Origin of the sequence: Pseudomonas sp. BF-R-19 (genome assembly GCF_019956445.1) — a bacterium.
Taxonomy (GTDB): Bacteria; Pseudomonadota; Gammaproteobacteria; order Pseudomonadales; family Pseudomonadaceae; genus Aquipseudomonas; species Aquipseudomonas fluorescens_BH.
In genome coordinates this window covers 110495-295834 of the sequence record NZ_JAHBDN010000081.1, presented here as the reverse complement: position 1 = coordinate 295834, position 185340 = coordinate 110495, and the positions used below count along the sequence as shown (strand labels likewise).

General features: G+C 59.4%; 148 protein-coding genes, 3 tRNA genes, 1 rRNA gene, 1 other RNA gene and 2 pseudogenes. 91 read left to right on the top strand and 64 right to left on the bottom strand.

The features are described 5' to 3' along the window. The first annotated feature begins 9 nt into the window (after window positions 1-9). The 4 genes from rrf to recD all read left to right on the top strand — a co-directional run bounded on the left by rrf (window position 10) and on the right by recD (window position 9584). A 5S ribosomal RNA gene (gene rrf, locus KGB28_RS24335) occupies window positions 10-125 on the top strand. A gap of 215 nt (window positions 126-340) precedes the next feature. Next, window positions 341-3790: an exodeoxyribonuclease V subunit gamma gene (recC, locus tag KGB28_RS24330; protein WP_223448203.1), complete on the top strand. Its 3450-nt coding sequence runs from the start codon at window positions 341-343 to the stop codon at window positions 3788-3790. Further along, window positions 3790-7479, top strand: coding sequence for an exodeoxyribonuclease V subunit beta (gene recB, locus KGB28_RS24325; RefSeq protein ID WP_223448202.1), 3690 nt, complete (start codon window positions 3790-3792; stop codon window positions 7477-7479). Before recC ends, recB begins: the two co-directional genes overlap by 1 nt. Further along, complete coding sequence (gene recD / locus KGB28_RS24320; RefSeq protein ID WP_223448201.1) at window positions 7476-9584, top strand: exodeoxyribonuclease V subunit alpha; 2109 nt, start codon at window positions 7476-7478, stop codon at window positions 9582-9584. Before recB ends, recD begins: the two co-directional genes overlap by 4 nt. Before the next feature lie 4 nt (window positions 9585-9588). Here recD and KGB28_RS24315 read toward each other — a convergent pair whose 3' ends face one another. Continuing rightward, window positions 9589-10539 (bottom strand): LysR family transcriptional regulator, encoded by a 951-nt coding sequence (locus KGB28_RS24315; RefSeq protein ID WP_150728381.1) that lies wholly within the window; start codon window positions 10537-10539, stop codon window positions 9589-9591. A 150-nt stretch (window positions 10540-10689) separates the two neighbouring features. Between KGB28_RS24315 and KGB28_RS24310 the strand changes: the two genes are divergently transcribed. Continuing rightward, the gene (locus KGB28_RS24310; RefSeq protein ID WP_223448200.1) at window positions 10690-12216 is read left to right on the top strand and encodes a CoA-acylating methylmalonate-semialdehyde dehydrogenase; all 1527 of its coding nucleotides are present in this window, start codon (window positions 10690-10692) and stop codon (window positions 12214-12216) included. Between the two features lie 10 nt (window positions 12217-12226). Further along, the gene (gene mmsB, locus KGB28_RS24305; RefSeq protein ID WP_223448199.1) at window positions 12227-13114 is read left to right on the top strand and encodes a 3-hydroxyisobutyrate dehydrogenase; all 888 of its coding nucleotides are present in this window, start codon (window positions 12227-12229) and stop codon (window positions 13112-13114) included. Window positions 13115-13275: 161 nt separating this feature from the next. On the opposite strand, the gene KGB28_RS24300 is transcribed toward mmsB, so the two are convergent. The 4 genes from KGB28_RS24300 to KGB28_RS24285 all read right to left on the bottom strand — a co-directional run bounded on the left by KGB28_RS24300 (window position 13276) and on the right by KGB28_RS24285 (window position 15653). Beyond that, window positions 13276-13620, bottom strand: coding sequence for a cupin domain-containing protein (locus tag KGB28_RS24300; RefSeq protein WP_223448198.1), 345 nt, complete (start codon window positions 13618-13620; stop codon window positions 13276-13278). Window positions 13621-13726: 106 nt separating this feature from the next. Next, on the bottom strand, window positions 13727-14098 hold the full coding sequence (locus tag KGB28_RS24295) for a MerR family transcriptional regulator (protein ID WP_223448197.1): 372 nt from the start codon (window positions 14096-14098) through the stop codon (window positions 13727-13729). Between the two features lie 49 nt (window positions 14099-14147). Next, entirely contained in the window at window positions 14148-14726 is a 579-nt protein-coding gene (locus tag KGB28_RS24290) for an NAD(P)H-dependent oxidoreductase (protein ID WP_223448196.1), read from the bottom strand. Window positions 14727-14768: 42 nt separating this feature from the next. Continuing rightward, complete coding sequence (locus KGB28_RS24285) at window positions 14769-15653, bottom strand: LysR family transcriptional regulator (protein WP_223448211.1); 885 nt, start codon at window positions 15651-15653, stop codon at window positions 14769-14771. A gap of 221 nt (window positions 15654-15874) precedes the next feature. On the opposite strand from KGB28_RS24285, the gene KGB28_RS24280 reads away from it, so the two are divergent. Then, window positions 15875-16639: a sulfite exporter TauE/SafE family protein gene (locus tag KGB28_RS24280; protein WP_223448195.1), complete on the top strand. Its 765-nt coding sequence runs from the start codon at window positions 15875-15877 to the stop codon at window positions 16637-16639. Here KGB28_RS24280 and KGB28_RS24275 read toward each other — a convergent pair. After that, the gene (locus tag KGB28_RS24275; protein ID WP_223448194.1) at window positions 16629-16943 is read right to left on the bottom strand and encodes a putative quinol monooxygenase; all 315 of its coding nucleotides are present in this window, start codon (window positions 16941-16943) and stop codon (window positions 16629-16631) included. The two genes, KGB28_RS24280 and KGB28_RS24275, sit on opposite strands and share 11 nt — an antisense overlap. Window positions 16944-17105: 162 nt before the next feature. Here KGB28_RS24275 and KGB28_RS24270 point away from each other — a divergent pair, with 162 nt between their 5' ends. From KGB28_RS24270 to KGB28_RS24240, 7 genes are all read left to right on the top strand, one after another. Beyond that, the gene (locus KGB28_RS24270; protein ID WP_223448193.1) at window positions 17106-17696 is read left to right on the top strand and encodes an NAD(P)H-dependent oxidoreductase; all 591 of its coding nucleotides are present in this window, start codon (window positions 17106-17108) and stop codon (window positions 17694-17696) included. Between the two features lie 66 nt (window positions 17697-17762). Next, window positions 17763-18674, top strand: a complete 912-nt coding sequence (locus tag KGB28_RS24265; protein ID WP_223448192.1) for a LysR family transcriptional regulator — start codon at window positions 17763-17765, stop codon at window positions 18672-18674. A gap of 103 nt (window positions 18675-18777) precedes the next feature. After that, the gene (locus KGB28_RS24260) at window positions 18778-19671 is read left to right on the top strand and encodes an NAD-dependent epimerase/dehydratase family protein (protein WP_223448191.1); all 894 of its coding nucleotides are present in this window, start codon (window positions 18778-18780) and stop codon (window positions 19669-19671) included. A 215-nt stretch (window positions 19672-19886) separates the two neighbouring features. Continuing rightward, window positions 19887-21332, top strand: a complete 1446-nt coding sequence (locus KGB28_RS24255) for a SulP family inorganic anion transporter (protein ID WP_223448190.1) — start codon at window positions 19887-19889, stop codon at window positions 21330-21332. A 185-nt stretch (window positions 21333-21517) separates the two neighbouring features. After that, complete coding sequence (locus KGB28_RS24250; protein WP_223448189.1) at window positions 21518-22867, top strand: gluconate:H+ symporter; 1350 nt, start codon at window positions 21518-21520, stop codon at window positions 22865-22867. 14 nt (window positions 22868-22881) lie between these two features. Further along, complete coding sequence (locus KGB28_RS24245; protein ID WP_223448188.1) at window positions 22882-23742, top strand: MurR/RpiR family transcriptional regulator; 861 nt, start codon at window positions 22882-22884, stop codon at window positions 23740-23742. Between the two features lies 1 nt (window position 23743). Next, the gene (locus tag KGB28_RS24240) at window positions 23744-25201 is read left to right on the top strand and encodes an N-acyl-D-amino-acid deacylase family protein (protein WP_223448187.1); all 1458 of its coding nucleotides are present in this window, start codon (window positions 23744-23746) and stop codon (window positions 25199-25201) included. A 15-nt stretch (window positions 25202-25216) separates the two neighbouring features. On the opposite strand, the gene KGB28_RS24235 is transcribed toward KGB28_RS24240, so the two are convergent. Beyond that, a complete protein-coding gene (locus KGB28_RS24235) occupies window positions 25217-26233 on the bottom strand; it encodes an AraC family transcriptional regulator (RefSeq protein WP_223448186.1) in 1017 nt (338 codons plus the stop codon). A 210-nt stretch (window positions 26234-26443) separates the two neighbouring features. Between KGB28_RS24235 and KGB28_RS24230 the strand changes: the two genes are divergently transcribed. From KGB28_RS24230 to KGB28_RS24195, 8 genes are all read left to right on the top strand, one after another. Next, on the top strand, window positions 26444-28039 hold the full coding sequence (locus tag KGB28_RS24230) for an FAD-binding oxidoreductase (protein ID WP_223448185.1): 1596 nt from the start codon (window positions 26444-26446) through the stop codon (window positions 28037-28039). Window positions 28040-28044: 5 nt separating this feature from the next. Next, window positions 28045-29640, top strand: a complete 1596-nt coding sequence (locus KGB28_RS24225) for a glycerol-3-phosphate dehydrogenase/oxidase (RefSeq protein WP_223448184.1) — start codon at window positions 28045-28047, stop codon at window positions 29638-29640. Between the two features lie 20 nt (window positions 29641-29660). After that, window positions 29661-31229, top strand: a complete 1569-nt coding sequence (locus tag KGB28_RS24220) for an FGGY-family carbohydrate kinase (RefSeq protein WP_223448183.1) — start codon at window positions 29661-29663, stop codon at window positions 31227-31229. Between the two features lie 255 nt (window positions 31230-31484). Continuing rightward, window positions 31485-32789 carry a phospholipase gene (locus KGB28_RS24215; RefSeq protein WP_223448182.1) on the top strand — a complete coding sequence of 435 codons (1305 nt, stop codon included), beginning with the start codon at window positions 31485-31487 and terminating at the stop codon, window positions 32787-32789. Window positions 32790-32834: 45 nt separating this feature from the next. Beyond that, window positions 32835-34790, top strand: a complete 1956-nt coding sequence (locus KGB28_RS24210) for a DUF1302 domain-containing protein (RefSeq protein ID WP_223448181.1) — start codon at window positions 32835-32837, stop codon at window positions 34788-34790. A 174-nt stretch (window positions 34791-34964) separates the two neighbouring features. Further along, the gene (locus KGB28_RS24205; protein ID WP_223448180.1) at window positions 34965-36338 is read left to right on the top strand and encodes a DUF1329 domain-containing protein; all 1374 of its coding nucleotides are present in this window, start codon (window positions 34965-34967) and stop codon (window positions 36336-36338) included. 87 nt (window positions 36339-36425) lie between these two features. Continuing rightward, window positions 36426-36671 carry a FitA-like ribbon-helix-helix domain-containing protein gene (locus KGB28_RS24200; RefSeq protein ID WP_046038645.1) on the top strand — a complete coding sequence of 82 codons (246 nt, stop codon included), beginning with the start codon at window positions 36426-36428 and terminating at the stop codon, window positions 36669-36671. Beyond that, window positions 36668-37087, top strand: a complete 420-nt coding sequence (locus KGB28_RS24195; RefSeq protein ID WP_150728357.1) for a type II toxin-antitoxin system VapC family toxin — start codon at window positions 36668-36670, stop codon at window positions 37085-37087. The genes KGB28_RS24200 and KGB28_RS24195 overlap by 4 nt, the downstream gene beginning before the upstream one ends. A gap of 145 nt (window positions 37088-37232) precedes the next feature. Here KGB28_RS24195 and KGB28_RS31875 read toward each other — a convergent pair whose 3' ends face one another. Next, the gene (locus KGB28_RS31875; protein ID WP_411740600.1) at window positions 37233-37937 is read right to left on the bottom strand and encodes a methyl-accepting chemotaxis protein; all 705 of its coding nucleotides are present in this window, start codon (window positions 37935-37937) and stop codon (window positions 37233-37235) included. Between the two features lie 201 nt (window positions 37938-38138). After that, a pseudogene (locus KGB28_RS31870) lies at window positions 38139-39017 on the bottom strand (methyl-accepting chemotaxis protein); the annotation flags it as partial. 395 nt (window positions 39018-39412) lie between these two features. On the opposite strand from KGB28_RS31870, the gene KGB28_RS24185 reads away from it, so the two are divergent. Both KGB28_RS24185 and KGB28_RS24180 read left to right on the top strand, forming a co-directional pair. Then, a complete protein-coding gene (locus KGB28_RS24185; RefSeq protein ID WP_223448178.1) occupies window positions 39413-40084 on the top strand; it encodes a histidine phosphatase family protein in 672 nt (223 codons plus the stop codon). Between the two features lie 31 nt (window positions 40085-40115). After that, entirely contained in the window at window positions 40116-40943 is an 828-nt protein-coding gene (locus KGB28_RS24180; protein ID WP_223448177.1) for a phosphatase PAP2 family protein, read from the top strand. 187 nt (window positions 40944-41130) lie between these two features. Here KGB28_RS24180 and KGB28_RS24175 read toward each other — a convergent pair whose 3' ends face one another. Beyond that, window positions 41131-42537: a DUF2252 domain-containing protein gene (locus KGB28_RS24175; RefSeq protein ID WP_223448176.1), complete on the bottom strand. Its 1407-nt coding sequence runs from the start codon at window positions 42535-42537 to the stop codon at window positions 41131-41133. A 229-nt stretch (window positions 42538-42766) separates the two neighbouring features. Further along, complete coding sequence (locus KGB28_RS24170) at window positions 42767-43129, bottom strand: DUF6124 family protein (protein WP_223448175.1); 363 nt, start codon at window positions 43127-43129, stop codon at window positions 42767-42769. Window positions 43130-43542: 413 nt separating this feature from the next. Here KGB28_RS24170 and KGB28_RS24165 point away from each other — a divergent pair, with 413 nt between their 5' ends. After that, window positions 43543-43794, top strand: coding sequence for a helix-turn-helix transcriptional regulator (locus tag KGB28_RS24165; protein WP_223448174.1), 252 nt, complete (start codon window positions 43543-43545; stop codon window positions 43792-43794). Window positions 43795-43823: 29 nt separating this feature from the next. On the opposite strand, the gene KGB28_RS24160 is transcribed toward KGB28_RS24165, so the two are convergent. Beyond that, entirely contained in the window at window positions 43824-44285 is a 462-nt protein-coding gene (locus KGB28_RS24160) for an isochorismatase family protein (RefSeq protein WP_223448173.1), read from the bottom strand. Between the two features lie 282 nt (window positions 44286-44567). Here KGB28_RS24160 and KGB28_RS24155 point away from each other — a divergent pair, with 282 nt between their 5' ends. Continuing rightward, window positions 44568-44831 (top strand): hypothetical protein, encoded by a 264-nt coding sequence (locus tag KGB28_RS24155; protein WP_223448172.1) that lies wholly within the window; start codon window positions 44568-44570, stop codon window positions 44829-44831. A 181-nt stretch (window positions 44832-45012) separates the two neighbouring features. Here the strand turns inward: KGB28_RS24155 and KGB28_RS24150 are convergent, their stop codons facing one another. From KGB28_RS24150 to KGB28_RS24130, 5 genes are all read right to left on the bottom strand, one after another. After that, entirely contained in the window at window positions 45013-46032 is a 1020-nt protein-coding gene (locus KGB28_RS24150) for a zinc-dependent alcohol dehydrogenase (RefSeq protein ID WP_223448171.1), read from the bottom strand. A 16-nt stretch (window positions 46033-46048) separates the two neighbouring features. Then, window positions 46049-47158 (bottom strand): Gfo/Idh/MocA family oxidoreductase, encoded by a 1110-nt coding sequence (locus KGB28_RS24145; RefSeq protein WP_223448170.1) that lies wholly within the window; start codon window positions 47156-47158, stop codon window positions 46049-46051. 73 nt (window positions 47159-47231) lie between these two features. Continuing rightward, complete coding sequence (locus KGB28_RS24140; protein ID WP_223448169.1) at window positions 47232-48455, bottom strand: hypothetical protein; 1224 nt, start codon at window positions 48453-48455, stop codon at window positions 47232-47234. Then, window positions 48452-49714 (bottom strand): sulfotransferase family protein, encoded by a 1263-nt coding sequence (locus KGB28_RS24135; protein WP_223448168.1) that lies wholly within the window; start codon window positions 49712-49714, stop codon window positions 48452-48454. Before KGB28_RS24135 ends, KGB28_RS24140 begins: the two co-directional genes overlap by 4 nt. 66 nt (window positions 49715-49780) lie before the next feature. Further along, window positions 49781-50551 (bottom strand): SDR family NAD(P)-dependent oxidoreductase, encoded by a 771-nt coding sequence (locus KGB28_RS24130; RefSeq protein ID WP_223448167.1) that lies wholly within the window; start codon window positions 50549-50551, stop codon window positions 49781-49783. A gap of 279 nt (window positions 50552-50830) precedes the next feature. On the opposite strand from KGB28_RS24130, the gene cysD reads away from it, so the two are divergent. The 3 genes from cysD to KGB28_RS24115 are packed head-to-tail and all read left to right on the top strand — an operon-like array spanning window position 50831 to window position 54626. Next, window positions 50831-51760, top strand: coding sequence for a sulfate adenylyltransferase subunit CysD (gene cysD, locus KGB28_RS24125; protein ID WP_223448210.1), 930 nt, complete (start codon window positions 50831-50833; stop codon window positions 51758-51760). Then, the gene (cysN, locus tag KGB28_RS24120) at window positions 51760-53661 is read left to right on the top strand and encodes a sulfate adenylyltransferase subunit CysN (RefSeq protein WP_223448166.1); all 1902 of its coding nucleotides are present in this window, start codon (window positions 51760-51762) and stop codon (window positions 53659-53661) included. Before cysD ends, cysN begins: the two co-directional genes overlap by 1 nt. Continuing rightward, on the top strand, window positions 53658-54626 hold the full coding sequence (locus KGB28_RS24115) for an acetyltransferase (RefSeq protein WP_223448165.1): 969 nt from the start codon (window positions 53658-53660) through the stop codon (window positions 54624-54626). Before cysN ends, KGB28_RS24115 begins: the two co-directional genes overlap by 4 nt. A gap of 32 nt (window positions 54627-54658) precedes the next feature. On the opposite strand, the gene KGB28_RS24110 is transcribed toward KGB28_RS24115, so the two are convergent. Then, entirely contained in the window at window positions 54659-55399 is a 741-nt protein-coding gene (locus KGB28_RS24110) for a TetR/AcrR family transcriptional regulator (protein ID WP_223448164.1), read from the bottom strand. Between the two features lie 239 nt (window positions 55400-55638). Here KGB28_RS24110 and KGB28_RS24105 point away from each other — a divergent pair, with 239 nt between their 5' ends. The 3 genes from KGB28_RS24105 (at window position 55639) to KGB28_RS24095 (ending at window position 59339) form a co-directional block, all read left to right on the top strand. Continuing rightward, window positions 55639-56775, top strand: a complete 1137-nt coding sequence (locus KGB28_RS24105) for a helix-turn-helix transcriptional regulator (protein WP_223448163.1) — start codon at window positions 55639-55641, stop codon at window positions 56773-56775. A gap of 804 nt (window positions 56776-57579) precedes the next feature. Beyond that, a complete protein-coding gene (locus KGB28_RS24100) occupies window positions 57580-58365 on the top strand; it encodes a dCTP deaminase domain-containing protein (protein ID WP_223448162.1) in 786 nt (261 codons plus the stop codon). A gap of 17 nt (window positions 58366-58382) precedes the next feature. Beyond that, complete coding sequence (locus KGB28_RS24095) at window positions 58383-59339, top strand: thymidylate synthase (protein ID WP_223448161.1); 957 nt, start codon at window positions 58383-58385, stop codon at window positions 59337-59339. Window positions 59340-59468: 129 nt separating this feature from the next. On the opposite strand, the gene KGB28_RS24090 is transcribed toward KGB28_RS24095, so the two are convergent. From KGB28_RS24090 to KGB28_RS24070, 5 genes are read right to left on the bottom strand one after another with little or no spacing between them, the layout of a single operon-like run. After that, on the bottom strand, window positions 59469-59921 hold the full coding sequence (locus KGB28_RS24090; RefSeq protein ID WP_223448160.1) for a very short patch repair endonuclease: 453 nt from the start codon (window positions 59919-59921) through the stop codon (window positions 59469-59471). Between the two features lie 39 nt (window positions 59922-59960). Further along, on the bottom strand, window positions 59961-65456 hold the full coding sequence (locus tag KGB28_RS24085) for a type IV secretory system conjugative DNA transfer family protein (RefSeq protein WP_223448159.1): 5496 nt from the start codon (window positions 65454-65456) through the stop codon (window positions 59961-59963). Next, window positions 65456-66994, bottom strand: coding sequence for a hypothetical protein (locus KGB28_RS24080; RefSeq protein ID WP_223448158.1), 1539 nt, complete (start codon window positions 66992-66994; stop codon window positions 65456-65458). Before KGB28_RS24080 ends, KGB28_RS24085 begins: the two co-directional genes overlap by 1 nt. Next, entirely contained in the window at window positions 66981-69137 is a 2157-nt protein-coding gene (locus KGB28_RS24075) for a hypothetical protein (RefSeq protein ID WP_223448157.1), read from the bottom strand. The genes KGB28_RS24080 and KGB28_RS24075 overlap by 14 nt, the downstream gene beginning before the upstream one ends. Window positions 69138-69156: 19 nt before the next feature. Continuing rightward, window positions 69157-70623 (bottom strand): DNA cytosine methyltransferase, encoded by a 1467-nt coding sequence (locus KGB28_RS24070; protein ID WP_223448156.1) that lies wholly within the window; start codon window positions 70621-70623, stop codon window positions 69157-69159. A gap of 1494 nt (window positions 70624-72117) precedes the next feature. Between KGB28_RS24070 and KGB28_RS24065 the strand changes: the two genes are divergently transcribed. The 4 genes from KGB28_RS24065 to KGB28_RS24050 are packed head-to-tail and all read left to right on the top strand — an operon-like array spanning window position 72118 to window position 75106. Continuing rightward, window positions 72118-73524: a YfjI family protein gene (locus KGB28_RS24065; RefSeq protein ID WP_223448155.1), complete on the top strand. Its 1407-nt coding sequence runs from the start codon at window positions 72118-72120 to the stop codon at window positions 73522-73524. Then, window positions 73511-73876: a hypothetical protein gene (locus KGB28_RS24060; RefSeq protein ID WP_223448154.1), complete on the top strand. Its 366-nt coding sequence runs from the start codon at window positions 73511-73513 to the stop codon at window positions 73874-73876. Before KGB28_RS24065 ends, KGB28_RS24060 begins: the two co-directional genes overlap by 14 nt. Next, the gene (locus tag KGB28_RS24055; RefSeq protein ID WP_223448153.1) at window positions 73860-74840 is read left to right on the top strand and encodes an integrase domain-containing protein; all 981 of its coding nucleotides are present in this window, start codon (window positions 73860-73862) and stop codon (window positions 74838-74840) included. The genes KGB28_RS24060 and KGB28_RS24055 overlap by 17 nt, the downstream gene beginning before the upstream one ends. After that, window positions 74837-75106, top strand: a complete 270-nt coding sequence (locus KGB28_RS24050; protein WP_223448152.1) for a hypothetical protein — start codon at window positions 74837-74839, stop codon at window positions 75104-75106. Before KGB28_RS24055 ends, KGB28_RS24050 begins: the two co-directional genes overlap by 4 nt. Before the next feature lie 154 nt (window positions 75107-75260). Here KGB28_RS24050 and KGB28_RS24045 read toward each other — a convergent pair whose 3' ends face one another. The 9 genes from KGB28_RS24045 to KGB28_RS24005 form a co-directional block, all read right to left on the bottom strand. Continuing rightward, entirely contained in the window at window positions 75261-76517 is a 1257-nt protein-coding gene (locus tag KGB28_RS24045; protein WP_223448151.1) for an integrase domain-containing protein, read from the bottom strand. A gap of 186 nt (window positions 76518-76703) precedes the next feature. Beyond that, window positions 76704-77097: a transfer-messenger RNA gene (gene ssrA / locus KGB28_RS24040) on the bottom strand. Between the two features lie 94 nt (window positions 77098-77191). Then, a complete protein-coding gene (locus KGB28_RS24035; protein WP_223448150.1) occupies window positions 77192-77470 on the bottom strand; it encodes a hypothetical protein in 279 nt (92 codons plus the stop codon). Window positions 77471-77803: 333 nt separating this feature from the next. Then, entirely contained in the window at window positions 77804-78079 is a 276-nt protein-coding gene (locus tag KGB28_RS24030) for a hypothetical protein (protein ID WP_223448149.1), read from the bottom strand. A 202-nt stretch (window positions 78080-78281) separates the two neighbouring features. Beyond that, window positions 78282-81092, bottom strand: a complete 2811-nt coding sequence (locus KGB28_RS24025) for an FAD-binding and (Fe-S)-binding domain-containing protein (RefSeq protein ID WP_223448148.1) — start codon at window positions 81090-81092, stop codon at window positions 78282-78284. Next, a complete protein-coding gene (locus KGB28_RS24020; protein WP_223448147.1) occupies window positions 81089-81760 on the bottom strand; it encodes a lactate utilization protein C in 672 nt (223 codons plus the stop codon). Before KGB28_RS24020 ends, KGB28_RS24025 begins: the two co-directional genes overlap by 4 nt. Then, window positions 81760-83214, bottom strand: coding sequence for a LutB/LldF family L-lactate oxidation iron-sulfur protein (locus KGB28_RS24015; RefSeq protein ID WP_223448146.1), 1455 nt, complete (start codon window positions 83212-83214; stop codon window positions 81760-81762). The genes KGB28_RS24020 and KGB28_RS24015 overlap by 1 nt, the downstream gene beginning before the upstream one ends. Beyond that, window positions 83211-84035 carry a (Fe-S)-binding protein gene (locus tag KGB28_RS24010; protein WP_223448145.1) on the bottom strand — a complete coding sequence of 275 codons (825 nt, stop codon included), beginning with the start codon at window positions 84033-84035 and terminating at the stop codon, window positions 83211-83213. Before KGB28_RS24010 ends, KGB28_RS24015 begins: the two co-directional genes overlap by 4 nt. A gap of 150 nt (window positions 84036-84185) precedes the next feature. Further along, the gene (locus tag KGB28_RS24005; protein ID WP_223448144.1) at window positions 84186-85880 is read right to left on the bottom strand and encodes a lactate permease LctP family transporter; all 1695 of its coding nucleotides are present in this window, start codon (window positions 85878-85880) and stop codon (window positions 84186-84188) included. Between the two features lie 261 nt (window positions 85881-86141). Here KGB28_RS24005 and KGB28_RS24000 point away from each other — a divergent pair, with 261 nt between their 5' ends. Next, complete coding sequence (locus KGB28_RS24000) at window positions 86142-86909, top strand: FCD domain-containing protein (RefSeq protein WP_150754333.1); 768 nt, start codon at window positions 86142-86144, stop codon at window positions 86907-86909. A 154-nt stretch (window positions 86910-87063) separates the two neighbouring features. Here the strand turns inward: KGB28_RS24000 and smpB are convergent, their stop codons facing one another. Then, on the bottom strand, window positions 87064-87546 hold the full coding sequence (gene smpB, locus KGB28_RS23995; RefSeq protein ID WP_007993569.1) for an SsrA-binding protein SmpB: 483 nt from the start codon (window positions 87544-87546) through the stop codon (window positions 87064-87066). 118 nt (window positions 87547-87664) lie between these two features. Here smpB and KGB28_RS23990 point away from each other — a divergent pair, with 118 nt between their 5' ends. From KGB28_RS23990 to KGB28_RS23980, 3 genes are read left to right on the top strand one after another with little or no spacing between them, the layout of a single operon-like run. Beyond that, on the top strand, window positions 87665-89068 hold the full coding sequence (locus KGB28_RS23990) for a sodium-dependent transporter (RefSeq protein WP_223448143.1): 1404 nt from the start codon (window positions 87665-87667) through the stop codon (window positions 89066-89068). Window positions 89069-89075: 7 nt separating this feature from the next. After that, window positions 89076-89510, top strand: a complete 435-nt coding sequence (locus KGB28_RS23985) for a type II toxin-antitoxin system RatA family toxin (protein WP_103394085.1) — start codon at window positions 89076-89078, stop codon at window positions 89508-89510. Next, window positions 89503-89817: an RnfH family protein gene (locus KGB28_RS23980; RefSeq protein WP_223448142.1), complete on the top strand. Its 315-nt coding sequence runs from the start codon at window positions 89503-89505 to the stop codon at window positions 89815-89817. The genes KGB28_RS23985 and KGB28_RS23980 overlap by 8 nt, the downstream gene beginning before the upstream one ends. A gap of 61 nt (window positions 89818-89878) precedes the next feature. On the opposite strand, the gene KGB28_RS23975 is transcribed toward KGB28_RS23980, so the two are convergent. Beyond that, the gene (locus tag KGB28_RS23975; protein ID WP_150727496.1) at window positions 89879-90406 is read right to left on the bottom strand and encodes an outer membrane protein assembly factor BamE; all 528 of its coding nucleotides are present in this window, start codon (window positions 90404-90406) and stop codon (window positions 89879-89881) included. Window positions 90407-90503: 97 nt separating this feature from the next. On the opposite strand from KGB28_RS23975, the gene fur reads away from it, so the two are divergent. Next, window positions 90504-90908 (top strand): ferric iron uptake transcriptional regulator, encoded by a 405-nt coding sequence (gene fur / locus KGB28_RS23970; RefSeq protein WP_003197684.1) that lies wholly within the window; start codon window positions 90504-90506, stop codon window positions 90906-90908. A 75-nt stretch (window positions 90909-90983) separates the two neighbouring features. Here the strand turns inward: fur and recN are convergent, their stop codons facing one another. Continuing rightward, window positions 90984-92657, bottom strand: coding sequence for a DNA repair protein RecN (gene recN, locus KGB28_RS23965; RefSeq protein WP_223448141.1), 1674 nt, complete (start codon window positions 92655-92657; stop codon window positions 90984-90986). 240 nt (window positions 92658-92897) lie between these two features. Here recN and grpE point away from each other — a divergent pair, with 240 nt between their 5' ends. From grpE to KGB28_RS23925, 8 genes are all read left to right on the top strand, one after another. Then, complete coding sequence (gene grpE, locus KGB28_RS23960; RefSeq protein ID WP_008047467.1) at window positions 92898-93464, top strand: nucleotide exchange factor GrpE; 567 nt, start codon at window positions 92898-92900, stop codon at window positions 93462-93464. 102 nt (window positions 93465-93566) lie between these two features. Further along, window positions 93567-95483 carry a molecular chaperone DnaK gene (gene dnaK / locus KGB28_RS23955; protein WP_223448140.1) on the top strand — a complete coding sequence of 639 codons (1917 nt, stop codon included), beginning with the start codon at window positions 93567-93569 and terminating at the stop codon, window positions 95481-95483. Between the two features lie 294 nt (window positions 95484-95777). Continuing rightward, window positions 95778-96902 (top strand): molecular chaperone DnaJ, encoded by a 1125-nt coding sequence (dnaJ, locus tag KGB28_RS23950; RefSeq protein ID WP_057716482.1) that lies wholly within the window; start codon window positions 95778-95780, stop codon window positions 96900-96902. A 10-nt stretch (window positions 96903-96912) separates the two neighbouring features. After that, the gene (dapB, locus tag KGB28_RS23945; RefSeq protein ID WP_056728226.1) at window positions 96913-97716 is read left to right on the top strand and encodes a 4-hydroxy-tetrahydrodipicolinate reductase; all 804 of its coding nucleotides are present in this window, start codon (window positions 96913-96915) and stop codon (window positions 97714-97716) included. Between the two features lie 259 nt (window positions 97717-97975). Further along, on the top strand, window positions 97976-99112 hold the full coding sequence (carA, locus tag KGB28_RS23940; RefSeq protein WP_046038697.1) for a glutamine-hydrolyzing carbamoyl-phosphate synthase small subunit: 1137 nt from the start codon (window positions 97976-97978) through the stop codon (window positions 99110-99112). A 117-nt stretch (window positions 99113-99229) separates the two neighbouring features. Next, window positions 99230-102451, top strand: coding sequence for a carbamoyl-phosphate synthase large subunit (gene carB, locus KGB28_RS23935; RefSeq protein WP_223448139.1), 3222 nt, complete (start codon window positions 99230-99232; stop codon window positions 102449-102451). Between the two features lie 2 nt (window positions 102452-102453). Continuing rightward, window positions 102454-102930, top strand: coding sequence for a transcription elongation factor GreA (gene greA / locus KGB28_RS23930; RefSeq protein WP_223448209.1), 477 nt, complete (start codon window positions 102454-102456; stop codon window positions 102928-102930). A gap of 28 nt (window positions 102931-102958) precedes the next feature. Continuing rightward, a complete protein-coding gene (locus tag KGB28_RS23925) occupies window positions 102959-103363 on the top strand; it encodes an MFS transporter (protein ID WP_223448208.1) in 405 nt (134 codons plus the stop codon). Between the two features lie 9 nt (window positions 103364-103372). Here the strand turns inward: KGB28_RS23925 and KGB28_RS23920 are convergent, their stop codons facing one another. Then, the gene (locus KGB28_RS23920) at window positions 103373-103681 is read right to left on the bottom strand and encodes a YhbY family RNA-binding protein (protein ID WP_007942889.1); all 309 of its coding nucleotides are present in this window, start codon (window positions 103679-103681) and stop codon (window positions 103373-103375) included. Window positions 103682-103786: 105 nt separating this feature from the next. Here KGB28_RS23920 and rlmE point away from each other — a divergent pair, with 105 nt between their 5' ends. The 17 genes from rlmE (at window position 103787) to KGB28_RS23835 (ending at window position 119784) form a co-directional block, all read left to right on the top strand. Continuing rightward, the gene (rlmE, locus tag KGB28_RS23915) at window positions 103787-104419 is read left to right on the top strand and encodes a 23S rRNA (uridine(2552)-2'-O)-methyltransferase RlmE (protein ID WP_223448138.1); all 633 of its coding nucleotides are present in this window, start codon (window positions 103787-103789) and stop codon (window positions 104417-104419) included. A gap of 199 nt (window positions 104420-104618) precedes the next feature. Beyond that, on the top strand, window positions 104619-106529 hold the full coding sequence (gene ftsH, locus KGB28_RS23910) for an ATP-dependent zinc metalloprotease FtsH (RefSeq protein WP_150754339.1): 1911 nt from the start codon (window positions 104619-104621) through the stop codon (window positions 106527-106529). 8 nt (window positions 106530-106537) lie between these two features. After that, entirely contained in the window at window positions 106538-107389 is an 852-nt protein-coding gene (folP, locus tag KGB28_RS23905) for a dihydropteroate synthase (RefSeq protein ID WP_223448137.1), read from the top strand. Window positions 107390-107405: 16 nt separating this feature from the next. Next, a complete protein-coding gene (gene glmM / locus KGB28_RS23900; protein WP_150727490.1) occupies window positions 107406-108743 on the top strand; it encodes a phosphoglucosamine mutase in 1338 nt (445 codons plus the stop codon). A gap of 66 nt (window positions 108744-108809) precedes the next feature. Continuing rightward, window positions 108810-109565 carry a triose-phosphate isomerase gene (tpiA, locus tag KGB28_RS23895; RefSeq protein WP_150727489.1) on the top strand — a complete coding sequence of 252 codons (756 nt, stop codon included), beginning with the start codon at window positions 108810-108812 and terminating at the stop codon, window positions 109563-109565. A 4-nt stretch (window positions 109566-109569) separates the two neighbouring features. Further along, a complete protein-coding gene (gene secG, locus KGB28_RS23890) occupies window positions 109570-109953 on the top strand; it encodes a preprotein translocase subunit SecG (RefSeq protein ID WP_010463489.1) in 384 nt (127 codons plus the stop codon). Window positions 109954-109975: 22 nt separating this feature from the next. Next, window positions 109976-110061, top strand: a tRNA-Leu gene (locus KGB28_RS23885). A 97-nt stretch (window positions 110062-110158) separates the two neighbouring features. Beyond that, window positions 110159-110235: transfer RNA gene (locus KGB28_RS23880), tRNA-Met, on the top strand. A gap of 138 nt (window positions 110236-110373) precedes the next feature. Continuing rightward, window positions 110374-110832, top strand: coding sequence for a ribosome maturation factor RimP (gene rimP, locus KGB28_RS23875; RefSeq protein WP_064387885.1), 459 nt, complete (start codon window positions 110374-110376; stop codon window positions 110830-110832). A gap of 59 nt (window positions 110833-110891) precedes the next feature. Continuing rightward, the gene (nusA, locus tag KGB28_RS23870) at window positions 110892-112373 is read left to right on the top strand and encodes a transcription termination factor NusA (protein WP_008057419.1); all 1482 of its coding nucleotides are present in this window, start codon (window positions 110892-110894) and stop codon (window positions 112371-112373) included. Between the two features lie 27 nt (window positions 112374-112400). Continuing rightward, on the top strand, window positions 112401-114926 hold the full coding sequence (gene infB / locus KGB28_RS23865; protein WP_223448136.1) for a translation initiation factor IF-2: 2526 nt from the start codon (window positions 112401-112403) through the stop codon (window positions 114924-114926). 159 nt (window positions 114927-115085) lie between these two features. Next, window positions 115086-115487: a 30S ribosome-binding factor RbfA gene (gene rbfA / locus KGB28_RS23860; RefSeq protein WP_007973108.1), complete on the top strand. Its 402-nt coding sequence runs from the start codon at window positions 115086-115088 to the stop codon at window positions 115485-115487. A gap of 3 nt (window positions 115488-115490) precedes the next feature. Further along, complete coding sequence (gene truB, locus KGB28_RS23855; RefSeq protein ID WP_108218143.1) at window positions 115491-116408, top strand: tRNA pseudouridine(55) synthase TruB; 918 nt, start codon at window positions 115491-115493, stop codon at window positions 116406-116408. Between the two features lie 142 nt (window positions 116409-116550). Beyond that, complete coding sequence (gene rpsO / locus KGB28_RS23850) at window positions 116551-116820, top strand: 30S ribosomal protein S15 (RefSeq protein ID WP_015093441.1); 270 nt, start codon at window positions 116551-116553, stop codon at window positions 116818-116820. Window positions 116821-117025: 205 nt separating this feature from the next. After that, complete coding sequence (gene pnp / locus KGB28_RS23845) at window positions 117026-119131, top strand: polyribonucleotide nucleotidyltransferase (RefSeq protein WP_007915263.1); 2106 nt, start codon at window positions 117026-117028, stop codon at window positions 119129-119131. A gap of 138 nt (window positions 119132-119269) precedes the next feature. Continuing rightward, window positions 119270-119345, top strand: a tRNA-Thr gene (locus KGB28_RS23840). A 133-nt stretch (window positions 119346-119478) separates the two neighbouring features. Then, window positions 119479-119784 carry a DUF6388 family protein gene (locus KGB28_RS23835; protein ID WP_223448135.1) on the top strand — a complete coding sequence of 102 codons (306 nt, stop codon included), beginning with the start codon at window positions 119479-119481 and terminating at the stop codon, window positions 119782-119784. A gap of 51 nt (window positions 119785-119835) precedes the next feature. Here KGB28_RS23835 and nadC read toward each other — a convergent pair whose 3' ends face one another. Then, window positions 119836-120684: a carboxylating nicotinate-nucleotide diphosphorylase gene (gene nadC, locus KGB28_RS23830; protein ID WP_223448134.1), complete on the bottom strand. Its 849-nt coding sequence runs from the start codon at window positions 120682-120684 to the stop codon at window positions 119836-119838. A 252-nt stretch (window positions 120685-120936) separates the two neighbouring features. Here nadC and ampD point away from each other — a divergent pair, with 252 nt between their 5' ends. The 4 genes and pseudogenes from ampD (at window position 120937) to KGB28_RS31860 (ending at window position 124547) form a co-directional block, all read left to right on the top strand. Then, a complete protein-coding gene (gene ampD, locus KGB28_RS23825) occupies window positions 120937-121494 on the top strand; it encodes a 1,6-anhydro-N-acetylmuramyl-L-alanine amidase AmpD (protein WP_223448133.1) in 558 nt (185 codons plus the stop codon). Further along, complete coding sequence (gene ampE / locus KGB28_RS23820) at window positions 121494-122330, top strand: regulatory signaling modulator protein AmpE (protein WP_223448207.1); 837 nt, start codon at window positions 121494-121496, stop codon at window positions 122328-122330. The genes ampD and ampE overlap by 1 nt, the downstream gene beginning before the upstream one ends. 219 nt (window positions 122331-122549) lie before the next feature. Beyond that, window positions 122550-123641, top strand: a pseudogene (locus KGB28_RS31865) (methyl-accepting chemotaxis protein); the annotation flags it as partial. Continuing rightward, window positions 123618-124547 carry a methyl-accepting chemotaxis protein gene (locus KGB28_RS31860; RefSeq protein ID WP_411740599.1) on the top strand — a complete coding sequence of 310 codons (930 nt, stop codon included), beginning with the start codon at window positions 123618-123620 and terminating at the stop codon, window positions 124545-124547. The pseudogene KGB28_RS31865 and the gene KGB28_RS31860, both read left to right, overlap by 24 nt. 125 nt (window positions 124548-124672) lie before the next feature. Here KGB28_RS31860 and KGB28_RS23810 read toward each other — a convergent pair whose 3' ends face one another. Together KGB28_RS23810 and cra are read right to left on the bottom strand one after the other, a co-directional pair. Then, entirely contained in the window at window positions 124673-125452 is a 780-nt protein-coding gene (locus KGB28_RS23810) for a TatD family hydrolase (RefSeq protein ID WP_223448131.1), read from the bottom strand. Window positions 125453-125455: 3 nt separating this feature from the next. Continuing rightward, the gene (cra, locus tag KGB28_RS23805; RefSeq protein WP_223448130.1) at window positions 125456-126451 is read right to left on the bottom strand and encodes a catabolite repressor/activator; all 996 of its coding nucleotides are present in this window, start codon (window positions 126449-126451) and stop codon (window positions 125456-125458) included. A gap of 290 nt (window positions 126452-126741) precedes the next feature. On the opposite strand from cra, the gene ptsP reads away from it, so the two are divergent. The 4 genes from ptsP to KGB28_RS23785 all read left to right on the top strand — a co-directional run bounded on the left by ptsP (window position 126742) and on the right by KGB28_RS23785 (window position 134020). Continuing rightward, window positions 126742-129603, top strand: coding sequence for a phosphoenolpyruvate--protein phosphotransferase (gene ptsP, locus KGB28_RS23800; protein ID WP_223448129.1), 2862 nt, complete (start codon window positions 126742-126744; stop codon window positions 129601-129603). Then, on the top strand, window positions 129603-130544 hold the full coding sequence (gene pfkB / locus KGB28_RS23795) for a 1-phosphofructokinase (protein WP_223448128.1): 942 nt from the start codon (window positions 129603-129605) through the stop codon (window positions 130542-130544). Before ptsP ends, pfkB begins: the two co-directional genes overlap by 1 nt. Before the next feature lie 11 nt (window positions 130545-130555). Further along, a complete protein-coding gene (locus KGB28_RS23790) occupies window positions 130556-132295 on the top strand; it encodes a PTS fructose-like transporter subunit IIB (protein WP_223448127.1) in 1740 nt (579 codons plus the stop codon). Window positions 132296-132478: 183 nt separating this feature from the next. Beyond that, a complete protein-coding gene (locus KGB28_RS23785; RefSeq protein ID WP_223448126.1) occupies window positions 132479-134020 on the top strand; it encodes an alkaline phosphatase D family protein in 1542 nt (513 codons plus the stop codon). A gap of 120 nt (window positions 134021-134140) precedes the next feature. Here the strand turns inward: KGB28_RS23785 and KGB28_RS23780 are convergent, their stop codons facing one another. Beyond that, the gene (locus KGB28_RS23780) at window positions 134141-136669 is read right to left on the bottom strand and encodes a PepSY domain-containing protein (protein ID WP_223448125.1); all 2529 of its coding nucleotides are present in this window, start codon (window positions 136667-136669) and stop codon (window positions 134141-134143) included. Between the two features lie 166 nt (window positions 136670-136835). Continuing rightward, window positions 136836-139160, bottom strand: coding sequence for a TonB-dependent receptor (locus KGB28_RS23775; protein WP_223448124.1), 2325 nt, complete (start codon window positions 139158-139160; stop codon window positions 136836-136838). Between the two features lie 207 nt (window positions 139161-139367). Here KGB28_RS23775 and KGB28_RS23770 point away from each other — a divergent pair, with 207 nt between their 5' ends. Both KGB28_RS23770 and KGB28_RS23765 read left to right on the top strand, forming a co-directional pair. After that, window positions 139368-140048: a Fe2+-dependent dioxygenase gene (locus KGB28_RS23770; RefSeq protein WP_223448123.1), complete on the top strand. Its 681-nt coding sequence runs from the start codon at window positions 139368-139370 to the stop codon at window positions 140046-140048. Then, window positions 140049-140816, top strand: a complete 768-nt coding sequence (locus tag KGB28_RS23765) for a tetratricopeptide repeat protein (protein WP_223448122.1) — start codon at window positions 140049-140051, stop codon at window positions 140814-140816. A 100-nt stretch (window positions 140817-140916) separates the two neighbouring features. On the opposite strand, the gene KGB28_RS23760 is transcribed toward KGB28_RS23765, so the two are convergent. The 8 genes from KGB28_RS23760 to KGB28_RS23725 form a co-directional block, all read right to left on the bottom strand. Beyond that, complete coding sequence (locus KGB28_RS23760; protein WP_223448121.1) at window positions 140917-141930, bottom strand: alpha-xenorhabdolysin family binary toxin subunit B; 1014 nt, start codon at window positions 141928-141930, stop codon at window positions 140917-140919. A 62-nt stretch (window positions 141931-141992) separates the two neighbouring features. Continuing rightward, window positions 141993-143174, bottom strand: coding sequence for an alpha-xenorhabdolysin family binary toxin subunit A (locus tag KGB28_RS23755; RefSeq protein ID WP_223448120.1), 1182 nt, complete (start codon window positions 143172-143174; stop codon window positions 141993-141995). Window positions 143175-143455: 281 nt separating this feature from the next. Next, window positions 143456-144619, bottom strand: a complete 1164-nt coding sequence (locus KGB28_RS23750; RefSeq protein WP_150727471.1) for a type III PLP-dependent enzyme — start codon at window positions 144617-144619, stop codon at window positions 143456-143458. Window positions 144620-145367: 748 nt separating this feature from the next. Further along, window positions 145368-145745, bottom strand: a complete 378-nt coding sequence (locus KGB28_RS23745; protein ID WP_223448119.1) for a hypothetical protein — start codon at window positions 145743-145745, stop codon at window positions 145368-145370. 225 nt (window positions 145746-145970) lie between these two features. Continuing rightward, the gene (locus KGB28_RS23740) at window positions 145971-147128 is read right to left on the bottom strand and encodes a betaine/proline/choline family ABC transporter ATP-binding protein (RefSeq protein WP_150754356.1); all 1158 of its coding nucleotides are present in this window, start codon (window positions 147126-147128) and stop codon (window positions 145971-145973) included. Next, a complete protein-coding gene (locus tag KGB28_RS23735) occupies window positions 147125-147778 on the bottom strand; it encodes an ABC transporter permease (RefSeq protein WP_223448118.1) in 654 nt (217 codons plus the stop codon). The genes KGB28_RS23740 and KGB28_RS23735 overlap by 4 nt, the downstream gene beginning before the upstream one ends. 12 nt (window positions 147779-147790) lie before the next feature. Further along, a complete protein-coding gene (locus KGB28_RS23730; RefSeq protein WP_223448117.1) occupies window positions 147791-148684 on the bottom strand; it encodes a glycine betaine ABC transporter substrate-binding protein in 894 nt (297 codons plus the stop codon). A gap of 20 nt (window positions 148685-148704) precedes the next feature. After that, on the bottom strand, window positions 148705-149421 hold the full coding sequence (locus tag KGB28_RS23725) for an ABC transporter permease (RefSeq protein WP_223448116.1): 717 nt from the start codon (window positions 149419-149421) through the stop codon (window positions 148705-148707). A 438-nt stretch (window positions 149422-149859) separates the two neighbouring features. On the opposite strand from KGB28_RS23725, the gene KGB28_RS23720 reads away from it, so the two are divergent. Further along, a complete protein-coding gene (locus tag KGB28_RS23720) occupies window positions 149860-151443 on the top strand; it encodes a peptide chain release factor 3 (RefSeq protein ID WP_060541686.1) in 1584 nt (527 codons plus the stop codon). 343 nt (window positions 151444-151786) lie between these two features. Further along, on the top strand, window positions 151787-152041 hold the full coding sequence (locus KGB28_RS23715; RefSeq protein ID WP_150727463.1) for a hypothetical protein: 255 nt from the start codon (window positions 151787-151789) through the stop codon (window positions 152039-152041). 196 nt (window positions 152042-152237) lie between these two features. On the opposite strand, the gene KGB28_RS23710 is transcribed toward KGB28_RS23715, so the two are convergent. From KGB28_RS23710 to KGB28_RS23670, 9 genes are all read right to left on the bottom strand, one after another. Then, window positions 152238-153218: a peptide ABC transporter ATP-binding protein gene (locus KGB28_RS23710; protein WP_223448115.1), complete on the bottom strand. Its 981-nt coding sequence runs from the start codon at window positions 153216-153218 to the stop codon at window positions 152238-152240. Next, window positions 153218-154186 (bottom strand): ABC transporter ATP-binding protein, encoded by a 969-nt coding sequence (locus tag KGB28_RS23705; RefSeq protein ID WP_008051721.1) that lies wholly within the window; start codon window positions 154184-154186, stop codon window positions 153218-153220. Before KGB28_RS23705 ends, KGB28_RS23710 begins: the two co-directional genes overlap by 1 nt. Before the next feature lie 10 nt (window positions 154187-154196). Beyond that, window positions 154197-155108, bottom strand: a complete 912-nt coding sequence (locus KGB28_RS23700) for an ABC transporter permease subunit (RefSeq protein WP_150727462.1) — start codon at window positions 155106-155108, stop codon at window positions 154197-154199. Window positions 155109-155118: 10 nt separating this feature from the next. Continuing rightward, on the bottom strand, window positions 155119-156129 hold the full coding sequence (locus KGB28_RS23695) for an ABC transporter permease subunit (protein WP_150727461.1): 1011 nt from the start codon (window positions 156127-156129) through the stop codon (window positions 155119-155121). A gap of 72 nt (window positions 156130-156201) precedes the next feature. Then, a complete protein-coding gene (locus KGB28_RS23690; protein ID WP_223448114.1) occupies window positions 156202-157797 on the bottom strand; it encodes an ABC transporter substrate-binding protein in 1596 nt (531 codons plus the stop codon). Between the two features lie 78 nt (window positions 157798-157875). After that, entirely contained in the window at window positions 157876-159309 is a 1434-nt protein-coding gene (locus KGB28_RS23685; protein WP_223448113.1) for an OprD family porin, read from the bottom strand. Between the two features lie 173 nt (window positions 159310-159482). Continuing rightward, the gene (locus tag KGB28_RS23680) at window positions 159483-161084 is read right to left on the bottom strand and encodes an ABC transporter substrate-binding protein (protein WP_150754362.1); all 1602 of its coding nucleotides are present in this window, start codon (window positions 161082-161084) and stop codon (window positions 159483-159485) included. Window positions 161085-161387: 303 nt separating this feature from the next. Further along, entirely contained in the window at window positions 161388-163013 is a 1626-nt protein-coding gene (locus KGB28_RS23675; RefSeq protein ID WP_223448112.1) for an ABC transporter substrate-binding protein, read from the bottom strand. 471 nt (window positions 163014-163484) lie between these two features. Next, window positions 163485-164201 carry an SIMPL domain-containing protein gene (locus KGB28_RS23670; protein WP_223448111.1) on the bottom strand — a complete coding sequence of 239 codons (717 nt, stop codon included), beginning with the start codon at window positions 164199-164201 and terminating at the stop codon, window positions 163485-163487. Window positions 164202-164505: 304 nt separating this feature from the next. Here KGB28_RS23670 and KGB28_RS23665 point away from each other — a divergent pair, with 304 nt between their 5' ends. The 9 genes from KGB28_RS23665 to KGB28_RS23625 all read left to right on the top strand — a co-directional run bounded on the left by KGB28_RS23665 (window position 164506) and on the right by KGB28_RS23625 (window position 176177). Continuing rightward, entirely contained in the window at window positions 164506-165768 is a 1263-nt protein-coding gene (locus KGB28_RS23665) for an ATP-binding protein (protein WP_008051702.1), read from the top strand. Further along, window positions 165761-166321, top strand: coding sequence for a response regulator transcription factor (locus KGB28_RS23660; RefSeq protein WP_007973041.1), 561 nt, complete (start codon window positions 165761-165763; stop codon window positions 166319-166321). Before KGB28_RS23665 ends, KGB28_RS23660 begins: the two co-directional genes overlap by 8 nt. 97 nt (window positions 166322-166418) lie before the next feature. Next, window positions 166419-168146: an ABC transporter ATP-binding protein/permease gene (locus KGB28_RS23655; RefSeq protein ID WP_095942366.1), complete on the top strand. Its 1728-nt coding sequence runs from the start codon at window positions 166419-166421 to the stop codon at window positions 168144-168146. 204 nt (window positions 168147-168350) lie between these two features. Beyond that, window positions 168351-169100: a FadR/GntR family transcriptional regulator gene (locus KGB28_RS23650; RefSeq protein ID WP_223448110.1), complete on the top strand. Its 750-nt coding sequence runs from the start codon at window positions 168351-168353 to the stop codon at window positions 169098-169100. 426 nt (window positions 169101-169526) lie between these two features. Further along, entirely contained in the window at window positions 169527-170438 is a 912-nt protein-coding gene (gene kdgD / locus KGB28_RS23645; protein ID WP_007976489.1) for a 5-dehydro-4-deoxyglucarate dehydratase, read from the top strand. Between the two features lie 61 nt (window positions 170439-170499). Further along, window positions 170500-171945 (top strand): aldehyde dehydrogenase family protein, encoded by a 1446-nt coding sequence (locus KGB28_RS23640; RefSeq protein WP_223448108.1) that lies wholly within the window; start codon window positions 170500-170502, stop codon window positions 171943-171945. Between the two features lie 168 nt (window positions 171946-172113). Then, window positions 172114-173484 carry an MFS transporter gene (locus KGB28_RS23635; RefSeq protein ID WP_150754368.1) on the top strand — a complete coding sequence of 457 codons (1371 nt, stop codon included), beginning with the start codon at window positions 172114-172116 and terminating at the stop codon, window positions 173482-173484. Window positions 173485-173495: 11 nt separating this feature from the next. Beyond that, window positions 173496-175049 (top strand): galactarate dehydratase, encoded by a 1554-nt coding sequence (garD, locus tag KGB28_RS23630; RefSeq protein WP_223448107.1) that lies wholly within the window; start codon window positions 173496-173498, stop codon window positions 175047-175049. Between the two features lie 186 nt (window positions 175050-175235). Continuing rightward, window positions 175236-176177, top strand: a complete 942-nt coding sequence (locus KGB28_RS23625; protein ID WP_150727448.1) for an AEC family transporter — start codon at window positions 175236-175238, stop codon at window positions 176175-176177. Between the two features lie 107 nt (window positions 176178-176284). Here the strand turns inward: KGB28_RS23625 and KGB28_RS23620 are convergent, their stop codons facing one another. From KGB28_RS23620 to gatC, 6 genes are all read right to left on the bottom strand, one after another. Beyond that, window positions 176285-176665, bottom strand: a complete 381-nt coding sequence (locus KGB28_RS23620) for a carboxymuconolactone decarboxylase family protein (protein WP_223448105.1) — start codon at window positions 176663-176665, stop codon at window positions 176285-176287. Beyond that, window positions 176662-177723, bottom strand: a complete 1062-nt coding sequence (locus tag KGB28_RS23615; RefSeq protein WP_223448206.1) for a calcium/sodium antiporter — start codon at window positions 177721-177723, stop codon at window positions 176662-176664. The genes KGB28_RS23620 and KGB28_RS23615 overlap by 4 nt, the downstream gene beginning before the upstream one ends. Window positions 177724-177773: 50 nt before the next feature. Beyond that, window positions 177774-178148, bottom strand: a complete 375-nt coding sequence (locus KGB28_RS23610) for a septal ring lytic transglycosylase RlpA family protein (protein WP_223448104.1) — start codon at window positions 178146-178148, stop codon at window positions 177774-177776. A 149-nt stretch (window positions 178149-178297) separates the two neighbouring features. Continuing rightward, window positions 178298-179743 (bottom strand): Asp-tRNA(Asn)/Glu-tRNA(Gln) amidotransferase subunit GatB, encoded by a 1446-nt coding sequence (gene gatB / locus KGB28_RS23605; protein ID WP_223448102.1) that lies wholly within the window; start codon window positions 179741-179743, stop codon window positions 178298-178300. Between the two features lie 149 nt (window positions 179744-179892). Then, window positions 179893-181344, bottom strand: coding sequence for an Asp-tRNA(Asn)/Glu-tRNA(Gln) amidotransferase subunit GatA (gatA, locus tag KGB28_RS23600; protein WP_223448100.1), 1452 nt, complete (start codon window positions 181342-181344; stop codon window positions 179893-179895). 17 nt (window positions 181345-181361) lie between these two features. Continuing rightward, on the bottom strand, window positions 181362-181649 hold the full coding sequence (gene gatC / locus KGB28_RS23595) for an Asp-tRNA(Asn)/Glu-tRNA(Gln) amidotransferase subunit GatC (RefSeq protein WP_007901429.1): 288 nt from the start codon (window positions 181647-181649) through the stop codon (window positions 181362-181364). Between the two features lie 211 nt (window positions 181650-181860). Here gatC and mreB point away from each other — a divergent pair, with 211 nt between their 5' ends. The 4 genes from mreB to KGB28_RS23575 all read left to right on the top strand — a co-directional run bounded on the left by mreB (window position 181861) and on the right by KGB28_RS23575 (window position 185298). After that, a complete protein-coding gene (gene mreB / locus KGB28_RS23590; protein ID WP_002555108.1) occupies window positions 181861-182898 on the top strand; it encodes a rod shape-determining protein MreB in 1038 nt (345 codons plus the stop codon). 143 nt (window positions 182899-183041) lie between these two features. Then, window positions 183042-184178, top strand: coding sequence for a rod shape-determining protein MreC (mreC, locus tag KGB28_RS23585; RefSeq protein WP_223448205.1), 1137 nt, complete (start codon window positions 183042-183044; stop codon window positions 184176-184178). Next, window positions 184178-184669, top strand: coding sequence for a rod shape-determining protein MreD (mreD, locus tag KGB28_RS23580; protein WP_007970244.1), 492 nt, complete (start codon window positions 184178-184180; stop codon window positions 184667-184669). The genes mreC and mreD overlap by 1 nt, the downstream gene beginning before the upstream one ends. A 32-nt stretch (window positions 184670-184701) precedes the next feature. Further along, window positions 184702-185298, top strand: coding sequence for a Maf family protein (locus tag KGB28_RS23575; protein WP_223448099.1), 597 nt, complete (start codon window positions 184702-184704; stop codon window positions 185296-185298). Window positions 185299-185340 lie beyond the last annotated feature (42 nt).

Below are 185340 nucleotides of genomic sequence, written 5' to 3'. Positions count from 1 at the left end.
CCCGAATTTCTTGACGACCATAGAGCGTTGGAACCACCTGATCCCATCCCGAACTCAGCAGTGAAACGATGCATCGCCGATGGTAGTGTGGGGTTTCCCCATGTGAGAGTAGGTCATCGTCAAGATTAAATTCCGAAACCCCTATCTGCGTATGCAGGTAGGGGTTTTGTTTTTGTCCGCCATGTAGGAGCGAGCTCGCTCGCGATGGTCTTTAACGATGACACTGGCTGTCTGATGCCACCGGGCGTCCAGAAGTTTTTCGCGAGCAAGCTCGCTCCTACAGCAAGTCGCCTTCAATGCTAAAGTCGTCCCTCGATTTGTATTTTCCAAGGAAGCCTTTATGCCGGACGCGACGTCCCTCAGTGCTGGTTTTATGGTGGTTCACGGCAACCGCCTGGACGAATTGCGCAGCCTGGTGGTCAGCTGGATGCGGCGCTACCCGCTGGCTCCCCTGGAGAATGAAATCGCGTTGGTGCAAAGCAATGGCATTGCCCAATGGCTGAAGCTGGCACTGGCGGAAGATTCTGAAGAAGACGACATGGGAGGCTGCGGCATCGCTGCCGCCATCGACGTGCAGTTGCCCGGCAGCTTCATGTGGCAGCTCTATCGCATGGTCCTGGGCCGCGACGAAATTCCGGTCAAGTCCCTGCTCGATAAAGCCCCGCTGACCTGGCGCCTGATGCGCCTGCTGCCGCAGTTGATCAATCAGCCGCACTTCGAGCCGCTGCAGCGTTTCCTGACCCATGACACCGATCTACGCAAACGCTATCAACTGGCTGAGCGTCTGGCGGATCTGTTCGACCAATACCAGGTGTACCGAGCCGACTGGCTCGAAGACTGGGCGGAAGGTCGACATCAAACAAAAAACGCCAGGGGCGAAGCCAAACCCCTGACCCCGGCCAATTGCTGGCAGGCAGAGCTATGGCGCGCACTCTTGCTGGATGTGGGAGAAGAAGGCATGGCGCAAAGCCGTGCCGGCGTCCATCAGCGATTTGTCGAACGTATCAACAATCTCGAAACAGCCCCCAAGGGATTACCCTCGCGAGTGATCGTTTTCGGGATTTCTTCCCTGCCTGCTCAAGCCCTGGAAGCACTGGCGGGACTGGCACGATTCAGTCAGGTTCTGCTGTGTGTGCATAACCCGTGTCGTCACCATTGGGCGGACATCGTCGCCGATAAAGACCTGTTGCGGCATCAATACAAGCGTCAGGCTCGCAAGAGCGGCATGCCGGTAGTGATCGATCCGCAGACCCTCCACCAGCATGCCCACCCGCTGCTGGCCGCATGGGGCAAGCAGGGGCGGGACTACATCAACCTGCTCGACAGTTACGACGATCCCAACAGCTATCGTTCGGCATTCCGCGACGGGCGCATCGACCTGTTCAGTGACGGTCAGCCGCTGAATGTGCTCAACCAGTTGCAGGACGACATCCTCGAGTTGCGCCCCCTCAACGAGACTCGGGAGCGATGGCCCGCTATCGATCTTGAGCAGGACGAATCGATCCGTTTTCACATCGCCCACAGCGCCCAGCGAGAAGTCGAGATCCTCCACGATCAACTGCTCGCGCGCTTCAGCGCCGATCCGACATTGCGGCCCCGGGACATCATCGTGATGGTTCCGGACATCGACAGCTACGCCCCGCATATTCGTGCCGTGTTTGGTCAGCTTGACCGCCAGGACCCGCGCTTCATTCCGTTTACGTTGGCTGACCAGGGCCAGCGTGGTCGTGATCCATTGCTGATTGCTGTCGAGCACCTGCTCAAGCTGCCTGACAGCCGTTTTCCTGTCAGTGAGATTCTCGATCTGCTGGACGTCCCGGCCCTGCGCGCTCGTTTTGGCGTCGAGGAGCGTGACCTGCCGACGCTGCACCGCTGGATCGAAGGTGCCGGCATTCGCTGGGGCATGAATGCCGAACAACGTGCCGGGCTCGGGCTACCGAATGAGCTTGAGCAAAACAGCTGGCGTTTCGGCTTGCGGCGGATGTTGCTCGGTTATGCCGTTGGCAGCGCCGATGCTTATGAAGGTATCGAACCCTACGACGAGATCGGTGGCCTGGACGCTGCGCTCATCGGCCCGCTGGTTGCGTTGCTCGACGCGCTGGAAGTGGCTCACCACGAACTCTCTCAGCCTGCATCGCCGGGGCAATGGGGCTTGCGCTTGCAGGCTTTGGTGCAGTTGTTCTTCCTTGCCGGTAACGAACACGATGACTACTTGCTGGCCCAGCTCGAAGAGCTGCGCGAGACCTGGCTCGAGACCTGCGAATCCGTCGGGTTGCAGGATGAGTTGCCGCTGACCGTTGTCCGTGAAGCCTGGCTTGCAGGTCTGGATCAGGGCCGTTTGTCCCAACGCTTTCTGGCCGGTGCGGTCAACTTCTGCACCTTGATGCCCATGCGCGCCATCCCGTTCAAACTGGTGTGCCTGCTGGGGATGAATGACGGCGATTATCCGCGCGCGCAGCCGCCGCTGGATTTCGACCTGATGGGCAGTGATTACCGTCCAGGTGACCGCTCCCGGCGCGAAGACGACCGCTACCTGCTACTGGAAGCCTTGTTGTCGGCAAGGGACCAGCTCTACATCAGTTGGGTGGGCCGCAGCATCCGCGATAACAGCGAGCGGCCTGCGTCGGTACTGATCGGCCAGTTGCGTGATCACTTGGCCAGCGGTTGGCGATTGTTGCAAGGCGACGAGGATCTGCTGGAGGCCATGACGCGGGAACACCCGTTGCAACCCTTCAGTGCTCGCTACTTTCACGACGGGGATGAATCGTTCAGCTACGCCAGCGAATGGCAGGTGCTTCATCAGGCGGCAGAGCAACAGGCAAGCGCCGAAGTGCTCGGGCCCCACGTTCAGGACGAACCACTCAGTCTCGGTCAGGTGCAGGATTTCCTGCGCAATCCGGTACGGCACTTTTTCAGCCAGCGACTGAAGGTCTTCTTCGAGGCGGCAGAAGTGCCGTTGGCCGATGAAGAGCCTTTTGTCCTGGATGCGTTGCAGCGTTACAGCCTCAGCGACCGTTTGCTCGAAGCGGCGCTGGCAGATCCGGGTAATTCCGGGCGGGCACTGGAGGATCAGGCGAAACGTTTGCAGAACAGCGGTCTGCTGCCCATGGCCGGATTCGGTGAGTGCCTGCAACGCGAGTTGATCGAGCCATTGCCTGACTTGCTGCAACGCCACCAACAGCTCCTGGCGTTGTGGCCAACACCGCTCAGCAGCGCGTTGCCGGTCAGTCTTGAACTGCAGGGCTTGCACATTGAGGGCTGGCTCAGCGGCCTGCATCAGCGTGCTGATGGTGGTTTGTTGTCTGTCACAACGATCCCCAACAGTATCGGCTCGATCAAGTCGCGCAAATGGCATCGACTGACACGCCCGTGGGTCAATCATCTGATGGCTTGTGCCAGTGGCATGACGTTGACCACCGCATTGGTGGCCAGCGACGACAGCCTGTTGCTCGGTCCGCTGGACCCGTCCACGGCGCGGACAATTCTCGGTGACCTGTTGATGGCCTGGCAGTCGGGTATGCGCCAGCCTCTGCCGATCGCGGTCAAGACAGCCTTTGCATGGCTGGGGCAAGCCGACCCGGTCAAAGCCGAGGCCGCTGCGCGCAAGGCCTATGAAGGTGATGGGCAGACAACGGATGGAGAGCGTCGCGAAAGCCCGGCACTGGCTCGCCAATTTGCCGATTACGATGCCTTGGTCGCCGATGAGACGTTCCCCCAGTGGTGTGACGCGCTTTATCGCCCGCTTCTTGAAGCACCCTGGCGTTCACTGTCCGGCGAGGAGTTGCGCTGATGAGCACGAAGACACCTCTGGCCCTGGCATTCCCGCTGCGTGGCAGTCAACTGATCGAAGCCAGCGCCGGGACCGGCAAGACGTTCACTATTTCCGCGTTGTACCTGCGTCTGGTGCTTGGCAATGGTGGGGAGGACAGTGGTTTCGGACGTGAGCTGCTGCCGCCGCAGATCCTCGTCGTGACCTTCACCGACGCCGCGACCAAAGAGCTGCGCGAACGCATTCGCACGCGGCTCGCCGAGGCCGCACGATATTTCCGCGATGAAACACCGCCCCCCGACAGTCTGATTGCCGAGTTGCGTGATCAGTACTTGCCCGAGCAATGGCCCGGCTGCGCAAACCGCCTGGATATCGCCGCCCAGTGGATGGACGAGGCGGCGGTGTCGACCATCCATAGTTGGTGCCAGCGCATGTTGCGCGAGCACGCATTCGACAGCGGCAGCCTGTTTACCCAGACCCTGGAAACCGACCACAGCGACTTGCTGGGGGAAGTCCTGCGCGATTACTGGCGGCTGTTCTGTTACCCGATGCAAGGTGACGCCTTGAATTGGGTGCGCAGCAATTGGGGCGGGCCGGCGGCGCTGCTGCCGCGGATTCGTGCACTGTTCGCCAGCGAGCGCGATACCCTTGAAGGGAAAGAACCCGCCGAAGTGATTTCGCAATGCTTGCAAGAGCGACGGGCGGCCCTGATCGAACTCAAGAAACCCTGGCTGCAGTGGGCGGACGAGCTGCTTGCGATCTGTCACCAGGGCGTTGCCGGCAAGGCTGTCGACGGTCGCAAGATGCAGGCACGCTATTTCGAGCCCTGGTTTGAAAAGATCAAAGCCTGGGCCGAGGACGAATCCCTCGAGCAACTGGATATCGGCACCGGTTTCACTCGCCTGACCCCGGATGGCATGGCCGAAGCCTGGAAGGGCGAAGCGCCTCGACATCCGGGGCTCGACGCGATGGCCGGCCTCAAGACCTGTCTCGATGGGTTGCCAACGCCTGATGCCGCCGTACTGCAACATGCGGCCCGCTGGGTCGGTGCGCGATTCGAGGAAGAGAAGCGCCGTCGCGCGGAAATGGGTTTCGACGACATGTTGCTGCGCCTGGATGCGGCCTTGCAGTCCGATGGCGGCGAGCGACTGGCAACCCTGATTCGTGAACAGTTTCCGGTCGCCCTGATCGATGAGTTCCAGGACACCGACCCGGTGCAATACCGGATCTTCGAGAGCATCTACCGCATTGAAGAGAACAGCCCCGAGTGCGGTCTGTTCCTGATCGGCGACCCGAAACAGGCCATCTACGCTTTTCGCGGTGCCGACATCCATACTTACCTGCGCGCCCGCCAGGCCACCACCGGCCGCCTGCACACCCTTGGCACCAACTTCCGCTCGAGCCATGGCATGGTCAACGCGGTGAACCATGTGTTCGAGCGCGCCGAAGCCCGGGAGTCAGGACGCGGCGCTTTCCTCTTTCGGGAGAAGAATGGCGACAACCCGGTGCCGTTCACGCCGGTTGCCTCCCAGGGCCGCAAAGAAGTCTTGCGCATCAATGACCAGGCAATCCCGGCCTTGAACATCTGGCACTTGCCGGCTGAACAACCGTTGTCCGGTGCGGTGTACCGGCAACACCTGGCGGCGGCCTGCGCCAGTGAAATCACGGCATTGCTCAATGGCGGGCAGCAGGAGCAAGCGGGATTCACCCAGGACGGCAAAGCCTTCAGGGGCCTGTTGCCGGCGGACATCGCCATCCTGGTGCGCGATGGCAAGGAGGCGCAGGCGGTTCGTGCGCAATTGGCCGCCCGTGGCGTGCGCAGTGTTTACCTGTCGGACAAGGACTCGGTGTTCGCCGCCCAGGAGGCGCATGACGTACTGACCTGGCTCAAGGCCTGCGCCGAGCCGGATGTCGAGCGACCGCTGCGAGCTGCGTTGGCCAGCATCACGTTGAACCTGTCGCTGACTGAGCTGGAGCGGCTGAATCAGGACGAGTTGGCCTGGGAATCCCGGGTCATGCAGTTCCGGGGCTATCGCGAAGTCTGGCGCAAGCAGGGCGTACTGCCGATGCTGCGACGCCTGCTGCACGACTTCCGCCTGCCCCAGGCGCTGATCGCCCGCAGTGACGGCGAGCGCGTCTTGACCAACCTTCTGCACCTTTTCGAACTGCTGCAACAAGCCGCCGCCGAACTCGATGGCGAGCAAGCCCTGATCCGGCATTTATCCGAGCATCTGGCGTTGTCCGGGCAGGCTGGCGAAGAGCAGATCCTGCGTCTGGAAAGTGATGAGCAATTGGTCAAGGTCGTGACCATTCACAAGTCCAAAGGCCTTGAATACCCGCTGGTGTTCCTGCCGTTCATTTGCTCGGCGAAACCGGTGGATGGCAGCCGCCTGCCGTTGCACTACCACGATGAATCAGGCAATGCCCAGGTCTCGTTGAAGCCGACGACAGAATTGATTGCCCTGGCTGACGATGAGCGTCTGGCCGAGGATCTGCGCTTGCTCTATGTCGCCCTGACCCGGGCGCAACACGCCTGCTGGCTGGGGGTGGCCGACCTCAAGCGCGGCAACAACAATGGCTCGGTGCTGCATCTGTCGGCATTGGGTTATCTGCTGGGTGGCGGTGCGCCGTTGGCCGATTCCCCGGCGTTACAGCTTTGGTTGCGGGACCTGCAACAGGACTGCCCGGCGCTGGCGTATGCCGAGATGCCTGAAGCGACAGCAGAGCATTACCGGCCACCGCAAAACGACGCGGCGCTGCTGGTTCCGCTGGTTCCGAAACGCAAGGCCAGTGAAAACTGGTGGATCGCTTCCTACAGCGCGTTGCGCATTGGCGACACCCTGAGTGTCGGCACCGACGAGGCGCCGGAGAGCCCGCAGGCGCAAAAACTGTTCGATGACGAACGCCTCGACCCGCAGGCCCCCAGGGAAGTGGTGGCCGGTGGTGGCGATATCCATCGCTTCCCGCGCGGCCCGAACCCCGGCACCTTCCTCCATGGCTTGCTCGAATGGGCGGGAGGCGAGGGTTTTGCTGCGGCACCACAAGAGGTGATCGACGCCATTGCCCGTCGCTGCAACCGTCGAGGCTGGGAGGGCTGGATCAGCACCTTGAGTGACTGGCTGCAGCATCTGCTCAAGTCTCCGCTGCAGCTGGGCGGCGGTCAGGCACCGGTGATGTTCAGCCAGTTGACGCAGTATCAGGTCGAGATGGAGTTCTGGTTCGCCAGCCATAAGGTCGATGTGCTCAAGCTCGATGCGCTGGTGTGCCAATACACCCATAACGGCGTGGCCCGGGTGGCCGCCGAACCGGTGTTGCTCAATGGTATGTTCAAGGGTTTCATCGACCTGACGTTCGAACATGACGGCCGCTACTACGTTGCCGACTACAAATCCAACTGGCTCGGCGTCGATGATGCGGCCTACACCGCGCAGGCCATGGAGCAATCGATTCTCGACAACCGTTATGACCTGCAATACGTGTTGTACCTGTTGGCCCTGCACCGCCAGCTCAAGGCGCGGCTCGCCGATTACGACTACGACCGGCATGTCGGCGGTGCGTTGTACCTGTTTTTGCGGGGTACGCGTGCGGCCAGCCAGGGGGTGTTTTTCGCCCGGCCGCCAAGAGAGCTGATCGAGCGTCTGGACAGACTGTTCCAGGGCAAGCCAGAACCCAAGGCCGAGCCCGCCTGGGAACAGGGAGTACTGTTATGAATCGCACATTCGCCGATTTGTTGCCCACATCGCTGGCAGCCGAAAGCCTGGCCGAGCTGGCGCCGCTGAGTCGTGCCGACGACTTGCTGTTGTTGCTCACGCGTTGGGTCGAGCGTGGCTGGTTGCGCGCGCTGGACAAAGCCTTTGTGGCGTTTTTGCATGAACTGGCCCCGGAGGATGATCCGTTGGTGTTGCTGGCAGCCGCGCTGACCAGCCACCAGTTGGGCCACGGGCATGTCTGCCTCGACCTGTTCGAGACGCTGAAAGAACCGGACTTCGCCCTGTCGCTGCCACCCGAAGGGGACGTGCAAGGCGGCGCGATGCTGTTGCCCTCGCAATTGCTGGGATCGCTGGACGGTGCTCATTGGTGCAAGGTGCTGGCCGCCAGCAACCTGGTCGCACTGGCCGCTGACAGTCGTGACAACGTGCGCGACCGGCCTTTGGTGTTATCGGGCAAACGCTTGTACCTGCGCCGCTATTGGGCCTACGAGCGGCGGATCGACCTTTCGTTGCGCGAGCGTTTGATGGAACACGAATCCACGCCGAACGACTTGCTCCAGCGCCTCACCGGGTTGTTTGGTCCTGCCCGGCCGGGTGAAGTGATCGACTGGCAGAAGCTGGCCTGCGCCCTGGCGACGCGCAGTGCATTCAGCATCGTCACGGGGGGGCCGGGAACCGGCAAGACCACCACCGTCGTGCGCTTGCTGGCGTTGCTCCAGGCGCCGGCGGTCGAGGCTGGCATGCCCCTGCGCATTCGCCTCGCCGCACCGACCGGCAAGGCCGCTGCGCGTCTGACGGAATCCATCAGCCAGCAAGTCCGGACCTTGAAGGTCACCCAAGACATACGAGACAAGATCCCCTCCGACGTCACCACCGTTCACCGCCTGCTCGGCAGCCGACCCGGGACTCGTCATTTCCGCCATCACGCGGGCAATCGCCTGCCGCTGGATGTGCTGGTGGTGGATGAGGCCTCGATGATCGACCTGGAAATGATGGCCAACCTGCTCGACGCCTTGCCGGCCCATGCGCGCCTCGTGTTGCTGGGGGACAAGGACCAATTGGCGTCGGTAGAAGCCGGTGCGGTGTTGGGGGATCTGTGTCGTGACGCGGAGGCTGGCTGGTACAGCCCGCAGACACGCCAGTGGCTGGAAACCGTCAGTGGCGAAAGCCTGCAGGCCAGCGGGTTGCAGGAGGACGCGCAGGGCACTCATCCATTGGCCCAACAGGTCGTGATGTTGCGCCATTCCCGGCGATTCGGTGAAGGCAGCGGCATTGGCCAACTGGCTCGCTGGGTCAACCAGCAGCAACCCGAAGAAGCCCGCAAGTTGTTGTCTGCGCGAAGCCATGACGATGTGTATTGCCTGGCCCTCAAGGGGGAGCAGGATCGGGCCCTGGAACGCTTGCTTCTCGACGGCCACGGTGAGGGCCCGCAGGGTTATCGACATTACCTGAGCGTGCTGCGCAATCAGCGCCCGCCACTGGACAGCCCGCTGGAAGATTCGTGCTGGATTGATTGGGCTCGACAAGTGCTGCAGGCCTTCGACGCGTTCCAGTTGTTATGTGCCGTGCGCAAGGGGCCGTGGGGTGTGGAGGGCTTGAACCAGCGGGTGACGGAGGCATTGCTCAGGGCGCGCCTGATCGACAGCGACCAGCAGTGGTACGAAGGTCGCCCTGTGCTGATGACCCGCAATGATTACGGGCTGGGTTTGATGAACGGCGATATCGGCATTGCCCTCAAGCTTCCGGAGCAGGAAGGCCACGGGACTGGAAGGCAGGTCCTGCGTGTGGCGTTCCCACGCAATGATGGCCAGGGTGGCGTGCGGTTTGTTCTGCCCAGCCGTCTGAATGATGTCGAAACCGTGTACGCCATGACCGTGCATAAATCCCAAGGCTCGGAGTTCGCACATACCGCGTTGATTCTTCCCGATGCCTTGAATCCGGTACTCACCAAGGAACTGATCTACACCGGCATTACCCGGGCCAAGGACTGGTTCACCTTGATCGAGTCGCGTGCAGGCGTGTTTGAAGAGGCGGTGAAACGCCGGGTCAAACGTTTGAGCGGGCTGATGCTGGAGCTAAAGGAAGCCAGCGAGCCGACAGGCTGAAAGGTCAGTCATCGGCAAACAGCATCTCCCGGCTTTCGCCCATCAGCAGGCCCTGATTCTGCTCAGTGACCTCCCTGATGTAATCCCACAACAGGGTGATCCGCTTGAGCTTGCGCAGATCCTCCCGGCAGTACATCCAGAATTGTCGGGTGATATTGATTTCCTGCGGCAACACCGGCAGCAGGCGCGGGTCCTGGGTGGCGAGGAAGCACGGCAGGATCGCCAGTGAGCGTCCTTGCTGCGCGGCCACGAACTGCGCGATCACGCTGGTGCTGCGCAGGTTGGCACTGGCGCCGGGCAATACGTTGGCCAGGTACAACAGCTCCGAGCTGAACGCCAGGTCGTCGACGTAACTGATAAACGAATGTTTGGCCAAATCGGCTGGTTTGCGGATTGGCGGGTGGTTGTCCAGATAATCCTGGGTCGCGTACAGCTGCAACCGGTAGTCGCACAGTTTGCAGCAGACGTACGGACCATGCTCCGGACGCTCCAGGGCGATGACGATGTCGGCCTCGCGCTTGGACAGGCTGATGAAGTGCGGCAGCGGCAGGATATCCACCGAAATCGCCGGGTAGGTGTCGACGAAGTGGCTCAGCTGCGGCGTGATGAAAAAGCTGCCGAAGCCTTCGGTGCAGCCCATGCGCACATGCCCGGACAGCGCCACGCCGGACCCGGAAACCTGCTCGCACGCCATGTGCAGGGTACTTTCGATCGACTCGGCATACCCCATCAACCGCTGGCCTTCGGCGGTCAGGACAAAGCCGTTGGTCCGGGATTTTTCGAATAGCAAAGTACCCAACGCGGTTTCCAGGGAACTGATGCGCCGCGACACCGTGGTGTAGTCCACCGCCAGGCGCTTGGCCGCGGTGCTGGCCTTGCGGGTGCGGGCGACTTCAAGGAAAAACTTGAGGTCATCCCAGTTCAGCGAGCCGAGGGAGGTGATGTTTTTTTGCATGTTGGACCGGTTTTTATGTGCGTTCATATTAGAAGTTTGCACATCTATACTCCAAAAACAGTCCGACAACCAATTCGCGACACACGCCTCATCTCAAGGCGACTTTCTCGCCTTGGCTCCCAAGATAAAAACAAGCATCCGGAGACCCACATGAACGTATCGCTCACGCCCAACGAAACCACCGTGCAAAAGGTCAAACTGTTGATCGACGGTCAGTGGGTCGAATCCAAGACCACCGAATGGCACGACATCATCAACCCGGCGACCCAGCAAGTGCTGGCCAAAGTGCCGTTTGCCACCGCCGAAGAAGTCGACGCAGCCATCAGCGCCGCCCATCGCGCTTTCCAGACCTGGAAGCTGACGCCCATCGGCGCGCGGATGCGCATCATGCTCAAGCTCCAGGCGCTGATTCGCGAACACTCCAAGCGCATCGCCGCGGTCCTGAGTGCCGAGCAGGGCAAGACCATTGCCGACGCCGAAGGCGACATTTTCCGTGGGCTGGAAGTGGTCGAGCACGCCTGCTCCATCGGCAGCCTGCAAATGGGCGAATTCGCTGAAAACGTCGCCGGAGGCGTCGACACCTACACCCTGCGCCAGCCAATCGGCGTGTGCGCCGGCATTACCCCGTTCAACTTCCCGGCGATGATTCCGCTGTGGATGTTCCCGATGGCCATCGCCTGCGGCAACACTTTCGTGCTCAAGCCGTCCGAACAGGACCCGATGTCGACCATGCTGCTGGTGGAACTGGCGATTGAGGCGGGCATTCCGGCCGGTGTGCTCAACGTCGTGCATGGCGGCAAGGATGTGGTGGACGGGCTCTGCACCCATAAAGACATCAAGGCGGTTTCCTTCGTCGGTTCAACCGCCGTCGGTACTCATGTCTACGACCTGGCCGGTAAACACGGCAAGCGTGTGCAATCGATGATGGGTGCCAAGAACCACGCCGTGGTGCTGCCGGACGCCAATCGCGAACAAGCGCTGAATGCGCTGGTGGGTGCCGGTTTCGGCGCTGCCGGTCAACGCTGCATGGCCACCTCGGTGGTGGTGCTGGTGGGCGCGGCCAAGCAGTGGCTGCCGGATCTCAAGGCGCTGGCGCAGAAGCTCAAGGTCAATGCCGGCAGCGAGCCGGGCACCGACGTCGGCCCGGTGATCTCGAAAAAGGCCAAGGCGCGGATTCTCGACCTGATCGAGAGTGGCATCAAGGAAGGCGCGAAACTGGAGCTGGACGGTCGCGAGATCACGGTTCCCGGTTACGAGAAGGGCAACTTTGTCGGCCCGACCCTGTTCTCCGGCGTGACCACCGACATGCAGATTTACACCCAGGAAATCTTCGGCCCGGTGCTGGTAGTGCTGGAAGTCAATACGCTCGACGAGGCCATCGCCCTGGTCAACGCCAACCCGTTCGGCAACGGCACGGGCCTGTTCACCCAGAGCGGCGCGGCGGCACGTAAATTCCAGAACGAAATCGACGTCGGCCAGGTCGGTATCAACATCCCGATTCCGGTGCCGGTTCCATTCTTCAGCTTCACCGGTTCGCGCGGTTCCAAGCTCGGCGACCTCGGCCCGTATGGCAAGCAAGTGGTGCAGTTCTACACTCAGACCAAGACCGTCACCAGTCGCTGGTTCGATGACGACAGCGTCAACGACGGTGTGAACACCACCATCAACCTGCGTTAAGGAGCCGGACATGAAAATCGCTTTTATCGGTCTGGGCAACATGGGCGCGCCGATGGCGCGCAACCTGATCAAGGCTGGTCATGCACTGCGCCTGGTGGACCTGAACAAAGCCGTGCTGGCGGAGCTGGAGCAACTGGGCGGCAGTATCAGTGCATCGGCCCGCGAAGCGGCAGAGGGTGCCGAATTGGTCATCACCATGCTGCCTGCCGCGGTGCATGTGCGCAGCGTGTGGCTGGGTGAAGACGGTGTGCTGGCCGGGATCGGCAAAGGTGTGCCGGCCGTGGATTGCAGCACCATCGATCCGCAGACCGCGCGGGACGTAGCCACTGCCGCTGCCAAACAGGGCGTGGCCATGGCCGATGCACCGGTCTCTGGTGGCACTGGTGGTGCAGCCGCCGGGACGCTGACCTTCATGGTCGGCGCCACCCCCGAACTGTTCGCCACCCTGCAACCGGTACTGGCGCAGATGGGCCGCAACATCGTCCATTGTGGTGAGGTCGGCACCGGGCAAATCGCTAAAATCTGCAACAACCTGCTGCTGGGGATTTCCATGGTCGGCGTCAGCGAAGCCATGGCGCTGGGCGATGCCCTGGGCATCGACACCAAGGTGCTGGCGGGCATCATCAACAGCTCCACCGGGCGTTGCTGGAGTTCGGAGATGTACAACCCGTGGCCGGGCATCGTTGAAACGGCGCCGGCGTCGCGCGGTTACACCGGTGGTTTCGGTGCCGAACTGATGCTCAAGGATCTGGGGCTGGCCACTGAAGCGGCGCGTCAGGCGCACCAGCCGGTGGTACTCGGCGCGGTGGCCCAGCAGTTGTATCAGGCGATGAGTTTGCGTGGAGAGGGTGGTCAGGACTTCTCGGCGATCATCAATGGCTATCGCAAACCGTTGTAGAAGCGAGCTTGCTCGCGATGTTCTGCAACGATTACGCGGCAAGCCTGACACCCCTTGGTGGTCTCAGGTTTATCGCGAGCAAGCTCGCTCCTACAGGGATTGAATGTACCCAAAGATATTGACCGGGAGATCACGTCGGGTGATCCCCCGGTTTTTTTGTATCAGGCGAACACGAAATATTTGCGCACGGTTTCCACCACTTCCCAGGTGCCTTTCATCCCCGGCTCAACGATGAAAATGTCGCCGGCGCGCAGGTGGATCGGCGCCATGCCTTCCGGGGTGATGACGCAGTAGCCTTCCTGGAAATGGCAGTACTCCCACTTCACGTATTCCACGTACCACTTGCCCGGCGTGCAGATCCAGGTGCCCATGATCTTGCTGCCGTCTTCGCTGGTGTAGGCATTGAGGTTGACGGTGTGCGGGTCGCCTTCGAGTTTTTCCCATTTGCAGGCGTCGAGCACGGGCAGCGGGTGGGTGTCGCGAAGAACGGTAATCGGTGCGGTCATGATGACTCCGGGCAGTGGGCTCAAGAACTGAAGTCGCACCCTATAGCGCCTGCCCATCTCTCAGTTGTCTGTGCTCGACACTGAGCTGTCCAGAAACGCACGACCCTCAAGGACGGTTAAGCGGACAGTCGAGCCTGGATTGTTCGAGGCTGTTCTCGAACTCGACCAATTGCGAGTGTTGTTGCGACAGCGCCGCTATGCGCTCGGCGATTTCCTGTTTTTTGCTGGCGAGGATCTGGTGTGCCCGTTCCCATGGCAACTGCGGGCCCTGATGTCCGGCGAAGATCGACTGCAATTCCTTGAGCCTGAAACCCAGTTGCTGGGCACATTTGATGAACATCAGCAGGTCGACGCTGTGCTGGTCATAGATGCGGTACTTGCCAAGGCGGCGAGCGGCGGGCAGCAGGCCAATCGACTCGTAGTGACGGATGCTTTTGACAGTGGTGCCGGAACGTTGCGCGGCTTGGCCGATGTACATGGGAAGGTCCTTTTCTCCGAGGATAAAGCTCGGCGCATTATCGACCGACTCAAGCGCTGGCGATAGCTTCGGCTTGCCGCAACCAGGCCGCATGCCGGTCTGCGCTGGCGCCGAGAATTGGCCCGAAGGTGAGGGTTCGGGTTGGCTTGATGCCACAGAATTCCAGCGTGGTTTTGCGGACCTGATGCAAACCGGGCATGCGGTAGATCCATCGGTAATACCAGGGCGGTGTGTCCATGGTCACCAGCAGGTGGGCGGTTCGGCCGCGCAGGAGTTTGTCGGGGAAGGCTTTGCCCTGGCGATACTTGAAGGCAAAACCCGGCAAGAACACCCGGTCGAAAAAGCCTTTGAGCAAAGCCGGTACGCCACCCCACCAGATCGGATAAACCAGCACCAGCTGTTCGGCCCACAGGATATCGGCCTGGGCGTTACGCAAGTCGGCTTCCAGCGGCTGAACCTGCTGATAGCCTTCGCGCAGCACCGGGTCAAAGTCCATGGTGCCGAGAAACAATTGACGCACCTCATGCCCGGCGTGTACTGCCGACTGTGTGTAGCGCTCGGCAAGGGCGGCGCAGAAGCTGTTGCCGGACGGATGCCCGAGGATCACCAGTATTCGTTTACCCATCATCGCTGTCCTTGAAGATCAAACCTCAAGGATAAAGTCTGCCCCTCAGGGGAGAGTCAAGGCGTGCAGCAGAGCCTTGGCATAGCCGGGTAATGCGGCGAAGTCCCGGGCACAGAGCAACAGTTTGCGTTGGCCCCAGGGTTCTTGCAGGGCGAGGCTTTTGAAGGGCAGTCCACCTGACCTGCGTTCGACTGCGGCCAGCGGTACGATTGCCAGCCCTGCCCCTCGGGCGACCATGCGCATCACGCCATCGAAGCCATCGGCGCGGATGCGAATCTGCATGCGCAGGCCAGCGTGCAGTGCCTGCTCTTCCAGGTACACCGCCAAGGCGCTGTTGGCATTCAGGCCGATGTAGTCGTGATGCAGTGTGTCGGTGAAGCTCACTGAGGTCGCCTGTGCCAAGGGATGTTCCCGGGGCATGATCAGCACCAGCGGATCATCGCGGAACGCTCGGGTCTGCAGGTCATCGGTGTCCACCGCGTCGGACACGATGCCGAGGTCCGCCGCCCCCTGGCGCAAGGCATGGGTGATGCGGGTGCTGGGCAGTTCCTGCAGGTCGATGTCGAGGTTGGGGTGGCTGTGCAGGAAATCCGCGAGCAACTCTGGCAGGTACTCGGTGATCGCCGTGGTATTGCACAGCAGCCGTACCTGACCTTTGACGCCTTGGGCGTATTCGGCCAGTTCCTGTTGCAGGCGTTCGGCCTGTTGCAGCAGTACCCGGGCGTGTCGGGCCAGGGCATTGCCGGCCGGCGTCGGGCTGACCCCACGACGATTGCGCTGAAGAAACTCGACGCCCAGCGACGCCTCCATGGCGCGAATTCGCGCACTGGCCGCCGCGAGGGACAAATGACTGCGTGCGGCGCCGGCGGTGATGTTGCCGGTGTCGAGGATGTTCAGGTACAGGCGCAGGTCGGTCAGGTCGAAGTGCATTGTCATCCCCGGATTTTGTTGACTGGGAGGCCGCCATCGCGAGCAAGCTCGCTCCCACAGGGGATCGCATTTCATCTGCGAGAACTCGGTCCCCTGTGGGAGCGGGCTTGCCCGCGAAGAGGCCAGTCGCTTCAGCGAAATACTCAGCCTCTGTCAAAGCAAGAGACAACCTCAGTATATGGCAGATTTTCAATCAACCCCCGCGGGCTCACCATGGCCCCATGAATACACTCTCGGCGTTTTATCAGAACCTCGGATTAGCCCTTTCAATGCTGGTCATTGGCACCTTTGTGCTGGCCGGCATGATCAAGGGCGTAATCGGCCTCGGCCTGCCAACCGTTGCCATGGGCCTGCTCGGTATGGCTATGGCGCCGACACAGGCTGCGGCGCTGTTGATCATTCCGGCGACCCTGACCAACGTCTGGCAATTGGCATTCGGCGGGCATCTGTCGGGGCTGGTCAAACGGCTGTGGCCGATGTTGCTGGCGATTTTCATCGGCACCGGGGCAGGCACGCTGTGGGTGGGCATGAGCGGTGGCCATTGGGTGGTGCGGGGGTTGGGCGCGGCATTGTTGCTGTATGCGCTGAGCGGTTTGTTTCTGCCGACTGTGCGCGTGGGGCGGCGCAGCGAACGCTGGCTCGGTCCGCTGTGTGGCGTGCTGACCGGCGTCATCACTTCGGCCACCGGCGTGTTCGTGATTCCGGCGGTGCCCTATCTGCAAACGCTGGGTTTGAGCAAGGACGAGTTGGTGCAGGCGCTGGGCCTGTCGTTCACCGTCTCGACCCTGGCCCTGGCCGGTGGCTTGCTATGGCGTGGCGCGCTCGGCGGGGGCGAGTTGAGCGCATCGCTGCTGGCGCTGATCCCGGCCATGCTCGGCATGTGGCTGGGGCAATCGCTGCGCCAGCGGATCAGCGCCCTGTGGTTCAAACGCGTGTTTTTCGTTGGCCTGGGTGTGCTCGGCGGCCATTTACTGATCAGCGGCTAACGGACGACGGGCTGATCATCTCGATGGCGCGGATCTCGAAGTCCCGTTCCAGGTACTCATCGCGCTGTTCGAGGAACTGCTTCATGTGTGGCAGGTTCGAGTGCACGTCGAGGTGGGCCTGGGATTGCCAGATCTCGTAGAAGATGAACAGGGTCGGGTCCTGTTGGTCGCGCAACATGTGGTATTCGATGCAACCGGGTTCGGCTCGGCTCGCTTGCACGTAGCCGCTGAAAAAGGCTTCGAAGGCGTCGGATTTTTCCGGGCGGGTCTTGGCGTGCAGGATGAAGCCCTGGATTTCACTCATCTACATCTCTCCTCAAGTCAGAACTGGCGCCAGTCTAAGGCAACAATCGCCTGTTGATTCGTGCTTGTAGGTCAAATGAATTTTGCCAAATCGACGCTTACTCCGCGCGAGGCCGGTCGGTACTCTGCCGCCATCCGATTCCCGACCTTCCCGAGACCTCCCATGAAAAAAGTCCTGTTGCTCAATGGCGGCAAAAAATTTGCGCACTCCGACGGCCGCTACAACACCACCCTGCATGAAACCGCGTTGAGCGTGCTGGATCGCGGTGGCATGGATGTCAAAACCACCTTCATCGACGAGGGTTACGACGTCGCCGAAGAAGTGGCCAAGTTCCTCTGGGCCGACGTGATCATTTACCAGATGCCCGGCTGGTGGATGGGCGCGCCGTGGACCGTGAAAAAGTATATCGATGAAGTCTTCACCGAAGGCCATGGCAGCCTCTATGCCAGCGACGGTCGCACTCGTTCGGACGCGTCGCAGAAGTACGGCAGTGGCGGCCTGATTCACGGCAAGCAGTACATGCTGTCGCTGACCTGGAACGCCCCGCAGCAAGCCTTCGACGACCCGACCGATTTCTTTGAGGCCAAAGGTGTGGACGCGGTGTACTTCCCGTTCCACAAGGCCAACGAGTTCCTGGGCATGACCGGCTTGCCGACGTTCCTCTGCGTGGACGTGATGAAGCGTCCGAACATCGAAGGTGATGTGGCGCGCTATGAGCAGCATTTGGCTGAGGTGTTTGGCCTCAAGGCTTGACGCTCGGCTACTATCCGATGCAACGGCCAGGAAGATCGCAGCGCCGATTCGCAAACGAGGACACACGTGAAAGCCAGATCCGATGAATTGCAGGTTTTCGTCTGCGTGATTGAATGCGGGTCGATTTCTGCGGCGGCCGAGCAGGTCGGGCAAACGCCTTCGGCGGTCAGTCGTACGCTGTCGCGGCTGGAGGCCAAGCTCGACACCACGTTGATCAATCGCACCACGCGGCGCATGGACCTGACCGAAGAGGGCAAGTACTTCTTCGAACACGCCAAGCGCATTCTCGATCAGATGGACGAGCTCGAAGAGCGCCTGTCCTCACGCCAGCAAACGCCGTCCGGGCGGCTGCGGATCAACGCGGCGTCACCTTTCATGCTGCACGCCATCGTGCCCTACATCGATGAATTCCGCAGGCTTTACCCCGACATCCAGCTCGAGCTCAACAGCAATGATTTGATCATCGACCTGCTGGAACAGAGCACCGACATCGCCATCCGCATCGGCACCCTGACCGACTCGACGCTGCATGCCCGTTCCCTGGGTTGCAGCCCGCTGCACATCGTCGCCAGCCCGGCCTACCTGGAAAAACATGGCACACCGCAAGCCGTGGCTGACCTGGCCCACCATACGCTGCTGGGGTTCACCCAGAACGAAGGCCTCAACCAATGGCCACTGCGTTACGTGCATGGCGATCGCTGGCCGATCCAGGCATCGATCAGCGCCTCCAGCGGCGAGACCATTCGCCATCTCGCACTGGACGGCCAGGGCATCGCCAGCCTGTCGCATTTCATGACCATCGAGGACATTCGTGCCGGACGCTTGAAAGTGTTGCTGGCCGAGTTCAACAGCGGATATCGCCAGCCGATCAACGCGGTGTACTACCGCAACTCGCAACTGGCCCTGCGGATTCAATGCTTCCTGGACTTTATCCAGGGCAAGTTGGTGGATTATGCGAGCGCAGACTTCAAGGGCTGATTCGTGATTCCTGCGCAAAAGTGAATTGGGTCAGAGGGCATTTTTCGGCAGTGATCGCTCCTTGATACTCCTTGCATCACTGATCAACGCAGGGAGTTTCTCCATGAATGTATTCGTTACCGGTGCCGCCGGTTTTATCGGCGGTTCCATCGCCACGGGCCTGGTCCAGGCTGGCCACAACGTCACCGGTCTGGTGCGCAGCGTCGAACAAGCCGATGAACTGCGTGCACTGGGCATCACCCCGGTGATCGGCACCCTCGACGACTCCGCCCTGTTGGCCGATCAGGCGCTTGCTGCGGACGCTGTGATCAACGCCGCCAGCAGCGATCATCGTGGCGCGGTGCAAGCCTTGCTCGATGCCTTGCGCGGTACTGGCAAAGTGTTCCTGCACACCAGCGGTTCGAGCATCGTCGGTGATGCCTCGGGCGGTAAATCCAGCGATGTCATCTACTTCGAAGACAACCTGCCGAAACCGACAGTCGACAAGGCGGCGCGCGTGGCCATCGACAACCTGATCCTGGCAGCGGCCATGGACGGGGTGAACTCGGCCGTGATCTGCAACACGCTGATCTACGGCCACAGCCTGGGCGTCCACCGTGACAGCGTGCAGCTGCCGCGCCTGCTGAAACAGGCGCGCAAAAGCGGTGTGGTGCGTCATGTCGGCCTGGGCCAGAACATCTGGTCCAATGTGCACATCGAGGACGTGGTGGCGCTGTACCTGCTGGCGCTGACTGAAAACGTGCCTGGCACCTTCTACTTCGTCGAAAGCGGTGAAGCGTCGTTCATCGACATGACCACTGCCATGGCCCAGGCGCTGAACCTGGGCGAACCGCAGGACTGGGCGCTCAAGGACGCGGAAGCCGAGTGGGGCTATGAAATGGCCAACTATGGTTTGGGCTCCAACAGCCGGGTGCGCGGTCAACGTGCCCGAGAGTTGTTGGGCTGGGTGCCGAAGCGCACGTCGGTAGTGGAGTGGATTCGCGACGAGATGGTGTGAGTTCGCTTTAGACCGCGTTATCGTTCTTCGTCGGAACGCCGCCCGGAGCAAGCCCGCTCCCACATTCGACCGCATTCTTTCTGACGGGGCGCGATCAATTGTGGGAGCGGGCTTGCTCGCGAAGCCTTTTTCGATGACACAGATGATGGCCGGTCGGCCGCCGATTCCGTAACATCCGCACACTCTTTTTCGTCTCTCCCTGTGTGCGGTACCCCATGAAAGCAAAACGTCTACGCGCCGATGTCCTGGCCGGGCTTACCACTTCCTTCGCCCTGTTGCCCGAGTGCATCGCTTTCGCGCTGGTGGCCCATCTCAATCCGTTGATGGGGCTCTATGGCGCGTTCATCATCTGCACCCTGACCGCGCTGTTCGGCGGGCGACCGGGCATGGTGTCCGGCGCGGCCGGCTCGATGGCCGTGGTGATCGTCGCGCTGGTGGTGCAACACGGCGTGCAGTATCTGCTGGCCACGGTGTTGCTGGGCGGGTTGATCATGATGGCGTTCGGGCTGCTCAAGCTCGGCAAACTGGTGCGCATGGTGCCGCACCCGGTGATGCTCGGCTTCGTCAACGGCCTGGCGATCATCATTGCCCTGGCGCAACTGGAGCACTTCAAGAGCGGGGAGGCCTGGTTGAGCGGTACGCCGCTGTACATGATGATCGGGCTGGTCGCGGTGACCATGGCCATTGTCTACGTGCTGCCGCGCCTGACCCGTACGGTGCCGCCAGCACTGGTGGCGATTCTCGGCGTGGGCCTGGCGGTGTATCTGCTTGGCTTGCCGACCCGCACCCTGGGCGACATGGCGCACATCGCTGGTGGCTTGCCGACGCTGGCACTGCCGGACATTCCATGGAACCTCGACACCCTGCGCATCATCGCGCCCTACGCGATCCTGATGGCGCTGGTCGGGTTGCTGGAAACCCTGTTGACCCTGAACCTCACCGACGAAATTACCGAGAGCCGTGGCTACCCGGATCGCGAGTGCGTGGCGCTGGGGGCGGCGAATGTGGTGTCCGGTGCGTTCGGCGGCATGGGCGGTTGCGCCATGATCGGCCAGACCGTGATCAACCTCAGCTCCGGCGGGCGCGGGCGTTTGTCCGGGGTGGTGGCGGGGGTGTCGATCCTGTTGTTCATCCTGTTTCTGTCGCCGCTGATCGAGCGCATTCCGCTGGCCGCGCTGGTGGGGGTGATGTTCGTGGTGGCGCAACAGACCTTCGCCTGGGCTTCGTTGCGGGTGCTGAACAAGGTGCCGCTCAACGACGTGCTGGTGATCATCGCGGTGACCGTGATTACCGTTTTCACCGACCTGGCAATGGCGGTGCTCTGCGGGATCATCATCGCGGCGCTGAACTTTGCCTGGCAGCAGGCCCGGCAGCTATACGCCGACAGTCATCTGGAGACTGACGGCAGCAAGCTGTACCGGGTGCATGGCACGCTGTTCTTCGCCTCGACCACACCCTTCCTCAATCAGTTCGATCCGGCCAACGACCCGGCACAAGTGACACTTGATTGCCAACACCTGAGCTTCGTCGACTACTCGGCCATCGCCGCGCTGGGCACCTTGCGCGAGCGCTACACCAGGGCCGGCAAGCACCTGCGGGTGCTGCATTTGTCCGAGCGCTGCAAGAAATTGCTCAAGCGTGCCCGGATGCAGCACGACTGAAATCAAACAGGCAGGCGCGATGAAAATCCGCCTGCCTGATTTTCATTATTTGCGACAACTCATACCTCTGTGCGACACCCCTTACCTCTGCACGAAAATTACTTTCACCTCGTTTGAAAATCACCTGCCGAAATGTTTTAAGAGTTTCACAAATATTTCGACGTGACCCTCTCGAGGAGTACCGCATGACCCTGTCCTTCGGCTATTGGCTGCTGGTGTATGCCGCCATCGCCATCATTGCACTGATCGTTCTGATCGCCCGTTACCGACTCAACCCGTTCATTGTCATCACCCTGATTTCCATCGGCCTGGCGCTGGTGGCGGGCATGCCGCCGTCGGGTGTGGTGGGGGCGTACGAGGCCGGGGTCGGCAAGACCCTGGGGCATATCGCATTGGTGGTGGCGCTGGGCACCATGCTCGGCAAGATGATGGCCGAGTCCGGTGGCGCCGAGCAGGTGGCCCGTACGCTGATCGACCGCTTTGGCGAGAAGAACGCGCATTGGGCGATGGTGACCATCGCGTTTCTGGTGGGGCTGCCGCTGTTCTTCGAAGTCGGTTTCGTCTTGCTGGTGCCGATTGCCTTTACCGTGGCGCGGCGCGTGGGCGTGTCGATCCTGATGGTCGGCTTGCCGATGGTCGCCGGGCTTTCGGTGGTGCATGCGCTGGTGCCGCCGCACCCGGCGGCGATGCTGGCGGTGCAGGTGTATCAGGCGTCTGTGGGGCAGACGTTGATGTACGCGATCCTGATCGGCATTCCGACCGCGATCATCGCCGGTCCCCTGTACGCCAAATTCATCGTGCCGCGCATCCAGTTGCCGGCGGAAAACCCGCTGGAACGCCAGTTTCTTGAGCGTGAACCGCGCGACAGCCTGCCGGGTTTCGGCATCACCATGGCGACCATCCTGTTGCCGGTGGTGCTGATGCTGATTGGCGGCTGGGCCAATCTGATTTCCACGCCGGGCAGTGGTTTCAACCAGTTCCTGCTGTTCATCGGCAACTCGGTGATCGCGCTGTTGCTGGCCACATTGCTGAGCTTCTGGACCCTCGGCCTGGCCCAGGGCTTCAACCGCGAATCGATCCTCAAGTTCACCAACGAATGCCTGGCGCCGACCGCAAGCATCACCTTACTGGTGGGCGCCGGCGGTGGTTTGAACCGGATTCTGGTGGACGCCGGCGTCACTGACCAGATCGTCGGCCTGGCCCACGAATTTCATTTGTCGCCGCTGTTGATGGGCTGGCTGTTTGCCGCGCTGATGCGCATCGCCACCGGTTCTGCCACTGTGGCCATGACCACCGCTTCAGGCGTGGTCGCACCCGTTGCCATTGGTCTGGGTTATCCCCATCCGGAGTTGCTGGTGCTGGCGACTGGCGCCGGGTCGGTTATCTTTTCCCACGTCAATGACGGCGGTTTCTGGTTGATCAAGGAATACTTCAACATGACCGTTACCCAAACCTTCAAGACCTGGACCGTGCTCGAGACGTTGATCTCGGTCGTTGCTTTCGCGTTGACCGTTGGCCTTTCTTACCTGATTTAGCCGGAGCCACTTGCATGGACATCCTCTACCAGATCCGCGCCCGTCAGGACTCCTTCAGCGCCGGTGAAGGACGCATCGCCCGCCTGATGCTCGACGACGTAGGATTTGCCGCCTCCGCCAGCCTCGATGAACTGGCGCTACGGGCAGAGGTCAGCAGCGCCACGCTGTCGCGCTTCGCCCGTACGGTCGGCTGTAAGGACCTGCGTGACTTGCGCTTGCAACTGGCCCAGGCCAGCGGCGTCGGCAGCCGGTTTCTCGACCCGGCGGGCACGCCCGAACAGTCGGCGTTCTACGGGCAGATCGTGGGCGACATCGAATCGACCTTGCGCCAGCACCTGGCCGCGTTCGATGAATCGCGTTTCGCCGATGCGGTGAAACTGCTGGGCAAGGCGCGGATGATTCACGCTTTCGGCATGGGCGGCTGCTCGACCCTGTGCAGCGATGAACTGCAAGTGCGCCTGGTGCGCCTCGGCTATCCGATTGCGGTGTGCCACGATGCGGTGATGATGCGCGTCACCGCCGCCAGCCTCAGTGCCGAACACGTGGTGATTGTCTGCTCGCTGACCGGGATCACCCCGGAGCTGATTGAAACGGTGGAACTGGCGCGCAACTATGGCGCACACATTCTGGCCATCACCCGTGCCGATTCGCCGCTGGCGCAACTGGCCGACATCGTCCTGCCTCTGCAAAGCGCCGAAACCTCGTTCATCTACAAACCCACGGCGGCGCGCTACGGCATGCTGCTGGCCATCGACGTGCTCGCCACCGAGCTGGCCCTGGCCAATCCTGAAGACAATCAAGAACGTCTGCGGCGGATCAAACTCGCCCTCGACGAATACCGCGGCGGCGACGATCACTTGCCGCTGGGAGACTGACATGCAGTACGACACGCTGATTCGCAACGCCCTGATCATCGACGGCAGCAACAGCCCCGGTTACCCCGCCGACGTGGCCATTCTCAACGGGCGCATCGAGCGTATCGGCGACTTGCGCGATGCCCGTGCCAGCGAGGAAATCGATGCGCAGGGCCATGTGCTGGCGCCGGGTTTCATCGACGTGCACACCCATGACGACACTGTGGTGATTCGTCAGCCGCAGATGCTGCCAAAGCTCAGCCAAGGCGTGACTACGGTCATCGTCGGCAACTGCGGGATCAGTGCGTCACCGGTGAGTTTGCGCGGCGATCCACCGGACCCGATGAACCTGCTGGGCACGGCCGCTGCGTTCGTATATCCGACCTTCGGCGACTACCGCGCGGCGGTAGAAGCGGCGAACACCACACTGAACGTCGCCGCGCTGGTCGGCCACACGGCGTTGCGCAGCAATCATCTGGACGACCTGTTTCGCACCGCCACGGCGGAAGAAATCAGCGCGATGCGCGAACAATTGCGCGAAAGCCTTGAGGCCGGTGCCTTGGGCCTGTCCACCGGCCTTGCCTATGCCAGCGCCTTCTCGGCATCCACCGAGGAAGTGATGCAACTGACCGAAGAATTGACCGCCTTCGGGGCGGTCTACACCACCCATTTGCGCAGCGAATTCGAACCGGTGCTGGAGGCCATGGACGAGGCGTTCCAGATCGGTCGCCATGCGCAAAGTCCGGTGATCATTTCCCACCTCAAATGCGCTGGCGCCGGTAACTGGGGGCGTAGTCCGCAGCTGCTGGCGTCCCTCGAACAGGCGGCGAAGACCCACCCGGTGGGTTGCGATTGTTATCCGTATGCAGCGAGTTCTTCGACGCTGGATTTGAAGCAGGTTACTGACGCCCATCGCATCACCATCACCTGGTCGACCCCGCACCCGGAGATGGGCGGCCGCGACCTGATGGACATCGCCGCCGAATGGAATGTGCCGTTGCTGGAGGCCGCTCGCCAACTGCAACCGGCCGGTGCGGTGTACTACGGAATGGATGAGGCGGATGTCCGCAGAATCCTCGCGCATCCGCTGTCGATGGTCGGCTCTGACGGCTTGCCGGAAGACCCGTTTCCACACCCACGCTTGTGGGGCGCATTCCCTCGGGTGCTCGGACATTTCAGCCGTGACGTAGGACTATTCCCGCTGCACACCGCCGTGCACAAAATGACTGGGCTGTCGGCGGCACGCTTCGGTTTGAAGGCGCGCGGTGAAATACGCGAAGGCCATTGGGCGGACCTGGTGTTGTTCGATCCGGCGACCATCCGTGATGTCGCCGATTTCAACGACCCGCAGCGGGCGGCGCAAGGCATCGAAGGGGTATGGGTCAACGGTGTGTTGAGCTACCGCGATGGCCAGGCCAACGGGCGCAGGGAAGGGCGGTTCCTGGCCCGGGAAGGGGACTTGCGCACGGGTTTTCAGTGAGTTTCGAGGACTGCGTCAAACCCGGTGGGTTTGGCGAAACTCACCCGGCGGCATCCCGCGCCGGCTTTTGAACGTGCGGTGAAACGAGCGGGGTTCGGTGAAACCCAGGTACTGGGCGATGTCCTGAATCGGCAGGGTGCTGTTGAGCAGGTAATGCTCGGCCAGTTCCTGGCGCAGGTCATCGAGGATCTGCTGGTACGACGTACCGGCCAGATGCAGTTGGCGTTGCAGCGTGCGCACTGACACGGCGAGATGCTCGGCCACCTGCTCCTTGCGTGGCAGACCTTCCTTGAGCAACTTTCGCAGGATGCTTTTGACCCGCTGTTCCAGCGACGCGTCCTCCAGTGTGGCCATCAATCCCTGGGCATGTTCTTCCAGCGTGCGCAGCAATTGCGCATCGGCCTGGCGCAATGGCAACTGCAAATACGGCAACGGGACAATCAGCGCCGAATAAGGCTGATTGAACAGTACCGGGCAGTCGAAGAATTGCTCGTACTCTGCCAGCGTCGTGTCGACCGGACAGGCATGCTCCAACCAGACGGCGGCCGGCGACATTTGCGTGTCGGCGATCCAGCGCGCGTATTGCAGCCAGGAACCGAGCACGTTTTCCACCAGGTGCCGGCGAATTCGCGGGCGCTGATGGCGGCATGTCCAGATCAGGTGCACCTCGCTGCCTTGCACCTCGGCGCGGCTGACGCCCATGTCTCCCACCAGCTTCTCGAACGGCATGATGCGGCTCATGGCGTCGCCCAGTGTCGCGCAGTTCATGGTGATGTAACCCAGCACGCTCCAGGAGTTGGGCAACACGAAACGTGCGGCGTTGAGACCGAACAACGCATCGCCCGAGTGTTCGCAGAAATAATCGAGCAGCCGCTCATGGGCTTCACCCGGCAACCGCAGGCTGTTGTCACTCAACTGCTGCGCCTGCAACCCGGCAGCCGCCAACGCAGGCTCGATGGCCATGCCCAGTTGTTCGGCATGACGCAGGTATTTGAGCAGCGGCGGAACTGAAGTGAAACCCAGGGATTGCATGATCGTATTCCTTTGATCAAGGCCCGCGTGCGCGGATGAATGCCCTGAAAGGTAATTTGAAACCACGGCTAAAGTAAATGGCTGACGCCTGCGCGACGTTTGACTCAATTGGCTACTCGAACTGGCCGGATGCGACCGTGACACTTTCGGGCGGCTGACTAGTATGGGGGCCTGAAATATCACTGATCAGAACCGCAAAAGGACACACGCATGCGACGCTGGAACGGCTGGGGAGATGCAACCACGGTGGTCGAACTGCCGGCCCAGGGCGCGAGTTTTCTCGCCCAGCGGGTAGGTGACGGTCGAGCGCTGCCCGATGCGACGCTTGAGACGGCATTGGCCCGCGTGCCCCCGTCGCGGTTGCAGCAACACTTCTTGTACAGCGTGGATGCCCATGATCGTTTGCTGCATGCTCGCGGCCAGAGCCTGCCGGACTGGCTGGCGTTGCGTGAGGGCGAGCTGGGAAATTATCCCGACGCCGTGGCCTATCCCGTGAGCGCTGAACAGATTCGCCGGTTACTGCTGCTCGCCCATGAACGGGACCTGTGCCTGATTCCTTATGGCGGCGGCACTTCGGTGGCCGGTCACATCAACCCACCGAGTTCCACGCGGCCGGTGGTGACGGTTTCCCTGGCCCGCATGAATCGCCTGCAGGACCTCGACGAAGAGAGCCTGCTGGCCACCTTCGGCCCTGGCACCAGTGGACCGCAGGTGGAAAGTCAGTTGCGCGCCCGTGGTTACACCCTGGGGCATTTCCCGCAGTCGTGGGAGCTGTCGACCCTGGGTGGTTGGGTCGCCAGCCGTTCCAGTGGCCAGCAGTCGCTGCGCTATGGGCGGATCGAGCAACTGTTCGCCGGCGGGACCCTGGAAACCTTTGCCGGACCTTTGGAAATTGCCTCCTTTCCCGCCTCGGCGGCCGGGCCCGATCTGCGCGAAGTGGTGTTGGGCTGTGAGGGCCGTTTCGGGATCATTTCCGAAGTGAAGGTGCGGGTCAGCGCACTGCCTGCCGACGAGCGTTTCTATGGGGTGTTTCTGCCCGATTGGCCCAAGGCGCTGCAAGCCATCCGCCAGTTGGCCCAGGCGCGCGTGCCGCTGTCGATGCTGCGCCTGTCCAACGCGGTGGAAACCGAAACCCAGCTGGCGCTGGCCGGTCACCCGCAGCAGATCGCCTGGCTGGAAAAGTACCTGGCCCTGCGCGGCGCCGGTGCGGGCAAATGCCTGCTGACGTTCGGCGTGACCGGCAATCGTCGGCAAAATGCGCTGTCCCTGCGTCAGGCCCGGCAGCACCTCAAGGCGTTCGGCGGGGTGTTTACCGGCACCTTGCTCGGCAAGAAGTGGGTGCAGAACCGTTTTCGCTTTCCCTACTTGCGCGAAAACCTGTGGAACGCCGGTTACGTGGTGGACACCCTGGAAACGGCCACTGACTGGAGCAACGTCGATAACCTCCTCACGCTGATCGAAAACAGCCTGCGCGACGCCTTGGCTGCCGAAGGCGAGCGGGTGCATGTCTTCACCCACCTTTCCCATGTCTACGGCGAAGGATCGAGCATCTACACCACCTATGTGTTTCGCCCGGCGGCGGACTATCCCGCCACCCTGGCGCGCTGGCAGGCACTCAAGCAGGCGGCCAGCCAGACCATCGTCGACAACTGCGGCACCATCAGTCACCAGCATGGCGTGGGCAAGGATCACGCGCCGTACCTGCGGCGGGAGAAGGGCGCGCTGGCGATGGAAACCCTGCAGGCACTGAGTCGGCATTTTGATCCGGCCGGGCGCCTGAACCCTGGCACGCTGTTGCAGGAGTGACGGCCATGAGCCTGGACTGGAACGCGGCGTGGCGACAGCAGGTGCTGCCGACGCTGGCGGATGAAACCTGGGACCTGATCGTCATCGGCGGCGGCATCAGCGGTGCCGGTATCCTGCGCGAAGCCGCGCGCCGTGGCTGGCGCTGCCTGCTGCTGGAGCAGCGCGATTTCGCCTGGGGCACTTCCAGCCGCTCCTCGAAAATGGTCCATGGTGGCCTGCGTTATATCGCCAAGGGCCAGTGGCGCCTGACCCGCGATTCGGTCCGCGAGCGCCAGCGCCTGCTCGACGAAGCGCCGGGGCTGGTGGAGCCGATGAGTTTCATGATGCCGCATTACCGTGGTGGTTTTCCCGGACCGCGGGTGCTGGGTGGTTTGCTGTCCATCTATGACGCCTTGGCCGGGCGGCGCAGCCATCACTTCCATGACGCGCAACAACTGCGTTATCTGGCGCCTGGGGTGAAGGAAGATGACCTGCTGGGCGGCACCTGTTTTGTCGATGCGTTGACCGATGATGCCCGCCTGGTGATGCGCGTATTGGGCGAGGCCCGGGCCGACGGCGGCGTGGTGCTCAATGGCGTGCGCGTGCAGCAATTGCTGCGTGAGGAGGGGCGCGTTTGCGGGGTTCAGGTCGAAGACTGCGAGGGCGGCGGATCACTGACATTGCGTTGTGCTGTGCTGGCCGTGGCCACCGGCGCGTGGGCCGAGCGCTTGCGCCTGCCCGATGCCCCTCGCCAGTTGCGCCCGTTGCGTGGCAGTCATCTGTTGTTGCCGGGCTGGCGCCTGCCAGTGGCGCAAGCCTTCACCTTCCTCCACGAGCGCGACCGTCGACCGGTGTTCGTTTTCCCTTGGGAGGGTGCCACGGTGGTCGGCACCACGGACCTCGATCATCACGGCGACTTGGACCAGAGCGCGAGCATCAGTCCTGAGGAACTCGACTATCTGCTGGCGGCCTGCAGCCAACAGTTCCCCCAGGCCGAGGTGGTCGCTGCCGATGTGCTGTCAACCTGGTCGGGCGTGCGCCCGGTGGTGGGCAGTGCGGCGGGCGAGCATCAAGACAAACCGTCGAATGAAACCCGTGAGCATGTGCTGTGGCAGGAGCCGGGTTGCGTGACCCTGGCCGGCGGCAAGCTGACCACCTTTCGCCCGCAGGCGATCGAAGTGCTCAAGGCCTGCGCGAGCATGCTCGAGCGTCCCTTCAAGGATGACGCTGCGCCAGTGTTTGCCGCTGTGCCGCCGCTGGCGATACCGGGACTCAGCGCCAACCGGTGGCGGCGCCTGGCCGGGCGGCATGGCCGTGACCTGCCGAGGCTGGCGCAACTGATCACCGAACTGGGCCACGACAACGTCGGCGGCACTGACACCTTGTGGGCGGAACTGGCCGTTGCCTGCGATGCGGAAATGGTCCTGCACCTGGATGACCTGCTGCTGCGCCGAACCCGCCTGGGCCTGTTGCTGCCGCGCGGTGGCGAGGATTATTTCGCTGCCATTCGCCAACTCTGCCAACCGCGACTGGGCTGGGACGATGAGCATTGGCAGCAGGAATTACAGCGTTATCGGGCGTTGTGGCAACGCCATCATGGTTTGCCGGATGCCGCGCATTGATGCCCATTGAAGAGAGCTCCATGGATAACCACCCGAACAAGCGTTACCTGTTGGCCATCGACAATGGTACCCAGAGCGTGCGCGCGCTGCTCTTCGACCTGCAGGGCAATCTGCTGGGCAAAGGCAAGGTCGAGTTGCAGGCCTATTACTCGACTCAACCCGGCTGGGCCGAGCAGGACCCGGAATATTACTGGGCAAAACTGGGTGAGGCCTGCCAACAGTTGTGGCAGCAAACCGGCATCGATCGTTCACAGATTGCCGGTGTCTCCCTGACCACCCAGCGCGGCACCGTGATCAACGTCGACGCCCAGGGCAAGGCACTGCGCCCGGCGATCCTGTGGCTCGATCAACGCCAGGCTGAAGTCAAAGGCGGCATCAAGGGGCCGTGGGGCTGGCTGTTCAAACTGGTCGGCGCGCAAGCCACGGTGGACTACTTTCGCGCCCAGGCCGAGGCCAACTGGATCGCCCGACACCAGCCTGAGGTCTGGGCGGCGACCGACAAGTTTTTGCTGCTCTCGGGGTTTCTCACCCATCGCCTTTGTGGGCGCTTTGTCGATTCGGTGGGTTGTTGCGTCGGTTACCTGCCGTTCGACTTCAAGCGCTTGCGCTGGGCCGCCCCCGCCGACTGGAAATGGCAGGCGCTGGCGGTGCGTCCCGAGCAACTGCCGAGCCTGCACAAGCCCGGTGAAACCCTGGGCTACATCAGCGCCGAGGCCAGCCGCCACACCGGGATTCCCGAGGGGCTGCCGTTGATCGCCGCGGGTGCCGACAAGGCTTGCGAAGTCGTGGGTTCCGGTGTCGTCGATGCAGGCACCGTGTGCCTTTCCTACGGCACCACGGCGACGATCACCAGCACCCGGTCGCGCTACCTGGAAATCGTCCCATTGATTCCGCCTTACCCGTCCGCGGTGCCGGATCAATACAACTGCGAGGTGATGATTTATCGCGGCTACTGGATGGTCAGCTGGTTCAAGAACGAGTTCGGCCTGCGGGAAATGCAGCAGGCCAAAGCCCAGGGCGTGGAGCCCGAGCAACTCTTCGATGCGCTGGTCGACGCCGTGCCGCCGGGCTCCATGGGGTTGATGCTGCAACCCTACTGGTCGCCCGGTATCCGCGATCCGGGTGTGGAAGCCAAGGGTGCGATGATCGGCTTCGGCGACGTGCATACCCGCGCGCACATTTACCGGGCGATCCTCGAAGGCCTGGCGTATGCCTTGCGTCAGGGCATGGAGAAGATCGAGAAACGTTCGGGGGTCTCCATCACGCGCTTGCGCGTCGCCGGAGGAGGTTCGCAGAGTGATGCCGCGATGCAACTCACGGCGAACATTTTCGGCCTGCCGGCCGAGCGTCCGCATGTCTACGAAGCGTCCGGCCTGGGCGCGGCCATTTGCTGCGCGGTGGGGCTGGGGCTGCACGCGGATTTCCCCACGGCGATGGCCGCCATGACGCGGGTCGGTGCGGTATTCATGCCGCAACCCGAGGCGCAGCAGATCTATGAGCGACTGTACAAAGAGGTCTACCTGCGCATGTATCGACAGCTCAAACCGTTGTACCAGAGCATCCGCAAAATCACCGGTTACCCCGCCTGAAAGAACACCGTAGATCTCCCTGTGGGAGCGGGCTTGCTCGCGAAGGCGATGTGTCAGTGACATCAATGGCGACTGACACTCCGCCTTCGCGAGCAAGTCGGATCGCCGCACCGCCGCTCCCACAATGAACTGTGGTGTTTCTTCTACCTTGCATGTGGCGCTATCGGAGAACTTTTCTGGTGAGATTGGACAGTGTCAGGGGCGGGGTCGGTTGTTAGGCTCAACCCCCACTGCACATCCAATAAGAACCAGGCAATGAAGCTGACATTCCTCCTGTTGCTGCTTTGTGCAACGGCCCCGACAGCCTGGGGCTGGTCCAACCATACGGTGGGCAGCTACCTGGCGTTGCAGGATTTGCCGACGTTGCGTGATGCACCGCAGGTCGAAGTCGAGCCGCTGGAACAGTTTCTTTCGCAGCAATACCAGGCCGTAAGTGCGCTGCTCGATGAGCAGGAGCGTTTCGCCCGCGAGCACTTCGCCCAATACCCGCCGCGCCCCGACAACCTGCGATTACCTGCCGTGCCCGGGGACAATCTGCGCCACGACTTCCTCACCGCACTGCGCATCAATCCCGGAATTCATCTGGCGATGGTCATCCAGCCGATGCCGGGCAAGGATCTGCCCGAGCGTGAACACCTCAAGGCCGAACAAGTCATGGTGGAGCAGACGCTCTCACCGTGGAATCGCCAGCGCTTCATCCTAGTGGCTGACCACGAGCAAGTCGCGCCCCTGGCCGTGTTGGCCAGCGCCGCCGACGAGCCGGATTACGGCCACGACATCAACCTGTTCAGCGACAACCCCGGCGAAGTCGGCGCGTTGTACGGCTTCGGCCCGCAGCCCTTCGGTGACGCGCGGTTTCAGTACAGCTCCCAGGCGCCCTTCCATATGGGCTTCTTCCATGAGAGCCCGGTGGTGTACGCCGCTGCCGGATTTCTTCAGCGCAGCTGGCCGGACTGGCGCGCCTACCAGTACATGGGCTTGGCGCGACTGGCGTTTGCCACTGGCCATCCATATTGGGGTTATCGATTTCTCGGTTGGGGCCTGCACCACGTTCAGGACATGACCCAGCCTTATCACGCCAAGCCGCTGCCCGGTGTCGAACTGGCGAGCCTGCTGGTGCTGGAAGGCAAGGCCCTGGCCGGCTTCGATGCGGACAAACATGCAGCCATCGAACGAGTCGCCACCCGGCACATGGAAGTGGAGAAGTATCAGTCGACTTGGCTTCGTCGCCTGCTGCGCGCCGGCCAGGCACACCCGATGCTCGACGCTTATGTCGATTCTGCACAGGACGCCCGTTATCCGCCGTACTCGGTGGACTACCTGCGCGAAGTGGTGAGTGCCGAGTCCGTCGACCAATCCGCGACGTTTGATGAGGCCATCGGCCAGTGGCTGGACACGGCACCGATCACCAGTGATTTCAGCAGCGGCAATCAGCTGCAGCGCGAAGACTTCGACCATCCGGCACTTAACCGGCAGCTGTTCAAACTGCTGGGGCATTTCGGCGCCCACAGCCGGATTTACGCCCGTGCGGGAATGGCGCCACAGCCATCGCAGCAATAGCTTCAGAACACAAAAACAATAAAGCCAGGGAAAGAGGAAAGGATCATGAGCACTCGATTTCGCCTGTCTGGCGCGGCGCTTCCCGGCGTGGGCCTGGCAGGGCTGCTGCAACTGTGCGCGGTCGACGGCGTGCAGGCCAAGGAGTTCAGCGTGCTGGACAACCAGATCACCGGTTCATTCGACAGTACCTTGTCCTATGGCCGCTTGTGGCGGGTCCAGGGCCGGGACAAGAACAACGATGACGTCAACACCAACGACGGCAATCGCAACTTCGACACCGGGCTGGTTTCCGAGGTGTACAAGATCACCTCGGAGCTCGAGGCCAACTATCAGAACTACGGGATGTTTGTGCGCGGCACCGCGTTCTATGACACCCAACTGATGGACAAGCGCAACGATTATTACCGCAACAACAACCCGTCGCAACCCAGCCAGAGTTTCCCGCAGGACGACCACTTCACGGACCAGACCCGCGATATCGCCGGCAGCCGGGTGGAGATGCTCGACGCGTATCTCTATGGCAACTGGGACGTCGCGCAGATGCCGCTCACGGCACGCATAGGGCGCCAGGTGTTCAACTGGGGCGAGGGGATTTTCTACCGTGGCGGGATCAACACCACCAATCCGGTGGATGCGGCCAAGTACCGTCTGCCCGGTGCCGAAGTCAAGGAAGTGCTGGTACCGGTGGAAGCGCTGAGCTTCAACATCGGCCTGACTGACAGCCTGACCATGGAAAGCTTTTACCAGACGAACTGGAAGGAAACCCGCATCGACCCGGTCGGCACGTTCTACTCGCAGACGGACCTGTTCGCCGACGGCGGCAACACTGCCTACAACAACTTCAGCGGTACCGCGCTGGACACCCCGGTGCCTGGCTTCGGCAACGTGATCGATCTGTACAGCGCGCTAGGCAACAACCCGCTGCTCAACCAGGCCCTGAGCACCACCGGCCTGTACGCCAACGGGGTCACCCCGGCCTTTGGCAACACCGTCAAAGTGGCCACGGTCGGCAAGGATTTCAATGCGCGCAACGACGGCCAGTTCGGCTTCGCTTTTCGCTACATCGTAGAAGAGCTCAACAGCACCGAGTTCGGGTTATACATGGTCAACTACCACGCCAAGGAGCCAACCATTTCCGCCGATCTGGGCGGGTACCAGGGCATCGACATGAACGCCCTGACCAACCTGTTGGCCGGTGTCGCCGGCAGTCAGGCGGGGCAACTGGCCAACGGCCTGGCGACCATGGATGTGCTGGGCAATATCCAGGCGCATCGGCGCTACGCCGAAGACATCCGCATGTACGGCTTCAGTTTCAACACCACCCTGGGCCAGGCGTCGGTGTTTGGTGAAGTGGCCTATCGGCCGAACCTGCCCATCGGGGTCGCCGCCACCAACGACCTGATCGGCGACCTGGCCAACGGCGCCGCTGCAGCGGCAGGCGGCCAGACCATCAACATCGGCGGGCAGCAGGTCACGCTCGACAGCCAGATCAATAACGCCGAGCGGGTGGAAGCGTTCAACACGTCCCTGGGCACGATTTACAACTTTGGCCCGAGCCTGTCATTCGACTCGCTGTTCGGCGTATTCGAGCTGGCGTCCGAGCACCTGCGCGGCAGCAGCCTGCAATACACCGCGTATGACGGCAGTACCCGTTACTACGCTGGCACCGGCAACTTTTCCTATGTGTCCGGCGGCGAGCGCAGCGACCAGGTCAACCGCAACTCCTACAGCTACACCGCGATGCTCAACGGCACCTGGAACGACGTGTATGCCGGGGTCAACGTCTCGCCTTATGTCGTCTACAAGGATGACTTCGAGGGCAACAGCTATCAGGCGGGCAACGTCATCGAGGGTCGCAAGGCCTACACCTTGGGGGTCAAGGCCAACTACCAGAACAAGCTGGAGGCCGAGCTGCAATACACCGAGTTCTACGGTGGTGGGCAGGACAACGGCCTGCGTGACCGCGACAACGTCGGCTTCAACCTCAAGTACTTCCTTTGATTGATGCGCACAAACCCTTTGTGGGAGCGGGCTTGCTCGCGAAGAGGGCGGCATATCCAAAATACATGTTGCCTGACACACCGCTTTCGCGAGCAAGTCGGATCGCCGCACCGCCGCTCCCACAGGGGATCTGCTGTGTTTTGCAGACCTGCTGGATTTTTTCGGAGAACGATCATGTTTCACACTTCACGATTGACCAAGACCACGCTGGCGCTGTTCCTGAGCCTGGCCGCCGGCTGTGCGCTGGCCGCGATCACGCCCCAGCAGGCCGAGCAATTGAAGACCACGCTGACGCCGATGGGGGCCGAGCGTGCCGGCAACGCGGCCGGGACCATTCCGGCGTGGAACGGCGGTATCAGCCAGGCGCCGGCGGGCTACAAGCCGAGCCAGCATCACCTGGACCCCTATGCGGGGGACAAGCCGTTGTTCACCATCACCAAGGCCAACCTTGAACAGTACAAGGCCCACCTCAGCCCGGGTCAGATCGCACTGTTCAACAGCTACCCCGACACCTTCCAGATGCCGGTCTATCCCTCTCGCCGGTCGGGCTCGGCGCCGCAGTGGCTGTATGACAACACCTTGAAAAATGCGACCGCGACCAAGCTGCTCGATGGCGGGAGCGGTTTTGCCGATGCCTATGGCGGTGTGCCATTCCCTGTGCCCAAGGATGGCATCGAGGTGCTGTGGAACCACATCACCCGTTATCGCGGCATCTATGTGGTCCGTCGTGCCTCCGAAGCGCCGGTACAACGCAACGGCAGCTTCGCGCTCGTGACCTCGCAGCAGGAAGGGCTCTTCAACTATTACCGCCCGGGCGGGCAGTTTGCCGACCTGAAGAACATCCTGTTCTACTACCTGGCGTTCGTGAAGAGCCCGGCCCGGCTGGCAGGCGGTGCGGCACTGGTTCACGAGACCCTGGACCAGCTCAAGGACCCGCGTCAGGCCTGGGTCTACGACGCGGGCCAACGCCGTGTGCGCCGGGCGCCGAACCTCGCGTATGACACCCCGATCGCCTCATCCGACGGCCTGCGCACGGCGGACGATACGGACATGTTCAACGGCTCGCCAGACCGCTACGACTGGAAGCTCAAGGGCAAGCAAGAGGTCTACATTCCCTATAACAACTACAAAGTCGGCAGCCCTGAGGTGAAGTACGAGCAGTTGCTCATACCGGGCCACCTCAACCCGCAATTCACCCGTTATGAGCTGCATCGGGTCTGGGTGGTCGAAGGCACGCTCAAGCCAGGCGCGCGGCATATCTATTCCAAGCGCGTGCTGTTTCTCGACGAGGACAGTTGGGGCGCCGCATTGGTAGATCAATATGACGGGCGAGGGGAGTTGTGGCGGGTGTCGATGGCCTACCTGAAAAACTTCTACGACCTGCCCACCACCTGGAGTGCACTGGACGTATTCCATGACTTGCAGGCGCGTCGTTACTACGTGCAGAACCTGGATAACGAAGAGCCGGCCACAGTGGACTTCGCCCAACCGGTGCCGGAAGACGCGTATTTCATGCCGTCGGCATTGCGCCAGCGCGGGACGCGGTGATATTGGCCATTCGGAAGATGGCCGGGTTTTGGTTTGCCAGGATGTGTTAGCCTGCAATCAATGATTTCATTGATTGCAGGAGGCATCATGGCCAGCATCACAATTAGAAACCTTGATGAGAAGCTCAAGGAGCAGCTGCGCATCACGGCGGCTCATAACGGACATTCCATGGAAGAAGAGGCTCGCCTGATTCTGGGCCGGGCCTTGGCGACTGTTGATCGCGCCGGTGGACTTGGAAGCAGGATCCGCAACAGATTCAGCGCTCTGGGCGGAGTCGAGCTTGATCTGCCAGAGCGTTCAGAGAAAGCGACGGCGGTGGATTTTTCTGAATGATCGTGCTCGATACCAACGTTCTTTCAGAGTTTATGCGGGTTGAGCCTGAAACCCGGGTGCTTGCCTGGGTTGATGCGCAGCCATCGATGGATCTGGCAGTCAGTGCGGTAACGGTGGCAGAAATACTCCACGGCATCGCACGCCTGCCTTCGGGCAAGCGCAAACAAAAACTTGAAGCCCATGCCATGGCAATGTTCGAAGAGGACTTTGCCGGACGCATTTTGCCGTTCGATGCTCATGCCGCTGTTGAGTACGCAACGCTGACAGCAGGTGCTGAAGCCAATGGGCGTGCGGTTTCAATGGCCGATGCGCAAATTGCTGCCATTTGCCGAAGCCATGGGGCTGCTATAGCCACCCGCAATATTCGCGACTTCGGATTTCCCGGGATTGAGGTCATCAATCCTTGGGAGGCCTGAGTCTCTGCGCAGACAGTCACAATGCAATCGCGAGCAAGCTCGCTCCCACAGGGTTTTGGGTCGTTCACAGAGTCTGTGTTCGACTCTCTGCCGGTGGGAGCGAGCCTGCTCGCGAAGGGATCTTTCATTCACAGCAAGGCGAATGTCACACGCGGAAGTGGCTCACCATCTGCTGCAATTGACCACCCAGCCGCGCCAGTTCAATGCTGGACTTGGCGGTCTCATCGCTCGCCGCAGCGGTCTGCTCAGACACATCGCGCACGTTGATGATGCTGCGGCTGATCTCCTCGGCCACGGCGCTTTGCTGTTCGGCAGCGGCGGCGATCTGCTGGTTCATCGACTGGATGTTGGACACCGTGCGGGTGATGTTCTCCAGTGACTCGCCGGCCTTGCGGGTCAGGGCCACGCTGCTGTCGGTGAGGACGCGGCTGTTGTTCATCACCGCCGACACTTGTTGCGTGCCGTTCTGCAGGCCGGCCACCAGGCCTTCGATTTCCTCGGTGGATTTCTGCGTGCGCTGGGCAAGGCCGCGGACCTCGTCGGCCACCACCGCAAAACCACGACCGGCTTCACCGGCACGGGCCGCTTCGATGGCGGCATTGAGCGCCAGCAGGTTGGTCTGTTCGGCGACTGCCTTGATCACGTCCATGACGCTGCCGATCTTGTCGCTTTCCCGTTGCAGCACGCTCATGGCCTCGGTGGAACGTACCACCTCACTGGCCAGGCGCTCGATCTGGGCGATGGCTTCGTTGACCACTTTGTCACCTTCACGGGCTTCGCCGTCGGCTGCCGCAGCAGCTTGCGAGGCTTCTTCGGCGTTGCGCGCGACTTCCTGCACCGTGGCGGTCATCTCGTGCATGGCGGTGGCCACCTGATCGGTCTCGACTTTCTGGCTGTTGACCCCGGCACTGGTCTGCTCGGTCACGGCCGACAGCTCTTCGGCGGCGCTGGCGATCTGGGTCACGCCGTCGCGGATGCCGCTGATCAAGTCGCGCAGGGTTACGCCCATGCGCGCGATGCCTTGCTGCAACACGCCGAGTTCGTCGCGACGGGTGACCAGCACGTTGTGGGACAGATCACCGCTGGCGATGCGATCGACCACCGCCAGGGTTTCGCGCAATGGTCGGGTGATCTGGCGAGTGATGACCACGGCGGCAATGACGCCCACCAGTAACGCCAGCAACGTGCTGATCAGCTGCAGAGTGCGCGCCCGGGCGCTTTCGGCGTCACGGCGGTCGAGCTGGATCTGGTACAGCTGATCGCTCTGGGACACGATGGCGGCGCCCTGGTCGGTCATTTCCTGGCGCGCTTGCACTGCGGCATTGCTGGCGGCCTTGTAGGTCTGCAAGGCGCTGCGGTAGTTGCCCAACGCGGTTTCCAGCTGACGCAGGGCGTCTTGCCGGGAGTCGGCGAAATGCACGTTCAGCGGTTTCAGGCTGGCGATGGCGGCGTCCAGTTGGCCGACGGCTTTTTGCTCGGTCTCGGCATTGGTACTGGCGGTGTAGCCGCGCACTTCATAGCGCGCCAGCAGGAACGCTTCCTTGGCCGCGGTGATGGCCTGGAACTGTTCGAAGCGCTGGTCGCTCAACGGCATTTGTTGCACGCGGGTATTGATGTCATTGATCAGCGTGTTGGCGGTTTCGGCGTTGGCACTCATGGCGTCGCGGGCGCTGTTGCCGGCGCGATAGGCGCTGCGCATCTTGCCCAGGGACGTCCTGTAGGCGTCGATGACAGTGCCTTGCTCGCGCAGCAGCTTGAGGTTTTCCGGGCTCTTGAACTTCGCCAGCAGGTCTTGCTGCTGGGCCGAGAAGGCGTCGAGGGTGGTCTGCACGTTCTGCGCGGCGGTTTCGTCGCCGTTGGTCAGCATGTATTGCAGGCGAACCACGCGCAGCTTGGTCAGGCCGGCGTTGAGCTGGGTGATGTCGCTCATCCAGTTGCTGCGGTCGATCAGCCCGCCCAGGCTGGTCCAGCCGGTCAGGGCCAGGACGCAGGTCAGTGCCAGGACCAGGCCAAACCCCAGGCCCAGTTTCAGGTTTACGCTGATGTTGCCGAACCAGCTATTCATCACATTCCTCCAGGAACTTGGTACTTCTTTATCGTCGGTTGGCTGGAAGATTGTTTTTATTGGAAGCCGCCAAGCTGTGTAAGCAGGATGTATCGGCAGCAATCCCGGGAGCTGAAAGGATTTTTCCGCAGGGTTTGTGTAACAAGATTTTTACAGCGCTTTTAAGCTTTTTTTCACATGCGTTTCACCAGTCACTGACGCGCGTTTCTTTAACCTGCCTGGATCTAATGAGGTAGTGCGTGCCGGCGAGGCGGCTTGATGTGGAATTAAGACTGAGTCTTTTCGGGATAAAACGCTCGATCGATCTGAGCCGCTTCGCCCGTTATCGCAACGCTGCGGTGGTGTTGGCCTCGGCGTTGCTGGTGATCCCGTTGACGGTGTTCTTGCTGCGACCTGCCGCCGTTGCGGACCTGGCTCACGGCAATGTGCCCGGTGCACAGGCGTTGATGACCGGGTGGGCCAAGGGCGACGTCATCGTGCTGGTGCGCCACGTCGAGCGCTGCGATCACTCCTCGGCGCCTTGCCTGGTTGGCAACGATGGCATTACCGAGCGCTCGCGCCGTGTCGCCATGGGTGTCGGTGCGCACTTCCAGAACCTGGGCCTGGACAAGGCCGATATCTACAACAGCCCGATTCTGCGTACGGCGCAGACCGCCAGCTTCATGTTCAACAAGGTCGGCATGGGCGAAGACTGGTTGATCAGTTGCAAGGGCACCATGCTGCGCGACGCGTTGGCGCACAAGGTGGCCGGGCGCAACCTGATTCTGGTGACCCACAGCGAATGCATGGACCAACTGGAAAAAGACCTCCATTTGCCGACTTCGACCCTGGGTTACGGGGCCTCTTTGTTTATCTCCGCCGAAACGCCGCACACTCCGCGCATGCTTGGCTTTATCGAGGCCTCGGATTGGCCGACCGTGACGCCCCGTTGAATTTAACCATCCCTTCGAATCAGGACTGAGCATGCAGACCGCTTCCCGCTTTTACTGGGTGAATTTTGGTATTCCGCTGGCCTGCGCGGTCGCGGTGTTCCTGATGTTCGACATGACCAGCATCGACATCGCCTTCAACAATTACTTTTTTGATCCGGTGACGCAGACGTACCCGTTGGACCAGGTCCATCTGTTCGAAAAAATTACCCACAAATGGGCGAGGATCATTCCGAACTGGACCGGTGAAATTGCGATTATCGGTGCCTTGCTGTCATTTCTCTGGCCGCGTCTGAAGGCTGAAAAACACTCGAAAATCATCGCTTTCCTGGAAAAAATCAAAGTCGCACCGGTACTGCGCTTTGCCAACCGTCATCGACGCGACTTTCTCTACGTGGTGTTCGCTTTTTCCATCAGTACCGGGGTCATTCACTACCTCAAGGGCCACACCAGCGTGTATTGCCCGATCGAGACGACCCAGTACGGCGGCAAGATGGAGCACATTGAGTGGTATGAGAATTTCGACCTGCTGAAAGTCGCCGGTGAGGGGCGCTGCTGGCCGGGCGGACATGCGTCGGGCGGTTTCACCATGCTGGCGTTGTACTTCGTGGCGCGCCGTTATCGCTGGCGCTATTCGAAAGCGATCATGTACGGCTCGCTGACCCTTGGATTCATCTATGGCACAACGCGGGTATTACAAGGGTGGCACTACATGTCCCACACCTTCTGGGCCGGGATCTTCGTGTGGCTGGCGTGTTTGCTGACGGCGCTGGCATTCTACGGGCGAGCGAGGCTGGAACAGCCGGTGCTCACCAGAGCGGAACAACCGGTGTTGGCGGCTCAGCCTCAATCTGTGAATTGAGCTGACGATTGAACCGCAAAACCCGCACTCCGAAAGGGCTGCGGGTTTTTTTAAAAAAAAGCCCGCGGGAGGACGGGCAAACCGTAGTTTCTTGAATGAGCGAGCGAAATGTACAGGCTGGCGCGGGGTGGTGGGGTGAAGAAAAATTCATCTCGCTCCAAGCCCCGTACCAGAGCCTGCGACACCGCTACGGCAAATGATCGGCGGCAAAGTCGGCTTCCGACCGGGCACGCAAGCGACCCTTGCGGCAGGCTTGCTGGAACCGCTCGAAATCACGCTCGTTGTGCTCGGTATAGCCCTGGGCATATTTATAGAGCGCGTCGGCCAGTGCATCGCTCTTGCCGATGTAGCCGCTGATCACCGCCGCGTGTCCGGAAGACTTGGCATGAGCGCGTGCCAGGGCCCGGCCGCAGAGCCGGCCATAGGCGGCGAATGCGTCGCCATCGAAGGTCTCGAGTTCGGCGGAGATTTTCATATCGCGCAATTGCCGCACATAGAAATGTCGCCCGCTGGGACCGGTGGTCCAGCCGAGGAACAAGTCGCTGGCAGATTGCATCAACCGCTGGCCGTCGACCACCCGTTGCCCCTCATGCCGCACCCGCGACCTGGTCTTCACGTAGCCGGCGAGCACCGAGCGTCGCGCTTCCTTGAATTGCAGGAACAGCGGGAACTGCTGATCGTCGGTCAGCAGCGCCACCAGGCAACGGGTGCCGACACTGCCCACGCCCACCACTTTGAACGCCATGTCCTGAACGTGAAAACGCAACAGCAGATCACGGCGGTCCGCTTGCAAGGTGCCGCGATAGTCGCGCATGAAGGTGTCGTAGAGCGGACGCCAGTCCGAGAGGCGTAACCAGTCGTCATCGGCGTCCAGCAGCGTGGTGTTTTTGTGCAGGTGGAAAATTTCCGGCAGGTCATCGCGAATGATCAGACGGCCATGGGCGTCGCGTTCGCTGATTTTCGGCAGCAGTTCGGCATGGGTGCGACGTTCGGCTTTGGCGATGGCGCGTTCCACATGGTCCAGGGTGCTCTTGTTGGCCTGCGCCAGCAGGTCGTCATAGCTGATGGATTCGTACCAGGTTTCCAGCGAGCTCTGTTCGGCGCACTCCAGCATGGTCTGCTGATAGGCCTGCACCACTTCGTGGCAGATCGTTTCCTCAACGGATTCCCCATGGCGCAAGTCGCGGGCGGCCACCAGGAAACTCGCCACCAGGCGTTTCAAGTCCCACTCCCACGGCCCGGGATGGGCTTCGTCGAAGTCGTTGACGCTGAACAGCAGATTGCGCTCAGGCGTTGCGAAACCGCCGAAGTTCATCAAGTGGCTATCGCCACAAATCGGCGAAACCAGCCCCATGTTCGAGGTGCCCGCCAGGTCGTGGGCGTGCAGCAGCGCATTGCCGCGATAGAAGGTGAAAGGCGACACCAGCATGCGTCCGTAGCGCAACTCCACCAGCGATTTGACGCGTCCTTCACTCGATGCCTTGATCAGCGGTATGGGGTCGCGGTCGACATTGCCCAAGGCTGCTTGCGAACTGCGGGAACACTTCTTGCGCGCATCCTTGCCTTGCTTCAAACGGTCGGTGAGGGTGGTCATGGAGGCCTATTCGACAGGGGTTACAGGGCGATTGCGGATTGAGTGTAGAAGGGCTTTGCGGGTTCGTCCGAAACCACGTTCAAGTGTCCGTGGTGTGCTGCGATGACCGTGGCTCTGGCGTTGGACGGTCCCAATGAGACCGCCCATTTTCCAGGATCAAACCTGCATCTGCAGCCGTCGCCCAACCACATCCAGCAAATCGCCGGCCATCAGGACGTATCGATCCATCTCAAGCCTCCACTTCGTCGAGTGGCGCAATGTTGTCCAGTGCCCGGTTCACCAGCAATTGCGCCAGCACGGCCAACTGCTGGATCGCCAGGGCGATGTTGCGACGCGAACTCTCAAGCTCGCAGGCAAGGTCGGTGCTCATGACGTTGAGCGAGGCCAGGGTTTCGCTGGCGTGGGTGAGCAGGGACGGTGTGTCGATGTTGGGGCGCAGGGTGAAGACGTGGCTGATGGGGTCGAGGTGATTGGGGTTACGGAGGCGGGCGCTGATGGCGGGTTCGGTGAGGTCGGAGAGGTTGGAAAAGTCGGGTGTTTCGGTTGTTGAGTCAGGTGCAGTGTTTGGCGGATTGGGACTATGTTTTTTCATGATTGTGCTCCGTCTTTGGTTGAAGGAGCTGCCAGCTATCTGCTGTCAATCAGATGTGGGTGGCAGCTGTACGCGGGTTGACAGACCGGAGAGCAACAAAACCGGTGCATCCGAAGATGCCCCACGCACAGCCACCATAAGACAGAACGCGCAGAAGCATGCCGTTTTATCGGGAAGAGTGGAAGGTAGCTCTTCAGCCTGTCAAAGCCGATCACTGATTTGCAGTGACCGACGAAGGCTATCTTCGAGAGGCAGCATCCGCCAGTTCATGAAAGGCGATGCGTTTTGCGGGAAATTTCCTAGGACGTGAGGAAGGCGTCGAGATGGGTAACCGCTTGGATGCTAAGTCAAATCGATTCGCAGTAATGTCCTGTATGCAATACATTCGATCACCAATGTCACGGTAACCGAACATGGATCAATCTCTTCTGCTATCCCGCCTGGGGCACCAAATACGTGAAAAGCGTAAGAGTCTCGGACTGACGCAAGCAAGAGTTGCCGAGCTTTCCGGGTTGCCGCGACAGAAAGTTATTGCCGTGGAAAAGGGTACATCCACCGTTGCAATGGTCGCGTTTGCCCGAGTTTTGTGCGCATTGGATTGTGAGCTTTCTGTGATTCCGGCAGCACTGCCAACGCTTGAAGAACTAGGTGAATTGTTCGAGTGAAACGATGGCTTTTGCGTGAACATAACAGCTTACAAATCCGCCAGTTTTACCGTGTGCTTGAAATGATGCTCCCAAAGCCTGACCCCCAACCCGCCCGTCCGGTCCAGCGAAGACCCCACCGTCAAATCCGTGATCAACGTCGGCTGCAACCCCGCATCAAACAGAGCAAACCCCGCCGCCAGGCAGCAGGTCTCGGTCTGCAGGCCGCACACCAGCACGCGTTCGACGTTGAGGCTTTTCAGGTAGTCGATGGTTTCCGGTGTGGGCGCGTAGCCGTGCTTGATAAAGATGCGGTCGGCCGGGATCAGGCTGTCATCGTCCGGTGCGGGGTGCCAGCCGAGCTGTTTTTCGAAGGGGGTTATGGATTCGTCATGGCGCTCGACCGTGGCGACACTGGGCAGGGTGCCGATGAGCGCCTGGATACCGTCGATCAGCCACTGCGGCGGGGCGAAGCCGGGTTGTACGTCGATGATCAGGAGGGCTTGACGCATGGGCTTCTCCGAGGGGATGGCAGTGATAGGGGCGACCGTGGGTGCAAAGTGTTCTGGATGGTCTCGCTGGCAGGCCAGTTACAAAGCTCAGCCGTTACCGATGCCCATATTGCAACCATGCACATAGCGGCATTGCGCGACTGTCCATGTGACCCTATCGTCAGATTTCACCTGCCACAAAGTGCTTTTATGAGTTGTGAGCGTACGATGTAACTCACGTTTTCGCTGAATTCCCGGGGGAGCGAAAGAGGCGACTGAGCGGTATGGCATTGGAGAAAAATCATGATTCGCAAGCACTACTTGAAAGCCCTGGCGATGCTGCTGATCGCCGCTGGCGTGCAGTGGGTGACGCTACCCGCTTACGCGACCGAGCAGGGTCAACAACGGCGTGAAGCTCGCGATACCAGGCAGGAAGGGCGATCCACCGCCCGGCAAACCAAGGATGAATGCAGAAAGGGTAGTGACAAGAGCAACGTGGAATGTCGCCAGGACAAGCGCAGCACCAAGCAGGATACCCGTCGCACAGCCCGGGATATCAAGTACTGATCGTTAGCGTGGGTCCTGATTGCGCCTGCCGGCAGGCCGGTCAAGCGCTTCGGGATTTCGAGAGATGGTGGATGTCCGCTTCGATCCAGGGCGGACATCATCGAAATGCGCTGTAGTCATGGTGGTCGTTTGCGCAAGAACGATGATACAGCCGTACCATCTCCATGTTCTGGCTTGAGACTCATCCGAACGTCACCAACACCTTGGCCGATTCATCCGCACGCGCGGCGGTAGCGAAGGCTTGCTCGAAGTCTTCGAAGGCGTAGCGATGACTGATCAGCGCGGTGGTGTCGATCCGGCCTGCGGCGAGGATCTCCAGCACTTCGCCAAACTCGGTGGGATAGGCCATGGCGGTGGTCACTTCCATCTCCTTGCCCAGCGCCATCGCCAGATCCATGGCAACCGGTGCGTGATGTACCGCCACCACCGTCAGATGCGCCCCGAAACGTGCGCGCGCGATGATTTGGGGAATAACCGGAGCGGCGCCCGACACCTCGATGAATTCGTCGGTATCCACCACTGGCATCCCGTAGAGCGTGCCAGCGCCATGGCGCTTGCCGATTTCAGCCCAGAGATCGCAGTTGTCGGGATTGAACGTGGCGTTTGCACCGAGCGCGCGCGCACGCTCCAGACGTGAGTCCACGCGATCGACGGCGATGATGTCCGCGACGCCGCGCAAACGGAGCATCGCCACGACACCGAGCCCGATGGGACCCGCGCCGAAAACGACTACTTTGCTGCCAGCGCCGGCACGCGACCGGTTGACGCCGTGCAGCGCGACGGCGAGCGGCTCGACCAGTGCAGCGGTTTCGAAGTCCAGGGTGTCGGGAATGGTGTAGACCGACGACTCGGCCATGACATTGCGCACGAGAATGTGCGAGGCGAAGGCCCCAGGGCCTCCGGAGCCGATCATGTTCGCAGGCGTCGTCGGGTTGACCACCACGCGCTGGCCTTTGCGCAGCGCTGTCACTCGCGCGCCCACCTCCTCGATCACGCCCGAGAACTCATGCCCGAGCGACAAGGGACCATCGCCCCCCATCGGCAGGCCACCGGCGCGCGCATAACCGAGGTCAGAGCCGCAGATGCCGCAGACCACGACCTTGACCACAATATCGTCCGGCCCGGCACTGGGGCGCTGTACCTGCTCGACACGAATATCGTCAGGTCCGTGAACCGTTGCATGAAGCATCAATTTCGTCATAGCAGAGTCCTTCATTTCAGATTGTGATCCAGGCACGTTTGCGCGCTGACAGTCGAATTGCATCGAGTACCTGTTGGCCTCGCGCAGCGTCGTTGAATGTGGCGGCACGCTCGGGGATCGCGGGTGCGCGATTTTCGATCCGCGTGCGCATCTCGGCGAACAGACGCGCATAGGGCGCAACATCGAAGCCCATGGTGTGCCAGCGGTCCTGCTCGGTCTGGATCAGCTCGGCGACGGGAAAAACTGTCGGCATTGCGTTGACCAGATCCGCGGGCATTTCGATGCGCCGCACACCATCGGCGTCGCTCACCCAGACTTCTTCGGGGTCACCAAATGTCGCGCCGCTCTGAATCCACGCGCCGCCTGTGCTGCCCACCACTTTGGTGGCCATCACCAGCGGCCCCGGCGCGGCCAGCGCGGCGATGATTGATCCGGCAACACCGCTGTCCGTTTCGAACTGCACGGTGTAGCAATCGTCGGCCGTCATGGTGGGGCGCCCGGGCGCCAGCGTCTGCAGCACGCCGCTGACACGAGCGATGGGCCCGAACATGTATTCGACCTGATCGATCATGTGCGAGCCGAATGCGCCAAGGAAACCGCCGCCCTGGTCAGCGTCCTCCCACCAGTCGCTGAGCTTGCTTGTCGAGTCCTGCAGGCCCGGTTGATGGTAGATGCGCAGGAAATGGCGCGGCGTGCCGATCAGCCCCGACTGAACGACGCGCCGCAGCAGCGCCTGCGCGCTGTCGAAGCGGAATTCGGCGCCGAGCAGGTGATGAACACCGGCCTTTGTCGCGGCTTCGCGCATCTGCGCCGCTTCGGCGGCGTCGCGGGCAAAGGGTTTTTCGCACACGACATGCCGCCCGGCGGCGATCGCGGCCATCACCGGTGCATAGTGTGCGTGCGGGGGCGTTGCCACCGTAACGAGCTGTATCGCCGGATCAGCCAGCACCTGGGCCAGACTATCGGTCGCCAGTGGGATACCCAGCGGCGCGGCGCGGGCGATGGTGCGGGCACGGTCTCGGCCGACGATGGCGCGCACCTCGAAGCCAGCCTCGCGCAGCGCACGGACATGGGTAAAAAGGCCGAAGCCGGTGCCGACCACGGCGGCACCTATGGGATGAGTCATCAGAGATCGCCTCCATGCAGGACATGATTGATCGCCACGATGCAGTGCCGTGCCATTTCGCCGGACAGCACGCTCATTGCGCCACCTCGCCACTGATGATCGGCACGATGTCTTCAAGTGCCTCTTCACCACGTTCTTGCAGCATGGCGAGCGCAATACGGCGCAGCGTTACCTGCGGCGGCTCGCCCTGTGTGCCAATCAGGCGCAAACTCATGCCGCCATGGACATGGCCGAAGGACTGGACCCAATTGCCGGCGATGCCGGGCTGGCCTTGCGCAACGATGACGCGCACCGAGCCGTCGTGGCGATAGCTGGCCTTGTACTTCTGCACACAACCGCCGCCGTCCTCGTAGTTGTCGAGGTTTTCTTGCCAGATCGAACAGAGCTGGAATATCCAGTAATCACAGGCTGAGGGCAGGAAATCGATAACCAGCGCCTCGTCGCCAGCACACTCCCAGGTACCGAAGCCGTGGTGTCGGTCCGGCACGCCGCCATTGGACAGGTACACCGCGCGGTCGAAGCGGATGCGGTTTGGCCGCTGGCTGAGATTGTCCTGCCACCAGCTGCGCACCAGCTCGCAATAGCCAAGTACCATCTGGCCCGCCTTGGCGAGCGCATCGCTTATTTCGGCGGCGGTGACGGGGCGCGGTTGCGGGCTATCGATCCGTTCGATGGTGAAGTGAGGCGGCGCGGTATTCGCGCGATCATGGTAGAGCGTGCGCACCAGGAGACCGACGCAGTCCGGTGAGATCGACAGCCAGTCGCGCCCGTCTGCGGGTTTGTTCTGGCTGACAACGATCTCGAAGTTGCCCTGCGCATCGAACTTCACCTGGCGTGAGGAGATGAAGCCGGTGGTCTGCAGCGCAGCGGGATCGAATTCGTCAAGACCGGATACACCTCGCGTTGCCCAGTCCTGAGTGCCGGGATGGCGCGGTTGTGGCGCGCGCCATGAGGCAATGACGAAGTACGGCAGCCCGCCACGATGGCCACGAATGACATAGTCATGACTACCGTCGACGAACTCGGCAAGCAGATGATCCTGATCGGGAGACTGGAAGTTGATGGACTGGCGCCAGGGCGCATCGCGCAGGCGCGGCCGTTCTGGCTCGCAGTTCTCCAGGTAGCGTTCGAACCCGTTGCGCATGAGGCGGGTCATGAATCGATACCATTCGGCACGGTCGAGGGTATCGGCCTCGGCGCCGAAAGCATCGACCCTGTGGCCGGCCTGGCGAACGGTTTCGCAGAAGTCGTCCCACGCGTGGCCGGACAACAGACGTTCCGTAGCTAGATCGGTCATGGCCGCTCTCCTTCGATGCGCTCTGGCCTGACCGAGAAGCGCTCATAGTAAAAGCCGAATCGCTCGCGCAAAGCGGCAATATCAACCCCGAAATCGCCTTTCAGGTCATAGACGACGCGACCATGCTTGCCCCGTGGATTGGCGTTCAGATAGGCCTGGATCCGGGTCTTGGCATCGGCGGTCAGTGGCAGGCCGGCCATGGCATAGATGCGTTCGATCACCGTCTGTTGGTCGGCCATGTAGTCGTCGAAGAGCACATCGAGCGATTGGCCGGCGGGAACACTGTCCCGGTCCCGAACGCAGGCGCGCAGCAGATGTTCCACTCGATCTGTCCAATAGCGCGCCAACGCCTTTACGTCGACGGTATGGCGGCGGATGCGGTCGCCATAGGCGATCATGGTGATGGCGGACTGGAGCACGGCAACGGGGTCGCGGTGGGTGATGACGAGCGTGGCGTCGGGATAGGTCGTCATCAGCGGCCGCAGGTTCTCCATGTGCGGCGGCGATTTCATCACCCATCGGTTCGGGCCCTGGAGCCAGGTGAGCGCCTGCAGGACTCGGCGACCATAACGGTAGTGCGGCGTCTGATCGTGGCTGTAGTAGTAGTCGCGCCAGCGACACGGGCGAGACTGCCATTCCGGCAGATAGGACGAGAAGTCCAGGCCTTGCAGTTCGATGTCTTCATGCACGTGGGTGGGGGACATTTCGTGCATCGCCGGCATGAACGGCAATATGGCTTCGAATTCGCCCCAGGCCTGGCGGGTACGAACGATACGTGGATCTTCCCCGTCTGATGTTTGGTCTTGCGGCGCAGGAATCGGCTCCATCGCTTCCCAAAGCGGCATCGAACGCAGTCGCGGATCGGCTGCCAGGATGTTGACCAGGTGGGTCGTGCCCGAGCGGGGAAGGCCGGCGACGATGATCGGCCGATCAATCGCGACGTCGTTGATTTCCGGGTGTCGCTTCACCAGATCTTCGAAGCGCAGGCGCGAAGATGCGTAGCGCACGGCATCGCCGAACATCCCCGCGCGCCCCAGGGGGCCGAGCTCCGTGTCCTCGTCAAAACTCGTCAGCCAGATCCGCAGCCGTTCGCGGAAGTCCTCCGAACCGAAGTCGGAAAGCCCCGTGCGCTGGCATGCGGCTGCCAGGACGGCCTCCTCGCGCATTTCCACGGGGGGGACGCCCGCGATCGCTCGACGCTGCCGCTCGGTCAGCTCGGGGGCGCCCAGGTCTGTGATACGGATGATGTCAGGTTTCATGCGCTGCTCCATAAGTGTGAGGAGAGGTGTTGGCGACAGGCAGTACTGGAAGGGCCGACGCCGGACTCAGCCGGCGACCGTGAAACCGCCATCGACAGGCAGTGTCTGTCCCGTGATCCAGCCGGCGGCCGCGCTTGTCAGGAAAAGGACTGGACCGGCGATGTCCTGCGGCACCCCAAGCCGTGCTGCCGGCGTACGCGCAAGCGTGGGCGCGGACCACTGCGGATTGGCGACAGTCGCCGCCGTCATGCGGCTTGCAGTAAGCCCCGCCGCGACCGCGTTGACGCGAATGCGCCCGCCCCAATGGACCGCCAGTGTCCGGGTCAGCCCGACGACGCCAGTCTTTGCCGCGCCATAGCCGGGCACCACATCGATCCCGAAGAACGAGCTCATTGATGCAATGCCGATGATCGAAGGGCCGCCTGGCAGCGTGCTTTTCAGGAGTTTGTCTGCGCAGCCATGCGCCATGCGATAGCCACCAACGAGGTGCATGCGCACCGCGCGTTCGAAAACGTCCGGTTCGTACTCGTCCAGGCCACAGCTTGGCAGCGCAAAGCCAGCGTTGTTGACGAGGATGTCCAGACGCGGCAGCGCTGCTGCAACGGCAGAAATGTTGTCTGCGTTCTCGATGTCGAGCTGCAAGTAGCGGTAGCCGTCGAGGTCAATGTCGTAATCGGCGGCGCAGGGCCGGGTGCCGGTGATCGTCACTTGCGCACCTGCTGCTCGGTACGCAGCGGCGATGCCGGCCCCGATGCCGCTGGTGCCACCGGTCACCAGGACATGGCAATTGTTGTAGTCAAACTGAAGGTTCGGCCAGTCGGCCTGTTGAGTGTTCATGGGGCGTTGCCTCCAATAGGTACACCTGATTGCTGTGGCGCAATGGGCCAATCGATCAGGAGCAGCAGCTATCGCCCCGGCCGACTGGCGGTTCAAGATAAGGCGATAGTATTAAAAGCATTAGAACTGCGAATAGTCTAAACGGACGATGATCCATGCAATTGCGAGATCTACCTTTAAAGCCAGTTTAAGTAACAAGGCTTAAAAAGAGGTGGGCGATAAACGTCCACACGCAATCGCACCTCGAGTGACTGGGCCGGGCATCGGATTCTCGGTGGCATCACGACCCAGCGCAGAGGAAGGAGGAAATACATGCTGACGCACTTGCAGCGTCTTGAGGCCGAGAGCATTCACATCATGCGAGAAGTGGTCGCTGAGTGTGAGAACCCGGTAATGCTCTACTCCGTCGGTAAGGACAGTGCAGTGATGCTGCACCTGGCCCTGAAGGCGTTCCATCCGGGAAAACTGCCGTTCCCATTGCTCCACGTCGACACGACCTGGAAGTTCCGCGAGATGATTCAGTTCCGCGACGCCATGGCGAAAAAGCACGACTTCGACCTGCTCGTCCATATCAATCCCGAGGGGCTGGAAAAGGGCATCAGCCCCTTTTCCCATGGTTCGGCCATACACACCGACATCTGGAAAACCGAGGGATTGAAGCAAGCGCTGGACAAGCACGGTTTCGATGCGGCCTTTGGCGGCGCACGGCGGGACGAAGAAAAATCGCGGGCCAAGGAGCGGATATTCTCGATCCGCTCCGAGCAGCACCGCTGGGATCCCAAGCTGCAACGCCCGGAACTGTGGCGGATGTATAACGCCCGCAAGCACAAGGGCGAAAGCATCCGGGTGTTTCCCCTGTCCAACTGGACCGAGCTCGACATCTGGCAATACATCTATCTGAACGACATTCCGATCGTGCCGCTTTACCTGGCGAAAGAGCGACCGGTGGTGGAGCGCGACGGCACGCTCATCATGGTCGATGACGAGCGCATGCCACTGAACGACGGCGAGGTTCCCGAGATCAGGAAAGTGCGTTTCCGCACGCTGGGTTGCTACCCGCTGACCGGCGCAATCGAGAGCGAGGCCGACTCCTTGACGGCCATCATTCAGGAAATGCTTCTGGCCAGGACGTCCGAGCGCCAGGGTCGCCTGATTGATCACGACTCCGCGGGCTCGATGGAGAAAAAGAAACAGGAGGGGTATTTCTAATGGCACACGTATCCGATTTGATTTCCGAAGACATCGAGCAATATTTGAAATCCCACGAGAACAAGAGCCTGCTGCGTTTCATCACCTGCGGCAGCGTCGACGATGGAAAAAGCACGCTCATCGGGCGCCTGCTCTACGAGTCGAAGATGCTCTTCGAAGACCAGTTGAGCCAGTTGGAAGCGGATTCAAAGAAGGTGGGAACGCAAGGTGGCGACCTGGATTTCGCACTACTGGTCGACGGACTTTCCGCCGAGCGTGAACAAGGCATCACCATCGATGTTGCCTATCGCTTCTTCTCGACCGACAAGCGCAAGTTCATCGTCGCCGATACACCGGGCCACGAGCAATATACGCGCAACATGGTCACCGGAGCCTCGACAGCGGATGTCGCCATCATTCTGATCGACGGGCGCAAAGGGGTGCTGACCCAGACGCGGCGACACAGCTATCTGGTGTCGCTGATCGGGATTCGCCATGTCGTGCTGGCCATCAACAAACTGGATATGGTGGGTTACTCGAAAGAGATCTACGACAAGATAGACGCGGACTATCGCGCTTTCGCCAGCCAGATCGGCCTGCAGAATATCGTCACCATCCCGATGTCAGCCCTGAAAGGCGACAATATCACCGAGCCGAGCGCGAACACCCCCTGGTACCAGGGACCGACACTGATGGGGTACCTTGAGACGGTGCAGGTCGAGGATGCTGCGGATCAGTCCGGGCCGTTTCGCATGCCGGTGCAGTGGGTCAACCGACCGAACCTCGACTTCCGCGGCTATGCCGGGATCGTTGTCGGCGGCAGCGTCAAGCGCGGCAATCGCCTGCGTGTCCTGCCGTCGGGGAAGGAAAGCCGGGTCGCGCGTATCGTGACCCGCGAGGGTGACCTTGAGGAAGCCGTCTCTGGCCAGTCGATCACGATTACGCTCGAGGACGAGATCGATATCAGCCGGGGCGACATTCTCGCGACGATCGATGCACCGGCCAGGGTGGCAGACCAGTTCGAGGCAACGATCGTCTGGATGAGCGATGAACCGATGCTGCCGGGCCGCCCCTATCTGTTGAAGATCGGCACCAAGACCGTGACGGCCACCAGCGCGACACCGAAATACAAGGTCAACGTCAATACACTCGAGCATCTCGCCGCCAAGACACTGGACCTGAATGAAATCGGCGTCTGCAACCTGAGCTTTGACCAGCCAATCGCATTTGATCCCTACAAGGAAAATCGCGATACCGGCGGTTTCATCATGATTGACCGCCTGACCAACAATACGGTCGGCGCCGGACTCCTGCACTTTGCCTTGCGTCGCTCGCAGAACATCCATTGGCAGGCGATTGACGTAAACAAACAGGCGCACGCTACCCTCAAGGGGCAGAAGCCTTGCGTACTCTGGTTCACAGGGCTGTCGGGTGCCGGCAAGTCCACGATCGCGAACCTCGTCGAGAAGAAACTGCATGCATTGGGCAAACATACCTATCTGCTTGATGGTGACAACGTGCGCCACGGCCTCAACAAGGATCTCGGTTTCTCCGAAGCCGACCGGGTCGAGAACATTAGACGCGTAGGTGAAGTCGCCAAGTTGATGGTCGATGCGGGGCAGATCGTTCTGGTGTCCTTCATCTCTCCATTCCGCTCTGAACGCAGAATGTCGCGCGAGCTGGTGGAGCAGGGCGAGTTCTTCGAGGTGTTTGTCGACACGCCGATCAGCGTGGCCGAACAGAGGGATCCAAAAGGCCTCTACAAGAAGGCTCGCCGTGGCGAACTGACGAATTTCACCGGTATCGATTCCCCCTACGAGCCGCCGGAAAATCCGGAAATTCGCATCGACACCACCGCTTGTTCTCCCGAGGAAGCAGCCGAACTGATCGTCAGCCATCTTGTCGCTCGCGAGGCCCTATGAATCGCTACGTTGCATTCAATGGGGATGCCGATGGGCTGTGTGCGTTGCAACAACTGCGGCTTACCGCGCCTGACGAGTTCGCCGATGCGAGGCTGCTGACCGGTGTCAAGCGCGACATTCAGTTACTGCGGCGTATCGAAGCGTGCGAGGGGGATGCCATCACCGTACTCGACATCTCCCTCGATCAGAATCGTACCGATCTTCTTCGCCTGCTTGAGGCGGGCGCTTCGGTGCGCTACTTCGATCATCATCACGCAGGGGAGATGCCTCGGCATGGGCGCTTCGAGCCCTATATCGACGAGGCTGCCGACGTCTGCACCAGCATCCTGGTCGACCGCTATCTTGGCGGTCGCCATCGTGCATGGTCGATTGCTGCGGCATACGGCGACAGCCTGCCTGAGGTGGGCTGCGCCATGGCCAAGGCGCAAGGCATAGATGTTGGAGTGGTCAGGATCCTGGAGCGGCTCGGCCTCTATCTCAACTACAACGCTTATGGCGAGACCGTTGCCGATCTGCATTTCGATCCGGCCGAGCTGTCGACCCTGATGCAGCCGTTCGCCGATCCGCTGGAGTTCGTCGCCGGCTCGGACGCCTACGCGCGGCTGGCGGCAGGCTATGAGGAGGACATGGATCTGGCACGTCGACTTACGCCGACACGCCAGATACCCGGCGCGATGCTACTGATGTTGCCTGACGCGCCATGGGCACGGCGGGCCATCGGAACCCTGGCCAACGAGCTCATGCAGGCACAGCCAGATCGTGCGCTCGGTATCCTGTCGCCCAAAAGGCAAGGTGGATTCACGGTAAGCGTGCGCACTCCCGGACATAGTCCGGTGGCTGCGGCTGACTTCTGCCGCACCTTTGACACCGGCGGTGGCAGGAAACTGGCGGGAGGTATCAATCATCTGCCCGAATCGGAAGTCGACCGTTTTACACGCGAGTTCGAAACGAGCCTCTCCAGGTAGCAGTCATTACCCATGCAATGTTTACAGCTGCCTCATGAGGGCAAGCTGTAAACGTGGGCTGGAGCCTGTTCGGGTACGTCAAGGCGGGAAAGAAGGGAGACAGTTTCGGGCGACATGGGGCCCGCCAGCAGTGCCACCAGGCAGTCTTCGATGTTCTTGATGAACAACTCGGTGTCCATCACCAAGGTCTTCTTATCGCTCGCATCAAGCATGCGAGAGTGGTCGGCGAGCCCATGGAGGAGCAATACTGCCGCCAAGTGCAGGCGCTGCTGGGCCACGGACTCGGGCAGGTCCTGGAGGACCCCGAGCAGCGCCCGCCTCAACCGATCCACCTGACCCAGATTGAGCGTGGAAGCGCGCAGGTTCTGTACGGAGAGCGTATGCACCGCCACCAGTTGGGCATCCAGACGGATAAAGTCCTTCCCACCGTTGGGATCGAACATCTTGTCGGCCACCGGATACATCAGCGCGCGGACCACGTCTCGCACCGAAGGATTACCTCGTTCCTCCAGTTCATCGAGCAATGCGTTACGCCGGCTGGCAATGCCAGGCTCATGCTTGTCGAGGATGGCCTGCAGCAAGCCGTCCTTGCTGCCGAAGTGGTAATTCGTGGCGTTCTTGTTCCGCTGCCCGGCGGCTTTGTTGATGTCGCTTAACGACACCCCTTCGATACCGCGCTCGGCGAACAGGCGTTCGGCAATTGACACGAGCTTTGCTCGCGTGACGACGCTTTTCAGTGTCAAACGTTCGATTTTTCTGACTTGCTGGGTCATCACACCAATCTTTTGAGTCGACCAATGGTACGAAACGAATCGCAGTTTAACATCGGCCATAGGGTGGATCGTACAAGTAAACTCACCGGCCGGCCGGCGCGCTTCGCAGGACGCAAAGTTACACGATCTGGCAGGTAGGCCCACCTCCTTTCAGACTATAGATCCGGGTGTTGCGCTCAATCGACGACGGCACCTATTCTCGACCATCTCCAACACAAATAAATATAAAAGGATTGTCCATGCAGAGCCTCAGCCTCGAGACGTTCAGCGAGTTCGTCGGCAATCTCTATCAAGGACCGCTGGAGAACATCCCCTGGACGACCTTCCTCAACCGGCTCAATGTGTATCTGCAAAGCAAGTTCGTCACGTTCATCCTGCGCCCACCGAGTCAACACGACACTGGCCTGATGATCCACACCACGGGTTCCTCAGCCGAAACCACGGCCTCCTATAACCAGCACTTTTTCAACCTCGACCCCTTTGTCGACCTGCCCAACCGCCAAGTCGTCACCCTGGCCGAATTCGTCTCCGACGACGAGTGGCAAAACTCCGAGTTCTGCAAGAATTTCCTCGAACCGCTGGACGTGTTCCATATCCTCGGCGCCGACATCAACACTGCCGACGGGGCTCAGTGCCGCATCCGCATCAGCCGCGGTCGCGACGACAGAGCCTTCAACAATGATGAAAAGGCCCTGTTGGCGCAGTTCATTCCGCACCTGGAACGCTCGATCGAGATCCATATGCGGTTGAACCGTATCGAAACCGAGCGCAACCTCTATGCCGGCGCGGTAGATCAGATGGCGGTTGGCACGATCATTCTCGACGAAGCCGGCAAAGTGCTGCGGACCAACCAGGTGGCCGACCGCCTGATCCAGGAAAAAGACGGTATCAAGCTGGTCAACGATAGCCTGCAGATCGGCACCGCGCGTGACACCCAGGAGTTCCGCCGCCTGGTGAAACAGTCGCTGCTCTCGCAAAAAAGCAGCAACCCCTCGGTGGTCGAGGCCCTGCGCGTGCAACGGCCTTCGGGCCGCGCGGACCTGGGTATCATCGTGCGCTCGGTACCGTTGTCAGACTGGAGCGAAGGCAAACAGTGCCCAGCGGTGGTGATCTTCATCAGCGACCCGGAACAGCAATCCAGTGCACCGCAAGAGATTGTCCGCGCCCTGTTCGACTTCACCCCGGCCGAAACCCAGCTGGCCATGCTGCTGGCCAACGGCCTGACCCTGGACGAAGCCTCCGAAGAACTGGGCATCAGCCGCAACACCTCACGGGCACACCTGCGTTCGACTTTCTCCAAGACCGGAGTGACCCGCCAGACCATGCTGGTGCGGTTGATCCTGCGCAGCGTAGCGACCCTCGGTTATTGCAAGTAGTCGCCGCGTTGGATGCATCGGTGTCGGGGCCTGGCGAAAACGGTTGATTAACCATGAGTAACGCCGGCAACCTCATCCTCGGCCGCCGCCAGTACGCGGTCTGGAGCGGCTCACCATCGATGAGGGTTTAATTCTTGTCTTTTGGTTTGACAGCCTTGAGTTGGCGGTCAGAGAGGCTACTGGATTTCAGGCACAAAAAAAGACGTCCGTGGACGTCTTTATTTGATCATTTGGTGGGCCGGGGTAATCTGAATTGATCGTGTAGGTTATTGATTTTATTTGATAATATCTGGTTGTATTTTTTGCTGGAATACTGATTGGAATACCGTATCGACAAAAACGCGCACCGCCCAGATTTCAATCAGGATTCACATGTAGCGACATGTTGAATCATCCCGATGTAGCAAATTCGCCTCCTGTCTTCTGACTGGTTTACAGCAGTCACAAAGCCATATCTAACGGTCTGACCATGATCAGGTAACGATGGCGTCGACACCACATCAATCCGGTTGTGCCCGAGCTCATAGCTTATGATCCCGTACCGTAATCCTCGGCAGCATTCAAGAAATACCTACCTCATGATTCATCAAATGTACTAGGCGGTTACCATCCAATAAAAGCATTTTGTGAAATTAATAGGGTGGGTGTTTTTGACGTGGGCGAGCGGCCGTGAAGGGTATTATTAATCCATGATGATTGCCTTGGTAGGCGCTTCACAACGACTAATAGCAATGCCGCCGTCAGTCTTTCCCCTCGTGTCGAGGTTTTACCCTATAATTTAAATTTTGTTGAGGTAGAAGATCAATGATTTTAAGTGAAAAAACTATACAGCAAAGAGGGTTTATTGAAGGTGCTACTCCAAAGCAATTCCGTCATGGGAGTTATGATCTAACTATTCATCGTTTGGTGACCGCGGAGGGGGAGTTAAAGGACGAGTTCGTGCTACCGCCGCAAGGTATGGTGAAAGTTGTATCGTCTGAAATTATTCGCTTGCCCACTGATGTGATGGGTTATGTTTTCGTTAAAACCCAGCTTTGTAATGAAGGTGTGCTTGCGTTGAATATCGGGATTGTTGATCCGGGGTTCGCAGGCCCCTTGCAAAGTGTTTTGATTAATTTCGGGAAAGGCGCTGTCCGCTTGAAGGCGGGGAGTGTGTTTAGTCGTATATCATTTCAAGCAATTGATCTTCCGCAGCAGGATTATGCGATCAGCGAAGTAAAGTCGCATGAAGACGTTATTGATATGGTGAAGAAGCATACTGATTTATATATGGCTTCTACGTTTTTAGATGTGGAAGGTGCAACCTCAAAAGCTGCAGAGGCTGCATTTTCAAAGTATAAAAAATCTTTGATAACTTGGATTCCAATTGTTGCACTTGCATTAGGGTTTATGACTTTCGGTCTGAATTTTGGAAATATGTGGCTGCTGCAGAGTTATTTGAAGCCGCAGGATCAGGTTCGCACGGAATTGCTTGCGGCAGACATTCAGTTAAGGATGAAAAAGCTAGAAGAGGAAAACGAAACTTTGAGGAAGTCCATTGCTCCGGTTGTTTCTGGCTCAAAAAATAACGTTAGTGCTAAGCAAAAATAATGATGAGAGGGGGTGGCATGCTTACGCAAACAATTTTTGAGTCTTTGGATGATGCATATAGGGTGGTTTTAAGCTCTCTGTTAGATGAGGGGCAAACTACGGGCCCTAGATCTATTCCAACGGCAGAGTTGATTGCAGCATCTTTTACTATTCTTGATCCTCGTCGAAGATATATAAGTAATCCTGAGCGTCGATGGAGCTTAGCATATGCTTTGGCCGAATATAGCTGGCACGCTAGAGGTTCGAGCTCACTTGAGGAAATTGCATGGTATGCCCCGGCCTGGCGTCATTTTACTTCGGGGGATACCGTAATTGGCAGCGCTTACGGTTCATCCATATTTAAGGCTTATGGCGATTTCTTAAGTCAATGGGATACTGTTATAAATCTGCTCAGGCATGATCCTTCAAGTCGCCGTGCCGTGCTTTATCTCGGCGACTACGATCCGTCGGTTTCTGATAATAAGCGAGATATCGCTTGCTCGCTTTCACTGCAGCTAATCTTGCGAGCTGGTAAGTTGGAGGCGATATGTTATATGCGTAGCAATGATGCGATGATAGGGCTGCCATATGACGTGTTTTTATTCACAATGATTCAGGAAATGGCAGCCTTAACGCTTGGTTGTGAGCTTGGCGCCTATCATCATTTTGTAGGCTCTCTACATTTGTATGAAACTCATCGTGAATGGGCTTCCCGAATACTATCCTCGGATTTAACTGAAAAGGCGCCCATGCCAATTATGAGCGATCTCGATGGTCTTCAGGCGTTTCAAAATGCAGAATCGTTGAGCCGAAACTCAATTAATTTAAGTAATGAAGATTTTGATGGGGTTTCGTCTTATTGGCGGGATATGATGAATTTGATTGTTGCTTGGAATCGCGAGAAAGTAACAGGTCTGTCTGACGGCTTTGATGTTGGTGCTGATTTAAATCCTGTGCTTTTTAATTTGTATGGTCTGCGGAAGCGTGGCAATTGACGGGCTCTTGGGAGAGGCTGCTAGGGGTGTGAGATTTTAATATTAGTGGCGTTGGGAGTATATATTCTAGCTCTATTTGTTGTTTTGGATATGGCAAGTTTGTGTGTTGGGTGACGGATATTTAGACTGCTATCTAGATTGTGTTGAGGGCGTGTTTTCGTTTGGGTTCTTAATCAATTTGGCTATGTGTTCTGCAGTAGATTTTGTTTTTGTTGATGATGATAGGTTGCACTCCCATACCACGAAGACGCGCCAACCCAGCAATTCTAGTTCCTGTTCTACTTTGATATCTCTCGCGACATTGTTCTGGAACTTATTCAGCCAGAAATCTGTATTGCTTTTCGGAGTGGTAGCGATGCTGCACCCGGGGTGCCGATGCCAGAAGCATCCATGGACAAATACAATTGCCTTGTGTCGAGGGAATACAATGTCCGGTTTGCCTGGCAAACCGGAACCGTGTAGACGATAGCGCATACCAAGTCTATGGAGGGCTTTACGGAGTGTTACTTCTGGACGGGTATCCTTCCCTTTGATACGGGACATTCTTTCCGATCGCTCTGCGGGAGTGAGAAAGTCGGTCATGAATGTCCCCTCGTGTAGGGCTGAAAAATCGAACTTATGTTATGTTTTCTTTACAAGCTCGTAGAACGGAAGGCCTCGTATGACGTCACCTGCTACATCGAATGATTTGTAGAGACAGTGATGGTTGGGTAGCGTCTTCACTCGATCAGACAGTTCAGCTATGTCGGAAGTGAACCCCAGAGCGTTCAGCTCGGTTGGCGTCACATTGGGTACCTTATGTATAAACCAGGTAAGTAACGGTTCTCTATAATCAGTCGCGCCAGACTTGAAATGCCTGAGGTATTGCGACGCGAGGATGACACCGGTGCCGAACTCTCGCCCCTGTAATAAAAGCTTGCGCAGCACATCAAACTCATAGCGCATGATGTTATCGGCCTCGTCCACGAGCAGATATGAATCTATCACCCTTAGTTGAGGATCCGTACCGGTGAAGGGGCGTTTCTGAGTTTTGAGCATATTTTCGTAGAACATATTCAGCATAATGGCAACGAGCATGTTCTTGCTCCTGTCGTCTTGTCCCATCGAATCTAGGGATATCACCACTATGCCGTCGAGAAACTCGTCAAAAGGTACCGTTTTGTTAGGCTCGCGGGTGAAGACCTCCATGTCTACCAGATCGTCGATGATTGCCATCGGGGAGTCTGACTTTCCAGCTAATAGTTCGCGGTATTCTGCGTGGATATCGTAGATTGTTGGTTGGCGTCCCTGCACATTGGTGGTCTCGTAGGCGTTTCGGACCGCTCCCTTGAGCTTGTCTCGCTGGACTGGTCCAATGCCTGAGTACACCTTGTCGAGTACGTCAGCGAAGAAGCGGAACCTGTCCAGCCAGGGGGCTGAGGACTCGCCCATGGATGTGGTATCGAATAGGTTTAATGGCAGTTGGTTAGGTTTTACCACACGAGCACCAGTAGCTTCTATGAAGTCAGGGGTACTGTAGTCGCGCTTGTAGTCAAATATCAGGAATCGCGGCTTTATTCCTCGGTTCTCATGGCTCGCTCTTGTCACTTGCAGGATAAGTGATTTCAGGAACTGAGTTTTACCAGTACCTAAATCACCAACTACTCCTATGTTCAGCTGATTGAGCCTGGTGTCCGAAATGTTCAGGGCCAATGGGCGGGGCATGAACCCATCGACCGTGCTTCCTAGGGAAAGTAAAATCCCGCTATCTATTTTGTCGCCTTGCCCATTTGGTTCGGCAATCGCATAAGAGGGCAGAGGAGGCTTGGAACTCGCCTCTGGATACGGGCTGGACGACTCTATTGGGGAGGGGAGCTTTTTTTCCGGGATTGTGATGGCTTTGCCAGGCACCGCAGTGATTATTTCGACATCTGGCTTGATACTGTGGGTACCGGAAACTTCCCGGCTGGGAATTAGCTCCCAGTCGCGGACTTGGGCACGGACCGAGTCATAGAATGCTTGGGCGTCGCCGGAAACGATGCGTCCTGCATCTTGGTTCGATATTACGATGGTCTCTGACCACCCATCGCCATCCTTGTCGTGCGAGCCGCTATTGGATGAACCGTCCACTACGATCAGGCGGCCTCTGGAGTCAATGCTGATTGCAGGGACCGGGCTGAGGATCGCGGCAGCAATGCGCTCATGGTAGTTAGCCCAGAGACCTGCTTTGCCGGCCAGAACATGATGTTGGCTATAGACGCGTAAGCCAAAGCCAACCATGGAAAGCAGTAGGTGCTGAAAGGCAAGGCGCCAAATTGGGGATTTGCCTGCCCGCTCCTCGATAGAGTTAAAAAGGGTGGAGAGTGCTTTGGCCTGACCGAGAGCGTCGGTCGCGTCGTTTGCCCCGAAGACGCCGCCTTGCCTGTACTTCACCTCGATAGGCGTGAGGTGCAAGCGTATTTTGCTATCGCTGGCGTGGATGCCGACTACAAGTAAATCGGGACGTGACAGTGAGGTATCTTTTCGGTCCTTCCCTAGCGAACGAGCTAAGTCGGCCATATAGCCACGGAATGGGTCGATAGGGATGATGATCGCGAGGGATGCGTCGTCTGCCGAACCGGTAAGTACCGGAAGTAGACTATTCAGGTTGCCCTCGAGGCGAAATTGGTCCTGTAGGAGACGCACTGCTAAGAACAGTCCCAGATCACCAGTGGCTCCCGTATCATCCCCAGAGAGACCACGCACAGTCGGGATGCCCCTTCGTGCGACCTCTAGGAGAATTTGCTCGACTTGTTCCCCTGGGAGCTCTTTGCAGCCGGGCAGTGGTAATAGGACTCTCCGCAAGGCTTCGCGGTCTGCTTCCTTGACTTGTGACAATAGGTAATAGCCGCTCGTATCGCCGGCTCGATGCGAATATGCGGGAAGGTCGTAATCCCATAGGTATGCCCCGTCAATCCAGCCACCGAGGAAACAAGCAGGATCTATCGCGGAGGAGGAAACAGCGACGAATCCAGCCTGCTTTTCTACGAGCATATTGGATACTGCATGGACGTTCGGAGCAAACTGTAATCCGACCTTACGATCTAGTCCGCCCTCCAGCGCAAGGATGCAGGCCGATACCTTGTCAGCGAACTCTTCCCCGGAAGGCGGCATTTGCAACCCCTGCCTGGATTCGCAAAGGAAGGCTCCGTGCAGTTGGCGCCGGACCCGGTGCCTGATCAATCCACCCATGGCTAGTGGGGAGCGCATTCCTACCTCGGTGGATTCCGGCTGCGCCGAGTCTAGCTGTGCAACAATTCCTAGGTCAGGCTTGGTCCCGAGAGGTTGCTTGTTGAACCACCGGACACTATTGCTGGTGTCCTCGGATAAGTTCGCGATCGTGGCTTGGTCAGGTCGGGAGCTATCCGGTCGTATGTCGAACACCTCCAGCACCCTCGGTCCAACCCCCTGTCCCTGATTTCCTTTTTCGCCATCGCCGAAACGCCTAGTGCACCAGCTTGTAAGGCCTTCGTTACAAGCGTCGGTCGTACCGCCGGCGCTGGACACTACCAGGCTAAGGACGGGCTTGGCTGCAAGTAGGTCAGAAACATCTTCGAGCGCTCGCGCGACTTGCGCAGGGCTAAAACCGCTCGCGATCCCACCGATGGTAAGACCAAATGAACCGTCGAAGGGTGGCCGAAGAGACCTATCGGCGAGTTGCCCAAGCTGCGAGCCATTCCAGAGTACGGACCAGTAATCGGAGTTGCATTCCACTGATAGGAAATCGACCATGGAAACTCCCCCTGGTGCCTGAATCGACATCGTCAGGAGATCGGGGATGCAATCTGGATCGAGGATGCTGGCTGCAGGACACGGGCGTGTGTCGTCACCTGACACTTCCCCGTACAGAACCTGTTGTGCCAGGCAGTGCCAGGCGAGCCGCAAGGGATGCAAGGGGGATAGGATGATGGCATCGGGGATCCTCGCAAGCGTGTGGCCGTCGGCTCCTAGGGAGCAAACCGCGATGGCATCAACCCAACAGGCGGTTTCCCTATCGGATGCCAGCCAGTCCATGTATGCCTTAAGGTATATCTCTACCTGCTGTCGGAACGAAGGATCGCACTTAAGCCATTCCCCCAGCCGAGCCGACTCTATAAGGCCTGACTGTTCGTCAGTACTTCTGATGCACCGTGCGATTTCTACCCTGGCTTCGATAAAGCCTTGTGGCGGCTGGAACATCTGGAGCCCGGGACGGGGGTCATGCAAGAACCTGCCTTGCGACAGGATTGGGCCATTTTGCAAATCCCAATCGGGCGGTGCCCAGCGCGTAACAAAGTCGTCAGCAATCACAAGGGGACGAAACGATTTTTCTACGTTTTGCTCGTCGAGGATCCAGGACTGTAAGCTCGAAGACCGGGCATGGCGATCAAGCTGAACTACTGCCTTTGCATCGAATTTTTCCAGATGCTTCCGGTTCAACTTGATAAGTCGCTCGAACTCGCTACGACAGCCTTCCTCCTTCGTTTCCTCGCAGGATACATACACCCGGCAGGTCTCTGGCTTCCTGCCCGACGGCGTGAATGTTATGTCGAGCTGATACTTGCCATCAGCTTCTATTTCTACCTGATAGCTTCCGTCCTTGAGCTCCTCGAGCTTGAGGGGGGCCCGGCTTTCTTCAAACTCCGTTGCATCGTCGGGCATTCCCTCTGCCCTGCTGATGCTCGTTCCCGGTGAGGCGTGTAGTCTCAATTCATAGCGCCCAGAGCCGGGCAGCGACATCGAGGTTTCCCACTCCGTTACCGCAGTTGTCTTGCGCGGCTTCTTTGGGGGCGACAGCTTTGTCGCAAGACGGCTAGATACTAGTATTCCAGGCGTCCAGCTATTGAGCGAAATTACCCTTGTCGTTGCGGTCTTATGTCCAGCTGCGGTGACCTTGTAGGATATTGGCGTCTTATGCGCAGGTGGAAATGAGTCCTCATCTGCGGCTTGATTTTCTACATCGATCAGGGTCGGTACCTTGCCAAAGGATCCTCCCGTCAGCGAAACCGTTACAGCTCGCCGCTCCTCCCCCGCGGAGATGGTCAGTTCGACCTCGTTTACTACCACCGCAGGCATACCTTTGCCAGCCGGGATGATGGAGTTGCTGCACTGGATGGAAAGGTCGCCTGCTGTCTCTTCTTGCTCTTCAAGAATGAGGTCGGACCATTGTTCCGCCGTCAATATTGTCCACCATGAAGGCGGGGACTCGATCTGGAGGGTATCTTCTGGCAGGTAGAAGGCCTCCGTGGCACGCTCAAAGGCGGTAGGTACCTCGCAATTTGCTTGCAAGTGAGCAAGGAGTCCGCGAAGGGCTCGTCCTGTTTCGTCCGCGGTGCCTTGAAGCAGGCGTTCGATGCCTGTTTTGAAACCATCGGCAAGCTCGTCTGCAACTCTCTCCAGAATGCCGAGTTGCGCCTTGGGTGAGATGCCGCCGTCTTGCATTGGTGGGACACCGCAAGCCAATGCGAGTGCAGTTCCCGGCGGTAGTCCTGTCGAATTAGCACCTATCGAGTAGATGCGTGATAGCAGGCGCCAAGCTGCGTTGCGGATGCCTTCGTTAGTGTCTACGTCATCTAAGGACGAAGCAGACTTCTGGACTAGCTGTCTAGCATCGTCAAGCTCCTGAATCCCAGCGTTCTGCAAGCCACTGGTAACTACTCGCTGGACGAAGCCGTCATCCCACCAGGTGTCAAAGGACGCGTGGCCCATGCTGGTGGTAGCGCTCATGCCGAACTCGTCGGTCGTCGACGAAACCGATTTGTTGTTGTGCTGCCCAGGGGGTACGAGCGCCACGAAACTAGGACAGTTAGGATCGTTGCGAATATGCAGCAGATGGCTCTCGTCGCATTTGCCTGAGGCCCCAATTTCTGGGTTTGGGCCTTGGGCGAGACTGGAGGGGTACTGCAGCAGTACGGGCAGCGTGACAAAATTTCCATTCTCCCCATCGGGGACCTGTATCCCTCCATCTCGGGCCAACTCTTCATAGACAGTTTCGAGTATCTCGATGGGCGGCCCATGGAAAATCAGTCGCGACTCAAGATTAGTACCACTGCGTCCTTGGGTTGCATTCAGGACTTTCTCGCGGATAAGGGCCGCAAGTGATTGTGCGAGTCTATTCATTAGCTGTTGTTCCGGACGGCTAGGCTTGCGGGGAAAGGCGGTAGCAGCAGCATGCCGCTTTCGGCATCCGGGCTATCGAGCACGAGGCCGAGCATTCTGAGTTGGTAGCCCAAGTCGTTCTTGGCTATGTCGTGCCTATCCACGGCCATGCCATAGGCCGCCAGATGCTGCCCTAGCCGGTGGATTGATCGGGGCCCGCCCATACCTGCAAGAGCGCAGTGGACAAAGGCAAGAACGGCGACTGGTCCCAGGGACACGACCCACGGGCTGGAGGGGCTGTTACCTTTCTTCTTGAGCACATACCCCTGGTCGTACCCCCTCAGCAAATGCACGGCTGCCTGACGTTGTCCCAGTACATGTCGCGCGAACTCGAACAGGTTTGAGCCAATGCCTTTCTTGCACAGCAATGCCCTGGCCTCGCGTTCGCGTATGTCCAGGATGATATCCCTGGCCCCGAGCGCAATAAGAGAATCCTTGTGTTTGTGGATATGTTGGCAAAGATTGGCGATTCCCTCGCTGGAGGAAAGATCCCCTTCGTACGGGGCGCCCACCTGTTCGAGCGACCAGAGGAGCGCATTGGTACCAAGTCGCGCGGAGAGGTAGCTGGAAAATTTATCCTTGAGCCCTTGAAATGCTTTCCCCCCGTAAGTCATGTACTGGGACATCTCTGGAAACATCGCAAATCTAGCTTCACTTTCTTCTACAGGCCCGTCCCCTTTGGTCAGAGCTGCCCATAGGCACCCCCAGGTCCTGTAATGCACATCGCACAGCCAGGTCACATGCGACACAGTCGCCAGTCGAAGTACTGCTTCGAGAAGGCTGATCCATTGCCGGCGGGTCATGGCATCCTTTGCCTGTATGATCGCTTTTAGGTCTTTGGTGAACTGGCGCGCAGGTAGGAAAGAAATACAATCGAAATCGCCCATGGCAAGTGACGCCACTTCCCCCTCTGGGACCACTGCCATCTCCCAAGGTGCAGAGCTGCTTCCCCAGGCGACAGTTTCCTCATCCAGCCAGCGGGCAAAGATGTCGTCGTTATCTCCTACGCTCAATGCCGAGAAAAGGTCCTTCCAAAGCGAAAGCGCCGACTCATCGTCCTTGGAGCCTAGCCAGATCATCCGTCTAACAAGTCCACCGGCATGCCAGGAGTTGCTGGTCAAACGGGCGGATCCTGAGAAAAGTGCTGTTCCAGGAACGAGCGGGGTGACTTGCAGGAAGCGCTTGGTCGACTGGTTCGGGAGCTTTGGGCTTTCCAGCACCCCATGGAGAACTGTGTTCCATGTCTCCACGTCAACGACCCCTCCGGTTGGTGTTGCGAGGGGCCTGTTGCGAAGCTTCTGGATTCGTTTGTCCAAATCGCGCCCCGATTGTGGGACGCTACTTTCCCTGGTCGATGGGAAACCGATGGTGCGGTAGAGCGAGGCAAGTAGCACCTCGGAGTTAGCGTATTCAGGTGCAGGGCTGATCGCTAGCGCCGATTCCTTGTATCTGGGGTGGGAAGTCCTCCAGGGGGCCTGCTTGAAATCAGCGAGGGTCATACTCTTTCTCCTTGCTCGCCACGAAGCCATTCCATGAATGGGCCACTACTACACCATCTGCGCCGATACGGATCTTGGCGCCATCGAGCGAGTCCTCGTCGCGGACGATTGGACCTGAAAGTCGCGCTTTCGTGGTATCCAGCAACGCCACGACCGTACGGGGCAGTGACGCTGGCGACAAGCCTCGCTCCAGTTCCTTCACTGCCTTGAACAAGTCATAGGTCAAGGCAATGGGCTGTGCCGAACTGCCGGTACCCACCTCGAGAAAACATATTGGCGATCGAGGTCGGTTCTTCAGTGTTGGAGGCAAGATCCTGACTTTTCGTGGTTCCACAACTAGGGTTGCCTGCCGCTGTCGAGGCGGTAGGGGCTGACCGAAGGTTGTCGTCAGCGAAACCTCGAAGTCCTTGCCATTGTTGAGAAGATCCTTCACCTGTCTCGCAATCTCGAAAAGATGTTGCCTTTTCTCGTCATCTTCAACGACCTGCTGGAAGGACTTGAGTATTGCGGCATCCGCTACGACAGCGGAGCGGGTACAGATACTGCGCCTTACTAACCTGCATGCGAAGTCACGCAGCATGCGCTGGATGCGGCTCGCCGCCGTGGGCTTCTTGCGTCGGATTGCTGGCAACGAAAGCATGGTGTCGGCCGCGGAAAGTCGCTTGAGCAACTCAAGTTCAGTCGCCGAAAGCGCTTGGTATTTGCGGATGAATTCAATGCCGCCAGCAAGTGATCGGCTGAACCTGATATCCAGCTCCCCTAAAATGATCTTGCTACGACTGCTTACCGCGACCTCGTTTTCTGGACCTGCCAGGGCAGGGTCCAAAAAGTCCACGAGACTTTCGAGTAAGGGGGCGATCGTTGCAGGGAGGTAGGGAGCCTTGCGTTCCTGAAGGAAATGGTAAAGGCCATTTAGAGTGCGGTTTTCCTCACGCTCGTATTGCTTCTCTAGGCCCAACTCCTTGAGGTCTTGCTTCAACGAGGCTGCGCTATCCCTGTCCCAGCGATGGAAGAGGGCTTGCTGGTAGCTGGACGTGACGATGTGGAAGATGGCGGTGAGCGCCTGTCTGCTCGGCTTCTTGGCGCCCGTTGTTTTTTGGTCGAGTTCAATGAGGTTAGCCGCCCACTCGCAAGGAGTGGATTGCTGCAGTTGCCGGGTTTGGCTGTGGTCAGCCGGGTGGTGTCCGGCCAGCAAGTAGGATACAAGCGAGAAGAGGTCTCGAAAGCTCCACCGCTTGCCGCTGGCGAGCTCGTACCAGCGCAGGATTTGTAGCAGGGCTGCCTGATGTTCTTCGCGTGATAGTAGTGCTTGGCTGGTGCAGAATGGACATCCGTCCCCCGCTGGACAAGTACCCTCGGAGGGCCAGCATTCCGGCGCTGTTGCTTGGCCGAGGAGAATTGCTCCAGGTGACGTGGGCTCGCTGTCTGGCTTTACAAGTAGTGACTCTGCGTCCATCGGCCAAACGGCTATCGATGGGAAACCCTCCAGAGGCCAGCACGACGGCGCGTTGTACACCAGGCTGACCGCCCTGGTTATTGCTTCGAGAAGGATTCGTGCTTGCTCGAGTCCATTTTCTAGGGCATAGATCAACGCATCGTCAAGTACTCCGCGGTTGACGCAGCACAAATAGGCTTGGGAGCTAGATCCTTCAAGTACCCGGCCGAGCTCCTCGATTAGAAGGGCGGGAGCTGATTTTCCTTCGTGCCCGGCTGTAGCGGAGGCATCCTGAACAATGTCCAGATCTAGGTCGCTGTCCCTTCTCGCAAGCTTGCCAGCATCTACCTTTACTAGTCGTGGGACGGCAATTCCAACGGGTGGATGAAAAGCCTTCGATAGCTCTTCGATCAGGCGTTCATCACAACCGAGGCTCTCATCTAGCCATCGGATGGTGGACTCGATCGCTTCGGTTTTCCCGTTGCCCGGTCCTCCAACCAGCAGGACTATTCGAGGGACCTCGGCCTTGGCATCCGCGAGCATGTAGGCCCAGCTACGAAGGCGGGCCAGGAGGTTCGTTTGTAACAATCGCTTGTTTGGTTGGCCGCTATTCTTATCTAGTAGTCGCTTTACTCCGCCGGAGTGATGACCTGCCCAATCGACAAGCGCGGCGGGATAGCGCGCTCCTTCCTGTTTGGAGCTATCCATATTTCCTTGTCCTCTATGTTCAAGCGATAGCAATCATTTTTTCTTTTTGCTTTAGGCCTTCCCGCTGAACAGCTAGACCAACAGCTTCCTGCACTGTCGCCACTATGGCTATGCCTATAGCTCGTGCAAGATAAGGAGGAACCGCATTGCCAACCTGCGTATAGCGAGGGCACTCCTTGGTTCGTTGACTTCCTCCGGTCGTGAACTTGCCTCGGAATTGGAACCAATCAGGAAAGGTCTGGAGCCGTGCCGACTCGCGAACCGTGAGGATTCGGGGTTCACTGTAGTGGAGCACATCGTCGGGCAGCGTTGTTATGGTCGGGGCTGGTGCAGTTGCTTGCATTGGACAAATACGGTGTTTCTTAAGACCGTATTTTTCGCGCAACGCGGCATTCATGTGAACACCCTTGGCACACTCCTGGTCCGCGATGATACGAGCGAATCTGTCTTTTACCTCTGGCCTATGTCTTGCGAGGCGAAGACTGTCCACAGCCTCATCGCATCCGTTGTGCATTAGCGTTTGAAATTTTGTCCGGGGCCCTGCATAAACAATCTCAGAGAATCCAGGGGGCGAAAAGGGATCGGTGCATGGCTTTTTCTCAACCCCAAGGGTCTCCAGATCTGAAATGGCATCCTTAGCCGTGACCACGTCCTGAAGGTCAAACTCCTGTAGCTGACTGAGTCTTGCCTCCTCGAGCAGTTCGAAAGCTCTGCTAACGCCGCCTTCTAGATGGCAGGCTAGATCCTTTCGAATCCCAATGACTATCAAGCGGGATCGTTTCTGAGGAACCCCAAAGCGTGATGAATCAACGATGCGGCCGAGGACGTCATAACCAATCTCATCGAGTTTCTGAGCCAGTTTTTCATAGTAGGATTGAGGCTTAACCAGAATACCGAGTTGCTTCCATGTCTTCGTGGCGTGCGCAACCTTCATGCCTGGTACATTCTCGAGAACAAGGGCCGAAGGGCACAAGATCTCGACCATCTCTACATACTTCTCGAACAACTGGTTACGAGGGTCGGATTCTTGGCGTTTTCCCGAGAAGCTAAAACCTTGGCAAGGGGGCCCGCCCGCGAGAATCTGTACCGAACCCTTGAGTTTGGAAAGCTTCAGGGGATGCTCTTTGAGGAGCTCATCGATAGGCCAAGCTTTCTTTTCTAGCCAGGATGGCCAGGAAAATTGTCCAACCGGTACTTTCCTTGCTTCAAGCAAATTCGCAGAAAGAGTTGAAAAAGCCATTGCGTCGCGTTCGACAGCAAAGATGCCTTTCAAACCCGCGAGTGATAGTCCAAGAGATAGACCGCCACATCCTGCAAAGAGGTCTGCGAAGGCCAGGGGAGTACTCAAATTTGGTAAAGGGGGAAAATCGAGTTTCTTCGTCATGAACTCCGGCCCGGATTCTTTTGCTTTCAAGGGAAGGAGGGTTTCGCATGGCTCCCGGTCAACGGTTGCGGAGGCTGTAGCGCTGGGGATTCCCATCTCCATCAAGACCTCTCTCCATGCCCTTAAGGCTGAGTTTTACATTAAAAAACCATCCCGAGGTCCCTGCCACAAGGCATAAGATCCAGAGCTAACGTACTAACCGGGGAGCGAGATTGGCGGATTGCACACATATGGCGTTGGATTTGAGGAATGATAGACCTGCCTCCGAAGAGCCGTATCCTACCAGTTTCCTCTTTGCAGAGCATATCTGACACAAGGCGGAATGCCTGATTTTTGTCGGCTCAATTGCAGCGGCACGATGCCATCATTTGGTGGGTTTCGAAGATCCATGATTGAGGGCGTCGTAAGCGCTCGATGATTAGTCGTGCGGTTCGGTAATGATACCGGGTCTTCTACTGCGGTTGCAGCAGACGCTGATGATGCGGCGTGAAGCCGTTACCTCCCAATCAACTAGCTTTGATGCTTGAGTCTGTAATTGGCGTTTGAGACTTTGCTTTTCCCGCCAAACCCTCCGATCCAGCGATCTTTGATCGCGCCGATCGGAGGGTTCACTCGCTTTTTCTCGTCGCCACTTCGATCTACCCTCCCATTTCAATTTGATTAGCGCCGGGCCGTCGTTTCCCCGCCAGTAATTACTTACGATCTTTATCGAGTGCAACGCAGTTTCAGTGTTAGAGCCGAGCTTGTCGTAATACTACGGTTAGACATGTGGCGACACCGGCGACACCGGCGACAACCCGCGTAAAACATGGCCTGCGGCATGACGACACTAGTGGCGACAGTCGCCACTTCTTGCACGCTTTGGCCGTGATGCTTGACCGACTTTCCGAGTGGGTATAAAAATTGGCGCACGGATCGCTGTCGTTGACAGCACCAGCCCAGGTAGTCAGAACCTTCAAGGCTACGCCACTTGCGTGGTGGTTCTTCCCCAAGTGCGATTAGCGTCCGGCGGCTCGCACGGTCACTCCCAGAGAGTGATGGATGCCTATTCGACTTAGCTGCCCACTGCGGCAGACGATAGACCTACCTCGCTGCGCTGCAGCCACCTCACCTTTAGGCACACATCTATGCGCCAGACCGCGCCCGTCTCTTTCTCCCGGAAAGAGACGGGCGCTTGTACCACTGCTGCAAGCCACGTCTTACAAGGCATTGCCGCAACTCTCCTCGTGACAATCGGGCTGACAAATCCGATTCGTCGCTTTCCGCAATGACACAGGCACCATTGCCGCAGCCTATGGAAAAGCTGCACCTGACTGACTGTCAGGCATGCCTCAGGTGTCCATGTCGTTGCCTTCTCCCACCCATGATCTTCAGGTGCCGAACTCGTCAGTTGGCACAGCCTCTACCCGCCCGCATTTTCGGATGCGCCAAGGAGGCCAGATTCATGGGTTCATGCCCTCGCTCCCGGTCGTAAGGAGCCGTACGTTCCGCGTCAGTGAACACCTCACAGGTCGCAGGGGCCTTGATCCCTGATAACACTCAACAAGCGTGGCGGGAGTATGTGAGGACAGCCAGCAACTACCGAGGAGAGGGCCCATGCAGCAGTTAGATCCGAAGCTTGAACTACCACGACCACCTCGACCGCTGATTGAGTCGAATCCCGTGGCCCAGCCTTATCCGGTACAGGCACTGGGTGGGATTCTTGGGCCTGCGGTTGAGCGCATGGCCGAGGTCATCGGCGTGCCCCAGGCACTGGCCGCGCAATCGGTGTTGGCCACCTCGGCGCTGGCCACCCAAGGTCATGCGGGCTTACAGCTCGACGGGAGAAATTATCCCCTGTCGCTGTACCTGATCACAGTGGCCGCGTCAGGGGATCGCAAGACGGCGGCAGATCGATTTGCGTTGCTGCCAGCACGGCACTGGGAGCGTGAACAGTGGCAACACTACCGCGAACAGCTTGCCCGGTACCGTGTCGCCCAGCGACAGGCACAGCGTATCAACCCTGCCGAACCCGACTCCACAATAAACGTACCGCTTGAAGCGGAGCCTTCGGCACCCCGGCTGATCACCACGGATCCTACTATCGAGGCCCTGATCAAGGGGCTCTGTCACGACTTACCGAGCATGGGCCTCTTCTGTGACGAAGGCGGGCAATTCCTCGGTAGCAGCACCATGAGTCGGGATAACCGTTTGAAAGCGGTCACGACCCTATCGTCACTCTGGGACGGTAGCCCGATTGATCGCGCGCGCTCCATGGCAGGCGAAAGCCTGCGAGCGTATGACCGACGCGTGAGCCTGCACCTGATGCTGCAACCTTACTTGGCTATGCAGCTACTCAGTGACCCGTTGCTGCAGGGGCAAGGCATCCTCGGTCGCTGCCTCATGACCTGGCCTACCAGCCTGGCCGGACAACGCAGTTATCAGGCTGTCGACTTGTCCAAAGACGCCGCCCTAAAGCGCTATCACCACCGTCTTTCGGCCCTGTTTCATCAGCCATGGTCACTTTCCGCTGATGGTGCTCTGCAGCTGTCACTGCTGACCCTCAGTCCGTTGGCCCGCCGTCGCTGGATTGATCTGCATGATGCCATCGAAGCCCAGTTGGGTGAGTTTGGGGAATTGTCCAACGTGCGGCCTAGCGGATCGAAGGCCGCCGATAACCTGCTGCGCGTCGCTGGCATTCTGGCAGTTGTGGAGGAGAGCACTGTTGTGGAGGTCGACCATATCCAGCGGGCCTCGGCCTTGGTGGGGTACTACCTCACCGAGATTCAGCGCTTGACCGAACAGGAACCGGTATGCCGGGTAAAGGAGGAGGCGGACCGACTGCTGCGCTGGCTGCAGGTCAAGGATTGGAAGCGCTTCAGTATCCGAGACCTGAACCGCAATGGCCCCCGCTTTGCTCGTAAGAGCAGTCGTCATGCCACCAAGCTATTGGTCGAGTTGATTGATCATCAGTGGCTGATCACCGACGGCCACACCTTCGAGGTGCGCCATGTTCAATCTTGATGAAGCGCTGCGCAACCACTTGGCCCAGCGCCAACAAAGGGAGCCGAAAGCGCGGTTTGTCGCCGCTAGTGTCGCCACTTTGTCGCCACGCTCAAAGCCGGACAAGGCAAGTGTTGTCGCCGGTGTCGCCGGTGTCGCCGATGTCGCGACCATCCGTAAAACTATCACCTCGACGACAGCCATCATTCAATGGTTGAGAGAGGAGGGTGCGCATCTTTACGTCACCGACAAAACGCTGTGTTTTCGCCCGACTGATTGGGCCCAGTTCGCTATCGTGAGTGCACACTGGCGAGCCCTTTTGCATGAGCTCGCAGCAGTCGATCAGGAGCAGAAAAATGGCTCGCGTCGGTAAGCGAGCGGGGCGCAATTTCGGCTTCGGTCGCCAGCTCAGCTATGCCGGACCGCAAGCCTTGAAAGACCTATTTGGCGACGGCCATTTTGCTACCGTCAAAACCCATATCGATCGCTGGCAGGCATTCGTGCAATGGTGTCGATCCGATGAAGGACCGGGACTCAATGACGCGCGCCAGATCGACCGCGAGATCCTCATGCGGTACGCCGTCCACGTGCGAGAGCAGGTTCAACAGGGCAACGTCGGCATCGCCACCGCGCAGAACCGCCTGTCCAGTGTGAACCGCACCATGGCCGCGCTGCGCGGTGATCAGTACGTCAAAATCCCCAGTCCGAGCAAGGCGCTGGGCTTGCAGCGCTCAAGCGTGCGTAGTGAGGCTCCACAAGGCCAAGACCGTGTGCAGGTTAGGCTGATTGCGCAAGCGTTGTCAGATCGTCAGCAGGAGAGGGTGAGTGCCATTGTGCTCCTCACCCGGGAGACCGGCATGCGCCTGCGTGAAGCGATCTTGGCGGACCTGCCACGGCTGCAACGAGAGGCTCAACGACTGGGCAAAATAAATATCCAGGATGGCACCAAGGGCGGTCGGTCAGGGGCATCGGCACCGCGTTGGATCACGGTTACGGATCAAGTCCGTGATGCCCTAGATAGCGCCAGCGAGGCCTCTCCCAGGGGTAGTCGGAATTTGTTGGCGCCCAACGAAAACTACAAAGACTTCATGCAGACAGTTGTACGACCGACACGGGACCTGCTGCACGAGCATGGATTGAAAGGCTTTCATGAGCTGCGAGCGGCTTACGCCTGTGAGCGCTATGAGCAACTGACCGGCTTCGATGCGCCCGTCAATGGCGGGCGTGTTAATCGAGAAGATCGAGAGCTTGATCAGCGTGCACGACAGCAGATCAGCCAAGAGTTGGGACATAACCGCATCGATGTGCTGAGTGCCTACATCGGAGGCCGTCGATGAAATCCGACTCCGACATGGCGTTGTTTCTGAGTCCGGTGCTCAAGGGTGCGCATGCCACGCGGCAGCGGCACATCAGGCAAGCTGAAAGGATGCACGAGGTGATTCGTGAGCGCTGGGGTTGCGCAACTCCCTGGTCTTGGAGGGAAAAGCACGTGAGATGGTTTTTGGAATACTCTCTACGTTGCTCAGCACCAGCGACCGTTTACTACTATGGGTTAACAGCAAGGTTAATCCGCCGCAGAAAGGCGCAACTCTTGGCTGGCTGATAGATCTTTTAAGCGTGAGCCCCTGAACATGGGAATGCGGAGCCTTCCCATGTTCAGGGGCTTAGCCGGAAAGGCTAAAAACGAAAGGAGTTGGCGATTGTTTCTGTCATCTCCGTCGGCAGGGCAGTGGGCGCACGCGGTCTATCGCAAGTGTCTACCGGATCGGTACTACGTTCCGGTCCCTAGACACATTGATAGCGCTAGCCGAGAGATTACCTGTCGCCGCTTTTTGGATGTACTCACTCCACCACACCATCATCGGCCGACGGCGCTCGATGTAATCCGCTCGGTTGTAGGCGCTACGAACCTCATCCTTATCCACATGCGCCAGTGCCACTTCGATAAGCTCCGGGTCCCAGCCATGCTCGTTTAGTATGGTGCTGGCCATCGATCGCAGGCCGTGGCTGACCAAGCGATCCTGGAAACCCATGCGTTTCAATGCCATGTTGGCCGTCTGACTGTTGGCATGGGTGCGGGGATCCCGATCTGCCGGGAACACGTATTCCCGATGGCCGCTGTGAGGCTTAAGTGTCGTAAGTAGTGCAAGTGCCTGCTCGGTGAGCGGAATAGCGTGCGGGCGTCGTTTCTTCATGCGTTCGGCGGGAATGGTCCACAGGGCTTTGCCAAAATCGATGTCGGCCCAACGAGTTGTGGCCGCTTCGGCCGGGCGGGTCATGGTGTGCAACTGCCATTCGATCAAGCAGCGGGTCGTGCGTTTGATGCTGGCGTTCGCGATTTCCATCATGAGCTCGGGAAGCTCTTCGGGCGGTAGCGCGGCCATGTTTTCTTTCTTGGGCTTTTTGAAAACCGCTCGAATACCGCTCAGCGGGTTGGCGAAGATCAGCCCGGAATTGACGCCGTAGGTCATGATCTCGTTGAGCCTCTGGCTTAAACGCTTCACTGTTTCCAGGCTGCCTTTGGCTTCGAGGGGGCGAAGGAGTTTGATAACTACTGGCGCCGTGACGTCCGCAAGAGGTGTGGCCTTCATGCTCGGGAAAACATGAAGCGTCAGTGAGCGCCAAATATCCTCGGCGTAGGCCTTGGTCACGGAGTCTTTCTTTAGCTCAAACCAGGCCGTGGCCACCTTCTCAAAAGTGTGTTCGGTCTCAGCCAATCTGGCTTGCCTTTGCTCATCGCGCTGGGCTTTGGGATCAATGCCCTGAGCAAGTAGCTCTCGCGCCTCGACTGCTTTCTTCCGAGCATTCGCTAATGAGAGGTCGGGGTATGGACCGAGCGCCATATTAAGACGGCTTCTGGTCAACGGTTCGCGATAATTGAAATTCCACATCATCGAGCCGCTGGCGCGTACTCGAAGCTGCAGGCCGTCGCCGTCGCTGAGGACGAAGTCTTTACCAGTTGCCTTGACTGCCTTGAGCTGGCGATCGGAGAGGCGGGTTGCGTTAGTAGGCATGGGGGCTACCTCCAGCACCGTTTTGGTATCCTGAAAGTAGCACTTGGTAGCCCGGGATACCACCTGGGATACCAAAGCGCCTGGAACTCAGAAATCCTCAAAAGTCCCCGAAAGCCCTGGAGGCCGCGTATTTACTGGATTTCAGGCACAAAAAAAGACGTCCGTGGACGTCTTTAGATGATGAAGTGGTGGAGCCGGGGGGATTTGAACCCCCGTCCGCCAGTACTCCGCTGTCGGTACTACATGCGTAGCCGTGTCTATTAAGTTAACCCTCAGCGACCCGACGGGCAGGGTGCTTTGGGCGAGTTGTGTAAGTTTTAGCCGCTTCGTCCACAACGTACTGCACGGCGATTCTGTTCTATATGACAATCACTTTGGGTTTACAGACATCCCCTGATGATTGCTGGACCCGAAGGTACCAGGAGGGAAGGGCTAAGGCTGCTTACGCAGCGAGAGCGTATTCCCCGTAGGTTTCGTCATTGGCAACTATAGGAAGTTGCAACAGTGGATTTACGAGTTCTGTTACCAACTCGGCATGCACCTAAAGTTTCGCAACCGGCGTCGAATCCTAAACGGCCCCGAGCCTGATGCTCTTTGAATCAAGTGAGCAGCAGGCCTGTACAGTGTACGTCATCACGCTCCGGAAGGCCAACCCGAAGGTTGACCACCACAGATCATGGGTTTGGTTCGTTGCTCAGTTTGTCAGCGAGTGCCAATGCCTGGGTGGCCTCGGTGGCGCATTTTTTGTCGTCTCCGGAGGCTTGTGAGGCTTCGGCGCTGGACATCAGTCTTTTGATCTCCATCGTGGTGTTTGCGGAGGTCGCCGGCAGCGCATTCACTTTGCCTTTGAGCTCTTGCAACTTGCTCGTACAAAGGTTGTTGTCCGCAGCAAATACAGGAGAGGCCAGCATGGCAGCAGCAATGAACAGGCCTGCGAGTGTGGTGCGTTTCATGGGGATCTCCTTGAGCTGAGGGTCTCGGTGCTGCCGTATGAGCGGACGGCCAAGCCGAGCCCGAAAAATCAGCCACGATCTGATGGGGTGTACCTCAAAGACTACGATTCAACGCAAGAATTCGGTTTTTTCAGAAAATGTGTCGAGCTTTCCAGGGATGCGGGTGGTTACACATTTCCAGAGCCCAGATGCAACAAAACCCGCAACTGGCGGGTTTTGTTTTGCTTCGTAGCGGGCGCAGCCGGGCTTTGAGCTCCCGGCTGCCAGTACTCCGTTGTTGATGTACGCCAGCGCGGCCCAGAAGGCCAACCCGAAGGTTGGCCTTGGGCTGAGTTACTTCGCGCCTTTTTTCGAGTCGGTGACGGCCTTGATGATGTCGTTGGTCTCGGCGATGCAATCATCAGTGCCTTCCTTGGTGCCTTTTGCCTGGTCGGCTTTGGCTTGCTCGACGGAGGCTTTTACCTGGTCAGTCATTTCCGGAGGAATCTGTGCCTTGCCGTTTTCGATGGTTTGCAGGTTGACCGCGCATAGGTCTTTTTCGGCCGCAAACGAAGTGGAAGCCATGATGGAAGCAGCAACGAACAAACCTAAAAGCACAGAACGATTCATGTGTTTCTCCTTGGGACTGAAGGGCCAGCATTGCTGGCCATCAAATCGGTCTACCGAGTTTTTGGAAGGTCCCGCATTTGCGGGACTTGATCAGTGGACTGCGGCGGCACATCAGGGTTCTTTTTTTCTGCTGTAGAACTGTTGATTCCGGCAAGAAGCATTAAGGAAGGCGCATTGATGCGCCTGCCTTGAGGTCCAGATTTCAGGGCTCCCTAGCCTGGGTAACGCGGTCCACCAGATAGACTAGTCCGTGGTAGTCAATGCCGCCATGTTGCGTCAGGCCGATCTCACAGGTGCGGCTGGTCGATATCCCCTCGCTGCATTGTTGTACCGCGTCCTTGAGCGTGCGCAGCGAATGGGCGTTCAGTTCCGGGGTGGTGAAACCCTTGTCGCCAGCGAAGCCACAGCAGTGAATGCCTTCGGGAATCACCACGGTTTTGCTGCATTTGCGCGCCAGGTCGATCAGCGCCTGGCTTTCCCCGAGGTGTTGCGTACTGCACGTCACGTGCACGGCAATCGGTGCGTCCTGTGGCGTGAACGCGAGGCGATCCATCAAGTGCGTACGGATGAAACGCACCGGGTCGTACAGGTCCAGACGGGTTTCGCCGAGGTCTTGAACCAGGCGCAAGGTGCAGGGGCTGGTGTCGCAGTAGATCGGGTCGAGACCGCCGCGGCTGGCGTGCAGCAGGGCGCCGATCAGTTCCTGTCGTTTGTGCTCGGCTTGTTCGACATAGCCTTTGGAGGCGAACGGCTGACCGCAGCACAGGTTGTCCAGGTTGTCCGGGAATACCACTTGATAACCGGCCTTTTCCAGCAGACCACGGGTCTTGTCGTGCAGCGACATTTGCTCCGTGTCGCCTGCTGCCGGCCCCATGGCGCGGGATACACAGGCCGCCAGATAGACCACGCGCGGGCGGGCGTCGGTCACCGCCGGACTGAAGCGAATGGCTTTTTCCGGTTGCGGCATCGCGTTGGTCCATTGCGGGACCTGGCCCTTGGACAGGCGCGTCAACGTCGCCGACAACTTCGCCAATCTCGGCGCCCCCAGCAACATCCGCGCGCCATTGGCCACGTGCAGGGTGAAACGCGCACCTTGCAGTGCCGTGGCGAAATTTCCTTCAAGCCAGTTGGCGGTTTTCGTATGCGTCGCCTTCCTGCTACGCAGCTTTTTCACCAGTTCGCCGGTGTTGATGCCTACAGGGCAACGTTGTGCACAGAGGCCGGTCGCGGCGCAGGTATCGATGCCTTGATAATCGTAAGCGGCTTCGAGGTCGGACGTATCGATGCCTGCGCGTTTCTTCGCCTGAATGTCGCGCCAGATCACGATGCGCTGACGCGGGCTCAGGGTCAGGCCTTTCGACGGGCAGACCGGTTCGCAGAAGCCGCATTCGATGCACTTGTCCACAATCTCGTCAGCAGCGGGCAAGGGCTTGAGGTGCTTGAGGTGGATCTGTGGATCTTCGCTGAGCACCACGTCCGGGTTGAGAATGCCGTTGGGGTCGAGCAGTCGTTTGAGCTGCCACATCAACTGGTAGGCATCGCTGCCCCATTCCAGTTCAACGAACGGCGCCATGTTGCGCCCGGTGCCGTGTTCGGCTTTCAGCGAACCGCCGAACTCAACCGCCACCAGCTGCGCCACGTCGTCCATGAACGCCTGATAGCGTGCGACTTCTTCCGGGTTGTTGAAGCCTTGGGTGAAGACAAAGTGCAGATTGCCTTCCAGGGCGTGTCCGAAAAGGATCGCTTCGTCGTAGTGATGTTTGTCGAACAGTTCGATCAGGCGGTTGACGCCGATGGCCAGTTGTTCGACCGGGAAGGTGACGTCTTCGATGATCACCGTGGTGCCGGTCTTGCGCACCGCGCCGACGGCCGGGAAAGTGTCCTTGCGGATGGCCCAGAGACGGGCGTTTTCCTGCGGGTCTTCAGTGAAGTCGACCTGCTTTTCCACAGGGAACGTCTTCAGCGACACCATGATCTGCGCCAGTTGTTCGTGCAGCAAGGTGGACGATGCGGCGCGGGATTCGATCAGCAAGGCGCAGGCATTGTTCGACAGATGCTGTACGAAAGGCGGCATGCCGGGTTTGTCCTGCACTGAACGCAGGCTGCGGCGGTCCAGCAGTTCCACGGCCGACACCGGTTGGCTTTTCAACACGGTGACCGCATTGCAGCAGGTCTCGACATCCGGGAACACAATCAGGGCCGAGGCTTTATTCGGATGGTCGATCACCGTGTCGTAGGTCACCGCGCTGATGAACCCGAGCGTGCCCTCGGAGCCCACCAGCAAGTGGCTCAAGATATCCACAGGCTCGTCGAAATCCACCAAGGCATTGAGCGACAGGCCGGTGGTATTTTTCAGACGGTATTTGTGGCGAATTTTCGCAGCCAGTTCGGCGTTTGCCCGGGTCTCGCGGCCCAGGGTCGCCAAGCGCTCCAGCAGCGCCGCGTGGCTTTGGCGAAACGCTGCGACACTGGCGGCATCCTCGGTGTCGAGACGACTGCCGTCGGCCAGCACCAGGCGAATGCCGGCCAGGGTGTGATAAGTGTTTTGCGCTGTGCCGCAGCACATGCCGCTGGCATTGTTGGCGACGATGCCGCCAATCTTGCAGGCGTTGATCGAGGCCGGGTCCGGGCCGATTTTGCGTCCGAAAGGTGCCAGCCAGGCATTGGCCTGGGCGCCGATCACCCCCGGTTGCAGGCGGATTTGCGTGCCTTGGTCGCGGATCTCGCGGCCGTTCCAGTTATCCCCCAGCACGATCAGCACCGAGTTGCTGATGGCTTGCCCGGACAGACTGGTACCGGCGGCGCGGAAAGTCACCGGCACCTGATCCCGTTGCGCCAGTTGCAGCAGTGCCACCACTTCGTCTTCGGACTCGACGCGGATCACCAGTTGCGGAATCAAGCGATAGAAGCTGGCGTCGGTGCCGAAGGCCAGGGTCGACAACGGGTCGTCGAAACGTCGCTCTTGGGGAATCAGTTGCTGTGCATCACGCAGGAAAGCGGCCGGTAGACTCATTGGTCCTCCAGGATCAGTACCACCAGGTCTTTTGGACCGTGGGCGCCGTATGCCAGCACTTGCTCGATGTCGGCAGTCTTCGACGGGCCGGATACCAGTAACGCGTTGGTCGGCATACCCTGGGCCCATTCGAATTCTTGCTGCACCTGATAGAAGTTGTCGCGGATTTCGCTGGCCTTGAGCAGGGCGAAATGCACGGGTGGCACAAGACTCATCAAGCGCGGTTCTTCCCGGGTTGGCCAGAGAATCAGACTGCCCGTGGCAGCGATGGCACCGAGGGTGCCGGTCAGGCTCGCCGGGGTGTCGTTGAACAACTCGGCTTTCCATTCTTCAACCGGGCGGTCGTAGGCCTTGAGCATTGGCAGGTCGGGATTATTCGCCCAGTGCTGCGTGATCCGTTGACCGTGGGGTGTCATCGGCGCGATCAGCAGACTCGGCAACTGGCGGTCCCGCAGCAATTGCGCGAGTAGCGTCGGCCACTCTTCGCCGGACGTCAGATGAATTTCCGTGTGCACCGATTCCATCAATTTGCGCAGTTGCGCAATGCGCTGCTCCGGCGCGTAGGTGTAAGGCTGGGTCACCAGATCGACATCGAAGTTGTCGGCCACCGGCGTGGTGCCTGTAAGGCTTTTACGCAGTTTGGCGAGGATATTTTGCTTGGCGCTCATCAACGGTCTCCCTGTTTGGCCAAATGTTCGCGGGCCATGTCATGCAGCGAGCGGGCAGCGGGTTTCGGTGCGCTGTGGTTTTGCGTCCACGGGCCGACATTGCTCGGCGTGAGGGCGCGCAAACGGGTGGCGAAGAAACCGAACAGGCGATACAGCGTTGGCGAGCTGTTGAGCTTCGCCCAGGCATTCCAGATGAACCGCTCCTTGCGCGAATACTTGCTGCCTTGACCGCGCATTACTTGATGGGGGCTGTCCGGGGCCTTGACGTTTTCTTCCCGCAGGCGCCGCAAAAGAGCAGGGATCGGAATTTTCACCGGGCAAACTTCACCGCAGGCACCGCACAGCGACGAGGCGCTCGGATGATCCGGCACTTTCGCCAAGCCGACCATGTGCGGGGTGATGATTTTTCCGATAGGCCCGGGGTAAACCTCCCCATAGGCGTGACCACCGATTCGGGTGTAGACCGGGCAATGATTCATACAGGCACCACAGCGAATGCAGTTCAGGGTCTGGCGCAATTCGCTGTCGGCAAAGGCCTGGCTGCGGCCGTTATCGAGCAGTACGAGGTGCACTTCCTGCGGGCCGTCGAGTTCATGTTCCTTGCGCGGGCCGGAGATCATGTTGACGTAGGTGGTGATTGGAATTCCGAGGGCTGAGCGGGTCAGCAGCGACAGCAGCGGAACCACATCACGCAGGTTTTCCACGACTTTTTCGATACCGGTGACAGCAATGTGCACCGGCGGCACCGTGGTGGTCATGCGCCCGTTGCCTTCGTTTTCCACCAGCAGCAGGGTGCCGGTTTCGGCCACGGCGAAGTTGACGCCGGAGACGCCGATGTCCGCTTCGAAGAATTTCTGCCGCAGGACTCTGCGGCCGATCTGAATGAGTTGGTCAACGTCCTTGGTGTATTCCACGCCAAGTTTGTCGTGGAACAAGGACGCGACCTGACCGGCGTTCTTGTGGATCGCCGGCATGATTATGTGTGAAGGCTTCTCGTGGTCGAGCTGGACGATGTACTCGCCCATGTCCGATTCCAGACATTCAATGCCCTGTTCAGCGAGGACATGGTTCATTTCCATTTCTTCGCTGACCATCGATTTACCCTTGATCACTTGCCGCCCCTCGTGAGCGCGGATGATCGAGAGGACGATGCCATTGGCCTCGTCCACCGTTTCCGCCCAGTGCACTGTCACACCGTTGCGGTTCAGGTTCTGTTCCAGTTGTTCGAGCAGGTCGGGCAACTTGGAGAGCGCGCGGGCACGGATTGCATTGCCCAGTGCGCGCAAATGTTCTCTTTCATGGGCATCGCTGAACGCCGCTGCCCGTTTGCTCATCAGTGAATCCATCGCCTTGCGAAAGTTGCCTCGCAATTGCGCGTCACCCAGCGCGTTGTGGGCGCGGGTGCGGAAATCTTCTTCTACGGCAACCGTAGGAATAATCGTCGAGGTGCTCATTTCGCACCTCCAGTTCGCTGCCAGAGGAAACTGGCCAGATGCTGACCGCGTAACGCTTCCTGCTGTTTTTCCAGCGAGCCGTTGATGTTCATCAAGCAACCGCAGTCGGCACTCAACACCTTGTGCGCGCCGGATTCCTTCAGCGCCCGGGTCTTGTCAGCCACCATCGCACCGGAAATGTCTGGCATACGGACGCTGAATGTCCCACCAAAGCCACAGCATTCACTTTCGTGATCGTGATTGACCCGCTCCACATTGCTCAACTGCGCCAACAACTCGCGACCGTGCAGGTGGGTGTTCATCTCGCGGCGTGCCGAGCACGAGGTGTGCAGCGCCACTTTTACCGGTTCGCCGCTGTCCTTGAGCTGCACCTTGCAGACAAACAACAGGAACTCGGCCAGTTCGTAGGTTCTGGTAGCCAGCGCCTGAACCTGTTTCAACGTATCCGGCTCGTCCTTGAACAAGTCGGCGTAATGTTCGCGCAGCATGCCCGCGCAAGAACCTGACGGCACCACCACCGGATAGTCGCCGGCAAACAGCGCCAGTTGCGAGCGCGCCACGGTCCGTGCCTGTTCGGTGTAACCCGAGGTGTAGGCCGGTTGGCCGCAGCAGCTTTGCCCTTGCGGGTATTCGACACGAATGCCTTCGCGCTCCAGCAGGTGGATCGCATCCATCCCGGCTTCCGGGTAGAACAAGTCGACCACGCAGGTCCCGAACAGGTAGACCCGTGACGGTTTCTCGCTGGGGTACTGCCGAGGCTCGGGCAGTGGCGGGGCGACACGGGTCGCATTCGGCACGGCGTTGTAAAAAAGCTCGCTCATCAGGCGGTCTCCGGGTGGTCCCGGTTATTCGTCTGTCGAGGCTGCTGAATATAGAGCCGGAAGCTTTCAGCAGCCTTACAGACCGGGGTGTGAATAGCGGACGCCGGGGGCGTGGCCCGGCGTCGGTTTTTATCGTGTTGCCTGTAGCCCTTAGTGCACCAGCATGCCGGTGAACCAGTAGGCCTGGGCCAACGTGATCAAGCCGACAATCGTTGCAAAGAATAGGCTGTGCTTGAGGGTGAAGCGGAACAGATCCGATTCTTTGCCCACCAGGCCGGTCGCGGCACAGGCCACGGCGATCGATTGTGGCGAGATCATCTTGCCGGTCACGCCGCCGCTGGTGTTCGCCGCCACCAGCAAGGTGTCGTTGACACCAATCTGGTGTGCGGTGGTCGCTTGCAGCGAGCTGAACAGGGCGTTGGACGAGGTATCGGAACCAGTGAGGAATACGCCCAGCCAGCCGAGGAATGGCGAGAAGAACGGGAACGCCGCGCCGGTTCCTGCCAATACCAGCGCCATGGTCGAGGACATGCCCGAATAGTTGGTGACGAAGGCGAAGGCCAGCACCATACCGATGGACAGGATCGGCCAACGCAGTTCGTAGAAGGTCTCTTTAAAAGTGGTCAGACCAGTTTTGAGATTGATCTTCAGCACCAGCATGGAGATCAGGGCCGAGAAGAAAATCGCCGTGCCGGTGGCGGAAATCGGATCCAGTTTGAACACTGCCGGAAGGGCGGTTGGCGCGGTCACGATCGGTGCGACCTTGATCACCATCTGGTCCAGGTGCGGGATGGCGAAGTTGAATACGAAGCTGTACATCGAACCGCCAGCGGCGAACATCGCCTTGAACGGTTTCAGGGTCCAGATGGTGACCAGTACGGTCAGGATCAGGAACGGCGACCAGGCCTTGAAGATTTCCCCAAGGCTGTAAGGCGAAGCCACGGTAGTGCGCTTCTGGCCGAAACCACCGACGCTGGCGCTCACCACGGAGGCCGAGACAGCGCCGACGATGTGTTGGCCGGCGGCGCGTTTTGGTTGCCAGACTTTCAGGAACAGGGTCAGGGAAATCAGGCTGGCCAAGGCCGAGGTGATGTCCGGCAGTTCCGGGCCGATGAAGTTCGAGGTGAAGTACTGGGTCACGGCAAAGCTCAAGCCGGCCACCAGCGCTGCCGGCCAGGTTTCCCGCACGCCGCGCAGGCCGTCCATCATGAACACCAGCCAGAACGGCACGAACAGCGACAGCAGCGGCAGTTGGCGGCCGGTCATGGCGCCGATCTTGAACGCGTCGATGCCGGTCACTTGCCCGGCCACGATGATCGGAATGCCCAGGGCGCCGAAGGCCACCGGCGCGGTGTTGGCGATCAGGCACAAGCCAGCGGCGTACAGCGGGTTGAAGCCAAGACCTACCAGCAGCGCAGCGGTAATCGCCACGGGTGCGCCAAAACCGGCTGCACCTTCGAGGAAGGCACCGAAGCAGAAACCGATCAGCAGGACCTGCAGACGCTGGTCATCGGTGATCGACAGGACCGAACTGCGGATGACTTCAAACTGCCCGCTCTTGACTGTCAGTTTGTAGAGGAACACCGCTGCCACGATGATCCAGGCAATCGGCCACAGGCCATAGGCGAAACCATACCCGGCGGCGGCGAACGCCATATCGACCGGCATCTGGAAAGCGAAGATCGCCACCAGGATCGACAAAGCCAGGGTGATGCTGCCAGCTACATGCCCTTTTAGGCGGAACACGGCCAAAGCCAGGAAGAAAAATACGATGGGGATGACGGCGGCGAGTGCGGACAGGCCGAGGCTGCCGAGCGGGGTATAGAGCTGTTGCCAGGTTTGCATATGGGGTGGCCCCTAATTGTTGTTGGTCAGGCACTGATCAGCGTTCTTGGATAATTGGTAAGACCAATTTACAATCGCTGTTGGCTAGGGTAAAAGCCTTGTAGGCGGTGTGTCAATTTGCCGCCCTAAAACTTTTGTCGAATACGAAGTGCGCAGGTCGTCTGTCTGGTATGACCAAATGCGTTGTGGCAGGTGCTGGCTCAGCGCCGATAGGCCAGAATAGAGCCCCGGCGAGCCGTCGGATCGTGGAGTAATCGAGTTATGGGGTTTGATCAGATTCGTCAGCGCCGTTTGTCTGACGATATTGTCGAGCAGCTTGAGGGCATGATCCTCGAGGGCACGCTGAAAGCGGGTGAGCGTTTGCCGGCCGAGCGCGCGCTGGCCGAGCAATTTGGTGTGTCACGCCCTTCGTTGCGCGAAGCCATTCAGAAGCTGACCGCCAAGGGCCTGCTGGTCAGCCGCCAGGGCGGCGGCAACTATGTGGTGGAATCACTGGGTAGCACCTTCAGTGATCCCTTGTTGCATCTGCTGGAAAGCAATCCCGAGGCGCAACGCGATCTGCTGGAGTTTCGCCATACGCTGGAAGCGTCTTGCGCCTACTACGCGGCGCTGCGTGCCACGGAGGTGGATCGCGAGCGGCTGACCGCGGCATTCAACGAATTGCAGGACTGCTATTCGCGTCACGAAGAGGTGAGTCGTGCCGAAGAGGGTGCGGCGGACGCAAGGTTTCACCTGGCGATCGCCGAGGCCAGCCACAATGCCGTGTTGCTGCACACCATTCGCGGGCTGTTCGACCTGCTCAAGCGCAACGTCGTGACTAACATCGGTGGCATGTACAAACAGCGTACTGAAACCCGCGACATGCTGATCACGCAGCACCGGGAGTTGTATCAGGCGATTATCGAAGGGCGGGCGGAGCAGGCGCGGGAAGTTTCCAGCCGGCATATTTTGTATGTGCAGGAGGTGTTGGAAGAAGTGCGTCAGGAAGTGCAGCGCATGGCCCGGGCGGAGCGGCGCAAGGGGATGTAGCCAGTCGGTTCTATATTGTTTGTGAGATTGCTTTCGTCGGATCGCCGCCCGGACCAAGCCCGCTCCCACAGGTTCCAGGTCTGCCGCATAACGTCGGCATCCATGGATCTTGTGGGAGCGGGCTTGCCCGCGAAGGGGGCTCAAGGCGAAAGAATTACTCTTCCTTGCCCTTGTTGCGCACCGCACGCTGCAACTCGCGACCGGCATCGCGTTCGCGCTCGGTGTCGCGCTTGTCGTATTCCTTCTTGCCCTTGCCCAAGGCGATCTCGCACTTGACCATGTGCTTGCTCCAGTACCAGGACAGGCACACGCAGGCGTAACCCTTTTGCTGCACGGCCGCGGCCAGCTTTTCCAGCTCGCGCCGGTTGAGCAGCAACTTACGGGTGCGCACCGGATCCGCGATGACGTGGGTGCTGGCGGTCGTCAGGGGCGTAATGTGGCTGCCGAGCAGCCAGGCTTCGCCATCCTTGAGCAGCACGTAGCTGTCAACCAGCTGCAGCTTGCTTGCCCGCAGACTTTTTACTTCCCAGCCGGCCAGGACCAGACCAGCCTCGAACCGATGTTCGATGAAGTAATCGTGTCGCGCCTTTTTATTTTGCGCGATGGTCCCTGTTGGGTGTTTCTTCTGTTTAGCCATAGGGGCGGCATTATAGGGAGTTGCACGCGAGTCGGCTACGGTGTTGCTACGTGCTTGAGCAGGTTGATTGAATCCCGGACAATGCGGCCTCTTTTTTGAACGCTTGGGCGTGATAACGATGTCGACAGACAAGGTTTCTGTCCACGGCAGTTGGGCTAGCCGCTGGGTCTTCATACTCGCCGCGACCGGTTCGGCCGTGGGGCTGGGTAGTATCTGGAAATTCCCGTACATGGTCGGCGTCTATGGCGGCGGCGCCTTCGTGCTGATGTTCCTGGCCTGTATCGCATTGATCGGCGTGCCGGTCATGCTGGCGGAAACCCTGATCGGCCGGCGTGCCCGGCAGAGTCCGGCCAATGCCTTGAAGATCCTGGCGACCGAGGCGGGGCACTCGGCCAAATGGTCCTGGGGCGCGTTTGCCGGGATGATCACGGCGTTGCTGATACTGTCGTTCTACAGTGTGGTCGGCGGCTGGTCGCTGGACTACATCATCGACATGGGGCGTGGCGATTTTCAGGGCGCGACGCCGGATCAGGTGGGGGCTTACTTCGGCAATGTGATCGCCGATCCCTGGCGCCTGACACTTTGGCACACGATTTTCATGCTGTTGTCCGCGGTGGTGATCGCCAAGGGCGTGGTTGCCGGGCTTGAGCGCAGCTTGCGTATCATGATGCCGCTGCTGTTCGTGATGATTCTTGTGTTGTTGGGCTACAGCATGACCACCGGGCATTTCATGGAGGGCGTGCATTTCATGTTCGACTTCCACCCGGAAAAGGTCATGGACGGCTTGTTGCCCGCGATGGGGCATGCGTTCTTTTCCCTGAGCGTGGGTGTGGGCTCGATCATGATCTATGGCGCCTACATGCCGAAGAACTCGTCGATATCAGGTACGGTCGTTGGCGTAGCGCTGCTCGACACTTTCGTTTCCCTGGTGGCCGGCCTGGCATTGTTTCCGATTGTGTTCGCAGCGGGCCTGAATCCGAGCGAAGGGCCGGGCCTGATGTTCGTCAGCCTGCCGTTTGCCTTCGGTAACGTGGCGTTCGGGCAATTGATGGGTGTGGTGTTCTTCGTGCTGGTGGCGGTCGCTGCCTGGAGTTCGGCGATTTCCCTGCTTGAACCGATGGTGGCCTACCTGGTCGAGCGCACTAAAGTGAGTCGTGCCTGGGTCACCTTCTGGCTGGCTTTCAGCTGCTGGTTTGTCGGTCTGGGCACGGTGTTCTCCTTCAATATCTGGAAAGAGGCCAAGTTCTTCGTGAACGAAGGCGGGATGTTCCACCTCTACCAATGGGGAGCCGCCGGTGGTCTGGACTTCTTCGGTGTGATCGATTTCTTCACCTCGCGACTCATGCTGCCGCTTGGCGGTTTGTGTTTCGTGGTGTTTGCGGGCTGGATCATGGGGCGTGAGGCGGTGCGCGACGAGTTGTCGATCCGTAACCCTGCGCTGTTTGGCCTGTCCTTGTTCTTGATGCGCTATGTGGCGCCCATCGGCATTCTCGTAGTGTTTGCCGCCCAGCTGTGGAAGTGACGCTGACATGACGACACACATTTCACGTTCGGCCTTGCTGCCGTACCCGGCGCAAGCGTTGTATGACCTGGTTAACGACGTGGCGCGCTATCCGGAGTTTCTGCCGTGGTGCTCGTCGGCCGAAGTCCTGGAGAGCTCACCTGAGCATATGCGGGCGAGCGTTGGCGTGGCGAAGGGTGGCCTCAGTCAGCATTTCGTGACGCGCAATACCCTGGTTCCCGGTCAATCAATCGAAATGAACCTTGAGGAAGGCCCGTTCAATCAGTTGCATGGCGTGTGGGTATTCAAGCCGCTGGGCGAGAAGGCCTGCAAGATCAGTCTTGATCTGTCGTTCGATTATGCCGGGCCGCTGGTTCGCGCCACCCTGGGGCCACTGTTCAACCAGGCGGCCAATACCTTGGTGGATGCGTTCTGCCAGCGCGCCAAGCAGATACATGGTTGAGGTCATGATTGAAGTCGAGGTGGTCTACGCGGCCGTAGACCGTCAGGTGCTGCTGACAGTGGCCGTGCCTGTCGGGACGAGCGTGCGGGCAGCTCTGCTCAGGTCAGCCGTGGCTGAGGAGTTTCCGGAGCTGGATCTGGCCAATTGCCCCGTGGGGATCTTCGGCAAGGTTGTAGCCGATCCAGAGCGTCGGTCTGTCCAGGCGGGGGATCGTATCGAGATTTACCGGCCACTGCTGGCCGATCCGAAAGAGGTGCGTCGGCTGCGCGCGGCGAAAGCTGCCGAGGCCAAAGCGCGGAATCAGTGAGTGGCTTGAACGCCAGACAATAAAAAGCCCGGGCAAGCCGGGCTTTTTATTGCGTCGCAAATTATTGCGGCGAGGTTTCCAGTGGTTGCGGCGTCGGGACCGGAACGGCTTCTACACCGTCGACGTCCTTCTGGATCTGATCCAGCAACGAACCTGGCTTGACCGGTTTTTCCGGTTTTGGCTTCTCGACGTTTTCTGCCGGGGCAGCCACTGTAGTGCCGCTGTCCTTGCCGAGAATGGCTTCGTCACGACTCACGCCTGGCATGAAATCACCGGAGAGGCTGACAAGCTGGTCATTTGGGTTGAAGATAACGCTAATGCGTTCCTGTTGGCGTTCACCGCCACCCGGTTGCAGGCTGTACAGATAATCCCAGCGATCGGCATGGAACGTGTCAGTCAGCAGAGGGTTGCCCATGATAAACCGTACTTGCTTACGGGTCATTCCCGGGCGTAACTGGTCTATCATGTCCTGCGTGACGACATTGCCCTGCTGGATGTCGATTTTGTAAACCCCGGGGAATGAACAACCGGCGAGTGCGAGCAGTCCCACAAAGGTGAAACTGGTTAGCAAGAGCTTGGTGTTTTGCATCGGTGGGCGACTTCCACTATCTTGGCTGGGACAACGTAAACGCCGATCATACCCGCATTAAGAGAAGCTGCGAAGCAGCATCGCGAGAAAGCTGACCATGGTTGAAAATAGCGAACTACGCAAAGCCGGCCTCAAAGTGACCCTGCCACGGGTCAAAATTCTGCAAATGCTCGATTCCGCCGAGCAGCGCCACATGAGTGCCGAGGATGTCTACAAGGCCCTTATGGAGGCTGGTGAGGACGTCGGTCTGGCCACGGTTTACCGTGTTCTGACCCAGTTCGAGGCAGCTGGCCTTGTGGTGCGGCACAACTTCGATGGAGGCCATGCGGTCTTCGAACTGGACGACGGAAAGCATCACGACCATATGGTCAACGTCGAAACCAGCGAAGTGATCGAATTCTTCGACGAAGAAATCGAGCGGCTTCAGAAAGCAATCGTCGACAAGTATGGCTTCGAGATGGTTGATCACAATCTGGTGCTGTACGTGCGCAAGAAAAAGTAAGCATGTCGCGCGAACATCAGTTCGCGAAACGAACGAAGGCGACCCCAGGGTCGCCTTCGTGCTTTCTACCTTTATTCAGGCTTTTGCGGCCACCACCATTTTTTTGGCATGCGCCAGGGACTCCTTGGTGAGATCGATGCCGCCCAGCATCCGTGCGACTTCTTCGACGCGGTCGTTTTTGCTCAATTTGGAAACGGCCGTGCGGGTGGCATCTTCGCCGCGCACTTTATGCACAAATAGATGTTGATGACCTTGCGCCGCCACTTGCGGCAAGTGGGTCACGGTCAGTACCTGCCCGCGTTCTCCGAGGCGCCGCAACAGTTGGCCGACGATTTCTGCAGTCGGACCACCGATACCAACGTCCACTTCGTCGAACACCAGAGTGGGAACGCGAGATGTCTGCGCGGTGATCACCTGAATCGCCAGGCTGATCCGTGACAGCTCGCCTCCGGATGCAACTTTTGCCAAGGCTTTTAATGGTTGGCCAGGGTTGGCGCTGACCAGCAGTTCAACTTGTTCAAGTCCGTTAGGCAGCAGTTCGTTGCTGCTGTTTGGGCGCAGTTCGATGGTGAAACGCCCGCCAGGCATGCCCAGGCGCTGGATCTCCTGTTCCACGGCGCTGGCCAGGCTGCTCGAGGCTTGATGACGCAGGTCGCTCAGCTCCCGAGCCTTTTCCTGATAGTGACGAGCGTATGAAGACAGCTCATCGCTCAGCCGCTCGATGGATTCGTCGTTGGCGTTGAGGGTTTCGATTTCATCCAGCAGCTTCTGCTGCATCTCGGCGACTTCGGTCGGTTGGATGCGGTGTTTGCGCGCCAGGGTGTAGATCGCGTCGAGGCGCTCTTCGAGGTACTGAAGGCGCGACGGATCGGCGTCGAAGTTGTCGAGGAAGCGGTTCAGTTCACCTACGGCCTCTTCAACCTGGATCTGTGCACTGGTCAACAAGCTGCTGGCTTCGCCCAGCGCACCGATCGAGCTGTTCACGCTCGACAGGCGGTTGAGGCTGGCGGTGAGGGCGTTGAGGACATTTCCGGAATCACTTTCACTGCATTGCTCGACGACTTGCCGGCAGATGCCAAGCAAGGTCTCGGCGTTGGTCAGGTTCTTGTGTTCCTGCTCTAGCTGCTCCAGTTCGTTGTCGCCAAGGCCAAGGTTTTCCAGTTCTTCGAGTTGATAGCTGAGCAACTGATGGCGGGCGCGTTGCTCGTCGCCGGAGTTGGAGAGTCGCTCCAGTTCCTGGCGGGTCTGGCGCCAGCGTTGGGCGGCGAGCTGAACCTGGCGGGCCAGATCGGTCGCGCCGGCATATTCATCGAGCAGGCGACGGTGGGTGTCGGTCTTGAGTAGGGATTGGTGTTCGTGCTGGCTGTGAATGTCGATCAGCAGCTCGCCCAGCGCCTTGAGGTCGCCAAGCGGGCAGGGCGTGCCGTTGATGTAGCCGCGCGAACGACCTTCGGATGTGATGACCCGGCGCAGGATGCACGGGCCGTCGTTTTCGAGGTCGCGTTCGGCCAGCCAGGCGCTGGCTTCCGGAATGTCGACCAGATCGAAGGTGGCCAGGATATCGGCTTTGTCGGCGCCGGGGCGGACCACGCCGCTGTCGGCGCGATCGCCCAGGGTAAGGCCCAGCGCGTCGAGCATGATCGACTTGCCCGCGCCGGTTTCCCCGGTGATCACGCTCATCCCGCGATCGAGTTCGAGGTCGAGATGTTCAACGATGGCGTAGTTGTGTACGGACAGGTGCACCAGCATATGGGCCGCTCCCAGGCGTTAGGTCTGGTTATTTATACAGTGTTTTGTTTCTGGCTGACAATGCCCCTCGTTAGCTCGATTCGCTCGGTCCGACGAAAGTCTTATCGCGACCGGGAATGACAAAGCGATTGTTTTTTGTAGGGTTAATCGTCGGGCCCCCTTGAAGCCGGATTTTGCGGCCCCATATAGCTGGGCAGAAGCGCGAGTTGAGCTCGCGGACGAAATTGAAAGGAGAAATCTATGGCTGACGAACAGACAGTGGATACGCAAAACCCAGACGCCAACCAGGCGCCCGAGGCTTCGGGTGATGACCTGGCGGCTCGTGTACAAGTGCTCGAAGAGCAACTGGCAGGCGCTCAGGATCAGGCTTTGCGTGTAGCCGCCGATCTGCAGAACGTCCGCCGTCGCGCCGAGCAGGATGTGGAGAAGGCTCACAAGTTCGCGCTGGAAAAATTCGCCGGCGACCTGCTGCCGATCGTCGACAGCCTGGAGCGCGGCCTGGAACTGTCCAGCCCGGACGACGAAAGCATCCGTCCGATGCGCGAAGGCATCGAGCTGACCCTGAAAATGTTCCAGGACACTCTCAAGCGTTATCAGCTTGAAGCAATCGATCCGCATGGCGAACCGTTCAACGCCGTTCACCATCAGGCGATGGCCATGCAGGAAAGCGCCGATGTCGAGCCGAACAGCGTTCTGAAGGTGTTCCAGAAGGGCTATCAGCTCAATGGTCGCTTGCTGCGCCCGGCGATGGTCGTGGTCAGCAAGGCGCCTGCGCCGGTTTCGCCTTCGATTGACGAGCAGGCTTGAAATCCGCCGCAAGGCCCCCATTTATAAGTCAAGCGTTTAAGTGCTACCGCAGTTAGCCACCACTGCTGCGGCAACCAAATCCAAAGTTTCGGGAGAGTGAACATGGGCAAAATTATCGGTATCGACCTGGGGACTACCAACTCCTGCGTCTCCGTGCTGGAAAACGGCAAGGCAAAAGTTATTGAAAACGCTGAAGGCGCGCGTACCACGCCGTCGATCATCGCTTACGCCAACGATGGCGAAATCCTGGTTGGCCAGTCGGCCAAGCGTCAGGCCGTGACCAATCCGCACAACACCCTGTATGCGGTGAAGCGTCTGATCGGTCGTCGTTTCGACGAAGAAGTCGTGCAGAAAGACATCCAGATGGTCCCTTACAAGATCGTCAAGGCTGACAACAGCGACGCCTGGGTTGAAGTGAACGGCCAGAAAATGGCACCGCCACAAATCTCGGCTGAAATCCTGAAGAAAATGAAGAAGACCGCCGAAGACTACCTCGGCGAGACCGTGACTGAAGCGGTGATCACCGTTCCGGCCTACTTCAACGACAGCCAGCGTCAGGCGACCAAAGACGCCGGCCGCATCGCTGGCCTGGACGTAAAACGTATCATCAACGAACCAACCGCGGCCGCTCTGGCTTACGGCATGGACAAGGCCAAGGGCGATCACACCGTGATCGTTTACGACCTGGGCGGTGGTACTTTCGACGTTTCCGTGATCGAAATCGCTGAAGTCGATGGCGAGCACCAGTTCGAAGTACTGGCCACCAACGGTGACACGTTCCTGGGCGGTGAAGACTTTGACATTCGTCTGATCGACTACCTCGTCGACGAATTCAAGAAAGAAAGCGGCATGAACCTCAAGGGCGACCCGCTGGCCATGCAGCGCCTGAAAGAAGCTGCTGAAAAAGCCAAGATCGAACTGTCCTCGAGCCAGTCGACCGACGTGAACCTGCCGTACATCACTGCAGACGCCACCGGTCCTAAGCACCTGAACGTGAAGATCTCCCGCGCCAAGCTTGAAGCGCTGGTGGAAGACCTGGTTCAGCGCACCATCGAACCTTGCCGCATCGCCATGAAAGATGCCGGTATCGACGTTGGCGCGATCAACGACGTGATCCTGGTGGGCGGTCAGACCCGTATGCCACTGGTTCAGAAGCTGGTAACCGAGTTCTTCGGTAAAGAAGCTCGTAAAGACGTCAACCCGGACGAGGCGGTTGCCATGGGTGCTGCTATCCAGGGCGCGGTACTGGCTGGTGACGTGAAAGACGTTCTGCTGCTCGACGTCAGCCCGCTGACCCTGGGTATCGAAACCATGGGTGGCGTGATGACCGCGCTGATCGAGAAAAACACCACGATTCCTACCAAGAAATCGCAAGTGTTCTCGACTGCCGACGACAACCAGGGCGCCGTGACCATTCACGTGTTGCAAGGCGAGCGCAAGCAAGCCGCACAGAACAAGTCCCTGGGCAAGTTCGACCTGGCCGACATTCCACCAGCTCCACGTGGCGTGCCGCAGATCGAAGTGACCTTCGACATCGACGCCAACGGCATCCTGCACGTAGGTGCGAAGGACAAGGCTACCGGCAAGACTCAGTCGATCGTGATCAAGGCCAACTCCGGTCTGTCCGACGAAGAAATCGAGCGCATGGTGCGTGATGCCGAGGCGAACGCCGAGGAAGACCGCAAGTTCGAAGAGCTGGCTGCTGCCCGTAACCAGGGCGACGCACTGGTTCACTCGACGCGCAAAATGGTTGCCGATGCCGGCGATAAAGTGACTGCCGAAGAGAAGACTGCAATCGAAGCTGCCGTAGTCGCCCTGGAAGCCGCCGTTAAAGGTGACGACAAGGCCGCTATCGACGCCAAGGTTGAAGAGCTGTCGAAAGTCTCCGCTCCAGTGGCGCAGAAGATGTACGCCGAACAGGCTCAGCCTGCTGAAGGCGCTGCACCGCAGGGCGACAAGGCGGAAAAGGCTGACGACGTTGTCGATGCCGAGTTCGAAGAAGTCAAAGACCACAAGTAAGTTGTTGGTCGGCCGGTTGACTGCCTTCAGGCGGTGACTGGTAGGATGTCGCCGCGCGGGAGCTTGCTCCCGCGTTGGCGTATCTGGAATACGCGAATTTTTACAGCATGCGACAAGGTTCGCGTGTTGTTGGCATGGTCGGGAATGCTCCTGCTTTCCGAGCTGAAAGTGCCATCGAAATAAAGACCAGGATCGTTGAATTGACGTGAGTTGGGTCCGGGCCTGCATTGGGGCTCAACGAGTTCGGCAAACTCAGGAGGGTTTTGTCGGACGTCCTCAAGAGTGCAAAGACTTATGGCAAAGCGTGACTATTACGAAGTGTTGGGTGTTGAGCGTGGCTCAAGCGAAGCGGACCTGAAGAAGGCTTACCGTCGCCTGGCGATGAAGCACCACCCGGACCGTAATCCCGATGACAAGGCGTCGGAAGAGATGTTCAAGGAGGCCAACGAGGCCTACGAAGTGCTGTCCGACTCCAGCAAGCGCGCGGCCTACGATCAGTACGGTCATGCCGGTGTCGACCCGAGCATGGGTGGCGGCGGTGCCGGTTTCGGCGGCCAGAACTTCTCCGATATCTTTGGCGATGTCTTCAGTGACTTCTTCGGTGGCGGTCGCGGCGGTTCCCGTGGCGGCGCGCAGCGCGGCAGTGACTTGCGCTACACCCTGGAACTGGACCTCGAAGAGGCGGTGCGCGGTACGACCGTGAACATCCGCGTTCCGACGCTGGTCAACTGCAAGCCTTGCGACGGCTCCGGCGCCAAGAAGGGTTCTGCGCCGGTGACCTGCCCGACGTGCGGCGGTATCGGCCAAGTGCGCATGCAGCAAGGTTTCTTCTCGGTGCAGCAGACCTGCCCGCGCTGCCATGGCCAGGGCAAGATCATTTCCGATCCGTGCGATTCCTGCCACGGCGAAGGTCGTGTCGAAGAGTACAAGACCCTGTCGGTGAAAGTGCCGGCCGGTGTCGATACCGGTGACCGCATTCGTCTGTCCGGCGAAGGCGAGGCGGGTGCCCAGGGTGGGCCGACTGGCGACCTGTACGTGGTGATCAACGTGCGCGAGCACTCGATTTTCCAACGGGACGGCAAGCATCTGTTCTGCGAAGTGCCGATCAGCTTCGTCGATGCGGCGCTGGGTGGCGAGCTGGAGATTCCGACCCTTGATGGTCGGGTCAAACTGAAAATCCCTGAGGGGACCCAGACCGGCAAGCAGTTCCGTGTACGTGGCAAGGGTGTCGCGCCTGTGCGTGGCGGTGGTGCTGGTGACTTGATGTGCCGCGTGGCGGTCGAGACTCCGGTCAACCTGAGCCGTCGCCAGCGTGAAATGCTCGAGGAGTTCCGTAGTTCGCTGGCGGATGACAACAGCCATTCGCCAAAAACCACCGGTTGGTTCGAAGGCGTGAAGCGCTTCTTCGGCGATTTGTAAGGAGGCAGGCATGCGACGTATTGCAGTGATGGGCGCCGCCGGGCGCATGGGCAAGACCCTGATTGAAGCAGTGCAGCAAACCCCGGGCGCCGGCCTGACGGCGGCGGTGGATCGTCCCGACAGCACGTTGGTTGGCGCGGATGCCGGTGAGCTGGCTGCGCTGGGTCGAATCGGCGTGCCTCTGTCCGGTGATCTGGATCGGGTGGTCGACGAATTCGACGTGCTGATCGACTTCACGCACCCGACGGTGACCCTGAAGAACCTGGCTTTCTGCCGTAAACACGGCAAGGCCATGATCATCGGTACCACTGGTTTCAGCGTTGAAGAAAAGCAGTTGCTGGCGGAAGCGGGCAAGGACATTCCGATTGTCTTCGCCGCCAACTTCAGTGTCGGGGTCAACCTGTGCCTGAAGTTGCTCGACACGGCGGCTCGCGTACTGGGCGACGATGTCGATATCGAAATCACTGAAGCTCACCATCGGCACAAAGTCGATGCGCCGTCCGGCACTGCCGTGCGCATGGGTGAGGTGATTGCCGATGCGTTGGGTCGTGATCTGAAGAAGGTGGCGGTGTATGGCCGTGAGGGTCAGACCGGTGCTCGCGAGCGCGAGACCATTGGTTTCGCTACCGTGCGCGCCGGCGACATCGTTGGAGATCACACCGTGCTGTTCGCTGCTGATGGCGAGCGTGTCGAGATCACCCACAAGGCGTCCAGCCGCATGACCTTCGCCAAGGGTGCGGTACGTGCTGCATTGTGGCTGGATGGGCGCGAGCCTGGCCTTTACGACATGCAAGACGTGCTTGATCTGCGTTAAGATGCGCCCGAATCCGGGCTCGCGCACAGCGTTTGAGCCCGGTTTTGTTCCGTCAAGCGACGTCCTGTCGCATTCTCCAGCCTTTAAGGCTCATTGGCGGTAGACCAAAAAGGCCTTTTTCTGTAAGCTACAGCTTTAGTGTGTCCACTAAAAGCGCGCAGAATAATTCAGTGAAGAAGCGGGGTGACGTGTCCATACGTCACTCCGCTTTTTTACAACCTGCGATCGCCCTTTCAGGCTTTATTTACGGGAGGTCTTCTTGACTAAGCCAGCCATACTCGCCCTTGCTGATGGCAGCATTTTTCGCGGCGAAGCCATTGGAGCCGACGGTCAGACCGTTGGTGAGGTGGTGTTCAACACCGCAATGACCGGCTATCAGGAAATCCTTACCGATCCTTCCTACGCCCAACAGATCGTTACCCTGACTTACCCGCACATCGGCAACACCGGTACCACGCCGGAGGACGCCGAGTCCAACCGCGTCTGGTCTGCCGGCCTGGTCATCCGTGACCTGCCACTGGTGGCGAGCAACTGGCGTAACACGATGTCCCTGTCCGACTACCTGAAGGCCAACAATGTTGTGGCCATCGCCGGTATCGACACTCGCCGCCTGACGCGCATCCTGCGTGAAAAAGGCGCGCAGAACGGCTGCATCATGGCCGGTGACAACATTTCAGAAGCCGCCGCCATCGCCGCCGCCCAGGGTTTCCCTGGCCTCAAGGGCATGGACCTGGCGAAAGTCGTCAGCACCAAGGAAAGCTACGAGTGGCGCTCGACTGTCTGGGATCTGAAAACCGACAGCCACGCGACCATCGAAGCCTCCGAGCTGCCGTACCACGTGGTGGCCTACGACTACGGCGTCAAGGTGAACATCCTGCGCATGCTGGTCGAGCGCGGTTGCCGCGTGACCGTCGTGCCTGCGCAAACCCCTGCTGCCGATGTGCTGGCGCTGAAGCCGGACGGCGTGTTCCTGTCCAACGGCCCTGGTGATCCGGAGCCTTGCGACTACGCGATCCAGGCGATCAAGGACGTGCTGGAAACCGAGATCCCGGTCTTCGGTATCTGCCTCGGTCACCAACTGCTGGCCTTGGCCTCCGGCGCCAAGACCCTGAAAATGGGTCACGGCCACCACGGTGCCAACCACCCCGTCCAGGACCTGGACAGCGGCGTGGTGATGATCACCAGCCAGAACCACGGTTTTGCCGTAGACGAAGCGACCCTGCCGGCCAACGTTCGCGCGATCCACAAATCGCTGTTCGACGGCACCCTGCAAGGTATCGAGCGTACCGACAAGAGCGCCTTCAGCTTCCAGGGTCACCCGGAAGCCAGCCCTGGCCCGAACGACGTAGCGCCATTGTTCGATCGCTTCATCACCGAGATGGCCAAGCGACGCTGATCGCTCGCCCTGATGTAGCAAAGCTTGAGGGTGGCCCCGTACTGGCGGCCCCCTCAAGGCTTCAGAGATTGAACAAGACGGCTTGCCGACTGACCTGCGGATTTGAGTGACAAACCCATGCCAAAACGTACAGACATTAAAAGCATCCTGATTCTTGGTGCTGGCCCGATCGTGATCGGCCAGGCCTGCGAATTCGACTACTCCGGCGCCCAGGCCTGCAAAGCCCTGCGCGAAGAGGGTTACCGCGTCATCCTGGTGAACTCCAACCCGGCCACCATCATGACCGACCCGGCCATGGCCGACGCCACCTACATCGAGCCGATCAAGTGGCAGACCGTTGCCAAGATCATCGAGAAAGAGCGCCCGGACGCGCTGCTGCCGACCATGGGTGGCCAGACCGCCCTGAACTGCGCCCTGGACCTGGAGCGCGAAGGCGTCCTGGAGAAGTTCGGCGTAGAAATGATCGGTGCCAACGCCGACACCATCGACAAGGCTGAAGACCGCTCGCGTTTCGACAAGGCGATGAAATCCATCGGCCTGGCGTGCCCGCGTTCCGGTATCGCCCACAGCATGGAAGAGGCCAATGCGGTCCTCGAGAAGCTCGGCTTCCCGTGCATCATCCGTCCGTCCTTCACCATGGGTGGCACCGGTGGCGGTATCGCTTACAACCGTGAAGAGTTCGAAGAAATCTGCGCCCGCGGTCTGGACCTGTCGCCGACCAAAGAGCTGCTGATCGACGAATCGCTGATCGGCTGGAAAGAATACGAAATGGAGGTTGTCCGCGATAAGAAGGACAACTGCATCATCGTCTGCTCCATCGAAAACTTCGACCCGATGGGCGTGCACACCGGTGACTCGATCACCGTGGCTCCTGCACAGACCCTGACCGACAAGGAATACCAGATCCTGCGTAACGCCTCCCTGGCGGTGCTGCGCGAGATCGGCGTGGAAACCGGCGGTTCCAACGTTCAGTTCGGTATCTGCCCGAACACCGGCCGCATGGTCGTGATCGAGATGAACCCGCGTGTATCGCGGTCCTCGGCACTGGCTTCGAAGGCCACCGGTTTCCCGATCGCCAAGGTCGCGGCCAAGCTGGCTGTGGGTTACACCCTCGACGAACTGTCGAACGACATCACCGGCGGCAAGACCCCGGCGTCCTTCGAGCCGTCCATCGACTATGTCGTCACCAAGCTGCCACGCTTCGCTTTCGAGAAGTTCCCCAAGGCTGACGCGCGCCTGACCACTCAGATGAAGTCGGTGGGTGAAGTCATGGCCATCGGCCGTACCTTCCAGGAATCCCTGCAGAAAGCCCTGCGCGGTCTGGAAGTGGGCGTTTGCGGTCTGGACGAGAAGGTTGACCTGGCCAACCCGGAAAGCATGAGCGTACTCAAGCGCGAGCTGACCGTGCCGGGCGCCGAGCGTATCTGGTACGTGGCCGACGCAATGCGCGCCGGCATGAGCGTTGAAGACATCTTCGGCATGACCATGATCGACCCTTGGTTCCTGGTGCAGATGGAAGACCTGATCAAGGAAGAAGAGAAGGTCAAGACCCTGGGTCTGACCAGCATCGACCGCGATCTGATGTTCCGCCTCAAGCGCAAAGGCTTCTCCGATATGCGCCTGGCCAAGTTGCTGGGTGTGACCGAGAAGAGCCTGCGCGCTCACCGTCACAAGCTGGAAATCTTCCCGGTCTACAAGCGCGTCGACACCTGCGCTGCCGAGTTCGCCACCGATACTGCCTACCTCTACTCGACGTACGAGGAAGAGTGCGAAGCAGCGCCATCGGGTCGCGACAAGATCATGATCCTGGGTGGCGGTCCTAACCGTATCGGCCAGGGCATCGAGTTCGACTACTGCTGCGTACACGCGGCACTCGCCCTGCGCGATGACGGTTACGAGACCATCATGGTCAACTGCAACCCGGAAACCGTTTCCACTGACTACGACACTTCCGATCGCCTGTACTTCGAACCAGTGACCCTGGAAGACGTGCTGGAAATCGTCCGTGTCGAGAAGCCTAAAGGCGTGATCGTCCAGTACGGCGGCCAGACTCCGCTGAAACTGGCGCGTGCCCTGGAAGCCGCCGGCGTGCCGATCATCGGCACCAGCCCTGACGCCATCGACCGTGCCGAAGACCGTGAGCGCTTCCAGCAGATGGTCCAGCGTCTGAACCTGCGTCAGCCGCCAAACGCCACCGTGCGCAGCGAAGACGAAGCGATTCGTGCCGCCAGCAAGATCGGTTACCCGCTGGTGGTGCGTCCGTCCTACGTACTGGGCGGCCGTGCGATGGAAATCGTCTACGAAGAAGAAGAACTCAAGCGCTACCTGCGCGAAGCGGTTCAAGTGTCCAACGACAGCCCGGTGCTGCTGGACCACTTCCTCAACTGCGCCATCGAAATGGACGTGGATGCGGTATGCGACGGCAAGGACGTGGTAATCGGCGCGATCATGCAGCACATCGAGCAGGCCGGCGTTCACTCCGGTGACTCCGCGTGCTCGCTGCCGCCGTACTCGCTGCCGGCGCACATCCAGGACGAGATGCGCGAACAGGTCAAGAAAATGGCCCTGGAACTGGGCGTGATCGGCCTGATGAACGTGCAGTTGGCGCTGCAAGGCGACGACATCTACGTCATCGAAGTCAATCCGCGTGCTTCCCGTACCGTGCCGTTCGTATCCAAATGCATCGGCGTGTCCCTGGCAATGATCGCGGCTCGCGTCATGGCCGGTAAGACTCTGAAAGAAATCGGCTTCACCAAGGAAATCATTCCGAACTTCTACAGCGTGAAAGAGGCGGTGTTCCCGTTCGCCAAATTCCCTGGCGTTGACCCGATCCTCGGCCCAGAGATGAAGTCCACCGGTGAAGTGATGGGCGTGGGCGACACCTTCGGTGAGGCGTTCGCCAAGGCCCAGATGGGTGCCAGCGAAGTGCTGCCGACCGGCGGTACTGCGTTCATCAGCGTACGTGACGACGACAAGCCACTGGTTGCGGGCGTGGCCCGTGATCTGATCAACTTGGGCTTCGAAGTGGTCGCCACTGCCGGTACTGCCAAGCTGATCGAGGCGGCAGGCCTGAAAGTGCGCCGTGTGAACAAGGTGACCGAAGGTCGTCCGCACGTGGTCGACATGATCAAGAATGACGAAGTCACGCTGATCATCAACACCACCGAAGGTCGTCAGTCGATCGCTGATTCGTACTCCATTCGTCGTAATGCCTTGCAGCACAAGATTTACTGCACCACCACCATTGCTGCTGGCGAAGCCATCTGCGAAGCGCTTAAGTTCGGTCCCGAGAAGACCGTACGCCGCTTGCAGGATCTACACGCAGGATTGAAGGCATGAGCATAACGAAGTACCCAATGACCGTTCAGGGCGCTCGCGCCCTGGAAGAAGAACACACTCACCTGACCAAGGTCGTCCGTCCGAAGCTCAGCCAGGACATCGGTACGGCCCGCGAGTTGGGTGACTTGAAGGAAAACGCCGAATACCATGCTGCCCGTGAGCAGCAGGGTATGGTCGAGGCGCGGATCCGTGACATCGAAGGCCGGATTCAAAATCAGGTCATCATTGATGTCACGACCATTGCGCACACCGGCAAAGTGATTTTCGGCACCACCGTTGAAATCGCCAACGTCGAGACGGATGAGCGCGTCACTTACCACATCGTGGGTGAGGATGAGGCTGACTTCAAACTCGGCAAGATTTCGGTCGGCTCGCCACTGGCTCGCGCCTTGATTGCCAAGGAAGAGGGTGATGTGGTTGCAGTCAAAACGCCTGGTGGCGTTATCGAGTACGAGATTGTCGAAGTTCGCCACGTCTGAAGGCCGGCGCCCGTTTCGTGCGGGCGCCATGCTTTGGCAGCTGACCCAGATGTTGTGGGTCGGCGGCTTGTGGCTGTTGCAAATCGGTCTGTTGCCGGTGCTGGGGCGAATTGGCCTGGCGCCGCTGCTGATCGACGAAATCGCAGGCATGCTCAATACGCTGGTAGTGGGATTTGCTACGGCGTGTGTGATATTTCAGGCTTTGGTGCTGGTTAAGGCCGAGGGCCTTGTCAGTCTATGGCGGGATATTCGCGGGCAACTGCTGTTGATGTCGCTGTATGCGTGTGCGATGTACTTCGCGGTGCGTTTCGGCTGGCCGGATGCCGATCGTTGGCAGGCGTTCAGCTATCTTGTCCTGGGCTTTTCCGGGCTGGTGCTGGTGTTGCAGCCGGTGCCGGGATGGAGTGGCAGGGTGCGCGAAGCACACCCTTGACCCTTGCCATCACTTGAAGCGATGGACGTTCGACAGCTGCTTGTTGACGCTGAAGTTCTTGCGGTAGATCAGTGCCATCTTGCCGATGACCTGGACCAGATCCGCTTTGCCGACCTTGCAGAGCTCTGCAATGGACGCCAGGCGCGATTCGCGATCGAGGATGTTGAGCTTGATCTTGATCAGCTCGTGATCCGCCAATGCGCGTTCGAGTTCGGCTAACACACCTTCAGTCAAACCATTGTCTGCCACAATCAGAACCGGTTTCAGATGGTGGCCAATGGATTTGTACTGTTTCTTCTGCTCTTGAGTGAGCGGCATAATCTGACCCCTGCGTCTGATCTTGTAAAAAGCGGCGGCCAGTTTACCCGAGCGAGTCCGGGACCGCCCAGTTAATCACGACCCGTTTTATTTTCGAGGTGGCCCGTGGCCCGTTCCAAGACAAGCCTTAACTGGCTGAAAGAACATTTCAACGACCCATTCGTCAAAATGGCACAAAAAGACGGGTACCGTTCCCGCGCCAGCTACAAACTGCTGGAGATCCAGGAAAAGGACCGTCTGATCCGCCCGGGCATGAGCGTAATCGACCTTGGTGCGGCCCCCGGTGGGTGGTCCCAGGTGACCAGTCGTCTGATTGGTGGGCAGGGCACACTGATCGCTTCTGACATTCTGGAAATGGACAGCATCCCGGACGTGACCTTCATTCAAGGGGACTTTACCGAGGATGCCGTGCTGGCTCAGATCCTCAATGCCGTCGGAAATAAGGAAGTAGACCTTGTGATTTCCGATATGGCCCCCAATATGAGTGGATTACCGGCCGTAGACATGCCGCGAGCGATGTTCCTGTGCGAGTTGGCACTGGATCTCTCGACTCGGGTGTTGAAGCCCGGTGGTGATTTTTTGATCAAGATCTTCCAGGGCGAAGGCTTCGACGAGTTCCACAAGAGCGTTCGCCAGCAGTTCGAGAAGGTGCAGATGCGCAAGCCGACCTCGTCGCGCGACCGTTCTCGCGAGCAGTACTTGCTGGGCCGTGGTTTCCGCGGACGCACTGAGGGTTGAGTGAATTTTCGATCGGGGCGATAGGATTTTTGTATTACGCCTTGTCAGAATTAGCGAATATTGTGTAGGAAGTGTTTCACAAAGGGTTACAGACGGCGCCTGCCAAGTTGTAGGTAATGTAGTAAGTTAGGCCGGTGAATATCATGCGAAGCGCGCGCCAGTAGCGGAGCTTGCTTCAGAGGGTAGTTAATTGAACGATATGGCAAAGAATCTGATCCTGTGGTTGATCATCGCGGCTGTCCTGGTGACGGTGATGAACAACTTCTCCAGCCCTAACGAGCCGCAGACCCTCAACTATTCCGACTTCATCCAGCAGGTCAAGGATGGCAAGGTCGAGCGCGTGGCGGTTGATGGCTACGTGATTACCGGCAAACGCAACGATGGCGACAGCTTCAAGACCATTCGCCCGGCGATCCAGGACAACGGCCTGATCGGTGACCTGGTGGATAACCACGTCGTGGTCGAAGGCAAACAGCCTGAACAACAAAGCATCTGGACTCAGCTTCTGGTCGCCAGCTTCCCGATCCTCGTGATCATCGCCGTGTTCATGTTCTTCATGCGGCAGATGCAGGGCGGTGCCGGTGGCAAGGGCGGGCCGATGAGCTTCGGCAAGAGCAAGGCGCGCCTGCTCTCCGAAGATCAGGTCAAAACCACTTTGGCTGACGTTGCCGGTTGCGACGAAGCCAAGGAAGAAGTCGGTGAGCTGGTCGAGTTCCTGCGCGATCCGGGCAAGTTCCAGCGTTTGGGCGGTCGCATTCCTCGTGGCGTGCTGATGGTCGGTCCTCCTGGTACTGGTAAAACCTTGATTGCCAAGGCGATTGCCGGCGAAGCCAAAGTGCCGTTCTTCACCATCTCCGGTTCCGACTTCGTCGAAATGTTCGTCGGTGTGGGTGCCAGCCGTGTTCGCGACATGTTCGAACAGGCCAAGAAACACGCTCCATGCATCATCTTCATCGACGAAATCGATGCGGTCGGTCGCCATCGTGGTGCTGGCATGGGTGGTGGTCACGACGAGCGCGAGCAGACGCTCAACCAGTTGCTGGTTGAGATGGACGGCTTTGAAATGAATGACGGCATCATCGTGATTGCCGCGACCAACCGTCCTGATGTACTGGACCCTGCGTTGCTGCGTCCGGGCCGTTTCGACCGCCAGGTTGTGGTCGGTCTGCCGGACATCCGTGGTCGCGAACAGATTCTCAAGGTTCACATGCGCAAAGTGCCGATGGGCGACGACGTTGCTCCGGGCGTGATCGCTCGTGGTACTCCAGGCTTCTCCGGTGCTGACCTGGCGAACCTGGTGAACGAGGCATCGTTGTTCGCTGCCCGTGCCGGCAAGCGCATCGTCGAGATGAAAGAGTTCGAACTGGCGAAAGACAAGATCATGATGGGCGCCGAGCGCAAATCCATGGTCATGTCCGAGAAAGAAAAACAGAACACGGCTTATCACGAAGCGGGCCACGCCATCGTGGGTCGTGTCGTGCCTGAGCATGATCCGGTGTACAAGGTGTCGATCATCCCGCGCGGTCGTGCGCTGGGTGTGACCATGTTCCTGCCGGAAGAAGATCGTTACAGCCTGTCCAAGCGTGCATTGATCAGCCAGATCTGCTCGCTGTACGGCGGTCGTATCGCTGAAGAAATGACCCTGGGCTTCGATGGCGTCACCACCGGTGCCTCCAACGACATCATGCGCGCCAGCCAGATTGCGCGGAACATGGTGACCAAGTGGGGTCTTTCGGAAAAACTCGGTCCGTTGATGTATGCCGAAGAAGAGGGTGAAGTGTTCCTCGGTCGCGGCGGTGGCGGTCAGAGTGCAAGCTTCTCCGGTGAGACAGCCAAGCTGATCGACTCCGAAGTGCGCAGCATCATCGATCAGTGCTACGGCACGGCGAAGCAGATTCTCACGGACAACCGTGACAAGCTCGATGCGATGGCCGATGCCTTGATGAAGTACGAAACGATCGATGCCGAGCAGATCGACGACATCATGGCGGGTCGTCCGCCTCGCGAGCCGCGCGATTGGTCGGGTGGCACGGGTACTTCCGGGACCCCGCCGGTGGTGCAGGATGAGCGTCCGGAAACACCGATCGGTGGTCCTGCTGCTGACGTATAAGGTTTGAAATGACTTCTGTTCAGTTCTCGACCCGGTTGCCTTGCGGCAACCGGGTTCTTGATTTGGCCCAGACGCATGTCATGGGTATTCTCAATGTCACTCCTGATTCTTTCTCCGATGGTGGCCAATACAGCCAGCTCGACGCGGCCATGCGCCACGCCGAAGCCATGGTGGTGGCCGGCGCGACGCTGATCGATGTCGGTGGCGAATCTACCCGTCCTGGCGCCAGAGCGGTGTCGCCACTGGAGGAGCTGGAGCGCGTAGCGCCCGTTGTCGAGCGCATCAGTCGCGAACTGGACGTCATCATCTCGGTCGACACCTCCACGCCAGCTGTCATGCGTGAAACTGCGCGCCTGGGTGCCGGGTTGATCAATGACGTACGTTCGTTGCGTCGCGATGGCGCCCTGGATGCTGCGGCGGCCACCGGGTTACCGGTTTGCCTGATGCATATGCTTGGAGAGCCAGGCGATATGCAGGACAATCCGCAGTATCAGGACGTTACAAGGGAAGTCGGTGAGTTTCTCGCCGAGCGCATGCATCAGTGTTCATTGGTGGGAATTGCGGCTGAGCGGATCATTCTTGACCCCGGCTTTGGCTTCGCCAAAACCTTGCAGCACAATCTGAGTTTGTTCAAACATATGGAAGCCCTGCATGCCTTGGGGCGGCCCCTGTTGGTCGGGGTTTCGCGAAAGAGCATGATTGGTCAGGCGTTGAATCGCCCGGTGGGGGGCCGACTGTATGGCGGTTTGGCGCTCGCGGCGCTGGCTTCAGCGAAGGGTGCGCGTATATTGCGCGTCCATGATGTAGCCGAAACAATGGATGTGGTGCGGATGATTGCCGCAGTGGAATCAGCCGAATAAGAATGATGGAGCACTTATGAGCAAAAAATATTTTGGCACCGATGGTATTCGTGGGCGTGTCGGTGAATACCCGATTACTCCTGATTTCATGCTCAAGCTCGGCTGGGCTGCAGGTATGGCGTTCCGCAAGATGGGCGCCTGCAAGGTATTGGTAGGTAAGGACACCCGGATCTCCGGCTACATGTTCGAGTCTGCGCTTGAAGCAGGGCTGACGTCGGCAGGTGCTGATGTGATGCTCCTTGGGCCTATGCCGACCCCGGCTATTGCCTACCTGACGCGTACCTTTCATGCCGAGGCTGGCATCGTGATCAGTGCGTCGCACAATCCGCATGATGACAATGGCATCAAGTTCTTCTCCGGCAATGGCACCAAGCTGCCGGATGAAGTCGAACACATGATCGAAGAGTTGCTCGATACCCCAATGACTGTGGTTGAGTCGAGCAAGATCGGCAAAGTGTCGCGAATCAATGACGCGTCGGGTCGGTATATCGAATTCTGCAAGAGCAGTGTGCCGACCGGTACCAGCTTTACCGGCCTCAAGATTGTGATCGACTGCGCCCATGGTGCGACCTACAAGGTGGCGCCGAGCGTGTTTCGTGAGTTGGGTGCCGAAGTCGTGGTCTTGTCCGCACAGCCCAACGGTTTGAATATCAATGACAACTGCGGCTCGACCCATATGGGGCAACTGCAGGCCGCTGTGCTGGCTGAACACGCCGATCTGGGTATCGCCTTCGATGGTGATGGTGACCGGGTGTTGATGGTGGATCACACGGGGGCGATCGTCGATGGTGATGAGTTGCTGTTCATCATTGCTCGCGACCTGCATGAGCGAGACAAGCTGCAAGGTGGTGTAGTCGGTACATTGATGAGCAATCTGGGATTGGAGTTGGCCTTGGCCGACCTGGCGATTCCATTTGTCCGCGCCAATGTTGGTGATCGTTATGTGATTGCTGATCTGCTGGAGCGCAACTGGCTGGTCGGTGGCGAAAATTCGGGTCATATCGTTTGCTTCAATTACACCACCACTGGTGATGCGATTATCGCCGCGTTGCAGGTGCTGAAGGCGTTGAAAGCCCGTGGGCAAGGTTTGGCTGAAGCGCGTCAGGCGCTGCGCAAATGCCCTCAGGTGCTGATCAATGTGCGTTTCGGTGGCGGCGCAAGCCCGCTCGACCATCCGTCGGTCAAGGAAGCCAGTGAGCGTGTGACCAAGGCCATGGCGGGTCGGGGGCGTGTGCTGTTGCGCAAGTCCGGAACCGAACCACTGGTGCGTGTGATGGTCGAAGGCGAAGACGAAACGCAGGTTCGTGGCTATGCCGAAGAGCTGGCAAAACTGGTTACTGAAGTTTCTGCCTGAATTCGGCTTGCCAGCCATGATTGTGTTGGGTAACATCTGCGCCCACTTTGACCGACGAGGTACAGCATGCGTCGCCCTATGGTAGCTGGTAACTGGAAGATGCACGGTACCCGCGCCAGCGTCGCTGAGCTGATCAACGGCCTTCGTGACTTGGCCTTGCCGAGCGATGTTGATGTTGCGGTATTCCCGCCTTGCCTGCATATCAATCAAGTGATTGATGGCCTGGAAGGAAAGTCGATTTCGGTCGGCGCGCAGAATTCTGCGGTGGAATCCGGACAAGGTGCGTTGACCGGTGAAGTTGCACCGAGTCAGTTGGTGGATGCGGGTTGTTCCCTGGTGCTTGTCGGGCACTCCGAACGCCGCCAGATCATGGGCGAGCAGGACGGAATGCTGATCCGCAAGTTCGCAGCGGCGCAGGCATGTGGCTTGATTCCGGTGTTGTGCATAGGGGAAACCCTTGAGCAGCGTGAAGCCGGAAAGACTCTTGAGGTTGTCTCGCGTCAGCTGGGCAGTATCATCGAGGAGCTGGGTGTCGGTGCCTTTGCCAAGGCAGTGATCGCTTACGAGCCGGTCTGGGCCATTGGCACCGGGCTGACTGCAACGCCACAACAGGCGCAGGATGTGCACGCAGCCATTCGCGCCCAGTTGGCGGCAGAGAATTCTGAAGTCGCACAAGGTGTGCGGCTTCTATACGGCGGCAGCGTGAAGGCGGCCAATGCGGTCGAACTGTTCGGCATGCCGGATATCGATGGGGGCCTGATTGGTGGGGCTTCCCTGAATGCAGATGAGTTCGGTGCGATTTGTCGCGCCGCGGGAAACTGAAAAAATGCTGGAAACAGTCGTAGTCGTTTTTCATCTGCTGGGTGCATTGGGCGTAGTAGCTCTGGTTTTGCTGCAGCAGGGTAAAGGTGCGGATGCTGGCGCGTCTTTCGGAGCAGGTGCTTCAAATACTGTGTTCGGAAGCCAAGGTTCCTCTACCTTTCTTAGTAAGTTTACTGCTATACTTGCCGCAGGTTTTTTCATAACCAGCTTGGGGTTAGGTTACTTTGCTAAAGAGAAGGCTCAACAGCTGACTCAAGTAGGTCTCCCAAATCCAGCGGTACTGGAAGTTCCAAAGCAACAACCGGCTTCTGATGATGTCCCGGTGCTTCAAGAGCAAAAGTCGGCTACTCCAGCGACTGACGTGCCTCCAGCTCAAGAGCAGAAGTAAGAAGGGTTTCAAACGTAGTATTGCCGAGGTGGTGGAATTGGTAGACACGCAACCTTGAGGTGGTTGTGCCCATAGGGTGTAGGGGTTCGAGTCCCCTTCTCGGTACCAATTAGTCAGGAGAGCCCGCTGTTGCGGGCTTTCTTGCAGGTGGAAGGTTACATTGACCCTGTAGGGGATCGGTCGTATACTTCCGCCCCAGCTTTGTCGCGGGGTGGAGCAGTCTGGTAGCTCGTCGGGCTCATAACCCGAAGGTCGTCGGTTCAAATCCGGCCCCCGCAACCAGTTTAAGGAGCCCCTTTTAAGGGGCTTTTTGTTAGCTGGACACTTTCAACGCCGCTGTTCGACGGCGTTTCAAGGATGGGCGTTTCGCCCATTTTTTTATTTTGCATAGCATGCACATACATGCACTAGGGGGTTCAGGTGTCGAGCAAGCTAGAAGAGTTGCAGGCCTTGCTGGCCCCGGTGGTCGTGGCCCTAGGCTATGAATGCTGGGGTATCGAGTTTTCGGCTCAGGGTCGTCACTCGATGTTGCGCGTTTATATCGATAAAGAAGGCGGCGTGCTGGTGGACGATTGCGCCATCGTCAGCCGTCAGATCAGCGGTGTGCTGGATGTTGAAGATCCAATCACCGTTGAATACACCCTTGAAGTTTCCTCGCCTGGCATGGAACGCCCGCTGTTCACTCTTGAGCAGTTTGCAAAATTTGCCGGTGAACAAGTGAAGATCAAGCTGCGCTCGCCTTTTGAAGGACGACGCAACTTTCAGGGCCTTCTGCGCGGCGTAGAAGAGCAGGATGTCGTGGTGCAGGTAGAAGACCATGAGTTCCTGTTGCCGATCGATATGATCGACAAGGCCAACATTATTCCCAGTTTTGACTGAGGCGTGCCAGATACTGCGGATCCCGCGGATCCAATGGCTTGCGAAAGGCGAGGCGTACGATGAGCAAAGAAGTACTGCTGGTTGTTGAGTCGGTATCCAATGAAAAGGGCGTACCGGCAAACGTTATTTTTGAAGCGCTGGAGCTGGCTCTGGCCACCGCTACCAAAAAGCGTTTCGAAGACGAAGTTGATCTGCGTGTGGAGATCAATCGCCACACGGGTGCATACGAGACATTCCGTCGCTGGACGGTCGTCGAAGAAGCAGACCTGGACGATCCGGCCATCGAAACCTGGCCGAGCAAGGTTGCCGAAACGCATCCTGGCGCCAAGGTCGGTGATGTCGTAGAAGAGAAAATCGAGTCCATCGAGTTTGGCCGCATTGCTGCACAGACTGCCAAGCAAGTCATTGTGCAGAAAGTTCGCGAAGCCGAGCGCGCTCAGGTTGTTGACGCTTACCGCGAGCGCCTGGGTGAAATCATCTCCGGCACCGTGAAAAAAGTCACCCGCGACAACGTGATCGTTGATCTGGGCAACAACGCTGAAGCGTTGCTGGCCCGTGAAGACATCATTTCTCGCGAAACTTTCCGGGTTGGCGTGCGTCTGCGTGCGCTGCTCAAGGAAATCCGCACCGAGAACCGCGGCCCGCAGTTGATCCTGTCGCGCACCGCGCCGGAAATGCTGATCGAGTTGTTCCGCATCGAAGTGCCGGAAATTGCCGAAGGCCTGATCGAAGTGATGGCTGCGTCCCGTGATCCGGGTTCGCGCGCCAAGATCGCCGTTCGCTCCAAGGACAAACGCATCGACCCGCAAGGCGCTTGCATCGGTATGCGCGGTTCGCGCGTCCAGGCAGTGTCGGGTGAGTTGGGCGGTGAGCGTGTTGACATCGTTCTGTGGGACGACAACCCGGCTCAGTTCGTGATCAACGCCATGTCCCCGGCCGAGGTTGCGGCAATTATCGTTGACGAAGATGCCCACGCAATGGACATCGCCGTTGGCGCAGACAATCTGGCTCAGGCCATCGGTCGCGGTGGTCAGAACGTGCGTCTGGCTAGCCAGTTGACTGGCTGGACCCTGAACGTGATGACCGAATCGGACATCCAGGCTAAACAGCAAGCAGAAACCGGCGACATCCTGCGCAACTTCATCGACGAGCTGGAAGTCGACGAAGACCTGGCACAGGTGCTGGTAGATGAAGGCTTCACCAGCCTGGAAGAGATTGCCTACGTACCGTTGGAAGAAATGCTCAACATCGACGGCTTTGACGAAGATACCGTCAACGAGCTTCGCGCTCGTGCCAAGGATCGCTTGTTGACTAAAGCCATCGCTACTGAGGAAAAGCTGGCAGACGCCCATCCGGCCGAAGACCTGCTCTCGCTTGAGGGTATGGACAAGGATTTGGCGATGGAACTGGCGGTGCGCGGCGTAATTACCCGCGAAGACCTGGCCGAGCAGTCTATTGACGACCTGCTCGACATCGACGGCATTGACGATGATCGTGCCGGCAAGTTGATCATGGCCGCCCGAGCCCACTGGTTCGAGTAATTAGGCGCGGCCTGAGGAGAGAAGTGCATGACGCAAGTCACGGTGAAACAACTGGCCGATGAGGTCAAAACACCGGTAGAGCGCCTGTTGCAGCAGATGCGTGAGGCAGGTCTGCCGCACACCGCCGCCGAAGAACATGTGACTGACAGTGAGAAGCAATCGTTGCTGACTCACTTGAAAAGCAGCCACAAGGCGAAAGTGGAAGAACCACGCAAGATTACGCTGCAGCGTAAAACCACCAGCACCCTGCGTGTTGCTGGCAGCAAAAGCATCAGCGTTGAAGTACGCAAGAAGAAAGTCTTCGTACAGCGCAGCCCGGAAGAAATCGAAGCCGAGCGCAAGCGTGAACTGGATGAACGTCGCGCAGTAGAAAATGCTGCTCGTCAGAAGGCTGAAGAAGAAGCCAAGCGTCGCGCCGAAGAAGAAGCGCGTCGCCAGCCTGCTGCTGCGCCGACCGCTCTAACCGTACCTGTTGCAGCGCCTGCTGTGGTGGCCGAGCCAGTTCGCGAAAGCGCACCGGTTGTGGCGGCTGCTCCGGCTCCTGCGGCCGATACCCGCAAGCGTGACGAACAGCGTCGTCCGGACAAGCCACGTGCCGACGACAGCAATCGTCGCGGTAGCGGCGATGGCGAGCGCAAAAACGCTCCGCATCGTGCTTCGGTCAAGGAAAAGGCGCCGGCTCCACGCGTTGCCCCACGTACTACCGATGAAGAAAGCGATGGCTTCCGTCGTGGTGGTCGCGGCAAGGCCAAGCTGAAGAAGCGCAACGCCCACGGTTTCCAGAGCCCGACCGGCCCTGTCGTGCGCGAAGTGAAGATCGGCGAAACCATCACTGTTGGCGACCTCGCCCAGCAGATGTCGGTGAAGGCTGCTGAAATCATCAAGTTCATGTTCAAACTGGGTACTCCAGCGACCATCAACCAGGTACTGGATCAGGAAACTGCTCAACTGGTTGCTGAAGAGCTGGGCCACAAAGTGACCCTGGTCAGCGACACCGCCCTGGAAGATTCCCTGGCCGAGTCCCTGAAGTTTGAAGGCGAGGCAGTTTCCCGTGCACCAGTCGTGACCGTAATGGGCCACGTTGACCACGGTAAGACTTCCCTGCTCGACTATATCCGTCGTGCCAAGGTAGCTGCTGGCGAAGCCGGTGGTATCACCCAGCACATTGGCGCGTACCACGTTGAAACCGACCGTGGCATGGTGACGTTCCTCGACACCCCTGGTCACGCTGCGTTTACCGCAATGCGTGCCCGTGGTGCCAAGGCGACCGACATCGTGATCCTGGTGGTTGCAGCGGACGACGGCGTGATGCCGCAGACCATTGAAGCTGTCCAGCACGCAGTAGCGGCTGGTGTGCCACTGGTTGTTGCAGTGAACAAGATCGACAAGCCAGGTGCTGACCTCGATCGCATCCGTAGCGAACTGTCGGTTCACGGCGTGACGTCGGAAGAGTGGGGTGGTGACACTCCGTTCGTACCGGTCTCGGCGAAGATGGGTACTGGCGTCGACGAACTGCTCGAAGCTGTATTGCTGCAAGCCGAAGTTCTGGAACTGACTGCAACTCCGTCGGCTCCTGGCCGTGGCGTCGTGGTTGAATCGCGTCTGGACAAGGGCCGTGGCCCGGTGGCTACCGTTCTGGTTCAAGACGGTACCCTGCGTCAGGGCGACATGGTCCTGGTCGGTTCGAACTATGGCCGCGTTCGCGCCATGCTCGACGAGAACGGCAAGCCAATCAAGGAAGCCGGTCCGGCCATCCCTGTCGAGATCCTCGGCCTGGACGGTACCCCGGATGCTGGCGACGAGATGAGCGTGGTTGCCGACGAGAAGAAAGCCCGTGAAGTGGCTCTGTTCCGTCAAGGCAAGTTCCGCGAAGTCAAGCTGGCTCGCGCTCACGCCGGCAAGCTGGAAAACATCTTCGAAAACATGGGCCAGGAAGAGAAGAAGACGCTCAACATCGTCCTCAAATCCGACGTCCGTGGCTCGCTGGAAGCGTTGAACGGTGCCTTGAACGGCCTGGGTAACGACGAAGTGCAAGTGCGTGTAGTGGGTGGCGGTGTCGGTGGTATCACCGAATCCGACGCCAACCTGGCACTGGCCTCCAACGCTGTACTGTTCGGCTTCAACGTGCGTGCCGATGCCGGCGCGCGCAAGATCGTCGAGCAGGAAGGTCTGGATATGCGTTACTACAACGTGATCTACGACATCATCGAAGACGTCAAGAAAGCCCTGACCGGTATGCTCGGCAGCGATGTTCGCGAGAACATCCTGGGTATCGCCGAAGTGCGTGACGTGTTCCGTTCGCCGAAGTTTGGCGCGATCGCCGGTTGCATGGTTATCGAAGGTGTTGTGCACCGTAACCGTCCAATCCGTGTACTGCGTGAAGACATCGTTATCTTCGAAGGCGAGCTGGAATCCCTGCGCCGCTTCAAGGATGACGCTTCCGAAGTACGTGCCGGCATGGAATGCGGTATCGGCGTGAAGAGCTACAACGACGTCAAAGTCGGTGACAAGATCGAAGTCTTCGAGAAGGTTCAGGTTGCTCGCAGCCTCTAACTCGCGCACTTCAAGAGCCGTGATGGGCCGCCACATGCAAATGCACGGCGCATCACCCGGACTCTAAACGCAACGCCCGGTCTGGCTTCTGTCAGGCCGGGCGTTTGCCGCTTTCAGACCACACGGGTTTCACCGTGAGGCAGTAACAGGTAACAAGACATGGCAAAAGAATATAGCCGTACCCAACGTATCGGCGATCAGATGCAGCGCGAGCTGGCACAACTGATCCGTCGTGAAGTCAAAGACCCGCGCGTCGGCCTGGTCACCATTACCGCAGTGGAAGTCAGCCGTGACGTCGGTCACGCCAAGATTTTCATCACCGTGATGGGGCAGGACAGCGCCGAAGAAATCGCACAAAGCATCAAGGTGCTGAACTCTGCCGCCGGTTTCCTGCGCATGCAGCTGGCTCGCGAGATGAAGCTGCGCAGCGTTCCTCAGCTGCACTTCCACTACGACGAAAGCGTCGTGCGTGGTGCGCATCTGTCGGCATTGATCGAGCGCGCAGTGGCTGAAGACAATCAGCATCCGGTTGCGGCAGAAGCCGAAGACACCAAGGAGTAATCGGTGGCTCAGGTCAAACGTATCCGTCGTAACGTCAGCGGCATCATCCTGCTCGACAAACCGCTGGGGTTCACCTCCAACGCGGCCTTGCAGAAGGTTCGCTGGTTGCTCAATGCCGAGAAGGCCGGGCACACCGGCAGTCTCGATCCCTTGGCCACCGGCGTGCTGCCGTTGTGCTTCGGTGAGGCCACCAAGTTCTCGCAATACCTGCTCGATTCCGACAAGGGTTATGAAACCCTGGCGCAACTGGGCAAGACCACGACCACGGCGGATGCCGAAGGTGAGGTTTTGCAGGAACGCCCGGTGACCGTTGGTCGCACCGATATCGAGGCTGTACTGCCAAAATTTCGTGGGCAAATCAGTCAGATACCGCCGATGTACTCGGCACTCAAGCGCGATGGCCAGCCGCTGTACAAGCTGGCTCGTGCAGGCGAAGTAGTGGAGCGCGAACCGCGTTCTGTTACTATTACGCGCTTGGAATTGCTGGCCTTCGAAGGTGATACTGCGCGGCTGGCGGTGGATTGCACTAAAGGCACCTATATCCGCACCCTGGTGGAGGATATTGGTGAGCAACTCGGTTGTGGCGCTTACGTTGCAGAACTGCGACGTACCCAGGCCGGGCCATTCACCCTGGCGCAGACAGTTACCCTCGAAGAGCTGGAAGCGGTACATGCCGAAGGCGGCAACGAAGCGGTCGATCGCTTCCTGATGCCATCGGACAGCGGCCTGCTGGATTGGCCTCTGCTGCAGTTCTCGGAAGCGAGCGCGTTCTACTGGCTCAACGGCCAGCCGGTACGTGCCCCGGATGCTCCGAAGTTCGGCATGGTGCGGGTACAGGATCACAATGGTCGCTTCATCGGTATCGGTGAAGTGAGCGAAGACGGGCGCATCGCGCCACGTCGTTTGATTCGGTCGGAGTGACCGAAACCAGTCTGTGTAACAGCAGGCTGGCGAGGGTGGCTGTTAACAGGCACGGTCACTACTCATTTTTAGATACAGGGATTTGTCCCTGGCCTGTTGAAACTGTTTTTTTGAAACAGTTTCCTGATAAAAGGATTGCCTCATGGCTCTCGACGTTCAAGAAAAAGCTCAAATCGTAGCTGACTACCAGCAAGCTGTTGGTGACACCGGTTCGCCAGAAGTGCAAGTTGCACTGCTGACCGCCAACATCAACAAACTGCAAGGTCACTTCAAGGCCAACGGTAAAGACCACCACTCCCGTCGTGGTCTGATCCGCATGGTTAACCAGCGTCGTAAGCTGCTGGACTACCTGAAAGGCAAGGATCTGGGTCGCTATCAGACTCTGATCGGTCGCCTGGGTCTGCGTCGCTAATAAGCGATTGCGCTAGAGGTTGGTTGTCTGTCGTGCACCAGCGGGTTTCCCGCCGGCGCATGGCAGGCTCCCAGCCTCAAGTTTTATCTGGATACCTGCTTTACCTGAGTTACACCTGGACAAACCAGTCGGGCCGACTCCCGGCGTTGCCCAAGAATTTCGCAAGAAACCAGTTCCCCAAGAGCCACAATGAAGGTAGGACACCGTGAACCCGGTAATCAAAAAATTCCAGTTCGGTCAGTCGACCGTTACCCTCGAGACTGGCCGTATCGCCCGTCAGGCCTCCGGCGCAGTATTGGTCACCGTTGACGACGACGTCAGCGTATTGGTGACCGTAGTCGGTGCAAAACAAGCCGATCCAGGCAAGGGCTTCTTCCCTCTGTCTGTTCACTACCAGGAAAAGACTTACGCTGCCGGTAAGATCCCTGGCGGTTTCTTCAAGCGCGAAGGCCGTCCTTCCGAGAAAGAAACCCTGACTTCCCGACTGATCGACCGTCCGATCCGTCCGCTGTTCCCGGAAGGCTTCATGAACGAAGTGCAGGTTGTCTGCACCGTCGTTTCCACCAGCAAGAAGACCGATCCGGACATCGCTGCGATGATCGGTACCTCGGCTGCCCTGGCGATCTCCGGTATTCCTTTTGATGGCCCGATCGGCGCTGCCCGCGTTGCGTTCCACGAAAGCACCGGCTACCTGCTGAACCCGACTTACGAGCAACAGGCTGCTTCGAGCCTGGACATGGTCGTTGCCGGTACTTCGGACGCCGTGCTGATGGTTGAATCGGAAGCCAAAGAGCTGACCGAAGACCAGATGCTGGGCGCGGTACTGTTTGCTCACGACGAGTTCCAGGTTGTGATCAACGCCGTCAAAGAACTGGCCGCTGAAGCTGCCAAGCCAACCTGGACCTGGGCTCCTGCGCCAGAAGCCACCGAACTGCTGGGCGCTATCCGTGCCGAGTTCGGCGAAGCGATCTCTCAGGCCTACACCATCACCGTCAAGGCCGACCGTTACGCTCGCCTGGGCGAGTTGAAGGACCAGGTCGTTGCCAAGCTGTCCGGTGAAGAAGGCCAGCCTTCTTCCAGCGAAGTCAAAGCGGCTTTCGGCGAAATCGAATACCGCACCGTTCGCGAAAACATCGTTAACGGCAAGCCACGTATCGACGGTCGCGACACCAAGACTGTCCGTCCGCTGAACATCGAAGTCGGCGTTCTGCCAAAGACCCACGGTTCGGCTCTGTTCACCCGTGGCGAAACCCAGGCTCTGGTCGTTGCAACTCTGGGTACTGCCCGTGATGCACAGCTGCTCGACACCCTGGAAGGCGAGAAGAAAGACCCGTTCATGCTGCACTACAACTTCCCTCCGTTCTCGGTAGGTGAGTGTGGTCGCATGGGTGGCGCTGGTCGTCGTGAAATCGGTCACGGCCGTCTGGCCCGTCGTTCGGTTTCGGCCATGCTGCCTGCCGCCGACGTGTTCCCGTACACCATCCGCGTTGTTTCGGAAATCACCGAATCCAACGGTTCGAGCTCGATGGCTTCCGTTTGCGGCGCTTCCCTGGCCCTGATGGACGCCGGTGTGCCGATGAAGGCGCCGGTTGCCGGTATCGCCATGGGTCTGGTTAAAGAAGGTGAGAAATTCGCCGTCCTGACCGACATCCTGGGTGACGAAGACCACCTGGGCGACATGGACTTCAAGGTAGCCGGTACCGCCAAAGGCGTCACCGCGCTGCAGATGGACATCAAGATCAAGGGCATCACCGAAGAAATCATGGAGATCGCTCTGGGCCAAGCCCTGGAAGCGCGCCTGAACATCCTCGGCCAGATGAACCAGATCATTGGCCAGTCGCGTACCGAACTGTCGGCCAACGCTCCGACCATGATCGCGATGAAAATCGACACCGACAAAATCCGTGATGTCATCGGTAAAGGCGGCGCGACCATTCGTGCGATCTGTGAAGAAACCAAGGCTTCGATCGACATCGAAGACGACGGTTCGATCAAGATCTTCGGCGAAACCAAGGAAGCGGCAGAAGCTGCTCGTCAGCGCGTTCTGGGCATCACCGCTGAAGCCGAGATCGGCAAGATCTACGTCGGCAAGGTTGAGCGCATCGTCGACTTCGGCGCATTCGTCAACATCCTGCCGGGCAAGGACGGTCTGGTTCACATCTCCATGCTGAGCGACGCTCGCGTTGAGAAAGTGACCGACATCCTCAAAGAAGGCCAGGAAGTGGAAGTACTGGTACTGGACGTGGACAACCGCGGCCGTATCAAGCTGTCCATCAAAGACGTGGCAGCAGCCAAGGCTTCGGGCGTTTAATTACGCCTCACGCCTGACCGCTTCAACGTTGTAGAAAATGCCCCGCAGTGAAAGCTGTGGGGCATTTTTTTGTCTGCAGGAAATTGAGACGTTCCGGAAGTTGCCTGCCCCTGAAGTCAGTGCTAGGTTTAGCCCACCGCCCGTGTAGCTCAGCCGGTAGAGCAGCGCACTCGTAACGCGAAGGTCGCAGGTTCGATTCCTGTCTCGGGCACCAGCAAGACTTGTTTTCAGATGATCCCGAATGGTTCTGAAGGCCAGACAAACCGCGCTTCATACGGTTTTTTTGCGTCAGAGAGATCCTTGATGATCCAGATCCATCTTCCATTCCCCAGATCAACGAGAACGCCATGACAATAAAAGAATTGACCCAAGAAGCCAGACACGAAGAAGCACTGAAAAAGTACGTGCTGGATGTGCCGGATCTGATGGAAGAGATCAAGGACCTGAGTGCCGATGATCAGAAGGACCAGATTCAGTGGGCGTTCGAGGATGAAGCCGAAGCCCAGGGCTTGCAGCCGTGGGAGTTGAGCCTCAAGTACACCTCGACACCGGAAGAATACGAGACAGAACGCCTGAAGCTGCATAAAGAAGCGGCCGAGGTGCTAGGTGTCGAGTGGGAAGAGTACTGCGAGATGAACAATCTGGTGGTTTGAGCAAAAACGCCAGCCTCAATGGGGCTGGCGTTTTTCATTGCACGAGAGCGATCAGATGCTCAGGCGCATCGAAAGGTCTACAGCCTTCACATCCTTGGTCATCGCACCGATCGAAATGTAATCCACCCCGGTTTGTGCAATCGGCAGCAACGTGCTTTCGTTGATCCCGCCGCTGGCCTCCAGTTTGGCTTTACCGGCATTCAGGCGCACGGCTTCGCGCATGTCGTCCAGGCTCAGTTCGTCGAGCATGATGATGTCGGCACCGGCTGCCAGCGCTTCTTTGAGTTCATCCAGGCTTTCCACTTCAATCTCGACCGGTTTGCCCGGTGCGATCTTGTGCGCGGCGGCGATGGCCTGCGCGATGCCGCCACTGGCGGCGATGTGGTTTTCCTTGATCAGGAAGGCGTCATACAGGCCGATGCGGTGGTTGTGGCAACCGCCGCAGGTCACGGCGTACTTTTGCGCCAGGCGCAGCCCCGGCAAGGTTTTGCGGGTGTCGAGCAGCTTGACCTGAGTTTCGGCCACGAAGTCCGCCAGGTATTGCGCGCGGGTCGCCACGCCGGAGAGCAATTGCAGGAAGTTCAGAGCGCTGCGTTCGCCGGTCAGCAGCGAGCGCGCAGGGCCTTCGAGGTGGAACAGCACCTGATTGGGCGTCACCCGTTCACCATCGGCAACCTGCCAGTGCACCGCCACCCGTGGGTCCAGTTGCCTAAACACGGTATCCACCCAGGCGGTGCCGCTGATGACGGCCGCGTCACGGGTAATGATGGTGGCTTTGGCCAGGCGTTCGGCCGGGATCAACTGCGCGGTGATGTCGCCGCTGCCAATGTCTTCACGCAACGCACGGCGCACGTTGGCTTCGATTTCGGCGGTCAGATCGGCGAGACGTAGATTCGGCATAACGGACTCCACAAACAAAGTGGCTCGATTATAGGGCCATGGCACGGACCAACCCAAGGCATCAGAGCGTTACGTTGGTGCTGGCGCCTGCATTTGGTCGAATCCCTGCCGTTGTCGGCGTTGACCGTCGACTCCGAACAAACGCCTGTTTGAGATCGGCAAACTCCAGCGCCTCAATCGCGGCAAGTGATCGCGCCCCGGGGGATTATCACGGCATACTGTGCCAACACAGTCGACGTCGAAGGAATCGGTATGCAGTTGGACCCCGCGAGCGGTTGGATTCAGGGTGTGCATGTCTGCCCCTCACCCAACTTCAATGCGCGCCCCGCAGGCGAAATTTCCCTGCTGGTGATCCACAACATCAGCCTGCCGCCGGCGCAGTTCGCCACCGGCAAGGTGCAGGAATTTTTCCAGAATCGTCTGGATGTCACCGAACACCCCTATTTTGAAGGGATCGCGGATTTGCGGGTGTCGGCGCACTTTCTGATCGAGCGTGACGGTACCGTCACCCAGTTCGTTTCATGTCTTGAGCGTGCGTGGCATGCGGGTGTCTCGAGCTTCGAGGGGCGGGAAACCTGTAACGATTTTTCCGTGGGCATCGAGCTCGAAGGCACGGATGATCTGCCGTTCACCGATGCGCAGTACAGCGCATTGACAGCCCTGACCCGCCAGTTACAGCAGGCGTTCACGGCGATCACTACAGAGCGCATCTGCGGGCACAGCGACATTGCTCCGGGGCGCAAAACCGATCCAGGGCCGGCGTTCGACTGGGCACGCTATCGTGCCGCCCTGGCACAAGAGGAAGGATGATGAATTTTCTGGTGTTGCTGTTGGCGGTGTGGATCGAGAAGTTCTCGGCCTTGCGTCATCGGGTTCAGCGGGACAGTGGCTGGATACACGAGCTGAACAAGCTTGAGGCCAGCCCGCGATTTTCTGGCCGGCCATGGCTGGTGTTGTCGGTAATGGTCTTGTTGCCAGTGGCGTTGCTGGGTTTGCTGCTGCTGGTCATCGAACCGGTGGCCTACGGGTTGCTGGCGTTGCCGATCCATTTGCTGGTGGTGATCTACAGCCTGGGGCGCGGTGATCTGCTGGGCGATCTCGGGCCGTTCCGCGATGCCTGGCGTCGGGAGGACCTGCAGGCCGCGGCCCATGTCGCCCAGCGCGATCTGGATATCTGCGCAGACAGTGGCGAGCAGCTGCTGGAACAGGTCGAAGGGCATTTGTTGTGGGAAGCCTACCAGAGTTTTTTCGCGGTGATTTTCTGGTACTTCCTGTTGGGTCCGGTCGCGGCACTGAGTTATCGGCTGCTGGCGCTGGCCGAAGAACACGGGAAAAACCCTGCAGTGGTCGAACGCGCCGGGCAACTGCGTCACGCCTTCGACTGGTTGCCGGTGCGTCTGCTGGCGGCGAGCCTGGCGTTGGTCGGCAATTTTGTCGCGGTCAGTCGGGTCATGCTGCATGAGCTGCTGAACTGGAACATCAGCGCCGCGCAATTGATCGTGAAAGTCGGGCTGGTGGCCGGTGAAATTCCGGCGCCGGTGGCCGGTGCAGAGGGTATCAACAATCTGGACCGCATCTGGGCGCTGCTGCTGCGTGCGGCGGTGCTCTGGTATGCCGGGTTTGCGTTGTGGACGGTCCTGCATTAGTCCAACAGTTAATGCCCCCTCGCCACAGGGCGATCACTTATCCGAAGTGCTTCGCCCTGTCGTTAACCTTAAGTTACAAAACCTCCTGCCGATTTAAGTTATACAGAGATAGCGCTGAATAGTGGCTATCTGCCGCCTATCTGCGCCTGCCAATAAAAAAAATAAGAAATCGAAGGGAGACATCCAGTGAAGAGCTTGCTCTATCCCGCTGTCGCACTGATGAACCGCCTGAGCTTCGGCATGAAGTTCAGCCTGATCAGCGTACTGTTCCTGGTGCCGATGCTGGTGACCAACTTCTATCTGGTGCGTGACTCCTATCGCGAATTCCAGGGCACGCGCATCGAACTGCAAAGTCTCGACCTGTTGGGCAGCAGCCTGACGTTACGGCGCGATCTGGAAACCCTGAACAACCTGGTGCAGATCAATGTCAGCCTCGGCCAATCCGGCAAGGCCGGCAATGTCGAATCGAAAATCAGCGCCCTCGAGCAGAATATTCTGACTCGTTTGCAAGGACTGACGGCGATGACCAGCGACCCGGAGCAGGTCGCGGTGTTTGATGGCAAACGCGATGAAATGATCGCCGCGTTCAAGGCCCAGCAAACGGAAAACTCCCTGCAAAGCAAAAGTGCCTTGATCGGCAAGCTGGTGGGCAGCGCGCAGATTTTCAGCCAGCTCATCACCAGCCAGTCCGGCCTCAGTCGTGACAACCAGAGCGACATGCGCCAGTTGAGCGAGCTCGTCACCCTCGTCACGCCACGGGTCACCCAGATCCTGGGCGAAGGTCGGGCAATGGGGTCTTATTCGCTGGGGCAGGGGTTCATCAACTCGGCTTCGAGTACCCGTTTCGATGAATTGCTGGCGCAGATTGAAAAGCTCCAGGCCGAGTATGGCCTGAAGTTGCAGGATGCCTTGGGTTCCAGCAAAGCCGCACGCGATAACCTGGCCGCTCAGGCCGATAGCAGTCGGGCATCCTTGAAGAAAGCCAGCGAGCTGTTCGAGGAGCAAGTGGTCATGGCCGATACCCTCGATGCGCCGTGGCAGGGCTTTTACGATCAGGTCAGCGCCCTGATGGACCAGACCTATCAACTCAACGAAGCAACCCTGAAGTATCTGGGCCCGCAGTTGCAGCAACGCCTGGACCAGAACCGTACACACATGATCTTGCAGGCCGTGGCGCTGTCAGTCGTATTTGTGCTGATCTTTTATCTCTACGGCGCGTTCTATGCCTCGACCCGCACCACGCTCAAGCGCCTGGGGGCGGTGATGGACAAGGTGGCGGCCGGCGACATGACCGTGACCTTCAGCGCCCACAGCCGCGATGAGCTGGGGGAGTTGGGCGAGGTGTTCAACGGCACCGTGAAAAAAATCCATGACCTGATCGAGCGGGTGGGGCAGACCGTCAGCGAAGTCGAGCGTCAGGCCGGGCAAGTGGAAAACGTTTCCGCACAAAGCAACCAGGCCGTCGCCGGGCAGCGCACACAGATCGAACAAGTGGCCACGGCCATGAACCAGATGTCGGCCACTTCCCAGGAAGTGGCGCGCAGTGCCGCCGCGGCGGTGAGCAGTGCCCACAGTGTCAACGATGAAACCATCAGTGGCCGCAGTCTGGTGGAGTCGCAGCAAGGCAGCATTGCCGCGCTGGCCAGCGAGATCGATCAATCGGTGCTGGTGATCAACCAACTGGCCAGCGACAGCCAGTCCATCAGTCGCGTGCTCGAAGTGATCAAGAGCATCGCCGAGCAGACCAACCTGCTGGCGCTCAATGCCGCCATCGAGGCAGCTCGGGCCGGTGAGCAGGGCCGTGGTTTCGCCGTGGTAGCCGACGAAGTCCGGACCCTGGCCAAACGAACCCAGCAATCGACCGAAGAAATCGAGCAGATGATCGCCAGGCTCCATGGCGGTGTCGGCGCGGCGGTCAAGGCCATGGGCACCAGCCATGAAATGGCCAACGGCACGGTCGGGCAGTCGGAGAAGGTCCAGCGCGCGCTGGAAAACATTCTGGGAGCGGTCGGCATGATCGTCGACCAGAACCAGCAGATTGCCGCCGCTGTGGAGCAGCAAACCGCCGTGGCCCACGACATCGACCAGAACATCGTCGAAATCAATCGCGCCGGCGAGCGCACCGCTGAAGGTGCGCATCAGACCGAAGACGCCAGCCGGGCGTTGTCGGCCCAGGTCGTGGAGTTGAAGCAACTGATCAGCGCATTCCGGGTCTGAAATTCCCTCGGTACCCCTGTAGGAGCGAGGCTGCTCGCGATAGCGGAGTATCAGTCGACATCAATGTCGCCTGATAAACCGCTATCGCGGGCAAGCCCGCTCCCACAGTTGGCGGGTGCTGGCCGTTATGACCAATTAAACAACTCGCAGGCATTGGCCGTACTGGCCGCGGCCAATTGCTCGGGGCTGATCGCCATGATGTCGGCCAGTGCCGCGCAGATCGCCGGCAAGTGTGCCGGGCTGTTGCGCTGACCGGGGAACATGGCTGGGGCCATGTCCGGCGAGTCGGTTTCCAGCACTACTGAATCCAGCGGTAGCTCGGCGAGCACGCGGTGCATGCGCAGCGCCTGCGGCCAGGTCGGGGCACCACCAAGGCCGAGTTTGAAACCGAGCTTGATGTATTCCCGCGCTTCTTCCTGGCTGCCGGCGAAGGCGTGGATGATGCCGGCCCGTTTGAGCTTGAAGCGTTTGAGCGTGGCAATCACTGCCGCATGGCTACGCCGCACATGGATCAATGCCGGAAGCGCGAAATCCGCCGCCAATTGCAATTGCGCCTCGAACAACGCCTGCTGGCGGTCGCGGTCCAGGGTTTCGATGAAGTAGTCCAGGCCGATCTCGCCGACTGCGCACAGTTGCCGATGGCCGGCCAGGCGGGTCAGCCAATCACCGAGTTCGCTCAAGTCTTCAGGGCGATGATCGTTCAGGTACACCGGGTGCAATCCGAACGCGGCGTGCAGGTCGGGATCACTCTGCACCAGCTCCCAGACTCGCTGCCAATTGGCCTGATAAACCCCCAGCACCACCATCCGCCGCACCCCGAGGGCGCGGCTTTCGGCCAGCAGCGCCTGACGGTCGGCGTCGAAGTCCGGAAAATCCAGATGGGTGTGGGTGTCGATCAGCTCCACGGTTCAGTCCTGGCGAATACGCTGCTTGAACGTGCGCGCGATGGCTTGCACGCCGGGCCGGTAATCCGACTGCTCGATGGCTGCCAGGGCCAGCGCGAGGGCCTTGTCGGCGATCAACTGGTGTTGCTGGGCCATGGCGTTGACCGGCAGCGGCAGGAAGTCCAGCAACTGGGTGTCGCCGAATGTGCCGAGGCGCAGCGGGCGGTTTTTCAGCGGGAAGTCGTGCAGCGCATCGAACACGCCCTGAAGCAGCACGTAGGATGTGGTCACCAGGGCATCGGGCAAATGGCCCAGGCGCTGCAGCAACTCTTCCATCAATTGTTTGCCGCATTCACGGCTGAAGGACTCGCCTTCTTCGATCAGCACCTCACCGTTGAACCCGGCGAGCGCCTCTTTGAAGCCGGCGCAACGTTCCTGGCTGATGCTCAGTTCCGGGCGGGCGCCGATCAGCGCGATCTGTTTGGGCAAGGGGTCGAGCAGGCTGCGGGTCAGTTGCAGGCTGGCCTCGCGGTCGTCACTGATCACCGAGCAGAAATGCTCGGGTTCCATGACCCGGTCGATGGCGATGATCGGAATGCCTTTGGCCTGCAATTGGTGATAGCTGTCGTCGCCGGCCGGCAGGCAACTGGCAACGATCAGTGCGTCGCAGCGCCGGGCGCGGAACAGTTGCAGCAATTGCCGTTCACTGTCCGGTGCATCGTCGGAACTGGCGATCAGCAACTGATAACCCCGGGCCCGCGCACCTTGCTCCAGCAATTTGGCGATTCGCGCGTAACTGGGGTTTTCCAGATCCGGCAGAATGAACCCCAATGTGCGGGTGTGCCGGCTGCGCAAACCGGCGGCCTGTGGGTTAGGCGTGAAGCCATGTTGTTCGACGACCGCGCGCACACGTTCGACGGTAGCGCTGCTGATGCGCTGTTGTTCGGCCTTGCCATTGATGACATAGCTGGCGGTGGTGACGGACACACCGGCCAACTGGGCGATATCACTGAGTTTCAACCCGCTGTTTCCTTGTTTTTTCGAGATTGCCTCGACATTTTCGTCAATCCTAACCGATTAAGGCAGGCGACCATTGTCGCAACGTATCCGACAAGTTGGACTTCAAGGATGGGCCAATATCGAGTAACGTGCCAATCGATCTAGATTAAACGTTTCAGCAGGCGTATTTTCTACGTTTTAGGCGCCTTTGGCCGGTTCTGCCGTGAAACCGCCAAAAGCGATGACCAAGCGCCTAAGCTGACTCATTCAAAACAATACCTGGCGCCCCAAGGCGCCAAAAAGGAGAAAGCATGCTCGAGCTCACTGTAGAGCAGATTTCCATGGGCCAGTCGGCTGTGGATAAGTCCGCAGCGCTGCAATTGCTGGCCCGGCATCTGGTCGCCGACGGCCTGGTGGCCGAGGGGTATCTCGCTGGTTTGCAAGCGCGGGAAGCGCAGGGCTCGACCTTTCTCGGTCAAGGTATTGCCATCCCCCACGGTACGCCCGAAACCCGCGAACTGGTGTTCACCACCGGTGTGCGCCTGATGCAGTTCCCCGATGGCGTGGACTGGGGTGACGGTCATATCGTTTACCTGGCAATCGGTATCGCTGCCAAATCCGATGAGCATCTGCGCCTGTTGCAATTGCTCACCCGCGCCCTCGGCGAGACTGACCTGGGCCAGGCCCTGCGTCGCGCCGGTTCCGCCGAAGCCTTGCTGAAGTTGCTGCAAGGCGCGCCGCAGGAACTGGCGCTGGATGCGCAGATGATCGGCCTCGGTGTGGCGGCAGAAGATTTCGAAGAACTGGTCTGGCGCGGCGCACGTCTGTTGCGCCAGGCCGACTGCGTGAGCAACGGTTTCTCCGCCGTGTTGCAGCAGGTTGAAGCGCTGCCCCTGGGCGATGGCCTGTGGTGGCTGCACAGCGAGCAGACGGTGAAGCGCCCGGGCCTGGCCTTCGTTACCCCGGACAAACCGCTGCGCTATCTCGGCCAGCCACTCAATGGACTGTTCTGCCTGGCCAGCCTCGGTGAGGCCCATCAAGCCCTGCTCGAACGCCTGTGCGCGTTGTTGATCGAAGGGCGTGGCCATGAATTGGGGCGCGCCACCAGCAGCCGCAAGGTCCTCGAAGTGCTTGGTGGTGAAGTGCCCGCCGACTGGCCCAGCGCGCGAATTGCTTTGGCCAACGCCCACGGTTTGCATGCGCGGCCGGCGAAAATCCTCGCGCAACTGGCAAAGAGTTTTGAAGGTGACATCCGCGTGCGGATCGTCGATGGCCACGACAGCGCGGTGTCGGTAAAGAGCTTGAGCAAGTTGCTCAGCCTCGGCGCCCGTCGGGGGCAGGTCCTGGAAATCATCGCCGAACCGGGCATCGCGGCGGATGCGTTGCCGGCCTTGTTGGCCGCCATCGAAGAAGGCCTTGGTGAAGAAGTCGAACCGCTGCCACCGGTAAGCCAGGTGCGCGAAGTCGTTGCCGATATGGCCGAAGTGGTCCTTGCCCCGGTGTCAGGCAGCGTGGTTCAGGCGATTGCTGCCGCCCCGGGGATCGCCATCGGCCCGGCTCATATTCAGGTGCTGCAAACCATCGATTACCCGTTGCGCGGCGAGTCCGCTGGCATCGAGCGTGAGCGTCTCCAGCAAGCCCTGGCGCAGGTACGCCGTGACATCCAGGGCCTGATCGAGCGCAGCAAGAGCAAAGCCATCCGCGAAATCTTCATCACCCACCAAGAGATGCTCGACGACCCGGAGCTGACCGATGAGGTCGATACGCGCCTCAAGCAGGGTGAAAGCGCCGAGGCGGCGTGGATGGCGGTGATTGAAGCGGCGGCCCGGCAGCAGGAAGCGTTGCAGGATGCCTTGCTCGCCGAACGTGCGGCCGACTTGCGCGACATCGGGCGTCGTGTGTTGATGCAGCTCAGCGGCATCGAAACCCCGAGCGAACCGGATCAACCATACATTCTGGTGATGGACGAGGTCGGCCCGTCCGACGTCGCACGTCTCGACCCCACTCGCGTGGCGGGGATTCTCACCGCCCGGGGTGGCGCTACGGCGCACAGTGCGATTGTCGCCCGGGCCCTGGGCATTCCGGCACTGGTCGGCGCCGGCCCTGGCGTGTTGCTACTGGCGCCGGGTACGCCGTTGCTGCTCGATGGCCAGCGGGGCCGCCTGCATGTGAACGCTGACGCAGCGACCTTGCAACGCGCCACGGCCGAACGCGATACCCGCGAGCAGCGCTTGAAGGCGGCAGCTGAACTGCGCCATCAACCCGCGCTGACCACCGATGGCCATGCCGTCGAAGTGTTCGCCAACATTGGTGAGAGCGCTGGCGTGACCGCCGCGGTCGAGCAGGGCGCCGAAGGCATTGGCCTGTTGCGCACCGAACTGATTTTCATGGCCCACCCGCAAGCGCCCGACGAAGCGACCCAGGAAATCGAGTACCGCCGCGTCCTCGACGGTCTGGCCGGGCGACCGCTGGTGGTGCGTACCCTCGATGTCGGTGGCGACAAACCGCTGCCGTACTGGCCGATAGCGAAGGAAGAAAACCCCTTTCTCGGCGTGCGCGGCATTCGCCTGACCTTGCAGCGCCCGCAGATCATGGAAGCGCAATTGCGCGCCTTGCTGCGGGCTGCCGACAACCGGCCGCTGCGGATCATGTTCCCGATGGTGGGCAGCGTCGACGAGTGGCGCCAGGCCCGTGACATGACCGAACGCCTGCGTCGGGAAATCCCGGTCGCCGACCTGCAACTGGGGATCATGATCGAAGTGCCGTCGGCGGCATTGCTGGCGCCGGTGCTGGCCCAGGAAGTCGACTTTTTCAGCGTCGGTACCAACGACCTGACCCAATACACCCTGGCCATCGACCGTGGCCATCCGACACTGTCGGCCCAAGCCGATGGCTTGCATCCGGCGGTGCTGCAACTGATCGACATCACCGTGCGCGCAGCCCATGCCCACGGCAAATGGGTCGGTGTATGCGGTGAGCTGGCGGCCGACCCGCTGGCAGTGCCGGTGCTGGTCGGCCTCGGTGTGGATGAGCTCAGCGTCGGGGCGCGCAGCATTGCCGAAGTCAAGGCGCGGATTCGCGAACTGGGCTTCACTCAGACTCAAACCCTTGCCCGACAGGCCCTGGCCGTGGGCAGCGCCAATGAAGTGCGCGCATTAGTGGAGGCCCTGTAATGGCCCGGATTCTCACCCTGACCCTCAACCCGGCGCTGGACCTGACCGTCCAGTTGCCGCGCCTTGAAGCCGGCCAGGTCAACCGCAGCGATGTGATGCACACCCACGCCGCCGGCAAAGGCGTAAACGTGGCGCAAGTGCTGGCGGACCTCGGGCATCAGCTGACCGTCAGCGGCTTTCTTGGCGAAGACAACCTGCAAGCGTTCGAAACGTTGTTCGCCAAACGCGGTTTCGTCGACGCTTTCATCCGCGTTCCGGGCGAGACCCGCAGCAATATCAAACTGGCGGAAAGCGACGGCCGCATCACCGACATCAACGGGCCGGGGCCGCAGGTCAGCGAAGCGGCGCAGCAGGCCTTGATCGATCGACTGGAGCAGATTGCCCCGGGCCATGATGCGGTGGTGGTCGCCGGAAGCTTGCCGTTGGGCGTCAGTGCGCAGTGGTTGCAGGCGTTGATCCTGCGCTTGAAGAGCCTGGGTCTGAACGTCGCCCTCGACACCAGCGGCGAGGCGTTGCGTGCAGCGCTCAAAGCGGGGCCGTGGCTGATCAAACCCAACACCGAAGAGCTGGCCGAGGTGCTGGATTGTGAGGTCGTGTCGGTCAGTGCCCAGGCCTTGGCGGCGGAGCGCTTGCACGCCCAAGGCATCGAGCATGTGGTGATTTCCCATGGTGCCGAGGGTGTGAACTGGTTCAGCGTCGGCTCGGCGCTGCATGCCACGCCACCCAGGGTCAGCGTCGCCAGCACGGTGGGCGCGGGTGATTCGTTGCTGGCGGGGATGCTCCACGGTTTGCTCAGTGCCGATACGCCGGAGCAGACCTTGCGCACCGCCACGGCGATTGCCGCGATGGCAGTGACCCAGATCGGATTCGGCATTGGCGATGCAGCGCAACTGGCGCAGCTCGAACAGGGTGTGCGCGTGCGTCCCCTGACAGAACAATAAGAGGGTTTGTCATGAAGTTAGCCATCGTTACGGCCTGCCCGAGCGGCATGGTCACCAGTGTGCTGTGTGCCCGGCTGCTCGATGCCGCGGCCCAGCGTCAGGGCTGGAGCACCAGTGTCGAAGTCACCGATGCTGCGCATCCCGAAAAACAACTGTCGGCGGCCACCCTCGACGCAGCCGAGTGGGTGCTGCTGGTGACCAGCGCGCCGGTGGACATGTCGCGGTTTGTCGGCAAACGGCTGTTCCAGAGCACCCCGGCCCAGGCCCTGCAGGACGTGGAAGCCGTGCTGCGGCGCGGTGCACAGGAAGCACAGGTCTACGTCGCTACCGAAGCCGTCATCGAACCTGTGGCGGCGGTCCAGAACGCACCGCGACTGGTGGCCGTCACCGCCTGCCCGACGGGTGTCGCTCACACGTTCATGGCTGCCGAGGCCTTGCAGCAAGCGGCAAAACGCCTGGGCTATGACCTGCAGGTGGAAACACAGGGCTCGGTCGGTGCGCGCAATCCATTGAGCGCGCAAGCCATTGCCGAGGCCGATGTGGTGTTGCTGGCGGCCGATATCGAAGTCGCCACCGAGCGTTTCGCCGGCAAGAAAATCTATCGCTGTGGCACCGGCATTGCCCTTAAGCAAGCCGAGGCGACCTTGAAAAAGGCCTTGGCCGAAGGCCAGCAGGAAAGCGCATCGAACACTGCCAAGACAACGGCCAAGCAGGAGAAGACGGGCGTCTATAAACACCTGCTGACCGGCGTGTCGTTCATGTTGCCGATGGTGGTGGCCGGCGGCTTGATGATCGCCTTGTCGTTCGTGTTCGGCATCACCGCGTTCAAGGAAGAGGGCACGCTGGCGGCGGCGTTGATGCAGATCGGCGGCGACACTGCGTTCAAGCTGATGGTGCCGCTGTTGGCGGGTTATATCGCCTATTCCATTGCCGACCGTCCGGGCCTCGCGCCGGGGATGATCGGTGGCATGCTGGCGAGCACCCTGGGCGCCGGCTTCATCGGCGGGATCATTGCCGGCTTCCTTGCCGGTTACGCGGCCAAGGCGATCAACCGTTATGCGCGATTGCCGCAGAGCCTTGAGGCGCTCAAGCCGATCCTGATCATCCCGCTGCTGGCGAGTCTGTTCACCGGTCTGGTGATGATCTACGTGGTCGGCAAGCCGGTGGCCGGGATGCTTGCCGGGCTTACGCATTTCCTCGACAGCATGGGCACCACCAACGCGATTCTGCTGGGTGTGTTGCTGGGCGGCATGATGTGCGTCGACCTCGGCGGGCCGATCAACAAGGCGGCCTATGCGTTCTCGGTGGGCTTGTTGGCGTCGCAGAGTTACGCGCCGATGGCGGCAACCATGGCGGCCGGCATGGTGCCGCCGATCGGCCTGGGCATCGCCACGTTCATTGCCCGACGCAAGTTTGCGCAGAGTGAGCGCGAAGCCGGTAAGGCAGCACTGGTGCTGGGGCTGTGCTTCATCTCCGAAGGGGCGATTCCGTTTGCGGCGAAAGACCCGTTGCGGGTGATTCCGGCGAGCATCGCCGGCGGTGCGCTGACCGGTGCGCTGTCGATGTATTTCGGCTGCAAATTGATGGCGCCCCACGGTGGGTTGTTCGTGCTGGCGATCCCGAATGCGATCAACCATGCGCTGCTTTACTTGTTGGCGATTGTGGCGGGGAGCCTGTTGACGGCGGTGGTGTATGCGCTGGTGAAACGGCCGGAGACGGTGGAGTTGGCGGTAGAACCCGTCACCGCCTGACACTTGCCCCTGTGGGAGCGGGCTTGCTCGCGAAAGCGGAGTGTCAGCAAAGCGTATTTCGGCTGACACGACGCCTTCGCGAGCAAGCCCGCTCCCACAAGGGATCTGTGGTGTTGACAGGATCTGTGTCATGCCAGGGTCATAGGGCCATGCTTTAGTTTTTCCTTTTTCAGGGAGAACACCATGAGCGATTTCGACCTCGGGCGCCGTCGTGTCATGCAAGCGGTCGGCGCCGGGCTGTTGTTGCCGGGGCTGGCGCCGGCGGTGATCGCTTCGGTCAAGGATCGGCCGCAACTCACCGACGGCGTGCAATCCGGCGACCTGCTGGGCGACCGGGCGATTATCTGGAGCCGCTGCGACCGCCCTGCGCGGATGGTGGTGGAGTGGGACACCCGCAGCCTGTTTCCCAACCCCCGGCGATTCGTCTCGCCGCTGGCCGATGCGCGCACCGATCTCACTGCCCGGGTCGAACTCACAGGACTGCCCGCCGACCAGGCGATTTTCTATCGCGTGCAGTTCGAGGACGCCCAGAGCGGCGTCGCCAGCGAGCCCTGGTTCGGTCACTTGCGCAGCGTGCCGCAAACCCGCCGTGACATCCGTTTTGTCTGGAGCGGCGACACCGTCGGCCAGGGCTTCGGCATCAACCCGGACATTGGCGGCATGCGCATCTACGAAGCAATGCGCCTGCGTCTGCCGGATTTTTTTATCCACAGCGGCGACACCATTTACGCCGACGGCCCGATCCCGGCGCAGCTCACCACCGAAGGCGGCCGGGTGTGGCGCAACATCACCACCGAGGCCAAGAGCAAAGTCGCCGAGACCCTCGATGAGTATCGCGGCAACTATCGCTACAACCTGATGGACGAAAACATCCGTCGCTTCAACGCTGAGGTCCCGCAGATCTGGCAGTGGGACGACCACGAAGTGGTGAACAACTGGTCGCCGGGCAAGCAGCTGGATGCGCGTTACCAGGACAAAGATATCCACAGCCTGGTGGGCCGCGCACGCCAGGCCTGGCTCGAATACGCGCCGATGCGTTTGCAGAGCGGCGATGGCGGCGGGCGGATCTATCGCAAGTTGGGTTACGGGCCGCTGCTCGATGTTTTCGTGCTGGACATGCGCAGTTATCGCGGGGCCAACGATGACAATCTGGGCGCTGAAAAACCCTTCCTCGGGCGTGAGCAACTGGACTGGCTCAAGCGCGAAATGCAGGCCTCGAACGCGCAATGGAAAGTCATCGCGGCCGACATGCCCATTGGCCTCGGCGTGCCCGACGGTGAAGTCAGCCCCGGTGTCGCGCGCTGGGAAGCGGTAGCCAACGGTGACCCCGGCCCGGCCCAGGGGCGTGAACTGGAAATCGCCGAACTGCTCGGTTTCCTACGGGCGCAGAAGGTGCGCAATTTCCTGTTCCTGACCGCGGATGTGCATTACTGCGCGGCCCATCATTACCACCCGGATCGGGCGGCGTTCCAGGATTTCGAACCGTTCTGGGAGTTCGTCGCCGGACCGCTGAATGCCGGTAGCTTCGGACCGAACTCGCTGGATAAAACCTTTGGTCCTGAAGTGGTGTTCGAAAAGGCGCCGTCAGCGCAGAACGTCTCGCCGTTTGCCGGGTTTCAGTTTTTTGGCGAGGTGAATATCGATGGGCAGAGCGGGGAGTTGAGCGTGGTGTTGCGGGATCTGGATGGGGTGTCTGTATTCGAGCGCAAGTTGCAGCCGGTTTGACCGACACATGAACCCCTGTGGGAGCGGGCTTGCTCGCGAAGGCGTCGTGTCAGTCGAAAGCATCTTCGCTGACACTCCGCTTTCGCGAGCAAGCCCGCTCCCACAGGGGGATGTGGTGAATCAGTACACGTCGCGGCGGTAGCGGCCCTGTTCGATCAGGCGCTCCACTTCGGCAGCGCCCAGCACCTCGTTGAGCACCTGGTCCACGCCCGAAGCCATGCCTTGAAGGCTGCCGCAGATGTAGATCACCGCATCGTCCGCCAGCCACTTCTTGAGCTCGGCTGCCGATTCACGCAGGCGATCCTGTACGTAAATCTTTTCGGCCTGGTCGCGGGAAAATGCCAGGTCCAGGCGCGCCAGATCACCATTGATCAGCCACTCCTCCAGCTCCTTTCGGCACAGGTAGTCGTGCTCGCGATGGCGTTCGCCAAACAGTAGCCAGTGGCGTTGCTGACCATCGGCAATCCGGGCCTTGAGCAGGCTGCGCAACCCGGCCAGCCCCGTGCCATTGCCCAGCAGGATCATCGGCACCGGTTGGGCCGGCAGATGGAAACCACTGTTGCGCCGCACGCGCAGGCTGATGGAGGCGCCCACAGGCGCGTGTTCGGTCAGCCAGCCGGAACCGATGCCGAGGTTGCCGTCGGCATGCACTTCCTGGCGCACGATCAATTCCAGCACGCCATCGGCCGGGATCGAGGCAATGGAATACTCGCGCATGGCCAGCGGCACGAGGGATTCTGCCAGCGCTTGGGCGTGCAGGCCGACCAGGTGGGCACGGTTTTCCGGCAACTGGCGGCTGGCCAGGGCCTGTTCGAGGGTTTCTTCCAGACCGTTGAGTTGCACCTTGGTTTCACCGTGGATCCCCATGCCGTCGAGGAAGTGCTCGATGGCCCACGGGCAATTGCGCGGCATCACCTCCACCAGGTCGCCCGCCAGCCAGCTACTGGTGGAAGGCGGCTTGAGGCCCAACAAGTACACCGGAGAACCACTGCTGTCCGGGTTCAGCAGTTCACGACGCAGCAGGGTCCAGTGGTCGAAGCGGGGCGCTTGCCAGGTATCCACGGGGGCCTGGCCGGTCAACAGGCCCAATTGCTGTTGCCAGTGACGAAAGGCATAAGGGTCACCGCTGTCGACCTCCACGGGGGCAAACAGGGTCTTTGCGCCATGTTCGCCCAACCAGGCGTGCAGGCGTTTGGCGAATCCGCAGAAGTGTTGGTACTGCCGGTCGCCCAGTCCCAGGACGGCGTAATTCAGGCGTCCCAGGCTCGGTGCCCGGCCCAGTACCTTGCGTTCGAAACCGCGGGCGCTGTCCGGTGCTTCGCCGTCGCCGAAGGTGCTGACGACGAACAAGGCATTGTTCGACTCATGCAAGTCCTGCTCGCTGACGTCCGCCAATGGTTGCACTTTTACCGGCAAGCCTGCGGCCTGCAATTGTCCGGCGGTTTGCCACGCCAGTTGCTCGGCAAAACCACTTTGGCTGGCAAAGCCGATCAGCCACGTCGGCGCATCGCTGGCGGTTTGCACGAGGTCTTTGCGCGCATCCTTGATCTGGCGCTTTTTGCGCCGACGATCCAGGTACAGCATCCAGCCGGTGACGAAGAACAGCGGCATGGTCAGCGAGGTGATGGTCAGGAGGATGCGCCCGACGATGCCGAAGTAACTGCCGACGTGCAGCGCATAGATGCTGGTCAGCAGTTGCGCCTTGAGGCTCTTGTCGCTGTAGCGATCAACGCGCTTGACCACGCCGGTGGCCGGGTCGAGGGTGATCTGGTTCAGGGCGCGGTCGTGAGGCGAAGTTTTCAGCAGGAAGTACACGGTCGCCGGTTGGCCGGCCACGGGCGGCATGCGCACGTTATAGGAACTGAGTTGCGGACCGGCCGCGCTGTAGATGCTGCTCCACATCGCCGCGTAATCGGCCGTCGGTGCCGGACCGCTCGGTGCAGGGCCGCGTCCGCCGCGAACGCGTTCGCTCTGCGGTGAGTCGGAGAGCAAGCGGGTCAGGCCCTTGTTGTACCACTCGTAAGACCAGGACAGCCCGGTCAGTGCCGCCAGGAGGTAAAACACCAGGCACCAGGTGCCGGCCACCGAGTGCAGGTCCCAGTTGAAACTGCGGCCCTTTTTCTTCCAGTCCAGGGTCAGCCATGCGCGCCAGCTTTTCCATTGACGAGGCCAGCGCAGGTACAGGCCGGACAGGCAGAAGAACACCAGGATCAGCGTGCACGCGCCGGTGATCTGCCGACCCGTGTCGCCCATGGCGAGGAAGCGGTGCAGTTGCAGCATCAGGCCGAAGAAGCCCTGGCCGGTAGCATCGCCGAGGAACTCGGCGGTGTACGGATCGAAGTAACGCATCTCGCCACGGCGTTCACCCGGAGGCGGGGTGAACCATACTTTGGCGGCGTTGCCGCTGTCGGTTTCCACCGTGAGCATCGAGACTTTTTTGCCCGACGCGGCTTCGATTCGCTCCACCAGTTCGGCAGGCGGCAGAACACCGGCGACCTGTTTTTCGACCTGCAATACAGAAGGGTTGAGTGTGCTCAGGATTTCATCCTGAAACGACACCGCCGCCCCGGTGATGCCCATCAGGGCCAGGACCAGCCCGGCGCTGATGCCGAAAAACCAGTGCAACTGGAACAGGGTTTTCTTCAACACGTCGCTCGCCTTGTTCGTTCAAATTGATTCATCACGGCGCGCATTATGCCGTGGGGTTGTCGAGAAGCATTCTTTTTTACACACAAAAGCCCCGTTCACGGTATGAACGGGGCCTGGTCTGATTTCAGCCTTCACCCTCCCACAGGGATTGCAGTGTAAGTGGCAATCAGAAGTGGAAGTTGGTGCTCAGCAAAGCGGTACGGCCGGCCGCCTGGTTGGCGAAGTGAGTCGAGAACGCCTTGTCGTAGTAGGTTTCGTCGGTCAGGTTCTGCACGTTCAGTTGCAGGTCGACGTTCTTGGTCAGCTTGTAGGCCGCCATCGCGTCGTAACGAACGTAGGAATCGACCATGGTGGTGTTGGCGGCACTGCCGAACACGTCATCGACATAGAACGCACCGCCACCGATGGTCAGCCTTGGCGTGACCTGATAGGTCGTCCACAGGCTGGCGCTGTTTTTCGGCGTGTTAGGCAGTTCGTTGCCATCGTTGGCTTTGTTTGCCGGCATGTCGCCGCCATCGACTTGCTCGCTGTCCATGTAGGCGTAGCCGGCGAAGACCTGCCATTTGTCGGTGAGCTTGCCGGTGGCCGACAGTTCGACACCTTGAACGCGGGTTTTGCCGACGTTTTCGTACGTCGTGGTGTTGGTCTGCACACGAGCGTTTTCTTTCTCGGTGCGGAAGATGTCGGCAGTCAGGGACAGACGATCGTTCAGCAGGTCCCACTTGGTACCGATTTCGTAGTTCTTGGTGGTTTCCGGCTCCATGTCGCTTTTCAGCAGGTTGCCGTTGCGATCCGGCGTGCCGCCCAACGGGTTGCCTTCCGAACCTTCGCCCAGGGTGTTGCCCGGTGGCGTGGCAGACGTCGCGTAGGACGCATAGATGCTGCCGTTCTCGGCTGGTTTGTACACCACGCCGAACTGACCGGTAACGAATTCGCTGGTGTCATCGCCCTTGGACGTGGTCACGCTGGAACCGTTGAAGGTTTTGTATTCGGTGTCGAAATGGTCGTAGCGCAGGCCCATGTTCACCAGCCACTGCTCGGTCAGCGTCAGGGTGTCGAACACATACAGCGCGTAGGTGTTGGCCTTGGTGTCGGTGCCCGCATAGTTGCGCGAGATGGCGCCGCTCCACGGATCATTCGGGGTCGGGTTGGACAGCGAGGTGCAGTTGTAACCGCTTGGCGCGCCGATCAGTGCCGGCGAGCAGTTGGTGGTTACCGCTGCTGTTCCCGGGGTAGTGTCCGTGTTGACGTTGTACGAGGATTTCTCACCTTCCTCATGGGTGTATTCGACACCGGTGGAGAAACTGTTCTTGAACCCGGCGATGTAGACGTCACCAAACAGGTCGGTCTGGTTGGTGGTGGTCTCGGTGTTGCTCACGCGGGTGTTCGCCCGGCGCCAGACACTGCCGTTGTTGACGTTGCCTTTACTGTCGTCCGGCTGGGTCAGGATGTAATCCTGCATGCTGTTACCGTGGCGCAGGGTGTTCTTGATGGTCAGCGAGTCACTCAGGTCGTGCTCGATGGCGAAGGTCGCCGTGTCGGTGCGGGTCTTGCGGAAGTCGCGGTCGGTCAGGCCATAGAAATTGCTGCTGTCGCCGCCGTCATTCGGCTTGTCCGGGTTGGCCTTGGTACGGGCCGCCGAGCCTGCGGCCGGGATGGAGTAAGGAATGCCCGAATCCGGCGTGTCGTTGCTTTCGAGGTGGTAGTAGTCGAGGTTGACGCGTGTGTCCGTACCCAGGCCGAAAGCCAGGGACGGTGCAACACCCCAGCGGTCGTAGTCGACGCTGTCACGCCCGGCGACGTTGCTCTCGTGGCTCAGCAGGTTCAGACGGCCAGCGGCGGTGTCGGTGAACTGGTAGTTGCCGTCGAAGGTGTAGCGCTGGGTCTGGTCGGAGCCCCAGGTGAAACCACCGTCGAGCGAATCGCCCAGATGAGCTTTTTTGCTGACCAGGTTGATGCTGCCGCCCGCAGCGCCACGACCGCCGATGGCGGAGTTCGGGCCTTTGCTGACTTCGATCGATTCAACGGCGAAGATTTCGCGGCTCTGGGAACCGGTGTCGCGCACGCCGTCCAGGTAGGTGTCGCCCTGGGCGTCGAAGCCGCGGATGAACGGACGGTCGCCTTGCGGGTTGCCACCTTCACCGGCACCGAAGGTGATGCCTGGAACAGTACGCAATGCGTCCTGCATGTTGAGGGCGCCGGTGTCTTTGAGAACCTGTTGCGGAATGACGGTTACCGAGCGCGGCGTGTCGATCAGCGGCGCGGTGTATTTGGGCGAGGAGGCTTTCTCGACGTTGTAGGTTGTCTCGTCCTGGGTTTCGCCGGTGATGGCGGTGGCGCCCAGCGAAATCACTTTGTCCGGTGCTTTTTCGTCGGTTTTTTCCGCCGCGAAAACCATGTGGCCCGCAGAGCCGGCAGTAATCGCCATGCCGATGGCGGATGCGAGCAGACGTGGTGAACTGACCGGTACTTGTGGTTGTTGACGCGACATTTGAATTCCCCTCCCCAAGGATTTGAGGCCGCGGAATATAGGGTAAATAGGTATTCGTAACAATTGCGAAACATTACTATTCGCACTGAATTTACAATCTTTACAATTTAACCTTACGGTTTCTGCTGACTCATTCGTCAGATGGGTTTTACACAGGCAATAAGAATCAATACCATTGGCATCCCTTTGGTTTCAGGTGCCTCTGTCATGCTGCTGCACATTCCCGGCCTGTTTGAAAAAGACGAGGTGCAGCGCATTCGCGAGGCTCTGGAGCAAGCCGATTGGGCCGATGGCAAGATCACCGCCGGCTACCAGTCGGCCAAGGCCAAGCACAATTTGCAGTTGCCGGAAGGCCACCCTCTGGCCAAGGAGATCGGCGCGGCGATGCTGGAACGGTTGTGGAAAAATCCGCTGTTCATGTCGGCAGCGTTACCGCACAAAGTCTTTCCTCCGTTGCTGAACTGTTACACCGCCGGTGGCAGTTTCGACTTTCATATCGACAATGCGGTGCGTCAGCCCAAAGGCGGCATCGAGCGGGTACGCACTGATTTGTCCGCCACGCTGTTCTTCAGCGAGCCTGAGGATTACGACGGCGGCGAACTGGAAATCCAGGACACCTTCGGCACCCAACGGGTGAAGCTGCCCGCCGGCGACATGGTGCTGTACCCCGGTACCAGTTTGCATAAGGTCAACGCGGTGACACGCGGAACGCGACTCGCCTCGTTTTTCTGGACGCAAAGCCTGGTACGCGAGGACAGCCAGCGCGCCCTGTTGTTCGAGATGGACGGGGCGATTCAACAACTGACCCGCGATGTGCCCGATCATCCATCGCTGATCCGCCTCACCGGCACGTATCACAACCTGTTGCGTCGCTGGGTCGAGGTGTAAGTGGCGGATTTCCGTTTACGCCGCGAGGAAATGCTCGACGGTGAGCGCCTGCGCGCGATGCTCGACGAAAGTCCGGCCCGGGCGGCCCAGGCCATCCTGATTGCCGCACGAGAAGGTGAGGTCGAAGCCCAGGCCTTGCTCGGGCAGATTCTGCTCGACGGCCAGGGCATCGCGCAGGACCAACCGCTGGCGCTGAGCTGGTTCGGCATCGCCGCGCGCCAGGGGCACCTGATGGCGCGCAACATGCTCGGTCGTTGTCATGAACATGGCTGGGGTTGTGTTGCTGATGCTTCGCTGGCCGTGCGTCATTACCGGAGTGCCGCAGACGGTGGTCTGGACTGGGCGATGTACAACTACGCCAACCTGTTGGCCACCGGGCGCGGTGTAGCCGAGGATCAGGCGCGGGCGCTGAGCTGGTATCGGCGTGCGGCGGACCTTGGCCACGCGAAGTCGATGAACCTGCTGGGGCGTTATCTGGAGGAAGGCCGATTTTGCCAGGCCGACCCGGATTCCGCTTTCGAGTGGTATCGACGTTCTGCCGAGGGTGGGGATTTTCGTGGGCAATTCAGCTATGCGGCGGTACTGGCGAGCGGTGGAAAAATCGAAGAGGCCTTGGTGTGGTTGAACAAGGCATTGGCGGCAGGAAATCTGAACTTCCTGCGTGTCAGTGGCGAGGCTCTGTTACACGCTCCTCACCCCGATCTCCGGGCGTTGGCGCCGCGCTTTTCGCAGCGCGCCGTTCAATTGCAAAATCGGGCGCTGGCATGAGCATGTGGGTAGGACCGTCATTGATGCGAGCGAAAAGGCACTACTCAGGTTTTTCGCTCGCATCAATCGAAGTGCCGCAATCAACCGGATCGAAACCGGTTTAGCTCTTCCATTTCTCGCGCAGAGACTTCATATGCTTCATGAAAATGTCTGATTGTTCAATGAAGCGTTTAACAACCGACTCGAGATCGTCGCTCTCGTGATGTTCGGTAAGTTCCAGGAACTTATTAATGGCGTCGGCGATAACACTCAATTCTTGCGTATAGGAATCTCTGGGTGTTTGTACGGATTGGAATTCTTCCAACTGATTTTTTTGATCCTGCAGGATTTTTATATCTTGTTTGATGCGATCCAGATTGCGACGGCGTTCATCCAGGCGTTTTTGGATCCCGCTTCTGGCCTGGATCAGGTCATCATATTTTATTCTGTCACTGATTAAGTTGAGGAGCTTGCTGGCGGCAGAAATTCCTGCCTTGACAAGCTGGAGTTGAGGGGCTGAAAGGTTGAGGTCGGCGAGTTTTTCAGCAGTCAGGAAAAATTCCTTGATGAGCGAGAAGGTGTCTGTCGCTTCAATGAGTTTTATCGCCTCGTTCAGTTCTGATTCGTCATTGAGCAGTTCAGCTATTGCACTTTTTTCTTCTTCGATATACGGAGTAGCGTTGCTGATTGAAGTTTCCAGTTCCTTGATCCGGTATTGGTTGTCGCTGAGTGTCACTGCTTTCAGATTTGTCAGGTTGTTGTTAAGTGCAGTCGAAAGATTTAATGTTTCGGATGTCCCGTCTTCAATTAACGTTTTGATCTCTTTGTAAAAGCTGTCTATCGCCTCCTGCTGTTCTGGTGTGGGTGTTCCTGGTTTCAGGTTTTCAATGGCGCTATGAAAGTATTGGATTTCTTCTAGGGGTAGTACCGCGGGGATCAGGGTCAGGGTGCTGAGTGCCTGCTGGTCGGTTGAGTTTATTTCTTCCTGAAGCGAATTTAATTGTTCCCCGAGTACGGGTAAATAAATGTTGCTCAATGTACGGATTTTATAATTGAGCGCATCTCTGCTCTCCTTGATTTTTTTCATGTCGGGTGCGGGGTATTGAAATGAGGTGTCTAGTGTATGTACGGTCATGATTGTCCTGTCTTTAAAAAGGAAGATAAATGGTAGGAGTGTAAGTTGGCATTTGCAGAATGTCAGGCGTTGCGGGTGACGTTGTTAAAGGCTGTCAATAAGTCGCCCGCCTGCTTTTTTATCGATGACCAGTTTTCTATCATCGTGTTTAGTCTCGAGACAAAAGACACCAGGTACATGGCGTTGGTGACGCCATCGAGTTTTTTACTGGAAGAGTCGACATATTTCTCTATCAGCTCCCAGAGGCTTTCGAGGTTCGATGAACTGCCAGCAGCATCTTCAATCCTGATTTGCAGGTCCAGGAGGCTGGTTTCGAATGCCCGTAACGACGCAAACGCTGCGCTGATGGTTGCAATCTTTGCTTCGATTTCACGTCGTTCAGTTGTTAGCTGATCCAGTTCTTTCCGAGCTTGCTGGGCCTTGTTTCCATAAATGGTGGACGTGACGATGAAACCAACTGCGCCACCGAGCAGCCCCCACCATTTGCTCTCGGAGTATTCTTCGATTTCCGCCAGTTTTTCGTTGATACGCTGGTTGAGGATGTCGAGACTATCGTTGAGATCTTTTACTTCTTCGTTAAAGTTATGACTGTTGCAAAGGGCTATTTTTAAACCCAGTGCCGGCTTAAGAGAATTGGTGATTTCTTGTTTGAATTCGCTGATCTTGGCTGTGGTGGTCTGTGTGCTTGCGCTGTGTTCGGTAATAACTGTTTTGAGCTCGTCAACCAATGCCAATAAAGCCGGAATTTTTTGTTTCTCATCTCCGGTTAATTGAATTTCTGGCAGGTTTTCGATTTCCTCTGGGGTCAGGCCATCGATTTTTCCGATTCCGCTGATGTAGTTGGGTAGTGTCTTCAGGTAGTTGATGATTGATAAACCACTTGAGGTGAAGTTGTCGGCAAATACATGAAGGTCCGAACCAACTCTCTTCATATTTGATTCCAGTGGTGACCAGGTTTCAGCATGATTTTTCATGGATTTATACAGATTTTGCATATCGGCAGATTTAAGCCCGGCGATATTCAGTTGGTCGTACTTGTGTATCTGTTCTATTTCTTCAATTTCGATGGGTAGTGCCAGTCCTGCATTGACGTAGCGTCTTATTTTTCTGATGTCATCGTTTGTAATCAATAGTCCTGGTTCACGCTCGACACCTACGAGAGTTCCGGAAACGGCCCCCATGAAATCCGATGTCAGTGAGTTAAGCTCTTCGGCGGTAATGGTCTGTTCTTGAATGGCTAACATGAAAATCCCTTTTATGTATTCTCGTCATAGAGATGCTTGTTGTCGCCACTGAAAAAGTAATGGTGGTTGTGGTTAAAGTTAAGTCTGGAAGAATTTCAATGTGTGTCGGGTAGGAAGTTAAACTCTGCGCTTTGCTGTTTCTATTGGGCAAGGTGCAGATTTTTGATATCGAAACTTAATGTGTTGTGAAGTCGCTTTGAAATCGCTTTCAAGAGGAAATGGTAGAAACAAAAAAAAGGCCTGTGATTACTCACAGGCCTTTTTTGTACAGCAGGCAGGATTTAAACGTAGAACGACTTCAGCGGTGGGAAGCCATTGAACTCGACGGCGCTGTAACTGGTGGTGTACGCACCAGTCGACAGCCAGTACAGGCGATCACCGATGGCCAGGTTCAGCGGCAGGCCGTACTTGTAGTTTTCGTACATGATGTCGGCGCTGTCACAGGTCGGGCCGGCGATCACCACTTCTTCCATCTCGCCTTTCTTCTCGGTCCAGATCGGGAACTTGATGGCTTCGTCCATGGTTTCGATCAGGCCGGAGAACTTGCCCACATCCGTGTACACCCAACGCTCTACCGCGGTACGGGATTTACGTGCGACCAGCACCACTTCGCTGACCAGGATGCCGGCGTTGGCGATCAACGAACGGCCCGGCTCGAGGATGATTTCCGGCAGGTCATCACCGAAGTCTTCCTTCAGGAAGCGAATGATTTCTTCGGCGTAGGTTTCCAGGCTGTTGGTGCGGGTGATGTAGTTGGCCGGGAAGCCGCCGCCCATGTTGATCAGCTTCAGGTGGATGCCGTCTTCCTCCTTCAGGCGTTCGAAGATCACTTTGACCTTGGCGATTGCCGCGTCCCAGACGCTGATGTCGCGCTGCTGCGAGCCGACGTGGAACGAGATGCCGTAAGGCACCAGGCCCAGGTCGCGGGCGAGGATCAGCAGGTCCATGGCCATGTCGGTCTGGCAGCCGAATTTGCGCGACAGTGGCCAGTCGGCGGTGGTCGAGCCTTCGGTCAGGATACGAACGTAGACTTTCGAACCCGGTGCAGCCTTGGCGATGTTGCGCAGGTCGGCTTCGGAGTCGGTGGCGAACAGGCGCACGCCCTTCTCGTAGAAGTAGCGGATGTCCTTGGACTTCTTGATGGTGTTGCCGTAGCTGATCTGGTCGGCGCTGACGCCGCGATCGAGCACTTTGTCCAGCTCGTAGATCGAGGCGATGTCGAAGCTCGAGCCTTTCTCTTTAAGCAGGTCGATGATCTCGACAGCCGGGTTGGCCTTGACCGCGTAGTAGACCTTGGCGAATTCGAAACCGGCGCGCAGGTCGTCATAGGCCTGGCTGATCATCGCGGTGTCGATCACCACGAACGGGGTTTCCTGTTTGTCGGCGAACGCCTTCATTTTCTGAAAGGTTTCACGCGCGAAATAGTCTTCGACCTGGATCGACATACCTGGGAGCTCCTAATGGCAAACGAGTAAAAACAATGGGTGCAAATGAACGTCCTCCGTATCCCCACTTTGGTTCGCCTACTTCCCAAGGCATGTCGCCGAAAGCAAAAAGGCCATGGGAGCGTTGCGCCCTTGGCCTTGCTGTCTCGTCGTCAGTACTTGAGCCGGATGGATCGTTTCCAGCATGGACGTTCGGCGCGAACTTTAGGGCGTGAGGGGCTTGAGATCAACAAAAAATGTCGCGTTTTTGCACTCTTCTGACGCGCGTTACGAGCATCACTCTTTGTAACCGACTCAGATGACAGTCGGATGTTCCCGAAGAATTTTGAAGTGTTAAACATACCTGCACGTTCGACGCTTTTGTGCACAAACTCTCTGATAACTACGATGGCGTCAAAATCGGCGACGTTGGCTGCGAGAAGGTGGGCTGAGGGGGGATTTGGCTATTTCAGAAGGTATTTCTGGATAGCTTTTGCAGGCGCTACTGTTGATATTTTTTTCCGGCCTGTGAGTCTCTGAAAAAACGCACAGAACCTGTGGGAGCGAGCTTGCTCGCGAAAGCGTAATGTCAGTCAACGACGTTGTTGGCTGTGAAAATGCCGTCGTGAGCAAGCTCGCTCCCACAGGTTTTGCATTTTTACCGAGCCATATGAGCTGTCAGGTGACTACGGCTGCTGCGCTCCCGAACAGGAGCAAGGTCGATCAGGGCGACACTGTTTGACCGACGAAATACGGGAACGGTCGCCGATCAATAGACGTTAAGCCTAAGGCTTACGCTCTTGCGAATGGCTGGGTACTGCTGCGTGGTAACGGTAAATTGAATGATGGTGTTTTGTTGCACATTGTTTAACGTGAATGTCCCGTTCATGTTTCCAGGACCTCGATTGATAGTGGCGCCAGCTGTAGTTGTCGTCCACACGGAGGTAACGCCTGTAATTTCCCTGCCGTCTTTATCGACGAGTTTTGCCGCGATCACCAGTTTGAAGTTTCCCCCTTTTTTGACAAGCTGCGGGTCTGCCAGACCTCCTATGATGATTTGTGTGGGTGGACCAGCCATGATCTTTTGCTCCACGGAGTTGGCCTCTGGTGTCGGTGTGGCAGGTGATGTCGAATCGTTGGTTTTCATGGGTGACCTCTATAACCTGGTAAGTTTGTTTTTGAGAGCATGTCGCTGTGCTCCCGATTGAGTAGAACTTTTTCCAGGCAATAGCGGACCTATCACTTTTGACAGTCTCTAATATTCGTTTGTTAACGATTGCGAATTTACATAGCACCAGCACTTGACCCTGTCTCCGTTTTTCCTCTTGAGGTGGTGATGGGTCAAGCGAAATGGACTATGGAAGATAATCTATCAAGTGAGTGCTACTTCAGCCGGTGAAACAATACTGGTCTTGGCGCCGCGGGAGCGACCTGAGCTCAGGTAAGCCGCAATCGACTCCTGAGTGACCTCGCCAAGGAACACCCGCTCGGCATCCATCACCGGCAGCCACGCCCGATTGAACTCGTACATGCGCGACAGCAGGATGCGCAAATGTTCGTCGTACGCTGCCGTGGCGTTGAACTCGCGTTGGTACTGCGCGCAGGTGCCGGTCTGACGGTGCAGGTCGCGACGTCGCACGTAACCCAGGGCTTTGTTCTCGGCACAAGTGACCACCACATAGCGTCGGTCATGCTCGTCCATCAACTCCAGCGCTTCGGCCACCGGAGTTTGCGGGCTGACGGAAGGCGCGTTGTCCGCCGCGTCTTCGGCTTTCACCAGCAGCAGGCGCTTGAGCGTGCTGTCCTGGCCGACGAAGTTGCTGACAAATTCGTCCGCCGGATGCGCGAGCAACGTGTCCGGGTGATCGATCTGCAGCAGCTTGCCGGCGCGGAAGATCGCGATCTTGTCACCGAGCTTGATCGCCTCGTCGATGTCATGGCTGACCATGATCACGGTCTTGTTCAGCGCCCGCTGCATTTCGAAGAATTCGTTCTGGATCATCTCGCGGTTGATCGGGTCGACCGCGCCGAACGGTTCGTCCATCAGCAACAGCGGCGCATCGGCCGCCAGTGCGCGAATCACGCCGATCCGCTGTTGCTGGCCACCGGACAATTCGCGGGGATAGCGATGCAGATACTGCTTGGGTTCGAGCTTGATCATGCTCATCAACTCGCGGGCGCGATCGTGGCATTTCTGCTTGTCCCAGCCGAGCAGTTTCGGCACCACGACGATGTTCTCCTCGATGGTCATGTTCGGGAACAAACCAATCTGCTGGATCACGTAGCCGATGTTGCGGCGCAACGTCACTTCGTCGAGGCCGGTGGTGTCTTCGCCGTTGATCAGGATCTTGCCCGAGGTCGGTTTGATCAGGCGGTTGATCATTTTCAGCGTGGTGCTTTTGCCGCAACCCGATGGCCCGAGGAACACGCAGATTTCGCCTTCATTGACGGTCAGGCTTACCGAGTCCACGGCTTTCACATCTTTGCCGTTGCTTTGGAAGGTCTTGCTGAGGTTTTGAAGTTCGATCATTTCAGGAGTCCTTTTGGAGTCAGCGAGCGTTGCAGCCATTGCAGAAGCAGGTCGGCGAAGATGGCCAGCACACTGACCAGCACGGCACCGACGATCAGCATCGACATGTCGCTGCGGCTGATGGAAGCGAGGATGAGTACGCCCAGGCCACCGGCGCCGATGGTGGCGGCGATGGTCATGACGCCAATGTTCATCACCACGGCGGTGCGCACACCGGCGAGGATCACCGGCACGGCGATGGGCAGTTCGACCATGCGCAGGCGCTGGCCGAAGGTCATGCCAATGCCGCGCGCGGCTTCGCGGATGCCCGGCTCGACATTGGTCAGGGCCAGGTAGGTGTTACGCATGATCGGCAGCAGCGAATACAGGAACACCGCGGTAATCGCCGGCATCGGCCCCAGGCCCTGGCCGAACTTTGAGTAGAACGGCAGCAGCAGGCCGAACAGGGCAATCGACGGCACGGTCAGCAGCACGGTGGCGCTGGCCTGTAACGGACCGGCGAGGCTCGGGAAGCGTGTCATCAGGATGCCCAGCGGCACGCCAACCAGAATCGCCAGGGTCACGGCGATGCCGACCAGCGTGATGTGCTGCCAGGTTAGGTGAAGCACTTGTGCCCAGTCGAGATGGGAAAAGGCGTTGAGAAAATTCATAACGTCTGCTCCTCAGTTCAACGGATGCTGGCGCAGGAAATCTGCGGCTACGGATGAAGGGCTTTGGTGATCGACATCAACCCGCGCGTTGAGCTGGCGCATGGTTTCGTCGTCGAACAGGTCAGCCAATGGCTTGAGCTGGGCGGCCAACTGCGGGTGGGCGTCGAGGTAGTCCTGACGAACCACCGGCGCGGCGGTGTAGTCGGGGAAGTAGTGCTTGTCGTCTTCCAGCAACTTGAGCTTGAACGCGTTCAAGCGTCCGTCAGTGGTATAGACCAGGCCCGCAAATACCTGGCCGTTGCGCAGGGCGGTGTAGACGAGGCCGGCGTCCATCTGCCGGATGTTTTTACGGGTCAGGTCCATGTCGTAGAGCTTGACCATGCCGGCCAGACCGTCGGAGCGGTTGGCAAACTCGGTGTCCAGCGCCACCAGCGGATTGTCCTTGGCTTCGGCGCGCAATGTTCGATCAAGGTCACTGATGGTGTTGACCTGCGGGTACTCGGCAGCGATGTTCGCCGGCAGCGCCAGCGCGTAGGTGTTGCTGAACTTCGACGGCGAGAGCCAGGTCAGGCCTTTCTTCGCGTCCAGCTCGGTGACCCGCGCCAATGACTGCTGGCTGTCGAGTTTTTCCGTGACGTGGTTGTAGGAAACCAGCGATACGCCGGTGTACTCCCAGACCATGTCCAGTTGCCCGCTTTCCTGGGCACTGCGGGCCAGGTTGCTGCCCAAACCGCCGGTGACCTGGGCGTCGTAGCCTTTGGTTCGCAGGTATTGGGCGGTGATTTCCGCCAGAAGGGTCTGTTCGGTGAACACCCGGGCGCCGATGCGGATCACCGGTTTGTCAGCGGCTTGGGCAAATCCTGCGCACAGCAGGACGCAGCCTAGTAAAAAGCTTGAAGTTTTCATGACGATTCCTTTGCCGGGGCTTAAGACAAGCGCAAGCCGCGTTCGAGCCAGAGGCGGCTGGCGAGTGTCACCAGGCCGTCGAGCAACAAGGCCAGCAGGGCGGTGCAGGCCGCGCCGAGCAGCAATTGCGGCTGATTGTTCAGGGCAATGCCGGGGAAGATCAGGCTGCCGAGACTGTTGGCGCCGATCAGGAACGCCAGCGGCGCCGTCCCGACATTGATCGCCAATGCCACGCGCACACCACCGATGATGATCGGCACGGCGTTGGGCAATTCGACTTTCCACAGCACCTGGCGCGGGGTCATGCCGATGCCGACGGCGGCTTCCTTGAGCGAACCCTGAACGTTTTTCAGGCCTTCGTAGGTGTTGCGCACGATGGGCAGCAAGGAGGCGAGGAACAGGGCGAAGATGGCCGGGCCGCTGCCGATGCCTAGGATACCGAGGGCGATGGCCAGGACGGCCAGGGGCGGAACGGTGTTGCCGATGTTGAAGAGCTGCATGAAGCGTTCGGCGCGGCCGACCATGGACGGGCGGCTGAGGAGGATGCCGGCGGGGATGCCCACGACAAGGGCGGCCAGCATGGAAGCGAGGACGAGAATCAGATGAGCTTGCAGGTAAAACAACAAATCGTCGCGGTAGTGTTCGATCGTGTTGATGCCGATCCATTGGATCAGCAGGGCCAGAAGGGCGATTACCAGCGCGCCTCCTATCAGCCCTTTGCCATAGTGGATAGCCACAGGCGGACTCCTTTTTTCAGTCGGCGAACACTTTTTCGTGTGGCAACGCCATTCCTGGCTGCCGAAAAATGATCGCGATAAGCAGCTCTTGCCGAGCGCGTTCCACTGTAGGAGCCAGCCTGCTCGCGATGGGCGTCCAGACAACGCGTACATTCAGGTACCCAGCGTTATCGTTGACGTCCATCGCGAGCGAGCTCGCTCCTACAGAGGGTAGGCGCACGACTGTTGAGCCATGAGCACAGCCTCGTCAGGCCGATTTGCAGGTGTTTCAGGCCCCCGACGAGTGGTCGTAACGGGGGAGTGGACGTCTCCGTGCTTTAAAAGGTTCCCATCTGCGGCAGCATTTGGCCACCCCTAATGTGCTCAACGGTTCGGTTCTTGGATCAACTTGGGCTATAATCTGCGCCCTTTTTTGAATCACCTGCCAGGCGATTTCCCATGACCAAACAGGCCGCCGAAGTCGCGAAACGCCGCACTTTCGCCATTATTTCCCACCCCGATGCCGGTAAGACCACCATCACCGAGAAGCTCTTGCTGATGGGCAAGGCGATTGCGGTAGCCGGTACGGTGAAATCTCGTAAATCCGATCGCCATGCCACCTCCGACTGGATGGAAATGGAAAAGCAGCGTGGTATCTCCATTACCACGTCGGTCATGCAGTTCCCGTATCGCGAACACATGATCAACCTGCTCGACACCCCGGGCCACGAAGACTTCTCCGAAGATACCTACCGCACCCTGACCGCGGTGGACTCGGCGTTGATGGTCCTCGACGGCGGTAAAGGTGTAGAGCCTCGGACCATCGCCCTGATGGACGTCTGCCGTCTGCGTGACACGCCGATCGTCAGCTTCATCAACAAACTCGACCGTGACATCCGCGACCCGATCGAACTGCTCGACGAAATCGAAGCGGTCCTCAAGATCAAGGCGGCGCCGATCACCTGGCCGATTGGTTGCTACCGCGACTTCAAAGGCGTGTATCACCTCGCCGATGACTACATCATCGTGTACACCGCCGGTCACGGCCACGAACGCACCGAAACCAAGATCATCGAGAAGCTCGACTCCGATGAAGCCCGCGCCCACCTGGGTGACGAGTACGAGCGTTTCATCGAACAGCTGGAACTGGTGCAAGGCGCCTGCCACGAGTTCAACCAGCAGGAGTTCCTCGACGGTCAACTGACCCCGGTGTTCTTCGGTACGGCACTGGGCAACTTTGGTGTCGATCACGTGCTCGACGCCGTTGTGGACTGGGCACCACGCCCGCTGGCCCGCGTGGCCAACGAGCGTACCGTGGAGCCGGTGGAAGAGAAGTTCTCGGGCTTCATCTTCAAGATCCAGGCGAACATGGACCCGAAACACCGCGACCGCATCGCCTTCATGCGTATCTGCTCCGGCAAGTACGAAAAAGGCATGAAGATGCGCCATGTGCGCACCGGCAAGGACGTGCGCATCGGCGACGCGCTGACCTTCTTCTCCTCCGAGCGTGAGCAACTGGAAGAAGCGTTTGCCGGCGACATCATCGGCCTGCACAACCACGGCACCATCCAGATCGGCGACACCTTCAGCGAAGGCGAAGTCCTGGGTTTCACCGGCATCCCGCACTTCGCCCCGGAACTGTTCCGCCGCGTGCGCCTGAAAGATCCGCTGAAATCCAAGCAGCTGCGTCAGGGCTTGCAACAACTGGCCGAAGAAGGCGCGACCCAGGTGTTCTTCCCGGAGCGCAGCAACGACATCATCCTCGGCGCCGTCGGTGTGCTGCAGTTCGATGTGGTCGCCAGCCGCTTGAAAGAGGAATACAAGGTCGAGTGCTCCTACGAGCCGATCACTGTTTATTCGGCTCGCTGGATCGAATGCAGCGACAAGAAGAAGCTTGAGGAATTCTCCAACAAGGCTGTGGAAAACCTGGCACTGGACGGCGGTGGTCACCTGACCTACCTCGCGCCTACGCGGGTCAACCTGGCGTTGATGGAAGAGCGCTGGCCGGACGTGAAATTCCGTGCGACGCGTGAGCATCATTAAGCGCTGAGTTGCAAAACCCAAAAGCCCCGTTTGCGAAAGCAGCGGGGTTTTTTATTGCCGGTCACATACCTCTGTGGGAGCGAGCTTGCTCGCGATAGCGGTCTGTCAGTCGCAAGTGATGTTGACTGACATGACGCCTTCGTCGGAACGCCGCCCGGAGCAAGCCCGCTCCCACAGGGTTCCTCGGTGTTAGTGGAATTGTGAATAACCCCTATTCCAAACCAGTCTCCAAACCCGCTGCATTTTCCCTCGCTCGACAGCGTCCAATCTGGAGAACCCGGCTGATCGGAACTAGATTTGACTCAGCGCCAGACAGGCACTCAACGAAAGGAAGGAATCGGCTATGAACAGGTTGTTTCGCGTTTTACTGCTGTTGAAGGTGATGGTGATGCTCTCGCTCGGCACTTCGATGGCGTGGGCCGAGTGTATCGATCATGGGGAGCAGGCTTCGAGCGGGCAGGCGGGGTACGCGGGGTTGATGATCGCCAAATCCGAATCGGAACCGGGGGATCAGGGGCAGGGTGGTGCGGACAACGACGATGACTCGACCACCGACGAGCCGGACTCCGATGAGGAAGAGGGCGACAGCCAGACGTAGTCGCTCTATTGCAGGCAAAAGAAAACCCCTTCTACCTGAGTGATGCGCAATCGAGGCGGAAGGGGTCGGGTTAACGCTTGAATACTTGAGCTACTCAATCCCTGTGGGAGCGGGCTTGCTCGCGAAAGCGATCTGTCAGTCGACTTTGATTCTGACTGGAATGACGCCTTCGCGAGCAAGCCCGCTCCCACATTTTTTATGCCGCGCCGTCGAGGAATTGCTCGGCGTAGTGGCAAGCCACCTGGCGGCCGGCGAGCAGGCGCAGGGGCGGCTCTTCAGTGCTGCATCGCTCGGTGGCGTACGGGCAGCGCTTGTGGAAGGCGCAGCCGGACGGCGGGTTCAGCGGGTTGGGCAGTTCGCCGACGATCTTGATTTTCGGCTTGTTCGGATCCGGGTGGATGGCCGGCGTCGCCGACAACAGCGCCTGGGTGTAGGGGTGCAGGGGACGGGAGTAAATGTCCTCTTTCGTGCCCATTTCCACCGGGCGACCGAGGTACATCACCATCACGTGGTCGGCAACGTGACGTACCACCGCCAGGTTGTGGGAGATGAACACATAGGCGGTGTTGAACTCTTGCTGCAAATCCATGAACAGGTTGAGCACCTGCGCCTGAATCGACACGTCCAGCGCCGAGGTCGGTTCGTCCGCCACCAGCACTTTCGGTTGCAGCATCATTGCACGGGCCAGGGCGATCCGCTGGCGCTGACCGCCGGAGAACATGTGCGGGTAACGCTGGTAGTGCTCGGGACGCAAGCCCACCTGCTTCATCATCGCCTGGACTTTCTCACGACGTTCCGCGGCGCTCAGGTTGGTGTTGATCAGTAATGGCTCTGCAAGCTGATCACCGACTTTCTGCCGTGGGTTCAACGAGGCGTACGGGCTCTGGAACACCATCTGCACGTCTTTGCGCAGTTGCTTGCGCTGGGCCTTGTCAGCGCCGGCGACTTCCTGGCCGGCGATTTTCAAGGAGCCGGAGGACGGTTCTTCGATCAGGGTCAGGGCACGGGCCAGGGTGGATTTGCCGCAACCCGATTCGCCTACGACAGCGAGGGTCTTGCCGGCTTCCAGTTCGAACGACACGCCGTTGAGGGCGCGCACGGTGGCGTGCCCCTTGAACAGGCCTCGGGACACCTCGTAGTGACGGGTCAGGTCGCGGGCGGTAAGAACGACGGCCATTACGCCACCTCCTGGTTCAGCGGGTAGAAGCAGCGAGCGAGGCTGTTGCTTTTCTGGTCAAGGGCCGGACGTTGTTGACGGCAGTTGTCTTTCACGTACGGGCAGCGCGGCGACAGCAGGCAACCCTGCGGACGGTCGTAGCGACCGGGAACGATGCCCGGCAGGGTCGACAGGCGCGCGGCGCCCAGGCTGTGTTCCGGAATCGCCTTGAGCAGCGCTTCGCTGTACGGGTGCGCCGGGATGTCGAACAGTTGCGGCACCTGACCGACTTCGACCGCCTGGCCTGCGTACATCACGCACACGCGCTGGGCGGTTTCGGCCACGACGGCGAGGTCGTGGGTGATCAGCACCAGGCCCATGTTCTGCTCTTTCTGCAATGCCAGCAGCAGGTCCATGATCTGCGCCTGGATGGTGACGTCCAGTGCCGTGGTCGGTTCGTCGGCGATCAGCAGTTTCGGTTCACCGGCAATCGCCATGGCAATCGCGACACGCTGGCTCATACCACCGGACAGTTGATGCGGGTAGGCGTCCATACGGCTGGCGGCACCCGGGATCTCGACTTTTTCCAGCAGTTCGATGGCGCGCTTGCGGGCGGCTTTGCCGGACATTTTCAGGTGCAGGCGCAGCACTTCTTCGATCTGGAAGCCGACGGTGTAGCTCGGGTTCAGCGCGGTCATCGGATCCTGGAAGACCATGGACAGGTCTTTACCGACGATCTGCCGACGCTGGCGATTGTTGAGCTTGAGCATGTTCTTGCCGTCGAAATTCAGGGCGTCGGCGGTGACGATCCCCGGATGTTCGATCAAGCCCATCAGCGCCATCATGGTCACGGACTTGCCGGAACCCGATTCGCCAACGATGGCCAGCACTTCGCCCTTGTCCACTTGCAGGTCGAGGCCATCGACCACTGGCGTGGCATTTTTGTCGCCGAAGCGAACATTGAGATTCTTGATTTCTAGCAGTGACATGGGAATCTCCTCAGGCGGCGTTCTTGAGTTTCGGGTCCAGCGCGTCGCGCAGGCCGTCACCCATCAAGTTGATTGCCAGCACGCTGAGCAAAATGGTCAAACCAGGCAGGCTCACCACCCACCAGGCGCGTTCGATGTAGTCGCGGGCCGAAGCCAGCATGGTGCCCCACTCAGGGGTTGGCGGTTGTACGCCAAGGCCGAGGAAGCCCAGTGCGGCGGCATCGAGGATTGCCGAAGAGAAGCTCAGGGTGGCCTGAACGATCAGCGGCGCCATGCAGTTAGGCAGCACGGTAACGAACATCAGGCGCGGCAGGCCGGCACCGGCCAGGCGCGCGGCTGTCACGTAGTCGCGGTTCAGTTCGCCCATCACCGCAGCACGGGTCAGACGAACGTAGGACGGCAGGGACACCACGGCGATGGCGATCACGGTGTTGATCAGGCCAGGGCCGAGGATGGCGACGATCGCCACGGCCAGCAGCAGGGACGGCAGGGCCAGCATGATGTCCATCAGGCGCATGATGGTCGGGCCGAGCACGCGCGGGAAGAACCCGGCGAGCAGGCCCAGCAGGATGCCCGGAATCAGCGACATCACCACCGACGACAAACCGATCATCAGCGACAGGCGCGAACCATTGATCAGGCGCGACAGCAGGTCGCGTCCCAGTTCGTCGGTGCCGAGCAGGAATTGCAGTTGCCCACCTTCCAGCCAGGCCGGCGGGGTCAGCAGGAAATCGCGGTACTGCTCGCTCGGATCGTGGGGGGCAACCCACGGGGCGAAGATGGCGCAGAAAATCACCAGCAGCATGAACATCAGGCCGGCGACGGCACCTTTGTTCTTGGAGAACGCTTGCCAGAATTCTTTGTACGGTGACGGGTACAGCAGGCTTTGATCGACTGCTACCGATGGAATTGGAGTGGTCATGTTCATGATCTCAGCGCTGATGACGGATGCGTGGGTTGGCAAAGCCGTAGAGGATGTCCACTACGAAGTTGACCACAATCACCAGGCAGGCGATTAACAGGATGCCGTTTTGCACGACGGGGTAATCCCGGGCGCCAATGGCTTCGATCAGCCATTTGCCGATGCCCGGCCACGAGAAGATGGTTTCGGTGAGGACCGCACCGGCCAGCAGGGTGCCGACTTGCAGGCCGACCACGGTCAGTACCGGAATCAGCGCGTTACGCAGACCGTGCACGAACACCACGCGCGATGGCGACAGGCCCTTGGCCTTGGCGGTGCGAATGTAGTCTTCACGCAGCACTTCGAGCATCGAGGAACGGGTCATCCGCGCGATCACCGCCAGCGGGATGGTGCCCAGCACGATGGCCGGCAGGATCAGGTGATGCAGGGCATCCAGGAACGCGCCGACGTCATCGGCCAGCAGCGTGTCGATCAGCATGAAGCCGGTGCGTGGCTCGATGTCGTACAGCAGGTCGATCCGCCCGGAAACCGGAGTCCAGCCAAGGCTCACCGAGAAGAACATGATCAGGATCAGGCCCCACCAGAAGATCGGCATCGAGTATCCCGCCAGGGAGACGCCCATCACCCCGTGGTCGAACAGGGACCCTCGCTTGAGTGCCGCGATCACCCCGGCCAGAAGGCCCAGGATGCCGGCGAACAACAGGGCGGCCATGGACAGTTCCAGGGTCGCGGGGAACAGGGAGGTGAACTCGCTCCACACGCTTTCACGGGTACGCAGGGATTCCCCGAGATCGCCGTGGGCCAGCTTGCCGATGTAATCCAGGTACTGGGCATACAGGGGTTTGTTCAGACCTAGGCGTTCCATTGCCTGAGCGTGCATTTCGGGATCGACCCTACGTTCTCCCATCATGACTTCTACGGGGTCGCCCGGGATCATGCGAATCAACGCGAAAGTCAGCAAGGTGATGCCGAAGAACGTGGGGATCAACAACCCCAGTCGGCGGGCAATAAAACTAAACATCGTGTGTTGTACCTCATCAGCCGGTTAGGCGTGCCCGGCATGCCTGGGTCAGGAATGCCGGGAGTTTTCTTATTACTTCACCTGGGTGGTGGCGAAGTTATTCGTGGTGAGGGGGCTAATGTGATAGCCCTCTACGTTGTTGCGCATTGCGGTAAACATTCTAGTGTGTGCCATGCTGATCCACGGCTGGTCCTGGTTGAAAATAACCTGCGCCTGCTCGTACAGGGCTGCACGCTCGGCCGGGTCGGTTTTTTCCCGGGCCTGATCGATCAGGGCCTGGAACTTGTCATTGCACCAGCGTGCGTAGTTTTCGCCGTTCTTGGCCGCTTCACAACTGAGCATAGGCGTCAGGAAGTTATCCGGGTCGCCGTTATCGCCCGCCCATCCGGCGGAAACCATATCGTGCTCGCCGTTTTTCGCGCGCTTGAGCATTTCGCCCCATTCCATCACGCGGATGTCGATCTTGATCCCGACCTTGGCCAGGTCAGCCTGCATCATCTGCGCGCCGAGCATCGGGTTAGGGTTGGTTGCACCGCCTCCGTTGCGGGTGAACAGGGTGAAGGTGGTGCCTTCCGGTACGCCGGCTTCCTTGAGCAGGGCGCGGGCCTTGTCCAGGTCACGGGCCGGGTTCTTCAGTGTGTGGTTGTAGCCCAGCAGGGTGTCCGGGAACGGGTTGACTGCGGCTGTTGCATTGCCCTTGCCGAACAGCGCGTTGACAGCCGCTTCCTTGTCGAAGGCGATGTCGATGGCTTTACGCACTCGCACATCGCTCAGGTACTTGTGCGTGGTGTTGATGGCGATGTACGCGACGGTCATCGCATTCAGTTCATCGACTTTCAGCTTGTCGTCTTTCTTGATGCTCGGAATGTCATCCGGCTTCGGATACAGCGCGACCTGGCACTCGTTGGCCTTGAGCTTTTGCAGGCGCACGTTGTTGTCGGTGGCGATGGCCAGGATCAGCGCCTCGGCTGGTGGCTTGCCGCGGAAGTAGTCCGGGTTGGCCTTGAAGCGAACCTGGGCGTCCTTGTTGTAGCGCTGGAAGACGAACGGGCCGGTGCCGACTGGCTTGTTGTTGAGGTCGCCGGTCTTGTTGGCCTTGAGCAGCTGGTCAGCGTATTCAGCGGAGTAGATCGACGAGAAGGCCATGGCGATGTCGGCCAGGAACGGCGCTTCGCGACGGGTCAGGGTGAACTTGACCGTGTTGTCGTCGACTTTCTCGACGCTCTTGAGCAGTTCCTTGAAGCCCATGCTTTCAAAGTACGGGAAGCCCACGCTCGACAGTTTGTGCCATGGATGATTCGGGTCCAGCTGACGCTGGAAACTCCAGACCACGTCGTCGGCATTCATGTCGCGGGTCGGCTTGAAGTAGTCGGTGGTGTGGAACTTGACACCTTTACGCAGATGGAACGTGTAGCTCAGGCCGTCTTCGCTGATGTCCCAGGAGTCGGCCAGTGCCGGAATCACGTCGGTGGTACCGGGCTTGAAGTCCGCCAGGCGATTGAAGATGGTTTCGGCCACGGCATCGGCGGTGACTGCAGTCGTGTACTGGACCATGTCGAAGCCTTCGGGGCTGGCTTCCGTGCAAACCACCAGGGGTTTGGCCGAAACGCCGACAGCGACACTGAGCAACGCGGCCGCGATGGCCGCACGTAGGGGAAGCATTTTCATCAAGAACCCTCTGCAATCAGTTAAAAGACAAAAGCCGAACGACCGATTCGTCATTGAATCAGCCGTTCGGCACGTGCATTACAGGATGTTGAACGGAACCGTGGTCACGAGACGGAACTCGTTGATGCTGCCGTCAGCCTGGTTTTCGCTGGCACGGTGAGCGGTGTAGGTGCCGCGGATCGTGGTGGCCTTGAGCGGGCCGCTCTGCACGGCGTAGGTCGCGCCGATGCCGTATTCATAGTGGTGTTCGCCATCCTGGGACTGGATGCCGTCGTAACCCTTGCCTGCCACGCCGCCGTTGCCGGTGTAGTGAGTACCGTCGATACCCCAGCCGCGAGCCTGGTAGATGTTGAACTTCAGGCCTGGCACGCCGTATTCGGCCATGTTCAGACCGTAGGCAACCTGGAACGATTTTTCGTTCGGGCCGTTGAAGTCCGACAGCAGGGAGTTGGCCAGGTAGATGCCGTTGGTTTCGTGCAGGTAGTCGAAGTACTCGTTACCGTTCACTTCCTGGTACGAGAAAGTCAGGGTGTGGGCCTGGTGGGTCAGGCCGAACGACAGCGAGTAGGTGTCGTTGTCGATATCGCCGATCAGGGCTTTACCGGTTTCCTTGGTTTTGTAGTAGTTCAGGCCGGTGGTCAGGCTCAGTACCTGGCTGTCGCCCAGTACGTGGGAGGCGCCGAAGTAATACTGGTTCCAGATGTCTTCAGCCTGGGTCGCCCAGAGGCTGGTGGTCAGGCTGGCGAACGGGTTGTAAGTGATGCCGCCGGTGTAGACGTGGTCGGTTTCGACGATGCCGTTGGCGTATTCGGTGCGGAATTTGCGCTGGCTTTCTTCGGTACGCGGTGAGTTGCGGTCGAAAGTGGCCAGGTCGAAGGCCAGGTTGTTCAGCTCTTCGCTGTGGAGGGCCACGCCCTGGAAGCTCGAAGGCAGTGCGCGGTTGCCGATCACGTCGACCATCGGGCTGCTGAAGTTCATGCGTCCGGCGGTCAGGGTGCTGTTGGAGACACGGGCCTTGACGTTGGCCAGGCCCAGTTTGCTCCACTGACCTTGAGCGTCGCCGCCCTCTTTGGTCAGGGTACGGTTGTTGCCCGCGCCTGGACGAGTGCCCGGTGCGCCACCGTTGTTGGATGCCAGGTCTTTGCGGTCCCGGTCCAGGGCAACGGCGTTGTAGGCGGCGATTTCAGTGCTGAAACCGACAGTGCCTTCGGTGAAGCCCGAGTTGTACTTGAGGATGGTGCCCTGGACCCAGTTGATCCGGCGATCGGTCGGGGTCGAAACGCCGTCCTTCTTGTAGGCGAACTTGGCGCCGCGTTGCAGTTGCTCGTTGGCGTACCAGTTACGCGTGGTGCCGGTGATCGACTGGCCTTCGACAAAGCCGTTGGCTTCGCTTTGGGCGCTTTTCTCGTTCACGGTAACCGGGGTGAAAGCCTGGCTTTGGGTTTCTGCGTAAGCCGTGGCGGTTACGCTGCTTATGGCCAAGGCCAATAATGCGGTGCTGCTCAGTTTCATGGGTAAAGCTCCTTACTTTCTTTTTTTATGCCGGTCTTTTTTTGTGATCCGGCTATTGGTTTAGAACTCATTCACGGCATCGCAAACGTTTGCTGTAAGCCAAATTGGCAAAAGACGGCAAAGCGTCTGCGTGAGGGCGGAAAATCCGCCCCCCGGCATTTCTGGCTAATCGGTTATTTTTCTATGCTGACACCCGAGAAAACGTTGCGACCGAACGGGCTCACCTTGAACCCTTCGATTTTGGCGCTCAGCGGCTGGTTGACCGTTGAGTGGGCGACTGGCGTGATCGGCACTTGCTGCTTGAGGTACTGCTGCGCCTGTTTGTAGAGCAGAGTGCGCTGGTCGCGGTCGGTGACGACCTTGGCCTGCTTGATCAGCTTGTCGTAAGCCGGATCACACCACATCGAGTAGTTGTTACCGCCAATGGCGTCGCAACTGTAGAGCGTGCCCAGCCAGTTGTCCGGGTCCCCGTTGTCACCGGTCCAGCCAATCAGGCTGATGTCATGCTCGCCATTCTTGGTGCGCTTGATGTACTCGCCCCACTCATAGCTGACGATCTTGACCTTGAGGCCGATCTTCGCCCAGTCAGCCTGGAGCATCTCGGCCATCAACTTGGCGTTGGGGTTGTACGGACGCTGGACCGGCATGGCCCAGAGGGTGATTTCGGTGCCTTCCTTGACGCCGGCAGCCTTGAGCAATTCCTTGGCTTTTTCCGGGTTGTAGGCGGCGTCCTTGATCGTGTCGTCGTAGGACCATTGGGTCGGCGGCATGGCGTTGACCGCCAGTTGCCCCGCACCCTGGTAGACGGCATTGAGAATGCCTTGCTTGTTCACCGCCATGTCCAGCGCCTGGCGTACTTCGAGCTGGTCGAACGGTTTGTGGCGCACGTTGTAGGCGATGTAGCCGAGGTTGAAACCCGGCTTCTCGATCAGTTGCAGGGCTGGGTCGTTCTTCAGCGCGGTTACATCGGCAGGGCGCGGGTGCAAGGTGATCTGGCACTCGCCGGCCTTGAGTTTCTGCACGCGTACCGAGGCGTCGGTGTTGATGGCGAAAATCAGGTTGTCGAGCTTGACCCGGCTCGGGTCCCAGTAATGCTGGTTGCCGGTGTAACGGATGTTCGAGTCTTTCTGGTAGCTCTTGAACACGAACGGCCCGGTGCCGATCGGCTTCTGGTTGATGTCGCTCGGCTTGCCCTCGGCCAGCAGCTGGTCGGCGTATTCGGCCGAAAGGATGGCGGCGAAGCTCATGGCGATGTTCTGGATGAACGCGGCGTCCACACTGTTGAGCGTAAAGACCACGGTCAGCGGCCCGGTCTTTTCGACCTTGGCGATATTCTTGTTCAGGCTCATGCCGTTGAAGTACGGAAACTCTGTCGGATAAGCCTTACGGAAAGGTTGTTGCGGATCGAGCATGCGATTGAAGGTGAACAGCACGTCATCGGCGTTGAAATCGCGGGTCGGCGTGAAGTACTTGGTGGTATGAAACTTCACCCCTTCGCGCAGGTGAAAGGTGTATTTGAGGCCGTCTTCGGAAATATCCCAGCTCGTGGCCAAGCCCGGTACGACGTTGGTCGCGCCTTTTTCAAACTCGGCCAACCGGTTGTACAGCGGCTCAGCGGCGTCGTTGTCGGTCGCAGTGGTGTACTGCGCCGTGTCGAAACCGGCGGGGCTGCCTTCGGAGCAGAACACCAGGCTGTTGTTGGCGGCCTGGCTGATGGAAGTGGCGGCCAACAGGCCGGTGCCCAGCAATGCGGATAAAACCAGGGTATGGCGCATAACGCTTCCTTTTCTCTCAAAGTGTTGTCAATGAGCCGCCGTCCCGTGCGCGGACGTAGAGGCATCACTGATTTCAAGCCATGCACACAGCAGTAACCGATGACCCACGCATGCACTGGTCGGATCCCGACGGTATGAGCCACGGGTCCGGCAGTAAATGCGTAGAGTCCTAAAGACTCGTAGGAAATGGCGACGCGTCCTCCCCCGATGCTGTAGTCAGCTGCGGATTTGGATGTAGGCGAATTCCTGCTTTCTCGGTAGATAAAGCAACGGCGACGTCAGAAACGTCGCCGTTGCAAAACCTTATTTGCTGACGCTGACGCCGTAGAAGGAGTTCAAGCCAAATGGGCTGATCTTGAAGTCCTGCACGTTGGCGCGCATGGGTTGGAACACCGTCGAGTGAGCGATAGGTGTCATAGGCACAGCATCTTTGAGGACGTGTTGCGCTTGTTTGTAGAGCTCGGTGCGCTTGCCTTGGTCTGAAGTGCGCTTGGCTTGCTTGACGATGTCGTCAAACTTCTTGTCGCACCATTTGGAGAAGTTGTTGCCTTCCAGCGAGTCGCAGCCGAACAGCACGTTCAGCCAGTTGTCCGGATCACCATTGTCGCCGCTCCAGCCAATCAGCATTGCCTGGTTCTCGCCACCTTTGGAGCGCTTGATGTACTCGCCCCACTCGTAGCTCTGGATCTTGACCTTGAGGCCGATCTTGGACCAGTCGGACTGCAGCATTTCTGCCATCAGCTTGGCGTTCGGGTTGTATGGACGCTGTACCGGCATCGCCCACAGAACGATCTCGGTGCCATCTTTGACGCCGGCTTCCTTGAGCAGCTCCTTGGCTTTCTCAGGGTTGTACGGCGCATCCTTGATGGTGGTGTCGTAGGACCACTGGGTCGGCGGCATGGCGTTGACGGCCAGTTGGCCGGCGCCCTGGTACACGGAGTCGATGATCTGTTGCTTGTTGACCGCCATGTCCATTGCCTGACGCACCTTCAGGTCAGCCAGCGGGTTCGCATCGGTTTGACCCTTGACCTTGGGCATCACGTTGTAGGCGATGTAGCCCAGGTTGAAACCGGCCTGGTCAGGCAGTTTCAGGTCCTTGTCTTCCTTCAGCGCCTTCAGGTCAGCCGGACGAGGGAACAGGGTGACCTGGCACTCATTCTTCTTCAGCTTCTGGATACGTACCGACGGGTCGGTGGTGATGGCGAAGATCAGGTTGTCGATCTTCACGTCGTCAGGCTTCCAGTAGTCCTTGTTCCCGGTGTAGCGGATGTTGGAGTCTTTCTGGTAGCTCTTGAACACGAACGGGCCGGTGCCGATCGGCTTCTGGTTGATGTCGGCGGTCTTGCCATCCTTGAGCAGCTGGGCAGCGTACTCGGCGGACTGGATCGAGGCGAAGCTCATGGCCATGTTCTGGATGAACGCGGCATCAACGTCTTTGAGGGTGAACTTGACCGTGTGGTCGTCGACTTTATCGATCTTGGTGATGTTGGTATCCATCCCCATGTCGGTGAAGTACGGGAATTCGGTCGGGTACGCTTTGCGGAACGGGTCATCCTTGTTAATCATGCGATTAAAGGTGAACAGCACGTCGTCGGCGTTGAACTCACGAGTTGGCTTGAAATACGGGGTGTTGTGGAATTTGACGCCTTCACGCAGGTGAAAGGTGTAGCTCAGGCCGTCATCGGAGATGTCCCACTTGGTCGCCAAACCAGGAATAACGGCGGTGCCGCCGCGCTCGAACTGGGTGAGGCGGTTGAACATGGTTTCTGCAGAGGCGTCGAAGTCGGTTCCGGTGGTGTATTGACCTGGATCGAAACCGGCCGGGCTCCCTTCGGAGCAGAACACCAGGTTAGTCGCTGCTTGGGCGAACGGTGCGCTGGCTAACAAGCTTGCGCCAACTAAGAACGGAATGACCGCGTGTTTAAGCATGGTGGCCTCATGATTTGTTGTCATTTTTGGAATTAGAGGACGACCTCGTGAGTCGTGCCTGCGGATACTTATGCAGGGGCCATACCCAATGCAAGATCCAGAGTGACTACAAGCCTTAAACGGTGGCACGAACGTACCTTAATGTCGCATTTGTATAAATCCTGACGCATTTGACCGTTTGCGCGGTGTTTTTACGGTGCAATTGGCGCACTTTGGTGGTGCGTCAGGAAGCTTGGTTGCTCCCGGGTGGGGCGAGGTGTTACTTATTCATACCCCCGTTTTGTGGGGTGGGTATGGCGTGAACAAGAGTGGTTATTGTTGCACCGATAGTGGCCAATCGAACTCAGTTGCACCCGGTGCAACTGCCGGCTTTTCCCGGTGGACTCTCCAGTTATAGCTCATGCCTGAAAACTGCCCAAAAAAAAGGCGATCATCTGAGTGATCGCCGTTTTTTGTTCAGGGGCTACCGAATCAAGGCATCAGCACTTCAATCGAACCATCCGCGGTCATGCTGACCTGGCTGGTGCCGGCCTCGACATCCGGCGTCACCGGTGCGCTGTCCATGGCGGCGGCTTTCATCATCATTGGCGCGCGCAGGTAAGGCTGTGGATAACCGTTGCTGTTGAGGTTCAGGTTGACGATTTTGTAGCTCTTGCCGCCCAGAGCATCAGTCGCAAGCTGGGCGCGGGCCTTGAAGGCAGTCACGGCGTCCTTGAGCAAGGCGTCTTCGCTGGCCTTGCGGGTCGGGGTGGCGATGACGAAGTCCATGCCGCCCATTTTCAGGTCGGTGAGCAGTTCGCCGGTCAGCTTCGACAGCGCGGCGAAGTCCGGGCTTTCCAGGCGCAATTCGGCGCGCTCGCGCCAGCCGGTGATTTTCTGGCCCTTGGTGTCGTAGATCGGGTAGCTGTTGCGGCTGCCCTGGCGCAGGGTGATGTCCTTGACTTGCTTGGCCCGGGCCAGCGCCTTGTTCATGGTGGTGCTGACGTCGGCGGCGAGTTTGGCCGGGTCGGTGTTCTGTTCTTCGGTGTAGAGGGTCACGATCATCAGGTCGCGGGCCACTTCCTGACTGACTTCGGCGCGCAGGGAAATCTGGTTGTAATGAAGCTCGTCGGCGGCCAGGGCCGGGAGGCTGGCGACGGTGCCAACGCTCAGGGCGAGGAGGGCGGCGCTGCGGCGGAATGTGTGCATGAAGGCTCCTTGAAAGGTGCGCAGGGGTATGGTCCGGGCCTGCGTGAAACCATCAGACTCTAGCTTTTATGCTCCGGTTCGCACAGTTACAACTTCTATACAGAAGCATCCCTGTAGGAGCGAGCTTGCTCGCGAAAAAACCGAAAGCGCCACAGGGTATCAGGACTCCCTCGTAATCGTTGACGACCATCGCGAGCAAGCTCGCTCCTACAGGCATGTGGCCGTTTGCCGCACTTTTGCCTGTCAGCCCCCGTGCTTGGTTATACTCCCTGCGATCCGCCTGGAGCGCTCATCAGGAGAGCTCATGCTCGCCCCCGTTCAAATCACTTCCGCCACTCGCCAGAACCTCTGGCGGCTGACGTTCATCCGCACGTTGGTGCTGGCCGCCCAGGCCGGTTCCGTTGGCCTGGCCTACTGGCTCGAATTGCTGCCACTGCCCTGGTTTCAACTGGCGGCAACGCTCGCATGTTCAATGCTGCTGTGCGTGTTCACGGCAATTCGCCTGCGCACCTCGTGGCCGGTGACCGAGCTTGAATACGCCGTGCAACTGGCCTGCGACCTGTTTATCCACAGCGCATTGCTGTACTTCTCCGGTGGCTCGACCAACCCCTTCGTCTCCTATTACCTGGTGCCGCTGACCATTGCCGCGGTGACGTTGCCATGGCGTTATTCGGTGATCCTGTCGGGTATCGCGCTGACGATGTACACGCTGTTGCTGGCGCAGTTCTACCCGCTGCAAACCTTCCCGATCGCTCGGGAAAACCTGCAGGTGTATGGGATGTGGTTGAGCTTCGCCCTTGCCGCCGCAGTGATCACCTTCTTCGCCGCGCGCATGGCCGAAGAGCTGCGTCGCCAGGAAGAGCTGCGCGCCATTCGTCGCGAAGAAGGCCTGCGCGATCAGCAACTGCTGGCCGTGGCCACCCAGGCCGCCGGCGCGGCCCATGAGCTGGGCACGCCGCTGGCGACCATGAGTGTGCTTCTCAAGGAAATGCGTCAGGATCATCATGATCCGATGTTGCAGGACGACCTTAGCGTGCTGCAGGATCAGGTCAAGCTGTGCAAGCAAACCTTGCAGCAACTGGTGCGCGCCGCCGAGGCCAATCGCCGGTTGGCGGTGGAGATGCAGGACGTCACCGATTGGCTTGATGAAGCCCTCAATCGCTGGCACCTGATGCGCCCGGAAGCCAGTTATCGCTTCCAGCGCCTCGGCCAGGGCCCGGTCCCCCGCATGGCGCCGCCGCCAGACCTGACCCAGGCTTTGCTGAATCTGTTGAACAACGCTGCCGATGCCTGCCCCGAAGGGCTGCAAGTGACGCTGGACTGGGATTGGGAAAACCTCACCATCAGCATCCGTGACCATGGCGCCGGTGTGCCGCTGGCCATCGCCGAGCAAATCGGCAAACCGTTTTTTACCACCAAGGGCAAAGGCTTCGGCCTGGGCCTGTTTTTGAGCAAGGCCAGCGTGACACGCGCCGGCGGCTCAGTGAAACTCTACAGTCATGAGGAAGGTGGCACGCTCACCGAGCTGCGCCTGCCCCGTGTCGCCCGAGGAGACGAACATGAGTGAAGAGATCCAAGTCGAAGGCGAAGAACTGCCGCATTTGTTGCTGGTCGATGACGACGCCACATTCACCCGCGTCATGGCTCGCGCCATGGCCCGCCGCGGTTTTCGCGTCAGCACTGCCGGTTCCGCCGAGGAAGGCCTGGAGCTGGCCAAGGCCGATCTGCCGGATTACGCCGCCCTGGACCTGAAGATGGACGGCGATTCCGGCCTGGTGCTGCTGCCAAAATTGCTGGAAATGGACCCGGAAATGCGCGTGGTGATCCTCACCGGTTACTCGAGCATTGCCACCGCCGTGGAGGCGATCAAGCGCGGTGCCTGCAACTACCTGTGCAAACCGGCGGACGCCGACGACGTGCTGGCGGCGCTGCTGTCCGAGCACGCCGACCTCGACAGCCTGGTGCCGGAAAACCCGATGTCCGTGGACCGCCTGCAGTGGGAGCACATCCAGCGCGTGCTGACCGAGCACGAAGGCAACATCTCCGCCACGGCCCGTGCCCTGGGCATGCACCGCCGCACCCTGCAGCGCAAACTGCAGAAGCGTCCCGTTCGCCGCTGAACATGCGCTGAACGAATGCGGGCCGTATCTCGCGACAAACCGGACCGATCATCTATGATCGGTTCGTGTGTGTGTTTTTCTCTATCGAGCCTTATCCATGAATCAGAACGCTGAGTATTCCGCGGTCAACGACGCCGTGCGCGGGCAGTTTTTTCGCAAAGTGTGGGCGATGATCACGCCTTACTGGCGCAGTGAAGAGAAGGTCAAGGCCTGGACACTGTTGATCGCGGTGATTGCGCTGTCGCTGATCAGCGTGGGGATCTCGGTGTGGTTCAACACTTGGTACAAGGACTTCTACAACGCCCTGCAAAAGAAGGATGAAGCCGCATTCTGGCAGTTGATCCTGTACTTCTGCGCGATTGCGGCGGTGGCGATCGTCGGCGCGGTGTATCGGCTGTACCTGACGCAGATGCTGACGATCCGCTGGCGGGCGTGGCTTACTGAAAAGCACTTTGCACGCTGGCTCGCCGACAAGAATTACTACCAGCTGGAGCAGGGCGGTTACACCGATAACCCGGACCAGCGGATTTCCGAAGACCTCAACAACTTCACCTCCAACACCCTTGAGCTGGGAATCGGGCTGCTGCGCAATATCGTCAGCCTGGTGTCGTTCTCGATCATTCTGTGGGGCGTGTCGGGCAGCATTGAAGTATTCGGCATCACCATTCCCGGCTACATGTTCTGGTGCGTGCTGGTTTACGCGGTGGTCGGCAGCTGGTTGACGCATTTGATCGGTCGTCGCCTGATCGGCCTGAACAACCAGCAACAACGCTTCGAAGCCGACCTGCGTTTCTCCATGGTGCGAATTCGCGAGAATGCCGAAAGCATCGCGTTGTACAACGGCGAGCCGAACGAAAATCGTCGGTTGAGCAGCCGCTTCGGGATGGTCTGGCATAACTTCTGGGACATCATGAAAGTGTCCAAGCGCCTGACGTTCTTCACCGCCGGTTACAGTCAGGCCGCCATCATCTTCCCGTTCATGGTTGCCGCGCCGCGTTATCTCTCCGGCAAGATCGAACTGGGCGAACTGATGCAAATCAGCTCGGCATTCGGCAATGTGCAGGAAAGCTTCAGCTGGTTTATCAGTGCGTACCAGAGCCTCGCTTCCTGGCGCGCCACCTGCGATCGTCTGCTGAGTTTCCATCAGGCCATGCGTGACAACGAAGAGCGTGCGCCGGCCATCGACGTACAGAATTCGGGCTCGGTGCTGAAGGTGCACAACCTCGGCCTCGACCTGGCTGAAGGTCGTCACCTGCTGACCAACGCCGACATGACCGTGAAGGAGGGCGAGCGTGTGATGCTCAGCGGTCGTTCCGGCAGCGGCAAGTCGACCCTGCTGCGGGCGATGGGGCATCTGTGGCCGACCGGCCACGGCAGTATTCGCCTGCCATCGGCGCGCTACCTGTTCCTGCCGCAAAAACCGTATTTGCCGATTGGCACCCTGCGTGATGTCCTGAGTTATCCACAGCCCGGCGATACCTATCCGAACGAGCGCTACGCGCAGGTGCTGGAAACCTGCCGCTTGCCGCACCTGATTGCCCGTCTCGACGAAGCCAACCACTGGCAGCGCATGTTGTCGCCAGGTGAGCAGCAGCGCCTGGCCTTTGCCCGTGCGCTGCTTTATGCACCGCAATGGCTGTACATGGACGAAGCGACCTCGGCAATGGACGAAGAGGACGAGGCCACGCTGTATCAGGCGCTGATCGATGAGTTGCCGGGGCTGAGCATCGTCAGCGTCGGCCATCGCAGCAGCCTGAAGCGCTTCCATCCGCGGCACATCCGTATCGAGAATGGCCATCTGGTGGACCAGGCCGTGACTGCATAAACACCCCGATTCCTTGTAGGAGCAGCCGGTCGACGCTCGATTGCTCGCGATGGACTTGAACGCGCCGCGGTTACTCAGAAAGCACGCGTTATCGTTAGCCTCCATCGCGAGCAAGCTCGCTCCTACAAGGGTTAGGTGATCGTACAACTGCGTTGCGCTATGATGCACATTCAGCAGCCGAATTTTTCGAGACAGATGTTCACCATGGAAAACCCGAAGGACGCACCACGCCTCCCACGCAAGCGCCGCAGCCTCGCTCAGGAACTGGTGACGGTGCTGTCCGAGCAGATCCGCGACGGCCATCTCAAGCGTGGCGACAAATTGCCCACCGAGTCGGCCATCATGGATGCCCATGGTGTCAGCCGCACGGTGGTGCGCGAGGCGATTTCCCGTTTGCAGGCGGCAGGGCAAGTGGAAACCCGCCACGGTATCGGCACCTTCGTGCTCGACACGCCGAGCCCGAGCGGTTTCCGTATCGACCCGGCGACCGTGGTGACCTTGCGCGATGTGCTGGCGATCCTGGAACTGCGCATCAGCCTGGAAGTGGAGTCTGCCGGGCTGGCGGCGCAACGTCGCAGTGCGGAACAACTGGCCAACATGCGCGCTGCCCTCGATGCGTTGAATGAAAGCGCCGCTCACGCCAGTGACGCCGTGGCTTCGGACTTCGCCTTCCACCTTGAAATCGCGCTGTCCACCGGCAACCGTTACTTCACCGACATCATGACCCACCTGGGCACCAGCATCATTCCGCGCACACGGCTGAACTCCGCGCGCCTGGCCCATGACGACCAGCAGCACTACATGAGTCGACTGAGCCGTGAGCATGAGGAAATCTACGACGCCATTGCCCGTCAGGATTCCGATGCGGCGCGGGCCGCCATGCGTTTGCACCTGACCAACAGCCGTGAGCGGTTGCGTCATGCCCATGAAGAGGCTGAGGCGCAGCGGGTTTAGGTTTTCTGCTTTTGGTGATGGGTCGCACGATAAGCCGTCTTCGCGAGCAAGCCCGCTCCCACATTTGATTTTCAGTGGACACAGATTTTGTGAACATCCGGGATTAAATGTGGGAGCGGGCTTGCTCGCGAAGGGGCCGTAAGCCATCCCTCAAAACCTTCAGCCAGCCTCTCTTTTACTTGTCCTCCGCCACAATCTTCCGACAACGTATCTCCTGAACACCTGTTTTTCGAGGTGTGATCATTCCTTTGCTCATCCAAAGAAACCCTCTAAAACAAGGGTCCTGCGTATTCTTGTCGAACATTTTTCACCCCCCAGCGATGAAATGCTGTTGACGGTTGTATTTTTAGTTGTACGATGACCTACAACTACAGCGCAGGCTGAACGGTTTTCTCACACAACGTCGCTATCCAGGGTGTTCGAATAATGAATCCACAAGAACTGAAGTCCATCCTCTCTTCCGGTCTGCTGTCTTTCCCGGTCACCGATTTCAATGCGCAGGGCGACTTCAACCGCGCTGGCTATATCAAGCGTCTGGAATGGCTGGCCCCATACGGCGCCTCGGCTCTGTTCGCCGCAGGCGGCACCGGTGAGTTCTTCTCTCTGGCGGCCAGCGAATATTCGGAAATCATCAAGACTGCCGTCGATACCTGCGCTACCAGCGTGCCGATTCTGGCCGGTGTCGGTGGTTCGACCCGCCAGGCCATCGAATACGCACAGGAAGCCGAGCGTCTGGGCGCCAAAGGCCTGTTGCTGCTGCCGCACTACCTGACCGAAGCCAGCCAGGACGGCGTTGCCGCCCACGTTGAGGCCGTGTGCAAGTCGGTCAACATCGGCGTGGTGGTCTACAACCGTAACGTCTGCCGCCTGACCGCGCCGCTGCTGGAACGTCTGGCCGAGCGCTGCCCGAACCTGATCGGCTACAAGGATGGCCTGGGTGATATCGAGTTGATGGTGTCGATCCGTCGCCGCCTCGGTGATCGCTTCAGCTACCTGGGTGGCTTGCCGACCGCCGAAGTCTACGCCGCGGCCTACAAGGCGCTCGGCGTACCGGTCTACTCCTCGGCGGTGTTCAACTTCATCCCGAAAACCGCGATGGACTTCTACCACGCGATCGCTCGTGAAGATCACGCCACCGTCGGCAAGATCATCGATGACTTCTTCCTGCCGTACCTGGACATCCGTAACCGCAAGGCCGGTTATGCGGTGAGCATCGTCAAGGCCGGGGCAAAAATTGCCGGCTACGACGCAGGTCCTGTGCGTGCACCGCTGACCGATCTGACCGGCGAAGAGTACGAAATGCTCGCCGCGCTGATCGACAAGCAGGGTGCGCAGTAACACATCCGATTAAGTAAGGCCGCTGAGCAATCAGCGGCCTTTTGCGTGAGGAGATCTCAAAGTGGCAGATGCAAAGCGTTTCGATAACTACATCAACGGCGAGTGGGTTGCCGGTGGCGACTATTCGACCAACATCAACCCGTCCGAACTGAGCGACGCCATCGGCGACTACGCCAAGGCTGATCTGGCTCAGGTCCGTGCCGCCATCGACGCCGCCCGTGCCGCGTTCCCGGCCTGGTCCACTTCCGGCATTCAGGCGCGTCACGATTCCCTGGACAAAGTCGGTACTGAAATCCTCGCCCGTCGCGAAGAGCTCGGCACTCTGCTGGCCCGGGAAGAGGGCAAGACCCTGCCTGAAGCCATCGGCGAAGTGACCCGCGCCGGTAATATTTTCAAGTTCTTCGCCGGCGAGTGCCTGCGCCTGTCCGGCGACTACCTGCCGTCGGTGCGTCCGGGCGTCAATGTTGAAGTCACTCGCGAAGCCCTGGGCGTGGTCGGTCTGATCACCCCGTGGAACTTCCCGATTGCCATTCCTGCGTGGAAAATCGCTCCGGCCCTGGCCTACGGCAACTGCGTCGTGCTGAAACCCGCGGACCTGGTTCCGGGTTGCGCCTGGGCCCTGGCTGAAATCATCTCCCGCGCAGGCTTCCCGGCCGGTGTGTTCAACCTGGTGATGGGCAGCGGTCGCGTGGTTGGCGATGCACTGGTCCACAGCCCGAAAGTCGACGGCATCAGCTTCACCGGTTCCGTGGGCGTGGGTCGTCAGATCGCTGTCAGCTGTGTTTCGCGCCAGGCCAAGGTCCAGCTGGAAATGGGTGGCAAGAACCCGCAGATCATTCTCGACGACGCCGACCTTAAGCAAGCGGTCGAGTTGTCGGTACAGAGCGCGTTCTACTCCACTGGCCAGCGTTGCACCGCTTCCAGCCGCTTCATCGTCACCGCTGGCATCCACGACCAGTTCGTCGAAGCCATGGCCGAGCGTATGAAATCGATCAAGGTCGGTCACGCGCTGAAAGCCGGCACCGACATCGGTCCGGTGGTTTCCCAGGCTCAGCTTGAGCAGGACATGAAGTACATCGACATCGGCCAGTCCGAAGGTGCGCGTCTGGTCAGCGGCGGTGGTCTGGTGACGTGCGACACCGAGGGCTACTTCCTCGCGCCAACCCTGTTTGCCGACAGCGAAGCTTCGATGCGCATCAGCCGTGAAGAGATCTTCGGCCCGGTGGCCAACATTGTGCGCGTCGCCGACTACGAAGCCGCGCTGGCCATGGCCAACGACACCGAGTTTGGTCTGTCGGCGGGCATCGCTACCACGTCCTTGAAGTACGCCAACCACTTCAAGCGCCACTCCCAGGCCGGGATGGTGATGGTCAACCTGCCGACCGCCGGTGTGGATTACCACGTTCCGTTCGGTGGGCGTAAAGGTTCATCCTATGGATCACGTGAGCAAGGTCGCTATGCGCAAGAGTTCTACACGGTCGTGAAGACCAGCTACATCGGTTCGTAAGGCAACACCCCTGTTGTAGGAGCGAGCTTGCTCGCGATGGTCGTGAGGTCGCGGCGGTAAACCTGATGCCCCGCGTCATCGTTGACCACCATCGCGAGCAGAGCTCGCTCCTACAGGGGAAACAAAGATTCACCCGCGTATAAAAATAATTTGTGGGAGTACATCTACATGCAATCGACCCAGAAGCCGACTCACGTCCGCTATTTGATCCTGCTCATGCTTTTCCTCGTGACCACGATCAACTACGCCGACCGGGCAACCATCGCAATCGCCGGCTCCAGCCTGCAGAAAGACCTCGGCATCGACGCCGTTACCCTCGGCTACATCTTCTCCGCATTCGGTTGGGCCTACGTGGCCGGGCAAATTCCCGGTGGCTGGCTGCTGGACCGTTTCGGCTCGAAAAAAATCTACGCGCTGAGCATCTTCACCTGGTCGCTGTTCACCGTGCTGCAGGGTTATGTCGGCGAGTTCGGCATGTCCACCGCCGTGGTCGCGCTGTTCATGCTGCGCTTTTTGGTGGGCCTGGCCGAAGCGCCATCTTTCCCCGGAAACGCGCGCATCGTGGCGGCCTGGTTCCCGACCGCGGAACGCGGCACCGCCTCGGCGATCTTCAACTCGGCGCAATACTTTGCCACCGTGTTGTTCGCACCGCTGATGGGCTGGATCGTCTACAGCTTCGGCTGGCAGCACGTGTTCATTGTCATGGGCGTGATCGGCATCATCTTCTCCGGGATCTGGCTGAAAGTGATCTACAGCCCGCGCCAGCACCCGATGATCAACGAGGCCGAGTTCAAGCACATCGCCGACAACGGCGGCATGGTCGACATGGACCAGGACAAGGGCAAAGGCAAGAAGACCGACGGTCCGAAGTGGGACTACATCCGTCAGTTGCTGACCAACCGCATGATGCTTGGCGTGTACCTGGGCCAGTACTGCATCAACGGCATCACCTACTTCTTCCTGACCTGGTTCCCGGTGTACCTGGTGCAGGAACGCGGCATGACCATCCTCAAGGCCGGTTTCATCGCGTCCTTGCCGGCTATCTGCGGCTTCATAGGTGGTGTGCTCGGTGGGGTGATTTCCGATTACCTGTTGCGCAAAGGTCACTCCCTGACCTTCGCCCGCAAGGCGCCGATCATTGCCGGCCTGCTGGTTTCCAGCAGCATCGTGGCATGCAACTACGTCGACGTTGAATGGATGGTCGTCGGCTTCATGGCCCTGGCGTTCTTCGGTAAAGGCGTGGGCGCGTTGGGTTGGGCGGTGGTGTCCGACACCTCGCCGAAGCAGATCGCCGGTCTGAGCGGTGGCCTGTTCAACACCTTCGGTAACATTGCATCCATCACCACGCCGATCGTGATCGGCTACATCATCAGCTCCACCGGTTCGTTCAAATGGGCGTTGGTGTTCGTCGGTTGCAACGCTTTGGTCGCGGTGTTCAGCTATCTGGTGATCGTGGGCCCGATCAAGCGCGTGGTGCTAAAGGAGCCACCAGCGAACGGTTCTGAAGCCCCTGGCAAATTGTCTCAAGCGCATTCCTGAGGAGCGGCGTCATGCAGTTGATTGAACATTCCGACTCGCCGCGCTACATCCGCCTGCACGAGCGGGATAACGTAGTGATCGTGGTCAATGATCAGGGTGTACCGGCCGGCACCGAGTTTGCGGACGGCCTGGTTACCGTGGACTTCGTGCCGCAGAGCCACAAGGTCACCCTGGAAGACATTCCCGAAGGTGGCCAAGTGATTCGTTACGGCCAGGTCATTGGTTATGCCTTGCAGCCGATTCCCCGCGGCAGTTGGGTCAAGGAAGATCAACTGCGCATGCCGACCGCGCCCCCGCTGGACAGCCTGCCGCTGTCCACCGATGTACCGGCCGCGCAAGCACCGCTGGAAGGATTCACCTTCGAGGGTTATCGAAATGCCGACGGCACCGTCGGCACGCGCAACATTCTCGGCATCACTACCACAGTGCAGTGCGTGACCGGGGTGCTGGATCATGCGGTCAAGCGCATCAAGGATGAGTTGCTGCCCAAGTACCCGCACGTCGATGACGTGGTGGCGCTGACCCACAGCTACGGCTGTGGCGTGGCGATCACTGCGACTGACGCGTACATCCCGATCCGCACCGTGCGCAATCTGGCACGCAACCCGAACCTGGGTGGCGAAGCCTTGGTGATCAGCCTGGGTTGCGAGAAATTGCAGGCCGGGCAAGTGATGCACGACAACGACAGCTCGGTGGATCTCAGCGAGCCTTGGTTGTACCGCTTGCAGGACTCCAGTCACGGTTTCACCGAGATGATCGAGCAGATCATGGAGCTGGCCGAGACGCGCTTGAAGAAGCTCGATCAGCGGCGCCGGGAAACTGTGCCGGCGTCCGAGCTGATCCTGGGCATGCAATGCGGCGGCAGTGATGCGTTCTCCGGCATCACTGCCAACCCGGCGCTCGGTTATGCCTCTGACCTGCTGCTGCGGGCCGGTGCGACGGTGATGTTTTCTGAAGTCACCGAAGTGCGCGATGCCATTTACCTGCTGACCTCCCGCGCGGAAAACCAGGATGTCGCCCAGGAACTGGTGCGGGAAATGGACTGGTACGACCGCTACCTGGCCAAGGGCGAGGCGGATCGCAGTGCCAACACCACGCCGGGCAACAAGAAGGGCGGATTATCGAACATTGTCGAGAAATCCCTGGGATCGATCGTCAAGTCCGGTAGCAGCGCGATCAATGGCGTGCTTGGCCCTGGCGAGCGTTTCAAGCGCAAAGGCCTGATCTTCTGCGCGACCCCGGCCAGTGACTTTGTCTGTGGGACCTTGCAACTGGCGGCGGGGATGAACCTGCACGTGTTCACCACCGGTCGTGGCACGCCTTACGGGTTGGCCATGGCGCCGGTGGTGAAGGTTTCGACCCGGACCGAACTGGCGCAACGCTGGCCGGACCTGATCGACATCGACGCCGGGCGCATTGCCACCGGCCGCGCATCGATCGAGGAACTGGGCTGGGAGCTGTTCCACTACTACCTGGACGTGGCCAGCGGCAAGAAACAGACCTGGGCCGAGCAGCACAAGCTGCACAACGACATTACCCTGTTCAACCCGGCGCCGATCACTTAAGACCGAGTCGCCTGCTTCGCGAGCAAGCCCGCTCCCACACTGGATTGTCGTCGCGCACAAATTTTGTGTTCGACACTGATCAAATGTGGGAGCGGGCTTGCTCGCGAAGGCGATCTTGCAGGCGCCGAAGTCTTCAGTGGCTTATCATTAGCCCCCTAACGACGCCCACCCCAAGGTCCTCCCGGCATGCTGGCAATTTTCCTCGAAACCCTGAACATCACCGCGCCGGTGTTTGCCATGCTGTTTCTGGGGGTGCTGCTCAAGCGCATCGACTGGATCAACGACAACTTCATCCACACTGCGTCGGCCCTGGTGTTCAATGTCACCATGCCGGCGTTGCTGTTTCTGGGCATCCTGCATGCCGACCTGCACGCGGCGTTGCAGCCGGCGTTGCTGATCTACTTCTCCCTCGCGACCCTGGTGTGTTTTGCCATCGCCTGGGGCTGGGCGATCTGGAAGTGCCCGCGGGAAGATCGGGGGATCTACACCCAGGGTGCCTTTCGCGGTAACAACGGGGTCATCGGGCTGGCGCTGGCGGCAAGCATGTACGGCGACTACGGGATTTCCCTCGGGGCGATCCTCGCGGCGCTGGTGATCCTGTTCTACAACACCCTTTCGACCATTGTGCTGGCGGTGTACAGCCCGGTGATCAAGTCCGATCCGTGGAGCATCTGCAAAAGCGTGTTCAGCAATCCGCTGATCATCAGCGTGATCGCGGCTGCACCGTTCGCCTATTTCAAGATCGGCTTGCCGGGCTGGCTGGAAACCTCCGGCCAGTACCTGGCACAAACCACCTTGCCGCTGGCGCTGATCTGCATCGGCGGCACGCTGTCGCTGGCCGCACTGCGCAAAAGCGGCAACATGGCGCTGAGTTCAAGCCTGGTGAAGATGATCGGCTTGCCGGTGCTGGCGACGCTGGGGGCGTGGTTGTGGGGTTTTCGCGGGGCGGAGTTGGGGATTCTGTTTCTGTACTTCGGTAGCCCGACCGCCGCCGCCAGTTTCGTCATGGCCCGGGCGGCAGACGGCAATCACGAGTTGGCGGCGGCGATTATTGTGATCACCACATTGATGGCGGCGGTCACCACCAACATCGGGATTTTCTTTTTGCAGTGGGGTGGGTGGATCTAGCCTGACTCAAGCAGTGTTCCTTAGAACCATTCGCGAGCAAGCCCGCTCCCACAATTGGAATGCATTCCCCTGTGGGAGCGAGCCTGCTCGCGAAAGCCTCAGATCAGTCACTCTGGCTTCTGGTAGCTATCAATCACTTCCTGCGCCGCCCGAAACGCATCAATCGCCGCCGGCACGCCGGCATACACCGCACAATGCAGCAACGCCTCGCGAATCTCATCCACAGTGCAGCCGTTGTTCAGCGCACCGCGCACGTGACCTTTCAATTCCTGCGGGCACTTGAGTGCAGTCAGGGCGGCCAGGGTGATCAGGCTGCGGGTCTTCAGTGGCAGGCCTTCGCGATTCCACACACCGCCCCAGGCGTGTTCGTTGACGAAATCCTGCAGCGGCTGGGTGAATTCGGTGGCATTGCCCAGTGCGCGGTCGACGAAGGCGTCGCCCATCACTTGGCGGCGGACTTCAACGCCGGGTTTTTTGTTCTTGGTCATGGGACTTCCTTCTTATGGTGTTGGCGATGCCAGGCGCGTAGCGACGTGAACAGCAAAAACGCCACCAGCGCCGGCAGGACGAAAAACAGCATCAAGTGTTCCAGCTTGCCGGCCAGTGGCATGCCGGTGGTGAACGACACCACGTGCAGCCCATACGCCAGGTACAAACCCAGAAACAGCAGGCCTTCGGCGCGGGTCACGCGGTAGCCGGTGTAGAACAGCGGCAGGCACAGCGCCGCGACGCCGAGCATCACCGGCAGGTCGAAATCCAGGGCGTTGGGCGACACCGACAGCGGCGACGGTGCCACCAGCGCGGTAAAACCGAGCACACCCAGGAGGTTGAACAGGTTGCTGCCAATCACGTTGCCCACGGCAATATCTCGCTCGCCGCGTATGGCTGCGATCAACGAAGTGGCGAGCTCCGGCAGTGAGGTGCTGACGGCGACGATGGTCAGGCCGATGATCCGTTCCGACAATCCAAGATCGGTGGCGACCGCGACGGCTGCCCCCAGCAGCAAGTGCCCGGCGTACACCAGCATCGCCAGCCCGGCGACGATCATCAGCAGGCTGCTCAGCCATGGCGCTTGCGCATGATGGTCATGGCTCGATACCGGGCGTGCCGAGTGTCGCGACTGGCGCAGCAACAAGCCGAGGTAAATCGCCAGAGCCGCAAGCAATATCACGCCGTCGGCACGGGATAGCTCTTTATTCCAGGCGAGTACGAACACCAGCAGGCTGGCGCCGATCATCAACGGAATATCCAGGCGCACCAATTGCCGGGAAACCCGCAAAGGAATGATCAGCGCGGACAACCCGAGGGTGACGAGGATGTTGAAAATGCTGCTGCCGATCACACTGCCGACGGCGATGTCGGCATTGTGCGCCAGGGTCGCTTGCAGGCTGACTGCCATCTGTGGTGCGCTGCTGCCGAGGGCGACAATGGTCAGGCCGATGATCAGTGGTCGTACGTGCAACCGCGCGGCGATGCGTACGGCGGCGCGCACCATCAATTCGGCGCCGACAATCAGCAGGAGCAATCCGCTGAGCAATTCGATCAGACTGATCAGGGGTAAATCGGCTAGTCCGAAAATGGTCGGGGCTCCATCGGTCAGTCGTCGAGGGCTTGCACGCGAACCTTCGCAGTGCCGCTGCGCAGCATGCCCAGGCGCTCGGCGGCTTCCCGGGACAGGTCGATCAGGCGGCCACGGGTGTGCGGCCCGCGATCATTGATGCGTACCACGCAGGATTTGTCGTTATTCAGATTGGTGACCTTCACCCGTGTACCAAAGGGTAGCTGGCGATGGGCGGCGGTCATGGAATTCATGTTGAAACGCTCGCCGTTGGCGGTGCGTTTGCCTTGGTGTTTGGCGCCGTAGTACGAAGCTACGCCGGTTTTGTCGTAGCCGTGCGGATCGACGGTGTCGGTGCTGGCGCAACCGGCCAGGAGCAAGAGGAGGGCGCAGGCGCCGAATAGACGTTTCATTCAAGGTTTTCCCGAAACAATTGTGGGAGCGAGCCTGCTCGCGAATGCATTCTGACAGTCAACTTTGTGTTGAGTGCCGAACCGCATTCGCGAGCAGGCTCGCTCCCACAGGGGAATGGAGCCAGTGAGTCGGGCTGGCTCCATCCTCATCAGCCTTCGAGCTTGCTTTTGAGCAGTTCGTTGACCTGTTGCGGGTTGGCCTTGCCTTTGGAGGCTTTCATGGCCTGGCCGACGAAGAAGCCGAACATCTTGCCGCGCTTGGCTTCGTCTGCCGCGCGGTATTGTTCGACCTGCTCGGCGTTGGCCGCGAGCATTTCGTCCAGCACCGCCGAGATGGCGCCGGTGTCGGTCACTTGCTTGAGGCCGCGCTTGTCGATGATCTCGTCCGCGCTGCCTTCGCCGTTGGCCATCGCTTCAAACACTACCTTGGCGATCTTGCCGGAGATGGTGTTGTCCTTGATGCGCAGCAGCATGCCGCCCAGAAGCTCGGCGGAAACCGGCGATTCTTCGATGTCCAGGCCTTGCTTGTTGAGCAGGCTGCCCAACTCGACCATCACCCAGTTCGCCGCCAGTTTGGCGTCGCCGCCGATGCTCGCGACTTTCTCGAAGTAATCGGCTTGCTCGCGGCTGGTGGCCAGCACGCTGGCGTCATAGACCGACAGACCAAATTGCTCCTGGAAGCGCTCGCGCTTCTGCGGTGGCAATTCCGGCAGGGTGACGCGTACTTCGTCGAGGAACGAGTTCTCGATGACCACCGGCAGCAGGTCCGGATCGGGGAAGTAACGGTAGTCGTTGGCTTCCTCTTTGCTGCGCATCGGACGGGTTTCGTCCTTGTTCGGATCGTACAGGCGGGTCTGCTGGATCACTTTTCCGCCGTCTTCGATCAACTCGATCTGACGCTGGATTTCGCTATTGATCGCCTTCTCGATGAAGCGGAACGAGTTGACGTTCTTGATCTCGCAGCGAGTGCCGAACTCGACCTGGCCTTTCGGACGGATCGATACGTTGCAGTCGCAACGCAGCGAGCCTTCGGCCATGTTGCCGTCGCAAATCCCTAAGTAACGCACCAGTGCGTGGATCGCCTTGACGTAGGCCACGGCTTCCTTGGCGCTGCGCATGTCCGGCTCGGAGACGATTTCCAGCAGCGGTGTGCCGGCACGGTTCAGGTCGATGCCGGTGGCGCCGCTGAATTCTTCGTGCAGGCTCTTGCCGGCGTCTTCTTCCAAGTGCGCGCGGGTGATGCCGACCCGTTTGACCGTGCCGTCTTCGAGGGCGATGTCCAGGTGGCCCTTGCCGACGATCGGCAACTCCATCTGGCTGATCTGGTAGCCCTTGGGCAGGTCCGGGTAGAAGTAGTTTTTACGCGCGAACACGTTGTGCTGGCCGATCTCGGCGTCAATCGCCAGACCGAACATCACCGCCATGCGCACCGCTTCCTGGTTCAGCACCGGCAGCACGCCGGGCATGCCCAGGTCTACCAGGCTGGCCTGGGTGTTCGGCTCGGAACCGAACGTGGTGGAACTACCGGAAAAGATTTTCGACCGGGTGGTGAGCTGGGTGTGAATCTCCAGCCCGATCACGACTTCCCATTGCATGTGTGTCTCCTCAGAAGCCTTAACAGGGGATTTTGAAACGTCGCGAGCGAAGGTAAGGCAAGGCGAAAACTGGCGAATAAGCGGAGTTGACGTTAGTCAATGAGCATTATGAGCCAGTTTTCAACGCAGCATTACCGAGCGCAGCAGTTTCAAAACCCCTGTGGGGTGCGGGTGTGCCAGTCAGTGTTCAGCTGATACTGGTGCGCAACGTTGAGCAAGCGGCCTTCCTGGAAATACGGAGCGAGCAGTTGCACGCCGACCGGCAGACCGTCGACAAAACCTGCTGGCATCGACAAGCCCGGCAGACCCGCGAGGTTGGCGGTGATGGTGTAGACGTCTTCCAGGTAGGCAGCGACCGGGTCGCTGTTCTTGGCGCCGAGCTTCCAGGCCGGGTTCGGCGTGGTTGGGCCGAGGATGATGTCGACCTCATTGAAGGCCGCCATGAAGTCGTTCTTGATCAAGCGACGAATCTTCTGCGCCTTCAGGTAGTAGGCATCGTAGTAACCGGCGGACAGTGCATAGGCACCGACCATGATCCGGCGCTGCACTTCCGGACCGAAGCCTTCGCCGCGGGAGCGTTTGTACAGGTCTTCGAGGTTTTTCGGATCTTCGCAGCGATAGCCGAAGCGCACGCCGTCGAAACGCGACAGGTTGGACGAAGCTTCTGCCGGGGCGATCACGTAGTACGCAGGAATCGCGTGCTGCATGTTCGGCAGGCTGATTTCCTTGACCACTGCGCCGAGCTTTTCCAGCTCCTTGACGCTGTTGTGGATCAACTCGGCGATGCGCGGGTCGAGGCCGGCGCTGAAGTACTCCTTCGGCACGCCGATGCGCAGGCCTTGCAGCGAGCCATTGAGGCTGGCGCTGTAGTCCGGCACGGGTTCATCGATGCTGGTGGAGTCGTTCGGATCGAAGCCGGCCATACCTTGCAACAATATTGCGCAGTCTTCGGCCGTGCGTGCCAATGGACCGCCCTGATCGAGGCTGGAGGCGTAAGCGATCATGCCCCAGCGCGAAACGCGACCGTACGTCGGTTTCAGGCCGGTAAGGTTGGTCAACGCAGCGGGCTGACGAATGGAGCCGCCAGTGTCGGTGCCGGTGGCCGCAGGCAACAGACGAGCGGCAACTGCCGCTGCCGAACCGCCGGACGAACCGCCCGGTACGTGCTCCAGGTTCCACGGGTTTTTCACCGCGCCGTAGTAGCTCGACTCGTTGGCCGAACCCATGGCGAATTCGTCCATGTTGGTCTTGCCCAGGGTCACGGCGCCGGCGCCAGCCAGCTTGGCGACGACGGTGGCGTCGTACGGTGCCTTGAAGTTGTCGAGCATCTTCGAGCCGCAGCTGGTGCGAATGCCCTGGGTGCAGAACAGGTCTTTGTGGGCGATCGGCGCGCCGAGCAGGGCGCCGCTCTCACCATTGGCCCGGCGGGCGTCAGCGGCTTTCGCCTGCGTCAGCGCCAGGTCTTCGGTGAGGCTGATGAAACTGTTGAGCTGCGGATCGAGCTGGGCGATGCGCGCCAGCAGGACCTTGGTCAGCTCTTCGGAGGAAAACTTTTTATCGGCGAGTCCGCGGGCGATCTCGGCCAGAGTCAGTTGATGCATTGCAGGCTCTTTCCCTATTAGTCGATGACTTTCGGAACCAGGTACAGGCCGTTTTCGACCGCTGGTGCGATGGACTGGTAGGCCTCGCGGTGATTGGTCTCGGTCACGACGTCCGCGCGCAGGCGCTGGCTGGCTTCCAGTGGGTGGGCGAGCGGTTCGATACCGTCGGTATTGACCGCCTGCATTTCGTCGACCAGCCCGAGAATGCTGTTGAGGGCCGAAGTGATGTGTGGAAGATCGGCATCATTGAGGCCAAGGCAGGCCAGATGAGCGATTTTTTCCACGTCGGAGCGTTCAAGCGCCATTGGGATTCTCCAGTGGAAAACAAAACGGACGGCGTCCGTGTGTTAGATTGTCGGAACACTACCGCACTTCTACGGTCATAAGGCCGCGATTGTGGGGCTTGGTGCACAGAAAAGCGGCCAATTTAACATATTGGCGCCTTGCCCAAAATCCCTGTCGTTGTTAGAGTTTGCCGCACTTTTTTACCCACGCGTTGCCTAGGGTCCCTTTCCCATGTTCAAGAAACTGCGTGGCATGTTTTCCAGCGATCTTTCCATTGACCTGGGCACTGCCAACACCCTTATTTACGTGCGCGAGCGCGGTATCGTCCTGAATGAGCCCTCCGTTGTGGCCATTCGGACGCACGGTAACCAGAAAAGTGTCGTTGCTGTCGGCACCGAAGCCAAGCGCATGCTGGGCCGTACGCCGGGCAACATTGCTGCCATTCGTCCGATGAAGGACGGTGTGATCGCTGACTTCAGCGTTTGCGAAAAAATGCTGCAGTATTTTATCAACAAGGTTCACGAAAACAGCTTCCTGCAACCTAGCCCTCGCGTGTTGATCTGCGTTCCATGCAAATCCACCCAGGTTGAGCGTCGTGCCATTCGTGAATCGGCCCTCGGTGCCGGTGCCCGTGAAGTGTTCCTGATCGAAGAGCCAATGGCCGCTGCGATCGGTGCCGGCTTGCCGGTTGAAGAAGCTCGCGGGTCGATGGTCGTGGATATCGGTGGCGGTACCACCGAAATCGCGCTGATCTCCCTGAACGGTGTGGTTTACGCCGAATCCGTGCGCGTTGGCGGCGACCGCTTCGACGAAGCGATTATCACCTACGTGCGTCGCAACTACGGCAGCCTGATCGGTGAATCCACTGCCGAGCGCATCAAGCAGGAAATCGGTACCGCCTACCCGGGCGGTGAAGTTCGCGAAGTCGACGTTCGTGGCCGTAACCTGGCTGAAGGCGTTCCACGCGCATTCACCCTGAACTCCAACGAAGTGCTGGAAGCTCTGCAAGAGTCCCTGGCAACCATCGTTCAGGCCGTGAAAAGCGCCCTGGAGCAATCGCCTCCGGAACTGGCTTCCGACATCGCCGAGCGCGGCCTGGTATTGACCGGTGGTGGCGCCTTGCTGCGTGACCTGGACAAATTGCTGGCCCAGGAAACCGGTCTGCCGGTGATCGTTGCCGAAGACCCGCTGACCTGCGTTGCTCGCGGCGGTGGCCGTGCATTGGAAATGATGGATAAACACACCATGGACCTGCTTTCCAGCGAATAAGTCGCCGGATTGCCTCTATGCTGTTGAGCGCGCAGGCGGCACTTTGCAGTGCTGCCTGTTCGCGTTTATCTTCTGTCAGTCTGCATCCAGGCCGGATTGCTGCCGTATGAATAAACAGAACATTTGCCTGGGAGGAGCGGCTTATTAAACCGCTTTTCACCAAGGGCCCTTCACTGGGCGTGCGCCTGTTGGTGCTGGTCGTGCTATCGGTCGCGCTGATGGTGGTCGATGCCCGTTTCAGTCTGCTCAAGCCTGCACGCAGCCAGATGTCGCTGGTGCTGATGGACGCCTACTGGATCACCGACCTGCCCGGACGACTGTGGGAAGGCGTTGCCAGTCAGTTTGGCAGCCGGACCGAACTCGTCGCCGAAAACGAAAAACTCAAGACCGAAAACCTGCTGCTGCAGGGGCGCATGCAAAAACTTGCCGCCCTGACCGAGCAGAACGTTCGGCTGCGCGAGTTGCTCAACTCTTCGGCCCTGGTCAACGAGAAGGTCGAAGTGGCCGAGTTGATCGGCATGGACCCTAATCCCTTCACCCATCGCATCATCATCAATAAAGGTGAGCGCGACGGCGTGGTCCTCGGTCAGCCGGTACTCGATGCCCGTGGCCTGATGGGCCAGGTGGTCGAGTTGATGCCCTACACCTCCCGCGTCTTGCTGCTGACCGATACCACCCACAGCATTCCGGTGCAGGTGAACCGTAACGGTTTGCGGGCGATCGCCAGTGGCACCGGCAACCCGGAGCGTCTCGAGTTGCGGCATGTGGCCGATACCGCCGATATCAAGGAAGGCGACCTGCTGGTCAGCTCCGGTCTCGGTCAGCGTTTCCCGGCCGGTTATCCGGTGGCGACGGTCAAGGAAGTGATTCACGATTCCGGCCAGCCGTTTGCCATCGTCCGCGCCGTACCGACCGCCGCCTTGAACCGTAGCCGTTACCTGCTGCTGGTGTTCAGCGACAACCGGACCGCCGAAGAACGCGTCAACGCTGCCGCCCAGGCCCAGGAAAGCCTGGATGCACAGGGTGGTGGGCCGACCATTCCGGCGACGGTTCCGAAACTGGTCAGCCCCGCGGCCCCCGCTGCACCGGCCGCCGCACCGGCGATTCCTGCCACGGCAGCGCCTGCGGCCACCGCACCAGCCAAGCCAGCCACCACGCCAGCCAAGCCCGCGGCCTCGCATCCTGCGGCGGCTAAACCGCCGGCGGCGCAACCCGCTGCCGCGAAGCCTGCCGCCAAACCGCCAGTCTCCGCGCCGGCCACTCCAGTGGGGAGAGAATAATGGGCGGTGTAAAAGCATCCCGAAACGGCTGGATAGTCTGGCTGACGTTCGCCGTCGGTCTGCTGTTGAGCGTTTCGCCTCTGCCGCAATTCATGGAAATCCTGCGCCCGCTGTGGCTGGCCTTGTTGCTGGCATTCTGGGCGTTGAACCTGCCGCAGACCGTCGGGATGGTGACGGCGTTTTGCCTGGGGCTGGCTGAAGACGTGCTCTACGGCACGCTGCTTGGGCAGAACGCCTTGATCCTGACCCTCATCACCTACTTGGTACTGGCGCTGCAGCAACGCCTGCGGATGTTCCCGATGTGGCAGCAGAGCCTGGTGATCCTGGTGATCTTCGGCCTCGCCCAGCTTGTACAACTATGGCTCAGCGCCTTGACCGGCAATCGTCAGCCAACGCTGGCGCTGGTGCTGCCGGCACTGGTCAGTGCATTGCTCTGGCCCTGGATCAGTTTCGGTTTGCGCGGACTGCGTCGACGCTACAAAATCAATTAATTCGCTCAGGCATTGGACAGGGAGAGGTCTTGATGAAACGGTTGTACCTCGCCTCTGGTTCGCCGCGTCGACGTGAACTGCTCACGCAGATCGGCGTTCCGTTCTCCGCCGTCAGTGCGGACATCGATGAAACCCCTATAGCTCAAGAATTCCCGTCGGCCTATGTCGAGCGTCTGGCGCGCGGCAAGGCCGAGGCCGGGCGCGGCAGTGTCGTGTCTGACGAACCGTTCTGCGTGCTCGGCGCCGATACCGCCGTGGTGCTCGATGGAAAAATTCTCGGCAAACCGGTTGATCAAGCGGATGCGTGCGCCATGCTGATGATGCTGTCAGCGAGTGAGCATGAAGTCCTGACCGCGATTGCCGTGCTCGATGGCGAGCGCTGCGAATCCCGGGTTGTTACCAGTCGCGTGCGTTTTCGGGATATCAGTCGTGAAGAAGCCGTGGCCTACTGGGCCAGCGGCGAACCACAGGACAAGGCGGGCGGTTATGGCATTCAAGGGCTGGGTGCGGTGTTTGTCGCCGGGCTCGATGGAAGTTATTCAGCGGTGGTCGGACTGCCGCTTTGCGAAACCGCGGAACTGCTCGGCCATTTCGGCATACCCTGTTGGCAACCCCGGAACGCGCTTTAAGCGTCTTCCTGAACAGATGCGGCCATTATCGTGAACATGCCT

Excerpts from the sequence above, each read along its gene's own strand:
- recC (WP_223448203.1), top strand. The coding sequence starts at position 341 with ATGCCGGACGCGACGTCCCTCAGTGCTGGTTTTATGGTGGTTCACGGC.
- recB (WP_223448202.1), top strand. The coding sequence starts at position 3,790 with ATGAGCACGAAGACACCTCTGGCCCTGGCATTCCCGCTGCGTGGCAGT.
- recD (WP_223448201.1), top strand. The coding sequence starts at position 7,476 with ATGAATCGCACATTCGCCGATTTGTTGCCCACATCGCTGGCAGCCGAA.
- KGB28_RS24315 (WP_150728381.1), bottom strand. The coding sequence starts at position 10,539 with ATGCAAAAAAACATCACCTCCCTCGGCTCGCTGAACTGGGATGACCTC.
- KGB28_RS24310 (WP_223448200.1), top strand. The coding sequence starts at position 10,690 with ATGAACGTATCGCTCACGCCCAACGAAACCACCGTGCAAAAGGTCAAA.
- mmsB (WP_223448199.1), top strand. The coding sequence starts at position 12,227 with ATGAAAATCGCTTTTATCGGTCTGGGCAACATGGGCGCGCCGATGGCG.
- KGB28_RS24300 (WP_223448198.1), bottom strand. The coding sequence starts at position 13,620 with ATGACCGCACCGATTACCGTTCTTCGCGACACCCACCCGCTGCCCGTG.
- KGB28_RS24295 (WP_223448197.1), bottom strand. The coding sequence starts at position 14,098 with ATGTACATCGGCCAAGCCGCGCAACGTTCCGGCACCACTGTCAAAAGC.
- KGB28_RS24290 (WP_223448196.1), bottom strand. The coding sequence starts at position 14,726 with ATGATGGGTAAACGAATACTGGTGATCCTCGGGCATCCGTCCGGCAAC.
- KGB28_RS24285 (WP_223448211.1), bottom strand. The coding sequence starts at position 15,653 with ATGCACTTCGACCTGACCGACCTGCGCCTGTACCTGAACATCCTCGAC.
- KGB28_RS24280 (WP_223448195.1), top strand. The coding sequence starts at position 15,875 with ATGAATACACTCTCGGCGTTTTATCAGAACCTCGGATTAGCCCTTTCA.
- KGB28_RS24275 (WP_223448194.1), bottom strand. The coding sequence starts at position 16,943 with ATGAGTGAAATCCAGGGCTTCATCCTGCACGCCAAGACCCGCCCGGAA.
- KGB28_RS24270 (WP_223448193.1), top strand. The coding sequence starts at position 17,106 with ATGAAAAAAGTCCTGTTGCTCAATGGCGGCAAAAAATTTGCGCACTCC.
- KGB28_RS24260 (WP_223448191.1), top strand. The coding sequence starts at position 18,778 with ATGAATGTATTCGTTACCGGTGCCGCCGGTTTTATCGGCGGTTCCATC.
- KGB28_RS24255 (WP_223448190.1), top strand. The coding sequence starts at position 19,887 with ATGAAAGCAAAACGTCTACGCGCCGATGTCCTGGCCGGGCTTACCACT.
- KGB28_RS24250 (WP_223448189.1), top strand. The coding sequence starts at position 21,518 with ATGACCCTGTCCTTCGGCTATTGGCTGCTGGTGTATGCCGCCATCGCC.
- KGB28_RS24245 (WP_223448188.1), top strand. The coding sequence starts at position 22,882 with ATGGACATCCTCTACCAGATCCGCGCCCGTCAGGACTCCTTCAGCGCC.
- KGB28_RS24240 (WP_223448187.1), top strand. The coding sequence starts at position 23,744 with ATGCAGTACGACACGCTGATTCGCAACGCCCTGATCATCGACGGCAGC.
- KGB28_RS24235 (WP_223448186.1), bottom strand. The coding sequence starts at position 26,233 with ATGCAATCCCTGGGTTTCACTTCAGTTCCGCCGCTGCTCAAATACCTG.
- KGB28_RS24230 (WP_223448185.1), top strand. The coding sequence starts at position 26,444 with ATGCGACGCTGGAACGGCTGGGGAGATGCAACCACGGTGGTCGAACTG.
- KGB28_RS24225 (WP_223448184.1), top strand. The coding sequence starts at position 28,045 with ATGAGCCTGGACTGGAACGCGGCGTGGCGACAGCAGGTGCTGCCGACG.
- KGB28_RS24220 (WP_223448183.1), top strand. The coding sequence starts at position 29,661 with ATGGATAACCACCCGAACAAGCGTTACCTGTTGGCCATCGACAATGGT.
- KGB28_RS24215 (WP_223448182.1), top strand. The coding sequence starts at position 31,485 with ATGAAGCTGACATTCCTCCTGTTGCTGCTTTGTGCAACGGCCCCGACA.
- KGB28_RS24210 (WP_223448181.1), top strand. The coding sequence starts at position 32,835 with ATGAGCACTCGATTTCGCCTGTCTGGCGCGGCGCTTCCCGGCGTGGGC.
- KGB28_RS24205 (WP_223448180.1), top strand. The coding sequence starts at position 34,965 with ATGTTTCACACTTCACGATTGACCAAGACCACGCTGGCGCTGTTCCTG.
- KGB28_RS24200 (WP_046038645.1), top strand. The coding sequence starts at position 36,426 with ATGGCCAGCATCACAATTAGAAACCTTGATGAGAAGCTCAAGGAGCAG.
- KGB28_RS24195 (WP_150728357.1), top strand. The coding sequence starts at position 36,668 with ATGATCGTGCTCGATACCAACGTTCTTTCAGAGTTTATGCGGGTTGAG.
- KGB28_RS31875 (WP_411740600.1), bottom strand. The coding sequence starts at position 37,937 with ATGACCGCCACGGTGCAGGAAGTCGCGCGCAACGCCGAAGAAGCCTCG.
- KGB28_RS24180 (WP_223448177.1), top strand. The coding sequence starts at position 40,116 with ATGCAGACCGCTTCCCGCTTTTACTGGGTGAATTTTGGTATTCCGCTG.
- KGB28_RS24175 (WP_223448176.1), bottom strand. The coding sequence starts at position 42,537 with ATGACCACCCTCACCGACCGTTTGAAGCAAGGCAAGGATGCGCGCAAG.
- KGB28_RS24170 (WP_223448175.1), bottom strand. The coding sequence starts at position 43,129 with ATGAAAAAACATAGTCCCAATCCGCCAAACACTGCACCTGACTCAACA.
- KGB28_RS24165 (WP_223448174.1), top strand. The coding sequence starts at position 43,543 with ATGGATCAATCTCTTCTGCTATCCCGCCTGGGGCACCAAATACGTGAA.
- KGB28_RS24160 (WP_223448173.1), bottom strand. The coding sequence starts at position 44,285 with ATGCGTCAAGCCCTCCTGATCATCGACGTACAACCCGGCTTCGCCCCG.
- KGB28_RS24155 (WP_223448172.1), top strand. The coding sequence starts at position 44,568 with ATGATTCGCAAGCACTACTTGAAAGCCCTGGCGATGCTGCTGATCGCC.
- KGB28_RS24150 (WP_223448171.1), bottom strand. The coding sequence starts at position 46,032 with ATGACGAAATTGATGCTTCATGCAACGGTTCACGGACCTGACGATATT.
- KGB28_RS24145 (WP_223448170.1), bottom strand. The coding sequence starts at position 47,158 with ATGACTCATCCCATAGGTGCCGCCGTGGTCGGCACCGGCTTCGGCCTT.
- KGB28_RS24140 (WP_223448169.1), bottom strand. The coding sequence starts at position 48,455 with ATGACCGATCTAGCTACGGAACGTCTGTTGTCCGGCCACGCGTGGGAC.
- KGB28_RS24135 (WP_223448168.1), bottom strand. The coding sequence starts at position 49,714 with ATGAAACCTGACATCATCCGTATCACAGACCTGGGCGCCCCCGAGCTG.
- KGB28_RS24130 (WP_223448167.1), bottom strand. The coding sequence starts at position 50,551 with ATGAACACTCAACAGGCCGACTGGCCGAACCTTCAGTTTGACTACAAC.
- cysN (WP_223448166.1), top strand. The coding sequence starts at position 51,760 with ATGGCACACGTATCCGATTTGATTTCCGAAGACATCGAGCAATATTTG.
- KGB28_RS24115 (WP_223448165.1), top strand. The coding sequence starts at position 53,658 with ATGAATCGCTACGTTGCATTCAATGGGGATGCCGATGGGCTGTGTGCG.
- KGB28_RS24110 (WP_223448164.1), bottom strand. The coding sequence starts at position 55,399 with ATGACCCAGCAAGTCAGAAAAATCGAACGTTTGACACTGAAAAGCGTC.
- KGB28_RS24105 (WP_223448163.1), top strand. The coding sequence starts at position 55,639 with ATGCAGAGCCTCAGCCTCGAGACGTTCAGCGAGTTCGTCGGCAATCTC.
- KGB28_RS24100 (WP_223448162.1), top strand. The coding sequence starts at position 57,580 with ATGATTTTAAGTGAAAAAACTATACAGCAAAGAGGGTTTATTGAAGGT.
- KGB28_RS24095 (WP_223448161.1), top strand. The coding sequence starts at position 58,383 with ATGCTTACGCAAACAATTTTTGAGTCTTTGGATGATGCATATAGGGTG.
- KGB28_RS24090 (WP_223448160.1), bottom strand. The coding sequence starts at position 59,921 with ATGACCGACTTTCTCACTCCCGCAGAGCGATCGGAAAGAATGTCCCGT.
- KGB28_RS24085 (WP_223448159.1), bottom strand. The coding sequence starts at position 65,456 with ATGAATAGACTCGCACAATCACTTGCGGCCCTTATCCGCGAGAAAGTC.
- KGB28_RS24080 (WP_223448158.1), bottom strand. The coding sequence starts at position 66,994 with ATGACCCTCGCTGATTTCAAGCAGGCCCCCTGGAGGACTTCCCACCCC.
- KGB28_RS24075 (WP_223448157.1), bottom strand. The coding sequence starts at position 69,137 with ATGGATAGCTCCAAACAGGAAGGAGCGCGCTATCCCGCCGCGCTTGTC.
- KGB28_RS24070 (WP_223448156.1), bottom strand. The coding sequence starts at position 70,623 with ATGGAGATGGGAATCCCCAGCGCTACAGCCTCCGCAACCGTTGACCGG.
- KGB28_RS24065 (WP_223448155.1), top strand. The coding sequence starts at position 72,118 with ATGCAGCAGTTAGATCCGAAGCTTGAACTACCACGACCACCTCGACCG.
- KGB28_RS24060 (WP_223448154.1), top strand. The coding sequence starts at position 73,511 with ATGTTCAATCTTGATGAAGCGCTGCGCAACCACTTGGCCCAGCGCCAA.
- KGB28_RS24055 (WP_223448153.1), top strand. The coding sequence starts at position 73,860 with ATGGCTCGCGTCGGTAAGCGAGCGGGGCGCAATTTCGGCTTCGGTCGC.
- KGB28_RS24050 (WP_223448152.1), top strand. The coding sequence starts at position 74,837 with ATGAAATCCGACTCCGACATGGCGTTGTTTCTGAGTCCGGTGCTCAAG.
- KGB28_RS24045 (WP_223448151.1), bottom strand. The coding sequence starts at position 76,517 with ATGCCTACTAACGCAACCCGCCTCTCCGATCGCCAGCTCAAGGCAGTC.
- KGB28_RS24035 (WP_223448150.1), bottom strand. The coding sequence starts at position 77,470 with ATGAAACGCACCACACTCGCAGGCCTGTTCATTGCTGCTGCCATGCTG.
- KGB28_RS24030 (WP_223448149.1), bottom strand. The coding sequence starts at position 78,079 with ATGAATCGTTCTGTGCTTTTAGGTTTGTTCGTTGCTGCTTCCATCATG.
- KGB28_RS24025 (WP_223448148.1), bottom strand. The coding sequence starts at position 81,092 with ATGAGTCTACCGGCCGCTTTCCTGCGTGATGCACAGCAACTGATTCCC.
- KGB28_RS24020 (WP_223448147.1), bottom strand. The coding sequence starts at position 81,760 with ATGAGCGCCAAGCAAAATATCCTCGCCAAACTGCGTAAAAGCCTTACA.
- KGB28_RS24015 (WP_223448146.1), bottom strand. The coding sequence starts at position 83,214 with ATGAGCACCTCGACGATTATTCCTACGGTTGCCGTAGAAGAAGATTTC.
- KGB28_RS24010 (WP_223448145.1), bottom strand. The coding sequence starts at position 84,035 with ATGAGCGAGCTTTTTTACAACGCCGTGCCGAATGCGACCCGTGTCGCC.
- KGB28_RS24005 (WP_223448144.1), bottom strand. The coding sequence starts at position 85,880 with ATGCAAACCTGGCAACAGCTCTATACCCCGCTCGGCAGCCTCGGCCTG.
- KGB28_RS24000 (WP_150754333.1), top strand. The coding sequence starts at position 86,142 with ATGGGGTTTGATCAGATTCGTCAGCGCCGTTTGTCTGACGATATTGTC.
- smpB (WP_007993569.1), bottom strand. The coding sequence starts at position 87,546 with ATGGCTAAACAGAAGAAACACCCAACAGGGACCATCGCGCAAAATAAA.
- KGB28_RS23990 (WP_223448143.1), top strand. The coding sequence starts at position 87,665 with ATGTCGACAGACAAGGTTTCTGTCCACGGCAGTTGGGCTAGCCGCTGG.
- KGB28_RS23985 (WP_103394085.1), top strand. The coding sequence starts at position 89,076 with ATGACGACACACATTTCACGTTCGGCCTTGCTGCCGTACCCGGCGCAA.
- KGB28_RS23980 (WP_223448142.1), top strand. The coding sequence starts at position 89,503 with ATGGTTGAGGTCATGATTGAAGTCGAGGTGGTCTACGCGGCCGTAGAC.
- KGB28_RS23975 (WP_150727496.1), bottom strand. The coding sequence starts at position 90,406 with ATGCAAAACACCAAGCTCTTGCTAACCAGTTTCACCTTTGTGGGACTG.
- fur (WP_003197684.1), top strand. The coding sequence starts at position 90,504 with ATGGTTGAAAATAGCGAACTACGCAAAGCCGGCCTCAAAGTGACCCTG.
- recN (WP_223448141.1), bottom strand. The coding sequence starts at position 92,657 with ATGCTGGTGCACCTGTCCGTACACAACTACGCCATCGTTGAACATCTC.
- grpE (WP_008047467.1), top strand. The coding sequence starts at position 92,898 with ATGGCTGACGAACAGACAGTGGATACGCAAAACCCAGACGCCAACCAG.
- dnaK (WP_223448140.1), top strand. The coding sequence starts at position 93,567 with ATGGGCAAAATTATCGGTATCGACCTGGGGACTACCAACTCCTGCGTC.
- dnaJ (WP_057716482.1), top strand. The coding sequence starts at position 95,778 with ATGGCAAAGCGTGACTATTACGAAGTGTTGGGTGTTGAGCGTGGCTCA.
- dapB (WP_056728226.1), top strand. The coding sequence starts at position 96,913 with ATGCGACGTATTGCAGTGATGGGCGCCGCCGGGCGCATGGGCAAGACC.
- carB (WP_223448139.1), top strand. The coding sequence starts at position 99,230 with ATGCCAAAACGTACAGACATTAAAAGCATCCTGATTCTTGGTGCTGGC.
- KGB28_RS23925 (WP_223448208.1), top strand. The coding sequence starts at position 102,959 with ATGCTTTGGCAGCTGACCCAGATGTTGTGGGTCGGCGGCTTGTGGCTG.
- KGB28_RS23920 (WP_007942889.1), bottom strand. The coding sequence starts at position 103,681 with ATGCCGCTCACTCAAGAGCAGAAGAAACAGTACAAATCCATTGGCCAC.
- ftsH (WP_150754339.1), top strand. The coding sequence starts at position 104,619 with ATGGCAAAGAATCTGATCCTGTGGTTGATCATCGCGGCTGTCCTGGTG.
- folP (WP_223448137.1), top strand. The coding sequence starts at position 106,538 with ATGACTTCTGTTCAGTTCTCGACCCGGTTGCCTTGCGGCAACCGGGTT.
- glmM (WP_150727490.1), top strand. The coding sequence starts at position 107,406 with ATGAGCAAAAAATATTTTGGCACCGATGGTATTCGTGGGCGTGTCGGT.
- tpiA (WP_150727489.1), top strand. The coding sequence starts at position 108,810 with ATGCGTCGCCCTATGGTAGCTGGTAACTGGAAGATGCACGGTACCCGC.
- secG (WP_010463489.1), top strand. The coding sequence starts at position 109,570 with ATGCTGGAAACAGTCGTAGTCGTTTTTCATCTGCTGGGTGCATTGGGC.
- nusA (WP_008057419.1), top strand. The coding sequence starts at position 110,892 with ATGAGCAAAGAAGTACTGCTGGTTGTTGAGTCGGTATCCAATGAAAAG.
- infB (WP_223448136.1), top strand. The coding sequence starts at position 112,401 with ATGACGCAAGTCACGGTGAAACAACTGGCCGATGAGGTCAAAACACCG.
- rbfA (WP_007973108.1), top strand. The coding sequence starts at position 115,086 with ATGGCAAAAGAATATAGCCGTACCCAACGTATCGGCGATCAGATGCAG.
- rpsO (WP_015093441.1), top strand. The coding sequence starts at position 116,551 with ATGGCTCTCGACGTTCAAGAAAAAGCTCAAATCGTAGCTGACTACCAG.
- KGB28_RS23835 (WP_223448135.1), top strand. The coding sequence starts at position 119,479 with ATGACAATAAAAGAATTGACCCAAGAAGCCAGACACGAAGAAGCACTG.
- nadC (WP_223448134.1), bottom strand. The coding sequence starts at position 120,684 with ATGCCGAATCTACGTCTCGCCGATCTGACCGCCGAAATCGAAGCCAAC.
- ampD (WP_223448133.1), top strand. The coding sequence starts at position 120,937 with ATGCAGTTGGACCCCGCGAGCGGTTGGATTCAGGGTGTGCATGTCTGC.
- ampE (WP_223448207.1), top strand. The coding sequence starts at position 121,494 with ATGAATTTTCTGGTGTTGCTGTTGGCGGTGTGGATCGAGAAGTTCTCG.
- KGB28_RS31860 (WP_411740599.1), top strand. The coding sequence starts at position 123,618 with ATGACCGTGACCTTCAGCGCCCACAGCCGCGATGAGCTGGGGGAGTTG.
- ptsP (WP_223448129.1), top strand. The coding sequence starts at position 126,742 with ATGCTCGAGCTCACTGTAGAGCAGATTTCCATGGGCCAGTCGGCTGTG.
- pfkB (WP_223448128.1), top strand. The coding sequence starts at position 129,603 with ATGGCCCGGATTCTCACCCTGACCCTCAACCCGGCGCTGGACCTGACC.
- KGB28_RS23790 (WP_223448127.1), top strand. The coding sequence starts at position 130,556 with ATGAAGTTAGCCATCGTTACGGCCTGCCCGAGCGGCATGGTCACCAGT.
- KGB28_RS23785 (WP_223448126.1), top strand. The coding sequence starts at position 132,479 with ATGAGCGATTTCGACCTCGGGCGCCGTCGTGTCATGCAAGCGGTCGGC.
- KGB28_RS23775 (WP_223448124.1), bottom strand. The coding sequence starts at position 139,160 with ATGTCGCGTCAACAACCACAAGTACCGGTCAGTTCACCACGTCTGCTC.
- KGB28_RS23770 (WP_223448123.1), top strand. The coding sequence starts at position 139,368 with ATGCTGCTGCACATTCCCGGCCTGTTTGAAAAAGACGAGGTGCAGCGC.
- KGB28_RS23760 (WP_223448121.1), bottom strand. The coding sequence starts at position 141,930 with ATGACCGTACATACACTAGACACCTCATTTCAATACCCCGCACCCGAC.
- KGB28_RS23755 (WP_223448120.1), bottom strand. The coding sequence starts at position 143,174 with ATGTTAGCCATTCAAGAACAGACCATTACCGCCGAAGAGCTTAACTCA.
- KGB28_RS23750 (WP_150727471.1), bottom strand. The coding sequence starts at position 144,619 with ATGTCGATCCAGGTCGAAGACTATTTCGCGCGTGAAACCTTTCAGAAA.
- KGB28_RS23745 (WP_223448119.1), bottom strand. The coding sequence starts at position 145,745 with ATGAAAACCAACGATTCGACATCACCTGCCACACCGACACCAGAGGCC.
- KGB28_RS23740 (WP_150754356.1), bottom strand. The coding sequence starts at position 147,128 with ATGATCGAACTTCAAAACCTCAGCAAGACCTTCCAAAGCAACGGCAAA.
- KGB28_RS23735 (WP_223448118.1), bottom strand. The coding sequence starts at position 147,778 with ATGAATTTTCTCAACGCCTTTTCCCATCTCGACTGGGCACAAGTGCTT.
- KGB28_RS23730 (WP_223448117.1), bottom strand. The coding sequence starts at position 148,684 with ATGAAAACTTCAAGCTTTTTACTAGGCTGCGTCCTGCTGTGCGCAGGA.
- KGB28_RS23720 (WP_060541686.1), top strand. The coding sequence starts at position 149,860 with ATGACCAAACAGGCCGCCGAAGTCGCGAAACGCCGCACTTTCGCCATT.
- KGB28_RS23715 (WP_150727463.1), top strand. The coding sequence starts at position 151,787 with ATGAACAGGTTGTTTCGCGTTTTACTGCTGTTGAAGGTGATGGTGATG.
- KGB28_RS23710 (WP_223448115.1), bottom strand. The coding sequence starts at position 153,218 with ATGGCCGTCGTTCTTACCGCCCGCGACCTGACCCGTCACTACGAGGTG.
- KGB28_RS23705 (WP_008051721.1), bottom strand. The coding sequence starts at position 154,186 with ATGTCACTGCTAGAAATCAAGAATCTCAATGTTCGCTTCGGCGACAAA.
- KGB28_RS23700 (WP_150727462.1), bottom strand. The coding sequence starts at position 155,108 with ATGACCACTCCAATTCCATCGGTAGCAGTCGATCAAAGCCTGCTGTAC.
- KGB28_RS23695 (WP_150727461.1), bottom strand. The coding sequence starts at position 156,129 with ATGTTTAGTTTTATTGCCCGCCGACTGGGGTTGTTGATCCCCACGTTC.
- KGB28_RS23690 (WP_223448114.1), bottom strand. The coding sequence starts at position 157,797 with ATGAAAATGCTTCCCCTACGTGCGGCCATCGCGGCCGCGTTGCTCAGT.
- KGB28_RS23685 (WP_223448113.1), bottom strand. The coding sequence starts at position 159,309 with ATGAAACTGAGCAGCACCGCATTATTGGCCTTGGCCATAAGCAGCGTA.
- KGB28_RS23680 (WP_150754362.1), bottom strand. The coding sequence starts at position 161,084 with ATGCGCCATACCCTGGTTTTATCCGCATTGCTGGGCACCGGCCTGTTG.
- KGB28_RS23675 (WP_223448112.1), bottom strand. The coding sequence starts at position 163,013 with ATGCTTAAACACGCGGTCATTCCGTTCTTAGTTGGCGCAAGCTTGTTA.
- KGB28_RS23670 (WP_223448111.1), bottom strand. The coding sequence starts at position 164,201 with ATGCACACATTCCGCCGCAGCGCCGCCCTCCTCGCCCTGAGCGTTGGC.
- KGB28_RS23665 (WP_008051702.1), top strand. The coding sequence starts at position 164,506 with ATGCTCGCCCCCGTTCAAATCACTTCCGCCACTCGCCAGAACCTCTGG.
- KGB28_RS23660 (WP_007973041.1), top strand. The coding sequence starts at position 165,761 with ATGAGTGAAGAGATCCAAGTCGAAGGCGAAGAACTGCCGCATTTGTTG.
- KGB28_RS23655 (WP_095942366.1), top strand. The coding sequence starts at position 166,419 with ATGAATCAGAACGCTGAGTATTCCGCGGTCAACGACGCCGTGCGCGGG.
- KGB28_RS23650 (WP_223448110.1), top strand. The coding sequence starts at position 168,351 with ATGGAAAACCCGAAGGACGCACCACGCCTCCCACGCAAGCGCCGCAGC.
- kdgD (WP_007976489.1), top strand. The coding sequence starts at position 169,527 with ATGAATCCACAAGAACTGAAGTCCATCCTCTCTTCCGGTCTGCTGTCT.
- KGB28_RS23635 (WP_150754368.1), top strand. The coding sequence starts at position 172,114 with ATGCAATCGACCCAGAAGCCGACTCACGTCCGCTATTTGATCCTGCTC.
- garD (WP_223448107.1), top strand. The coding sequence starts at position 173,496 with ATGCAGTTGATTGAACATTCCGACTCGCCGCGCTACATCCGCCTGCAC.
- KGB28_RS23625 (WP_150727448.1), top strand. The coding sequence starts at position 175,236 with ATGCTGGCAATTTTCCTCGAAACCCTGAACATCACCGCGCCGGTGTTT.
- KGB28_RS23620 (WP_223448105.1), bottom strand. The coding sequence starts at position 176,665 with ATGACCAAGAACAAAAAACCCGGCGTTGAAGTCCGCCGCCAAGTGATG.
- KGB28_RS23610 (WP_223448104.1), bottom strand. The coding sequence starts at position 178,148 with ATGAAACGTCTATTCGGCGCCTGCGCCCTCCTCTTGCTCCTGGCCGGT.
- gatB (WP_223448102.1), bottom strand. The coding sequence starts at position 179,743 with ATGCAATGGGAAGTCGTGATCGGGCTGGAGATTCACACCCAGCTCACC.
- gatA (WP_223448100.1), bottom strand. The coding sequence starts at position 181,344 with ATGCATCAACTGACTCTGGCCGAGATCGCCCGCGGACTCGCCGATAAA.
- gatC (WP_007901429.1), bottom strand. The coding sequence starts at position 181,649 with ATGGCGCTTGAACGCTCCGACGTGGAAAAAATCGCTCATCTGGCCTGC.
- mreB (WP_002555108.1), top strand. The coding sequence starts at position 181,861 with ATGTTCAAGAAACTGCGTGGCATGTTTTCCAGCGATCTTTCCATTGAC.
- mreD (WP_007970244.1), top strand. The coding sequence starts at position 184,178 with ATGGGCGGTGTAAAAGCATCCCGAAACGGCTGGATAGTCTGGCTGACG.
- KGB28_RS23575 (WP_223448099.1), top strand. The coding sequence starts at position 184,702 with ATGAAACGGTTGTACCTCGCCTCTGGTTCGCCGCGTCGACGTGAACTG.